Origin of the sequence: Chitinophaga sp. YR627, from assembly GCF_900114995.1 — a bacterium.
GTDB lineage: Bacteria > Bacteroidota > Bacteroidia > Chitinophagales > Chitinophagaceae > Chitinophaga.
In genome coordinates this window covers 1-230,686 of the sequence record NZ_FOUX01000002.1, presented here as the reverse complement: position 1 = coordinate 230,686, position 230,686 = coordinate 1, and the positions used below count along the sequence as shown (strand labels likewise).

At 44.9% G+C, this 230,686-nt stretch carries 190 protein-coding genes, 3 tRNA genes and 2 pseudogenes (1 of these 195 cut by a window edge); 106 read left to right on the top strand and 89 right to left on the bottom strand.

All coding sequences use genetic code 11. The annotated features are described in order from the left end of the window. The 4 genes and pseudogenes from BMZ72_RS09645 to BMZ72_RS36950 all read left to right on the top strand — a co-directional run. On the top strand, positions 1–161 hold the final stretch of the coding sequence (locus BMZ72_RS09645; protein ID WP_089807680.1) for a HEPN domain-containing protein. 745 nt of this gene lie to the left of the window's left edge; 161 of the gene's 906 nt are visible here — the last part of the coding sequence; its start codon lies beyond the left edge, outside the window; it ends in the stop codon at positions 159–161. Continuing rightward, positions 158–415 carry a helix-turn-helix domain-containing protein gene (locus tag BMZ72_RS37170; protein ID WP_089807678.1) on the top strand — a complete coding sequence of 86 codons (258 nt, stop codon included), beginning with the start codon at positions 158–160 and terminating at the stop codon, positions 413–415. Before BMZ72_RS09645 ends, BMZ72_RS37170 begins: the two co-directional genes overlap by 4 nt. Positions 416–672: 257 nt before the next feature. Then, positions 673–939 (top strand): hypothetical protein, encoded by a 267-nt coding sequence (locus tag BMZ72_RS09635; protein WP_089807676.1) that lies wholly within the window; start codon positions 673–675, stop codon positions 937–939. After that, positions 875–1,786 (top strand): annotated as a pseudogene (locus BMZ72_RS36950) (recombinase family protein); the annotation flags it as partial. The gene BMZ72_RS09635 and the pseudogene BMZ72_RS36950, both read left to right, overlap by 65 nt. Positions 1,787–2,408: 622 nt before the next feature. Here BMZ72_RS36950 and BMZ72_RS09625 read toward each other — a convergent pair. Further along, positions 2,409–2,492 (bottom strand) — tRNA-Leu (locus BMZ72_RS09625). Between the two features lie 402 nt (positions 2,493–2,894). Between BMZ72_RS09625 and BMZ72_RS09620 the strand changes: the two genes are divergently transcribed. Then, entirely contained in the window at positions 2,895–3,908 is a 1,014-nt protein-coding gene (locus BMZ72_RS09620) for an alpha/beta fold hydrolase (protein ID WP_089807674.1), read from the top strand. Between the two features lie 162 nt (positions 3,909–4,070). Beyond that, a complete protein-coding gene (locus tag BMZ72_RS09615; protein WP_218155225.1) occupies positions 4,071–4,715 on the top strand; it encodes a DUF2306 domain-containing protein in 645 nt (214 codons plus the stop codon). A gap of 273 nt (positions 4,716–4,988) precedes the next feature. Here the strand turns inward: BMZ72_RS09615 and BMZ72_RS09610 are convergent, their stop codons facing one another. Then, positions 4,989–5,753, bottom strand: coding sequence for an NAD(P)H-binding protein (locus BMZ72_RS09610; protein WP_255373158.1), 765 nt, complete (start codon positions 5,751–5,753; stop codon positions 4,989–4,991). 85 nt (positions 5,754–5,838) lie between these two features. Here BMZ72_RS09610 and BMZ72_RS09605 point away from each other — a divergent pair, with 85 nt between their 5' ends. Further along, a complete protein-coding gene (locus tag BMZ72_RS09605; protein ID WP_089807670.1) occupies positions 5,839–6,192 on the top strand; it encodes a winged helix-turn-helix transcriptional regulator in 354 nt (117 codons plus the stop codon). 20 nt (positions 6,193–6,212) lie between these two features. After that, complete coding sequence (locus tag BMZ72_RS09600) at positions 6,213–6,611, top strand: NUDIX hydrolase (protein ID WP_089807668.1); 399 nt, start codon at positions 6,213–6,215, stop codon at positions 6,609–6,611. Between the two features lie 137 nt (positions 6,612–6,748). Here BMZ72_RS09600 and BMZ72_RS09595 read toward each other — a convergent pair whose 3' ends face one another. Next, positions 6,749–7,594: a class I SAM-dependent methyltransferase gene (locus tag BMZ72_RS09595; RefSeq protein WP_089807666.1), complete on the bottom strand. Its 846-nt coding sequence runs from the start codon at positions 7,592–7,594 to the stop codon at positions 6,749–6,751. Between the two features lie 202 nt (positions 7,595–7,796). Between BMZ72_RS09595 and BMZ72_RS09590 the strand changes: the two genes are divergently transcribed. Then, positions 7,797–8,366, top strand: coding sequence for a C40 family peptidase (locus BMZ72_RS09590; RefSeq protein ID WP_089807664.1), 570 nt, complete (start codon positions 7,797–7,799; stop codon positions 8,364–8,366). Positions 8,367–8,379: 13 nt separating this feature from the next. Here BMZ72_RS09590 and BMZ72_RS09585 read toward each other — a convergent pair whose 3' ends face one another. Next, a complete protein-coding gene (locus tag BMZ72_RS09585) occupies positions 8,380–8,871 on the bottom strand; it encodes a hypothetical protein (RefSeq protein ID WP_089807662.1) in 492 nt (163 codons plus the stop codon). A gap of 406 nt (positions 8,872–9,277) precedes the next feature. On the opposite strand from BMZ72_RS09585, the gene BMZ72_RS09580 reads away from it, so the two are divergent. The 4 genes from BMZ72_RS09580 to BMZ72_RS09565 all read left to right on the top strand — a co-directional run bounded on the left by BMZ72_RS09580 (position 9,278) and on the right by BMZ72_RS09565 (position 13,339). Continuing rightward, entirely contained in the window at positions 9,278–10,495 is a 1,218-nt protein-coding gene (locus BMZ72_RS09580) for a PQQ-dependent sugar dehydrogenase (protein ID WP_089807660.1), read from the top strand. A gap of 242 nt (positions 10,496–10,737) precedes the next feature. After that, a complete protein-coding gene (locus BMZ72_RS09575) occupies positions 10,738–11,049 on the top strand; it encodes an antibiotic biosynthesis monooxygenase family protein (protein ID WP_089807658.1) in 312 nt (103 codons plus the stop codon). A gap of 385 nt (positions 11,050–11,434) precedes the next feature. Continuing rightward, entirely contained in the window at positions 11,435–12,352 is a 918-nt protein-coding gene (locus BMZ72_RS09570) for an alpha/beta hydrolase (protein ID WP_089807655.1), read from the top strand. 75 nt (positions 12,353–12,427) lie between these two features. Continuing rightward, complete coding sequence (locus BMZ72_RS09565; RefSeq protein ID WP_177222739.1) at positions 12,428–13,339, top strand: helix-turn-helix domain-containing protein; 912 nt, start codon at positions 12,428–12,430, stop codon at positions 13,337–13,339. Positions 13,340–13,428: 89 nt separating this feature from the next. On the opposite strand, the gene BMZ72_RS09560 is transcribed toward BMZ72_RS09565, so the two are convergent. Then, the gene (locus BMZ72_RS09560) at positions 13,429–14,040 is read right to left on the bottom strand and encodes a TetR/AcrR family transcriptional regulator (protein ID WP_177222738.1); all 612 of its coding nucleotides are present in this window, start codon (positions 14,038–14,040) and stop codon (positions 13,429–13,431) included. Then, positions 14,012–14,617, bottom strand: a complete 606-nt coding sequence (locus tag BMZ72_RS09555; protein ID WP_177222737.1) for a TetR/AcrR family transcriptional regulator — start codon at positions 14,615–14,617, stop codon at positions 14,012–14,014. The genes BMZ72_RS09560 and BMZ72_RS09555 overlap by 29 nt, the downstream gene beginning before the upstream one ends. Positions 14,618–14,860: 243 nt before the next feature. Between BMZ72_RS09555 and BMZ72_RS09550 the strand changes: the two genes are divergently transcribed. From BMZ72_RS09550 to BMZ72_RS09515, 8 genes and pseudogenes are all read left to right on the top strand, one after another. Continuing rightward, positions 14,861–15,376: a TetR/AcrR family transcriptional regulator gene (locus BMZ72_RS09550; protein WP_089807648.1), complete on the top strand. Its 516-nt coding sequence runs from the start codon at positions 14,861–14,863 to the stop codon at positions 15,374–15,376. After that, positions 15,373–16,485, top strand: a complete 1,113-nt coding sequence (locus BMZ72_RS09545; RefSeq protein ID WP_089807646.1) for an efflux RND transporter periplasmic adaptor subunit — start codon at positions 15,373–15,375, stop codon at positions 16,483–16,485. Before BMZ72_RS09550 ends, BMZ72_RS09545 begins: the two co-directional genes overlap by 4 nt. 24 nt (positions 16,486–16,509) lie before the next feature. Continuing rightward, on the top strand, positions 16,510–19,698 hold the full coding sequence (locus BMZ72_RS09540) for an efflux RND transporter permease subunit (protein WP_089807644.1): 3,189 nt from the start codon (positions 16,510–16,512) through the stop codon (positions 19,696–19,698). A 2-nt stretch (positions 19,699–19,700) separates the two neighbouring features. Beyond that, positions 19,701–21,110: a TolC family protein gene (locus BMZ72_RS09535; RefSeq protein WP_089807642.1), complete on the top strand. Its 1,410-nt coding sequence runs from the start codon at positions 19,701–19,703 to the stop codon at positions 21,108–21,110. Positions 21,111–21,910: 800 nt separating this feature from the next. Continuing rightward, positions 21,911–22,909 (top strand): nucleotide-binding protein, encoded by a 999-nt coding sequence (locus BMZ72_RS09530; RefSeq protein WP_089807640.1) that lies wholly within the window; start codon positions 21,911–21,913, stop codon positions 22,907–22,909. 7 nt (positions 22,910–22,916) lie between these two features. Further along, positions 22,917–23,693, top strand: a complete 777-nt coding sequence (locus BMZ72_RS09525; RefSeq protein WP_089807638.1) for a DNA-formamidopyrimidine glycosylase family protein — start codon at positions 22,917–22,919, stop codon at positions 23,691–23,693. 90 nt (positions 23,694–23,783) lie between these two features. Next, a pseudogene (locus tag BMZ72_RS09520) lies at positions 23,784–24,191 on the top strand (IS3 family transposase); the annotation flags it as partial. Positions 24,192–24,539: 348 nt separating this feature from the next. Further along, on the top strand, positions 24,540–26,687 hold the full coding sequence (locus tag BMZ72_RS09515; RefSeq protein WP_089807635.1) for a UvrD-helicase domain-containing protein: 2,148 nt from the start codon (positions 24,540–24,542) through the stop codon (positions 26,685–26,687). A 110-nt stretch (positions 26,688–26,797) separates the two neighbouring features. Here BMZ72_RS09515 and BMZ72_RS09510 read toward each other — a convergent pair. The 3 genes from BMZ72_RS09510 to treZ all read right to left on the bottom strand — a co-directional run bounded on the left by BMZ72_RS09510 (position 26,798) and on the right by treZ (position 31,386). Next, positions 26,798–26,881, bottom strand: a tRNA-Leu gene (locus tag BMZ72_RS09510). A gap of 61 nt (positions 26,882–26,942) precedes the next feature. After that, positions 26,943–29,567, bottom strand: a complete 2,625-nt coding sequence (treY, locus tag BMZ72_RS09505) for a malto-oligosyltrehalose synthase (protein WP_177222736.1) — start codon at positions 29,565–29,567, stop codon at positions 26,943–26,945. After that, a complete protein-coding gene (gene treZ / locus BMZ72_RS09500; protein ID WP_089807631.1) occupies positions 29,554–31,386 on the bottom strand; it encodes a malto-oligosyltrehalose trehalohydrolase in 1,833 nt (610 codons plus the stop codon). The genes treY and treZ overlap by 14 nt, the downstream gene beginning before the upstream one ends. Before the next feature lie 207 nt (positions 31,387–31,593). On the opposite strand from treZ, the gene BMZ72_RS09495 reads away from it, so the two are divergent. Both BMZ72_RS09495 and glgX read left to right on the top strand, forming a co-directional pair. Continuing rightward, the gene (locus tag BMZ72_RS09495; protein WP_089807629.1) at positions 31,594–33,408 is read left to right on the top strand and encodes a glycoside hydrolase family 13 protein; all 1,815 of its coding nucleotides are present in this window, start codon (positions 31,594–31,596) and stop codon (positions 33,406–33,408) included. A gap of 77 nt (positions 33,409–33,485) precedes the next feature. Next, positions 33,486–35,618, top strand: a complete 2,133-nt coding sequence (glgX, locus tag BMZ72_RS09490; RefSeq protein ID WP_089807627.1) for a glycogen debranching protein GlgX — start codon at positions 33,486–33,488, stop codon at positions 35,616–35,618. Positions 35,619–35,622: 4 nt separating this feature from the next. Here the strand turns inward: glgX and BMZ72_RS09485 are convergent, their stop codons facing one another. After that, positions 35,623–36,126 carry a GNAT family N-acetyltransferase gene (locus BMZ72_RS09485; protein WP_089807625.1) on the bottom strand — a complete coding sequence of 168 codons (504 nt, stop codon included), beginning with the start codon at positions 36,124–36,126 and terminating at the stop codon, positions 35,623–35,625. A 63-nt stretch (positions 36,127–36,189) separates the two neighbouring features. Here BMZ72_RS09485 and BMZ72_RS09480 point away from each other — a divergent pair, with 63 nt between their 5' ends. The 4 genes from BMZ72_RS09480 to BMZ72_RS09465 all read left to right on the top strand — a co-directional run bounded on the left by BMZ72_RS09480 (position 36,190) and on the right by BMZ72_RS09465 (position 42,847). Next, complete coding sequence (locus BMZ72_RS09480) at positions 36,190–36,696, top strand: YdeI/OmpD-associated family protein (RefSeq protein ID WP_089807623.1); 507 nt, start codon at positions 36,190–36,192, stop codon at positions 36,694–36,696. A gap of 28 nt (positions 36,697–36,724) precedes the next feature. After that, positions 36,725–37,558, top strand: a complete 834-nt coding sequence (locus BMZ72_RS09475; RefSeq protein ID WP_089807621.1) for a CvfB family protein — start codon at positions 36,725–36,727, stop codon at positions 37,556–37,558. Positions 37,559–37,918: 360 nt separating this feature from the next. After that, the gene (locus BMZ72_RS09470; protein WP_089807619.1) at positions 37,919–41,230 is read left to right on the top strand and encodes a glycosyl hydrolase family 18 protein; all 3,312 of its coding nucleotides are present in this window, start codon (positions 37,919–37,921) and stop codon (positions 41,228–41,230) included. 162 nt (positions 41,231–41,392) lie between these two features. Beyond that, on the top strand, positions 41,393–42,847 hold the full coding sequence (locus BMZ72_RS09465; protein ID WP_089807618.1) for a T9SS type A sorting domain-containing protein: 1,455 nt from the start codon (positions 41,393–41,395) through the stop codon (positions 42,845–42,847). A gap of 75 nt (positions 42,848–42,922) precedes the next feature. On the opposite strand, the gene BMZ72_RS09460 is transcribed toward BMZ72_RS09465, so the two are convergent. The 8 genes from BMZ72_RS09460 to BMZ72_RS09425 all read right to left on the bottom strand — a co-directional run bounded on the left by BMZ72_RS09460 (position 42,923) and on the right by BMZ72_RS09425 (position 56,144). After that, positions 42,923–44,038, bottom strand: coding sequence for an efflux RND transporter periplasmic adaptor subunit (locus BMZ72_RS09460; RefSeq protein WP_255373157.1), 1,116 nt, complete (start codon positions 44,036–44,038; stop codon positions 42,923–42,925). Position 44,039: 1 nt separating this feature from the next. Next, positions 44,040–47,258, bottom strand: a complete 3,219-nt coding sequence (locus BMZ72_RS09455) for an efflux RND transporter permease subunit (RefSeq protein ID WP_089807614.1) — start codon at positions 47,256–47,258, stop codon at positions 44,040–44,042. Positions 47,259–47,262: 4 nt separating this feature from the next. Continuing rightward, positions 47,263–48,663 carry a TolC family protein gene (locus BMZ72_RS09450; RefSeq protein ID WP_089807612.1) on the bottom strand — a complete coding sequence of 467 codons (1,401 nt, stop codon included), beginning with the start codon at positions 48,661–48,663 and terminating at the stop codon, positions 47,263–47,265. Positions 48,664–48,693: 30 nt separating this feature from the next. Beyond that, positions 48,694–50,028, bottom strand: a complete 1,335-nt coding sequence (locus tag BMZ72_RS09445; protein ID WP_089807609.1) for a sensor histidine kinase — start codon at positions 50,026–50,028, stop codon at positions 48,694–48,696. Next, complete coding sequence (locus BMZ72_RS09440; protein WP_089807607.1) at positions 50,025–50,708, bottom strand: response regulator transcription factor; 684 nt, start codon at positions 50,706–50,708, stop codon at positions 50,025–50,027. The genes BMZ72_RS09445 and BMZ72_RS09440 overlap by 4 nt, the downstream gene beginning before the upstream one ends. Before the next feature lie 438 nt (positions 50,709–51,146). Further along, entirely contained in the window at positions 51,147–53,105 is a 1,959-nt protein-coding gene (locus tag BMZ72_RS09435) for an Ig-like domain-containing protein (protein ID WP_089807605.1), read from the bottom strand. 32 nt (positions 53,106–53,137) lie between these two features. Next, positions 53,138–55,585, bottom strand: coding sequence for a gliding motility-associated C-terminal domain-containing protein (locus BMZ72_RS09430; protein ID WP_089807603.1), 2,448 nt, complete (start codon positions 55,583–55,585; stop codon positions 53,138–53,140). A 259-nt stretch (positions 55,586–55,844) separates the two neighbouring features. Then, positions 55,845–56,144, bottom strand: coding sequence for a protease inhibitor I42 family protein (locus BMZ72_RS09425; protein WP_177222735.1), 300 nt, complete (start codon positions 56,142–56,144; stop codon positions 55,845–55,847). Positions 56,145–56,281: 137 nt separating this feature from the next. Here BMZ72_RS09425 and BMZ72_RS09420 point away from each other — a divergent pair, with 137 nt between their 5' ends. From BMZ72_RS09420 to BMZ72_RS09410, 3 genes are all read left to right on the top strand, one after another. Beyond that, a complete protein-coding gene (locus BMZ72_RS09420) occupies positions 56,282–56,815 on the top strand; it encodes a hypothetical protein (RefSeq protein WP_089807599.1) in 534 nt (177 codons plus the stop codon). A 126-nt stretch (positions 56,816–56,941) separates the two neighbouring features. After that, positions 56,942–57,919 (top strand): DUF2157 domain-containing protein, encoded by a 978-nt coding sequence (locus BMZ72_RS09415; RefSeq protein WP_089809754.1) that lies wholly within the window; start codon positions 56,942–56,944, stop codon positions 57,917–57,919. Next, on the top strand, positions 57,916–59,088 hold the full coding sequence (locus BMZ72_RS09410) for a hypothetical protein (protein ID WP_089807597.1): 1,173 nt from the start codon (positions 57,916–57,918) through the stop codon (positions 59,086–59,088). Before BMZ72_RS09415 ends, BMZ72_RS09410 begins: the two co-directional genes overlap by 4 nt. A 63-nt stretch (positions 59,089–59,151) precedes the next feature. Here the strand turns inward: BMZ72_RS09410 and BMZ72_RS09405 are convergent, their stop codons facing one another. The 3 genes from BMZ72_RS09405 to BMZ72_RS09395 all read right to left on the bottom strand — a co-directional run bounded on the left by BMZ72_RS09405 (position 59,152) and on the right by BMZ72_RS09395 (position 63,349). Beyond that, positions 59,152–60,825 carry a C25 family cysteine peptidase gene (locus BMZ72_RS09405; RefSeq protein WP_089807595.1) on the bottom strand — a complete coding sequence of 558 codons (1,674 nt, stop codon included), beginning with the start codon at positions 60,823–60,825 and terminating at the stop codon, positions 59,152–59,154. A gap of 539 nt (positions 60,826–61,364) precedes the next feature. After that, the gene (locus tag BMZ72_RS09400) at positions 61,365–62,372 is read right to left on the bottom strand and encodes a fatty acid desaturase family protein (protein ID WP_089807593.1); all 1,008 of its coding nucleotides are present in this window, start codon (positions 62,370–62,372) and stop codon (positions 61,365–61,367) included. 71 nt (positions 62,373–62,443) lie between these two features. Then, a complete protein-coding gene (locus tag BMZ72_RS09395) occupies positions 62,444–63,349 on the bottom strand; it encodes a lysophospholipid acyltransferase family protein (RefSeq protein ID WP_089807591.1) in 906 nt (301 codons plus the stop codon). A 372-nt stretch (positions 63,350–63,721) separates the two neighbouring features. Between BMZ72_RS09395 and BMZ72_RS09390 the strand changes: the two genes are divergently transcribed. The 4 genes from BMZ72_RS09390 (at position 63,722) to BMZ72_RS09375 (ending at position 67,659) form a co-directional block, all read left to right on the top strand. Next, positions 63,722–65,065 (top strand): alpha-L-fucosidase, encoded by a 1,344-nt coding sequence (locus BMZ72_RS09390; RefSeq protein ID WP_089807589.1) that lies wholly within the window; start codon positions 63,722–63,724, stop codon positions 65,063–65,065. A gap of 48 nt (positions 65,066–65,113) precedes the next feature. After that, a complete protein-coding gene (locus BMZ72_RS09385) occupies positions 65,114–65,902 on the top strand; it encodes an AraC family transcriptional regulator (protein ID WP_089807587.1) in 789 nt (262 codons plus the stop codon). 120 nt (positions 65,903–66,022) lie between these two features. Next, on the top strand, positions 66,023–66,721 hold the full coding sequence (locus tag BMZ72_RS09380; protein ID WP_089807586.1) for a hypothetical protein: 699 nt from the start codon (positions 66,023–66,025) through the stop codon (positions 66,719–66,721). 17 nt (positions 66,722–66,738) lie between these two features. Next, complete coding sequence (locus BMZ72_RS09375) at positions 66,739–67,659, top strand: c-type cytochrome (RefSeq protein ID WP_089807584.1); 921 nt, start codon at positions 66,739–66,741, stop codon at positions 67,657–67,659. Between the two features lie 29 nt (positions 67,660–67,688). On the opposite strand, the gene BMZ72_RS09370 is transcribed toward BMZ72_RS09375, so the two are convergent. Then, positions 67,689–68,507 (bottom strand): hypothetical protein, encoded by an 819-nt coding sequence (locus BMZ72_RS09370; RefSeq protein ID WP_089807582.1) that lies wholly within the window; start codon positions 68,505–68,507, stop codon positions 67,689–67,691. Between the two features lie 202 nt (positions 68,508–68,709). Between BMZ72_RS09370 and BMZ72_RS09365 the strand changes: the two genes are divergently transcribed. Further along, entirely contained in the window at positions 68,710–69,609 is a 900-nt protein-coding gene (locus BMZ72_RS09365) for a glycerophosphodiester phosphodiesterase family protein (protein ID WP_089807580.1), read from the top strand. A 30-nt stretch (positions 69,610–69,639) separates the two neighbouring features. Here BMZ72_RS09365 and BMZ72_RS09360 read toward each other — a convergent pair whose 3' ends face one another. Beyond that, entirely contained in the window at positions 69,640–70,998 is a 1,359-nt protein-coding gene (locus BMZ72_RS09360) for a sulfatase family protein (RefSeq protein WP_089807578.1), read from the bottom strand. Positions 70,999–71,205: 207 nt separating this feature from the next. Here BMZ72_RS09360 and BMZ72_RS09355 point away from each other — a divergent pair, with 207 nt between their 5' ends. Both BMZ72_RS09355 and BMZ72_RS09350 read left to right on the top strand, forming a co-directional pair. After that, entirely contained in the window at positions 71,206–71,631 is a 426-nt protein-coding gene (locus BMZ72_RS09355; RefSeq protein WP_089807576.1) for a hypothetical protein, read from the top strand. 63 nt (positions 71,632–71,694) lie between these two features. Next, a complete protein-coding gene (locus BMZ72_RS09350) occupies positions 71,695–73,035 on the top strand; it encodes a DEAD/DEAH box helicase (protein WP_089807574.1) in 1,341 nt (446 codons plus the stop codon). A 113-nt stretch (positions 73,036–73,148) separates the two neighbouring features. Here the strand turns inward: BMZ72_RS09350 and BMZ72_RS09345 are convergent, their stop codons facing one another. The 5 genes from BMZ72_RS09345 to BMZ72_RS09325 all read right to left on the bottom strand — a co-directional run bounded on the left by BMZ72_RS09345 (position 73,149) and on the right by BMZ72_RS09325 (position 78,583). Next, on the bottom strand, positions 73,149–75,422 hold the full coding sequence (locus BMZ72_RS09345) for a sugar-binding domain-containing protein (protein ID WP_089807572.1): 2,274 nt from the start codon (positions 75,420–75,422) through the stop codon (positions 73,149–73,151). A 131-nt stretch (positions 75,423–75,553) separates the two neighbouring features. Beyond that, positions 75,554–76,888, bottom strand: a complete 1,335-nt coding sequence (locus BMZ72_RS09340) for an MBL fold metallo-hydrolase (RefSeq protein ID WP_089807570.1) — start codon at positions 76,886–76,888, stop codon at positions 75,554–75,556. Positions 76,889–76,905: 17 nt separating this feature from the next. Then, on the bottom strand, positions 76,906–77,322 hold the full coding sequence (locus tag BMZ72_RS09335) for a DUF6691 family protein (protein WP_089807568.1): 417 nt from the start codon (positions 77,320–77,322) through the stop codon (positions 76,906–76,908). Between the two features lies 1 nt (position 77,323). Next, the gene (locus BMZ72_RS09330; protein WP_089807565.1) at positions 77,324–77,887 is read right to left on the bottom strand and encodes a YeeE/YedE family protein; all 564 of its coding nucleotides are present in this window, start codon (positions 77,885–77,887) and stop codon (positions 77,324–77,326) included. Positions 77,888–77,944: 57 nt separating this feature from the next. Further along, the gene (locus tag BMZ72_RS09325; RefSeq protein WP_089809753.1) at positions 77,945–78,583 is read right to left on the bottom strand and encodes a Crp/Fnr family transcriptional regulator; all 639 of its coding nucleotides are present in this window, start codon (positions 78,581–78,583) and stop codon (positions 77,945–77,947) included. A 93-nt stretch (positions 78,584–78,676) separates the two neighbouring features. Between BMZ72_RS09325 and BMZ72_RS09320 the strand changes: the two genes are divergently transcribed. The 4 genes from BMZ72_RS09320 (at position 78,677) to BMZ72_RS09305 (ending at position 82,207) form a co-directional block, all read left to right on the top strand. Then, positions 78,677–79,525, top strand: a complete 849-nt coding sequence (locus BMZ72_RS09320; RefSeq protein ID WP_089807563.1) for a hypothetical protein — start codon at positions 78,677–78,679, stop codon at positions 79,523–79,525. A gap of 32 nt (positions 79,526–79,557) precedes the next feature. Next, positions 79,558–79,743: a hypothetical protein gene (locus BMZ72_RS09315; RefSeq protein ID WP_143087654.1), complete on the top strand. Its 186-nt coding sequence runs from the start codon at positions 79,558–79,560 to the stop codon at positions 79,741–79,743. 112 nt (positions 79,744–79,855) lie between these two features. Next, complete coding sequence (locus tag BMZ72_RS09310; RefSeq protein ID WP_089807561.1) at positions 79,856–81,175, top strand: cytochrome ubiquinol oxidase subunit I; 1,320 nt, start codon at positions 79,856–79,858, stop codon at positions 81,173–81,175. A gap of 12 nt (positions 81,176–81,187) precedes the next feature. After that, a complete protein-coding gene (locus BMZ72_RS09305; protein WP_089807558.1) occupies positions 81,188–82,207 on the top strand; it encodes a cytochrome d ubiquinol oxidase subunit II in 1,020 nt (339 codons plus the stop codon). A gap of 90 nt (positions 82,208–82,297) precedes the next feature. On the opposite strand, the gene BMZ72_RS09300 is transcribed toward BMZ72_RS09305, so the two are convergent. Continuing rightward, a complete protein-coding gene (locus tag BMZ72_RS09300; protein WP_177222734.1) occupies positions 82,298–82,720 on the bottom strand; it encodes an immunity 22 family protein in 423 nt (140 codons plus the stop codon). 795 nt (positions 82,721–83,515) lie between these two features. Between BMZ72_RS09300 and BMZ72_RS09295 the strand changes: the two genes are divergently transcribed. Next, positions 83,516–84,928 carry a right-handed parallel beta-helix repeat-containing protein gene (locus tag BMZ72_RS09295; protein WP_089807554.1) on the top strand — a complete coding sequence of 471 codons (1,413 nt, stop codon included), beginning with the start codon at positions 83,516–83,518 and terminating at the stop codon, positions 84,926–84,928. Between the two features lie 84 nt (positions 84,929–85,012). Here the strand turns inward: BMZ72_RS09295 and BMZ72_RS09290 are convergent, their stop codons facing one another. Continuing rightward, positions 85,013–86,353: a DNA/RNA non-specific endonuclease gene (locus BMZ72_RS09290; RefSeq protein WP_089807552.1), complete on the bottom strand. Its 1,341-nt coding sequence runs from the start codon at positions 86,351–86,353 to the stop codon at positions 85,013–85,015. Positions 86,354–86,579: 226 nt separating this feature from the next. Here BMZ72_RS09290 and BMZ72_RS09285 point away from each other — a divergent pair, with 226 nt between their 5' ends. Next, a complete protein-coding gene (locus tag BMZ72_RS09285) occupies positions 86,580–87,638 on the top strand; it encodes a serine hydrolase domain-containing protein (protein WP_089807550.1) in 1,059 nt (352 codons plus the stop codon). Between the two features lie 57 nt (positions 87,639–87,695). On the opposite strand, the gene BMZ72_RS09280 is transcribed toward BMZ72_RS09285, so the two are convergent. The 4 genes from BMZ72_RS09280 to BMZ72_RS09265 all read right to left on the bottom strand — a co-directional run bounded on the left by BMZ72_RS09280 (position 87,696) and on the right by BMZ72_RS09265 (position 96,906). Next, a complete protein-coding gene (locus tag BMZ72_RS09280; RefSeq protein WP_089807548.1) occupies positions 87,696–92,255 on the bottom strand; it encodes a TonB-dependent receptor plug domain-containing protein in 4,560 nt (1,519 codons plus the stop codon). 5 nt (positions 92,256–92,260) lie between these two features. Further along, a complete protein-coding gene (locus tag BMZ72_RS09275; protein ID WP_089807546.1) occupies positions 92,261–94,801 on the bottom strand; it encodes a SusC/RagA family TonB-linked outer membrane protein in 2,541 nt (846 codons plus the stop codon). Positions 94,802–95,000: 199 nt separating this feature from the next. Continuing rightward, a complete protein-coding gene (locus BMZ72_RS09270) occupies positions 95,001–95,930 on the bottom strand; it encodes a hypothetical protein (RefSeq protein ID WP_143087653.1) in 930 nt (309 codons plus the stop codon). Between the two features lie 82 nt (positions 95,931–96,012). After that, a complete protein-coding gene (locus BMZ72_RS09265) occupies positions 96,013–96,906 on the bottom strand; it encodes a DUF4349 domain-containing protein (RefSeq protein WP_089807541.1) in 894 nt (297 codons plus the stop codon). A gap of 110 nt (positions 96,907–97,016) precedes the next feature. On the opposite strand from BMZ72_RS09265, the gene BMZ72_RS09260 reads away from it, so the two are divergent. Continuing rightward, positions 97,017–97,298 (top strand): hypothetical protein, encoded by a 282-nt coding sequence (locus BMZ72_RS09260; protein ID WP_089807539.1) that lies wholly within the window; start codon positions 97,017–97,019, stop codon positions 97,296–97,298. Here BMZ72_RS09260 and BMZ72_RS09255 read toward each other — a convergent pair whose 3' ends face one another. After that, a complete protein-coding gene (locus BMZ72_RS09255) occupies positions 97,299–97,526 on the bottom strand; it encodes a hypothetical protein (protein WP_089807537.1) in 228 nt (75 codons plus the stop codon). Positions 97,527–97,593: 67 nt separating this feature from the next. On the opposite strand from BMZ72_RS09255, the gene BMZ72_RS09250 reads away from it, so the two are divergent. Further along, complete coding sequence (locus tag BMZ72_RS09250) at positions 97,594–98,676, top strand: metallophosphoesterase (protein ID WP_089807535.1); 1,083 nt, start codon at positions 97,594–97,596, stop codon at positions 98,674–98,676. Between the two features lie 90 nt (positions 98,677–98,766). On the opposite strand, the gene BMZ72_RS09245 is transcribed toward BMZ72_RS09250, so the two are convergent. From BMZ72_RS09245 to BMZ72_RS09235, 3 genes are all read right to left on the bottom strand, one after another. Beyond that, positions 98,767–99,750 carry an aldo/keto reductase gene (locus BMZ72_RS09245; protein WP_089807533.1) on the bottom strand — a complete coding sequence of 328 codons (984 nt, stop codon included), beginning with the start codon at positions 99,748–99,750 and terminating at the stop codon, positions 98,767–98,769. 61 nt (positions 99,751–99,811) lie between these two features. Then, positions 99,812–101,959, bottom strand: coding sequence for an outer membrane beta-barrel protein (locus tag BMZ72_RS09240; RefSeq protein ID WP_177222733.1), 2,148 nt, complete (start codon positions 101,957–101,959; stop codon positions 99,812–99,814). Between the two features lie 129 nt (positions 101,960–102,088). Beyond that, entirely contained in the window at positions 102,089–102,436 is a 348-nt protein-coding gene (locus BMZ72_RS09235) for a hypothetical protein (RefSeq protein WP_089807530.1), read from the bottom strand. Between the two features lie 144 nt (positions 102,437–102,580). On the opposite strand from BMZ72_RS09235, the gene BMZ72_RS09230 reads away from it, so the two are divergent. Both BMZ72_RS09230 and BMZ72_RS09225 read left to right on the top strand, forming a co-directional pair. After that, positions 102,581–103,093: an RNA polymerase sigma factor gene (locus BMZ72_RS09230; RefSeq protein ID WP_255373156.1), complete on the top strand. Its 513-nt coding sequence runs from the start codon at positions 102,581–102,583 to the stop codon at positions 103,091–103,093. Further along, positions 103,090–103,509, top strand: coding sequence for a hypothetical protein (locus tag BMZ72_RS09225; RefSeq protein WP_089807527.1), 420 nt, complete (start codon positions 103,090–103,092; stop codon positions 103,507–103,509). The genes BMZ72_RS09230 and BMZ72_RS09225 overlap by 4 nt, the downstream gene beginning before the upstream one ends. Here BMZ72_RS09225 and BMZ72_RS09220 read toward each other — a convergent pair. Together BMZ72_RS09220 and BMZ72_RS09215 are read right to left on the bottom strand one after the other, a co-directional pair. Next, positions 103,500–104,276 carry a hypothetical protein gene (locus BMZ72_RS09220; protein ID WP_255373155.1) on the bottom strand — a complete coding sequence of 259 codons (777 nt, stop codon included), beginning with the start codon at positions 104,274–104,276 and terminating at the stop codon, positions 103,500–103,502. The two genes, BMZ72_RS09225 and BMZ72_RS09220, sit on opposite strands and share 10 nt — an antisense overlap. Before the next feature lie 189 nt (positions 104,277–104,465). Then, positions 104,466–105,191, bottom strand: a complete 726-nt coding sequence (locus BMZ72_RS09215; RefSeq protein ID WP_089807523.1) for a DUF4197 domain-containing protein — start codon at positions 105,189–105,191, stop codon at positions 104,466–104,468. A 294-nt stretch (positions 105,192–105,485) separates the two neighbouring features. Between BMZ72_RS09215 and BMZ72_RS09210 the strand changes: the two genes are divergently transcribed. After that, positions 105,486–106,328, top strand: a complete 843-nt coding sequence (locus BMZ72_RS09210; protein ID WP_089807521.1) for a DUF1266 domain-containing protein — start codon at positions 105,486–105,488, stop codon at positions 106,326–106,328. Positions 106,329–106,464: 136 nt separating this feature from the next. Here BMZ72_RS09210 and BMZ72_RS09205 read toward each other — a convergent pair whose 3' ends face one another. Further along, a complete protein-coding gene (locus BMZ72_RS09205) occupies positions 106,465–107,301 on the bottom strand; it encodes a carboxymuconolactone decarboxylase family protein (RefSeq protein WP_089807519.1) in 837 nt (278 codons plus the stop codon). A gap of 28 nt (positions 107,302–107,329) precedes the next feature. Continuing rightward, positions 107,330–108,226 (bottom strand): helix-turn-helix domain-containing protein, encoded by an 897-nt coding sequence (locus BMZ72_RS09200; RefSeq protein WP_089807517.1) that lies wholly within the window; start codon positions 108,224–108,226, stop codon positions 107,330–107,332. Between the two features lie 234 nt (positions 108,227–108,460). Here BMZ72_RS09200 and BMZ72_RS09195 point away from each other — a divergent pair, with 234 nt between their 5' ends. Beyond that, positions 108,461–109,147, top strand: a complete 687-nt coding sequence (locus BMZ72_RS09195; RefSeq protein ID WP_089807515.1) for a carboxymuconolactone decarboxylase family protein — start codon at positions 108,461–108,463, stop codon at positions 109,145–109,147. Between the two features lie 19 nt (positions 109,148–109,166). Here BMZ72_RS09195 and BMZ72_RS09190 read toward each other — a convergent pair whose 3' ends face one another. After that, positions 109,167–109,532, bottom strand: a complete 366-nt coding sequence (locus BMZ72_RS09190; protein WP_089807513.1) for a winged helix-turn-helix transcriptional regulator — start codon at positions 109,530–109,532, stop codon at positions 109,167–109,169. 125 nt (positions 109,533–109,657) lie between these two features. Between BMZ72_RS09190 and BMZ72_RS09185 the strand changes: the two genes are divergently transcribed. Next, on the top strand, positions 109,658–110,452 hold the full coding sequence (locus BMZ72_RS09185) for an SDR family oxidoreductase (protein ID WP_089807511.1): 795 nt from the start codon (positions 109,658–109,660) through the stop codon (positions 110,450–110,452). Positions 110,453–110,492: 40 nt separating this feature from the next. Here BMZ72_RS09185 and BMZ72_RS09180 read toward each other — a convergent pair whose 3' ends face one another. Next, the gene (locus BMZ72_RS09180; RefSeq protein WP_089807509.1) at positions 110,493–111,503 is read right to left on the bottom strand and encodes a zinc-dependent alcohol dehydrogenase family protein; all 1,011 of its coding nucleotides are present in this window, start codon (positions 111,501–111,503) and stop codon (positions 110,493–110,495) included. 128 nt (positions 111,504–111,631) lie between these two features. Between BMZ72_RS09180 and BMZ72_RS09175 the strand changes: the two genes are divergently transcribed. Further along, positions 111,632–112,492, top strand: a complete 861-nt coding sequence (locus BMZ72_RS09175) for a helix-turn-helix domain-containing protein (protein WP_089807507.1) — start codon at positions 111,632–111,634, stop codon at positions 112,490–112,492. A 191-nt stretch (positions 112,493–112,683) separates the two neighbouring features. After that, positions 112,684–113,877, top strand: coding sequence for an MFS transporter (locus BMZ72_RS09170; protein ID WP_089807505.1), 1,194 nt, complete (start codon positions 112,684–112,686; stop codon positions 113,875–113,877). Between the two features lie 62 nt (positions 113,878–113,939). Here the strand turns inward: BMZ72_RS09170 and BMZ72_RS09165 are convergent, their stop codons facing one another. After that, on the bottom strand, positions 113,940–115,424 hold the full coding sequence (locus tag BMZ72_RS09165; protein ID WP_089807502.1) for an aminotransferase-like domain-containing protein: 1,485 nt from the start codon (positions 115,422–115,424) through the stop codon (positions 113,940–113,942). A 63-nt stretch (positions 115,425–115,487) separates the two neighbouring features. Between BMZ72_RS09165 and BMZ72_RS09160 the strand changes: the two genes are divergently transcribed. From BMZ72_RS09160 to BMZ72_RS09150, 3 genes are read left to right on the top strand one after another with little or no spacing between them, the layout of a single operon-like run. After that, positions 115,488–115,952, top strand: coding sequence for a GNAT family N-acetyltransferase (locus BMZ72_RS09160; protein ID WP_218155223.1), 465 nt, complete (start codon positions 115,488–115,490; stop codon positions 115,950–115,952). Positions 115,953–115,973: 21 nt separating this feature from the next. After that, entirely contained in the window at positions 115,974–116,504 is a 531-nt protein-coding gene (locus tag BMZ72_RS09155; RefSeq protein ID WP_089807498.1) for a GNAT family N-acetyltransferase, read from the top strand. A 1-nt stretch (position 116,505) separates the two neighbouring features. Next, entirely contained in the window at positions 116,506–117,033 is a 528-nt protein-coding gene (locus BMZ72_RS09150; protein WP_089807496.1) for a GNAT family N-acetyltransferase, read from the top strand. 208 nt (positions 117,034–117,241) lie between these two features. Here the strand turns inward: BMZ72_RS09150 and BMZ72_RS09145 are convergent, their stop codons facing one another. The 4 genes from BMZ72_RS09145 to BMZ72_RS09130 all read right to left on the bottom strand — a co-directional run bounded on the left by BMZ72_RS09145 (position 117,242) and on the right by BMZ72_RS09130 (position 122,036). Further along, positions 117,242–119,239, bottom strand: coding sequence for a hypothetical protein (locus tag BMZ72_RS09145; RefSeq protein ID WP_089807495.1), 1,998 nt, complete (start codon positions 119,237–119,239; stop codon positions 117,242–117,244). Between the two features lie 13 nt (positions 119,240–119,252). Then, positions 119,253–120,353: a S8 family peptidase gene (locus BMZ72_RS09140; RefSeq protein ID WP_089807493.1), complete on the bottom strand. Its 1,101-nt coding sequence runs from the start codon at positions 120,351–120,353 to the stop codon at positions 119,253–119,255. Next, positions 120,353–121,513 (bottom strand): hypothetical protein, encoded by a 1,161-nt coding sequence (locus tag BMZ72_RS09135; protein ID WP_089807491.1) that lies wholly within the window; start codon positions 121,511–121,513, stop codon positions 120,353–120,355. The genes BMZ72_RS09140 and BMZ72_RS09135 overlap by 1 nt, the downstream gene beginning before the upstream one ends. A gap of 292 nt (positions 121,514–121,805) precedes the next feature. Then, positions 121,806–122,036 carry a WGR domain-containing protein gene (locus BMZ72_RS09130; RefSeq protein ID WP_089807489.1) on the bottom strand — a complete coding sequence of 77 codons (231 nt, stop codon included), beginning with the start codon at positions 122,034–122,036 and terminating at the stop codon, positions 121,806–121,808. A gap of 291 nt (positions 122,037–122,327) precedes the next feature. Here BMZ72_RS09130 and BMZ72_RS09125 point away from each other — a divergent pair, with 291 nt between their 5' ends. From BMZ72_RS09125 to BMZ72_RS09115, 3 genes are all read left to right on the top strand, one after another. Further along, positions 122,328–124,091, top strand: a complete 1,764-nt coding sequence (locus BMZ72_RS09125; protein WP_143087652.1) for a helix-turn-helix transcriptional regulator — start codon at positions 122,328–122,330, stop codon at positions 124,089–124,091. Positions 124,092–124,384: 293 nt separating this feature from the next. Further along, positions 124,385–125,623 carry an ATP-binding protein gene (locus BMZ72_RS09120; RefSeq protein WP_089807484.1) on the top strand — a complete coding sequence of 413 codons (1,239 nt, stop codon included), beginning with the start codon at positions 124,385–124,387 and terminating at the stop codon, positions 125,621–125,623. A gap of 2 nt (positions 125,624–125,625) precedes the next feature. Continuing rightward, entirely contained in the window at positions 125,626–126,114 is a 489-nt protein-coding gene (locus BMZ72_RS09115) for a hypothetical protein (RefSeq protein ID WP_089807482.1), read from the top strand. A 143-nt stretch (positions 126,115–126,257) separates the two neighbouring features. Here the strand turns inward: BMZ72_RS09115 and BMZ72_RS09110 are convergent, their stop codons facing one another. Further along, on the bottom strand, positions 126,258–126,554 hold the full coding sequence (locus BMZ72_RS09110; RefSeq protein WP_089807480.1) for a hypothetical protein: 297 nt from the start codon (positions 126,552–126,554) through the stop codon (positions 126,258–126,260). A 428-nt stretch (positions 126,555–126,982) separates the two neighbouring features. Further along, the gene (locus BMZ72_RS09105) at positions 126,983–128,437 is read right to left on the bottom strand and encodes an MFS transporter (RefSeq protein WP_089807478.1); all 1,455 of its coding nucleotides are present in this window, start codon (positions 128,435–128,437) and stop codon (positions 126,983–126,985) included. A gap of 165 nt (positions 128,438–128,602) precedes the next feature. Between BMZ72_RS09105 and BMZ72_RS09100 the strand changes: the two genes are divergently transcribed. Continuing rightward, positions 128,603–128,971 carry a winged helix-turn-helix transcriptional regulator gene (locus BMZ72_RS09100; protein WP_089807476.1) on the top strand — a complete coding sequence of 123 codons (369 nt, stop codon included), beginning with the start codon at positions 128,603–128,605 and terminating at the stop codon, positions 128,969–128,971. Between the two features lie 55 nt (positions 128,972–129,026). Here BMZ72_RS09100 and BMZ72_RS09095 read toward each other — a convergent pair whose 3' ends face one another. Genes BMZ72_RS09095 through BMZ72_RS09085 form a run of 3 tightly spaced genes read right to left on the bottom strand, consistent with a single transcriptional unit; the run spans position 129,027 to position 130,477 of the window. Continuing rightward, a complete protein-coding gene (locus tag BMZ72_RS09095; protein ID WP_089807474.1) occupies positions 129,027–129,434 on the bottom strand; it encodes a nucleoside deaminase in 408 nt (135 codons plus the stop codon). A 58-nt stretch (positions 129,435–129,492) separates the two neighbouring features. After that, the gene (locus BMZ72_RS09090) at positions 129,493–129,924 is read right to left on the bottom strand and encodes a MarR family winged helix-turn-helix transcriptional regulator (protein ID WP_089807472.1); all 432 of its coding nucleotides are present in this window, start codon (positions 129,922–129,924) and stop codon (positions 129,493–129,495) included. A gap of 52 nt (positions 129,925–129,976) precedes the next feature. Continuing rightward, positions 129,977–130,477 (bottom strand): GNAT family N-acetyltransferase, encoded by a 501-nt coding sequence (locus tag BMZ72_RS09085; RefSeq protein ID WP_089807470.1) that lies wholly within the window; start codon positions 130,475–130,477, stop codon positions 129,977–129,979. Between the two features lie 221 nt (positions 130,478–130,698). Between BMZ72_RS09085 and BMZ72_RS09080 the strand changes: the two genes are divergently transcribed. Both BMZ72_RS09080 and BMZ72_RS09075 read left to right on the top strand, forming a co-directional pair. Next, positions 130,699–131,496 carry an SDR family oxidoreductase gene (locus BMZ72_RS09080; protein ID WP_089807468.1) on the top strand — a complete coding sequence of 266 codons (798 nt, stop codon included), beginning with the start codon at positions 130,699–130,701 and terminating at the stop codon, positions 131,494–131,496. A gap of 59 nt (positions 131,497–131,555) precedes the next feature. Further along, positions 131,556–132,470, top strand: coding sequence for a helix-turn-helix domain-containing protein (locus BMZ72_RS09075; RefSeq protein WP_089807466.1), 915 nt, complete (start codon positions 131,556–131,558; stop codon positions 132,468–132,470). Here the strand turns inward: BMZ72_RS09075 and BMZ72_RS09070 are convergent. The 3 genes from BMZ72_RS09070 to BMZ72_RS09060 are packed head-to-tail and all read right to left on the bottom strand — an operon-like array spanning position 132,467 to position 136,001. Next, entirely contained in the window at positions 132,467–133,219 is a 753-nt protein-coding gene (locus BMZ72_RS09070; RefSeq protein ID WP_089807464.1) for a LytR/AlgR family response regulator transcription factor, read from the bottom strand. The genes BMZ72_RS09075 and BMZ72_RS09070 overlap by 4 nt on opposite strands. Next, entirely contained in the window at positions 133,216–134,670 is a 1,455-nt protein-coding gene (locus tag BMZ72_RS09065) for a sensor histidine kinase (RefSeq protein WP_089807462.1), read from the bottom strand. Before BMZ72_RS09065 ends, BMZ72_RS09070 begins: the two co-directional genes overlap by 4 nt. A 56-nt stretch (positions 134,671–134,726) precedes the next feature. After that, on the bottom strand, positions 134,727–136,001 hold the full coding sequence (locus BMZ72_RS09060; protein WP_089807460.1) for a TlpA family protein disulfide reductase: 1,275 nt from the start codon (positions 135,999–136,001) through the stop codon (positions 134,727–134,729). A gap of 165 nt (positions 136,002–136,166) precedes the next feature. On the opposite strand from BMZ72_RS09060, the gene BMZ72_RS09055 reads away from it, so the two are divergent. The 6 genes from BMZ72_RS09055 (at position 136,167) to BMZ72_RS09030 (ending at position 144,747) form a co-directional block, all read left to right on the top strand. Further along, positions 136,167–137,195 carry a sensor histidine kinase gene (locus BMZ72_RS09055; RefSeq protein WP_089807458.1) on the top strand — a complete coding sequence of 343 codons (1,029 nt, stop codon included), beginning with the start codon at positions 136,167–136,169 and terminating at the stop codon, positions 137,193–137,195. Beyond that, a complete protein-coding gene (locus tag BMZ72_RS09050) occupies positions 137,176–137,934 on the top strand; it encodes a LytR/AlgR family response regulator transcription factor (protein ID WP_089807456.1) in 759 nt (252 codons plus the stop codon). Before BMZ72_RS09055 ends, BMZ72_RS09050 begins: the two co-directional genes overlap by 20 nt. Positions 137,935–138,105: 171 nt before the next feature. Further along, a complete protein-coding gene (locus BMZ72_RS09045; protein WP_089807455.1) occupies positions 138,106–139,443 on the top strand; it encodes a TolC family protein in 1,338 nt (445 codons plus the stop codon). An 8-nt stretch (positions 139,444–139,451) separates the two neighbouring features. After that, positions 139,452–140,510, top strand: coding sequence for an efflux RND transporter periplasmic adaptor subunit (locus BMZ72_RS09040; RefSeq protein ID WP_089807453.1), 1,059 nt, complete (start codon positions 139,452–139,454; stop codon positions 140,508–140,510). A gap of 14 nt (positions 140,511–140,524) precedes the next feature. After that, positions 140,525–143,644, top strand: coding sequence for an efflux RND transporter permease subunit (locus BMZ72_RS09035; protein WP_089807451.1), 3,120 nt, complete (start codon positions 140,525–140,527; stop codon positions 143,642–143,644). Between the two features lie 98 nt (positions 143,645–143,742). Continuing rightward, complete coding sequence (locus tag BMZ72_RS09030; RefSeq protein WP_089807449.1) at positions 143,743–144,747, top strand: DUF6268 family outer membrane beta-barrel protein; 1,005 nt, start codon at positions 143,743–143,745, stop codon at positions 144,745–144,747. A 227-nt stretch (positions 144,748–144,974) separates the two neighbouring features. Here the strand turns inward: BMZ72_RS09030 and BMZ72_RS09025 are convergent, their stop codons facing one another. The 8 genes from BMZ72_RS09025 to BMZ72_RS08990 all read right to left on the bottom strand — a co-directional run bounded on the left by BMZ72_RS09025 (position 144,975) and on the right by BMZ72_RS08990 (position 157,850). Beyond that, the gene (locus BMZ72_RS09025; protein ID WP_089807448.1) at positions 144,975–146,246 is read right to left on the bottom strand and encodes a MutS-related protein; all 1,272 of its coding nucleotides are present in this window, start codon (positions 146,244–146,246) and stop codon (positions 144,975–144,977) included. Between the two features lie 2 nt (positions 146,247–146,248). After that, a complete protein-coding gene (locus tag BMZ72_RS09020; RefSeq protein WP_089807446.1) occupies positions 146,249–147,577 on the bottom strand; it encodes a MutS-related protein in 1,329 nt (442 codons plus the stop codon). 5 nt (positions 147,578–147,582) lie between these two features. Continuing rightward, positions 147,583–149,889, bottom strand: a complete 2,307-nt coding sequence (locus BMZ72_RS09015; protein WP_089807444.1) for a Gldg family protein — start codon at positions 149,887–149,889, stop codon at positions 147,583–147,585. A 6-nt stretch (positions 149,890–149,895) separates the two neighbouring features. Continuing rightward, complete coding sequence (locus BMZ72_RS09010; RefSeq protein WP_089807442.1) at positions 149,896–150,822, bottom strand: ABC transporter ATP-binding protein; 927 nt, start codon at positions 150,820–150,822, stop codon at positions 149,896–149,898. A gap of 21 nt (positions 150,823–150,843) precedes the next feature. After that, positions 150,844–152,298: a RagB/SusD family nutrient uptake outer membrane protein gene (locus BMZ72_RS09005; protein ID WP_089807440.1), complete on the bottom strand. Its 1,455-nt coding sequence runs from the start codon at positions 152,296–152,298 to the stop codon at positions 150,844–150,846. A gap of 21 nt (positions 152,299–152,319) precedes the next feature. Then, positions 152,320–155,928, bottom strand: a complete 3,609-nt coding sequence (locus BMZ72_RS09000; RefSeq protein WP_089807438.1) for a SusC/RagA family TonB-linked outer membrane protein — start codon at positions 155,926–155,928, stop codon at positions 152,320–152,322. 120 nt (positions 155,929–156,048) lie between these two features. After that, positions 156,049–157,194 carry a FecR family protein gene (locus tag BMZ72_RS08995; RefSeq protein WP_089807436.1) on the bottom strand — a complete coding sequence of 382 codons (1,146 nt, stop codon included), beginning with the start codon at positions 157,192–157,194 and terminating at the stop codon, positions 156,049–156,051. A gap of 74 nt (positions 157,195–157,268) precedes the next feature. Further along, positions 157,269–157,850, bottom strand: a complete 582-nt coding sequence (locus BMZ72_RS08990) for an RNA polymerase sigma factor (protein ID WP_089807434.1) — start codon at positions 157,848–157,850, stop codon at positions 157,269–157,271. Between the two features lie 243 nt (positions 157,851–158,093). On the opposite strand from BMZ72_RS08990, the gene BMZ72_RS08985 reads away from it, so the two are divergent. Continuing rightward, on the top strand, positions 158,094–159,053 hold the full coding sequence (locus BMZ72_RS08985) for an MBL fold metallo-hydrolase (RefSeq protein ID WP_089807432.1): 960 nt from the start codon (positions 158,094–158,096) through the stop codon (positions 159,051–159,053). A gap of 46 nt (positions 159,054–159,099) precedes the next feature. On the opposite strand, the gene BMZ72_RS08980 is transcribed toward BMZ72_RS08985, so the two are convergent. Then, positions 159,100–160,287: a metallophosphoesterase gene (locus BMZ72_RS08980; protein WP_089807430.1), complete on the bottom strand. Its 1,188-nt coding sequence runs from the start codon at positions 160,285–160,287 to the stop codon at positions 159,100–159,102. A gap of 247 nt (positions 160,288–160,534) precedes the next feature. Between BMZ72_RS08980 and BMZ72_RS08975 the strand changes: the two genes are divergently transcribed. From BMZ72_RS08975 to BMZ72_RS08960, 4 genes are all read left to right on the top strand, one after another. Further along, positions 160,535–161,113 (top strand): Crp/Fnr family transcriptional regulator, encoded by a 579-nt coding sequence (locus BMZ72_RS08975; RefSeq protein ID WP_089807428.1) that lies wholly within the window; start codon positions 160,535–160,537, stop codon positions 161,111–161,113. A gap of 112 nt (positions 161,114–161,225) precedes the next feature. Further along, positions 161,226–161,876, top strand: a complete 651-nt coding sequence (locus BMZ72_RS08970; RefSeq protein WP_089807426.1) for a nitroreductase family protein — start codon at positions 161,226–161,228, stop codon at positions 161,874–161,876. A 62-nt stretch (positions 161,877–161,938) separates the two neighbouring features. After that, positions 161,939–162,328 carry a putative quinol monooxygenase gene (locus BMZ72_RS08965; protein WP_089807424.1) on the top strand — a complete coding sequence of 130 codons (390 nt, stop codon included), beginning with the start codon at positions 161,939–161,941 and terminating at the stop codon, positions 162,326–162,328. Between the two features lie 69 nt (positions 162,329–162,397). Further along, positions 162,398–163,960 (top strand): rhomboid family intramembrane serine protease, encoded by a 1,563-nt coding sequence (locus BMZ72_RS08960; RefSeq protein ID WP_089807422.1) that lies wholly within the window; start codon positions 162,398–162,400, stop codon positions 163,958–163,960. A gap of 19 nt (positions 163,961–163,979) precedes the next feature. On the opposite strand, the gene BMZ72_RS08955 is transcribed toward BMZ72_RS08960, so the two are convergent. Beyond that, the gene (locus tag BMZ72_RS08955; protein WP_089807420.1) at positions 163,980–164,234 is read right to left on the bottom strand and encodes a hypothetical protein; all 255 of its coding nucleotides are present in this window, start codon (positions 164,232–164,234) and stop codon (positions 163,980–163,982) included. 268 nt (positions 164,235–164,502) lie between these two features. Here BMZ72_RS08955 and BMZ72_RS08950 point away from each other — a divergent pair, with 268 nt between their 5' ends. The 3 genes from BMZ72_RS08950 to BMZ72_RS08940 all read left to right on the top strand — a co-directional run bounded on the left by BMZ72_RS08950 (position 164,503) and on the right by BMZ72_RS08940 (position 167,413). After that, positions 164,503–165,081, top strand: coding sequence for a Crp/Fnr family transcriptional regulator (locus BMZ72_RS08950; protein WP_218155222.1), 579 nt, complete (start codon positions 164,503–164,505; stop codon positions 165,079–165,081). A gap of 668 nt (positions 165,082–165,749) precedes the next feature. Further along, positions 165,750–166,565: a HipA family kinase gene (locus BMZ72_RS08945; RefSeq protein WP_089807416.1), complete on the top strand. Its 816-nt coding sequence runs from the start codon at positions 165,750–165,752 to the stop codon at positions 166,563–166,565. Continuing rightward, positions 166,562–167,413, top strand: coding sequence for a DUF3037 domain-containing protein (locus BMZ72_RS08940; protein ID WP_089807414.1), 852 nt, complete (start codon positions 166,562–166,564; stop codon positions 167,411–167,413). The genes BMZ72_RS08945 and BMZ72_RS08940 overlap by 4 nt, the downstream gene beginning before the upstream one ends. Before the next feature lie 152 nt (positions 167,414–167,565). Here BMZ72_RS08940 and BMZ72_RS08935 read toward each other — a convergent pair whose 3' ends face one another. Further along, on the bottom strand, positions 167,566–168,030 hold the full coding sequence (locus BMZ72_RS08935; protein ID WP_089807412.1) for a pyridoxamine 5'-phosphate oxidase family protein: 465 nt from the start codon (positions 168,028–168,030) through the stop codon (positions 167,566–167,568). A gap of 133 nt (positions 168,031–168,163) precedes the next feature. Between BMZ72_RS08935 and BMZ72_RS08930 the strand changes: the two genes are divergently transcribed. Further along, positions 168,164–168,766, top strand: a complete 603-nt coding sequence (locus BMZ72_RS08930) for a TetR/AcrR family transcriptional regulator (protein ID WP_089807410.1) — start codon at positions 168,164–168,166, stop codon at positions 168,764–168,766. A gap of 155 nt (positions 168,767–168,921) precedes the next feature. Here BMZ72_RS08930 and BMZ72_RS08925 read toward each other — a convergent pair whose 3' ends face one another. Further along, positions 168,922–169,446 (bottom strand): YceI family protein, encoded by a 525-nt coding sequence (locus BMZ72_RS08925; protein ID WP_089809751.1) that lies wholly within the window; start codon positions 169,444–169,446, stop codon positions 168,922–168,924. A gap of 96 nt (positions 169,447–169,542) precedes the next feature. Further along, complete coding sequence (locus BMZ72_RS08920; RefSeq protein ID WP_089807408.1) at positions 169,543–170,130, bottom strand: Crp/Fnr family transcriptional regulator; 588 nt, start codon at positions 170,128–170,130, stop codon at positions 169,543–169,545. A 187-nt stretch (positions 170,131–170,317) separates the two neighbouring features. On the opposite strand from BMZ72_RS08920, the gene BMZ72_RS08915 reads away from it, so the two are divergent. From BMZ72_RS08915 to BMZ72_RS08865, 11 genes are all read left to right on the top strand, one after another. After that, positions 170,318–170,965 carry an SMI1/KNR4 family protein gene (locus BMZ72_RS08915; RefSeq protein ID WP_089807406.1) on the top strand — a complete coding sequence of 216 codons (648 nt, stop codon included), beginning with the start codon at positions 170,318–170,320 and terminating at the stop codon, positions 170,963–170,965. A 285-nt stretch (positions 170,966–171,250) separates the two neighbouring features. Continuing rightward, a complete protein-coding gene (locus tag BMZ72_RS37165) occupies positions 171,251–171,559 on the top strand; it encodes a DUF6660 family protein (protein ID WP_143087651.1) in 309 nt (102 codons plus the stop codon). A 241-nt stretch (positions 171,560–171,800) separates the two neighbouring features. Then, entirely contained in the window at positions 171,801–176,177 is a 4,377-nt protein-coding gene (locus tag BMZ72_RS08905) for a CusA/CzcA family heavy metal efflux RND transporter (RefSeq protein ID WP_089807403.1), read from the top strand. Between the two features lie 12 nt (positions 176,178–176,189). After that, positions 176,190–177,440 carry an efflux RND transporter periplasmic adaptor subunit gene (locus tag BMZ72_RS08900; protein WP_089809749.1) on the top strand — a complete coding sequence of 417 codons (1,251 nt, stop codon included), beginning with the start codon at positions 176,190–176,192 and terminating at the stop codon, positions 177,438–177,440. Positions 177,441–177,515: 75 nt separating this feature from the next. Continuing rightward, positions 177,516–179,555, top strand: a complete 2,040-nt coding sequence (locus BMZ72_RS08895) for a heavy metal translocating P-type ATPase (RefSeq protein ID WP_089807401.1) — start codon at positions 177,516–177,518, stop codon at positions 179,553–179,555. An 87-nt stretch (positions 179,556–179,642) separates the two neighbouring features. Next, positions 179,643–181,943, top strand: a complete 2,301-nt coding sequence (locus BMZ72_RS08890) for a S9 family peptidase (protein ID WP_255373154.1) — start codon at positions 179,643–179,645, stop codon at positions 181,941–181,943. 414 nt (positions 181,944–182,357) lie between these two features. Then, positions 182,358–183,236, top strand: a complete 879-nt coding sequence (locus BMZ72_RS08885; RefSeq protein ID WP_089807397.1) for an NmrA family NAD(P)-binding protein — start codon at positions 182,358–182,360, stop codon at positions 183,234–183,236. Between the two features lie 121 nt (positions 183,237–183,357). After that, positions 183,358–184,200: an SDR family NAD(P)-dependent oxidoreductase gene (locus BMZ72_RS08880; RefSeq protein WP_089807395.1), complete on the top strand. Its 843-nt coding sequence runs from the start codon at positions 183,358–183,360 to the stop codon at positions 184,198–184,200. A gap of 82 nt (positions 184,201–184,282) precedes the next feature. After that, positions 184,283–185,317: a GlxA family transcriptional regulator gene (locus BMZ72_RS08875; RefSeq protein ID WP_089807393.1), complete on the top strand. Its 1,035-nt coding sequence runs from the start codon at positions 184,283–184,285 to the stop codon at positions 185,315–185,317. A gap of 63 nt (positions 185,318–185,380) precedes the next feature. Further along, entirely contained in the window at positions 185,381–185,707 is a 327-nt protein-coding gene (locus BMZ72_RS08870; RefSeq protein WP_089807391.1) for a DUF3817 domain-containing protein, read from the top strand. Positions 185,708–185,739: 32 nt separating this feature from the next. After that, positions 185,740–186,648, top strand: coding sequence for an AraC family transcriptional regulator (locus tag BMZ72_RS08865; RefSeq protein ID WP_089807389.1), 909 nt, complete (start codon positions 185,740–185,742; stop codon positions 186,646–186,648). A 42-nt stretch (positions 186,649–186,690) separates the two neighbouring features. Here BMZ72_RS08865 and BMZ72_RS08860 read toward each other — a convergent pair whose 3' ends face one another. Continuing rightward, positions 186,691–187,299 (bottom strand): TetR/AcrR family transcriptional regulator, encoded by a 609-nt coding sequence (locus BMZ72_RS08860; protein ID WP_089807388.1) that lies wholly within the window; start codon positions 187,297–187,299, stop codon positions 186,691–186,693. Positions 187,300–187,510: 211 nt separating this feature from the next. On the opposite strand from BMZ72_RS08860, the gene BMZ72_RS08855 reads away from it, so the two are divergent. The 5 genes from BMZ72_RS08855 to BMZ72_RS08835 all read left to right on the top strand — a co-directional run bounded on the left by BMZ72_RS08855 (position 187,511) and on the right by BMZ72_RS08835 (position 190,831). Then, a complete protein-coding gene (locus BMZ72_RS08855; RefSeq protein WP_089807386.1) occupies positions 187,511–188,104 on the top strand; it encodes a carbonic anhydrase in 594 nt (197 codons plus the stop codon). Between the two features lie 97 nt (positions 188,105–188,201). Then, positions 188,202–188,831 carry an HD domain-containing protein gene (locus BMZ72_RS08850; RefSeq protein ID WP_089807384.1) on the top strand — a complete coding sequence of 210 codons (630 nt, stop codon included), beginning with the start codon at positions 188,202–188,204 and terminating at the stop codon, positions 188,829–188,831. 34 nt (positions 188,832–188,865) lie between these two features. Further along, positions 188,866–189,495 (top strand): HD domain-containing protein, encoded by a 630-nt coding sequence (locus BMZ72_RS08845; RefSeq protein ID WP_089807382.1) that lies wholly within the window; start codon positions 188,866–188,868, stop codon positions 189,493–189,495. A 217-nt stretch (positions 189,496–189,712) separates the two neighbouring features. Further along, positions 189,713–190,138: a hypothetical protein gene (locus BMZ72_RS08840; RefSeq protein ID WP_089807381.1), complete on the top strand. Its 426-nt coding sequence runs from the start codon at positions 189,713–189,715 to the stop codon at positions 190,136–190,138. A 36-nt stretch (positions 190,139–190,174) separates the two neighbouring features. After that, positions 190,175–190,831, top strand: coding sequence for a hypothetical protein (locus tag BMZ72_RS08835; protein ID WP_089807379.1), 657 nt, complete (start codon positions 190,175–190,177; stop codon positions 190,829–190,831). 82 nt (positions 190,832–190,913) lie between these two features. Here BMZ72_RS08835 and BMZ72_RS08830 read toward each other — a convergent pair whose 3' ends face one another. Both BMZ72_RS08830 and BMZ72_RS08825 read right to left on the bottom strand, forming a co-directional pair. Then, positions 190,914–191,150 (bottom strand): hypothetical protein, encoded by a 237-nt coding sequence (locus BMZ72_RS08830; RefSeq protein WP_089807377.1) that lies wholly within the window; start codon positions 191,148–191,150, stop codon positions 190,914–190,916. 112 nt (positions 191,151–191,262) lie between these two features. Further along, positions 191,263–191,793, bottom strand: coding sequence for an NAD(P)H-dependent oxidoreductase (locus BMZ72_RS08825; protein WP_089807375.1), 531 nt, complete (start codon positions 191,791–191,793; stop codon positions 191,263–191,265). Between the two features lie 94 nt (positions 191,794–191,887). Between BMZ72_RS08825 and BMZ72_RS08820 the strand changes: the two genes are divergently transcribed. After that, entirely contained in the window at positions 191,888–192,244 is a 357-nt protein-coding gene (locus BMZ72_RS08820) for a winged helix-turn-helix transcriptional regulator (protein WP_089807373.1), read from the top strand. Here BMZ72_RS08820 and BMZ72_RS08815 read toward each other — a convergent pair whose 3' ends face one another. Then, the gene (locus tag BMZ72_RS08815; RefSeq protein WP_089807371.1) at positions 192,245–194,437 is read right to left on the bottom strand and encodes an outer membrane protein assembly factor BamB family protein; all 2,193 of its coding nucleotides are present in this window, start codon (positions 194,435–194,437) and stop codon (positions 192,245–192,247) included. Positions 194,438–194,862: 425 nt separating this feature from the next. Here BMZ72_RS08815 and BMZ72_RS08810 point away from each other — a divergent pair, with 425 nt between their 5' ends. Beyond that, entirely contained in the window at positions 194,863–197,349 is a 2,487-nt protein-coding gene (locus BMZ72_RS08810) for a tetratricopeptide repeat-containing sensor histidine kinase (protein ID WP_218155220.1), read from the top strand. Positions 197,350–197,374: 25 nt separating this feature from the next. On the opposite strand, the gene BMZ72_RS08805 is transcribed toward BMZ72_RS08810, so the two are convergent. Then, the gene (locus BMZ72_RS08805) at positions 197,375–197,770 is read right to left on the bottom strand and encodes a winged helix-turn-helix transcriptional regulator (RefSeq protein WP_089807367.1); all 396 of its coding nucleotides are present in this window, start codon (positions 197,768–197,770) and stop codon (positions 197,375–197,377) included. A 164-nt stretch (positions 197,771–197,934) separates the two neighbouring features. Here BMZ72_RS08805 and BMZ72_RS08800 point away from each other — a divergent pair, with 164 nt between their 5' ends. Together BMZ72_RS08800 and BMZ72_RS08795 are read left to right on the top strand one after the other, a co-directional pair. Beyond that, positions 197,935–198,537, top strand: a complete 603-nt coding sequence (locus tag BMZ72_RS08800) for an FMN-dependent NADH-azoreductase (protein WP_089807366.1) — start codon at positions 197,935–197,937, stop codon at positions 198,535–198,537. A 301-nt stretch (positions 198,538–198,838) separates the two neighbouring features. Continuing rightward, the gene (locus tag BMZ72_RS08795) at positions 198,839–199,429 is read left to right on the top strand and encodes a hypothetical protein (protein ID WP_089807364.1); all 591 of its coding nucleotides are present in this window, start codon (positions 198,839–198,841) and stop codon (positions 199,427–199,429) included. 77 nt (positions 199,430–199,506) lie between these two features. Here BMZ72_RS08795 and BMZ72_RS08790 read toward each other — a convergent pair whose 3' ends face one another. From BMZ72_RS08790 to BMZ72_RS08760, 7 genes are all read right to left on the bottom strand, one after another. Next, positions 199,507–200,109 carry a hypothetical protein gene (locus tag BMZ72_RS08790; RefSeq protein WP_089807362.1) on the bottom strand — a complete coding sequence of 201 codons (603 nt, stop codon included), beginning with the start codon at positions 200,107–200,109 and terminating at the stop codon, positions 199,507–199,509. A gap of 114 nt (positions 200,110–200,223) precedes the next feature. After that, entirely contained in the window at positions 200,224–201,105 is an 882-nt protein-coding gene (locus BMZ72_RS08785) for a helix-turn-helix domain-containing protein (protein ID WP_089807360.1), read from the bottom strand. Positions 201,106–201,257: 152 nt separating this feature from the next. Continuing rightward, positions 201,258–201,623 (bottom strand): DsrE family protein, encoded by a 366-nt coding sequence (locus BMZ72_RS08780; RefSeq protein ID WP_089807358.1) that lies wholly within the window; start codon positions 201,621–201,623, stop codon positions 201,258–201,260. Between the two features lie 284 nt (positions 201,624–201,907). After that, positions 201,908–202,996 (bottom strand): NADH:flavin oxidoreductase, encoded by a 1,089-nt coding sequence (locus BMZ72_RS08775; protein WP_089807356.1) that lies wholly within the window; start codon positions 202,994–202,996, stop codon positions 201,908–201,910. Between the two features lie 43 nt (positions 202,997–203,039). Next, positions 203,040–203,711 (bottom strand): DsbA family protein, encoded by a 672-nt coding sequence (locus BMZ72_RS08770; protein ID WP_089807353.1) that lies wholly within the window; start codon positions 203,709–203,711, stop codon positions 203,040–203,042. A 369-nt stretch (positions 203,712–204,080) separates the two neighbouring features. Then, positions 204,081–205,595, bottom strand: a complete 1,515-nt coding sequence (locus BMZ72_RS08765; protein ID WP_089807351.1) for an FG-GAP repeat domain-containing protein — start codon at positions 205,593–205,595, stop codon at positions 204,081–204,083. Positions 205,596–205,866: 271 nt separating this feature from the next. Further along, a complete protein-coding gene (locus BMZ72_RS08760) occupies positions 205,867–206,586 on the bottom strand; it encodes a class I SAM-dependent methyltransferase (protein ID WP_089807349.1) in 720 nt (239 codons plus the stop codon). A gap of 241 nt (positions 206,587–206,827) precedes the next feature. Between BMZ72_RS08760 and BMZ72_RS08755 the strand changes: the two genes are divergently transcribed. Together BMZ72_RS08755 and BMZ72_RS08750 are read left to right on the top strand one after the other, a co-directional pair. Next, complete coding sequence (locus BMZ72_RS08755) at positions 206,828–207,559, top strand: alpha/beta fold hydrolase (protein WP_089807347.1); 732 nt, start codon at positions 206,828–206,830, stop codon at positions 207,557–207,559. Between the two features lie 15 nt (positions 207,560–207,574). Next, entirely contained in the window at positions 207,575–208,501 is a 927-nt protein-coding gene (locus tag BMZ72_RS08750) for a helix-turn-helix domain-containing protein (RefSeq protein WP_089807345.1), read from the top strand. A gap of 105 nt (positions 208,502–208,606) precedes the next feature. Here the strand turns inward: BMZ72_RS08750 and BMZ72_RS08745 are convergent, their stop codons facing one another. Then, positions 208,607–209,803, bottom strand: a complete 1,197-nt coding sequence (locus BMZ72_RS08745; RefSeq protein WP_089807343.1) for a THUMP domain-containing class I SAM-dependent RNA methyltransferase — start codon at positions 209,801–209,803, stop codon at positions 208,607–208,609. A 131-nt stretch (positions 209,804–209,934) separates the two neighbouring features. Further along, positions 209,935–210,008 (bottom strand) — tRNA-Arg (locus BMZ72_RS08740). 93 nt (positions 210,009–210,101) lie between these two features. Between BMZ72_RS08740 and ung the strand changes: the two genes are divergently transcribed. Beyond that, positions 210,102–210,773, top strand: coding sequence for a uracil-DNA glycosylase (gene ung / locus BMZ72_RS08735; RefSeq protein ID WP_089807341.1), 672 nt, complete (start codon positions 210,102–210,104; stop codon positions 210,771–210,773). 85 nt (positions 210,774–210,858) lie between these two features. Here ung and BMZ72_RS08730 read toward each other — a convergent pair whose 3' ends face one another. The 3 genes from BMZ72_RS08730 to BMZ72_RS08720 form a co-directional block, all read right to left on the bottom strand. After that, positions 210,859–212,001: an efflux RND transporter periplasmic adaptor subunit gene (locus BMZ72_RS08730; protein ID WP_089807339.1), complete on the bottom strand. Its 1,143-nt coding sequence runs from the start codon at positions 211,999–212,001 to the stop codon at positions 210,859–210,861. An 11-nt stretch (positions 212,002–212,012) separates the two neighbouring features. After that, positions 212,013–216,365, bottom strand: a complete 4,353-nt coding sequence (locus BMZ72_RS08725; protein ID WP_089807337.1) for a CusA/CzcA family heavy metal efflux RND transporter — start codon at positions 216,363–216,365, stop codon at positions 212,013–212,015. Positions 216,366–216,467: 102 nt separating this feature from the next. After that, positions 216,468–216,845 carry a hypothetical protein gene (locus tag BMZ72_RS08720; RefSeq protein WP_143087650.1) on the bottom strand — a complete coding sequence of 126 codons (378 nt, stop codon included), beginning with the start codon at positions 216,843–216,845 and terminating at the stop codon, positions 216,468–216,470. Positions 216,846–216,973: 128 nt separating this feature from the next. Here BMZ72_RS08720 and BMZ72_RS08715 point away from each other — a divergent pair, with 128 nt between their 5' ends. Together BMZ72_RS08715 and BMZ72_RS08710 are read left to right on the top strand one after the other, a co-directional pair. Continuing rightward, positions 216,974–217,558 (top strand): DUF1543 domain-containing protein, encoded by a 585-nt coding sequence (locus tag BMZ72_RS08715; protein ID WP_089807333.1) that lies wholly within the window; start codon positions 216,974–216,976, stop codon positions 217,556–217,558. Between the two features lie 11 nt (positions 217,559–217,569). After that, positions 217,570–218,289 carry a DUF3891 family protein gene (locus tag BMZ72_RS08710; protein ID WP_089807331.1) on the top strand — a complete coding sequence of 240 codons (720 nt, stop codon included), beginning with the start codon at positions 217,570–217,572 and terminating at the stop codon, positions 218,287–218,289. A 2-nt stretch (positions 218,290–218,291) separates the two neighbouring features. Here the strand turns inward: BMZ72_RS08710 and BMZ72_RS08705 are convergent, their stop codons facing one another. Further along, entirely contained in the window at positions 218,292–218,792 is a 501-nt protein-coding gene (locus tag BMZ72_RS08705; RefSeq protein WP_089807329.1) for a hypothetical protein, read from the bottom strand. A 19-nt stretch (positions 218,793–218,811) separates the two neighbouring features. Next, entirely contained in the window at positions 218,812–219,489 is a 678-nt protein-coding gene (locus BMZ72_RS08700) for a methyltransferase domain-containing protein (RefSeq protein ID WP_089807327.1), read from the bottom strand. A 198-nt stretch (positions 219,490–219,687) separates the two neighbouring features. Between BMZ72_RS08700 and BMZ72_RS08695 the strand changes: the two genes are divergently transcribed. The 5 genes from BMZ72_RS08695 to BMZ72_RS08675 all read left to right on the top strand — a co-directional run bounded on the left by BMZ72_RS08695 (position 219,688) and on the right by BMZ72_RS08675 (position 230,288). Continuing rightward, complete coding sequence (locus BMZ72_RS08695) at positions 219,688–222,450, top strand: glycoside hydrolase family 2 protein (RefSeq protein ID WP_089807325.1); 2,763 nt, start codon at positions 219,688–219,690, stop codon at positions 222,448–222,450. Between the two features lie 61 nt (positions 222,451–222,511). Next, complete coding sequence (locus BMZ72_RS08690; protein ID WP_255373153.1) at positions 222,512–223,903, top strand: alpha/beta hydrolase family protein; 1,392 nt, start codon at positions 222,512–222,514, stop codon at positions 223,901–223,903. Next, positions 223,900–225,783 (top strand): NosD domain-containing protein, encoded by a 1,884-nt coding sequence (locus BMZ72_RS08685; protein WP_089807323.1) that lies wholly within the window; start codon positions 223,900–223,902, stop codon positions 225,781–225,783. Before BMZ72_RS08690 ends, BMZ72_RS08685 begins: the two co-directional genes overlap by 4 nt. Before the next feature lie 12 nt (positions 225,784–225,795). Then, positions 225,796–228,000: an alpha-L-rhamnosidase-related protein gene (locus BMZ72_RS08680; protein WP_089807321.1), complete on the top strand. Its 2,205-nt coding sequence runs from the start codon at positions 225,796–225,798 to the stop codon at positions 227,998–228,000. A gap of 140 nt (positions 228,001–228,140) precedes the next feature. Continuing rightward, on the top strand, positions 228,141–230,288 hold the full coding sequence (locus BMZ72_RS08675) for an aceric acid hydrolase (RefSeq protein WP_089807320.1): 2,148 nt from the start codon (positions 228,141–228,143) through the stop codon (positions 230,286–230,288). Positions 230,289–230,686 lie beyond the last annotated feature (398 nt).

The following is a 230,686-nucleotide window of genomic DNA, read 5'->3' as shown; positions in this document are numbered from 1 at the left end:
GGTATAATGATAAATACGTTGTGTCTGTAGAAGTAGCAAGTATATTGAGGGTAAGGGTGGCTGATTTTTTAAGTATTGCTTCGGAGATTTATGATAAGAAGCGACTTAGCCTGGAAAGTAATCAGCCAATTAGTTTTCCATTAAAATATGATAAAAAATGAGCCGACGTAATTTCAAAAATACTGAACTCAACGAAAGGGCGCAGAAGTACCTAATTTGTATAGGAAAAAAATTATGTGATTTACGCAAGAGCAATGGAAAAAGTATAAGGGCTGTTGCAAAGGCAACAAAGATGTCTCGTAGTATTATCAGTAAATTAGAAAAAGGTCAATATGAGAACTTTGGCCTGAATAGGTTCAGTGATCTTTGTAAATACTATAACGTGCAAATGGTGGATATCGTAGAATGTGACTAGCCTTCAATATTATATTAACCATTTTTCCTGTGGCTTCAAATTGAAGTAGAAATTTTTGAATTGTTTTTAATAAGAAATCAATTCGTAATCAATAGAACATGCGTTTAGTATGTTCTATTTTTTGTTACTGAGTGTAGTGACATAAATTGACATAATTCGACAAAATTCAACATAATTCAGCATAATTCTTCATAAAACAACCTAAATGGGAAAGTGGCATTTTACGTTGGTCTACTTTTGTTTTATATATCATCAGCATGAAACAGGAAGCCCAACACCATTTACCCATTAAGCCAACATTAGATGACGCAAGACAATTGCTACAGGCAGATATATATGCTTATACAGATGAGGAAGTTACTCTGATTGTTGATTTCATATATCGATTAGCTGCCATTGACCTTACCATTTATGAAGAATCTTTAAGAAACGATACACCAGTTATTCACATTAAACCATATGATGATGATCACTCAACGAAAAGCATTCCTATATCCGAGGGTAAGCACAGACGAACAGGCTGATGGCTACAGTCTTTCTCATCAGGAAGATGTACTAATGCGTTACTGTGAAAAAGAAAACATTCAGGTTATCGGCGTTTACAGGGAAGATCATTCCGCTAAAACATTTGACAGACCAGAATTCAAGAAGATGTTAAATGTAGTCAGCAAGAACAAAGGGATTGTGGATTTGATCTTATTCTCTAAATGGGATAGGTTTTCCAGGAATGTAGCTGCTGCTTATGAAATGATCGGCAGGTTAAGGAAATATGCTGTAGAACCACAGTCTATAGAGCAGCCTTTGGATATGGAAATTCCGGAGAGTAAAATTATGCTGGCTATTTACCTGACTACACCAGAGGTGGAAAACGACAGAAGGGCGTTGAATACTTTACATGGTATGCGAAAGGCTAAGAAGGAGGGCCGGTATTTAGGCATTGCTCCATTGGGCTATAAGAATGGTCGTGATTCGCATAATAAGCCTCTCCTTATTCCCAATGAAAAGGCAGATATTGTTAAATGGGCATTTGAGGAGTTATCTAGGGGAATCTGGGATATTGACACGCTTAGACGTATGGTGAACCAGAAGGGAATAAAGATTGGGCGTAGCCAATTTTGGAGCCTGGTACGTAACCCTGTGTATTGTGGCAAGGTATTTATAGCCGCATACAAGAACGAAGCAGCGCACTGTGTAAAAGGAATCCATCAACCTATTGTATCGGAACGACTATTCGATGACGTTCAGGATGTATTAATGGGCAAAAAACGTCGGGTGAGGGTTAATGCCTTTACGGAAATCGATATTCACCTACCTCTTAGGGGATTTCTGACCTGCCAGCGTTGTGGAAAACCATTAAGTGGAAGTGGTTCCCGTGGTAATGGAGGTGTATACTATTATTACCACTGCCAGTCAGTCAAACTGTGCAAGGAGCGGTTTCGGGCTGAAACAGCCAACGAGATCTTTGTAATGCAACTCAGCAAGATTGCCGTGAATGCTCCCATCATTGACTACTACTGTCAAATCATTCGGAACTCCTTACAGACTGACAATAAGAAACAAGAGCAAGAATTAAAAAGCATACAGACCGATATCGATAAGTACTATCAAAGAATACAAAATGCGCGGTCTATGAGATTAGATGATGAGTTTACGGCTGATGAATTTAAGGACATAAAGACAGATCAACTAAAGAAGATAGAAGAGCTTGAAAGGAGGAAAACGAAGTTGCTATCAACTAAGGATAACTATCTGGAATATTTATCTTATGGAGGAGAAATCATAAAAAACATAGCCACCCGCTATATGACAGCTTCCCCAATTGGTAAAAAACAAATCATTGGTTCGATATTCCCTGAAAAACTGATTTTCTCAGAAAATCAACTTCGAACCGCCGAACCTCATGTATTGCTAGAGCTAATAACGCGGTCCAGAGCGGACCTTGACGCCTTAAAACAAGAAAAGGTCGGAGATATCTCCGACCTTTCCGCCTTTGTGCCCAGAACTGGATTCGAACCAGCACACCCTTGCGAGCGCTGCGACCTGAACACAGTGCGTCTACCAATTTCGCCATCTGGGCAACTGATTTCCGTGTCAGGGAGTGCAAATGTATAACTTTTATCAATATTATGAAATATTTTTTTATCCATCCGCCTTATTCCGTCCGCTAATGCCCGGAAACCCTTTCTCACAAAGGAAATAGCCCGGATAAATATTTTTTGGGAAGCACTCAATACATCACTTTTATCAACAATTAATACATCATCCTTGTAATACAAACAATGTTCGGCTCAGGCTCCAGAGACGAACATTGTCCCCCGCTTTTTCGCATCCCCCCATGTCTATTTCACGATTCAATGTGTCCGGTTTACGGTATAAGTGATTGGTAGTGAGTGTTGTGCCGGCGTACCTTCGAACTGTTGAAAGCACAAAACAAAAAAACACAGAACGAAAATTTACTTACCAAACTAATTTCAATAATATGAGCAACAGTATAAACTTTCTCCGCCGTTATTTTCTGGGATTGGCGTTGATCTTTGCCGCATTGAACATCGTGGGTCTGAATAATGCCAACGCACAAACGCAGACTTCCTCATTCGATCATATCAAACAGATCAAAGCTGGTGTACTGGACGTTGGTTATGCAGAAGCTGGTCCTGCTGATGGAGAGCCCGTAATATTACTGCATGGCTGGCCGTATGATATCTACAGCTATAAGGAAGTCTCTGATATACTGGCGGCTAAGGGATTCAGGGTATTGATACCTTATCTGCGTGGTTATGGTACGACGCGTTTTCTGTCAGGAGCTACTCCACGTAACGGACAGCAATCAGTGGTGGCAGTGGATATCATTGAATTTATGGATGCGCTGAAAATAAAGAAGGCCGTAGTAGGTGGTTTCGACTGGGGTGCCCGTACTGCTGATATTATGGCGGCGCTCTGGCCTGAACGTGTAAAAGGATTGGTGTCAGTAAGTGGTTATCTGATCGGTAGCCAGGCGGCGAATAAGGCCCCTTTGCCTCCTAAAGCGGAATTATCCTGGTGGTATCAGTTTTACTTTGCGACAGAACGTGGTCGTGCAGGGTATGAGGCAAATACACGTGATTTTAATAAACTGATCTGGCAGACTGCTTCTCCAAAATGGAATTTCAGTGATGCGGTGTACAATCAATCAGCAACTGCATTTGATAATCCGGACCATGTGAAGATCGTGATCGATAATTATCGCTGGAGACTGGGACTGGCTAAAGGAGAGGCTAAATATGACGATCTGGAAAAGAAACTGGCTACATCACCTGATATTACAGTACCTACGGTGACATTGGAAGGAGATGCAAATGGCGCTCCTCATCCTGATCCTTCAAAATATGCAGCTAAGTTTAAAGGTAAATATGCACACCACACACTTACCGGTGGTGTCGGACATAACCTCCCGCAGGAAGCACCGCAGGCATTTGCAGATGCAATTATTGAAGTGAACAGTTTTACAAAATAAGGTTTCATATATACGTTGGATATAGCATACAAAAAAGGAATCCGCTGATAAGGCGGATTCCTTTTTTGTATGAATATGCTATACAGCGAATCCATCAATTAGGCGTGTACAAATAACCGGATAATTTCTGCTCATGAAGCGATAATTTTTGTATTTTCAGGTGTGCCAATCCTCTTCCGCATACTACAATCTTTCCTTGCCTATCTGGTGCTTTGTGTAGCCACTTTTCTCATGCTGCGCATGGTTATTGACTATTCCAGTTTTCGTACAGATATTCATTTTCTCCGGTTCAAACAGGAATATATCAACCTGCCTTGGTGGAAAGCTGCATTTTATGTACATGTGTTTTCAAGCATATTTGCATTGGCTGCCGGACTAACACAATTCTCTGATTATCTCCTTAAGTCTTATCGCCGCATACACAGGATGGTGGGTAAGATATACGTCTTTGATATCCTGCTGGTGAACTTTCCCGCCGGATTGATCATGGCTGTTTATGCGAATGGATTGCTGCCAACTAAAATTGCCTTTATCATACTGGACTGCCTCTGGTTTTATTTTACCTATAGAGCAGTGACAGCGATCAAAAAAGGTGATGTTGCAGCACATAAACGCCTTATGATCCGTAGTTATGCACTGACTTTTTCTGCTATTACTTTACGTTCCTGGAAAATTGTGCTGATGTATCTGTTTCATCCCGATCCGCTTACCCTGTATATGATCGACGCCTGGATGGGATTTGTTCCTAATCTGCTATTTGCCGAATGGCTGATCTGCAGACGAAAGACAACTAGCGCTGTAAACTGAAGTTATAGATAAAAAGTACTACAAGAGTCCCTACAATAAACAGAAAACTAAATATAAAAGTGAGCGCCTGATAAGTACGTGGATATTTTAACCCTGCTTTCGTCGTTTTGTTAAATACAAAAAGAGAAAGAAAAAAGGCGGCTATAGTAGGTAAGGATAAACCTGCAAGGAGAATAAGTATACTGTACATATAGGTGGAGTTATACAGTATAATATTATCATAAATATGGCATACCCGGATGTTTTGAGTAGTTAATTATATCTTAAAACCGGTTACACATCGGCAGCTGATTCGGATAAAATAGGCGATTGATGGATATACGCATGCGTATTTAGATTATCAACAAAAAAAGATGCCAGTTGTTTCCGGCTCATTCTGAATGGATTCGGTCTTTTATTGTAGCTGATAACCAGCCTGCCCGGAACCGTATCATTATTAAGCGCTACTGGTCTGGCAATCGTCCATTCAACATCGGACTCTTTTAATAATTGCTCCTGCGCATGATGGTCCGCAAATACAATACTGAAGTTGGTGATCTTTATAATTAGTCGCATATACCAGGGGGCATATTTGTAAGAATCTCCAACACCAATGGATGACAAAGACAGTATCCGTTTTATACCGTATTCCCGCATACAATGGAGCGCATTTTTAATGCTCTTTTCCAACACACGTGGTGCCTCCATTTTTTTAAAGGAAAAACTCTCTTCCTGCGAAAGAGCGCTCAATAAATTGATCACATACTTACAATCTTTCATTGCTATCCGTACATCGGCAAGATTAGTAGGAGAACCTTTGATTATACGTAGTTGAGGTGATTGGATTGGTATTTTTTCCGGATTACGGACAAGCACCGTTACACTATATCCCTGTGATAATGCATATGCTGTTGCGATTAATCCCGTCCTGCCTGTCGCGCCAAATATTAATATCCTGTTTTCCATTTTTTTCTTTTGATAGATGATCATATTTCTGATGAAGTATTGCGGGTTCCAGCCACGTATGATCTGACCTGCTTTTCCCGGATAACGACGCAAAACTATTTATATTTGCCTGTCACCTGTAAACGCTAAACTTTTGGTAAGCGCTAACAAAAAGATAAGTAACGATAACTGCTGTTAAATGGAAGAGAATTGTCACCAGGATAAGGTTTGTACCAGCAAGGATTTGCTTGCTGTGCGCGATGCATTGGATGCACTAAGTGGGAAATGGAAGTTGCAGATATTGATTAGTCTGCTGAATGGCGCCAGACGATTTAAAGAAATCGCGCGTGATATAGAAGGTATCAGCGATCGAATGTTATCCAAAGAGTTGAAAGAACTGGAAGCCAATCAGCTGGTCGAAAGAAAAATGTATGATGCCTTTCCACCTGTAGTGGAATATAACACGACTGCACATACCAGATCGCTGCATACTGTTATCTATGCGTTAAAGGAATGGGGTTATCTGCATAGAAAAACAATTCTGGAGAACTGATCATTTTCAATATCTATACAATGAAGCTAATAGACAAACTCGCCTGGATTGAAATAAAGGACGGCTGTATCCTCTCTACTAAAAGTTATGGAAAGGATAAATACTACATTCCCGGAGGGAAAAGAGAAGCAGGAGAAACAGATACACAGGCACTATGTAGAGAAATAAAAGAGGAACTGAGTATTGACCTGAATGCTGACACATTGCAACTGGTAGGTATCTTTCAGGCACAGGCCCATGGACATGCGGAGGGCATTGAAGTGAAAATGACATGTTACACCGCCGACTGCGTAGGAGAGATCAATGCAGCCGCAGAAATAGAGGAGGTCAGGTGGTTACAGCATATTGATAAAGACAAGATTTCCGAAGTAGATAAACTGATATTCGATTTTTTAAAAGAAAAGCAGCTGATTGACTGATCAATGTAATTTCAGTCCCCATCATCTTCTTAATAGTTATACTACATAATAAGTATGCCGGTATTGTACCGATAATATTCCATCGTTTGAGAAACAGATATCTGCGCAATACCGGCATCATAAAGGCTTCAGCTATATCAGCGCTTGACTGTCACCAGTAAAAATGTTGCCGGAATAGACGTCTTTTCCGGATCTTTACTCCTGTTTTCCCGAACAAATAATTCTTCCAGTTCCTTTTGCAGTTCAGCTGCCCTGCCATTTTTTTCCGCCGCATCAAATGCATTCATAGTCGGACCATAAAACTGTCTGAACTGCTCTACAAATGAGGATGCAGGGAACGGCGCCTGGAATGTATAAGTATCCCTGATGCAGGAAATGTTTTCTGCTGGAATACCCGCCTGACCAAACCGTTCTTTTACATTATCTTCTATTCCCCATAAAACGGGACTGATAAATCCTTCCGGTGGAGGAGGGGTGTAAGCAGCACTGATCTTTAATATCTGCGCAACCAGTGTCGGATCACCAGGTATCCAGTTGCCCATTACGATCCTTCCGCCGGGTCGTGTGACCCTTACCATCTCTTTTGCCACATCAAAAGGTTTTGGGGCAAACATAGCACCGAAAATGCTTACAACGAGGTCGAAACCTGCGTCATCAATTCCATCCAGATGAGTAGCATCTCCTTCCTGGATAAGGATATTGGACAGGCCTTCTTCCTGAATACGTTTATTGCCTGCCGCTACCAGGTTTCGGGCAATGTCCACGCCCAATACCCTGGCCCCAAGACGGGCTGCCGGAAGCGCGGTAGTACCATCGCCACAGCCAAGATCAAGTACGTCCATACCGGGAGTAATGGCGAGTTTTGAGATCAGTTCGGTGCCGCTTTCGCGCATGGTTGCTGCAAGGCGTGTAAAGTCTCCTTTTTCCCATAATGCTTTGTTGGGATTTGTGGTGTTTGTCTGCAAAGAGGTTGTGTCGCTCATGAGAGTTTCTGTTTTGGGGGTTGAAAATTTGTGGGGTCTCAGAGAGGTAGTAAACAAACCTTTGTAAATGAGGGAAATGTTCGTGAAGGTACAAAGTTTGTTACAAACAGAAATATCCTATGTAGGGACGGTGATCCGACAGCAATGGATATGATATATTTAAAAAATTATTATTATATAAATTGAAATATTATATTTGAGTATGTATAAATCAACTATCCTGAAACTACTATTTCCCCTATTGCTGTCCTGTACAGAAGTCCCGGAGAAAAATACTGAATTGGAACAGTTGCCCGTTTACACGGATGATTCCCTGATGAGCCTTCCGGATACTACGATTACAGTTAATAACTCCGGTATTAAAACAGGAGTGACGACCCCGGATGAAGTATTAGCCTTTTCCAAAACCCTGAAAGGGATCCCGTATAAATATAGTTCCACCGATCCCCGAAGAGGATTCGACTGTTCCGGATTTATTACCTATGTATTTAATCACTTCAAAATAGAGGTGCCAAGAACATCAGCAGGTTTCACCAATGAAGGTGAAACAGTCTCGCTTGCTGAAGTAAAACCTGGTGATCTCATTCTTTTTACAGGAACCGATAGCACGATCAGGACTGTCGGACATATGGGCATCATCACACAGTCAGGTGATAGTGTTGTATTCATTCACTCTACGTCCGGCAAGGCGAATGGTGTCACTGAAACAACATTGAATCCATATTATATGGGCAGATTTGTAAAGGTGATCAGGGTTTTTCCGGGTCAATAAATAATACCTGTCATTAAAGGAGGTCGTCTTTAGCGCGCATAGCGTGTGCGAATGCTGTCTTACATTGATCCAGGAAGTTTTCCGGATCTTCAATATCTTCTTTCTTGAAAAAGTTGATCAATCCCGCGTGATCCTCTTTCAGCAGGTAATAGAATTCGATCATCGTAGTTGCCAATGCTAATATGGGTACTGTAGAAACCTCTTCTGACTCATCTGTTGTATCTTCCTCCAATTGTTCCCAGTTGGGAAATGTTTTGGACAAGTTTTCCAGGAATAATTCATACCCCTTCACATAATAATCCACCAATGAAGTGTCATATTCCTGGAGCAGCTGATAGAGATCTCCTTCCTGCAGTGCAGCATGCCTGATCCTTTCCCAGCCAACAGATAACAATGGAACATCGATCGTATCATCCACAGGATGATTGATCTTTCCCGCTATCCGGGATAAAATGTCCTGATAACGTTTATCTGTCAGCAGTTTTTTTACCTGATCTAATTCCATAAATAAAGCTGTTATTCGCAATGATATATCTGCCCGTAAAAGCGCATATTTAAAGATAACAGAAATAGGCATATACTATATCCGGTCATGCAGGATAATCTCCTGTCTACCGGTGTATATTTGCTTTAATAGTGCTTTGATAAGGGTTTGATATTTGTTATCCTACGTTAATCTTACGTTCATGAACGTAGGATTAACGTAGGATAACAAATATCAAAGCGGCATCTGGCGGATGCGAGACTATCAGAAACGACCTCGAAAAATATATCGTAACCCATGGTAAAAATGAAGCAGTTAACCAGGATAATGGCGTCGAACAGCGAAAGTAAGGCATAAAAATTGTAAAGTATTCTAGTACAACCGCGAACTATAATAACCCGTTTTCTACTTAAACACAATCAAAGTGATGAAAAACCTGTTACTAATTCTTACTGCCAGTGCTACACTTGCCTTGCACGCATGTTCTGATGACAATGAAGGATCAAATGATCCGAAGTATCCGCCTGTTGAAACGCAGGATCCTAATACTGATTATCAACCGGCTTTTCAGGGGCAAACAAGGGCCGCCGGTGTGCGTACAGATACCAGACTGGATACTACGGTCATTACGTCCTCATTGCAGGGTCCCTGGAGTGTAAAAAGTCTTCCGGATGGCAGATTCCTCGTTACTGAAAAAAGAGGCGTTTTGCGTATTGTTACACAGACAGGTACCCTTGGCGATCCAATTACCGGTCTGCCTGCTGTCAATTCAAACGGTCAGGGGGGCCTGCTGGGGCTGACGCTTGATCCGGCATTCAGTACAAACCGCATGGTATACTGGACATTTTCCGAAAATGTAGCCGGTGGTACTGTTACAGCAGTGGCGAAAGGTCGTCTGGCGAATAATGATAAAGCAATAGAAAATGCAGTCGTAATTTACCGGGCGGTCCCTGCATATAATGGAACACTGCATTACGGCAGCCGCATCGTGTTTGACGCACAGGGTAATCTCTTCGTAAGTACCGGAGAGCGTTCTGATCTGGCTACAAGACCACTGGCGCAGTCAACCACTGCTGCCCTTGGTAAGATCGTACATATCACTAAAGATGGTCAGCCGGCGCCTGGTAATCCTACTTTCGGAGAAGGTGGTTTACCTGAGTTATATACCATCGGACATCGTAATCCACAGGGACTGGCCATCCATCCTGTTACCGGCGATCTGTGGCAGGCAGAGCATGGACCAAGGGGTGGTGATGAAATAAATCATATACAGGCAGGAAAGAACTACGGTTGGCCTACTATCACCTATGGTATAGAGTATAGTGGTCAGAAAGTAGGAGATGGGATTCAGCAAAAAGAAGGGCTTGAGCAACCTGTTTACTACTGGGATCCTGTAGTATCGCCCAGCGGTATGACTTTCTATGGTGGTGACAGGGTACCTGAATGGAAGAATAACCTGTTTATTGGTGCATTAAGTGGTCAGCATATCGTACGACTTGTGATTGAAAATAATAAAGTTGTCGGAGAAGAAAGATTACTGGGTGGAGAAGGTCAGCGTTTTCGTGACGTGACACAGGGTGTGGATGGAGCGCTATATGCGGTGACGGACCAGGGTAGATTATACAGGCTGGATAAAGCCGAATAAGCCCATAATTACTTATTGGCGGCTGTAAGTCGCATATAACTATAAATACGGCGTGTACGTTGCTGCCAGATAGCGATGTGCACGCTGTGTGTTTTATACAAGAATCAAATACTGGTTGCCAGGTATCATGATGAAACATTTGAACTTCTAAACAAACTATTTTGAACTGCTGAACAAAGCTAAGTCTGGTTGATTGCCTTAAATTTGTGGATGTTTATAATGTTGTCATAAATATTACAGATATGAATCAGACAATCGTGTTGATCAATGTTTTTACTGTAGCGCCAGAGAATCAGTTGCGACTCATAGCGCTGTTGACGAAAGCTACAGACGAAAGTGTGAAATTTATCGAAGGTTTTATTTCATCTACTTTACACAAGAGTGTCGATGGTACAAAGGTGACGATGTATGCGCAATGGCGTAGCCGGGAAGACTATGAGAACATGCGTAAGAATACAGGTGCTTCACCTTATTTAGAAGAAGCATTACAGTTCGCTAAGTTCGATATGGGGATGTATGAAATTGTTCGAAAATTTGAAGCTGAACAACGCTGAGCCGGATCATACTGAAGATCCGGATAAAGCATTTTTCGCATAACTACCTCACTTTTTCTCAAAAATTTCCCAAAAGCCTTTTTTGATTCCACATTTGTATTATAGTCAGCAGATGATTGTTATGTATACACCTGAATAGATAATCCCAATAAGATATGCAGTAATACCCGGGGGACTGTCCGGGGTATTCATCTTACTATTGCACAATAGTGTAACAGTTGTAGGTTTAAGCGTATGGTCTGGTATTCCTGCCGGACCATTTTTTTATTGAACACCCTTTGTAAGGTTCGCGATCAGTGGAATGGCTACGACAAAACACGATTTGACAACGTGCAGCAATCACCAGTGCCTGAAATTTGCATTTGTAAAGTAATATCAATAAGCAATGCAGGAATCAGTAAAATTTTTAAACAGAGACTGGGAAGTTGCGGCAAATCTTCATCTGCCGGACAACCTTGATAAAACAAAAAAGTATGCAGCGATTGTCTGTGTTCATCCGGGAAGTAGTGTAAAGGAGCAGACCGCAGGACTTTACGCGGCTGAATTGTCAGCAGCCGGATTTATAGCAATAGCATTTGATGCATCCTTTCAGGGAGAAAGCGGTGGCATACCCCGTTACCTGGAAGATCCTGCAACACGGGTGGAAGACATCCGTTGTGCAGTAGACTATCTGACTACGCTCGACTTTGTAGATAAGGAACGTATTGGTGTGCTGGGCGTCTGCGCAGGCGGTGGCTATGCGGCAAATGCAGCTCTTACAGAAAGGCGTATTAAAGCGGTTGTAGCAGTATCACCTGCAAATATTGGCCGTGCCTATCGGGAGAACAGTACGATAGAAACGCTGGAGGCTGTCAGCCGGCAACGTACAGCAGAAGCAAACGGAGCTGTTCCTTTGAGCATAAACTGGACACCAGCATCTGCAGAAGCTGCAAAGCAGGCAGGAATGACTGATCCGGATCTATTGGAAGCAATAGATTATTACAGAACGCCGAGAGGAGAGCATCCCAATGCAAATAATCAACTTCGTTTTACCAGCATAACTGCTATCATGTCATTCGATGCTTTTCACCTGGCAGAATATCTGCTAACGCAACCTTTACTGGTGATCGTAGGAGATAGGGTAGGTTCTTTCGGCGGTTACAGAGATGGTTTTGAGTTGTATAATAAAGCTGCTTCAAAAGAGAAGCGCATCCACACGGTAAAAGGAGCAGGTCATTATGATTTGTATGATCAACCAGCGGCTACAACGGAAGCAGTTGGGCAACTTGTTCCCTTTTTACAGAAAGCACTATCCGCAGAATAATCGTTCGTCAGTAACAAAAGGAATTACCCTGATGAAGGGTAACTCCTTTTGTTTAAATTTACAGATCACCCGTTTATGAATAACATTCATACGATATCAGCATTTCACCGCTTACTCTCACTGCCGGACCCTACACATCCGCTGGTAAGTGTAGCGCGTCTGCAGGATGTAAAGTCTGCTAATGAAGATATCTGGAAACCTTTTTCTGTTGATTTTTATACCATATCCCTGAAAAGAGAGGTCAGGGCCAGAATGAAGTATGGTCAGCAGTACTATGATTTTGATAAAGGGATCATGAGTTTTACTTCTCCGAAGCAGGCACAATTACTGGAAATGATTGATGAAACTGTCTCCGGGCCTCAGTTTGGAAAAGGGTTTGTCCTGATGATACACCCGGACTTTCTAAGACGTCATCCGCTGGCGGCTAATATCAAAAATTACGGTTTCTTCTCTTACGCGGTTAATGAATCACTTCATCTTTCTCCACAGGAAGAGAAAAATATTGTGGATGTTTTTAGGAAGATAGAACAGGAGGGGAGGCACATAGACAAGCATACACAATCCGTTATGCTTTCACAGATAGATTTGTTATTAAACTATTGCAATCGCTTTTATGAGCGTCAATTCATCACCCGGAAAGCGGCTAACAGTGATCTGCTCACGAAGTTTGAACAGCTCCTGGAAGCCTGGTTTGAAACGAATGACGACTTGAAGAGATCACTTCCTACCGTTGAATATCTTGCGGGTAGATTGAATTTATCTCCACATTATCTGACGGATATGTTGCGCTCGCTGACAGGACAAAGTACGCAGGCGCATATTCATGAAAAGCTGATTGAAAAGGCGAAAGAGCGGTTGTCGACTACCACGCTTTCTGTCAGTGAGATCGCTTATGAGTTAGGATTTGAGCATCCGCAATCTTTTAGTAAGTTGTTTAAGGCGAAGACGGAGTTGTCACCAAGGGCGTTCAGGGAATCGTTTAGTTAAGCTATGGATAGCTATGGCCGTAGTTACAGCTGATCTTATGAAGAAGAGCGTAACTACGACAGCGATGGGAAATATGCTTATTGTAAATATTAATTAAGAATAGACCGCAATAACACTTCCACAGAGGAATTAATACTTCCCATTCTTGCGGGATCATTGGTTACCCTTGCGGCCATTAATCCTCCTTCCAGAGAGGATAGGATAGACGACGCAATTTCTTTTGGATGGATCCTTCTCCGGAATTCTCCTGTTTGTATCCCTGTTTGCAGTAGTTCTGCCATTATCTGTTCCTTTTTCAGAATAGCTTTTAGTGCTTTACTTTTCAATAGAACATTCGTGCCTTCTGCCTCTGCGATTGTGTGTAGAATAGGTATATTCCCAATTGTGGAGAATTCGTTCGCGGCAGCTTTATATATCTGAGGAAAGACCATTATCTTATCATAGTAGGTGCGGGCTTCTCTGATCATGGGATCTGCAACTGAACATATCTTTGCAATATTGTGATCAAATACAGCCACCGCTATTTCCTCCTTGTTGGAAAAGTTACCATAAATAGCTCCTCTGGAGAGTCCTGTGATATCCTCAACATCAGTAATGGACGTTTTTGAATATCCTTTCTTATTAAAAACATCGGACATGCTTTCAATAATAAACTGTCTGGTACGTTCAGCCTTAGTTGGTTTTGGTTTTGTTTGTAGCATATGTTGCCAGTTCATTTTTTAAGCCTGCTATTACTATTTTCATTGGTTTTTGTGAATTCTTCGACCTGCAGAAGACGTATGCCCCTTCTATTGCTGCAAACATTTTGGTAGCAAATTCTTCACTATCCAGGTCACCGCTAAACTCTCCGTTTGCTTTCCCTTCTTCAAAAATATTGGTAAACAAGGTGATGTTATGGTCTATCTCCTTTCTGACGAGGCGGTTGACATATGGATTTGTATCGTCTGCTTCCACTGCCAGATTCATAATAGGACAACCACCCTCGACCGGGGTTCTTAACGGCTGTTTATGAAAGTCAAAATACCCCATTATTTTTTCCAGAGCCGTTTGCCCCTTTTCCATATGATTGTTACGGATATCCCTGAAAGAGGTGAGCATAAAATCGGCACATGCCTGATTCAGGTCTTCCTTTGTTGGGAAATGTCCGAGCAGACAGCCCCGGGTTATTTTCGCAGCCTCCAGTACATCTTCTACAGAAGTAGCAGCCATCCCTTTGGTATTGATAATATCAGATGCTTTTTCAATAATCAGCTGTTTCGTTCTTTCACCTTTTTTCATAAACATTTGACTGTTTTGCACTACGAAAATATAACGATCAGTCTTTTTTTTAGCCATCGAATTGTCATGTTTCAACCACTGTTAGATACATTTCCACTGTTAGGAAACATTTGAAATATTGATAATCAAATAAATAGAGATTGTTGTAAAAAGTTGTCATTGCCTTAAAGTTTGGAATGACTCTCGTCGCCCCTCTAACTTTGTTGTGAAAATAAGTCAATTCTGACTTTTTTATTTTTCATCATGGACACGATAGGGAAAGAACAGCGAATAAAGGAAGATATTCTGCAGAGTGCATTAAAAACGGGTAAAACAGCAGGTTGGGAAGCATTAAATATGCGCAAACTGGCCGATATGATAGGATACACTCCTCCAACGATCTACGAGCATTTTCCCGAAGGGAAAGAAAGCATTCTTCAGGAACTGGCACGAAGGGGCTATGTACAGTTGAGACGGCAGCTTCGCGATGCTGTAAAGGATCCGGAGCAGATGTGGCTGACCTACTGGAATTTCGCTTACAGCGAAAAGGCGTTATATCAGCTGATGTTCGGTGTAAATATGGCCTGCCGGGGTGCGACCGAAAGCGAACTTGTTTACGGACTTTTCAGCAATCTGTATACGGAAGAAGCATATTATGCCTGCTGGTCGGCAGTACATGGTCTTATCTCCATTAATATGATCAGTCATGGTTTACCAGAAATGATGAACCAACACATTCTCAAAACTATTCATCAATCCATAAAACAAACAACGCCATGAAATATCCTGGTTCTCTTTTTTTAATTGCATTCATATTATACGGATGCGGTACAAAGCCCGTCGCTACTATTGCTCCGCCGCCTTCGCTACCCGTACTGACACTGCGTGCAGACACCATCACTACTTATCAGACATATCCTGCAGCTATTCAGGGAGAAGACGACATTGAGATTCGTCCACAGGTAAGCGGAACGCTGGAGGAAGTATTTGTGGATGAGGGCGCCTTTGTAAAAGCAGGAGATCCACTTTTCAGAATCAACGAACAGCCTTTCCGTGCTGCATTGAACAATGCTACTGCGAGTCTGCATGCTGCAGAAGGTACTTATGCTAACGCTGATCTTGAAGTACAAAAGCTTACTCCGCTTGTACAGAACAAAGTGTTGTCCGATTATCAGCTGAAAACAGCCAAAGTAGCTGCCGATGTAGCTAAAGCAAATATTGAACAGGCAAAGGCCAACATCACCGCGGCCCAGATCAATCTTGGATATTGTCTCATCAAGGCGCCGGTAAGCGGCTACGTGGGACGTTTACTGCGTAAGAAAGGAAGTCTGGTAGGACCTGGTGATCCTATCGCCTTAACTGATCTTTCCGACGTGCATAATGTACATGTATACTTCTCACTTTCTGAGAATGATTTTAATGTCTTCAAAGAAACCTATCCCGGATCATCACTCAATGAAAAGCTGAAACAGCTGCCACCGGTAACACTGTTACTGAGTGATAATACGACGTATCCTGTTAAAGGAAAGGTGGATATCGTAGATGGTCAGTTTGATAAAACTACAGCGGCCATTACGTTAAGAGCGGTGTTTCCGAATACAGACGGCATTTTAAGGGCAGGTAATACCGGAAAGATTCAGCTGGGATTACAACATCAGGATATGATATCTGTTCCACAGGCGGCAACTATTGAATTGCAGGATAAGATTTTCGTTTATGCACTTGGGGACAGCAATATAGTAAAGAAAGTACAGATTAAGGTGGTTGGTCATAGTGACCAGAATTACCTGCTTGGCGGCGGACTGAAAGCCGGAGACCGCATTGTAACAGACGGTATTCTCACATTGCAGGATGGGGCTGTTATTGCTCCCGCATCAGCGAAAAATTAATCAAAACAAACATGCTAAACGAACATGCTAAAGAAATTTATTAATAAACCTGTACTGGCAACGGTTATATCAATCCTGCTGGTCATTCTCGGATTGCTTGGGTTGTTTAAACTGCCATTACAGCAATTCCCGGATATCGCTCCACCAACGGTGGTAGTAACCGCCCATTATCCGGGCGCAAATGCTGAAACCATACTCCGTTCAGTAGCCCCTCCGCTGGAAGAAGCAATTAACGGTGTGGAAGGCATTACTTATATCAGTTCTACCGCCAGTAATGATGGTACGTTGAATGTTTCTGTATTCTTCAAACTGGGCACCAACCCGGATCAGGCGGCAGTAAACGTACAAAACCGCGTAAGCCAGGCTACCAGTCAGCTGCCAGCGGAGGTTGTACAACAGGGGATTGTTACTGCAAAGCAGCAGAACAGTCTGATTATGGTGACCGGTGTTTATACCGAGGATACCTCTAAATACGATGAAACGTTTCTGAACAACTATGTGTCGATTAATATTCTGCCGGATATTAAACGTATTCCAGGTGTGGGTGCAGCACAGATCTTTGGTGGTGGAAAGGATTATTCTATGAGGATCTGGCTGAAGCCGGCACAGTTGGCAGTTTATAACATTACCCCGGCTGAAGTAGCAGCAGCGATACAGGATAAAAGCCTTGAAGCAGCACCGGGAAGATTTGGTGATCGCAGTAAAGAGGCTTTTGAATATATCATTAAATACAAGGGTAAACTGAATAAACCCGAAGAATACGAGAATATCCCGATAAGAGGAAATGCGGATGGTTCGATCCTTCGTCTGAAGGATGTGGCGAGAGTAGAATTTGGTTCATACGACTACTCCAATAAACAACGGATGAATGGTCATGTGGGTGTGGGTATTCTGGTTGTGCAATTAGCCGGATCTAACTCCAACGAGATCCAGATCGCGGTGAATCAGCTGATGGAAAAGGCTTCTCACAACTTTCCGAAAGGCATTAAATACAATACATTCTATAGTACCAAGCGCTTATTGGATACATCTATTGAGCAGGTGGTACATACACTGATCGAGGCGTTTATTCTCGTATTCTTTGTAGTGTATATTTTCCTGCAGGATTTCCGGTCTACGCTGATACCAGCTATCGCTGTGCCTGTAGCAATTATCGGTACCTTCTTCTTTATGTATGTTTTTGGGTTTACGATTAACCTGTTATCACTTTTTGCATTAGTATTAGCCATCGGGATTGTCGTGGATGATGCGATCGTCGTAGTGGAGGCAGTACATGCGAAGATGGAACATGACCATTTGCCGGCAGCCGAGGCAACCTTACAGGCTATGCATGAAATTACCGGTGCTATTATCTCGATCACCCTGGTAATGGCCGCAGTATTCCTGCCGGTAGGTTTTATGGAAGGGTCTACAGGTCTATTTTACAGACAGTTTGCATTTACGATGGCGATTGCTATTGTGATTTCTTCTGTGAATGCATTGACATTGAGTCCGGCGCTGGCGGCATTGTTCCTAAAGAATCCGCATATGGCTGGTCCGAATGGCAGAAAGGCTACGTTTAAAGAGAAATTCTTTGCAGGGTTTAATGCGAAATTCAATCAGCTGAATGCCATATACATCCGCACCTTGAGTCTGTTCATGAAGCGGAAATGGATGGTGATGGGAGGCTTGTTGGTTGTGATACTTTGCTGTGTATATTTAGTCCGCACAACGCCATCCGGCTTTATTCCGACGGAAGATCAGGGTTTTATTGCGATTGCAGCATCCACTCCGGCAGGTACTTCTCTGCAACGTACGGAGGAGGTAATGAAAGAGGCAGAAACTAAGTTAAAGGCCCTGGATGCCGCAGGATTTGTGGTAGTAATACCAGGTTATAATCTGTTGACTTCTTCTACCAGTCCTTCTTCTACCGTTGCATTCTTTACAATGAAACCAATGGAGGAGCGTGGTAAAGTAAAAGACCTGAACGAATTGATCGCACTGGTGAATCAGACATTATCCACCGTAAAAGGAGGCGTATTCTTTGCCTTTAGTTTCCCAACCGTTCCGGGCTTTAGCAATGTGGAAGCGCTGGATGTAGTATTACAGGATCGTTCCGGTGGATCGTTAGGTAAGTTTTCAGAAACAGCTGGTGAATTTATCGGTGAATTGAATAAACTGCCATCAGTAGGAATAGCCTTTACGACTTTCCGCGCTGATTATCCTCAGTATGAACTGGAGATTGACGATGACAGAGCTACGCAATTAGGCGTGAGTGTGCGGGATGTATTGCAGACGATGTCGGCATTCTTTGGTAATACACAAGCTTCGGATTTTAATCGCTTTGGTAAATACTATAAAGTAGTGTTGCAGGCGGATGCGGAATATAAATCCAATTTAGATGCATTGAATGCAGCCTTTGTAAAGAATAACAAAGGTGAGATGGTACCGCTGAATTCTCTGGTGCATTTCAAACGTGTATTTGGCTCTGAAACGGCTTCCCGCTATAATCTGTTTAACTCGATATCGTTAAATGTGATTCCAAAACCCGGGCATAGTTCGGGAGAAGTAATTCAGGCCATCAGAGACCTGGCGGCAAAAAAACTGCCGGCAAACTATACACATGAGTTCTCCGGACAGACCCGTGAGGAGATCAGTTCAGGTGGACAATCTGTGATAGTATTCTGTCTCTGTCTGATATTTGTATACTTCCTGCTCTCTGCGCAATATGAAAGTTATATTCTGCCGATGGCGGTGATTTTATCCATCCCTACCGGCGTATTGGGCGTATTTGCGATGATCAACCTGAAGGGGATAGAAAACAATATATACATACAGGTAGCGCTGGTGATGCTGATTGGTTTGCTGGCGAAAAACGCGATTCTGATAGTGGAATTTGCCGTACAGCGCAGGCATGCGGGTAAGCCATTGATAGAAGCAGCATTGGAGGCCTCCAGGCTCAGATTACGTCCTATTATCATGACTTCGCTGGCATTCATTTTAGGCCTTTTCCCGATGAGTATTGCTGAGGGTCCTTCAGCCCAAGGAAACCACTCTATCAGTTATGGTGCTGTGGGAGGGATGATGGCAGGAGTGTTATTGGGCTTACTGGTTATTCCTGTGTTATTTGTCATCTTCCAGGGTCTGCATGAGCGCATCACTAAAAAATCATTTGATCACGTGGCCGGTCATCGTCATATGAAAGGTGTGGCCGAAGATATTCAGTTGAATTAACTATGAACATTAAACATATTATACAATCAGGACTGATCGTTGCGTCAGTCCTGGTATCTTGTAAGGTCTCCCGGGATGTAAGTGTGAAGGATACCGTTTTGCCGGTCAGTTACCAGGATGCATCCACGGATACCACCAATATTGCGCAATTACCCTGGGATAGCTTTTTTAAAGATCCTGAGCTGAATGCTTTGATAAAGGCGGCTATTGACCATAATAATGATCTGCAGATCGCGATTAAAGATATTGATGCAGCATCACAGGCCCTGCAACAGGCTAAATGGGGAAATGTGCCGGTTGTTGGTTTACAGGCGACAGGGAGCACCAGCCGTCCTTCGGATAATAGTCTGAATGGATTTACCCTTCAGCAGTTTCTCCAGCAGTCGCATATCGAAGACTATTCTGTGGCGGCGTTACTATCCTGGGAGGTAGACATTTGGGGCAAGATCCGCAGTCAGAAGGCAGCTGCACTGGCAGCATTCCTGAAGACCCATGAAGCGAAAAAAGCAGTACAGACACGATTAGTAAGCGATGTCGCAAAGGGGTATTATAACCTTTTGATGCTGGACGATCAGTTAGAAATAGCAAAGAAGAATGTAGCATTAAGCGATAGCGCGGTAGGGATGATTAAACTACAATATGAATCCGGGCAGGCTAGTCTGCTGGCAGTACAGCAGGCCACTGCACAGCGCCTGGTAGCAGCCGGCCTGATCCCACTTTTTGAACAACAGCGCTCAACGCAGGAGAATGCCCTGAATATACTGACAGGGAATTATCCGGGTATTATTAAACGGGAACAGCAACTCTGGTCTGTCTCTTTAGCCGATGATCTGCTTGCAGGTATACCTGCACAATTGCTCAGCAACCGTCCGGATGTGAGACTCGCGGAGCTGGACGTAGAGCAGCGAAATGCTGATGTAGGATATGCAAAGGCGAGTATGTATCCTTCACTGGTCGTTACAGCACAAGGTGGAATTGACGCCTTTAAGGCCAGTAACTGGTTTAATATCCCATCGTCCTTGTTTGGCGCTGTAGCCGGAGGAGTAGCTGTACCGCTTTTGAATCAGCGTAAATTAAGAACTACTTATGAGGTAGCGAAAATACGTCGCGATGAGTCGGTGATTCATTTCCGTCAGTCATTGTTGGTCGCTGTAGGAGAGGTATCGGATGATTTAGTGAAGATTGTCAAGTTTCAGGAAAGACAGCGGCTGGTATCTGAACGTGTGACGGTATTGCGCGAGGCTACACAGCATTCTCATATGCTTTTTGGAAATGGACTGGCGAGTTATCTGGAGGTGATTACAGCGCAGAGTAATGTGTTGCAGAGTGAGTTGGAGCTTGCGGGGGTGAAGAATGCAGAGTTGGGGGCGAGGGTGGATTTGTATAGGGCTGTGGGAGGAGGATGGAAGTGAGGGGATGGGTGTGAGGCGAGTACTCGAGTCCAAATAAAAAGTAAGATGTATTAAAAGTAAAAGAAAGGTTCTGGGAATCAATTGAAAAATATTTCTCCATTAGGTATCCGAAATCAAAGGGGCTGTATCGTACATTGATACGGTCCCTTTTGTATTAGTAAGATTATCGTGATCATTATACGAGATTAATAACTATGCTAACAGGTAAATCATTTTTACTTTTAAGTAGTCTTTTCTTTTTTAAGTGAAGGAATATAATTTACATCTTGAATATGATTATTATATACATCCATTATTGCATTCAAAAATTGTTTTAACGTAATTATTTATACAATTCAAGAATTATAAGTGTTATTTATTTATCGAAACTGCAACTTAAATATTATTGATATGTAGTGAATGCATTGGTGTAATAAGTGTCTACTATATAAGTTGCTTATTGAATATTTTATCTATCTATAGTCTGCTTAGTCGAAAATTTTAAAATAAATAGCTTTTATATTTTACGGCATTATAATGTGAATTATGTTTAATGAATTGCATATAAGGGGTTGAATTTGAAATAATAGAGATACGTTTATCAAATATGCATCTACACAGAAAGAATTTCTGACGTTTCAGGTAAAACTTTTGAGGAAGTATGGTTGAATCAAAGGCAATAATATCATTATTATTATTTATTGTGAGTACTTGAATATATAATTATTTCTGTCATACAGCTAACAACTACTACGTTGTCAGATATCTTAAACTTAAATGAATAAGTATATAATTAATATATACGATATTTTTTTATAGATATGAAACCAAAAATCTTTATAGGCTCATCATCCGAAGCATTAGACCTCGCAGAAGCGATACAATCAAACCTGGAACATTCAGCATATTGCACTATCTGGAATCAGGGCATTTTTAGCTTATCAAGTAATGCTTTGGATGACTTATTAAAGACTTTGGATGTATATGATTACGGAATTTTTATATTTCGGCCAGATGATAAGAGTACAATACGTAAAGAGGAATATTCTACTATACGTGATAATGTAATATTTGAGTTGGGGCTTTACTTTGGCAAATTGGGAAAAACCAATGCATTCTATCTTATTCCACGGAACTATCCGAAACTACATTTACCATCTGATCTTGGTGGAATTACCGCAGGAACCTATGACCATGAAAGATTAATAACTGATAGAAACTTTAAAGCAACTGTAGGGCCGTTTTGCACCCAAATTAAGGAAATGCTAAATAAAGGCGAATTAACTAAAACCAACATAGGCGTTAGTAAGGCAGCTTTCTTCAATAATTTTACAACTGATTTTGAATCACTAATAAGAGCGGCTGATAATATCACCCTTTTTTTTATCCATAGTCGACAGTGGCGGGAAAACAACCAGAATGCGATAGATGGCTTTCTGAAACGCAAGAACACAAAATTGAATGTTTATCTCCCCAATTTTACTAATACCAGCTTGCTGGAAAGGATAAAAAGCAACTTTTCAGACGCCGTGGTTATAGAGAGTCTGATCAAAGATGCCTTTAGATTTTTCCTCGAACTAAAAAGCGAGTTCAAAGGTAAAGTCGAAATCAGGTATTTCAACTTTTATCCTACCTACTCGTTTTATCATTTTGATAATGAAGCAGTCGTTGCAATGTATCCAACTACGCCAAAGAAAAAGAATGTACCGTCCTTCCTGGTGTCGAAAAATTCGGCTTTTTGGAATTTTATTGAAGATGACTTGAGAGAGTTGAGAAAGCATGCTAAAAAGATTGATAAATTTATAATCGATAAACTATAGTATAGTTATGCCGGAATTACCAGATCTTCAAGTTATTAGCAAAAATCTGAATAAAATATTTGCTAATAAAAAAGTAGATAAGATATCTATTTTCAAAGATAAACGCCTCAACGCATCTGTCGAAGAATTTACCTCTACAATTGAGCATCAGAAGCTACTCAACATTGGCCGAAACGGCAAAGAGTTATTATTAGATTTTGAAAATGGCAGTCGGTTAGGAATACATTTAATGCTAAAGGGTGAGCTACATTTGTCCTCCGAGGCTAACATCAAGCATAAAGTCTTCGAATTGATATTTGAAGACCACACAGGATTCGCTGTTACTGACTTTATGGGACAGGCGAAACCTATATTGAATCCTGTAGAAAGTGATGTGCCGGATGCCGTAAGTGATGATTTTAATTTTAAGTATTTCAAGCCCATTCTTGCTAAAGCGATAAAAGCAAACATCAAAAAGATTCTAAAAGATCAAGATATTGTAAGAGGAATTGGTAATGCTTACATAGATGAGATATTGTGGGATGCAAGAATTTCTCCACTTTCAATCGGCTCTAAAATTCCGGATGATTGGATAGAAAAAATTATTCACTCTACAAAGAGTGTTTTAGCAGAAGCTGTAAAGCAGATAGAAAATATTTCTCCGAATATTATTTCTGGAGAGGAGAGGAGTTTTCTGAAAGTTCATACTTCTAAACCTGAAACACCTACGGGATATAAAATAACTGTTATTGAACTCGAGGCAAAGAAAACTTATTTTACAGAGGAACAGATATTATTTCAATGAGGATTTGTCGGTTGTCAGAATAGCTAATTAGACAAAATTAATTAGTTCGTCTGGAATGAAATGTACATTTAGAGGCTAATTGTAAGTATTTTCTATAATTGGAAGAGTCGTTATGGAGGTGTGGAAGTTTCAGATGTAAAGTGTTTAAGGGATCTGGAGGAAGAATATGCTGGTCTGAAGCGGATGTATGCTGATGTGTTACTGGATAATCAGCTTCTTAAAGATCTCTTCACGAAAAAGGCTGGGTCCTGCCACTAAAAGACAAATAGCAGATGAGCTGGCTAGTGAAGAAGGTATTTCTGTGAATAGTGCCTGCAGAATTATATCCTTTCCAGGATCTCAATTTTATTACAGTAGCCGTAAGAATGATAATGCAGTTATTACGGCATTGCAGGAACTGGCATTTAAGCATCATAATTGCGGCTTCAGGATGTTTTATTTGTGTAGGGCAGGTCATAATGGAATCATAAACGGATTTGCCGTGTTTATAAGCTATTATAACTAGGCTCAGAGCAGACCTTGACAATATTAAAAAGCAAAGGAACCGCCTCAATTACTTTTGAGACGGCTTCTTTCCGCTTTAGTGCCCAATAGTGGTATATTTTACGAATCAATTTATTTTGATTATGAGTAAGTTGTACTAATTATGAAGCATGATTCCTCTTGTTTGTTTTAACTTTTGACATCTACTCTGCAAGAATATTTTCAAGCAAATTAATGACGCGTACGCTTATTTTTCAGTATATATGTATATGAATGATAATGTGTTGAAATGCTTTGATGTTTTATTTTGTTGTATTTTAGAGCTCTATAGTATTTAACTCTAAGTAACCCCCGGATCCACTTATGTTATTTAATTTGAGTGAAAAACAGCGAGAGGCCTTATTGGCAAAAGATAAAAGATTATTGATATTAGCCGGGGCCGGTTCTGGAAAGACAAATACGCTTATCCAAAAGATCTTGTATACACTCCAAAAACCTAAAATAAGATCATCTAATATTCTTACAATTACATTTACAAAGAACGCGGCAAACGAAGTGGTTGATCGCCTCATACTTGCCTATGATGCCAAAGGGATATACAAGAATTTTCTCAGCGATAAGAAGATATCCAAAGAAGAAAAGGATGACGAGCGGGGTCGGCAGGTCAAGAGTAATCCTCATCTAGAGAGTATTACGGTTAAAACATTTCATGCATTTTGTTATCAAATATTAAAAGAGGCTAGTGGAAGTTCTTTTGATAATAAATTTCGCGTTTTAACAGATAATGATGGCGATGGCCTGAAAGTAAATATTAAAGATGCAATACAAGAGAAACCTAATGACATATTCGCGAAGGTATTGAAGGATAAGTGTAAATCGACTCAATACTTGTTGGATCTAAAGAGGTATATCCTGGACTTTTGCGTAGATGTAAATCACTTCAGAAGACCTGCAAAATCGTCTACAAATACTTATCCATATTATTATACTGCACTCCGTGGACATAGAGTGAGATCCAAATCAGAAAGAGATATTGCAGATTGGCTATACAGACGAAATATTAAGTATGAGTATGAAAAGGAAATCAATTTAGTAGGATTTAGTTTTAAACCAGATTTCTATATACCACAAGCTGATCTATATATTGAACATGTGAGTGGTATTAGCTATAATACTACGAATAAAGATAGGGAGTTTGAGATTGCAGGTAGAAATCATGTTAAAACTTATGAGTCAATAATGGAAGACTCTTCTTTGTTCAATTTAAGAATGGAAGAGATTCTAAAAGATAGATTATCAATTTCTAGCTCACAAGTTGCATCTTTGAAATTTGACGAGGAATTTAGAACATACCATGATAAAGTATTTGATTTTATTAAGATGACGCATAGAGCTATGTCTATGATAAAATCAGGTCCAGATTCCTTCGAAGAGATATCGGAAAAGGCATCAAAGCATCAGCATGAAAGGGTACGTATGTTTTATAAGTTGGCAATTCCTATCATGAAGGGGTATAAGGAATATTGTGTAGATAAATCGTATCTGGACTTTGATGATCTCCTTATAGAAGCAATCAATTTGCTGGAGAATAATGTAGGTGTTCGGAAAGCTTATCATGATCGTTTGAAATATATTTTAGTAGATGAATTCCAAGATGTAAATGCGTTGCAAGTAAAGTTGATAAATCTTCTTCTTAATACAGAAACTCAATTATTTTGCGTTGGGGATGACTGGCAAAGTATTTACGGTTTTCGTGGATCTGATGTGGAGTATATTGTTAATTTTAATCAATATTTTAACGCTGCGAAGATCATAAAATTAGATGTAAACTATAGAAATAATGAGGCTATTGTAGGAGCGAGCAATGAAGTGATCAAGAACAACAAGTTTAAAATTGATAAGAATATAGTTGCTCACAAAGAAACGCGAAACAAAATTCAAATATTTAGGGCATTGGAGGCTGGTGTTGACGATGTAGCGTACTTATTGGAAAAGGTGAAGCAATTGATAGATAGAGGATATAATGGTGAAGATATTCTGATTTTATATCCACGATCCAAAATGTTGAAGCCCTATGCAGAAGCCTTAAAGATGGAAGGGATGAGAGTAACTACAAAAACCATACATGCATCTAAAGGTCTTGAAGCGAAGGCCGTATTCGTTATAGGTCTCAAAGATGGAGTCGGTGGATTTCCGGAAATCTGGTTAGATGATTCGGTATTTACAGTGATTAAAGATGTGGAATATGACATGTTGATGGAAGAACAACGTCGTCTGTTTTATGTGGCACTGACAAGGGCAAAAGAGGAACTATATCTTATTACTGTCAATAAATGCGAGTCTGCTTTTATTGACGAAATTCCATCTAGATTTTATATAAATGATGGTGACATAGCTGACAATACCACGAATACAATATTGGTATGTATTCAATGTAACTCAGAACTTAAAAAGGCTTTTAAGTTCTGTCCAGAATGTGGGCATGATGTGAGTAACGGAAGCCTAAAATAGACCTCAAATTAGTGTAGACATCTTTTAATTTTCTCAGGTTTTCAAAGAGTGGAGTCAGACCACACTAAAAAGCAAAAGGTCGGAGAATACTCCGACCTTTTGCTTTTTAGTGCCCAGAACTGGATTCGAACCAGCACACCCTTGCGAGCGCTGCGACCTGAACACAGTGCGTCTACCAATTTCGCCATCTGGGCAACTGATTTCCGTGTCAGGGAGTGCAAATGTAGAAACTTTTTTAAAACCAACAAATTTTTTTTAGAAATCAGCCTTTAACAACCCTAATCTAAACCTCCCAAACACCTCCGCAACCCTTACCTGTCCGCTACCATCTACCATTTCCCCTGTAAAAATATTTTTCCATTTTCGGGGAGCTCCCGCCGGCAATAACACGGTAGCATCTTCCGCCGAAGAGAACAGCGGCACAATCACCACCACCCAATCCTGTCTATACACCCTTGCATAAGCTACAACCTGATCGCTATTCGTCTGCAAAGGGAGATAATCCCCATCCTGAAAAAGCGTCGCATGCGCACGCCGGAAGTTTAAAGCCTTCCAGGTTACAAACAACTTCTCCAACCCACTACGCTTATTCTCAGAAAGATATTCAAAGAAATCAGGCTGTTGCTCACGGGCAATGATATCATCCAGATACTGCTTCCGCATATTGTAATTCACCGGGCGACGGTTATCCGGATCCACATAACTATGATCCCAAAGTTCACAACCCTGATAGATATCCGGAATGCCGGGGGCAGTAATTTTAATCAACACCTGTGCAAGCGTGGCTGCGAATGCCTGTTCATCGACAGTGTCAACTAAACGGCGTATGCTATCAGGAAAACTTTCATCCGTCAACAGCCGCTGTACAAAGCTAACAGCATTGTCCTCATATACTTTTTCAGGAGCAGACCATGCCGTATTCACCTTCGCCTCCCGCAGTGCTTTAATCAGATACTGTTGCAACCGCTCAGTGTATTCAGAAGTAACAACCCCATCTACCGGAAACCCGGAAATAACCGACTGATAAATAAAATACTCATCATTCAGTGTCAGGCCGCTATTGGGAAATTGCTCCCGCCACAGCATAAACTGCTCTTTCCATACAGAAGGATGCAGCGATAGCATATTCAGCCGCATACGACCGTCTTCTCCCCGTTTTGTATCATGGGTGGAGGTTGTATTCAGTGAACCGGGGGTATGCTGCTGACGGGCAGCTAATCGCTGATGGAAGGTGTCAATGGAAAAGTTAGCTGTCGCCGGACTATCACCCACCTCATTATGTGAAAGCAACGCATTGTATACGTAGAAAGTAGTGTCTTCAACTCCTTTCGCCGTCACCGGACCGGTAAACTGCATCAGCCGCTGAAGGAACAACAACCGGTTACGGGCTCTCTCCGCATCTGGAATATCCTCCCATAAAGCTTCCAGTATCCCTATCTCAGTTTCCGCCCGGCGATTCATCGCCCGTATACGGGCAAAAGTATTTTGGATGATCTCCCGGGAATAGTCATCAATTGGGAATTGTCCCGGATAGAGCCGATATACCGGCAGACAAACAATAAACAACGCAATCGCTTCCTTCAGCTGTTCCCTGTTAGTGCGCGCATCAGCCAGTTTAAGCGCATAACAGTAGCGTATGAGGTTCTCCCATTCTCCGCTCATATATCGCTCTAAAATGAGTCTTTTCTTCTCATAAACGATATCCTGGTAAGCCGGTTGCGCTGGTAATAATTCCTGGTACCAGGCAGCCAGCTCTTTTTCTCCTGCTTTATTTGTCAACAGATGATTGGTAAAAGACAGAAATTCATAACCACTCGTTCCCTGCAATGCCCAGTCGGGAGGTAAAACCTCTTCGTGTTCCAGAATCTTCTCCGCTATAGTGTAGCAATTACTCCCAAATAATACCCGCAGCCGCTGAATATAGGTTGCCGGGTCACGCAGACCATCTATATGATCGATGCGTAACCCCTGTATCAGCTCCTCCCGGTATAGACTATGTAAAAAAGTATGATATTCATCAAACACCGCCTGTGACTCCATGCTCAGTGTGATCAGTTCATTGACCGTAAAGAATCGCCGGTAATTGATCTGTTGATCTGCTTTCTGCCAGCTGCAAAGATGATAGTATTGTTGTCTCATTACTTGCAGCAAAACAGCCTTATCATTACTGATCCGCATCGCAATACCCTCCAGTACCGGTCTGTTTGCAGTCGCATATAATTCCCGCTTTACCTCCGTCCAGTCTTTCAGTGCAATCCCTTTTGTGGCCTGCTGATATAAATTGTCAAATAACCCGGTTACCGGCAGGGCATCACTATCCTTTAATACAGCCTGTAGTACCTCATACGCGGAAATCGACAAAGGGAAAGTCTGTTCAAAATAATTTATCTCCAATCCCTTATCGGTATACACCAGCTTTATTTCCCCCTCCGCAATACAATCCTCCAGGTCTTTTCCCAGGAAAGGTGTCATCAGCTTACCAGCCAGATCAGGAGAGGGATGCTGCCAGTCGATGTCAAAATATTCGTAATAAGGTGACAAAGGCCCCCGTTCCATTACATCATACAACCGATGATTACTCATGTGAAAAGCCATATGATTGGGCACAATATCCTGCAGCCAGTTCATCTCCTTTTCCTGCAGTATCTTTTTAATTTCCCGCAATTGTTCAATGCTGCCAATAGCAGGATTGATCGCATGTGGATCAGTCACATCATACCCATGCAGACTGCCCGGTGAAGCTGTGAAAATAGGAGATGCGTAGACAGTGGAAATACCCAGTTTGTCCAGATAGTCCAGATTATCTTTCAGATCAGTAAATGTAAAATCGCCATGCAATTGCAGACGGTAAGTAGAAGAAGGTGCATTATATGATTTCATAAACGATAGCTGAGAATGGTTGTATTGAGATAGCTTCAGAAGTAGTCGCCTGGTCAGGAGTCGTACTGCCCGGTCCATGCCAGATAGCAGCGGCAGAGTCAAACTTTTTCCATAATTCCCCTGACCCTGTATATTGATAGGTTACTGCATGATCACTAAAATTGAAGAGTAACAACAGCCGGTCATCATTCTCCGATCGTTCTACCAGCAGCAGCTGTTCCTCCGCCTGTGGAATCTGGACTTTTACCCCATCTCGTGCGGTATTCAGCATAGCTTGTCTCGTCCTGCGAAATGCGATCAGAAAGCGGTAGAGTTCCATCAAAGCAGCCGCATTATCTGTTTTGGTATGCCAGCTGAGCGTGGAGTTATTAAAAGTCTCCACGGACTGCGGCTCGGGCACTTCTCCTTCCCAGGCAAAGGAGGCAAATTCCTCCCTGCGGCCATTCGTAACCGCCTCAATAAGGTCCTTGTCACTATGACTGGTAAAGAACTGAAAAGGATTGGTCTCACCATACTCTTCTCCCATAAACAATAAAGGAATGTGCGGTGATAACAACACCACAGCGGCGGCCAGTTTCTGCGCCTCAAAAGACAGTTGCGTCGTCAGCCTGTCCCCCAGCATCCTGTTGCCTATCTGATCATGGTTTTGCGCAAACACAACAAACTGATGGTAATCATTCTCCGAAGGGGCCACACCAAAATGCCTTTTTCGCACGCCGGAATATTCTCCGGTAAAGACATATGAATCCTGGTAAGACTTCGCCATTGGTGCCAATCCGCCGAAATCTGCATAATAGCCGTTTACCTCGCCGGTCAACAGACTATGCAGCGCATGATGAAACTCATCTATCCATTGACCATGCATCCCATAACCGCCTTTCTCCCTTGGCGTGATGTACCGCGGACTATTCAGATCAATCTCCGCAATCAGAAATTTCTTTTTACCGGAAGACGCCTGTAAGGCATCTACCAAAGCAGACAACTCCGACGTAAAATGATGTGCTCCACAATCCCATATCGCATGCACTGCATCCATTCTTAAGCCATCTATATGAAACTCATCCAGCCACATCAGCGCATTCTGAATATAATAAGCCCTGACTGCATCACACCAGGCGTCATCAAAATTAAGTGCTGGGCCCCAGGGCGTTTTATACTTATCCGTAAACCACGGCCCATATTGTGCAAAATAGTTTCCCTCTGGTCCCAGGTGATTGTACACCACATCCAGTATCACAGCGATCCCATGCTGATGGGCAGCATTGACCAGTGCCTTTAATCCGTTAACGCCTCCATAGGAGTGCTGCACGGCAAACGGATAAACGCCATCATATCCCCAGTTACGATCTCCCGGAAACTGGGCCACGGGCATAAGCTCTATAGCAGTGATCCCCAACGACCGGAGATACCCCAATTTGTCAATAATGCCCTGGAAATCGTGGGTCTGGGAAAATGTGCCGGTATGTAACTCATAAATGATCAGTTCACGCAACTCGAGGCCCACCCAGCTATTATCCGTCCATTCAAAATCCGTGTTAACTACTTCGGATGGCCCATGTACACCTTCCGGCTGATAACGGGATGCCGGATCGGGTAAGGTGCTTACTTCATCGAGTATATATTTGTATCGTGTACCTGCGGATAGGCCTTCTATCGTAGTATGCCAGTAGCCTTTATCATCCCGTTGCATAGGATAGACCTGCGGCTCCGGTTGTATCACTGATAATGCAACCTGCTGACGAAATGGAGCCCAGACACTGAATTTACATGTATTGTCGGACTGCAAAGCAGCCCCTGCAAAAGGATAAATATTTGCCAAAGTTTTTTGAGAGAGAAACTGAAAATAATATGCCAGCGATATGCTTCGCACAATTATCATCTATCAGCCTGATCATGTGGAAATTATGCGGCACAATTTCTACAGTATGGGCCTAAAAAAAACCTTTGTCCCGGCTTTCACACAGCAGATTGAACTGTGCAGGGTTTTTGCTAAGTATATGTCATTAACCCGAAAGTAGATCTATCTATGTCAAGTAAAGTAAAGGACACAAACTGGTGGAAAGAATCGATCATATATCAGATCTATCCATGGAGTTTTAAAGACAGTAATGGTGACGGCATCGGAGATCTGCAGGGTATCATATCCAAACTCGACTATATCCAGAGTCTGGGTGTTGATATGGTGTGGCTGAATCCCATTTACAAGTCTCCAAACGATGACAATGGTTATGATATCAGCGACTATTATGATATCATGAAGGAAGTGGGAACCATGGACGATTTTGACGCTTTATTGCACGGGCTGCATGATAGAAAGATCCGTCTTATGATGGACATCGTTGTCAACCATACCAGCGACGAACATCCCTGGTTTCAGGAAGCAAAACAGTCCCGGCAAAGCCCTTATTATAACTATTACCATTGGTGGCCTGCTGAAAAAGGGAAACCACCCCGCCGCTATAGTCACTTCGACGCTACCGGTAGCGCATGGACATACAATAAAGCAACTGACTCCTACTATCTTCATTACTTCTCCGAGAAAATGCCCGACCTCAATTGGGAAAATTCGGAGACGCGTAAGGCCATATACGCCATTATGAACTTTTGGTTTGATAAAGGTGTAGACGGGTTTAGAATGGATGCTATCTGTTATATCTCAAAAGATACCCAATGGCCGGATGTGGAAAAGTTAGTAGCTGAAAAGTACCAGCATGACTGGGCTGGTTATTACGCACACGGTCCGCATTTACATGAATACTTACAGGAAATGCACCGTGAAACGCTGAACCGACCGGACGTCACTACACTGGCAGAAGCCTCCGGTATCACAAAAGAGGAAGCCCTGGATTTTGTAAAAGAAGACAGGAAAGAACTGCACATGTTGTATCACTTCGAGGGCGTCCAGTTAGGATTTGCCAAAGAAGGATACAAACGTCTCGATCCTAAAGGGCTTGACCTCCGCCAGCTAAAACAGTTATACACTGAATGGGACAGGATCTTTGAACTGGATGGCTGGGGAACCATCTATCTGGGAAATCACGATCAGCCACGTATGGTAACCCGCTGGGGAAATGATGATGAGCAATTCCGTGAGATCTCTTCCAAAATGCTGATCACTTTTCTGCTCACCATGAGAGCAACACCAATTTTCTACTATGGTGATGAACTCGGTATGACAAATATCCGCTTTGAGAAGATAGAAGACTACCGTGATATCGAGACCATCAACATGTATAAATACATCCAGAGTCAGGGTGGTGATGTGGCACATTTTCTGAAAGATGCAGCACTCACCGGAAGAGATAATGGTCGCACGCCTTTTCAATGGGATGAATCTCCCAATGCTGGTTTTACAACCGGTAAACCCTGGCTGAAGATCAATGAAAATTACAAATTGATCAACGCCGCTCAGCAGGATAGGGATGAACGCTCCATTCTGCAATACTTCCGTCAACTGGTACTGTTGCGTAAGCATAAACCAGTGTTGATTCATGGTAAATATGAATTACTGGATGCTGATCATCCACAGGTATATACCTACACCCGTACACTGGATCAGGAGAAAATGCTGATCGTTCTCAACTTTTCAAAAGAAGAGGTGTTGTACACATTGCCGTTTGTGCTCGACATCGGTACTGAACCACTTGTGAATAATATGCTCTCCTTTAAGCTCGAGAATGATACTGTAACACTTGCTCCTTATCAGGCATTGGTCTTCGGACCACTGCCGACAGACTTGCCGCCTTTGCAGGACGAGGAACAGGCTTTTGCTGAAGACCTGCCGCTTGAGAAAATAAAAGAAGAAAACTCAAGCCTGGAATCAAATGAACTTGCTATCTGACAAATGATTAACTAAACATACTCCATGCTATCCCTTCCTTAACGCGGGAAGGGATAGTGGGAGGCCAACCATGTGCTATGAACCAGACTGTAGTATATCCGGGCAGTCCCTATCCGTTAGGGGCCACCTGGGACGGAAAAGGAGTAAATTTCGCCCTCTATGCAGATAACGCAACCGGTGTTGAACTCTGCCTGTTTAACACAACCGCAGACGAGGCTGAAGCCGTTAAAATAAAGATCAAAGAACGTTCTCACCAGGTATGGCACTGTTACATACCCGATATAAAACCCGGCCAGTTGTATGGTTACCGCGTACATGGTCCATACGAACCACAAAATGGTCATCGCTTCAACGCAAAGAAATTATTGATAGATCCATACGCCAAAGCAATCGCTGGTACCATCGATTGGAGTGACGCGCTATTCGGATATAAAATGGGTGACGCCGAAGAAGACCTCAGCTTTAGTGATGTAGATAGTGTACCCTTTATTCCCAAGAGTGTGGTGATCGACCAGTCCTTTGACTGGGAAGGCGACCGCGCTCCCAGGATCGCATACAATGAATCCATCATCTACGAAGCACATGTAAAGGGCTTTACAAAGCTGCACCCTGATATCCCGGAAGATATCCGGGGCACTTATGCCGGTATGGCTCATCCCGTGACTATCAATTACCTGAAGGAATTAGGAATTACGGCTATTGAACTAATGCCGGTGCATCACTTTGTAGCAGACAGACACCTGGTGGACCGCGGACTGACTAATTACTGGGGTTATAATACCATCGGTTTTTTTGCGCCGGATGCCCGCTACGCAGCTGGTGGCGTACTGGGGGAACAGGTCACCGAATTCAAACAACTGGTCAAAACACTCCATCAGGCAGGTATCGAAGTGATCCTGGATGTGGTGTACAATCACACGGGGGAAGGGAATCAGATGGGGCCGACCTTGTCTTTCCGGGGAATAGACAATGCGTCTTACTATCGCCTGACGGAAGACAAACGCTATTACATGGACTATACCGGCACGGGGAATACCCTGAACGCCTACCTGCCTAACGTACTACGCCTGGTGATGGACAGCCTGCGTTACTGGATTCAGGAAATGCATGTAGATGGCTTCCGCTTTGACCTGGCCTCTACACTGGCCCGTGAACTACATGAAGTGAATAACCTGAGCGCCTTCTTTGACATCGTCTACCAGGACCCGGTGATCTCTCAGGTAAAACTGATCGCAGAACCCTGGGATATCGGTGAAGGTGGCTACCAGGTAGGAAAATTCCCTCCCGGCTGGGCAGAATGGAATGGCAAATACCGTGATTGTATCCGCGACTACTGGAGAGGGGCCGATAGTATGCTGGGCGAATTTGCCGAACGTTTTACCGGTAGCTCCGATCTGTATAAGAATGACTACCGGAGTCCGACAGCCAGTATCAACTTCGTAACAGCACACGATGGTTTTACCCTGCGGGATCTGGTATCCTACAATGATAAACATAACGAGGCAAATCTCGACGATAACAGAGATGGGGAAGATCATAACCGTTCCTGGAACTGTGGGGCTGAAGGTCTTACGGATGATGAGGGAATAATGGCGCTGAGGAGCCGTCAGCAACGTAATTTCTTTGCAACACTCCTCCTGTCACAGGGCGTGCCGATGATAGTCGCAGGGGATGAACTGGGTCGCACACAAAAAGGAAATAATAACGGCTATTGCCAGGATAATGAAATATCATGGGTGAACTGGCAGCAGATCGATAATGAGCTGTTACAGTTTACCCGGCAGCTGATAGCCCTGAGAAGGGCACACCCTGCCTTCTGTCGCAGACGCTGGTTCCAGGGACAACCGATTAAAGGAATAGGACTGGAGGATATCGCCTGGTTCCTGCCAGATGGCTCGGAAATGTCAGATGAGCATTGGAGCCATGATTTCGCAAAGTCCATGGCAGTCTTCTTTAACGGGAAAGGATTACACAATAGCGGACCAAAAGGTGAGCAGATCGTGGATGATAGCTTTTATATCATTTTCAATGCACACTATGAGCCGCTTGACTTCACCCTGCCCCTGGAAAAGTATGGTCATACCTGGACAAAAGTCCTGGATACCCGTGATCTTCAGGTCACAGAGCGGGAAGAAGTATTAAAAGCACAGGAAACGATTAATGTAGACGCGCGCTCAGTGATGGTGCTTCGCCATAAACTGATGCATTAAGTCATCAATTGATAAAATACATGAATTCTATGCTGCTCCCCGGCAATTGTACCATCTTCTCATGGTGCAGGCCGATCTTGTTCAGCAGGGCAATGGCATGGTTATTCTTTTCCGTTGTAATAGCAGCAACCCGGGACAGTTTCAAGGTGGTAAGGGCATAGTCTTTTATCGCATTGGCTGCTTCATAGGCATACCCTTTACCAGTGTAATTGGGCAGAAATGCAAACCCTATATCTACCTCTTCCAAACCATCTCTTTTTATCAGACCCGTCATCCCGATAGGCGTTTTATCCGTTTTTAGTGCCACCAGGTATAATCCGAAACCATACTGGTCATAACTGGCCAATGGTCCATTGATCAGGTAATTACGGGCGTCATGCAGGCCTCTGACATTCCTGTCGCCGATATAAATCAGCCAGGTAGGAGAATTAAGCAAATGGAATATAAAGGGCGCGTCATCAATGGTAAATCGACGGACTTGCAGGCGTGCTGTTTCGCAGATAAGCATAGTACTGTTTCTAGAAGTTCTTAAAATGACAGCTATTAAGTAAGTTAGCAAAAAAAATGCTAGATGGTTAAGTATACCGCAACCATATTGAAATTTGAGCAGCAGGGAGAGAAAACAGGATGGACATATGTTATTGTACCGGAAGATATCGCACAGGAGATAAAACCAGGCAACAGAAAGATATTTCGGGTAAAAGGAAAGCTGGACAAGTACGCGATAGAAGCGACCGCAGTGATGCCCATGGGAGATGGTTCCTTTATACTGCCCCTGAACGCAGCAATGCGCAAAGGAATTGCCAAAAAGGTAGGAGCTAAAGTTGAAATACAGCTGAAAGAGGACGATAATCCCGATCCGGTTACTTCTCCCGAATTCATGGAATGCCTGCAGGATGAGCCGGAAGCCCTGGCGTTCTTTAAGACACTGACCAAAGGGCATCAGAACTATTTCCTGAAATGGATAGAGACGGCCAAAACCGAACCGACCAAAGCCAAACGTATTGCAGAGTCTATTACCGGACTGGCCCGTAAGCAGGATTATCCGGCAATGATCCGATTCAACAAAGGAAAATAGTACCTTCGCGGCAAAATAAAGCGATTACATGTATAAAGTAGGTGAATACAACCTGTTAAGGGTAAAGAAAGAAAGCGAATACGGTCTGTTCCTGGATGGGGGCGATCAGGAGATCCTGATGCCTAAACGTTTCGTACCTGCCGGCGCCCAAAAAGGAGATGAACTCAAAGTATTCATTTATCACGATTCGGAAAACCGCTTGACAGCCACCAACCAGGAGCCATATGGGATAGTAGGCGATATAGTGAACCTGAAAGCAACCGGCGTAACAGAACAGGGCGCGTTCCTCGACTGGGGATTGATGAAAGACCTGTTTGTGCCAGCATCCAAACAGATCAGCAAAATGCATCCCGGACAGGATTACCTGGTAAAGATCTACCTGGATGAACTAACCAACCGCGTAGCCGCTACTGAAAAAATAGATCCTTACTTAAGCAATGAGAATCTTACTGTGAAAGAACTGGACATGGTAGACATGATCGTTTACCGCCGTTCTGAAATAGGGTTCATTGTTATTATCAATAATCAACATACCGGTGTACTGCACTACAGCGAAGTATTCGGTACTCTGGATATAGGTGATAAACTCAAAGGATTCATTAAATCCATTAAAAGAGAAAAGATCGATGTGGTAGTGGGTAAACCAGGCTATGACAGAGTAGAGACTGAAGCTGATAAGATCCTGCGACTGCTGAAAGAAAATGATGGCTATCTGCCTTACCATGATAAATCCGATCCTGAAGAGATCTATGAATTCTTCAGCATGAGTAAAAAGACCTTCAAAATGACTACGGGCGCCCTGTATAAACAACGTAAGATCATCTTCACACAGACGGGTATTAAACTGATCGATGAAGAATAAAATAGTAGAAAAGAGGATGCAAACGCATCCTCTTTTTGTTTGTATAACCCTCCAATCAGGTCGCTGCATATTCACCATATGAATATCTGATAACTCCCATAGCAAAGGTTCTCCACCATACATTTCCCTGTTATAACACATGCTGTTTATCTATTGCATATCAGCCTACTGTGTTTCAGCTGATCACACTGCGAAAAAAAAGTAATCGTTTGCGTGGTACCCTTGGGGTACTTACACGACAAATATGTTGGCCTGACTCGGCGGAGTCCGGTGAACCGTACCTTTTAGTCTATGATAAACCTTAAATAACACCCTCAAATGAAAATCCATTACACAAACCGGTTGTGCATTCCACAAAGCATGCGTCAACTAAGACTATTCTGTACACTTTTGCTGCTGCTCCTCTGTCTGGGCGCAGAGCACGCATTTTCCCAGCTGTCCCGTCTGCGGGCAGATGGAAAACGTATCGTCAACGCCAGTAACCAGGAAGTGATCTTTAAAGGGATCAACGTAGGTGGCTGGTTGTTGCAGGAAGGATATATGATCAAACCTTCTTTCTCTGGTGGCGGTACACAGTGGTCCATCAAAAAACGCCTCTATGACCAGGGGCAGAGCGACGCCGCAGTAGAAGCATTTTACCAGAGCTGGCGCGACAATTTTATTACCAAAGCGGATATTGATTACCTGGCTTCCCAGGGCTTTAACAGTGTTCGCCTGCCATTGCACTATGACCTCTTTCTGACAGCCGCACAGCGGGCAGTAAGAAATGGCGTAGCGCGCAATGCATCAACTTACAACAGCTATGTAAGTTCGCTGACCTCCTGGTACAACAGTAACCAGTTGTTCAACGATCAGAACCTGGAAGGTTTCCGCCTGACAGACAGTCTGTTGAAATGGTGTGCTGCCAACAACATGTATGTGGTGCTGGACCTGCACGCAGCTCCGGGTGCTGCTGGTACTGACGCCAACATCTCTGATGCACTGATGGGGAATGATCTCTGGAACAAACCTATCTATCAGGACATCACCGTACGCTTATGGCAGCGTATCTCTGCACGTTACATTAATGACGACCGTGTAGGCTTTTATGATCTGATCAACGAACCCAATAACGTTCCGGCTAATCAGAGCATCCACGCGCTCTTTGAAAGACTGATCAACGCTATTCGCGCACAGGGTGACACACACCTGTTAATGGTGGAAGGAAATGGCTGGGGTAACCAATACAACTACCTCGAACCATTTACCTTTACCAACAGAAGTAATCTGGTGTACAATGCACACCGCTACGGTACTTCCACATCAACAACTACTACCAATGGCGATGCCAACCAGATCAACGAACTGGGTAACATCAGCAACTTCCGTAACACACACAATGTGCCGGTAGTAGTAGGAGAGACCGGAGAAAACAACAGCAACTGGCTGCGTGCCAATATCGCGGCTATGAATGCTGCCGGAGTGGGTTGGTTCCACTGGACCTACAAACGTTTTGACGGTGGCGAGAATGCCGCATTGCTGCGTATTCCTCCGCCGTACCTGATGGATGGCGCTGGCAATATGAGCGCTGTATTGAACAACATCAGATTTGTCAACAACGTAAAGAACACAAACACGATCGCTGCTGTAGCGCCAGGCAGAAGTTCTGCTAATGCACCTATCGGTAAAACGATCTGGCTGCAGGGCTTTAACGGTAAATACGTTAACTCAAGGAACGGCCAGGGCGCCATGTGGTGCGATTCCGATACGCCACAGGCATGGGAACTCTTTGCTGTGGTAGATGCGGGCAATGGTAAGATCGCGCTCAGAGGTAACAACGGTATGTATGTTTCTTCTGAGAACGGTGAGCAGGCAATTACCTGTAACAGACCGACTATCCAGGGCTGGGAAGCATTTGACTGGCTCGAAACGGCTGACGGCAAGGTAAGTCTCAGAGGCAGCAACGGGCTGTTTGTCTCCTCTGAGAACGGTGCTGCTGCGATGACCTGCACCCGTCCTACTGCGAGTGGCTGGGAAGCATTCGGTTATAGCGTAGTAGGGAACGCGCAGGATGTTCCTGATCAGGATGGACCAACTGCGGCCCCAGGTCAGTTTAAAGTTGTAGGTTACTGGCCTGGATGGGCGGGTAGTCCGAGCACCAGCAAAGTACCTTATAACAAACTGACAAACATAAACTATGCATTCCTCCTGCCAAACAACGACGGTACTTTACAGGGACTGGACAATCCAACCGCATTACGCGCGCTGGTAACCCAGTCACACGCTGCCGGTGTTAAAGTATCGATCTCTATCGGCGGATGGAACAATGGTAACGATCAGGGCTTCGAAAACCTGGCACGTAACGCATCTACCCGTACCACTTTCGTAAACGCGGTGATCGCATTCGTAAACCAGTATGGCCTGGATGGCGCTGATATTGACTGGGAATATCCTGACAATGGCGCTTCTGCTAATAACTATGTATTGCTGATGACAGAACTTTCCACTCAGCTGCATAGCCGTGGCAAACTGCTCACAGCTGCTGTAGTAGGTGAAAACGGTGGAAGTATCCTGGCCAGCGTATTCCCGCTGGTAGATTACCTGACTCTGATGGCATATGATGAAAACGAATATCAGCACTCTACCTATAGTTATGCACAGCGTTCGCTGAACTACTGGAGGGGTCGTGGGTTGCCAAAAGAAAAAGCCATCCTGGGTGTACCATTCTATGGTCGTCCGAGCTGGGAATCTTACGCACAGCTGCTGGCAAGAGGCGCAAGTCCAAATGCAGACACTTACCAGGGTGTAGGATACAACGGTATCCCTACTATTAAGGCGAAAACTAACCTGGCATTCGATCAGGGTGGTGGTATCATGATCTGGGAACTGTCACAGGATGTTACTGGCGCTAACTCCCTCCTGAACGCGATCAACCAGGTTGTGTTAGAGAGAGGTGATACCACAGTAACGAACCCGAATCCGGATCCGACCACGGCGCCTATCGGTAAAACGATCTGGTTGCAGGGCTTTAACGGCAAATACGTTAACTCAAGAAACGGACAGGGTGCAATGTGGTGCGAGTCAGATATTCAGCAGGCATGGGAACTCTTTACGGTGATAGATGCGGGCAATGGTAAGATCGCGCTGAGAGGTAACAACGGTATGTATGTTTCTTCTGAGAATGGCGAACAGGCCATCACCTGTAACAGACCGGCTATCGACGGATGGGAAGTGTTTGACTGGATCAGCAACAGTGATGGTTCCGTCTCCCTCCGTGGCAACAATGGCATGTATGTTTCTTCTGAAAATGGAGAACAGGCGATGACCTGCAACAGACCGGCTATTGATGGATGGGAAAGATTCAACTGGGCAGCAGCATCTGCATTGACAGCCTCTTCGATCGCTGCCGTACAACAGGAGAAATCAGCGATGAGTATTGCTGCGAATGGCAGTCTGCTGGTATATCCTAATCCGGTAATGAAGGGAAGTACCCTGACCGTTAACGTGAAAAAATACAATGCAGCCGCTCCGGTACATGTATCAGTAGTGGATGTGAATAAGCGGGTAGTAGCTTATAAGAAAGCCAACGCCGCAGTCGTGACAGTATCTACTGGCAATATGGCCAGTGGTTTCTATATACTGACTGTTACCAATGGTAATAACATATTTACCAGCAAGGTACTGATTCAGTAACCATATAACACGGGAAGGGCTGCCTTCAGGCAGTCCTTCCTTCAAACAGATGTGTACGAGGCAGGAAACGGTAAATGATCATCATGTAATCAAGTGTTTTTTATATAAACCGTCACTGGTTGAAAGTCCGGTGATCTTTTCCCTCAAATTAACCGTTTAATTATGCGTAAACACTTCTACTGTTTACTGGCAATGTTTGCCAGCTGCCTCGTATCTCCTCTGTCACAGGTACAGGCCCAGACAACTCCTGCAACCTGGCAGGAACATTGGTTTGAACACGTGCAGCTATTGCAGCGTGTCTACCTGGATAATGACCTGGCGCTCTATTATGACAATGATGTGAGCCGCTCTGTCACCTGGCCCAATCAGTTCCTCTCAGACGTATGGCGGTATACCAAAAAGACATACGGTTCCTTTGGTACCGAACCACAGCTGTATGCCGTCATGCATGCCAACAAATACAGCGGTGGTCACCCTTCTACTTACTTTGATGCCAGCCACGATTTCAGAAATGTGATCGACGCAGGTCCGGGTAACTGGACAGGGGCTACAGAAGGTGACCATAACCTGCTGACGCATGAAGTCGGACATATTGTGGAAATCGGCTCTAAAAACACGCATGGCTCTCCTGCTTTTGGTATCTGGGGAGACAGTAAATGGGCAGAGATCTACATTTATGACGTCTACAAAGGTCTGGGATTGACTACCTACCAAAACTCAGTCTACACGCAATTCACAGCAGGCAGGGATAATTTCCCAAGAGCCAATACCGCCTGGTTCAGGGACTGGTTTTATCCAATCTACAATCAGTATGGCGGTACACAGGTGTTAAACCGTTATTTCGTACAGGTAGCGCTCTATTTCTCCCGTACTGGCTCCGAATACAACGGCGGCATGAACATGGGCGAATTTGTACATTTCTGGAGCGGAGCTGCAGGTGTAAACCTGAAGTCACTGGCAACGACAGCATTCGGCTGGACCAGCGAATATGAAACACAATTCGTACAGGCACAGCAGAAATATCCCTTTACTTATAGCACACCTAAGCCAATTGCTGCCAGTCTGTTCCAGGATATCAATTACGGTGGTTACGGCGTATACCTGCCGGAAGGCAATTACAACCTGACCACCCTCAGAGCCTACGGTGCAAGGAATGACGATGTCACCTCGCTGAAAGTAGCTGCCGGCTACAGAGTCACTTTCTACATGGATGACAACTTCACCGGTTCTTCCAAAGTATTTACTGCGGATGCGGCTTCCATGGAAGCCGGCTGGAATGACCAGGTGTCTTCTATCAGAGTGGAAAAACTGGCTGCTGCCACAGTAAGCGTAGCACCTGAAGAAAAAGACGGTTTATCCCTATCGTCGGACAAAGGACTGGTAGTATTCCCGAACCCTGTCAGCAGAGGTACTTCCCTGACGGTAAGGGTAACGGAATATGACGCCAAAGCGCCACTGAAAGTATCGCTGGTAGATGTGAATAAAACGCCGGTGGTACACCAGACCGCCAATGCAGCAACTGTATCAGTAAATACAGGGAATGTAGCGGGTGGTGTATATGTGTTGGTAGTTACAAACGGTACTAAGTATTACACAAAGAAGGTAGTGATTCAGTAGTATTCGGCTCCCTATATATATGCAAAAAGGCGTCCCGCGTAAGCGGACGCCTTTTGCTTTTGATTTCATCCTTTCTTACTTGCCTGTTTTAACGTGCTTCAGTTCAGCGCCTTCTCTTATTTCTTCGTTAGCGGCGGCCAGAATGGTGTCGCCTTCGTTGAGATTGCCATAGATTTCAATTTTACCATCAGCTTCGCGGCCGGTTTGCACCTGTACTCTTTCCGCTTTGCCGTTTGTTACCCTTACCACGAATACATTCACTGTAGAATTCACCACCGCTGCTTTTGGTACCAGGAAGGTGCTATCAGCCGCATCCATCGGAATATTCACTTCCGCGATCATTCCCGGTAACAGCTTTTTATCATTGTTGATCACATCCATTTCAATACGCTGTGAACGCAGACGGGCATCCAGTGCGCCGGAAAGACGGTTCACCTTCGCTGTGAACTGCTGACCGGTAAATGCCTTCACATTGAACTTCACCTCACTGCTGCTGTTCAGATACGCAGTATAAGATTCCGGAACAGAGATCACCAGACGGAGTTTCTTTTGCTCCTGAAGGGTAAATAAAGGCAATTCAGAGCCTTTCCCTGTCGGACCAACATAAGCGCCCGCACTTACATTTCTCGCGCTGATAACGCCTGAAAATGGTGCTCTGATCTCCAGGTAGTTCCTGTTGTCAGAGATTTCCCTGTAAGCTGCCTTACCGGCATCCCATTGTGCCAGGTCTGACTTCATACGAGCCTGCGCTATATCCAGGTCGTTTTTGGAAACGGTACCGGGTGTCAGACTGGTATTATACAAACGGTCGTAATTGGCTTTACTGGCCAGGTATACCGCCTCCTGTGATTTGATCCGGGATTCAGCTCCGGCCAGCTGAGAACTGATCTCAGGTGCTTCCATAGTAGCCAGCAGCTGCCCCTGACTTACCTCCGTACCCACATCTACATGCAGTTTCTTTACGAAGCTGCTCACCTTTGCATAGATATCTACCTGCTGGTAAGCGATCAGCTCACCGGGAAGTTGCAGAGAAGAAGTGAGTTTACCTTTCTGCAGGGATATTGCTGCAACAGCAGCTTCCTCCTGTGCGGTTTCTTTATTTTCTGATTTACCTTCTGTGTGGCTACAGCTGCTGAAAAACAGTGTGGCAGGTAAACTTATTGTGATAGCAAGTGCTTTAAGACTGTTCATATTATTCGTGTAAGGATGGTACATAGTTTTTACTTTCTTTATCTTCCGGATCGAGTGATACCGATTGGGTGGTTGCTTTACCCTGCGCCCATGCAAATACCAGTGGTAAGATAAACAGGGTGCTGAAGGTAGAGGCGATCAGGCCGCCGATCACCGCACGTCCCAGGGGAGAGGTCTGGTCGCCGGATTCACCCAGGCCGCTGGCCATTGGGATCATACCTGCCACCATCGCAAGACTCGTCATCAGGATAGGACGGAGACGCAAACCTACTGCTTCTTTCGCGGAAAGTAGTGCATTACCATTCTCCAGACGCAACTGCTCCGCATTCGTGATCAGTAACACCGCATTCGATATCGATACGCCCACTGACATGATGATACCCATGTAAGACTGCAGGTTCAGCGTAGAGCCGGTCAGCAGCAGCAATGTCAGGGATCCGATCAGTACCGCCGGTACAGATGCCAGTACCACTGCAGATACTTTGAATGACTGGAAGTTAGCCGCCAGCATCAGGAAGATCACCACGATCGCTACAAGCAAACCTGATTGTAAGCTGTCCAGTGTTTCAGTCAGTGTAGAACTCAGACCGATCAGTTCCACGTTCAGACCACGTGGCAGTTCGCCCAGCGAGTTGATCGCTTTCTGTACATCCGCAGACGCTGTACCCAGGTCAATGTTGTTCGTATTGGCAGTAACAGACAAACTTGGAATCGCGCCAAGGTTATCGGCCTCTCCATAAGTTGTATCTGGTACGATAGTCGCCACATCGCCCAGTACCGGTCTGCTGGAGTTTCTCAGCAGCGGTATCTCATTGATGGACTGTATATCCGTCATCTTGTTTTCCGGTACCTGTACCTGTACACTATAACTCAGGTTGGATTTCTCATCGATCCAGATGTTCTTCTCTGTGTAACGGGAGGAAGAAGTGGAAGCTGTCAGTGAACGGGATATATCGCTCACATCCACACCCAGCTGTGCCGCACGGATACGGTCAATATTCACTCGCAGGGAAGGATATTTGGTAGACTGTCCCAACTGCACATCTCTCAGGTATGAGATCTGGTTCAGTTTAGTGATCAGCTTCGCGGCAAACTGCTCGTTCAGCTGTTTATTCCTACCTGTGAACCTTACTTCGATCGGAGTAGGAGAACCCTGGCTCAGGATCTTGTCTGTCAGTTCGATTGGTTCGAAAGATGGTTTCACACCAGGCAGTTCTTTTTTCATTTCTGCCCTGATCTTATCTTTCAGCTCATCCATATTCACCTTGTAATCCTCTTCCAATGCTACCTGGATGACTGCTTCCTGCGGACCAGGCATAAACAGATAGATCGGACTGATGGAGAACTGACCCGGGTGCTGACCCACATAAGCAGAAGAAATAGACACATGCTCCGGACCTACAATACGTTTGATCGCATCGATCGTCTTAATAGTGATCTCTTCTGTTTTCTCTGCCCTGGTACCTTCCGGTGCACGCAGACGCAGCTGGAACTGACTACCATTACCGCGTGGTAATACGTCACGTCCGATACTATTGATCAACAAGGCTACCAGCGCAATACCTGCCACCAGATAAACAGTTACGATCAGCTTACGTGCCGGCATCACCCTGTTCATAAAGCGCATAAAGCGGTTACGTACACGCTCAAAGCCGCTTACCTTACCATTATTATCAAAATCAGCTCTTTCTATCAGTTCTTTTTTATCATGATGAGGAACTGGTTCTCCTGCTTTATGATGTACGTGGTCCTTCATCAGCCAGTTGGCCATGATCGGTACGAAAGTCTGTGCCAGGAAGTAAGAAATGATCATCGCAAAACCGATCGCCAGTGCCAGCGGCAGGAACAGTGAACCTGGGATACCACCCATGGTGAACGCTGGTGCAAATACCGCCAGGATACAGAACAGGATCAGCAGTTTCGGGAAAGCGATCTCCTTACACGCATCCCATATGGCCAGCCCCTTCGGCTTACCCATGTCAAGGTGCTGGTGTATATTTTCTATCGTCACCGTACTCTCATCCACCAATATCCCAATCGCCAGTGCCAGACCACTCAATGTCATGATGTTGATAGTCTGCCCCGCGAGTTTCAGACACAATACCGCCGCAATGATGGACGTCGGGATGGTCAGGATCACGATTAATGCACCTCTTGGGTCACCCAGGAACAACAGTACCATCAAACCTGTCAGTACCGCACCGATCGTACCTTCACTGATCAGACTTTTTACGGAGTTGATCACATATACGGACTGGTCAAATTCATAGCTCAGCTTTACGTCTTCCGGCAAAAGTGCCTGGAATTTAGGTAATGCGGCCTTCAGTTTCTGCACCACTTCCCAGGTGGATGCATCACCTGATTTAGCTACACTGAGGTATACGGAACGGCGTCCGTTTACAAGGGCATAACCGGCAGTTACGTCAGCGCCATCTTCTACACTCGCCACATCGCGCAGATAGAGGTTCTGTACGCCGCCTTTAAAGAGTGGGATATTTTCGAAATCTTTTACCGTTCTGATAGCGGTGTTGGCAGGTGTGATATAGTTCACATCGCCGATACGCACGTTACCGGAAGGAGAAGTCTGGTTGTTGATACGCAGTGCTTCTACCAGCTGGTCAGGCGTCAGATTGTGAGAACGCAGCAACTCCGGGTCTGCTTTGATCACCACAGTACGCAAGTTACCACCGAATGGAGGTGCCGATACCAGACCAGGGATCTGTGTAAAGGATGCACGCACATAAGTATTAGCGAGGTCCAGCAGTTCGTTATTACCACGTTTTTCACTGCTTAATACCAGTTCGCCCACAGGCAGGGTAGAAGCGTCAAAACGGATAATGAACGGTGGCTGTGAACCGGGAGGGAAGATAGCCTGGATACGGTTACAGAATGCACTGAGCTCTGCCTGTGCCTGCGCCATGTTCGTGCCCGGATAAAAACTCACCTTAATGAGGGTCAGACCCTGTATGTTTTTGGTCTCAATCGCCTTGATACCATTTACATAAAGTAATATGTTGATGTACTGTTTACCGAAGTAGGCTTCCATCTGGGTAGGAGTGTATCCGCCAAAAGGGTGCGCGATGTACATCACCGGCAGGTCCAGTTTGGGGAAGATGTCCACCTTGATCGTTCTTACGGCGCCTATACCGAAGAAGAACAGGGCAGCCACTATTACCAGTATGGATATTGGTTTGCGTAATGCTGATCTTATCAGGTTCATTTAATTAGAATTCATTGATGAATAGAGAAAAATTGCCACTCGCAGCTGCTTTCAGCAACAGTGCCTGCCATACATTGGTATAGGCAATATCACGGTCTGTCTCTGCACGGTTCAGGGTATAGAATACCTGTGTTACATCCACAATAGTATTCAGTCCGTTCCGGTATAATACTGTTCTCTGGTTGTAAGCTTCTGTTGCTGCATTCACCTGTATCGGCGCTTCTGCATAGTTGTCGAGCGCATTTTTGATCCGGGTGTCTGACAGTATTAACTGCGCAGCCAGTTGCTGGCGAACCAGCTCATATTCATCCTGGAGGCCTTTTGATACAAATTTCTGAGCGGCTGTCTGGTGTTTCACTCTCAGCGGAGAGGTCAGGTTCCAGGTCACTCCTATACCCAGCAGATAGTTGCTGCGGTTAGGTTTAACGCCATCCCAGTAACCCTTGTTATAAGCTGTCTGGTCAGTGATGTAGTTCGCGTCAAATCCCGAACCTCTCGTCTGTATTGCACTGAATACGGAGAAAGCCGGATAGTTCAGCGTATGGATATAACGGGCCTGTTCATCACTTACCTTGATACGGTCTTCGTAGTACTTCAGTAACGGATGTCCCTGGATATTTGCGCTGACACTGTCTGATAACGCACCTGGTATACGTGCAATAAACAGGGTGTCCAATACAAAATTGATAGGTGTTACCCCCATCAGTTGCGCCAGTTGATTGGAATAGGTCTGCTCTGCATCTTTCGCCTTGGTATAGGCGATCTTTGCATTGGATACCTCTGCATTCGCCAGGGTAGAATCTACGCCCGGGATCAGCCCATTCAGTGCTCTTGTTACCACCACAGAACGGAAGGTGTCCGCACGCTCCAGGTTGTTCCACCAGGAACGGGTCAGACGTTGTGCTGCCAGCAGGTTCAGATAAGCGCCTGCAACCCTTACGGAATGCTGGAACTGCTCCTGTTCCCAGTCTGACTGGTCTCTGTTCACCGCTGCCTGTGCAGCCTTGATCTTCTCCCTGGCGCGGCCGAAGGCAAAGAAATCCCAGTTTAAGTTGGCGAGATAAAGTCCGCCGAATGCCGCGTTCCAGTTCTGTGAAGGCAGGGTAGGACCCGAAGAGGCCACCCCTAAACCATTCAGACCATAAGATGGGCCAAACTGGCCGTTAACGGTACCATAATCCTGCTGGGCGGATACGTTCAGGTTGGGTAAATAATCCCGCTTTGCCTGTGTGGCTGTAGCTTTGGACGCGCTCAGGTAATTGGCTTTAGCCTTGACGGTCCCATAGTTGGCCAGCGCGGTCTGTACTGCTTCTTTCAACGTCAGTACCTGCTGTGCGTGTAGCGCCTCCATCGATCCGTGCCATAACAGCAGGAAAAGGACTACGACGATTCTTTTTGTTTGCATGATAATACTTAAACATTAAGACCATGAACCCTAAAACTGTTTCTCAGGAAAACGTGTGCTGGATGCTTCCTTTAGCGGCTTTATGTTCTCTGTTGATTCCTCGAAAATAATTTGCATGATATGCCAGCCTCCGGCGTAATCATATTGAATGTTGAAATGGTTGACGTCACAGATCTGTTTCACGATCGCCAGACCTATACCGATTGAATCACTGTTCCTGCTTCCTTTTTTGAAGCGTCTGAACAACTGACTGGTAGGTACTTCCGGTGGATTACCGGTATTGGCGATGACCAGTTTTGACCTGTTTAATGTTACACTGATCTGACCTCCCTGTACGTTGTGTCTGATGGCATTGCTCAGCAGATTGCCAAGTAAAATGTCGGTCAGCGCGGGGTGTAGCTGCACCTTAACGCCGGTGTTGATCATGGTCTCCAGTGTAATGGATTTCATATCCATCAGTTCTGAAAAACTCTGCAATGCATCTGTGATCAGTTGTGACATAGAGATGCTTTGCCGGGTGTCAAACTCGTTGTTTTCGAGTCTGGCAAGTAGTGTCAGTGAACTGTTGATCCTGGATAATTTGTCGATCGCATTCTGCATATCCCCGATCAGTGGTACGATAGCATCTGGCTCCTTACCCTGCAGATAAGACTCTGTCAGTAGTTCCAGCTTGTTACGTAGCACAGCCAGTGGGGTTTGTAATTCATGAGACGCATTCTCTGTAAACTCTTTCAGAGAACGATAGTCGTCCAGCGCCTTGTCTGCCATCCCGTTCAGGAAACAGTTCAGCGTTTTCAGCTCAGCCGCATTGGCGGCAGGTAATTGCAGCGGCTTTCTGTCTTTGAGGTTGAATGAACGCACTTTCTTCATCGTCTGATGAAAAGGCGCCAGTATCAGTCTCGATACGAATCGGGCTGACAATACAGTCAACGTCAGCAGAATGGCAAAGATCCAGATGAAAGAACTAAAGAGGCCTTTTAAAATCTCTTTCGCCTTGGTAATGTAGTTGTAAGACGAAATGCTATAATAATGGCCGTTGATATTATAAAAAGAAGTAACCGTCAGCCTGCACTCGCGGTGCTGTAACATCGTATTAAAGAAAGTATGCTCATACACATCATACTTATTCACAGGTATTTCAAATTCCAGCATTTTGATCTCTACCGGTCTGCCCTTCATGTAGGTATCCGGTGATACGCCGTGCCGCATCTGCATCGCCATCTGGTCATTACATACCTTCAGACGGTCGATCTCTGCCTGGTCTATACCTGATTTTACCTTGTGATAGGCGATCACAAATCCTACCAGCATCGCGGTCAGCGTGATGCACAGATACCATAAGGTGAACTTGTTGATCAGCTTCATGATACAGCAGTATTAAATTTGTAACCTAATCCGTATACCGTATTAATATAATCTGCTCCCTCCGCAGCATGGATCTTCTTCCGGAGATTCTTCACATGCTGGTATACAAAGTCAAAATTGGCCAGGTTGTCGGTATAGTCGCCCCACAGATGTGCTGCGATCGACTGACGGGATAATACCCTGTTCTTGTTCACAAGGAAATATAAAAGCAGGTCAAATTCCTTCGGTGTCACATCCAGTATAATCTCATTCACACTCGCTTCCAGCGTATCCGTATTCAGCGTGATCTCATTAAAGCTCACGATATTGCTCCCCTGTAGTTTCTTTCTTCTGAAGATGGCTCTCAGCCTGGCATGTAATTCGGGAAGATGAAAAGGTTTGGTCAGATAATCATCCGCACCGCCTTCCAGTCCGCTTATCTTATCGTCCAGTGAGTTTTTCGCGGAAATGATCAGTACACAACTATCAATCTTCTCAAGGTGCATGAACTGTAATAATTCCAGTCCGTTTCCATCCGGTAAGGTGATATCCAGTAATACACAGTCATACTGGAACCCTGACAACTTATCATAAGCTTCACTGCTGGTATGGCTTACCTCGCACAGATAACCTTCCTTTTCGAGAAAGTTACTAATGCTGCCGGCCAGCTCCATGTTATCTTCAACGAGCAGAACTTTCATATAAGCTGCATAATTCGTTTTTAAATTTGAAGCAATCTTGAAGCAATGTCACTCTTACGTTTATAAAAAAAGAACCACCGGTCATACGTGGTTCTTTTTAACTGTCTTGATGTCCGTTGAGTACCTTAAAAATTGTACTGTAAAATTGGTAAGAATCCTGTTCTTAAGATTGTTCCATTCAAATGAATAGTTGTAAAATTCAAAGTTTTTTAATGGCCGGGGTTGCTGGGGAAATAACTATATTATCAAGTATTCTCTTAACTGATTGGTAGTTATATATTTACGAATATGCTGCCTGCCGGCATAAACAGGGTGATTTTCACTATTTAATTCAATAGTTGTCTTTTTCAAAGGTTCCGGGGTATTTTTCCGGGTAATAAAAAGGGGTTGTCCAGCCATAGGTGGACAACCCCTGAATAAAACGGGTCTGTTGCAGGTTTAGCGTAACAAATTGATGGCTCCTTTTTTAACTACACTGGTTTTATCCGTCATATTGATCCTGACAGTATAGCTATATACGCCTGATGGCTGTAGTTTACCATTATAAGTACCATTCCATCCGGTCAGCTGGTTCGTCTGATAGATCAGCTCACCCCACTGATTGAACACTTTCATCTCGATCGAAGAGATAGAAGTACCCTCCGGTTTAAAGTAATCATTCTTACCATCACCGTTTGGTGTAAAGGCATTTGGAATAAAGATTTCCCCTGGTTTAGGTTTGGCGCTGGCCAGACCTGGCAGACTATTCTGACAAGCCAGTGGTCCCAGGGCGATTACTTTAATATTGATGGACTGCTGATTGGTAATACCGCTCACCAGATGTGTTGTACCTGTATTGCCGCTGCTCGGAGCGATGTAAGCACCTCCATCCACAGATACGAGGTAGCCGGTAGCTCCAGGGACCGGATCCCAGGTAAAGGTCACGCCAGTGGCGGTGATCGTACCTGCTTTCACGACCGGGGTTGCTGCCCTGTCAAACGGAGTGACCGTCACCGCTGTCCTGTCACTTGCACACGGACCATTCACTGCCTCCACATATAAAGTCGTTTCTGCCGTGATGGCTGGCGTCTCATAGGTTGCGCCGGTACCTTCTACGCTACCTCCGGAAGGGAAGGTGTACCAGTTGTAGGTAAATGGTGTGCTGGCGTTGGTGATATTCAGAGTCGCCGTACTGTCCGGACAAAGCGTCACCGGTGTTACCAGCGGTGCGTCCGGTTTTTTTGTAACGGTGATCCTGATGCTGTCCATCACGATACATCCATTTTCATCAACACCGGTCAGTTTGAAAGTCGTCGTGGTATCTGGTGAAATTGTGAAACTTGAGTCAGTTCTGGTGCCGGGTTCCCAGGTATAGGACTGCATCCGTCCGCCTGTCGGAATCGCCCAGACCTTCGTGTCAGTGCCGGTACAGATATCGCCTGGTTTGGCCAGTGCCTTCAGCAGGATCATGGATTCTTCACTCACGTCTGCGGTGAAATCCGCCGGACAACCATTCGCATCGGTCACTGTCAATGTATAGGTGCCTGCTGCTACACCAGTAGCGGTTTCTGTTGTCTGTACGGGTGTTGTATTCCAGGAATAGCTCAGGGGGAAAGAACCGCCGCTTGCTGTTGCCTGTACACTGCCATCACTATTGCCACAGGTGGCTTTAGTCACTTCTGTGGTCACTGCGATAGGTACATATGCCTGACCGGATACAGCCAGGAAAACGGCTCTTGAACTGTTGCCGGGATCGCCGCTCTGTACATAGCTGATGGTAACAGATTCAATATCCTTTGCCTGGTTTTCACAGGCAGGAGCTATATCGATACAATAGATACGTGGGTCATTCGAACTGAGACCTTCCACACTGTAAGGGCCTGCTGCCTGTCTTTTGATACGGCCATAGCTGTCAAAAACAGGATTGGTACCACCAAACCAGTCAAGGATGGTAGAGGTATCAGGAACGGAATGCGTGCCGTCTGTATAATTAAAGGTAATAGACACTGTACTGCTTTGCTCTGTAGAATAACAGAGAAAACTGATCTTACTGTAAGCGCCGGGTGTAACAAATGTCAGGGTGTCTAAACCTGTTGTCAGGTTAACACCTCCGTTTTTAGACATGTACAATACGTTGTTGCCGGTATAATCGGCCATCTGGTAAGTACGTAAGCCTGTGGAGAAAAGACCGTCATTGGGTATACCCGCATCCAGGTTGTTAAGCGCAGCAAAATCAAAAGTATACAGGATCTTTTCCTGGATATCCAGGCCTGTACTAGTCACGGCGGTAGCGTTTATGCCTGCTTCTGCAACACCATCATTGTTGTAACCCGTTACAGCTATAGGCGTATAGGTTTGTGCATATAGCCGGCAGGCACATATTACCAGCATGGAGGCAACAATTAGAACACGTTTCATTCAATTGGTATTTTTGGTTGATACTAAATTTATTACCGTAGCAGCGCCACCCATCCAGTGTAGGGCTTTTCGTCTGCCGATGTTTTGATGACATAATAATAAGTACCCACTGGTAGTGGCTGACCGCGTCTGGTGCCATCCCATGGGGTATAACCGATGCCCGTAAATACAATCTGGCCCCAGCGGTTATAGATTTCTGTTGTAGCCATTGGTCTTGCTTTCAGACCATCCACGCTCCAGTTGTCATTGATCCCGTCTCCATTCGGACTAAATACATTCGGAATTTCCAGTACCAGATCAGGCGTTACGATGTACCATGCATGGCTGATGCTGTCAGTACAGCCGATCTCATTTGCTGCGTAAAGGGTTACTCTGTAGCTGCCGGGTAGTTCATATTTGTGCTGTGCGTCTTCTGTGTCCGCGGAATTACCATCTCCGAAATCCCAGCTGTAGCTGACTGCGTTCTCCGAAGTGTTATTGAACGTAAACGAGCCATTCTTGAATTCTACCGGTACATTCTCTCCAGGGGCCGCGCTGAAAGCTGCTACAGGCGGTGTCAGTATGTTGATCAGGGCTGTCTTTGTAATGGTTCTTGTACATAATCCCTGGGAGCTGGCGGTCAGTGAAACGGTATAGACGCCAGGCACGGTATAGTTACATACGGGGTCTTCTTCAGTGGTTTGTGTACCATTGCCCAGTGACCAGGTATAACTATCGGCCAGCTGTGACAGGTTGGTAAAGCTGATCTCCTGCGGTGCACAGGCTGTCGTCAGATCTGTTGAGAAATCAGGTACGGGTATCGGTATGGCGGTAATGGCCACAGGCGCCGCCGTATCTGCGCACACACCATCCTGTATAGAAAAAGTAATGGTGCCGTTTCGCTCATAAGTGATCATATAGGGTCCATAACCAGTGCCGCTTCTGACAGCACCGCCTCCCCAGTTCCAGGTAGGCACTGCATCCGGACCGTTACTGCCGGTATAGGTTATAGTAATGGACTCACCTGCACAAACGGGCGTTTTGCTGACAGTGAAAGCAGCTATTGGTGGTTGTGATACTACTATAGTATGCGTGGTCATCGCCGATACGCAGCCATCTTCCGTGATCTGTAACTGTACCGGGTATTGCCCGGCTGCATTGAAACGGATATCGTAGGGTCCCACTCCTGTACCGCTTTGCACCGTGGCGCCGGCAAAGTTGTGCCAGTTATAAGTGGCAGCAGGACCTGCAGTTCCTGTAAAGGTCAACGTGTTACCTGTTCCCAGACAAACCGTATCTGGTAACACACTAAAGTCAGCAACAGGTGTAGGTTTAACTGCTACTTCCACCGTATCTCTCACCGTACAGCCAAATTGGTCCTGTGCAGAAACGATATAAGCAGTGGTATCGGCAGGTGTTACTGTAATACTGTTCCCGGTACCGGCTCCTGGTGTCCAGGAATAATTAATGACCGTCCCGCCGCTGGCAGTCACACTGAGTGTTGACGTCTCGCCGGCACAGATCTGTGTGGGTGTTGCTGTAGCGGTCAATGTGGCCGTAGACAACATCTCAACGGTTGCTGTCACATTGGTGACACAGTTATTCGCGTCCCTGATCGCCAGGGTATATGTACCGCCTGCCAGTCCGGTCGCCGTAGGCGTAGTCTGTACCGGCGTGGTATTCCAGCTGTAGGAGAGTGGTTGTGAGCCACCGGTCGCCGTAACCGCTATACTACCACTGGCGCCGCCGCAGACAGCGTCTGTTTTAGTACTGGTGTAGGTAAGCGGGGTAAATGATTCGCCCGACAGACCAACAATCAGTGCCCGCGAACTGATATTCGGTCCCTGCACATACAGGAATGAAACAGAGCTGACCAGCTTAGACTGGTCCGCACAGGGGATGTTGAAATCAAAGGAATACATACGGGGATTGCTGGGCAATCCGTCTACCGTCGGAAAGGTGGTCGTTCGCGTAAGGCGCCCCATCCCGCTGAAGATAAAAGGTGTTCCGAAAAACCAGTCCTTGATCTGCAAAGTGCCCGCATTGGAAGATGTGCCATCTGTAAAATTGAGGGTGACAATGACTGTACTGTTGTTCTCTGTACCAAAGGCCAGAATACTCAGTTTACTGTACATCGCCGGTGTCGCAAGCGTTAATGTGCCTGCCGCCAGGGAGTTGGCCACATTGCCATTGGCGGACAAGTATAAGGCATTGGGAGCCGTATAAGGGCTCATCTGGTAGGTACGGGTACCGCTGACAAAAGTACCATTGTCAACGATGCCACCGCCGATACCATTTGTAGCTGCGAATGCCTGGGTATGCAATATGTGGTTGCTGCCATCGATCACGGTAGACGTTACCGCTACCGCATCGGTACCTGCTTCTGCTACAATGTCTGCATTATAACCTGTTACGGTGATCGGTGTAAAGGTCTGTGCATACAATAACTGCGTGCTGGTATAGATGGACAATAATAGGGTAATAGTAAAGATGCGCTTCATGAACGGTCATTAGATTTCGGTCAATAAATTGGCAGGGTATAGGCTTATAGCCATGCACAATTACGGAGGCCCCTGAAGGAAGCATCCGCCAGCAACAGTTAACTTTCACAGGTAAATACTCGGAAATGAAAAAAAAGGGTGGGTGAGGGAATATATATTTTTTATTTCAATAATTAAAACAGGTAAGGGATAGACTGTTTTTACAGCTATCGGGGTCTGAAGATGGTAGGTTTTAAAAAAGAAGAATCCAAAAAACAGGTCAGATCACCGTTATTTCGAATCTTCTTGAGTTGATAGCAGGCCCCTCCGTTTCCCAGGTGCGGCGTTGCTCAAAAGTGACTGTGGCCTGTCCAGGCTCCTTCCCGTTGATCACAAAGGATTCTTCATTATTGATACGTGCTTCCTGCCGGATGGCTTCTGCTTCCTCGTCATGCGGGCTGACTTCTACACAGTCCGTATTACTCACCCTGTAATACCAGTGGAAGCCGGCAGTACCAAGATCGGGCAGGATAACAGGTAAAGAGGTCCCTTGTTTTATCTTTTTGGATTCGGTTTCCATAATAGCAGGTTTTAATGGAAATTGAGGATAACAGTACGGTTTAACTGCGGCAATCATCAGGCCAGAAAGATAATCAGGCTGTTATATTTGGTTATGGAACGATAATTGCTGCCTTTCGCCCGTTTAAAAAAGCCAACATGAAAGCAAAACAAATCATGTACATGTTCGTCCTGGGTTTATTCCTGGCTTTTACCGCATGTACTAACCCCACCCCCGAAAATTATTTTGACAGGGCAGTACTCAATACCAATATGTTCAATGATTTCGCCAGTGAGAATTTCACCAGAATGCTCATCGCCACTACTGTGAAGTACGAGGGCGTAAAGGGGGATACCGCTAAGAATCAGGCATTCACCATGGTAGACAGCAAAGCAAAGTACATCGAGAAAGCACTGAAAGATATCAAGGCCCTGAAGCAGACCGATGAAACAAAAGAGATGCTGCAAACCTCAATCGCTTTACATGAATATGTATTGCCGGTTTACCAGAATGAATATACCGCCCTGGCAAAACTTTGTGACAGTGGTGGATCCAAAGAAGATATCGCTGCCCTGGCACTGGAGATCGATAACAAATACGCAGCGCACTTTGAAGAACTGTTCATCAAACTGACCAACGAAGGAAAAGCGTACGCCAAAGCACATAACATCAATGTGACCTGGGGTAATTAACGATATAACATCCTCTCAGCTAACAGGCTGTCACCGGTATCCACTCCGGAGACAGCCTGTTTCTTTTCCACGGGAATCTTGTCAATATGAATTATTTGTTATATTTTCCCGGGTCATTTGAATGCTATGGACCAAGAATTGTTTGAACGACTTCAAAAAGAAGGTATTATCTCCGCAACATCTGCAGAAAAGATCCGGACTGTCACTGCTCACAGGCTATTTTCTGTACACTGGGAACTAAAGACCATCCTCTACCTCGGCGTACTGTTATTGAGCGGTGGATTGGGTATTCTCGTGTATGAGAATATCGATACGATCGGTCACCAGGTGATCCTACTTGCGATTGCGCTTGCATGTGCAGGCTGTTTTTATTACTGCCTTAAACACAAATTGCCATTCTCGAAAGAGAAGGTGCCTGCCCCGAATGTGCTCTTTGACTACATCCTCCTGTTAGGCTGTTTGTTGCTGATCACTTTCATCACGTATTTACAGGTACAGTATAATGTATTTGGTACGCGCTACGGCATGGCGACCTTTATTCCAATGGCCATCCTGTTTGGAGCCGCATATTACTTCGATCATCTCGGCGTATTGAGTATGGGCATCACCAACCTCGCCGCCTGGATGGGAGTAACCGTGACGCCTTTGCAATTGCTGACAAATAATGATTTCAGCAGTGCGCCTTTGATCTATAGCGGACTACTGCTCGGTATCATCCTGGTGGCCGCTGCTGCTGTGAGTAAGTATAAAAATATCAAAGCACACTTCACTTTTACTTACAGCAACTTTGGTGTACACGTATTTCTCATTGCGACACTGGCGGGTCTGTTTACCGCTTTTGATGGCGCTATCGCCCTCTGGGCTTTCCTCCTCACAGGCGCCGTAGCACTGTTCATGTGGCAGGCCATTAAACATAAATCTTTCTATTTCGCATTGATCATTACCCTTTATGCTTATATCGGGTTGAGTTATATACTGGTACAGTTGCTAATAGAGATAGATGATATCGGTGCTATTTACGCCGGATTATTATACTTCATCATATCGGCTATTGCCTTCGTGATCTTACTTGTGAAACTGAACAAAAAACTGAAAAAAGCATGATCGCATATAACAGTAAATCTTTAGATAACCGCGATATACAGGAACAGGCGGAAGACGCCAGAGAAAGAGCCTTTATTACGCCTGAAGAACTGGAAGCGGTCAGGACTGCCTATCCGGTTGATCTCTACACACCTAATCCCTACATGCGGATCGGTATTTTTATATTGACCACCATCATCATGCAGTTTTCCTTCGGACTTTTCTGTCTGATCATGGTAAGCGCCATGAGTGAAAAAGCATTTTCGGTGCTTTGTTTCTTTTTTGGCGCCGGCTCATATGCAATAGCAGAGTTCATGGTGAAGGATAAGAAACATTATAAGTCCGGTGCAGATGCCGCCCTGATATGGATAGCCGGTGGCTTTATCCTGGGTGGTGTGATTCTCGCTGCGAATGCCGAAGGTAATCCATGGGGCTATTGCCTGGTTACCCTGATACTATCCACTTTATTTGTACTGCGTTTTGCAGATGTGGGAATGAGTATCGTAGCACACTTATCACTCCTGGCACTGTTGTTTTCCATACTGGAATCCCTGGGTACATCCGGGAAGATCGTTGTTCCGTTTACAGTGATGCTGGTATCCCTGGGAGTATATCTTGCAAGTTTAAAATTATCTAAGGTGCATACCTACCGGCATTATAAATCCTGCTTACTGGTACTGCAGGGAGTATCCCTCCTGACACTGTACATGGGTGGCAACTATTTTGTGGTAAGAGAACTGAGCATCGAAATGTTCAACCTCGATCTGCAGGAAGGACAGGATATTGCAGGCGGCTGGATCTTCTGGATCCTGACAATTGTATTGCCACTGTTGTACATCTGTCTCGGCATTCGTAGAAAAGACCGGATCCTGATCGGTGTGGGATTACTGCTGATCGCTGCCATGGTGTATACCATTCGCTTTTATCATAGCGTGGCGCCACTGGAAGTGGCAATGACTATCGGCGGACTGCTGATGATCGGCGTTGCCTACGGATTGATGCGCTACCTGAAAGTACCCCGTAATGGCTTTACTGCCGATTCTGCAAATGAACGGAATATGATGGAAGCAGTGCAGATAGAATCCCTGATAATCGCACAAACAATGAGTCATACACCTTCACCTCAACCGGACCAGTACAATTATGGTGGCGGTACCGGCGGTGGTGGCGGTGCCTCCGGAGAATATTAAAAGAAAGGTGACCGTCTCCCTTTCGGAGCGGTCACCCTCTATTTGTGGGCTTGTGGGTTATTATCAGATGGTGAAACGGAAATAGGACCATTCAGACCAGGAACAATAGCGGTCGCCTACTTTTGCTCTTACACGCCAGCGGCCAGGTTGTGCGCCAACAAAACTGTGGTTGAAAGAAGTGCCTGTAATGTTGTGGTATACGCCAAAACTACGGAACGATTGTGCCGCCCATTGTCCGGCATTGATAGCGCCAAAAGCGTCTACTTCCAGGGAATAGGTAGCACCCGGAATATTCACCGGCAACCAGCGGAATGTCAGTGTCCGTGGATAATGATTGAATACAGCGCCTTCTGCAGGCTCCTGTAATCTTGGAACAGCTCCCTTCCACCAGGTCAGCGTGGGATCACCCAGAATACTCATACCATAGAACCATTGTCTTTCTCCCAGATCATGATCAGCGCCACGTGCCTGCCACCACTGTACCATTGCCTGTCCGATGCAACTGCCCTTGCCGATAGGCTCATAGAAATCAGCAAAGAATAACATGGACCCTGTTTTGGTACTACCTACGACTGTCAGACCCATATTGGTCTCACCACCGCTTTTATCAAAAATGTACCATCCGCCGAGATAATCATTCTCTGTGAAACGTGCCGTACTGCAACAGAACAGGTTGAAGAAATTAGCATTCGGGCAGCGTTCATCTCTGAAATAAGACCGGTCGATCCATTCCGTCGTACCCTCAGAAGGGATCCGGAAAGAGTGTACATGAGGAGACGAGTGAGAACAGAGCTGTACAAAGGAACGTGTACGGTTGATCTCCGTTTTATACAGATCCGCGTCTGTAATGTCAGGGTTAGTGTATTTGGTAATATAGGCAGAAGGAGTCATCAGATCCATTTCACAATCATCAAAGCCTGTCCAGTCATCTTCCACATAAGCAAGCGCAGAACGGGAATGTCCCAGTCCGCCGGTACGGAACAGGTGATTGCGGTCAAAATAATTATTGATCAATGTGACATCATTGCCACTGGCAGTAGGCGTCCAGATACGGCCTACCCATATCTCCGGACTTACATCTCCGCTAACGGCATTGTATTTACCATCAGCATCCGCATCTGTCCAGGTACCATTGGTATCCATGTAGAAAAGGTCGCAGGGAAACTCAGCATGTGCCCCATTGAAGTCATCATCCATTTCAAACCAGGCAACGGGTATAGCGCCCACCATCACGACGCCCGCCGGGGATTTACTACGGATGTAATTCCTGATATAGGCAGGTTTTCCGCCTTTTACAACGTGGATCGTCGCCCAGAAACCATCACGGCCGAGATCAAGTACATATCTGTTGACACGATCCTGTACCTGTGTGAAGATATCGGCATGTACCATCACCAGTACCTTGCCGCGGGGAAAACGCAGCAGGCTATAGGTATTCAGATAGCTTTCGCCGGAAGGATAGGAGGGGCGTGGCTTTTCTTCGATCAGTGGTGTCAGGTCCAGGAATTTTTTATACAGTTGCAGGTATTCAGCATATGTTTTCAGTTGAATATTATTCTTATCTGTCAGCTTCAGGTTGCGGACGCTTTTATATGCCTGGCCCAGTTTGTAATTGCGGCCCACGGCATCGAGGTTGAAGAGGGTTCTGTCCTGTACCACCTGTGTACGGATGTGTTGTACGTCAACAAGGGACTGTTTTTCTGCAGCCGATGTGCGGCCATTCTTTTCTTTGGACATTTTGGGGTTGTTTTGGAGGTTAAATGATGATAGCAAAGATAGATGCAGGTAAATGGATAACCGGGGTAGAAAGTACCTGAAAACGGTAGGTATTTATACCTGAATATGGTCAGAACAGGGTTTTATAATGGTCATCCTTCATTCATCCTTCGTTCACTTAACGAAGGATGAACGAAGGATGACCATTATAAGAGCGGCATATCACCCTGATCAAAGAACAAAGCATCTCCCTTTTTACATTTACTTATGGTCGTTCCGGTATAGCTCTCCCGTAGATGCGTCGTATATACGCCGTATATGCGTCGTATCAACCCCGATTTTAGGGGCAATAGGGGGCATTCAGGACAAGTTACCTGGTCTTTATTTAGGTTAGCTTCGTAATATGTTGTAAATGAAATATTTATCTGCGAGTGGTCTCAGGTATGCAGGCGGCCTTAAACAGACATTGGCATCGGCAATCATTCTTAAAAGCAAAAAAGACAGACCGCTAAGATCTGTCTTTTAATGCCGGTAAATACCGGGATATTTTACTGCCTGGATCAGGCTCTTAATTCATAACTCACAGGAGTGGCAGTTACTTCCCCCAATGCGATCATTTTATTGATATCAGGGTTCCATACTTTCAGTCTCAGACAGGCCAGAATTGCCTTCGGAGAGAGTGAAGTAGTCTTTGCCCGCTGTAACTCGGGAATCGCTGCCATTGCTTCCGGAAGACGATAGAACGGTATACGTGAATTCAGGTGATGAATGTGATGGTAGCCAATATTACCGGTCACCCATTTCCAGAATCCGTTCATCTGCATATAGCTGGAAGAGGCCATTGCCGCATTGTCATGACACCAGCCTTCCTTGTCCCTGAAGGTCACACCCGGGAAATTATGCTGTGCATAGAACAGGTAAGCACCGATCGCACAGGCGATAAAGAATGGAACGATCAACAGCAACAGGAGGCTTAACCAGCCCATATAGATGTACAGCAGGGTACCCATGGCAAAATGAAGCACCAGCGCCAGCAGGGAATCCATGTGACGGGATGGGCTGCTCGTAAAAGATTTTACACTCATACCTATCATGAACATGCTGAAATAGCCAAACAGGATGGTCAGTGGATGACGGGCTGCCAGATAGGCCCTTTTTTCCGCAGGAGTGGATTCCTGGAACTTCTGCTGTGTCATGATCGGGAAAGAACCGATGCTGGCGGTAAACAGTTTGGAGTTGTGTGCATGGTGATAGTCATGCGAACGCTTCCAGATGCTTGCCGGCGCAAGAATGAACACACCAAAAGCGCTGAACAGGATATTCGCTGCTTTTGACTGATAAAGAATCGTATGGTGCTGAAAATCATGATATATGACAAACATGCGCACAATCACCAGACCGGTGAGTATACTGCATGGTATACGCAGAAACAGTGACGGTAAGAAAGCGGTACAGGCAAAAAGCGCGATCAGAATGGCAAGGGTAGAAAGCGTGTAATACCAGCTTTTTCCCTTCATTTCCTTCGCATATGGCTTCGTTGCCAGGATTAATTGTTTTCCAGTTAGCATTGGCAGTAATAAATGTGGTGTAGATTTCTTCTTATAGGATGTTGCAGCTTTTTCTTGTTACTTATTCGTACTTATATGGCTGGCTCCGCGGCGACTGACTCTTTTGCCGGTACAGGACGTTTGTGTTTCCATCTTCTGTGACTCCACAGCCAGTACTCAGGATGTGCGCAGATATCCTGCTCCAGTGCCTGGGTATGTGCGGTGGTGATCTCACCGTCTTTCGTGGCAGATGGCTGATCAAAAAGCGTACGTGCGGAAATCTCGTAATAGCCGCGTTTTACCCGCTGTACATGTACATACACCACAGGATAGTTCATTTTGCGGGCAATCTTTTCCGTACCCTGGAATACAGGTGTATCCTGATGCAGGAAATTGGTCCAGTAAGCGCTGGTAGGAGCTGGCGTCTGATCAGCAATAAATGCCGTCGCATCCAGTTCGTTTCTGTGCGCCACCATATCACGGAAAGTGTCCTTCATAGCAATCAGACCAGTACCGAAGCGGGTACGCATGCGATACATCAGTCCGTTGAAATATTTATTGCTGAGTGGATGATATACGACGTAGAGGTGATGTTTTCCCTGCAGACTGAACGTATTACCTGCCCATTCCCAGTTGCCGTAATGGCCCATCACGATCATAATGCTCCTGTTCTCTGCCGCATAGCTGTCAAACAGTGCCTGTGCTTCCGGCGTCAGTTTACAACGTCTGATAGCTGCTGCCCTGGAAATAGTCAGCGTTTTGAACGTTTCCAGTAACAGATCACAGAAATAACGGTAGAAACGACGGCGGATCTTTTCAATTTCTTTAGCAGACTTTTCCGGAAAAGCATTCTGCAGATTCTGTAATACGACCTTTTTACGGTAGCCGATCACATAATACAGCAACACGAACATCACATCACAGAGCCCGTAAAATAACGGAAACGGTAATAGGGAAATCATGTAGATAAACGGAAGTAGGATGTAATAAGTCAGCATTAGTTCAAAAATACAATTAAATGTAAATATAAAGCAATGTAATTAAGTGTGATAGATATAAAATGTTAATTTCTATCTGCTAATCCGGTGAAATTATCTGTATTGTCCTGAAGACCAGTCCCAAGCAGCCCGACAGTGACCAATGTAGTACATCTTACTGCGAATGGTTTTCGCTCTGATTTACAGCACTTTTGTGCAATACGGAGTTCTTTTCCTCAATTGACCGATTTTACCGGATGTTGATAGTTATTTAACGGTAAATATCCTCAATACCCCTATAACATTGAAAATCATTGTAGCGGCCCGGATTGAGCACTTGCACTTACTGACATTTCTGTGTATTATTATCATTCAGCCAAAAGTGAACAAAATATGTTGAGACGAATCTTTCTGGCAGCTTCCTGCCTTGTCGTGTGTATGTATGCGGGTGCACAAAAAACAGCGAATGACCCCGCAAAAGAAAAATGGTTTATGGATCTCGGTTTGGGCATGTTCATTCACTGGAGCGTAGATGTCCAGGTAGGGGCAGTGATCAGCCATTCCATGGCAGGCGCTTCTGATGAATACCTGGAACGTTTTACCACCGAACTGCCTAAAACTTTCAATCCGCATAAATTCAATCCGGATGACTGGGCCGTACTTGCAAAACTGGCCGGTATGAAGTACGTAGTCTTCACCGCCAAACACCATGCGGGTTTCTGTATGTGGGATACCAAAACGACGCCCTTCAATATCATGAACACGCCGTTTAAAAAAGATGCCACCCGCGCTATCTTCGACGCATTCCGCAAACAGGGCATCGCCATCGGTGTGTATTTCTCCCCGGAAGATTTCTATTACCTCTACAAACATAAAGTGCCGATCGGCAGAATGCAGTTGCCACAACATTTTCCGGAGAAGAATCCCGGTTTGATGGCATATGATAAATCCCAGCTGAAAGAACTGCTGAGCAACTATGGAAAGATCGATTTTATCTTTTTTGATGGTCCGGCAGAAGGACTGAAAGAGTATGCCTGGGAACTGCAACCGGATATTGTAGTCACCCGCGGACAAATGAACACGCCTGAACAGGAATTGCCGGAGGCCATCATGCCCGGTCCATGGGAAGCCTGCTTTACCATGGGGACCGACTGGCAATACAAACCCACCAACGACCCACAGAAATCAGGCACCGAAATGATCAACATGCTGATCGAAACCCGCGCAAAAGGAGGGAACCTGCTGCTGAATGTCGGGCCTAAACCTGACGGAGAGATCCAGATAGAACAGGAAGCACTGCTCCGCGAACTGGCGCTCTGGAACCTGGCAAACGGAGAATCTGTACATGGCGTAAGACCCTGGAACATTGCCCGGGAAGGAAATATCTGGTTTACCCGTGGAAAAGATATGAGTACTGTATACGCTTTTGTACCCGGTGGTAAGGACTGGAAATATGGTGAGCGCAAGGAACTGGTGCTCCGGACGCTGGAAGGAAACCCACAGACGAAAGTCTCTATCCTCGGATATGCCAGTGAACTGGTGGAGTATAAAGAAGGTTTTGATGCGGGCATTTATTCACAGTCTACACCAGTCGGACTGCTTATCAGCGCCGTAAACGGACAACGTTTCTATACCGACAGGAAATGGCCAAATCCGGTAGTGATAAAGATAGAAAACGTGAAATACCGCCCCCTTATCAACAGCTACAAACAAAGCACCCTTGATGGTGCGAAATAACCGGAATATCAGGGGAATTGGCGACCTTTAAGCAGAGAATGCCTGCTAATGTCAGTTCCCGATCCGAAAAGCGGTATGTTCTGTAAAGAATATCTGCAGCCTGATGATCAGCTGCAGGACCATATACGTGCCTATATTGTCCTGCAGGCTGATTTTCCGGATACTACCAGCCGTGACTACACATTATTACCCCAGGTACATCCTTTCCTGCTTTTTAATCTGGGTGAAACGCCTGCTGTCCGGAACCGGCAGACAGGCGAATATCTGCAGCAACACCTGCTTATTCCTGCACATCATCAATCACTCTCTTTCAGTATAGCCCCGGCTATGAAAATACTGGCGATACAAGGCGTCGCGGGCAGCGGAAGTCATTTGTTCCGGGATATTCCACAACTGAATCACATACAGCAGCAGCTACTGGAATGTCAGGATACGCAGCGTATGGGTGCCTTACTCAATACTTCATTAGGCGAACATTTTCAACAGGAAAAACAACACTTCAGGAATATACGGGATGCGGTGCGTGTTATCCTGGATACTGGTGGCAATGTGATCATCCGCCAACTGGAACAGACTACCTTTCAGACAAAACGTACGCTGGAACGAGGCTTTCTTACACAGACCGGTCTGCACCTGAAAATGTTTTGCCGCATCATTCGTTTCAGGAAAGCGATCGTGCACATCGCAAAAGAAAAGCAATTATGCTGGGCAAAATTGGCGCAGGACTGTGGTTATTGCGACCAGACCCATTTTATCAACGAGTTTCATTTTTTTGCCGGTTGTCTGCCGGGAGCCTATGCCGGTACACCTTCTCTTTTCGAACAGGCGATCGGTTAAAATTGTCACTTTTATCCGATGCTGCCGTACTTTACCTTCCTAATTTTGTTACAAGAGCCGATCCCCCATTGGGCTAGTTTGTCGTTATGCCACAACTGAACTGATATAAAAATTGTACACATGGAAAATGCTGACCTGCTTTCAAACCGCCGTGACTTCCTGGGTAAAATGATGCTGGGTGCAACCGCATTAGGATTACCCGTGCTTTCCTCATTACCTTTGCAAGCTGCAACAGCTGCTGCCACTAAGTCTGACAACAGCGAGGACCCCGATGCCTGGATGAACAGGATTAAGGGAAAACACCGTTTGGTCATTGATGTACCCCGTCCACATGAGATCTTTCCTTTTGCCTGGGCACGCGTCTTTTTACTCACGAATGAAGCCACTGGCGCCCCCGAAAAAGATTGTGGTGTAGTGGTCGTCCTGCGTCATGATGCAATTCCTTACGCCATGAAAGATGACTTATGGGCCAAATACAAATTTGGTGAAGTATTTAAGGCAGATGATCCGCTGACAAAAGCGCCTGCCACCAGAAATCCTTTCTGGCAGCCTAAACCGGGCGATTTTAAAGTGCCGGGTGTTGGTAATGTAGCCATTGGCATCAATGAACTACAGGAAAGTGGTGTGATGTTCTGCGTTTGCAATGTTGCGTTGGCAGTATATAGTGCTGTTGTCGCACAGCAAATGGGGATCGAAGCGGAAGAAGTAAAGAAAGACTGGATGGCGGGTATATTACCGGGTGTACAAGTAGTACCATCCGGTGTATGGGCTATTGGTCGTGCACAGGAAAAGAATTGTTCGTATTGTTTCGCTGGTTGATCTGCCAATCATACGCTATGCACCTTCATATACCATTACTGTCTGGCTACATAGTGGCAGGTATTATGGCGTTGTCTGTCTCCTGTAAACGGGTGGAGCATGTCTGGACAGCGCCTGACACGGCCAGTATTCCGCATAATGCATCCGGAGAGCTGATCCGGTATGGGAGGGAACTGATCGTGCATACAGCGGTCTATCTGGGCCCTGGTGGTAGGGTTGCTACGATCAGTAATGGCATGAATTGTCAGAATTGTCACCTGGAAGCCGGGACAAAATTCATGGGCAATAATTACGCGGCAACAGCGGCGAACTATCCCCGTTACCGGGAGAGAAGCGGTACGATAGAATCACTGGACAAACGTATAAACGACTGTCTTATCAGAAGTCTGAACGGATCGCCGCTCGATAGAAAGAGTCATGAGATGCAGGCAATGATCGCCTATATCGAATGGGTTGGAATGACAGTGAATAATGGCGCTAAGCCGCCCGGCAGTGGTATCAGAGAGCTGCCTTATTTGCTGCGGGCGGCTGATACGTCAAAAGGCAGACTGGTGTTTGAAAGCCAATGCAAGGAATGTCACGGCGCAGATGGCGCCGGAAAGTATGATCCGCTGACAAAAGAATATGTTTATCCGCCACTGTGGGGACCGCATAGTTATAATAACGGCGCCGGTATTTTCCGGCTGTCAAAATTTGCCGGGTATGTCAAAGATAATATGCCGCTGAATAAAGCACATCTGAGAGATGAAGAGGCCTGGGATGTGGCGGCGTTTGTAAATTCCCAACCGAGAACGGAGAAATTGTTTGAGAAGGATTGGCCTGATGTTAACACAAAGCCCCCTGATGTTGCAACAGTACCATTTGCGGATACGTTTTCTGCTGTGCAGCATAAGTATGGTCCATTCGGGGTGATTGTGAAAAGCAGGAAGAAGCACTAGCTGCTATTGCGGCTAGTGCTTCCTGGTATTTAGTTGTTGTTTTGGCTTTTACGTTTCTTTTCCATTAGCTGTTCATACAAGATTTCCGGAATTGATTTAGGCTGATGCCTGTCGGGGACAAATCCCCAGGGATATAATCTTCCTATCAGACTACCAGAAGGGATGGTCTTGCTGACATCAACACCAGGCAATTTGAAAATCAGATTTTCAAGTGTATGTTCATCGATTTCTTTGTGTTTTGTTTTTCTTCTCCACATATGATGATTGGTTTTTGATAAAATTACTAAACTAATATTCGAATTGGTTAATAATTCATTCTTTTTTTCAAGATATATATTTTTCCAAATACAGTACAGGTAAGGGATGCAGGATATTATTGCAAAATAAAATGCGAGATTGTAGAATGTAGTTTTGCGTAGTAATTTGATCCTTCTTTTATCAATGTTTTTTTCAAGTTCTGATATATAACTTGCCTTTAATTGAATATCTATTTCTTCTTGAGATAAGCCTGCAAGTTCATAGATGTTTTTAATTAGCTTGTAATAAATTTTGGGATCGGGTAGCATTCGCAACCTCTCTGGCAACATTTGCAAAACCGCAAAGACTAACGACACACCAAAAAATACCGCAAACCCATAAAACGCCCAGTAAAACCCAACATCCCTTACCACCCTCTCAATAAACAGTTTCTGACACACCGGTACCAGAAAAATACAAAACGCAGAATACAACACTAACAACGTAGTGAACTTCTCCGTATTCTTTTGCAACGCATTCGCATACTGCTCCAGCCGCTGCTCATTTAACTCAATAATATAGTCAAGATCATAGAATGACTTACTCCCCATGACGAAAGCGTTAGATTAACAAACAAAAAACAAAATGATTGCTGGAGTATTCAATTCGTGAAGAGATAACTGCATCCGCAGCCAGACACTAAAATACATACGAAAATTAAACTCTCAAAAAATTATTGTAGATTCTCTTAACATTAAGATAATTTTAATTTTCCTGTTGAAAGTATCAACTTGCCTTTATAATAGCATGTCGATGAAACGTACCTTTCTTTTACCATTAGCAGCTGTATTATTCACAGCAAATGTTTGCGCACAACAGAAAACTGATGTGCAGGCCCACCGCGGAGGCAGAGGATTAATGCCTGAAAATACCATTCCCGCTATGTTACACGCCATTGACCTGGGCGTAAGGACCCTCGAACTGGACTGTGTGATTTCTTCAGATAGAAAAGTAGTCGTGTCGCATGATGTATTCATGTCGTCCGAGTTTATTCGTAAACCGGATGGTTCTGATATTCAGAAAGGAGAGGAAAAGCAGTATGCATTATATACTATGACTTACGACAGTATCCGTAGGTTTGATGTAGGTTCCAAACCTTATGCGAAATTCCCTGAACAGGTAAAGATGAAAGCGTATAAGCCTTTACTGTCAGATCTGATCGATAGCGTAGAGGCGTATATAAAAAGGAATCACCTGAAGCCGGTTAATTATAACATCGAAACAAAATGTTCTCCGGATGGTGATGATAAGTTTCATCCGAAACCGGATGTGTTTGCAGCTTTGGTGATGGATGTGATAAAGAAAAAGAAGGTAGCAGAAAGAGTAACAATACAGTCTTTTGATCCGCGTACGCTCCAGGTGATTCATAAGACAGATCCTAAACAGGTACTGGCATTCCTGGTAATGAACAAAGATAACCTGACAGATAACCTGCAGAAGCTCGGATTCACGCCGGCGATCTACAGTCCGTATTACCTGATGGTGACGTCCGGACTCGTAAAGGAAGCGCATGAGAAGAAGATAAAGGTATTACCGTGGACAGTGAATGAACCGGCTGAAATGGAGAAGATGATGTCTCTGGAAGTGGATGGTATCATTACGGATTATCCCGACAGACTGATCAGGATAGCTGGCAGCTATCAAAAGAAATAAAAAAGAAGGGGGCTCAAAAGGCCCCCTTTATTATTGTTGTGCAACTTCGTTGATCCATTTGAGATATTGTTCTCTTAAAGAAGAGACGATCTCCGGATGCTGTGTTGCCAGGTTCTTCGCTTCTGAAGTATCCTGTTGCAGATTCACCAGGAAGAGCTCATCCGGTCCTGTTTCTGATTTCTTCGCGCTGGAAGGATTGTGCAATAGTTTCCAGTCGCCTTGTCTGACAGCCCACTGTGGATTTTCCTTAGTGCCCTGCGATTGCCAGAAGAAGATATCATGCGGAGAACTGGTCTTCCCTGAAGTGATCACCTGCTGAATATCTTTTCCGTCGATCTTCCGCTGTGGCAAAGCTACTTTGCAAAGTCCGGCCAGTGTAGGATACCAGTCAATATTTGCACACAGCTGATCACGCACCTCATTCTTTGGCAGATGTCCCGTCCAGCGGATAATAGCCGGTACGCGGATACCACCTTCAAATAAACTGAATTTCGCCCCTCTGTACGGACCTGTGAAACCACCGCCTCCAAAACTTCTGTCCTCAGTAGAATGTCCCTGATCGGACTGGAATACGACGATTGTGTTTTCCGCCAGTCCGAGACGGTCCAGCTGCTGTAATACCTGTCCGATCTTCTCATCCATGGTGGATACCGCCGCTGCATACATCCTGCGAGGCGCCGGCAGGTCCTTATAATATTGTCTCCATTTCTCCTGTCCCTGTAAAGGATAATGGGGCATATTGATCGCCCAGTACAGGAAAAATGGCTTATCAGCCCGCTTGTTTTTTTCCAGGAATCCGTTTACCTCCTGTACGGTCAGATCTGCAAAGAACTTCCCATCCTCCCATATCTCCTGTCCGTTTCTCCACAGGTCATGTCTGTTAGGACCTGCCCAGTAGAAGTAATGTGAATAATTATCTATACAACCACCCATGAAACCAAAGGAATAGTCAAAGCCCTGTTGGTTCGGCATGGTCTCCGGTGAATAACCGATATGCCATTTGCCGATGTGTGCCGTCGTATAGCCACCATCTTTAAACATCTCCGCCATGGTATACTGCGATCCCGGCATCCCGGCATGACCTTCCTCACTGGGTGCATTATTGTCCAGCTGCGCACGCTGTGGATATCTGCCTGTCAGCAGGGACGCACGGGAAGGAGAACATACAGGCGCCGCCGCATAGAACTGGCTGAAACGAACCCCTTCTTTGGCCAGACGATCAATATTAGGAGTATACAGATCTTTGGCGCCATAGCAATTCACATCCAGGGTGCCCTGGTCGTCAGTGTAAATTATAAGTACATTCGGCCTTTTCTGTTGCTGCGCAAACAGTGGAGCTGCCATAAAACAGGACAACGCAACCATGGCACTTAAGCGTCTGATTCTCATCGGTAACATGATTTTTAAACTAAGAACGGAACAGACAAGATATAAAAATCGGGATAAGTTCTGTATAACTTCGGGATGACTGGTATAAGAATATATATACTTATATTAATATATTTGCTTTAAACTAATATTTCCCTGATGGCATTCCGAGGGTTTCTTCCTTATATCGGCATTGTTGTGTGTTTTGGCATAATTTACTGGTTGACAATGTTGATCCCGAACAACGTACTTTATCTGGGTTTCAAGAGTAGTCTGCTGGAAGCGGACCGCAAAACCATCTATCAGGGATGGATCTTTACCTATGGTTTGTCGTTTACCCTCTTGCTGCTGAACCTTGCGGAATTATTATCCTCTAAGGAAGACCGTTACTGGTGGCGCATTGGTAAATCCCTGCTGACTATCATCTTTACTTATGCCGCGGGGGCCGTTGTGTTCCTGCTGATGAATACAGAAGAATATAATATGTACCTCTATGCCAGAGATATTCCTGCCGGCGTTTATTGTTGTGTAGCTCTCGCTATCACCACTGGTTTACTGCTTGTATTGCAACTGGTGAGTACCCGTCTCAGGGCCAGAGCAGGCACTGCTTTTCTGGAAGAATACCTCCCGTCCTGGCTCCGGTTTGACAGATAATGCCCGTCAGGCAACGAATGTGCAGGATTAGCAGTACCTTTGCCGTTCATTTTTATCAGTATTATGACTTTTGATGACTTAAACCTGAGCAGACCTTTACTCAATGCACTGGAAGACCTGGGCTACAAAACGCCTACGGCCATACAGCAAAAGGTGTTCTCAGTAGTGATGTCCGGGCAGGATGTATGTGGCATTGCCCAGACTGGTACGGGAAAGACCTTCGCTTATCTGTTGCCCTGTCTGCGACAGTTTAAATTCTCCAAAGAACGCTTTCCGCAATTACTTATTCTGGTACCTACCCGTGAACTGGTGGTACAGGTGGTAGACGCTGTTAAACAGCTGACGCCTTATATGAGTGTAGAAGTAGCCGGTTTCTATGGAGGTGTGAATATGAATCCGCAAATGGAGACTGCCTCTGGTAAACTGGACGTAGTCGTAGCGACTCCCGGCCGCCTGGTGGATATTGTGTTGAGTGGTACACTGAAACTCAAGGCTATTAAGCGGATCATTATCGATGAGATGGATGAAATGCTGAACCTGGGTTTCCGTCCGCAGGTAGAGCGTATCCTCGATCTGTTGCCTGTCAGAAGACAAAACCTGCTGTTTTCCGCCACCATTACAGAAGAGGTGGAAAAGCTGATACAGACACACTTCAACGCTCCTGTCACCGTAGAAGCAGCACCGGCAGGTACGCCGCTGAAGAATATCAGCCAGTCCGCCTATGACGTGCCGAACTTCTATACAAAAGTAAATCTCCTTGAATTGCTCCTCGCGAAAGACAGCTCCATGAACAAGGTGCTGGTATTTGTCGCTACAAAGGAAATGGCGAATGACCTGTACGAGCAACTGGAAGCCAAATTCCCCGAACAGGCAGGCGTGATCCATTCCAATAAGGCGCAAAACCACCGTTTCAATACAGTTAATAGATTCAAAGACGGTACCTACCGCTTCATCATCGCCACAGATATCATCGCCAGAGGTCTTGATATCGCAGAAGTGTCGCATGTGATCAGCTTTGATACACCGGAAGTACCCGAAAGTTATATGCACCGTATCGGAAGAACCGGTCGTGCTGATAAGGAAGGTAATTCCATCCTGTTCACCAAACCATGGGAAAAGGAGAATAAGGATAATATCGAGGCACTGATGAATTATCAGATCCCTGTATTGCCTTTACCCGAAGAACTGGTGATCTCTGATGTGCTGACGGAAGATGAAAAGCCGCAGGTGAAAATGAAGAACTTCCTTATCAAACTGCCCAGCAGAGATGAGGCAGGACCTGCCTTCCATGAGAAGTCAGCAAAGAATAAAAAGGTGAATGTGAAGATCCGTCATGCGGATAAGATGAAGCTGAAGTATGGTAAGCCGAAAACAAGAGGTGCAAAACCGAAGAGAAAACGATAGTTACGAATGACTATAAAAAATTAGAGGCGTCCGCTATAAACGGACGCCTCTTTTCGTATGCCATCAAAATAGTTCAGAAAATAGTTACTATAAAAAATATTAAGCGCTGATTCCTAATTGACACTGGCTGCAGGCCAAGTATTTTCCCCTTTCTCCATTTTATCCATCACCACCTTATAATCCGGTTGCTCATTCTCCGGCGCCAGTACCACTGCCTTATCCATCCATTTCAGCGCTTCCGCTTTGTTACCCAATCGGTATAACAGATTCGCGTAAGTGCTCATAGTAAATGAATTCCTTTCCATATCCACCGCCTTCTCCATCCACTTTAAAGCCTGATGCAATAAACCAGTATCACTGGTGCCTTCAAACACTTTCCTTGAAATACTGGCAATTTTAGCAGGAGAGAAGCTGCTGCCGCCATGTTGGAGATAATCAGTTAAAGTATCTGTTAATGCTTTGTAGTTACGTGTTTTCTTTACGTCTGCATCCAGTTCCAGTAAGGCGAGGAATTGCCGCCGATGTGGATCAGGAATGGAGCTGGTATCTGCATTCTTTAATGCCAGCATAGGTAACAGGGGTTTGCTACGCTCCTGTGGAACAAAAGGAGCATGGATCTGTCTTAACACTTCCATGGGTACTTTCACAACTGCACGATCATAAGTGATCAATCCGTTTTCTTCTATTTCCACATCAAAAGGTTCCGTATAAATAGAGCCGGATTGTCCATCTGTTTCGTATTGCTTCAGCTTCTTCACCATAGAGGAATATTTCTCCGTCATCTCAGATGGTGTGATCTTTACATAACCCCATCCCGCAGCTGCATTCCATTGATGCCCTTTTACTGGTACGCCTACACCACCCCATTCTCCGAGTACGCGTGCTTTTCCAGGTACAGCAGGTGCAATACCCGGACCTGGATAATCGTGTATATCTGCCAGATCACTACCCGGCCATTTATTGACAACAGTGGTAGCGCCTTCTTTGTCATAATTCTCTCCGGTATGTCCGTTAATCAGCCGCGTAGGATCTTTCTGATGAAACCATTGCGTCAGGCGGGGCTGGTCATAACTATACCAGCCTTCATTGAACAACACCCAGCAGATAATAGAGGGGTGATTGTATAACTGTTGCACATTCGCTTCATTGTCTGCTTCAAAAGCGGCCTTCGCAGCTGTATCCAGATTAGCGCAGGTGACCATATCCTGCCATACCAGCATACCCAGTTTGTCAGCATGATAATACCAGCGGGAAGGCTCTATTTTGATATGCTTACGGATAGTATTGAACCCCATACTTTTGATAGCAGCTATATCAAAACGCAAGGCTTCATCTGTTGGCGCCGTATAAATACCATCTGGCCAGAAACCCTGGTCCAGTACGCCGAGGTTATAAGTGTATTTATTATTCAGAAAGATACGTTCCTGCCCTTTATTGTCTTTCTTTATCTCAATCTTCCGCATACCGAAATAAGAAGTCACCTTGTCCTGTACTGTCCCATTCTTTACAAGCCGGATCGTGAGGTCATACAGGAACGGGTCTTCCGGACTCCAGAGATGCGCGTTGCGTAATGGCAGCTTCAATAACTGATTGGTGCTTCCTTTTACCGAACCGCTCATTTTGCCGTCTGTACTGGCTTCGGCTTCCACCGTAAATCTGGTGTCGCCGGATGTATGTACCTTAACAGACACATAGCCGCCGTCAACATCAGGTGTAATAACAAGATCTGTGATATAGACAGCTGGAAGGGTTTCCAGCCATACCGTCTGCCAGATACCTGTTGTGGCAGTATACCGGATACCTTTAGGCGCCAATACTTGTTTTCCATGTGGATTAGGCCCCTGATCCGTCGGATCATAGACGTCTACCAGCAGTTCATTTTCTCCATCTTTCAGCAAAGCGGTAATATCAAAAGAGAATGCCTGATATCCTCCGGTATGTTGTCCCGCTTCCTTTCCATTGACATAGACTTTGCTTTGCCAGTCCACCGCCCCGAAATGCAGTAATACCTTTTCTCCATCCTTCAGATCCGGTTTGGAGAAGCTGCGTTTATACCATAAGCGTTGCGTCGGTAATACCGGCTTTTTTACACCCGATAAGGCAGATTCAACCGGAAAGGGAACCAGTATCTGCCCGTCAAAAGAAGAGGGTGTGGCGGCGTCCTTTGCTGTAATAGCATATTGCCACAATCCATTCAGATTGGTCCATTGGGGACGGGCCAGCTGGGGACGTGGATATTCAGGTAATACATGATCAGGATTGACGTCTTTTGCCCAGCGGGTCTGGATGGCCACAGGCTGCATCTGCCAGGAAGACTGGCTATAGCTGTCAGCCGCAAAAGCAACACAAAGGGCGGACAACAGAAGGGTTTTTGCAGAACGTTTCATTATAAAGTGCAGGTGGTTTAAGTCTGGCAATATAACTGTCTATCCGGCAATGCTGCCGCAGTTGACAGGTTATATTGCCCTGACAGGAAATAATCCGTGGTTGCACTATTGGCAGAAAAGTAACACGTTCGTTAAAATTCCCTGATATGTTCTCCGATGTCGGTAATGTCCAGATTATCGGGTAATGCGGCTTCCAGTATGCTACTGGCGGCTGCGCTACGGTAACCACCTGCACAATGAACAGCTATCGGTTTATCCAGGGGAATCTCCTTCAATCGTAAACGGAGCTCCGGTAACGGGATGTGAATAGCATGCGGGAAGATCTGCCGTTTCTTTACTTCCGGCTCATTGCGTACGTCGATAATGGTAAAATCCTGGTTATGCGCACGGAAATATACAGGGTCAAAGGGTGTCTGTTGCTCACTGCCGGCATCAAGTAACAAACCAGCTTTAATAAATGGTTCATAGCCGATGCGGGCCGCCCTTTCCATAGCTTCTTTCAGCTGATCCTGCGTGGCAGCCAGCAGATAAAACGGGTCCTCAGGAGGAACGATAGCGCCCAGCCATGTTTCAAACTTGCCTTCCAGCATGATATTGAAAGAGCCGGAAAGATGCCCGGCTTTAAAACTATCAGCAGCCCGGGTATCGATAACGATTTCATCGGGAATGAAGGCGGCTGCTGGTTGTAATACCCTGATGGCGGACAAAGATGGCTGTAAGGCAGGTGCTCCTTTCCGGTTCAGGTCCACGTCATAACCAAAATACTGGGGAATAAAAGGTTGGTCTTTCAGCAGGGCGGCTATAAACGCCGTTTCCTCCATTGGCTGTAATGACCAGTTGGATTGTCGCTCTTCACCGATCGTGGACTGCGATGCGTCCCGCAGGTCCTTACCACAAAGGGTGCCCGCTCCATGCGCAGGATATACGATAACATCATTCGTCAACAAGAGTAGTTTATCACGGAGTGAGTGATACATTTGTCCGGCTAAGGCTTCCCTTTTGGCTTTCTGATTACCTGCATTTTCCCGCAGGTCTGGTCTGCCACAATCCCCGATAAACAGCGTATCGCCGGTAAATACCGCATAATCCTGTCCTGCATTGTTCAACACGATCGATATGCTGTCAGGCGAATGTCCCGGTGTATTGATGGCTCGGAGTGTCATGGCGCCGATGCTGATGGTTTGTCCCTCATCAAAGGTCTTATGGGAGTAAGCCGCATCCGTATGTGCAGAACAGTAGATATCAGCGCCTGTCAGCTCTTTTAATTCTGCATGACCACTGATAAAATCCGCATGGGGATGTGTTTCTATAACCGCAACGATCTTTGCCTGTTGTGCAGCGGCATAGTCCAGGTATGGCTGTGGATCCCTGGCCGGATCGATCAGTACGATCGAAGCACTGCCTGGTTCCAGTATCGCATAAGAATAATGAGCAAGTGATCTATCTTCAAACTGTTTAACTTTCATCTGATCGTTTTTAAATGTCAATGAGGAAGGCGGTCTTTGAGTTCGCCGTATATATAAGTGCCTGACAGCGCACCTGCTATGACCAGCAGCATGACAGGAAAACCCTGTCCCAATAGTACAAATATTGGTCCGGGACACGCGCCGGTCAGTGCCCAGCCCAGTCCGAATATGCTGCCCCCCAGCAGATAGCGTTTCCAGCCTCTGGTTTTATCCGTAAACGTAATGGGTATACCATGACGGTCTTTTATACTATAACGTTTCAATAGCCAGACCGTTGCAATTCCCAATAAAACAGCTGACCCGATGAGCCCATACATATGAAAGGAGCGGAAGTGAAACATCTCCTGTATACGGTACCACGATACAGCTTCCGATTTGCTCATAATAATCCCGAAGGCAATGCCCGTAATAATGAATCTGATCCCTTTCAGCATCTTAGAAGATTAATGGGAAAAATAGATATGTCATGATAAGTCCACCGATAAAGAAGCCGGTAACGGCAATGAGTGAAGGCCATTGCAGCATGGATAATCCGGTGATGGCATGTCCGGAAGTACAGCCGCCTGCATAACGGGAACCAAAACCCACCAGAAAACCACCGCCAGCCAGCATGATCCAGCCCCTGACAGACAGTAAAGCCTGCGTACCAAATAGTTGTTCCGGTAGTAGCTGTCCGTCAAAGGGTATCCCCAGTGCCTGAAGGTCCCGGATAGCTCCGGCAGAAAGCTGTAATTGACCGGGAGGCGTAAGCCATTGCTGGCTGATAAAGCCGCCGATAATAGCGCCCAGGAGAAAAAGCAGGTTCCAGTACTGTTTTTTGTAATCGAATTGAAAAAAGGGCACTTTTTTGCCCGCACCGGCGATACTGCATATTGTACGGAGATTGGATGAAAATCCGAAAGTTTTCCCCGAATAGAGCAGCGCCAGCATAACAGCCGTAATAGCAGGACCTGCAATATACCAGGGCCATGGCTGACTAAGATATCTGAGCATTGTCATAGGTGATGTTTATGACACAAAGCTCGTATGATGGAGGGAGTAGTTTGGTGACTCAGGTCACACAGGCAGCATTTCAATATAATTTCTGTGCAGTTTCAATCGGTTTTGCTGCTCCATTTTCTTCAACAGCCGGGAAATCACCTCCCGGGATGAATGAAGGTCGTTTGCAATCTCCTGGTGGGTGATATAAAGCTGCTGCGTTTGTAATACTTTTTGCTGGTTATCAAGATATACGACCAGTCGCTCGTCCATTCCTTTGAACATTACCTGGTCAACGATACTCAATAGTTCTTCAAAGCGGCAACGGTACGTTTCCACCACAAAGCTGTACCAGCTCTTAAATTCCTGCATCAGCTGTTCCATCATGGCCAGCGGGACCATCAGCACAATACTGTCTTCCACAGCTTTTGCCATGATTTCGCTGGTCTGCTGTGTCTGGGTAGCACATACCATAGATAGTGCACAGGCGTTGCCGGGCAACAGGTAATACATAAAGAACTCATTGCCTTCTTCTCCTTCCCGGTATAGTTTCAGTCTGCCCTCCACGACCAGCATGGTGGAACGGAAATACTGGCCGGTCTGGATCAGACGTTCCCCCGCTTTTACCGGCTTTATAACAGCGTTAATAGCGATCTGCTCCTTTAAGCCTGCTTCAAACTGGGGAAAATAGGTGTCGAGATAAGTCCTGGCGTCCATAGCTGATAGTTTACTGAAAGCAAGGTAAAGATTCATTTTTTAAGATGGCGCTTAGGAAGATTTTATATTATTTTGTGATATAAACCATTATAAGTGCGTACCCTCTTTTTAGCTTTTTGTATAGCATTCACCGGCTGTCAGGCCGCTACCCCTGCAAACTCCAACAAGGATACAGTTGTCACGCCGGATGAATCCGGGAAAAGTGAGGTACAACGGATATATGAGGAAAATACCGGTTACAGGGATTCCGTTACCAGACAGGTACTTCGTGATGCGCTTAGTTACGCAGCCGCTCACTCAAAAGAGGAGCAATACATCCACCAGTTATTGACACCGGTACAGAATGGAGACACGCTCCGCACTTCTCTTTCTTATGGACACCTGTTTGATCAGGCAAGGACACACCTGTATGTAAAAAGTACAACAGGTAATTCCCGGTTTGAGATCCTGGAACAGGTGTACCTGTTTGATAGGAATGATTTCAGGTTAATGGCAAGTGACACGATCTGGATGGACAATTTCGTAGGAGATAGTATTGGTGATGTAAATGGGGATAAGCTGAAAGATTATATGCTGATCACCTATGCGTCTTCCGGTTGTTGTTTGCGGAATGACTATACTGTTTATAGATATGATCCCCGCACAGGTGGTTTTGGCGATACCTATCATTTCATCAATCCTGACTTTTTCCCGGATGAAAAGATCATTCGTGGTGTGGAATACGGTCACCCGGGTGAAGTACCATTGTATAAACTAAGATGGGACGATACAATTGTATTACCTGTAGAATATATTTACCGTGATCCAGAGAATAAAAAGCAGTTTATCCGTACTAAAGTGGAGCGTTATCCGCCTGACAGGAAGAGTGGTGAGATACTAAAAAAAGTACCCGCAGAATATCTTCATATCCAAGGGTATGACTGGTTTATGCTGGAGTCCTAAGTAATATCATGAAAGAAAATAACCATTATTCGATGAATACCATTATCACAGCCATCTTTTTTATCACCGTTATCGCGCGATTTATTAGTCTGGCGATCTCTGGTTCAAATGAGCGTAAACTTAAAAAAATGGGCGCCGTGGAGTACGGTAAAAAGAACGCTGCGTTTTTAGTACTGGCGCATACGCATGAAATCGACATTTACAGATTACTAAAATGAGAAGGCTTTAAGGATCACTTAAGGTCTTTTTTATATTCATCTTTACTGAAATGATAATTGTCATAGTCGCCTGTCGGGTATTTAGTAGCTTTGAGGCGTAAATTGGATTTACATGAATGATTTCATAGCTGCCAGGTCGCAGATGGCACTGTCTTTAGGCTTTCATATCGTATTCTCCTGTATCGGTATGGTAATGCCTTTTTTTATGGCTGTAGCGCACTTTTACTGGCTGAGAACAAATGATGTTGTATACAGGAATATTACCAAAGCATGGAGTAAGGGTGTGGCGATCTTCTTTGCCACCGGCGCCGTGTCAGGAACCGTATTGTCTTTTGAATTGGGATTGCTGTGGCCTGAGTTTATGAAACACGCAGGACCGATCTTCGGGATGCCTTTCTCACTGGAAGGAACAGCCTTTTTCATAGAGGCGATTGCGTTGGGTTTCTTTCTGTATGGATGGGGGAGATTTAACCGTTGGTTTCACTGGTTTACCGGAGTGGTGGTAGGTGTCAGCGGACTGGTATCTGGTATACTCGTTGTCGCTGCGAATGCCTGGATGAATAGTCCTGCAGGGTTTGATTATATAAATGGACAATACCTGAATATAGATCCGATCAAAGCGATGTTTAATGATGCCTGGTTTTCTCAGGCGTTGCATATGTGTATAGCTGCGTTTGCAGCAACAGGGTTTGCGGTAGCGGGTATACACGCGCTGATGATCCTGAAGAAAAAGAATATCCGTTTTCATACACAGTCCTTCCGGATCGCAGCTGTATTTGCCTGTATAGCAGCATTGCTCCAACCTTTAAGCGGAGATATCTCTGCAAAGGATGTGGCGAAAAGACAACCAGCTAAGCTGGCGGCTATGGAAGCGCATTTTCATACAGAAGCAGCTGCGCCACTGATCCTGGGTGGTATACCTGATGAAGAAGCAAAAGAAGTAAAATATGCGATCAAACTTCCAGGAATGCTTAGTTTCATGGTACATAGCAATTTTGAAACACCTGTAAACGGACTGGATAAAATCCCTGAAACCGATCATCCGCCGGTTGCCATTACACACTATGCTTTTCAGGTGATGGTGGGATTGGGGATGTTGCTATTGATGATCGCTGTGTGTTATTTTATTGCTATCTGGAAAAAGAGAAGCTGGATGCAGCAGCCCTGGTTCCTGCGGGCATTCGTATTGGCTACGCCTATGGGTTTTATTGCCGTGGAAGCAGGATGGACCGTTACTGAAGTAGGCCGCCAACCCTGGATCATCAATGGCATCATGCGTACCGCAGATGCAGTGACACCGATGCCGGGTATTGCCTATTCCTTTTACATCTTTACAGCCGTCTATATTTCCCTTTCCCTGATCGTTACTTTCCTGTTATACAGGCAGATCAGGATGGTGGGTAAGTTATATGATGTTTCACCGTCAGCTTAAAAATTCAGTATCATGATCTATGTAGTGATTGCATATCTATGGGCAGCTATTCTGCTGTATATCTTATTAGGCGGAGCTGATTTTGGTGCGGGCATCATCGAGATGTTCACTTCTGCAAAGAATAAACAATATACACGTACTACCATGTACCAGGCAATCGGCCCGGTATGGGAGGCTAATCACATGTGGCTGATCATCGCCATCGTGGTGCTGTTTGTTGGTTTTCCGCAAATCTATACGACGGTTTCCACACATCTCCATATACCACTTGTGATCATGCTGTTTGGTATCATCGCCAGAGGAACCGCTTTTACTTTCAGGAACTATGACGCAGTGGTAGACAATATGCAGAAGGTCTATAATAAGATCTTTGTGTATTCAAGTTTTGTGACGCCTTTCTTCCTTGGAGTGATCGCAGCAAGCGCCGTATCTGGGAGAATAGATACCAATGCAGGCGATTTCCTTTCTGCTTATGTATTCAGCTGGTTGAACTGGTTTTCCGTAACAGTAGGCTTCTTTACGGTGGCTATTTGCGGTTATCTGGCAGCTATTTTTATTATCGGAGAGACAAGAGATGATGCGAGTAAGGTACGTTTCATCCGGAAGGCGAAACAGATGAATGTGGCGGCAGTTGTTTTTGGTGGATTAGTTTTCACTGCCGCAAAGGCCGAAGGCATTCCGCTGGACAAATGGCTGTTTGATAACGTTGTGGGTATAATGTCGCTGACAGCCGCTGTCTTGTCATTGATCCTGTTGTGGTACCTGTTACTGAAAAAAGGAAAAGTGTATATTATCCGCGTACTGGCCGGTTTTCAGGTGACTATGATCCTGTTGGCTATTACCTTAAGGCACTATCCCAATATTGTTATCCTGAAAGGAGGGAAGTATCTCTCGCTGATGGAACACGCAGGGCAGGAGAGGACTATTTATTCACTCGCAATGGCATTGCTGTTAGGCAGTATATTCATTCTGCCGGCGCTGTTTTACCTGATCTATAGTTTTCAGAAGAACAAAGGCCAGTGGGATCATTAAGAGAAAGAACAATGGAAATCAAATAAAAAAAGGGCTTACATATCGTAAGCCCTTTTTCGTTATTACCCTCTTTTACTGTTACCAGTATATTCACTGGTTTTCGATCTCAAATTTAACCGTACCAATAAAACTGAATGGCAACTGCCGTTGGGGCATGTTGGCCAGGGTGAATATATGCTCGTTAATAGCGCCATATCGGTCCTGTTTTCCATACAGGAAGATAATGGTGTTGTGGTGATATAATATGTCATGGTTAATCAGAGGAGTAAGATCATCTTTGAAGTATTCACTAAAGGATACTCCATTAATAATCTCTTCAGGTTTCATCGCGTTGGTGAAAGAAGCATGTTCCAAAAAGTCGCTGTCGAAGTGCTTCAGGCCTACAGCATCGCCAAATTCTGACAGGCTGTTGCCATCTTCATCGTACTTCACTTCAAGGTAATTCCGCAGTTCTTTCTCATGGTTAAAATTTGCCAGCCAAACCGCAACAACATACTGTGCTTTCGTCATCATATAAAGTTGTTTTGCTGAATAAAAAGGCATGTAAAACTTTGCTGTTTTATATGCCCGATATATACTGTAGTGCTTGCAAAAACGGTTCCAGATGTATTAGTGGTTGATTATGATGGTTTTATGGCAAGTTGTGCGGCACGAGAGATCCTACAGATGTATAGTTGCCCCAGACAACTTTTTAACAATTCATTGATGATGTATAGTTAGGTGATAAGTAGCAAGTGTGAGATTATCTGACGATGTCAATAAGTATAAATACCTGTCAGCCCTGTAATAGATGGAGATTAATTATGTATTATATATTTTGTTATATATTCTTTACCGTTAGAGAACCTAACTATTTTCAGTACCCACGTACCCGTTATAAAAATACTTTTTTGCATATGTTCTGCTTAGTTATAGACCGACCTGTCTGTTCTGTTCGCTTGGAAAGTTTATTTTATAAATAATTAACACATTAAGGAAAATTACGTATATTTATTTTGTATATTAGATATTGATATTCTGATATTTGGGGCGAAAAAAAACTTTTATTAAACACATAATATTTTAACTTCGCTCCCGTTTTGGAGAAAATACTTTTTCAGTTTTTTGAAAACATTTAAAAAAAAAGGGGGTATTGTTATTCGTTAAAAAGCATTGCAGAGAAAAAATGCTAATATTTAGAGAAAAACTTTTGGCCAAAAAACATTAAGGGAAAATTTAATATTTAAAACCATATCAATTTAGCCGCTTGCAGGGAAAAAATATGCAAGGATTGCGGCTTGCCTGAACCATAACATTTATAGAAGAACCATGAAAATTAGACATGACTACCGCCGGCATGCGCTTATTGCCGCTGCAACACTCCTTTCGTTTATTGTGGGATGTAAGAAAGAGACAGACGAAAGCATTGACAAGACTATCGAAAATTCTGAAACAAGTGTCACCGCTGCAACAGGCAGGACATTCACACTGGGACCGGACGCAAACGGAAGACTGGTTATAGACAACAAGAGTGGTACTTACAAAGCCGGAGACATTATTAATCTGAAAGGAAACTTCAAAGCAGTTTTCATTTCTAACATGAGCGGTACAGCAGCTGCTCCTATCAAGATCCAAAACGCTTCTGGTACTGTTGCTACCATCGGTGATCCTTCCTGGAGTGGAACTAGTGGATATCCTGGCGCATTCTCATTTGACAATTGCCACTATATCAAATTAGGTAGCCCTAATGGTAAAAACTATATGGTTATCAACGGTGCTACTACTTCAGTAAGAGAAGCCTACTTCAACATTCACCTGGGCAAACATACCGACAACTTCGAGATCTACAACCTGAGTATGAACAACGGTGGTACTGGTATCGTCGCTAAAACTGAACCTGTAAAGGGAGATGCTTCAACTGCATATCCAAACTCTACAATGTACAACCTGTCTATTCACGGTATTTCTATCAATAATACCAGGAACGAGGCAATGTACATCGGTCACACAGCTACTTACTGGGACCTGACTGCCAATGTACCTTACTATGGTGCTGCTTCAGGTATGACTGCCGGTCACCAGTATGTTGAGCCAATCAAATGGTACAACGTACTGATCTACGGCAACACCGTATCTAACAGCGGTCTGGATGGTATTCAGACAGCAGCTATTGACAAACTGGAAGTACATTCCAACGTTGTTACCAACTGGGCTACACAGCACAATACAGCACACAATGGTGGTATCCTGATCGGAGGCCGTACTACTAATACCAATACACACGATAACATCGTTCGTAGTGGTTGGGGTGAACTGTATCAGTTCTACGGTTCAGGTACTGTACACGTTGTTAAAAACAACTTGTTTGCTGATAACGAAAGTGACGGTGTGAGCATGAGAGGTGCAGGTGGTGCAGCCGTACAATTCGTAAATAACACAGTAGCAAACGTAAAAGGTAACACCCTCCGTATCAACGGTTACAGCGGTCAGACCGGCAAGAACATCGTTAACAACAACGTATTTATTGCTCCGTTGAAAGGTGTGGGTACCATCTATCCGAAATATTACATTTACCTGGAAAATGGTGCAGTTGCAACTGAAGGTACCGGTTCGCTGGCTAACTTCAAATTCGCTACAATTGCAGCTTCCGGTGTATCTGCTACAAACTACTATCAGGTTACCAATACATCAAAAACCGGCGGATTGCTGGTTGGTTATGTAAACTTACCTGGAAAACTGTAAGTCGACTAAGAATTAAAAATGAAAAGAGGAAGCCTTGTCCGGCAATGTCTGGACAAGGCTTCCTCTTTTATTTTAATGCTTCTTTTATAAATTATCTACCTGTGCTTCTATCACCTGTTGCACATTGGCCGGTAAACCTGACAACAGATCATATCCTGTCGCAGACTCAATGGCATCTACTGTAGTCCGGTAGCTCTTCCAGTCACTGCTGATACTATTGATATTAGGAGTATTAACCGCGATCACACGGGTGGAAGTACTGATACGACTAAGATCATTGTTACCATCAGGAATCACCACGATCACTTTCCACACATTAGACGGCACTGTCACATGGCCATTATCGATTGAGGTGCTTGTGCCGCCATTACTTCCTGTGCCGCCTGTACCATAATTCCCCATTATTATATATACCTCATTCCCTGCGCTTAACAGCGAACGGATGTATATTTCCAGATTGTTCCAGGTCTGCTGATTATTCTGTGGCGCCTGTGGGATCATGTTTGTCATCAGGAATGTGGAGGAATTCGCTGGCACAGATGAGGTTCTGTCTCCCGAAGGACAGTTATGGCCTCTGTCAAAACCGCTACCTGAATAACTGCCGGAACCTACCTGGTACCAGCCGGTCGGCAAAGCTGTATTAGGGCGGAAGTCATCCTGACGGGAAGTACTACCAACATCATTGCTGTTCAGGTGCCAGCTTACCCAGTTAGGTGTACTCCTTGCATTGTTGTAGGAGATGCTGTAGTAAGTCTGATCTACCAGATAGTTGGTCGGAAAGGCGATACTTGCCATAGCTCCGCTTGGATTACCCAGCAACAGATGACTGTTGTCGCCGGCGCCGGTACCACCACCAGTTGTGTTGATGGTAATATTGTCGATGTTGATACGGTTGCTGCCACCGGATACTTTTCGTATGGACAACCGAACATTGCCGGTTACATTTACGTTGAAAGTTACCGTCTGCAGACTTGTGGACGAACTGGTAATAGTACTACCTGTCTGGGTGTAGGTACTGCCATTGTTCGTCGAGATCCAGAGTTGCCAGGTACTGCTGCCATCAGAACCAAATACAGCATGTGCAATGCTGATAGTATTGGCGCCGGTGGCATTGAAATTCATCGTAATGGATCCCGTGTTACGGATACGTGCAGAAGCAACACCCGTTTTGGCATCTGTAGACAGATTACCAATAAGTGCTTCATCGAAATACCAGCTGCCGCTGCCAGGCGTTACATTAGCAGCAGCATAGGCAGCTTTGGTACCGGATTCAAAATTTTCTGAAAGTGTGATTGCTTCGACAGTTGCTTCCCGGGTGTCAGTTGAAGACGGCGTTGGACGTGTTTGATTGTCATCCTTCGTACAGGAGGCAATGAATACGGAGAGGACTGCTATCCAGAGCAGCCGGTGAGTGAGGGTTCTCATATTAATGTGGGTTTAATCTTTCTAAAGGTATGTATTCATCTGACAAAGAAAAGACACTCGAACATTAGTTTTCATTAAAATAATATTAGTTAAAGAAATGCTAAAACCGTTTATCTGCCTGAGTCCGCAGATTTTCTGCTTCACCCCTAAAAAAAATCCAGTTGACCTTAAAAGATCTGGTGCAACTTATATAAACGCTGTATATATGTAATGAAAATCTTAAAATATGAAATGGCTACTTTTTTCCACCAGTCTCATCTTCACACTTTGTACCAGAGAACCTGAACCAGCACCTGCTCCTGATCAATATGATTTCACCAAAGTAGGTACTTACGTTGACGCACATCTGAAAGAATATAGTAATGAAGTTGCGGTACTCGTATCAAAAGACAATGCTGTTATCTATAAGAAAGAAGCGAATCTGTCTATTACACAGCCTCGTATCATTGCTTCCGCTTCCAAATGGCTGTCAGCTGCTGTGATCATGTCCCTGGTAGATGAAAAGAAACTCTCACTCAATGATACAGTAGGTAAATTCCTGCCGCTATTCACTGCACATGGTAAAGGGAATATTACGATCAGACAGTTGTTCTCACATACCTCCGGTTTTCCCGGAGACTCTCCGCAACGCTATGAATATAACAAAGACCTGACACTGGCAGCGGCTGTAGACTCATTTGCGCGCTATACGGATATGATCCATAAACCAGGAGAGGCTTTTAACTATGGTAGTGTAAGTATGCACATCGCAGGCAGAATAGCGGAAGTTGTGAGCGGAAAACGCTGGCAGACATTATTCAACGAACGTATCGCCAATCCCTGTGAAATGGACGCTAATTATATCCTCATCAGACCTGCTAATCCGCTTATTGCAGGCGGTGTACGCACCAGTGCCAGGGACTACCTGAACTTCCTGGAAATGTTGCTTAATAAAGGTATGTTCCATCAGCGCCGTATACTGAGTGAAGCCGCTGTCAATGAAATGTTGCAGGACCAGACTGCCGGTGCTGTTATTGAGAATACACCGTATCCGCTTAACCCTTATACCCCTTATAAAACAGGAGAAGTACGTTATGGTATGGGCAACTGGAGAGATGTCGTCAATGCAAATGGTGTAGCAGAAGAAAATAGCAGTCCGGGCGCATTTGGCGCACATCCCTGGATAGATCTAAAGCATCATGTGGCAGGGATTATATTCACACGCACAACGCCTAAGATCAGTAATACATCCAGTTTAAAGATCAGAGAAATGATCCGGAATATACTGGATGGAAAACCGGTATAAAAAAAGGGGCCGTCCGCCAAAGGTGGACAGCCCGTTTGCTATTACATTACAACAGTATTAAGGTTCGATGGTAATTTCTGTACCTGCGTTCCAGTGCTTGAATTCCGGTGTATAATACAGATAAGTGGTGCTTGCCTTTCCTTTGTATTTACCCGCTATTTCAGCTTTCAGGTCGAAGTTTACCTTTTTGGTTTCTTCTGGAGCAAATCCCATCCAGTACAATACAAGATAGTTGTCAAAGATCTCATAGTAAGCGATCCTTCCCTGTTCCATCATTTCTTTTAATTGCCATGGCTGTACCGTCAGACCGGCTGGGATACCCACTTTCACGATGCTCATAGGCTGGAGAATGCTTTTTGTATTTGTCACCGCCACCTGCATCCTGACAGTTTCTCCTACTTTCGTCTGACTGGCAGACAATTCAGTCGCCAGGTTAAGTTCTGCCTGTGCATCATTAGGCGGCAATGAGGTGAAGTAAGCCAGTTCCAGCTGGTATGGTGCATTGGCTTTCTCATCCTTGTATTTGATCGAGAAAGTATTTTCACCTTCGACAATGTTGTTAATGGAGGATGTTGCACTGGTACCTGCGTAAATAGTTTTGTTATTCACTTTTATTTCCATCTGCGAACCAGCTATCTGATCACCTATCAGTTGCTGATAGCTGCATATCGCCTGTAAGGCCAGTACGGTGCCCTGTGTAGAGCCGTAACCATAGTAGCTCTTCTGTTTCATGATATCAGCGATCAGATCGGCGATGGCAGCCATGTCAGGGGTCTTTTCTCTCATGAGCGCTAAAGCATACAGCGCCATGGTCTCTACACGTAAAGAGCTGCTTCTGGAGTTGACCACCGTTGTTTCTGCATTCAGCTTCGCTGCCCTTGCCGCTGCCAGCAGCTTGTTGAAATCATCTTCACGTCCCATATTACTGGCCGCCAGCGCCATCATTGATAACTGATAGGCATCGTTGTTTTCCAGCGCTTTTTTAACAGCTGTTTCATATTCCAGTGTGATCTGATTTTTGATGCCGGAAGCTGTTAAGGCATATACGATGTAGAAATTTGCAATCTTATCCGGTACAGATGCAAATGCGTCCAGTCCCTGTTTATGAATATTGAAAGCGCCCTTGCCATCTCTGCGTCCCAGCAGGAATTGCTGTGTGCGTTCCAGCATACCTTTATCTACTTTAATGAACTCGTTCATGGCTGTAAACTCCAGGAGTCCATATGCAGTTAAAGCTTCATGAGGTGGGGTCCGGCCAAACCATTCAAAGCCATGTTCTGCCGTCTCAAAACCAATTAGCCGTTTATAACCGGTGATAAGATAGTCCATTGCTTTCTGTTCTGCCGCTGAATGTTTTTTAGCAGAAGAGCGAAGCAATTTGAGAATGTATATATTGGGATAAGTCGTAGAGGACGTCTGCTCAAAACAGCCATATGGTTCTCTTAACATGGATTCTATATCATTGATCAGGCGGTCTTCCATTTTTGTAAACACCTTCAGTTCAGTTGTCAGTGTTCCCTCCAGCATATGATTGATAGTAAAGTTGGTTTCTTTTGATCTGTTACCCGATATGGTAGTGATTACAGGGAAGCCTTTACTGGTGACATTTACTGGTAGATACAGATTTTCCTTATGATCGCCTGCTATTACTTTACAAGAGATGGACCCATTTGTCGCTGTGCGGGCCCTGATGGTTACCGGCACTTGAATGGCACTGTCTGATGGTATACTGATAGCATCTTTATAAGGTTGCAGTTCTATATCGCCAGAAATACTAACATCAATTTTAGCCGTAATGACTTTATCCGTATTGTTTTTTATCACTAATGGAATTTGCATAACATCTCCCGCAGTCATATATGGAGGCAGTTTAGCGTCTACTGTCAGCGGAGATTGTGCTGCATATGTCTTTTCTGCTCTTCCCGGTTTACCATTGAAGCCGATACCTTCTGCAATAGCACGGAAAGTGGTATTGGCGTCAGAGTTGTAAAACTCTATACTGGCATCCCCATCTTTATTTGTCTGCACAACCGGATTCCAGTAAATAGTTTCCCTGAAATCATCCCTTGTCCTTGTATTGGGAGACAGATATTTGGGTGCATAAAAGCGTTTGGCTACTGTATATCCATCTTTTTGAAGTTGTACCGTTTGTGATGCATAATAGAAGGTTGGTGCCAGATTGAGTATGATAGATGGGCGTTTGTTGTTTTTTGAAGTGATCAGGATTACACCATTGGCGCCTCTGCTCCCATAAATGGCCGTAGCAGCTGCATCCTTTAGTACTTCAATAGAGGCAATATCTGCCGGAATAATAGCATCGGATATCTTTTCTACAGGGATGCCATCCAGCAGGATCAGGGGTTGGTCGTTTCCTGCCAGTGTTGCCTGACCTCTGAGGTTTATAGTTGCTCCACCGGCGCCGGTAGGTTTTGTGATAGAAAGGCCGGCCACTCTTCCCTGTAGCGCAAGAATGGGATCCGTGTTTATCGCATCAGCTTCTCTGACCATCACAACCGAACCAGCTAAAACATCCCTTTTTAGCTTTGTCCCATAACCCAGTACAATCACTTCGTTCAGGTTGCGGTCATCCATTTTACCCAAAGCCAGATTGTCTGTTTTCTTTTGCTGCTGGTCTTTCTCTTTAAATGCGTCTTCCATTAGTTCCACCTTATCTTTATTTTTCTTTTCGGCCAGTAAAGGAGGTGGCAGACGGTCGTCTTCAAATGGATCTTTTACTTTCCTGGCAGGACTGGGAATATAATCTACTCCTTCTCTTAAGAGTTTGATACTGATAGTCTCTTTTCTGTGTGCAGAGCGTGCCAGCAGGTGATAGCTGAATGCTGAAGTAATATCTGTAAAGAAGAAACCGCCGTCATCTTCTGTTACCTGTTGAATAACCTTGCCCCTGTCATAATTGCTGGCATTTGTACTGCTTAGCAGATAGACCGTCGATTTTACGGGCTTACCATTTTTATCTACAATGACGCCGCTGATGATATTATTGAGGTCCGGACTGAATTTAGGTCGGCCCGTTTTTTCCAGGTAGTCAATGTAATCAAAGTAGCGATAGCCATTTGTTAACATAACAAGATCCAGTGCCGGAATAGCCCGTTTTTCGTCTTCTTTGAAGTAGAATTGCGGCTCTTCTATCTTACCATGCAGCTCAGAGCTCATCAACAGCCAGGAAAGAATATGATCCTGTTTGTCATCAGCCAGCGACCACAGTTTATCATCCATTACAGTCAATGAGAAGTTAGAGGGTACAGGCTGACCTTTTTCATCCAGTGTTTTCAGGTGAAGGGTTACTTTTTCTCTTGGTTGATAACGTTCTTTATCGGAAGTGATGCTCACCTGCAATCTTCTTTCAGGATGCAGGAATACGAGTCTTTCTGCCAAAGGAAGCCGCGTACCTGTTGTGATAGTAAATCTGGCGATGCCCGCAGGGAATTTGTCTGCGTCCACTTCAATTGTCTGTGCCCCTTTTTTAAGCGATAACTCCTGTAAATAATGTACGTCGTTCTTACTTTGTCCGGTCAACCGCACATTTATATCACGCGTAGCAGCAATATTGAACTGCAACAGTTTTCCCTTTCTGCCTACATTCATAATAAGACCATGTTTAGCAGCTGTGGGGAGGTCAAAGTGTTGACGGACACCTGCCGGCTTGAGTAGCTCAGCCCTGTATTTTTTCCCTGGCTGCGGAGTGAAAGCCAATTGCCCCATACCATCATGAAAGCTTTCAAATGTAGCAGCCGTATTATTGTTCTCGTCTTTTATTACTCCTTTTACATCAGCGGGTTTACCAAATTCATTGATCGCTTTGAAAGCAATATTGGTAGATAGTCCCTCCACGAGCGTACCGCCTTCCGGCATAAACTGCAGGTCAATTTTATTCAGTACAATAGGAATACTTCTGGATATGGCTTCTGTATAGCCGTCAAAATTAATCGTAATATTCAGCAGGCCATCATTCGTTGTCAGATCTGCCGGTAGGGTGAATCTGATATCCGCTTTGCCCTTTACGTCGGTTTTAAATGTCCCCGTCTTGACTGCCTGGCCTGCCAGTGATACAGTGAATTTTGTCTCATATCCGGGTATAGGACGATCTGCAAGACTGCGGATCGAATAGGCTGCACTTACTTCATCACCTGGTCCATAGCCTTTTTCCGGAAAGTCAAGTTTCATCAGCACACGCGGAGCAATCACTTTTTGAACAGTAATCTCTTTTGTAAACCAGGTACTTTCTTTCTCATTTTTCATCCAGGTAGTGTATGCCCTGAGCTTGTATAACCCACCATTAGCGCCAGCTTCAAATTTATAGTGTCCTTCAGCGTAACCGTCTTCAATACGATAGTTGTGCGTCTGTATGATATTACCAGCCGGACCTACGATCTCGACATACACAACATTACTTAATACAGATATGAATTGATTTTTCGCATTCACCAGATATATCTTGAAGAAAAGATCTTCTCCTGGTTTGAAAAATACATGACTGGTCTGTATATAGATTTTTTCTTTATTGTTATTGTAGTCTGCAAGCTGTGCCATGCTTCTGCCACCAAATGAGAGCAGAAACACTATCAGCAGCTGCAACGCTCTTATACCGTACTTCATGGGTCTTAGAATTGATAGGTAACATTAAATCCGTATGTCTTTACGGCAGGCAGGTTGAAAAAGTCAAGTCCGGATGTGTTGGGTTGATCATATAGCAACTGATCAGGATCTGCTCCTTTATAGGGAGACCACAGCAGAATATTATTCACATAGGTATTCAGATTAAGTTGCTGGGTGTTTTTCTTTAAGCTGATGCGGTAACTAAGTGAAACTGTATTCAGTCTCAGGTAATCGGCCTTTTGTACATACTGTTCCGCAACTCCTGTGAGACCATATCTGGTCCATCGGTTCATCTCTACTGGCTGTGCCGGATCATAGAATCTAACCGCAGCATCATTTACATGACCGTCAGCTTTTACCCCCTTAAATACATAATCTGTGATGTTTCGTTCTGATGCACTATTTGCAGATCGTCCATAATAGTCCAGTACTGCCTGTGTGCCATTCCACATCTGACCGCCTTTTTTCCATTCCATATCCGCCGTCATCCCCCATCTTTTCCAGACTATGCTGTTACTTAGTTTGGCGATAAAATCAGGAATAGGGTTGCCAATTACTTTGGGTGTAGCGTCTGTTAATGGAAATCCGTCTGCACCAATGATCATATTTCCTGCCGCGTCCCTCAGATATGCAGTGCCAACGATCACACCTAATGGCCGTCCCTGAACAAGTGTTTTATGCACATCACGGATGCCCGCAATAGGCGTAAAGTTGTATCCCTCCTGTACTTTGGTAACGTCGGTACGATATGCAAACAGAGAGGCGGAAGTACTCATGTAAACATCTCTGCGCAAGCGTGTATTTGACAGAGATACATTCACCTCCATACCTTTACTTCTCAGGTTCGCCAGATTCTTTAATAACAGGTCCCCATTTTCAAAGACAGGAAATACATCATCATGTGTGTCTCTGATATAAAAACTGCTATTTAATGAAAGGTTGTTTTTGTAGTAGACATTAAAGTGACCATCCCATTCCCGGTTATTTACCGAACTGAGTTTCTGAAACGTATTGACTTCTTTTACAGGACGGTATCCGGATATGTTACCTGCTGAATATTGTAAGAGATTAATATAGGCCATGGATTTATTCAGAGATAGCTCACTGTTTGTCATGTGATAACAAACGGAACCATTCAGTACCAGACCGCGTACAAGATTATCCAATGTCATGCCCAGGTCTACAGACGGTAACATGAAATTATTCTTCATCGCCGTATTGGAAATATATGCCTTGTTACCCGCTTTGAGGATTACTGTCAGATGATTTGCGGAGTAAGTATTGATCGTATTTAGGAATAAGTCATGAGAAGAGCGCTGATAATCGTAAAGACTGTTATCAGACAGATATTGTATACGGGAGTTGTCATTGTTAAATGTATGAAAAAGCGATATCGTTGATTTGAAATTATTATCGTTATAGTCTATCTCCCTGCCTATTTCTGTCTGCAATCTGTACCTGAGGTCTCTCTTGTTCCTGTCCGTATACATACCATCTGCCCATGCAGCAGTACCCGGTTGGTAACGCTCTGTATGCCGTTCCTGTACGCGTTGCAATGTCTGCTGCACCTTTGCCTGCCAGTGATTGGTCTCTAATTTTAGCAGCAAACTACCATTATGCTCTGTCCAGTTATAATCGTTTTTATTATCTCTCAGCAGATACCAGGGATTATCTGCCATATGGCTGTAGCTGCGTTGTCCGTTTCCCAATGTTGTGCCCTGCTCATTGCTGAAACTAACGGGTGTTAACAATGCATTCTGGTAAGCGATATTCAGCAGGCCATTACGGTTTGCACTTGTACGTTCCCGTTCACTATACAGGTAAGTGCTTTTAATGGTCAGCCACTTGATACGCGTGCTCAGTTCAGTTGCCAGACTATTGAATGAGCCTTTATTGTCTCTGATAACCAACTGTTCATTGCCATGTCCCAGTTTCAACCCAAAATTCCAGCTACGCTTTCCATAGCGATATAGCTCTGATAGAATGTTCAGCTGATGGGAATGCACTATAGCTGTCCGGAAAATATCCTCCTGATAAGCAGTAGCGGGTTTACCGTTTCCTGCACCAGCAGACACCAGTTTCCCGGACTGGTCATAAGGATAATTACTACCATCAAATTCAAGATTAGACAGCGCTGGCCCGTAACTGAATAGTTCTCCTGTCTCCGGTCCCCTCCATATTAATGATCCGTTGGATGCTCTGCCCTGGGCATAGGTATTTTGCAGTTCCGGTAACCGGTTATGTGTTTTTAATTCAATGGTGCCACTGTAACTCCCGGACAGTTTTAAGGTACGTGTAAACCCGGGAGATATCTCTGCGAGGCCGTCTGTAATTTTCAGGCGGCTCACCTTCGTACCAGGTGAAAACTGACCTTTTAGCTTCAGCATTGTATTCCGCTTAAATGCTATTGAATCAACCGGATCAATGCTGCTTCTCAGTTTTCTTACCTGCTCAGTATAATCCTGTGATATGATCGGATCAACACTGGTGTTAACCTGAGCAGCCAGTACAGTTGGTAAAAAGAGAAGGAGTATAGTTAATTTCAAGGTATCAGTTTTTAGGTGACATAAATATAGATTTAATTCTATTGTTGGTTGATCTTCCGGCTGTATGATGCAGGTTTGTTAAAGATTCCACAAAATAGCTTATAAATAATTTAAATGGTTGATTATGAGTTGATTAATAAAATAAGCCCGGCTCAGTATAACTGGCCGGGCTATGTGCATATATATAGGGACGGATGAATTAATGACTGAGTATGCCTAGTGTCGCTATCCTGCGCATAACATCCTCCTCATTTGAAGGTGTTAATTCGATTTGTAGCGTATTCTTTTTTGAAATTCTGAAAGGGGTTATCCCATAGTATAGTTTCCGCATTTGCTTATCTTCTGCAAATGCGATCACCATAGCAGTAGCGCCTAATGGAAGAGGTATTGTTCCATCCGCGGAGCAGAATGTATAAGAGAAGGCCTTTTCACCTGGTATTCCCTTTAATATGATCTTGTGAGACGGAACCACCAGTAAAGTGGAAATGTTCTGCGTATCTGCAGCATTCACTGTTGTAGTAAGCTCGGTTGGTGAAACTCCGGATATTTCTTTGACAGGAACATCTATGCTATACCATCCGGGTGCGCTGATCTCGAAGTTATAATAAAGTTTACGCGCCTGATCGGTTTTTACCCCTATGTTATCAGCGTTATTTTGTACAGCTAATGCCCTGGGCTCAGTCCAGTCAATACCTTTGCCGGTATCTACTCCCTTGTACAACTGCATACCGGTTATAATGTCTGCTGTGGGGACCTTGATTTGTATCGGGTGTACGATAGTGACTTTGGGACTATCGGCTACATCCAGCGAGATGACGCCTCCGCTACTCAATGGTTCGGTATTACTTTGGGTACGAAGTCCGGCTGACAACATATTCTCTAATGTCAGGGCTTCTGCTACAACAAAATAGGCAGTCTGGCTTCCTTCAGCTTTCAGTGCATGTGCAGGTACTGTTATGATTGTTCCACCATCAAGGGTCACTGTAGTGTCTCTTTCTGTGTTGACTTGCACCATCACGTAGGGAAGATTGGATGTGTTAAGAAAGGAAGGCACATCTGTGGAATTGCCACAGCTTATTGAAAGGCATAGCAATGCCAGGCCGCAACAGGCACGGAATAAATTGTTCATAAAAGAAATTTAGGATGATGTAATGTATGTGGAATCAGTACAGCATATAACAGTGATTACACGCTATGAAGAAGTGGATTAACTATTGCACACTTAATTTTTTACGTAATACTTTACGATAGATCAATATCCCCAATACCAGCAGGATGATATAAGGCCAGCAGCTGATCAGGAAAATAAATAAAGCTCCAAAGCTTTCAAAACCGGAACGTACAGCAAGCAGGAATTCTGTGCCGAACTGCGCACGGGTCAATCTCTCGGGGTTTACGATAATCTGTACATCGGCCTGCTGTGGTTGAAATAATTGTACCGTGAACGTAGCATAATGTACATCATCCAGGATAGCCAGATTCTCAATCCTTCTGTCCGTCTGCGTATCATACTTTTGATCCTTATATTGCGCGATAGCAAGCGTGCTGCTTTTTGCAACAGGCTTGATGGCAGCAGGAGCAGGGCCGTTGTTTTTCATAGCATTGGAAAGGTAGCTCAGGGTTTTATCTTCGTCTTTCAACGTACGATAATCAATGAACGTGGCCATGCCGGTGAGCGTATGTACCACTGAGTCCAGACTGGCTGTGGGTACACGTAGCGTGAGATTGGCAACAGGCGTATACAGTTCAATACGCTTCAGTGAATCAGCTGAATAAGAAATATCTCTGGTCACGACTGATTCATTCTGCATCACACTTTCTGATACCATTCCATCAACGCTTCTGACCACATGTTCAAGTGTAGATACGGCATTGAATACACTTCCTACGCGACAGCGTACATCAGCTGTCCTGACGCGTTTTCGGGAAGGAGAATTGACAGAAGTAATATCATTGGTAAAGCCGGTAGAATCAGCGGCCTGCGCCACTTCGTTCATTGATACAGCGGTATCGTCAGCTGCGTTGTAGCTGTGATGATTCGAACCGGAAGAGCATGCAGCGGTCAGCAGCACCACTGGCGCCATGTAATATAGGGGGACACGCATAAGAAAGTTGTTTACATTTTATACCAGTAAACCGCAAAAGGTAACCCTTTAAAGAAATGTTAAAGAATTGGACCCTTTTTTGTGAATCAGAAAAGGGGTAAATTAATTTTATGATAAGAGTCTATTTTAATCCTGACTATACATTAGGTTTTCCGCTGACAGGCGAAGAGGTGAAAATTGAGAACCTGCAGCATATCGCAGACGTAGATACCTCCGATCTGCGGGAGGCATTTGAAATATGCCAGAATGAAGACCTCCCATGGGTGAGCAGGGAAGAAGTAACGCCTGATCCGCTTGTGGCAGATGGTACCCGCTCTGTAGCACCGGGGGATGTACTGGAACTTGATGGAGAATGGTTTCTCGTCGGACCGGCCGATTTTCAGCGTATATAACTACATCGTGGCCAGCTCAATCAGTTCACCGATCTCTTTGGCACGGGGAGTGGCCTGTTCTCCTTCGTACCAGTTTTCATTCCCCTCCGCATCTGTTTTTATAGCGATATCCAGGTGTCCGTCTTCTCCTGGCAGATAGACCAGGAATGAGCGGTTGCCTTTACTTTCATCAATATCTACCTGTATGTCTTCTTCATGATAGTTGATATAAATTGTTTTCCGTTTCATACATTTACATTTTAATTATCTTCCTGAAATATTATGCCAGAACATCAGCAACCTTAGCTTTTCAGTTATGAAGAAATTATTGCGTAACCTCATTATACGTCTGTCCCGGCGCTTCTCTTCCAATCCCGATAAGAAGCTCATATTCGAATCGCTATCCCAACTCTATAAACAGATAGAGGAGGGGAAAAAAGACAAAGGACTTGTCCTGACCTACGATTATCAGCAGGCTTCTATCATCGTATTTTCCGATCAGCACAAAGGTGGAAGGGACGGCTCTGACGACTTCATGCTCGCTGAAACCTCTTATCTTACCGCATTGCGTTATTACTATGAGAAAGGCTTTACACTGATCAATCTGGGCGATTGTGAAGAGCTCTGGGAAAATAAACCTTCTAAGGTCCTTGAAAAGAATAGGACCGCTTTACTGGAAGAAGCCTTATTTCTGCAACAACAACGCTATTACCGCATATTTGGCAATCACGACCTGGAATGGAATTACCAGATCCCCAGAGACCAGTTCCTAAAACCGATCTTTGGAAAGGAACTGAAGGTTTACGAAGGACTGGCGCTGAAGATGAAATATAAAAGTGCCGATGAAACCATCTTCCTCGCACATGGTCATCAGGGAGATAAAAGAGCCGATGGTAATGCTTTCAGTAAATGGTTTGTGGCAGCGATATGGACACCAATACAACGCTGGTTGAACATCCGCCTTGACACTGTATCAGATAGTTTCGATCTCGTAGACCAACACAACATCACCATGTATGAATGGAGCCAGCAGTATAAGAAGACAATACTGATCTCCGGGCATACACATAAACCGGTATTTGCCTCTATGGATCATATTGACCGGCTGACAAAGGCATTGGAGAAAGCGATGCAGGCTGGTGACCAGGAAAAAGCTAAGGCCTTACAGGAGTCCCTGGAAAAACGCAGGGCAGAATATGCAGGTAAGGAGTTTGTAAAGACAATGGTCAGCCCCAGTTACTTTAATACCGGCTGCTGTTGTTTCAGTGATGGAGATATAACGGGTATCGAGATCACTGAAGGTGTGATCCGTCTCGTGAAATGGGACCAGGAAGGAAAGAACGTCAACCGTATTGTACTGGAAGAAGCGCAGCTGGATTATCTCTTTGATCAATTATAAAAGAAAAAGAGACTGGTACGCACCAGTCTCTTTTTACTATATCTTAAGAACTAAAGTATACACCAGTTGTGAATACTTAATGCCTCGTTTTTAACTCCTGTCTACCAGCTGTTGCTGTGCCGCCCCATACCGTTCCCCGGTATCCGGATACTTCGCCAGTAAAGCATCGATCTCCTTTTTATCCGCATCAGACAAAGTAATATCCACCGCTGCTGCGTTTTCCTCGAGGTACTTCCTGCGTTTGGTACCTGGTATAGGTATCAGGTGCTCGTCCTGATTTAATACCCACGCCAATGCCAGTTGAGCGGCCGTACAGTTTTTAGCTGCAGCCAGTTCCGCGAAAGCCGCCGCCAGTTGCTGATTATTGTCAGCATGTGCTGCCTGATAACGGGGAAGCGACTTCCTGAAATCATTATCCTTCAGCGCACCCAGATCCAGCGTATTGGTCACAAGCCCACGCGCCAGCGGACTAAAAGGCACAAAGGTGATCTTCAGTTCATTGCACAACGGAATAATCTCCTTTTCCACATCTCTTGTCAGCAAAGAGTATTCGCTTTGCAAAGCTGAAATAGGATGTACCGCATGTGCCTTCCGGATGGAATTAACACCCGCCTCAGACAATCCCAGATAACGTACCTTTCCTTCTTTTACCAGCTCAGCCATCGCGCCCACCGTTTCCTCAATCGGTATCTTCGGATCAACGCGATGTACGTAATAAAGATCGATCACGTCTGTCTGTAGTCTTTTCAGACTATCCGTCACCGCCTTCCGCATATATGCGGGCGAACCATCAAATCCTCCGGGCTGGCCTTCAGTAAATGTAAATCCAAACTTCGTAGCAAGGAATATTTTAGAACGGTTGGGCTTCAGCACCTTTGCCACCAGCTCCTCGTTTCTACCATTGGCGTAAATATCGGCCGTATCCCAGAATGTAACGCCTAGCGCTATGGCATGTTCCAGGGTAGCGATGGATTCAGCATCGTTGGCTTCTCCATAAGCATGGTTCATACCCATGCATCCCAGTCCGATAGCGGAGAGAGAGACATCTGTGTTTCCTAGTTTCCTGTATTTCATGAGATCATCGTTTGTATATGGGTCATTCAATATTGTATACTAAATATACAAAGAACCCCGCTTAGTTACCGTCGTCATTCCTGATACCGCGCCTATTCTTTTGGATAGCTTGCTTCAGTCTGCCAAAGTTATAGTTGATACTCATGTTAACCGTCCGGAAATATTCCTGTGTGTTATTAGATTGCGTAAATAGTTTATCTGACAATACTGTACGGTTCTGTCTGTATGCGGGAAAAGGATTGCTGATAGTAGCAGAACAGCTCAGTTTATCCTTTATCAGATCTTTACTGCCTCCAAGTGAAACAGCTGTCACAGCATTGCTCGTAGTCTGCAACGATACCTGGTTGCGTCCGGTAATGTTGATTGCTGCAGTGAGCTTCCAGCCCTTATTCATGCGGACAGACGCATTGCCGTTAACCGAATAATTCCATCTGTTCAGCGAAATAGGGGCGGCATTGCTGGCGCCATCCAGTGAAAGATAAACTGCATTGCCATTAATGCTCAGGTGCAGCCATTTTGTAACAGGATAGTTAATAGTATAGTCAAATCCCAGGCCACTACCTTTGACATTGTTTTCTATGATCGTAGTGGTAATATTGCGGGCCGTATCATAGGAGGTGATCTCCATAAACATATTGTTGAGGAAGGCATAACTGACAGCCGCATTCAAGGATAGTTTCCCTGACCAGCTATATCCCAGCTGAACATTCGTTGTCAGTGTCGGACGCAATGCCGGATTTCCGGATGATTCCTGCGAAGGATTAGAACGGTCTTTAAATGGATTCAGCTTATAGATATTAGGTCTTTTTAAGCGCCTGGAAACGCCCAGGTTAAGCGAACTGTTTCCGCCCAGTTTTCTGTTGATCACTACCGATGGAATCAGGTTCAGAAATTGTTTATGCAGTCTCGCAGAATCGTCCTGCCAGCTGGCTTCCATGAAAGTCTGTTCCACACGTACACCTCCCTTCAGTTCCCAGTACTTTGAAGAGAAGGTATAGGCATTGTACATACTGAATACGCGCTGTTGTCCGTCAAACCCGTTCGTAATCGGATCAGTCGATACATAGGCGTTAAGATAATCACTGTAATTACTACGCCATATGCCTTTCATCCCGGCTTCCATACTGAAATGCCGAAAGGTGCGTACATAATCTGCCTGTAACGTATGTTCTTTGAACCGCTCATTGTTATCCTGCCGGTAACCGGGAATATCATAGTTGATCGTATCTGTGAATAGTTGCTGATATCCCTGCTTTCTGCCATTAGTCGCATAACGGTAAGAGAAAGTGAGCAGGTTGTTTTTATATTTAGGAGAAGTGATCTGATAATTGATCCCGGCATCCATACCATTACCATGATTGTTATTACTGCTGTGCATAACATATTGCTGATCCACATTGCCACCACGCAGCATGCGGGAAAACAGTTGTTCTTCTCCGGCGCCGCCATACGCATTAAAGTTGAATTGTGCGGTTAGCAGATGCAGACTATCCATCGCATAACTTAATTCTGTACCCAAATAACCATTACTACGATGGTGATGGCGGTCGCCTTCCTGCAACAACATAACAGGTATCTTCGCATAAGCAGTTCGCTGCATATCATTACGAGCATGTGGACGATATTCATATCCTGCTCCGCCATACACAGAGATGCCCAGATCGCCCTCTTTCATAGCGAATGAACCACCTATGCCAGGCCCATTGGCTGGAAAGCGTTCACTGATGTTCATCGTACCGTTGTAACCATCTGCTTTACGCCTGATAGTAACGATATTGATGATCCCCATCAATCCTTCTCCATCATATTTCGATGGTGGGGTGGTAATGACCTCTATATGCTGAATAGTAGAAGCTGGGATCGTGCGCAGTACCATAGCAGGGTCCCTTTCAAACATGCCCGATTCTTTCCCGTTGATCAGCACTTTATAACTGCTGTTCCCCTTGAGCAGCAGATTACCGGAAGCATCCACGGACAGAAAAGGCACCTTTCGCATGATCTCCAGCACACTACTGCCTTTGCTGTCAGGATCAGCCTGAAGATCATATATGAGACGGTCTACCTCCTGACGGATCAGTGGTTTTTGTCCGGTGACGGTCACCGTTTTAAGTCCCCGGCTCCGCAGGGTGTCTGCCGTCTGGGCCTGACTTGTCAGACTGACACACAGTAAGGAAATACTGCAGGCAGTGTATAATAACAGTTTATGCATGAGTGGTCTTTTTTTAGGCATGGCAATGCCCGTTCAAAGCTGCAGGCGCTTTTAGAACCAAGGGATTGCGTATGAGAAATTGGGTTGTCCGGTGGGAGCAGGCGATAGGTTGGTCTGAAACGAAAGGGCTTACTTATTATTCCGGCTGATCAGGAAATAGTATACCAGGAAGCCGGTGGCAATAAACACGGTTTCAACACCATAGGGAAGTGGAGAAGTTTCTACATTGAATGGTATGAACTCCAGTACGATCAGTCCCAATCCTGCGAAAAACAGAATAATACCCCATTTGAGCATATCACTGCTGGTCTTTGGAATGCCGGGCAATAGCTTAAGGGCATTGTCATCTATCGGTCCCGCATCCAGCAGGCGCCTTTTAAGTCTGTAATTGAGAAAGGCAACGATCAGGGAAGCGGTAATAGCGAAAACGCTGATGATCATGATAAAGCTGCCAAGTGTTTCGATGATGTTGAACATATGCGATTGTTTTTTCAGTAGACAGGCGTATTTCCAGAAATGTTGCAAAATGAGCAGATTTTTTGCAACATTTATTAATAAACCTTTGTCTACTCTGACATGATTGATGAAAAGGAGCTAATTCCCCGCATCTTACATGGAGATATGAAAGCTTTTGAGGTATTGGTAACACAATACCAGGGGCTGGTATTCCATGTGGTGAACAGGATCATCAATACACAGGAGGATAAAGAAGATATCTGTCAGGAGGTGTTTATAAAGGTGCACCAGCACCTGCGGCGCTTTGAGTATAAGTCCCGTTTATCCACCTGGATCGCCCGTATCGCCTATCTGACAGCTATTAACTACAGTAAAAAGTACAGCAGTGGTAATACGGTGTCTCATCCGGAGGATATTGAAAACTATAGCTTTACAGATGAACATCCCGGCCACCTCCTGGACAAAAAGGACGTGACGGCATATATAAACCGCCTGATTGCCCAGATGCCTGAACAATACAGGACGGTATTGACGTTATATCATCTGAATGAGTTCTCTTACCAGGAAATTGAAGAAATAACCGGTTTCCCGGAAGGAACTGTAAAAAGTTATCTTTTCCGTGGACGTAAACTACTAAAGGATAAATTAGGTGTTTATCTTAAAAATGAGGTGTCATGAAAGAGATAGATGAGCAAAAATTACAGGAAATGCTGGAAAAGGGCCTGCACCTTCCGGATGTGCCACTAGCTGCCGGAGAGGAGCAGGAGCTGGAACGCTATACCGTCTTATGGGAAGCGCTGGAACAGCCTGTTGTACCAGATTTGTCTCCGGGTTTTGCTGTGAATGTAAGCGCCAGGATCCGGCTGGAAAAAGACAGAAAAGCAGAGTTGCGTTTTAATCTGCTGATAGCAGCCGTTTGTCTGTTACTGGGGGGAGGAGCAGTAGCGGCGCTGATCTTTTTTAGTACCAATAGTCCTGTTCTGCAGCTGTTATCTCATTACGGACCTATCCTGCCAGGCGGACTGGCATTAATACTATTGATCCAGTACCTGGACCAGAAGCTCGTGAAAGAAAAGGTCCGCTCTTATAACTGAATATGAATATGGTCATCATGCCGCACTGCATAGCAGCCATGAAACCGGATCTTATCACTTTCCAGCTGCAGGCGTGTCTGGAGATGTGGTTCAATAAATACCTTATGAATAGCAGGATGGTAGATGATGACTGTCATTAATGCCCGCATCCGCAGACTATCAAATACATATTTGTGCTTATTCCCCTGTGGTGCTATCTGTTGCAGTACACTATACCAGTGGTAACCCTGTTCCCGGCAACTTTCAGCCGTATTGATCTCTCCCGGGCGTGGTGTTTCACACACGCCGTAACCAATGACAGAAGGTGCATTATCTGAAGGCATGCCACTGGTTTTATCTATATAGAGAAAGGCCAGGTCCAGTTTTTTCCCGTCATTATGACTCAGATGTGGTAGCATTGGAAAGCTGTTAAAGAAAGGAAATCCGCCATCCAGGTAATTGACCGCCGTTCCGGGATGGAAGCGGTTCATTTTCAAAGCAATATCCAACGCAGCGGTTTTCAGGGCCGGTCGCACATAATGCCTGTTCAGTAAGCAGGTGGTCAGCCGTAAGGGCTGTAAACCATCTTTACGAAAGACAGGCAGTGGCACCCTGCCAAAAGGTTTAGCCAGCAGGGGGATAATAAGTACAGTACTAAACAGGTAGATCAGCATGAACGCGCCTATTTTAGCCAGTGGCTGTAATATTGGCCTGGTCACTTTCTGGATGATCAGGGGATGGGTACGCCTGGAAATCAGATAGATAATGCCTCCCAGCTGTGTAAGCATCGTCAGAACAATGAATATAAGGACATGCGTCACTATCCGGGCAATGCCAAGGGATTTTTGGATCATAAGCGTATAAGAAGCCGGTAGCGGCAGGGACTAGGGATAAAGGGTGTAAAATAATAAAAAAAGAAGAACCCGTACGCCCTGGGAGGTGTACGGGTTCTTCTTTTTTATGCTAAAGCAGGAAACTTATTTCTGTTGTGCCTGTGCACTACCGAACACCGTTTTCAGCAGATCAGTCACTCGGGCAGCCGGATCCTGTCTGATTTTCTGCTCTTCTACCGCTACTTCTGAGAAAATACCGGCAACTGCTTTTTCGGTAACATAAGCAGTCAGGTCGGTATTGACAGGGGTAGAAGAGAATTTGTTATATACAGAGAAAACGTCTGACCAGTATTTGGTCGCATCCACTTTTTTCAGCGCTTCGCTGATGGCAGGACGGAAAGCCGCTGTCAGGGAGGCAGTCGTTTTATCTTTGAAATAGTTGGTTGCAGCGTTGTTGCCACCTTTCAGGATGCCCAGTGCATCGGTGATGGTCATTTGTTTGATCGCATTTACGAAAATAGGCGCAGCTGATTTTGCAGCTTCTTCCGCACCCTTGTTCATAGACTGGATCGCTTTATCCACAATGCTACCCATACCCATACTGCGTAAGGTACTTTCTACTTTCTGTGCTTCCGGTGGCATCAGGATCTTAAGGGCGGCATTGGCAAAAAAGCCGTTTGGAGAAGAGAGTTTGTTAGCGCTGTTCTGTGTTCCGATGGTCAATGCTTCTTTCAGACCAGCAGCTATCTGGGTAGTGCTGAGTTGTCCGTAGGATGGCAGGTTATTGAGTATCTGCTGGGAGGTTTCACAACCAGTGCTGGTTAAGAGAAGCGTGGCAGCAATAATACATGCAAAAAAGCCTTTTTTCATAATAGATTGTATTACATTCTTAAATGTTGGTGCGCAAAGATAATCCTCTTCTTATTCATTGCGTTCATGTTTTCTGTTAACTATTGTTATCATTCCCCTGTTCCGGACAACGAAGTGACAAATATTCCCTTTAAAAATGCGATATTGCATAGAGTATGAAAAACGTCCCTTGTTAAGAGGGAAACAGCACTATTCAGACACATAGTCATTATTACAGGTCAGGAGAGAAAACAGCTTTAGTAACAATGGGGAAGTCCCGCACCGATACCGGGGACGCCATATAACAGATTCCACATGAAAACGTTTATTATCATCGGAGTGGTAGCCGCAGTCTACATCGTATTCGTTATCATAAAATTAATGAAGCTCAATAGCCGGGCAAAGGAAATTGCTGCCAAAGCCATGAAGGAACGTGACCAACAGCGGGATAAAGCTGTTGAAGACGAACCTCTGGTAAACGAAGACGGCGTCCTGTCCCTGCATGACCGGCAGTATATCGCCTGTGGCGCCAATCTGATCTACCTCCGGGGAGAAAGACTGGATACACTGGAAACCGATACAGAACAGGATGAGATCAGACACATGCTCAGAAGAGACTGGCATATCAATACCCGGGATAAATTACTGAGCACGATCGATGGACTCGCTACCCGGGGGCACCGGGTCTATTTTAAGCCCATCTGGCAGATACTGACCACCCTGCCGGTACGTGAACGTCCTGAAGCACTGGATAAATTACAGCAGGACTTTGCGGCAAAAGGAGACGATGCACCGATAGAAGAATACGCCGCCAATATCTCCGAATGCTACAAACACCTCCGCGAAATATCCGATTGCTTCGAAGGCAAGAAGTGTAAACTGGATGCCCTTACCTGGGATCTGGGTCGCGCTATAAACCTCTGCCGCTGGGGCTACGATGCAGGTTTCCTGTCAAGAGAAGAATCCATGCGCTACATCCGTAAATTCGGGAAAGAGCTGTTGCATAACTACACCAGCTGGGCCAACCTCGGAGAAAACTATCTCATAGGTTTCGCCATGTGGACCGGCGATATCGAACAACTGGATGAACTCCATGGCGGACATTGTGATCTGCTCTCAGAAGATAGCAGCCCATGGGTATTACTGGAAAGCAAATAGTTTTCATCGCATTTGATATAAGAAAAGCGGACTTTCATCAAAGTCCGCTTTTCTTTTCTATAGTTGCAGGATAACGAGCCAACTGTATGGTGATCAGTCCTTCCCCCGGTTTTCTTTTTTCCATAGTGCCGCTTTTTTATTCAATTTTTGCGGCTTTGATCACATTGATGGCATTGGATACCCGGGGGAATCCTACATAAGGATACATGTGTACCATCGCTGATACAAGGGTCTCTTTACTGTTGCCGGTTTTCAGATTACCCACCGCATGAGAGGCCATTTGTCTTTCCGCGCCGCCAAGTGTAGCCAATGCACAGAAGATGAGCAATTCCCGGGTTTTAATATCAAGTCCTTCCCTGGTATAAAAATCCCCGAAACACGACTCCGTCAGTATTCTTGGGATAGCAGCAGACAGTTCGCCGGGTAAGTCCTGCATGGCCGTTTTCATACCGTCTCCATACAAGGGATACTGGATCGCCTTCCCTTTTTCAAAACGCTCCGACTCCTGCACCGTACCTGTATTTTCCAATGGTAATTGTATCCCTCTGCTGATAAATACACTGTTGATCGTATCCAGCGCATTCAGGACCTTCGGAAAGCCAATGAAAGGCGCCGCCTGATAAATCGATTCCCGGATCTCCACGGGCGTCACTCCAATATTCAGTGCCGCATTAGTATGTGACTTTAACTGTGGTAAGGTCTGATTGGTGGTCAGCACAGTAATAGTGATCAGCTCCCGCGTTTTATCGTCCAGCTGACCCGTATAGAATATTTCTCCGAAGATGAGTCGCTGCAATATGTTCATCAATTCCGGATCATTACTCCGTAACACCGTTCGCGCACCAAATAGTTCCTCATATTTCTTTTTCGCCCTTTCCGTTCTGCCGGTATCAGACAATGTCGTTGTCACCTGCGCACATACGCCTGTGGCAGAGAACACAACAGTGGCTAAGCCAATAAATATCTTTCTCATGATCGCTGTTGATTGCTTTAGCTGGGAACTAATTGAGCGAACGGTATTCATTGGGCGACTGCCCAACGCGCTGCTTGAAAAGACGTGTAAAGTGTGCCGGGTATTTAAAGCCTATTTCGTAGGCGATCTCACTGATAGATTTACTAAGGTCCAGTACCTTCTCCCTGGCAATATCGATCACTTTTTCCTGGATGTATTCCTGCGCCGTACGCCCTGTTTCCTTTTTTGTCAGATCCCCGAAATAGTTAGGTGAGAGATGGAGCTGTCCCGCACAATATTTTACAGTAGGAAGTCCTGCCGACTGAGCCTTGCCTGATAGGAAGTAATCCTCCAGTAACTTTTCAAACCGGGTCAGTACATCTTTATGCATATTATCACGGGTAATGAATTGTCGGTCGTAGAAACGCACACAGTAATTCAGTAATAACTCAATGGTGCTAACGATTAAGGTCTTGCTGTGTTTGTCAATAGCATGTTCCAGTTCGTATTGCATTCTCGTGAAACTCTCTGTGATGAGGTCTCTTTCCCTGTCCGACAGATGTAGTGCTTCATTGGCGTCATAGGAAAAGAAATGATAGTCTTTGATATGTCTGCCGAGATGAGTCCCTCTGATCAGGTCCGGATGAAAAGCAAGCGCCCAGCCGGTGGGTTGTATCATATTGCCGGTATCTTCAAATCCGAATACCTGTCCCGGTGCAATGAACAGGAGGGTGCCGTCTTCATAATCGTAATGATTACGGCCATACTTCATTTCACCGCATTTCAGTTCCTTCAGGAAGACAATGTAAAGATCAGATACATAACGGCCTTCCCGCACCAGTGTGGATTTGGACTGGTCCAGTACGCTTACGAGCGGATGTAGTGTCCGCTGCCCTCTGTCCGTGTTAAATTGTGTAACACTTTCAATTTTTATGATCTTTTCCATCGGTCTTGCTTTAACAATATCAAAAGTACAGTAAGAAATTATCCGCAAATGCGCGTCAAGGCCTGATCAGTAATATTGGTAAGAGATCATGTAATCTGTATAATCCATCCCCCGGAAATTCCCGGGACCTTTGCATCACAAACAACATTCACAGCAACGATTAAGTTGTGCAGCTACACAAAGTCTGTTACTAACTGCCGGCAGACTGCCACAACAGTATCAGCTGCTTATTTTATGCTAACATTTACCAATCATATGGATGATCAGATATCAATACAGGAAGGCTTATCGGTGAAACAACAGCAGATCGTCACTATTGCCGCATTCACTGCAAACGGAAACCTGGTAGCGCTTGACACTGCCCTGAATCAGGGGTTGAATGCTGGTCTTACTATCAGTGAGATCAAAGAAGTATTAGTGCAATTATATGCCTATTGTGGTTTTCCAGGAAGTCTGCAGGGAATAAACACCTTCATGAAGGTACTTGAAAAAAGAAAGGACAGCTGGATAAAAGACCATGAGGGAAAGGATGCTACGCCTGTCACAACTACTACTGATAAATATGAACGGGGGAGGAAAATACTGGAACAACTGACCGGGAGACCTGAAACAGGCCCTAAAATGGGCGCTGCCGCTTTTGCACCTGTCATTGATACTTTTCTGAAAGAACACCTCTTCGCTGATATATTCGAAAGGGATGTACTGAATTACAAAGACCGCGAACTGGCAACGATCTCCGCCCTGATCAGCCTGAAAGGTGTTGAACCTATGTTACAGGCGCACCTGAATATGGGTATGAACGTCGGGTTATCCCCACAGCAAATCGACCACTTAATAGCTATCATCCATGAACGTGTCGGTCAGACGGAAGCAGCTATCGCAAAGACCATTTATCAAAAGGTCCACGACAGCCGAAGCTAGCAGGAGATGATAGCATCAGTTATTCCTGCGGAACATGCCGTTTTAAAATCACCGATCGCAAACGTTCTTCATGTGCATCTCCCCATTGCCCTAAAGCAGTGATCACGGGTATCAGCGTTTGACCAAATTCCGTCAGACTATACTCCACTTTCGGCGGCGCCTGTGGATATACTATTTTCGTTACCAGTTCTGCTGCTTCCAGTTCGTTTAACTGTACATTCAATACACGCCTGGAAGCATCCGGTATCTTGCGCTGTAACTCACTCGGGCGTTGAAATCCCTCATTTATAAACCATAACAAACGGATCTTCCATTTGCCATACAACACTTCTCCAATGAGATCAAGCCCGCAGTTCAGATTGATGGGAATTTTCTTTTCGTACATAAGGTAAATTTAGCCCCATTGGGTGAATATCGCAATACGGATAAATTTGTCCCTATGCGAATCCCTGATCCGTACTTGTCTGCCATTACCAGATGACTCAATTTTGTGATAGAAAAATGAATCAAATGGAACAGCAATTCAATTTTAATAACGAATTATCAGGTAAGATCGCGCTGGTAACAGGTGGTACAAAAGGCGCAGGTAAAGCCATTGCAGACAGACTCGTACGGGCAGGTGCAAGTGTGATTATTACCGCAAGAAATCAACCGGAGACAGCCGCTAACGACAGACGTTTTATTGCAGCAGATCTGAGTACCGCAGCAGGTGCTGCAAAAGTGACCAGTGATATTCTGGGTAAAGAAGGAAGAATAGATATCCTTGTGAATAACCTGGGTGGTTCTGAGACAAGTGGAGGTGGATTCGCGGTATTGACAGACGAAGACTGGGAAACTACTTTGCGGACCAATTTACTCGCGCCTGTACGTCTGGACAGAGGCTTTCTGCCGGGTATGATTGAAAGAGGAGCGGGGGTGATTATCCATATCGCATCTATCCAGGCCAGACTGCCTTTATACGATTCCACTTTGCCCTATGCGGCTGCAAAAGCAGGTTTACTCAATTATAGCAAGAGTTTATCCAGAGAGGTCTCTTCCAAAGGCGTACGTGTCCTTACCGTATCTCCCGGCTGGATCATGACCGAAGCCTCAGAAAGGATGGCAGAGAGAATAGCCGAAAGTGCCGCTATTACAGTGGAGCAGGCGAAGCAAAGTGTAATGGACGCATTGGGTGGTATTCCTTTTGGCAGAGCGGCGATGCCGGAAGAAGTGGCAGAACTCGTGGGTTTCCTGGTATCTCCCAGAGCAGGATACCTGACCGGTACAGAATATATAATTGATGGCGGAACGATCCCGACTATCTGATAAAAAAGGCGGCACTTTAGAAAGTGCCGCCTTCTGCTATTTAGATATTGATGACCAGCTTTCCTCTTGCACTGCCGCTTTCAATGGCCTCATACGCTACGCCTGTATCTTCCAGTGACAGACTCCTGGCGTCCAGCAATGGTTTTAATTGTCCGTTTTCTGCCAGTCTGGTGGCTTCCTTTAGGATATCGCCATGGTGCTGCATGCCTTTTCCCGTCAACATAGGTAACAGGGTAAATACGCCGGAATAGGTGGCTCCTCTGAAAGACAATGGCGCCAGACTATGACTACCCCAACCCAGTGCGCTGACTACATGGCCAGTATAGGTACGTACCGCTTCAAACGACTGACTCAGTGTTTCTCCGCCCACAGTATCAAAAACGATATCAAATCCTTCTCCATCGGTGTATTTATCCACATATTCCTTTACGCTCATATTTTTATAATCGATCGCTGTAGCGCCCAGTTGTTCGATCACGGATAAGGAATGACTGCTGCCGGTAGCAAATACCGTCGCACCAAAAGCACGGGCCAGCTGAATGGCTACATGTCCGATACCGCCTGCACCGCCATGAACCAGTACACGCTGTCCTTCTTTTACCTGGGCACGGTCAACCAGCCCTTCCCAGGCAGTAATAAAGACCAGTGGCAGGGCAGCTGCCTCCCGCATACTGAGATTGGTCGCTTTAGGAGCAAGCAGCGCCGCATCTACTGCCGCATATTCAGCCAGGGTGCCCTGACGACCACCAATACCGCCAGCCATACCATATACCTCATCGCCTGGTTTGAAGTCCGTAATGCCTTCTCCGGTGGCCACAACAATACCTGCCAGGTCAAGTCCCAGTACGGCTGGTACCGCCTGTTGGGCATGTTTGCCCTCGCCTCTTTTGATCTTCGTATCCAGTGGATTTACCCCACTGGCGATGATTTTTACCAATACCTGTCCTTTTGCGGCAACAGGAACCGGCAGTGTTTTTACCTTAAATGTGTCCCCATAGTTTTCCAGTACGAGGGCCTTCATGCTATCGTTAAGTTGTGTATTAGTCGTCATTGTTTGAATTTTATCTGTTGATAATGCGGGTCATCCGGGATGACCTTGTGTGAATTGCATAGCAAATATGTACCTCTTTTTGGGTTTGTATGGGGTATATGTTTGCTATAAAAGTGTATTTTTGTACTATGGTTAAGTCGCATTTATACGAACCCTTCGAAATTGCTGTTTCTGAACCCATGGACGAATGTCCACGGCCTATCCATTCCCACAGCTTTTTCGAACTGATATATGTGGTTTCCGGCACAGGTAAACACTTTGTCAATGAATCGGGGCTGGAATATGCACCGGGCAACCTGTTCCTGATCGCTCCCGATGACACGCACCATTTCGATATACAGGAACAAACGACCCTGCTCTTTGTTCGGTTTAACGAATCCTATGTAGGCTCTTCCAAAGTACAGGAACGCTCCCGCCAGCGCATTACCTATATCCTTAAGAATGCCAATCACCAAGCGGGCTGCCTGTTGCGATATGCAGGTGACCAGGTAGTGGCCAGGTCCATCATGGAAGCAGTGATGAGAGAACACGAGGAGCGGGGTTTCTACCATCAGGAACTACTATTACAGTTTATTGATACCGTATTGATGCTGATCGTGCGGAATATCACGACTCTGCTACCGGAAAAGGTAAACGAGAACACAGAAGAAAAAGCCCTAGAGATCTTACAGTACGTACAGACCAATATCGCATCTCCTGACAAGATAAGAGCTAAAGCGATCAGCCGGCAATTCGGTATCTCCGAACATTACCTGGGCCGGTATTTTAAGAAACATACCAATGAAACTCTCCAGGAGTATATCATCCATTATAAACTGCGCATGGTGGAAAGCAGACTACTCCACAGTAATATGCGCATGAATGAGATTGCCGACGGACTTGGCTTTACAGATAAAAGCCATCTGAACAGACTGTTTAAAAAGTATAATGGCGTCAGTCCTGCGCAATACCGGAAACAACAACAGCAAATGCTGCTGCCAAAGTCTTAACTTTGCGCCATCTCCTTTATAAATTCCCTCCAACTATAGGTTAGTTTACCCTGCTGGTCTGGTTACGTTATGTCACCAATAGGACAGTAACTCATTCGTTAAATAGCTGAACGAGGTACCCTATTATACTTAATTTTACAGTTTACTGCTGGGATAATTGTCGTCAGCACAATTAAAAACAACAAACCGGAATGAAGAAAAGCTTATTCCCCCTGATGTTGGGCGGACTGGGAATTGGAACTACAGAATTTGTCATGATGGGACTGCTGCCTGATATCGCAGCAGGTATGAAGATCACCATACCGGAAGCAGGTCACATGATCTCTTCCTATGCCCTGGGCGTAGTGATCGGCGCGCCTTTACTCGTACTGATGAGTGGCAGTTATCCGCCAAAAAAGATCCTGATCGGCCTCATGATCGTTTTCACTGCTTTTAATGGCTTATCTGCTTTTGCACCTTCACCTTTTACTTTACTGCTTGCACGTTTCTTTTCAGGACTGCCGCATGGTGCATTCTTTGGCGTGGGTTCAGTAGTGGCCAGCCGTCTGGCAGATAAAGGCAAACAGGCACAGGCGATCTCTATGATGTTTGCCGGTCTTACGATCGCCAACCTCTTACTCGTACCGGTAGGTACATGGGTCGGTCACCACTTTTTATGGCGTTATACCTTCGGAATAGTGGCCCTGATCGGTGTGATCACGCTGGTATTCCTGAAAGCCTGGTTACCGGCATTACCTGCCCAACACGAAGGAGATACCCGTTCTCAGTTCCAGATATTCAAGAATCCGGAAACATGGCTCATCATTCTCATTACTGCGATCGGTACTGGCGGATTATTCGCCTGGATCAGCTATATCGCGCCGCTGATGACCAATATCTCCCGCTTCCCGGCTGATAGCGTATCCGGGATCATGATACTGGCAGGATTCGGTATGGTGGTGGGGAACTTTATTGGTGGCCGTATGGCAGATAAATTTGATCCTGCAAAGACCTGTGCTGGCTTATTGGTGGCGATGGCTATCACCCTGACCTGTATCTATTTCTTCTCTGCCATTCAGCCTGTATCACTGGTATTGACCTTTATCGCAGGTGCATTGTCGATCGCACTGGCAGCGCCTATCCAGATCCTGATGATAGGAACTGCTAAAGGGGCTGAAATGCTCGGGGCTGGTGTCACACAGGCCGCTTTTAATATCGGTAACTCGCTGGGTGCATTCCTGGGCGGTCTGCCAATCATCGCTGGTTATGGCTATAACTCTCCGGTGCTGGTGGGTACTTTAATGGCCCTGGGTGGTGTGCTCTTTGCTGTCGTCCTGATCAAAAGACAGGCTGCTATGCCTGTGCCACAGGCAGCGCGCGTAAAATCAAGCGTAACCTTCCACTAAGAGGAATAGCGTATATTGTAACAGCCGCTGTAATCGCTCAGACGAACAGCGGCTGTTTGCTTTTATTGAAACATGATCTCTTTCAATATCTCAACACTCTTCGTCAGTTCTTCCATAGAAGCAGAAGCAAATCCCAGTCGCAGCGCATTGGAATTAAACTGTGGATAGACATGCACCTTGCCGTTGGAAATGGTCAGTTCTTTGTTGAAAGCCCTATCTGACAGCAGGGTAAGGTCGATAGCAGGATCAAAGACCGTCCAGACTGACATCCCTCCTTCAGGTACACCAAACTTTACCACACCCTTTAACTCCTTTGCTAATAATCCACAGAAATGATCCCGCCGTTCTTCATACACAGGCAATGTCCTTCTCAGATAACGTTGTATCGTCCCATCATTCAGTAGATCCGCCATTGCATTGTCGAGGATATGATCTCCCTGCCGATCCAGCAGAATACGTGCCCTGGACAATAATTCAATCACGTTCTCCGCTGCCACCAGATAGCCCATCCGGAAAGCAGGAGAGAAGCTCTTGCTAAAAGAGCCGCAGTATATCACCATCCCGTTTTCATCCGCGCTGGCCAATGGCGAAAGTGGCCGGTGCTTAAAGTGAAAATCAAAATCGTAGTCGTCTTCAAAGATGATAAAGCCGTACTGATTAGCAAGACGCAGCAATTCCAGTCTTCTGTCAATACGTAAAGCGACAGTTGTCGGATAATGGTGATGTGGTGTTACATATACCATCCTGACGGGTTGTTGTGCACAGATCTTCCGTAATTCATCTACCACCAGGCCATGTTCATCTACAGGTATACCGATATGTGTAGCGCCGCTATGAACAAAATTATGCTGTGCCCTTTTCCATCCCGGTACGCCGGATACGATCACATCTCCGGGATTGATCAGCGCATTACACACCAGGTTAATCCCCATTAGGGTACCCCTGACAGACAATATGTTTCTATAACTGGTTTTCAGTCCACGGGTTTCATTAAGATAGTCCGATAAGGCCTGCCGGTAGTGTTTCGGACCGGCAGCATTCCCATAACTCCCGAATTGATAATACAGTCTGCCTCTGCTCAACTGACTCCGGTATGCCCGGTAAAACTCTTTCAGGGGCGCCAGTCTTGGATCCGGAAAACCATCATCCAGGTGATATGCCGTCACAGGTACATCCTGCATATTATCAGGATAGTCTTTTGGAGCAATAGAGAACCCCGCTTTAACAGCTGCTCCGGTTATCGTTTTACGGCCGAGCTTTTCAGGGGTATGATCGCCCAGATGACCGGATACGAAAGTCCCGCGACCTACCGCACTCTCCAGCCAACCCTGTAACTGTAGTTCCTCATAAGCCCTGGATACCGTGATTCTGTTAAGCTGTAATAGCGCCGCCAGGTCCCTGCTGCCCGGTAATTTCTGTCCGGAGCGCAGCTTTCCCTGCCTGATCAATGCCAGTATTGCATCCGCCAGTTGCAGATAAACCGCTCTTTCCGCCGAAAAATCAGGCTTTATATCCGCAAAGACCTGTAATACAATTGGACTATCCATTATCTTCAAATTGGACTATGAAGGTAATCCAATGTTTGAATAAGTTTGCAGCGATAACCACTCATGCAACAAGGAAATATGGAATATAACATCAGACCATGCCACGAAAATGACCTGGATAAACTACTGGACCTTTGTCAGTTACACGCTGACTACGAAAAGGCTGCCTACAATCCGGAAGGCAAAAAGCAAAGACTAAAGACCGCTCTTTTTTCAGCTGCTCCGCAGTTGAACTGCCTGGTGGCAGATGTGGCCGGAGATATCATCGGTTATGCCACCTATACCTTCGATTTTTCCACCTGGGATGCAGCCAGGTTTATCTACCTGGATTGCCTCTACCTGGAAGAAGCCTACAGAAGTTATGGCATCGGTCAGGTACTGATGGAAAAAGTTGCCACCATCGGTAAAGCCGAAAACTGTATCAATATGCAATGGCAGACACCTGATTTTAATGAAAGAGCGATTCAATTCTACAAACGCATCGGTGGTATTGGCAAAGATAAAGTAAGATTTACGCTACCTCTCTAAACAAATCAACAGATAGTATATATGCAGTTCAATATTCAACCGACACTGGAAAATGAACAGGTCATTCTCTACCCACTAAAGGAGGAAGATTTTGAAGTATTGTACCAGGTAGCTTCCGATCCGCTGGTATGGGAACAACACCCTAATAAAGACCGCTGGAAAAGGGATGTATTTCAAACCTTCTTTGATGGCGCACTGCAAAGTAAAGGCGCATTTAAGATCGTACACAAAGAGACAGGTGAGGTCATGGGTAGCACACGTATCTATGACTACAATCCGGAAGATAACAGTATCCTGATCGGTTATACTTTCTACGGGAGAAAATACTGGGGGAAAGGACTGAATCAGTCAGTGAAAAAGATGATGCTGGACTATCTCTTCCAATATGTATCCGCTGTTCACTTCCATATCGGCGCACAAAACATCCGCTCTCAGATAGCGATATCACGCCTTGGCGCACAGAAAGCCAGCGAACAGGAAGTCGCTTATTTCGGAGAAAAGCCTAAATTGAATTTTGTTTACGTCATCGAAAAAGAACAATATAGCGTATAATATGGAAGCTATCAGGATCAGTAAAGCCGCTCCGGAGGATGTAGGTCTGTTACAACAGATAGGAACGCAGACGTTTTTTGAAGCCTTTGCACAAGTCAATACGGAATCAGATATGAAACAATATCTGGAAGCTACCTTTAATGAAGAGAAAATACTGGCAGAGCTCCATAACCCTGAATCAGCCTTCTTCATCGTATGGGATGGAGCAAGCCCTATCGGCTATCTGAAACTGAACACCGGAAAAGCACAGACTGATCTGAAAGAAACAGATTCGCTGGAAATAGAACGTATCTATGTACTGGGTGCTTATCACGGAAAAAAGGTTGGACAGCTGCTGTATGAAAAGGCTTTGGAAGTTGCGCAGCTACAACATAAATCATCTATCTGGTTAGGTGTATGGGAAAACAATCATAAAGCCATACGCTTCTATGAAAAGAACGGTTTTGTCACCTTTAGTACGCATATGTTTCGCCTGGGTGAAGATGATCAACTGGATCTCCTGATGCGAAAGATACTTAGCCCGCACTGACGGACAGCGACCATGATGGTATGCCGGACGAATATGAATCTACCCACGGACTGAATCCCGCTGATGCGGCTGATAGAAACGGATATGCCGCCAATGGCTATACCAATCCGGAGAACTACCTTAACAGTCTGACCCAATAACGCATCAATAAAGAAGGGACGCCCATCAATAACAGACGCCCCTTCTTTATATTCCCAAACTAAGCGATCTATTGACGCTTAGGTTTGTTCCATATAGTAAAGAACGGAAGATCCACAGTCAACCAGGCATTCCATCTCCAGGACGGATTGGTAACTATTGTACTGTTTTCTGCCGTTATCTTTGAGAGTCCAGGGCCATACTGCCCGCCTATACCTAATGCAAGCGGCAGATTTCCACCAAATCCATACACCAGGTGGAACCCGGGTGAAAATATCTGGCCGAGTTTAATTTCATATTCTTTCTTGATTGCAGCAGTGTTGCCACCGGCATTATTAGGAATAGAGTCCTGTTTTAATTTGTAATCGACAATTGCACCCAGATCTATTAATGAAGCAAATAAGCTGATAGCACCATATTTCTCCCAACTCAGGAAACCCGGCGTATAGGAAATGCCGATAGGAGCGGTCACCCCAAATTTATCATGCCATGCTCCCTGGTTAAGATCTGCTTTTTCATGTGAGAAAGAATAATAAGCGCCCAGGTAAGTCTGGATGGAAAAATTGGACAGGGAGTGTTTTTTGATGGAAGAACTGCCTACCGGTAGTATCACATTATCCAGCGCGGCTTTAATGCCTTCTTCATCATTTGACTCTACGATATTAGCCATAAACAAACCGTATGGTTTCACCTTCTCGATAAAAGTAAATAGTTCGTCGAGCGACTTTTTTTTGTTATCAGCTGGGCTGCCCGCGTTGCTGTTTTTCTTAGTGAGATCGTGTAGTTCTTTTAACACATCAACTGCATCGTTGACGGCCTGTGTATATTGAGCGCTGTAAATGTCCTTGTAGAGATCATTTGTTCTGTGGATAATGTTTGAATAGCCGTCTGTTTCCAGTTTGTCGTCTATTAACTTTGCAATACTGAACGCATAGTCTGAGATATCAACGGCTGTACTGATATAGGTATGTATATCATCATTGGTGAGTTTGATACTATAGTCTTTTTTCTTTTTGATGTCCAGATAACTTGCCACCACTTTATCCGCCAGTGCAGTGAATTCGGATAGCTTACTTTCAAACAGGAATATATTGTCGGACCGGTCAGCAATAATTTTAGCCACAGATGTACTGGATCCATCATTCCGATATAATTTGATGTCCTTTTCAACGACTTTCTGATAGATGAGACCCAGATACAATTTTAGAAAAGAAACATCAGACGCATATACTTCCACTTGTTTAGCAGAAACCCAGATTGAATCAGTGTTCTGGTTACGGAAGCTTTCAGAAAAGACCGCGGCTAATTTAATAGCGCTGCCCGTATTCTTAAAGGTATTACTTCCGCCTTCATCCCATTCAGCCAGGGAGGCGAATTTTGTAATCAGTTCTGCCGGCTGATAGGCGCCTGTCTCAAGTCCTCTGACAAGCTTTACTGATCTGATGGCAATACGTACTTCAGGGAAATCTTTAAGTAGTGCACTATACTTTGGCAGCTCCATCACATCATCCAGGTGATAGGTGATCTGATTGAGGTCTTCAAAAAATCCCTTGCGCAGTGCAGGTAACATCTGCGGATATGCATAGGCCAGGAGGTTGCTCAGGTTGTCTGTCGTTTTAGGAAAGAGTACCTGGAACTCGGGATGCTCCTTTGCAAATTTCTTGAACCGGTTAAAGAATGCAACCGTCAGTTCCTGCTTCGCCCGGTCTATCATGAGACTGGCAATAGCATTGGCAAATCCTGTAACATCTAAGCCACCGATAGTGGATGCAATGGTTCTATCTTTTCCAATATCACCCGGATTCTCACTTAACGTGAAATTTTCATCGAAAAAGCTTGCAATGAAAGGGTTTTTCTCAGCATTTTTAAAACCTGCCACAACGGTGATATCCTTATTTAAGTATTTGCTTAAAATAGTGGCAATTTTGTCTTTTGATGGGGCGTCATTCACGAAGTGACTACTATCGTCAATCAACCCTCGTAATGTAACGGCATCATAAAATGCAATCTGCCCGTACGCAACCGTATATGAAATGATACAACAGATAAGCAGTAAAAGTTTTCTCATGTATGTTATGTGTTTAAGATTTCACGATAAAATGCAGCTCAGTTTCCGGAGCATTGAATGCCTGCTCCACTGTAGAACCAAATTCGCTTAACGCGGCCAGCATCGCATTTTTATCCCTGGGCATATTTTTTCTTGCACTTAATAGCAATGCCGCAATGCCGGACATGATCGCGGTTGCAAAGCTGCTACCGTTTTCTTCCCTGTAGTAGTGCCTGAAAATAATACTACAACACCAGGCTTGTCTGTCAGGGATAATTATCAATGGCGTGGGTAGTTCATGCTGATGCTGATCAAAGAAAGCCTTGCTGATCGCGCAAACGGGAATCACTTCACGAGCGCTTGCGGGAAATACCAGTTGGGGAGATGTAGTCCAGTCACCGGCTGCGGCAAACATAACGGCGCTCGTGATCTGTGCAATTTTCTCTGCTACTGCTGCCACGGCATCGGCGCGTCCGATAGACATATTGATCACGTCGGCTTTCTGTTGTAGCGCATAATCAAGACCTTTGCCCACACTCAGAAAATTACCAGGATCATTCCGGTCAAACATGACTTTAGCTGCATAGATGCTGGCGGATGGTGCTACGCCGGTAATACCCTGATCGCCGGAGAAAGACTTCGCCGCAATTAATGAGGCCATCGCAGTACCATGTCCCTGTACGTCTCTGTCTGCATTTGCACTATTGGTAAAGTCAGTAGAGTCGCTCACGCTATTGATCATATCGAGATGTCCCATTTCCATGCCGCTATCCAATACAGCGACCCGGATGCCGGCACCGGCTGTTTGGCGGATAGCAGCAGGAATACGAGTCAATCGCTGACTCCAGTCGATAAGCATGGGAGGGAAGACAGCATTCTTTCTGAAAATCTCGATGTCTGCTGCTGTAACACCTGCCACATGCTGTGTAGTCGTGCTGGTATGCAGACCGCCACTCCAGTAATAGTTACCCGCAAGGTCCTTGTACCAGGTATCAATGCCGTCAAAACTATCGCCCTTATAGATCAATCCATCTACTTCCAGTTCACTGCCGGGTGCGAGAAACTGGTAACAGGGTGCGTTCAGACTAGCCTCACCTGCTCGCACATTCAGAAATTTATTGACCGTTAGTTTCATTATCCTACACGTTTTATACCTTGCGCAGGCGGGTTCAGGGAGTTCTGTTTGCTCTTGTCTGCTTCCGGAGGCGGAACAGAGGCTCTCAGCTTCATTAATTTGTTCAGCAGGTCAAACCAGAATGGAGCGCCAAGGGAAAGCGCCAGTGCTGTGATGAACCAGCCCAGAATGGATAATAGTAAGGTTCCAAACGGACATTCTTTCCCCAAACTATAATTATTAATACCCCCACCGAGCAGCTGTTGCGTTTTCTTTATATCAGCATTGATCAGACTATCCGCGCGGTGAATCAGCGTATCGCGCTCTTTTTTCAGATTCTCATACTTTTTGTTTAAATCTTTTGCATCCCCTGATGTTATGGTTGAGTCGGGAGATTGGTTGATGAGATCCTGTTTTTCCTGCTGCAGTTCCTTATCCAGATTGGGATGTGCTTTTACGAAAGCATCCGCCTGTTGTACCAGCTGTGCTCTTAAGGTGGGGTCTTTCTGCAGTTTCCCGGCCAGCTGGATGGTGTCTATATTGAAGATAATGGCAATGACCATACCCACTACGATGGAAATCAACTGTGCATGTTTTTTATACCATCCCGTCGTCCTGTCCATAGTTTCATCAAACCAGCGCTCCAGTGCTATCCTGAATCTGTCTACATCCCCCTGGGCATCTACCCAGATAGAATTGAGGTAAGTCGCCGTTTCTTCGCCGATCTTAATTTCAAGATTGCCGATTTGAATTGTTTTACGGTCGATGGTGGCCTGTATCTTATCTCTGATACCTTCTCCGGGTTTTACATTTTGTCCGCGTAACAGATCGATGATCACTTTTGAGAAAGTCTCATTTTTAAGATAAGCCGGCTTCTTTTTGTCGGCATCCTCTCCGAGGAACTTGATCAGCGGATGATTGTAAAAAGCGCCTGTGAATGTGTTGCCCTGAATTAGATGCTCAAAAGGGTTAATAATAAGCCCTGCCAACCGGGTGGCTTGTTTCTCCTGCTGCGGAGTAGGACCATCCTGCAACATCCGCATAATCCCTTTTTCAAGGAATTTGGCACGATAGCGGATCAGATTGGAGAGAATTTCCTGTACTGTAGTAAGTAGCATACTATAGAGCAGGTATATAAATACGAGACCAATAACTACATCAATGGAGCCGGAATTAAACATGGTAATTGCTTTAATGAAGGGATGTTAACGCTATATATTTACTGGATTGCAGTAAATGTCTCTTTCTGGTATATACACGGTAATACAGCATCGCTATCTGTAGTGCTGCTGTTATAACAAAATTTCGTCATTTCCGTTTAAGAAGCAATACCAACTAGTTGGTATTTTTGGGGCAGGCGCTCGTAAAGCCGGTTATCAGCACTATTGGATTTGCTGATACCGGCATGTATTCTTTTTTTTCCTGGCATTATCGTAGTTATGCGCCCTTCAGGTGTTTGTAAAACCGATTTCCTTACAACCGGTAAGTATCCCCTAATCTGAAATAAAAACTGTCATCTGCTTTCTTCTCCTGTAATAATCTTTCGTATTCCTTTTCTGCCATATTTACATCCCCGAATACTTTTTCAGTCGTCACACCTTTTGACCCCTTTCGTCCGTAACGTGTTCTGACTACTTTGTGCTCTAACGTGATTTCGAAAAAACAGAACACATTCTCTTCCTGGTATTCAAAATATTCCATCATTTACCCGCTGATTTTATCTTCTTAGTTATATTTACGTCCGCTTATGTGTCCTCCAAAATAGTTAGAGCGGGCAGCGAAAATGAAAATCTGGTATCTACAAATGCTCTACAAGCGTGTGAGAATGCCATCTACAAGAACCTTACAAGAGCTTATATGTTGCACATAATCAAGAAGATAGCCATATCCGTTATAACTACGTTTTTTTCAGCGGCTGTTTGTATGGCCAATATACCGGCGGACTCTTTAAGCCGCGTCTTATTAAAAAAAAATATCACAACTGAACAGCGGGTGATGACCTTAAGCCTGCTCGCAAGGGCAACATCTATTACTGCAACTGAGCATGCGATCAACCTCGGATTACAGGCTGTTCAACTCAGCCGCTCACTTTCCGACGCACAGCATACCGCGATAGCGTATGCCATATTGGCGCCTGTTTATCTGCAGAAAAATGATCTCACCCGTTCTGCACAGATGGTGGATAGTGCCCTTTTTTATGCGGCAAAAACGAAAAGCCCACTTGCAAAAGGAGTCGCCTGGTATAGAAAAGCCTGGATGGAAAACCTGCAGGGCAAGTCACAGGAAGCATTACTGAGTGCACAACAGTCATTAAAATACCTGGAGGAAAGCAAAGATCAGAACTATCAGTCTTCCGTCTATTATATTATCGCCAGTATATATGCGAACCTGTATGATAGTCCCCTGCATAAAAAATACGCCCAGCTGTGTTTGCAGGCGGCTATTAAAGACATGGACTATGACAATATCCTCATGGCCTATCAGACTTTAGGCACCTACTGGCAATATTATCACATGGAACATCGGGATGACCGTTCAGCACTGGATGCCGCCTTCTTCTATAACAGAGCGGCGATGCAACTCTTCCTGGCAGCGAAAGACCGGATGATCTTTCATAGTACGATGGCCATTATTGCGCTGAATACCGCCGATCTCTATGCACAGAACCTCCCGGCTTCCTATCGCGACAGCGTATTCTATTACCTGGATTTTGCACAGAAGATAGGGGAGGAGACCCATCACCTCGAAGTGGTCGCTAACTGTTATGGGATGAAAAGCGACTATGAATCCGCTGCAGGTAATTATGCAAAAGCAGAAGGTCTGTTACTGAAAGGACTGGACTTCGTGAATGCAGACAGTGCCAGCAACCTGGCTTCCAAAGTGCAGTTTATGTCCTCACTGGCAACTGTTGCAGAAAAACAGGGCCACTACAAGGAAGCCTACGAATATCAGCAGAAATATGGGGTGTTGTATACGGATCTCTATAATGAAGAGAAGATGAATATGACGAAAGAACTGGAAGCAAAGTATCAGGCGGAGAAAAATGCAACGGCACTCAAAACATTGCAACAGACCGCCATGCTGCATAAAAGGCTGGGCTATCTGTATATTGGTCTGGGCCTGGCCTCTGTGGCCGCTGCTGTATTTCTTTTCAGATCCCTGCGTTTCCGTTTGCGCCTGGTACAGAAAGAAAAAGAAGATGTGGCTTTACTCGCACAGCTGAAACAGAATGAGAACAGGCAACTGGCCATGGAAAAACAGGAAGCAGAACTACAGGCCCGTCTCAGCGAAGAAGAAGCCATGCGCCTCATTGCAGAACATGAGCTCTTACAGGAAAGACAGGAACGATTAGAAAAAGATCTTCTGGCCGGCACCCTGCAGGTAGAGCAAAAAACAGTCTTGCTGCAAACCCTGCAACAGACCATTGCCAGGAACAGAAATGATAAATCTGTACTGGCGCAACTCAATCATATCATTGAGCATGATAAAAAACTGGATGAATCCTTTGCAGATAATAAAGCCGATTTTGATAACATCAGCCCCGAATTCTTTGAAAAGCTGAAAGAACGCTCTGCGAATATGCTCTCCCGTCTGGACCTGAAGCACTGCTCCTATATTTATCTCGGCCTCACTAACAAGGAAGTCGCCCAGCGACTGGGAATTGCGCCTAAGAGTATTATTATGGCGCGATATCGTATTAAACTGAAATTGAGTCTGGCGAAAGAAGAGGAGCTGGATGAGTATATCCGTTCGCTGTGATGCGGTCAGGCCTGTTCCCGCCAAAGACCAATCAGGCTTTTCGGGGGTACGTCGTGCTTTGCTCTAATCCTTGCCCTGAAGAAACAGGGAGGTCGTTAATCGAAAGTGATAGCGTTTTTTATGTGTATAAGATATTGATAATGTTTATATTAGTTTTAGTTTTTGTGTTTTTAGTCACCTGTTAAAAATGTTATATTTGTTCCCGTGAAAAAGTAAATAGCACAATATTGCGATAAGCTTTAATTTTATATTTAGGCTGTTAGTGGCTTATTATCATAGAATACCAATAATCAATGAGTAGGATAAGAATTAAAAACTTTGGCCCTATAAAAGAAGGAAACACGGAAAATGATGGCTGGATAGACATCAAAAAAGTGACCATGTTTATAGGTAATCAGGGTTCGGGAAAAAGTACTGTTGCTAAACTGATATCCACCTTTGTTTGGATGGAGAAGGCATTAGTACGTGGTGTAGGCGATTATAATAAAAAGTGGTTCGAAGAGAAAAACAGGCTACACGATTTCTTTCTGGGATATCATAATATTGAGAGTTACTTAAATGTTCACTCTGTAATTGAATACGATGGAGAAGCATATTCCATCCTGTATAACAATAGCTTTCTTCATGTTCATCAGAAAGAAGGTACAACCTATCATCTTCCTCAGATAATGTATGTGCCTGCAGAGCGGAATTTTATCGCCTATGTAAAAACGCCTAAAGAGCTCAGATTATCATCGGCTTCGCTACAGGAATTCTTAACCGAGTTCGAAAACGCGAAAGCAGAGATGAAAGGGCCAATACAGTTGCCTATCAACAATGCATCAGTTGAATATGATCGCCTGAATGATATATTAAATCTCAGGGACAACGATTACATAATAAAACTAAATGAGGCTTCCAGTGGGTTTCAATCGCTGGTTCCGCTGTATTTGGTAGCAGATTATCTTTCCCGTTCTGTTAAAGGGGATAGTGAATCACACGAACCCATGAACGACGAAGAGCGGCAGCAATTTAAAATTGATTTTGAGGAAATATGGAATAACAGAGCCCTTACAAATGAACAAAAACGTATCGCAGTTTCGGCACTTTCAACAAGGTTTAATAAAACAGCATTTATCAATATAGTAGAGGAGCCGGAGCAAAATCTGTTTCCCTCGTCTCAATGGGAAATGCTGCAAAGTCTGCTTAAATGTAACAATATGAATGCAGACAATAAATTGATTGTTACCTCTCACAGTCCTTATGTAATTAATTATCTGAACATCGCCATACAGGGAGACGAATTATTACAGAAAATAAGAGAAGCAAAAAAAGAAGATATTTTACTGCCTGAGTTATTTAAAGTAATACCTCAGACGGCCTTAGTATCCGCCAATGACGTAGTAGTGTATGAACTGGATGAGACAAGAGGAGGCGTTAAAAAGCTGCCTGCGCCAGAAGGTATACCTTCCGATAAAAATTACCTGAACAATATGCTTCGTGCAGGAAATAATATATTCGATACCTTATTATCCATTGAAGAAGAATTATAGAAATGAACTTTTTTGATGCTGCCTGTCAGGAACCACCACTGAGTCATGTTGAATTTGGACTTTGCGATGATCAGAACACTACAATTGCATATACTGATGTAACCGATAAATCAAAATGGGTTGCCACTGTAAAAAACGAAAATGCACTTGCTGTCACCTTTACTGCTATTGATAAATGTGTAATAAAAGACAATGAACATGTTGGCAGAGGTAGATGTGATGCTATGCTCACTACAACATCGTCACTATTTTTGGTTGAATTAAAAGATGCATTTCCTCCATGGCAGGCAGGGGCCCTGGCTCAGTTGGTATCTACTATTGAATTTCTGAAAGCACATCATAACATTGATGCTTATACACATAAGAAGATATTCGCCTGTAATAAGAAACGTGCCGGCTTTGTGGCAATAGATAATGAGGAGAACAAGGCTTTTTTTCGGGAGCACCGTTTTCGGATGGATATTCAGGCTGAAATAATTGTTGTTAAATAAGTTCATTTAGCGCCCTTCTTTATTTGCACCACACCTGATCATCCTGGCGTCGAAAATCGCATAAACTAACCTACAAACTAACCGGGGCTGATGAAGTGGTATACACACCTCATCAGCCCCGGTTTCATAACACCTTAACGAACTTACAGCGTACCAGCCTGCACCAGTCGCTGACCCAGTTCTCTGCCATACGCCGTCAGAGAATAGATCTTCATTGGTGTACCATCCGGATTGGTATACTCATGACTTGAATAGGTCAGGAAACCATCCCGCTGGGCCAATGTGAGATAATGATCAAAGAGATTTGCAGCATCCATGTTGACTGCTGCCTCTTCAGGCGTAAAGAAAAAACCTCTTACTTCCTGATAGGGGGCTTGCTCATACTGCTTTCTTATCCAGAATTCGAGGATAATGTCGTTGGGACTAACAAAGAACTTCATTAGAAAAATGTATTTTATTACGGGTATATAACGCCTTCCAGTTACCGGATATTGTCTGAAAAGCGGTCCTTATTTAGTCCATTTTTCGCTATTTATTCTTTGTTTATCAATGGTTTATATTGAGCTTAAATCCATATTGTCAAAGAGCTGATGTAAAGGTACCAGGACTCCCTGCATTGTCACTATCAGGTAGTATAAGATATTGTAAATCATTGACTAAAGGTGATCAAGTCCACCTATGCTCCGTGTATGAAGCATGTATGCGTCATGTATACGTCGAATGAACAACCAGTCAGCGTCCAGCCTGAAATATCTTCTTCAGCTTCGTATTATCCCCATATTATCCCATAACTACGCCGTTAATGCTTCGCTTAGGAGCGAAGAACTAACGGCGTAGTTATGGGATAATATGGGTGTAATCGGAATAATCAGTCCTTTTTAACGGACAAAGTCCCCACAACTACCAGTAAAAAGAACATATTAGTACCCGTTGCCCAGCGATAGGCCATCAGCCATTCCGATAGGGAAGGATCCGCTCCCAGGAACTGGAAGAACAGTCCACCGGTAATACACACGCCCAACGCAATAGATACCTGTTGGAAGGTCACATACGTAGCTGCCGCAGTCGCTGCGAGATGTGTAGGGATTTTCTTTAATGTAATAGTCAGGAGAGAAGGTAAGACCGATCCACAGCCCATGCCATATAGAAATAACACCCCCAGGAATGCCTGCCGGTAGACAGTGGCCGATAACAGTGCACCGGCAGGGGCTATTTCCATGATCAGGACATGTAAGAATAACATGGTCAGCATCAGCAATACACCCGCCTGTATGATCACTTTGCCATAACGGGCTGTCAGCCGGCTGGAAAAAATAGCCGCCACCACGTAACCTACACCCTGTATCACAAAGTAACTACCGGTAGCTGCAGATGATAAGCCAATACCGGTCTGCAATAACACCGTATTGATCAGGAAATAGGAATCCTGGGCAATGAAGTAAGCCGTAGCTGTTATCAGGCCCGTATTAAAACTACGGTTACGGAATAGTTGCAGGTCGATCAGGAAGCGTTTTCCCGTCTTTTGCCTGTGATACTGGTCCCTGATAAACCAGGCCAGCAATACAAGGGAAAGTGGCAATAAAAGCACACTCCACAAAGGCCAGCCCATTTCCCGTCCCCTGATCAGCGGATAGATCAGGGCGATCAGGCCGGCGCTCAGGAGTAACACGCCGGAATAGTCCGGACTGCCGCTGGTCTTTTTAGCGGGCGTTTTCAGCCAGTACGCCGCAGCGGCAGCAGCCAGCAGACCAGCAGGCAGATTGACCAGAAAAAGCCATCTCCAGCCACTGATGGCGCTCTGTATCTCCGGTAGCAGGCCGCCCAGATACTGACCAATCACCGACGCAATACCGGCAATAGTGCCATAAATACCTAATGCCTTCGCCCGTTCCTGATGAGCAGGAAACAGGAACTGAATATAGGCAATGCTCTGTGGTACCATAAACGCTGCAAACGCACCTTGCAGCAACCGTGCAATATTCAGCTGCGTGGCATTTTGTGCCGCAGCACAACACACAGAAGCTGCGGTAAACAGCAACATCGACCAGATGAAGACCTTTTTATGGCCATAGTAATCCCCGAATCTTCCCCCGGTGATCAGAAATATCGCATGCCCCAGCAAATACAGTGCAATGACCATCTGGCTATCGCCGTTCGTACCATGAATACCTTCCCGGATGGATGGCAACGCCACATTTACAATAAAAAGATCCACGACGGAAAGGAACGCCGCTGTTGAGACGATCAGTAATGCAATCCAGCGGTAGATGTTGGTATAGGAAGCTGTTTGATAGGTAGTTGTCTGACGCAATAAAGTACGCATATAATGTGTATAAGTATCCCGAAGGATGGTTTTATGTATTTTTGTTGCAGCAAAATTGAGCAGGCAATACTTATCAGACAAGTAGTGTCACAGAACATACCTGGTATGAAAAAAGATACTATTGATGAATAACAGCGGCTTAGTGTTTAAAAAAAATGTAGCGTGATGGAAAAAAAGATGGACGACAAACAACCGCAGACAATATCCGAAGAAGAATCGCCTAATCCGATGATGGAAGCAATGCAGGCGATCGGGGGTAAATGGAAACTGTTACTGCTGGATACGATCCGCCGGGAATGCCCGAAGCGTTTCGGTGAGCTCCGCAGAGAAATGGAACACATTACACATACAACACTCACTGCGCAGTTGCGCGAACTGGAAAGGGACGGCATTCTGACAAGAGCAGTTTTTCCTGAGGTACCGCCAAGAGTAGAATATAAACTCACCCCATTGGGAAAACAGCTGATTCCGATCATGGATGCCCTTTGTACGTGGGGAGAATTGTATGGTAAAGAGAAACCAAGGGTGAAATAAAAAAGAAGCGGGATTGTATCATACTATCCCGCTTCTTTTTATATAGCGGTCGTTTTTAATCTTCTTTATACAGGGTGATCACCGGTGGCTTTGCCCACGATGTAAAGTCAGGGGAGGTCAGCAGATCAAATGGCTGATGTGTACCACCCAGTTCTCCTGAATGTTTAGCAAACACCACTTCTGCAATCTTATAATGCCGGATAACATAGGAACAAAGCAAACAGGGCTCCACATTGGTATACAGGATGGACCCGGCGAGACTGTCTGTATTACGCAAAGCGTCCAGGATAGCCACTACTTCAGCATGACGGGTAATGTCTTTCTGTTGTTTGCTTTTCTCTGAGCCTTCTCCGATAATGACGCCATCTTTGACGATAACACTTCCTACCGGACTTTCACCTTCCTTTGCGGCTATATCAGCAAGCTGATAGCAACGCGTCATAAATTTGTCGTTTGTCTGCATTGTGTAGCAATATAAATGGTTAGCTATAACTTGTATGTCCTGTCAAACTATCTTTTACTCACTCTTCACTCAGGATTTCCCTGATGGCTTGCATATGTCCTGCCAGCTGCTGCTGTTGTTCCTTTGTCAGCTTTTTTATCAATCCGGCTATCTGCCGATTGGAAGTATCATTCAGTTCATTGAAAAGCTGGTCTCCTTTGTCTGTGAGAGAAACCAGCGTTATCCTTGCATCCTCACTGGATACCTCCTTTAAAATAAGCCCCGTTTTCTCAAACTGCTTCAGTACTCTGCTTAGGTAGCCCTTATCAATTTGAATTTCAGTCATGATCTGTGAAGCGCTCACTGGCTGATTTGTATGTATCTCATATAGTATACGTGCCTCCACAAGAGAATAGTCGCTATTCAGCAAATGGTCGTCCAGCAGGCCAATCAGCCCTGTGTAATACCTGTTAAATGCTCTTATGCTATCGATGATTTTTTTATCTTTCATAAAAATGAGGTTGTTAGCCCTGGACACAGGGGCTGATCATGACGGGGCAAAATTAGGACAATGTCAGATCATAACGACGTTCAGTAAGTGGTTTGCCAAAGATTTCAGAACATTTTTCTTCGGTCAGTGTAAATCCGAATTTAGTGTACAGGGCAATGGCGGCATGTTGTTCCTCTGTCGTTAGTAAATACGCCTCCCGGATGCCTTTCTCACGCATGAACCCTATAAATTCCTGCATAAGCTTTCTGCCAAGACCGATCCCCCGGTATTCCGGCTGGAAAATAAAATAGCGCAGCTGCACCTGAGTGTCCCTGTGCTGTGCAACGAGGCAACCCATGATCTTTCCCGCATGCTCACAGATCCATACTTTGTCCTGCGCAGGGTCGTATTCCCGCGCAAAGTCTTTCAGCCCATCCAGTACATACGCCTCAAAGCTGATTCCGTAACCGCATTCCTTTGCATAAAGGTCGCCGTGTATATAGGCTACATAACCCAGGTCACCCGGTTGTAGCGTATTTCTTATCTGAATAGCCGACAATTTGATAGTGCTCATATTGTTCCTGTTAGTGTTTATTAAAATAAAAGCAAAAGGTTGACTTTTTCAACCAATTGATAATGCGAAGTAAGATAAATAAGTTGAAAAAGTCAACCTATATGAAAATAAAATATCTGATAACAGGATAGAAATGCCATACTAACCCGGATACAACATTTACCAACCCGGCTATGCTAACCAGTGGCCATTTCTTCAATTTTGGGGTATAAACACAACACATGAAAACGATCTTTATTACAGGCGCTTCCTCCGGATTAGGTAAAGCTACCGCCAGATTATTCGCGACCGAAGGCTGGCGCGTCATAGCGTCTATGCGCAACCCGGAAAAAGAAACGGATCTCCGCCAGCTGGAGAATGTGATATTAGTATCACTGGATGTAACCGATCCGGCACAGATTGAAAAGACAGCAGGGGAGATCATACAGCAATACGACCTGGACGTAGTATTTAACAACGCGGGTTATGGCCTGATTGCGCCACTGGAAGCGGTGAGCGATCAGCAGATTGCCCGGCAGTTTGAGACAAACGTTTTGGGTGTGATCAGACTGACAAAAGCGTTGATTCCTTATTTCAGGGAAAAGGGCAGGGGACTCTTTATTACCACCACTTCTATGGGCGGCGTGTTTGGGCTGCCTATGAGTTCCGTTTACTGTGCCAGCAAATTTGCCATTGAAGGCTGGACAGAGGCGCTATCTTATGAACTGGGACAGCTGGGCATAGGCATCAAAACAGTGGCGCCAGGAGGTATTAAAACCGAATTTACAGGCCGTTCTCTCGACACCGCCGCACATCCCGCCTATGAAAAGATGATAGGACAATTATACGCAGGCTTTGATCCGGAGCAGTTTGCAACAGCGGAGAAGATCGCAGAGACCGTTTACGAGGCCGCTACCGATGGCAAACAACAGCTCCGCTATCTGGCCGGCGAGGATGCAAAAACACTGTACGCCCGTAGCCTCAGCATTGGCACAGCAGCTTTTCATCAGGAAAGAACAACGCTTTTCTTCGGAGAATAACCATTTTAATATCATCGTGAAGGGATAGTATTCTCTTCACTTTTAAATACATTTGCATCATGGGACAGCAAAAAGCGCCGCCTTTATTTAACTCTGTATCTGAGTTGCTCAGAGCATTGGGATTACCTGCTCCGCAGCACCCTTTACTCACCGTTACCAACTACGCAGAGATTACTGCTGATGTGACTGAACTCTCCAAAGGGATGGTCCTGAATATGTATAAGATCTCTCTTAAATTTAACTTCAGGGGAAAGATTAAGTACGGGCAACAGTACTATGATTTCGATGAAGGCGGACTGAGTTTTGCCGCTCCGATGCAGGTGATCGCCGCAACTGAAGAAGAAGCTGATTACAGCGGACTAACCTTACTTATCCACCCTGATTTTCTGCGCAATTATCCCCTGGCTAAGACCATTAAAGACTATGGCTTCTTTGATTACTCCGTCCATGAAGCGCTTTGTCTGTCCGAACAGGAAAAACAGGTCATCATAGGCATCTTTGAAAGCATCAAACGGGAACTAAATGCTGCCATAGATCACTTTAGTCAGGATATTATCATCTCACAAATAGAACAGTTGCTCAACTACAGCAATCGTTTCTATAATCGTCAGTTCATTACCCGGAAGGCAGTACACAGCGATCAGTTATCCGCTTTGGATGAGATGCTGCGTAACTATTTCGATCGTGATAACGCCTTGTTTGCAGGTATTCCTGCTGTGGAAGAAATAGCAGCAAAACTCAACGTATCCCAACGCTACCTCAGTGATATGTTACGCTCACTGGTAGGCGTGAATACACAGCAATATATCCAGCTGAAAATGATAGATAAGGCAAAAGAGTTATTAAGCACGACTGATCTCACTATCGCTGAGATAGCCTATCAACTGGGTTTTGAATATCCACAGTCATTCAATAAATTTTTTAAGAAACAAACAACTGTCTCTCCGCTGGACTTCAGGAAATCATTTAACTAAATACGAAGTAAGGATTTTACCAGATTCTTTCTTTGCTTCGCAATAGGGATCTTCTTTGCTGTATGCTGCATGATCAGATAACCTGCGTCTTCATTCAGTAGGCTTGTTACATGCATACGGTTCACCAGGTGTGACTGATGACAGCGGATAAACCCATATGGGCTTAATAACTCTTCATATTCATACAGGGGTTTTGATATCAGATGTTCACTGCCATTGGAAAGAAAAAAGGTCGTATAGTTGTTGGATGACTCACACCGGATGATCTCCTTTACGGGTACAAAGAACGTCTCTTTTTGCGTCGGCAGGGCAATTTTCTGGTATGCATCCGGCTGTTGCTGCTCCAGTAAATGCAGCAGATTGTCCAGTCGCAGTGGTTGGTTTTTGTTACTGACAGATTGCTCTATTTTACTAACGGTGATCTTTAGTTCTTCAATATTGATAGGCTTCAACAGGTAGTCCAGCGCAGAGAACTTTACCGCCATAATACCATAGGTGTCGTAAGCCGTCACAAACACAACCTCAAAGTTAATGTCTTTAATAGACCGTAACAGATCAAAACCATTTTCCTCCGGCATCTCGATATCCAGAAAGACGACGTCCGGCTTTAGCTGCATGATCGCTTTTCTTGCCGCTGCCGCATTCATAGCCGATCCGGTCACGGTAATGTTTTGACAATGTTTGTTAAGTAAAGCCTGCAGATTGTTAATATTGATGATTTCGTCATCTACGATGATGGCAGTGATCATTGATTTATCCAGTTGTAAAAGGTTAAAACAGCCGCTGTACCTGATTGCTTATTAAAAGTAAGACTTATTGACTGTGTACGATGGAATAGTTTATTGGCAGTGTGTATCCGGGCCTCTGTTAACCGCAGACCATAACCCGTTTCAGACCTTGTTTCTTTCCAGGTACCATTATCGCTGATGATAATGACGAGGCTATCCTTTTTATCTCCTGCTTTACAGATAATACGGAGTTGCCCCTTATCACCAGTGCCAGCTACACCATGCTTGATGGCATTCTCTATCAATGGCTGGAGCAGGAGTGTGGGTATCTCAATATCTGCAGGATGTAAGGAGTCAGCTACTTCTATCTGCCAGTTGAAGTTAAATCTTAAAGCTTCTAACCCGATATACAGGCGCATCATATCCAGTTCCTGGTCCAGTGTATTGAGCACCTGCTGACTTTTGGATAAAGCCTTTCTCAGTAAGGAACTAAACTCCTGTAAATATAGATTTGCTTCATCGATACGGCCTGTATTCATCAGACCCTGAATGGTGCTCAGCGCATTAAAGGTGAAGTGTGGATTTAATAACGATTGTAGTTTGATAGCCGCGTCTTCCAGTTTGTCCTGCGCTGCTTTTGAAGAGCGGAGTTGCTTTTTATAAATTGTTAGTATAGCAATAAAAATAACGGCTGCCATCAGTATGCTAAACAACATATACAGATACGGAGACTGATACCAGTATGGCTGTACGGTGATATAACAGATAGCGGTGGTTTCCCGCTGAAGCGTATACCTGAATGATAGTTGATAGGATCTGTTGTTTTCAAGATGAGCAGGTCCAAACCCGTTACTGCTGACGATGTTTAATGACTTTTTTCTTTTAAGGTCTGTCAGCACATACTCTATTTCTGTACTATCAAATGCAGGGATTCCTGCTGGTCCGATAGTGGTCATTGTTCCCGGTCTGACCTTGATTTCAGCCGGTTTATCAGGCTTTGCAGCAATGCGTGTAGAAAGTACATGTTCCTTCTGCCTGCTGTAGAGCATGAGCTCCGGTATCACTTGTATTCTTTTTATACGACAGCGGGTGATCATGGAATCTGTTTGCTGATCGTAGAGGGTAATAACGTATTCCTGGCCAATATTCAGATATACCTGTATGCTTTTGCCTCCTGAAATCTTTACACTTGAATCGGCTTTATTTTTCGTATTGTATAAACGGAAGTAATACCGGGATGATGATGGGCTGAACGTGCTGTCTGGCAGAATGTTAATAAACCCTCCGGCAGTGTACAACTGTACCTGTCGCTGATCTGGCGATTTTTCTGTCCGGCCGGAGAGTAACCCGGCACTAACGATACGGAAGTGTGTTAAATGCTGCGTCTTTGAAGGCTGAGCCGCTGCCGATTGCAGACAGAGCAGATATATCAGGATAAGAAAGATGCTTGCTTTGTGTATGGGCTTGATCATAATAGAATGATGCTATTCAGGTTACTCAATATAATATTATTTATTGGGGAGTTGTTTTATTGCTCTTTGGCGATATCGATCATGGCTTCCATTTCGTTGATCAGCGCTGCGTCCGAAGTATATCCTTCAGAGATGAACCGCAGCATGCCGTTTTTGTCAATGACAGCTCTGAATGGGATGGCTTTCACGTGATAGGCAGCAGCTGTTTCAAACATACCGGAATCGTCCGGGACAGGAATATCTATCAGTGTGTTGGCTGGTTGCGCATGTTTTTTAATGTATTGGTTTATCCTGCTGCTCGCAGCTGCTCCTTTTTCCATGGTTGCTATATAGTACCAGTTCACTTCGGGGTGCTTTTTTTTCAATTGCTCCATTGCCGGCATCGCAGCTTGACAGGGCGCGCACCAGGTGGCCCAGAAATCGAGTACGACGATATTGCCCTTCATGTTAGCAAGATAGATACGATTACCTTTAGTATCGGTGAGGCTGAACGCTGGTGCCGTTATATCAGTAAGCATTTTGGCCATCAGCTCCTGTTTATAGGCACGTACTATATTTTGCTGAAGGGAGTCCATGAAATGAGATGCCTGATCTGCATTGCCCGTTCTTATAACCAACAGTCTCATGAGTTGTTCTTGCATATTCAGACTCGCATTTCCCGTTGATACGCTTCTGAGCAATATATCATACGACTTGTCGGCGTGTCCATTTGCTGCTGACAGAATCGCATATAACTCGGCAGAAGACTGATCTGCCATGTCCGGGGGTAAATAACTAAATGCTTTTTCTATATAACTGAAGGCCATAGTATCCTTCCCGGTCATATGAAGTATCTGTGCATAAGAGAGATAATAAGGATATTGGGCCATAGACATAAACCGGCTCCAGGATTGTAAGGGAAAATCTGTTGGCCTCGCAGAAGGATCGTCTTTAAAAGAATGGTATAAATCAATTGTCCTACGGGCAATTAGTTCCGCATAAGCCAGACTCGTTTTATGGCTGATGAGTTCATTAGCAGCCATATTCAGATAAGAGGTCTGGTTGAATTGATTCTTTATCTGGTTGATATAGTTTTCAAATTGAGTAAAGTTCCTGGCATGAAGGAAGGTCAATGCAGTTATCCCTTTCATAATATCGATATCTTCCGCATCTTTAACAGTATCAAGCCTGAAATCTTTTATAAGGACAGACATGGCTTTTACATTTTTTTCAGGCTTAGTTTCCTTTGTCATATTACTGATACGGGCGTTAAGGAAATTCCTCTGCTGTGCATGGACGTGCCATCCCGCCAGGAGTTGTATGCTGATGAATAATGTGCTGATAAATTTCATGGTGTTATTGAATTGGATGTAAAACTAAAAGACAACCAGGGAAGGGCACAGGCCTGATGTGCAAATGGACAGTATGAATGTGAATTCTTGCCATTTCAGGCCTTAAATTGTCCATTTCGGGTCATTTAAGGGCCCTCAGGCCCTCCTAATGCGTACATTTGCAGCATGTTCAGGTCATACCACTTTAAATGGTGCTTTATCCTTATCGGTATACTCGCCGGTAGTACATTTGTTATAAGGCTGGGGGAAGTCAGGCTATGGAGCATTGGACAAGTGATCGGACATGTCCTGTCAATCACTTTTCTGATTTCTTCCTGTTGGTTTGTGCATGCCTTTTTCAGGAACCTGAAATTACCTATACACAACAGAATAAGGATCATTTTCAGTATTACAACAGCAATGGTGATTGCTCTGGGGATCATATACTATTACGATCAGTATCTGCCGCCGGGACTCGTGCCGCCACGTGAGGCCATGACAGGAGATACCTTTGCAGATTTCCTCAGAAGACTGATGGCAGGCTTTTACCTGAGCATGATCTGTTTTATCGTTTTCGACATCGTCTACACCAACAACATTCTGCAAAAGACACAGCTGGAGAATGAGCACCTCAAGCAGGCACATCTTCATGCACAGCTGATATCCTTACAACAACAGATCAGCCCTCACTTTCTGTTTAACTCACTCAGTACTTTAAAGAATATCGCAGCCGACACAGATACCAAGAAATTCGTGGTACAGCTGGCACATGTATACCGTTACCTGCTCAATTATAACGAGCACCATGTGACCTCCCTGTCGGAAGAGCTTTCTTTTATCCATTCCTATCTCTATATCCTGCACCAGCGCTTTGAAACAGCCCTGGACGTGAATATAGAGGTGCCCGACCGCTATCTGGACTGCCTCATACCGCCTCTATCACTGCAATTGCTGCTGGAAAATGCCATCAAGCATAACGTATTATCGCCGGAAGCACCTTTGCATATTCACCTGTCTGTTAACAGTAAAGGAGAATTAGAGGTCGCTAATAACTGTCGTCCCAAAAAAGTAACAACAGAAAGCACCGGTCTGGGATTGCAGAATATCAAAGACAGGTACCAGCTACTCTTTAACAAAGATATCAGGGTGAACAACACCCCGGAAACCTTTACAGTCAGTTTACCTTTAATCAGCAATGAACGTAATCATAATTGAAGACGAACGTAGAACAGCGATTGAGTTGAAGTCTATGCTGGAAAACATCGATCAGGAGATCAATGTAATGGCTATCTTACCCTCTGTGGCGACTGCTATCGCATGGTTTCGGGAGAACCCGACGCCCGATCTTATATTCTCGGATATCCAGCTGGGAGACGGACTGAGCTTTGATATCTTTAAAGAAGTACAGATCAATGTCCCCGTGATCTTCTCCACCGCATTCGACCAGTACGCAATCAATGCCTTCGAATCAAACAGTATTGATTACCTGCTCAAGCCCATCGAGGAGAGTATGCTGGAGCGTAGCTTACAAAAGTATAACCGTATCCGGGAGCACTTCTCCGCCGGCGCATATGCTACCAATTTAAGTAAGGCGGTCAATCAGCTGGATAACAACTACAAACAGTCCATTCTGATCTACTACCGGGAAAAGATCGTTCCTGTTAAGGTCGGGAGTATATGCTTCGTATACACATCCAATGGTATCGTCAGGATCTACACCACCGAAGGGCCGGAATATACCGTTCCCTACACTATAGAACAACTGGAAGAGATGCTGAACCCACAGGTCTTTTTCAAGGCTAACAGACAGTTCATCATCAACAGGAATATTGTCCAGGATATCGAGCATTACTTCAACCGCAGACTCATCGTAAAAACCACCTGCCAGACGCCGGATAAGATCATCATCAGCCGTCTCAAAGCCCAGGATTTCCTCCGCTGGGTAGAACAGTAATTCCCGCCTGGCATTTCGTTTGTGATTTTGGTCATTTCATAACCCCATCTGTGTCGCTCATAAGAATATAAAAAAAGCGCACCGGGGTATCATCTAGCTTTGCTGTCAATTACTGACCGGCGCCTGTAAAGAGGCCGCCGGAACGGACTTTATGGATCTCTTAGTTGATATATGAATAAAAGACTATTATTAGCAACACTTGCATTACTGCCCTCCGGACTCTTCGCACAGTCGGTCTGGACATTACGTAGCTGCATTGAGTACGGTATGAAGAATAACCGTAACAACGTCATCTACGACAATGAAAAGAAAGCTGCCGATGCACAGGCCAAAGAAGCGCTCGCCGCCTATCTGCCTTCCGTTAGTCTGAATGGCTCCCTGGATGACAACCTGAAAGTACAGGAAACGGTTATCCCGGCTGGTATCTTCGGACCCGACGACATCCGTGTGGCCTTCACTAAAAAGTTCAATTCTAACGGATCAGCCCAGCTGGACCAGACGATCTTTGACCAGTCACTGATCGTCGGACTGAAAGCCAATAAGTATAACGTACAACAGGCAACGCTCAATCAAAAGAAGAGCGAGGAAACTATTATTTACAACATCACAAACGCCTACTACCAGATCTTCATCTACCGGGAACAACTGGGCATGCTGAAGAGCAACCAGGAGAAATACCGGCAGCAGATGAATGTGACTGCACAGCGTGTTAATAAAGGCACTGTGCTGCAAAAGGAGCTGGATAAAGTCACGGTGGACTATAACAATGCCGTGTCTCAGATTGTGGTAGCAGAAAGCAACATCACTTTGTCGGAGAACCAGCTGAAGTATGAAATGGGCTATCCGATCAAAGACCCGATCCAGGTAGATAGCAGTGCGGCAGAAGGGAACCTGCGCGTCGTAGCGCCGGTACTGGCAGAAGACAAAAACTTCTCTGCCTACAACCGTACAGACTATCAGCTGTCACAGGTAAATGCTTCATTACTGGATATCGATCAGCGGCGTATTAAAGCCGGTATTTATCCCCGTCTGACGGCCTATGCCCGTTATGGCGCCGTTGGTTTTGGGGATAAGCTGAATCAGTCATTTTCTACGATGAGCACTTATTCCGCTATCGGATTAAAACTCAGTTTCCCTTTGCTGGATTTCTTTAAACGCAATGCACAGTATAACCAGGCGAAATATAAACACCTGAACGCGGTGGAGAAACTGAAACTGGATGAAGGGAAGTATGAACTGGAATATGAGAACGCGCGGACAAAGATGATGAAGGAACAGAGCAATGTGGAGAACAACCGCCGGAACATAGACCTCGCCCAGTCAGTATTTGACGTGACCAACCTGCAATATGAAAAGGGTACCACCGATATGACCGATTGGATCAATGCACAGAACTCGGTAAAGGAAGCGCAGAATAATTATCTCAGCTCCCTTTACAACCTCATTCTTGCCAGACTCGAACTGGAGAAGACTGCGGGCACCCTGAAGACTTTTTATACGGCTTTATAAATCAGCACATGAAAACCAGATATATTACCATTATTGCCATCATAGCGATCGTTGCACTGATCGTGTTTAAACTGGCCGCTAACAAGCGTAAACTGAATGAAAAGAATAATCCGGCCCCGGTTGCCGCTGTACGTATTCCTGTAAAGGTCACAGCAGTAGCAGAGCAGGTATTGGAGATCAATATTCTCAAAACGGGTAACCTTGCCCCGTTTAAAGAAGCAAAAGCCCTGGCCATGTCAGGTGGTACCCTGTTAAAGGTAAACTTTGATCTGGGTGATAACGTGAAACAGGGACAGGTACTGGCGGTGACAGATACCCGTCTCGCACAACTGGAATTGCAGAAGGCAGAGACAAACGCTGCAAAACTGAAAAATGACCTGAATGTATATACCGAACTCCTGGCAGGTAAGGCAGCTACGCAGGAGAAGGTAAACGGTATCAGACAGGACTATGAAAATGCCGTGAACCAGGTGCAACAGGCAAAGAAGAATATCTCGGATGCCGCTATTCTGGCGCCGACTGGTGGCGTGATCGCTGCCAAGAAGGTAGAACAGGGCATGTTTGTAAATGCAGGCACGGAGATCGCTTCTATCGTCAATCTTTCCCGTGCAAAAGTACAGGTCAACCTCACAGAAGCTGAAGTATATAAAGTGAAGGAAGGACAACCAGTGAAGATCAGTACTGACGTCTATCCCGGCAAAACATTCAGTGGTACGATCAGCTTTATCAGTCCGCAGGCCGATGAAACACACAACTATCTCGTAGAGATCCTCATCGGCAACGACAACGAAACCCTGCTCAGATCAGGCACATTTGTCTATGTCGATTTCTCCAGAAAAACAGAACAGCAGGTACTGGTGATCCCAAGAGAAGCACTGACAGAAAGTGTGAAAGATGCTGCCGTATATGTATTACAGGATAGCGTTGTACATCAGCGTAAAATACAGACAGGTGCAGATGTGAATGGTATGGTACAGGTGCTTGGCGGATTAAAACCGGGAGAACAGGTGGTGACCTCTGGTCAGATTAACTTAAAGGATGGCAGTGTTGTCAGTGTCTCCAAATAAAAATATTATCGCTCATGTCAATAGCAGAAGTTGCCGTAAAACGGCCTTTACTGATCATCGTGATATTTACGGTGCTTATCCTCTTCGGATTGATAAGCTACAATAAACTGAATTATAACCTGCTTCCAAAAATAGAAGTGCCAACGGTGACGGTCAGTACGATCTATCCAGGCGCTTCGGCCTCAGAGGTGGAAACATCTGTTACTAAAAAGCTGGAAGATGTATTTGCGGCGATAGAAGGTCTGGACAAGATCAATTCCACTTCTCAGGAGGGTATCTCACAGATCGTCATACAGTTTAAAAGCGGTACCAATATCGACGAAGCAGAAGCAAACGTACAGCGGAAGGCGGATCAGGCCATCAATGATTTACCGGATGATGCCGACCGGCCGCTGGTGAATAAGGTCAACCTGGAAGAAGCGCCTGTCGTACGGGCCGGGGTTACTTCCAATCTGACGCCTGCTGCAATGTATGAATTCGTAGATAAACAGCTGCGCCCGATCCTGCAGAACGTAGCTGGTGTGGGACAGGTTAATATTATCGGTGGAGATGAAAGACAGATTCAGATCAATGTCGATCAGAGCAAACTGTGGGCATATGGCCTGAGCATCTCTGATGTGACGAATGCGGTCAATAATGCCAACCAGTCATTTCCTGCCGGTAGTATCGAAACAACAGAACAACAGTTCACAATTCAATACGACGCAAACGTAGCATCTGTTGCGCAACTGCGTGACCTGATCGTACGTCAGCAACCAGGCAAGGGAAGTATCTATCTGCGGGATGTGGCAGAGGTGGTGGATGCTACTGCGAAAGCGACTGCGATCAACCACATCAACGGAGTACCCTCTATCGGTATCCAGATCATCAAACAATCAGATGCCAATGCGGTGAATGTAAGCCGGCAGGTAAAGGCCGCTTTCGAACGTATCGAAGGACAGTATAAAAACAACCAGCTGAAATTTATTATTTCTACGGATCAGTCGACCTATACACTCCGTTCTGCCGATGCGGTAATGGAAGACCTGGTGCTGGCGGTTGTCATCGTAGGGATTGTTATGCTGGCCTTCCTGCATAGCTTCCGGAGCTCCATGTTTGTGATGGTGGCATTGCCTTCCTCCATGATCCCGACCTTCATCGCCATGTACCTGCTGGGTTTCTCCCTCAACCTGATGACCTTAATGGCACTCTCACTGGTAGTAGGTATTCTGGTGGATGACTCTATTGTGGTGCTGGAGAATATCTACAGACACCTGGAAATGGGATCAGACAGAAGAACGGCTGCCCTGGAAGGACGTAATGAGATTGGTTTTACGGCCATGGCGATCACATTGGTGGACGTAGTAGTATTCCTGCCACTGGCAATGTCTGGAGGTATTATCGGGGCTATTCTGCGCGAATTCTCCCTGGTAGTAGTGGTATCTACACTAATGAGCCTCTTTGTATCCTTTACCGTCACACCAATGCTGGCCAGCCGGTTTGGTCGTCTGGAACACCTTAATCCCAAGAGCTGGTGGGGTAAAGCTAACCTGGGCTTTGAAAGCCTGATCGATAGAACAAAAGAGAGTTATGCCCGCATACTGGTATTGATGTTAAGAAAGAAACGCTGGTTATTGTCCGGCGTGATCGTCCTGATCATCGGTTCTATCATGTTATTGGCAAAAGGTTTTATTGGTGCTTCATTTATCCCTTCGGGAGATCAGGGAGAACTCATGATCAATCTGGAGCTGAATCCATCCTCCAGTATCTACCAGACCAACATGCTGACCCAGGAAGTGGAAAAGATCATTATGAAGCGTCCGGAAGTGGATAAGGTGTTTTCAAGTATCGGTTTTATCAGTGGTGGTGTAGCAGGAAGTGGTAATAATGCCAACCGTGCAGAACTGACCGTCACCCTCAAAGGGGCTGATGAAAGAGACATGACGGCGGAGCAGTTTGGTATCATGATACAAAGACAGTTGACCGCTGCCGTTCCTGGTGCAAAAGTAACTGCTTCTCCGACCTCCATCACCGGCTCCGGTAGTCAGGCGCCTATTCAGATCGCTATTAAGGGACTGGACCTGAAGGCAGTTCGCTCCATTGCAGAGCAATACATGAAAGAGGTGACCAGCGTAGCGGGTACACAGTTTGTACAGTTGTCAGTAAAAGCGCCTAAACAACAGATTGAGGTAAAACTGGATCGTGAGAAGATGACATTGTTAGGTATCAATGCCACCCAGGTAGGTGGTGCATTACAGAATGCATTCAGTGGTAATGACAATAGTAAGTTCAAACAGAACGGCAACGAATACGACATCCTGGTGAGCCTCGACCGCTATGACAGATCAAATATCAGCGATGTGAGAAACCTCACGTTCGCCAATACGAACGGACAACGTTTTGTGTTGAGTCAGTTCGCCGAGGTAAAAGAAACTATGGGCGAAAGTGTCCTGGAAAGAAGCGACCGCCTGAACTCCATTACCATAAACTCCAATGTAGCAGGACGTCCGACGGGAACCGTGGCAGAGGAGATCAAAAAGAAGGTAGCCGGTATCAAATTGCCGCCAGGTATATCTGTTGAATATTTAGGTGATGTGAAAAACCAGGGAGATGCATTCTCCAGTCTGGGACTGGCACTGATCACCGCCATCCTGCTGGTATACCTGATCATGGTGGCCCTGTATGAAAGTGTCATCTATCCGTTTGTGGTATTGTTCTCTATACCGGTAGCGCTGATCGGTGCTTTACTGGCACTGGCGCTGGCTATGGAGACCCTGAATATCTTCTCCATTATCGGTGTCATCATGTTGTTAGGGTTGGTGTCTAAGAATGCGATCCTGATCGTAGACTTTACGAATCAGCTGAAAGAAGAAGGACGTAGTGTGAATGAAGCCCTGATTGAAGCCGGAAAAGAACGTCTCCGGCCTATCCTGATGACAACCCTCGCAATGATCCTGGGTATGTTGCCTATCGCATTGGCAACAGGCGCAGGCTCCGAGATCAAAAACGGGATGGCCTGGGTGATCATCGGTGGACTGACCAGTTCAATGATCCTGACCCTGTTTGTGGTGCCTGCCATGTACCTGATCATTGAACGGCTGAAGAACCGCTTCCAGAAGAAATCTACACCCGATACCAGGTTAAGTACGACCTGATCCTATTCTTTATAACCAGATAACGGCAGCTGCAACAAATGACTTGTTCCGGCTGCCGCCTGGGATTCTTTTACCACAACAATTTAAATACGTAGCTGATGAAGTCCTCCCTTTACTTCGGTCTTTTATCTGTTTTTGTTACAAATGAACTGATGGGGCAGGGGCAGATGCCACCCGCGCAGAAGAGAATGGTAGATTCAATAAAGAAGGTGTATATGAGGGAGGCGGCCATCAGGAGTGTGTCTTTGCGGCAGGTCATGGTCTCTACCGATTTCATATCTAATGCAGATATCAACGGCAAGCTCTATGGCAATAACCTGTTTGACGGGAAGATATCCCAGATACGCACATCTGCGCTGGTGAACGTGCCGGTAGTTGCCTGGGGAAAGAATAAAGTCACAGCCTCTTTCAGCCTGTTCCATCAGTACCTGAACCTGGTAAGCAATAAAGCGTACATGCCGGATGATTTTAACGTGCAGGATACGGCAATGAATAAGGTGACGGTAGGGGTAAGTGCCTCTTTCCAACGGGTAGATTCATTGTTTGGCCGCAGGGTGATCTATACCGGTAGCCTTACGGTCCTCTCGGATGATTACCGGCTGGCACAGAAGATCAGTTTCTTAGGTGGAATGATCTTCCAGCTGAAACAGACAAGGACAACCAATGTCAGTCTGGGACTCTTATTGAACATCGATCCGGCGGTTAATATTCCGGTCTTGCCGCTGTTTGTCTACTGGCATATGTTTCCCAATAAGCTGGAACTGGATATCAGTCTGCCGCAACGTATCGGAGTCAGAACCGCCTTATCCAAAAAAAGCTGGTTCACCTTCGGTAGTGCGATCGCCGGGTCTGTATCTTTCTTCCGTCTGTCACATGCGGTCCTGCCCGCAGATGCGAGTTTCTCTTCCGTGGATCTGAAAACAGGCCCCGGACTGGAATTCCGTATAGGCAAGCTGTTAATGCTAGGGGTGAACGGCGGCGTACTGACTCCGCTGACCTCAAGACAGTATGAACGAAATGAGAGATCTGATAAGTATTTCCTTTCCAATAAGATCAGCACTATACCGTATGCGAATGTAACGGTATCGTTGCTGCCATTTTAATAATAACAAGGCGATGTGCCCATTAAGATATATCGCATGAGATCACATGCAATAACAGTTTAGTATACGATGCACTTTAAGTGTAACAGTTGTAGGTTTTAAGCAGTACACCGGCCCAGTCATGGGCTGGTGTTTGTAATGTTATTATAGTAAAAAAACAAAAGTGTGGCCTGGTATGACCACACTTTTGTTTTTATGAAACATGCAGGCTTTTCAGCTGATATAAATTAATCTTTCAGCAACGCAAGTATCTGCTCATTCTCAATAATAGTCATGCCATGCCGGTCACTGGTAATACCTTCACGGAGCAGGTAGGTATACCTTGGAATGGCTCCTTCCAGTATAGTAGGCAGATAACGGAACTGAATACCAGGATCTTGTCTTAAGGCATCACCTACCTCAATGATGTGCGTCGAAATGACAAAAAAACAATTATGATAACGGGCAAATGCGGCGGTCACAGCTAAGGTGGCATCATATGCATCTTTTACATTGGTACCTTTGAAAAGTTCATCAAAGATCACTAACAGATTTTTACCGGCACTGACTTCTGCCGCTACCTGCTTTACCCGGAGTACTTCTGCGTAAAAATGACTGTATCCCATGTTCAGGTTATCAGGCACATTAATAGAAGAATAGAGACCGTCCCGGACAGAAAATTCCATATCTGCTGCGGCTACCGGGAAGCCCATATGAGCCAGGTAAAGTGCGACACCGATTGACTTCATCAGGGTAGATTTACCTGCCATATTAGCGCCTGTCAGAAAAATTACGTTAGCATTTTCGTCAAGAGACACCGGATTGCTGATCCCGGCAGGCAGCGCAGGATGGCGTAAAGCGGTGGTGCGGAATACTGCCGGAAAGGCCGGTAAGGCAGTGGCATAATGGAAACCCCGCTGGCGGGCCACATCACTGACGGTAATATATACATCCAGCTGGTAAATACCCTCCAGTACCTGTTCCATTGCCGCCTGATGATGATGCCGCAGCTGACGGTCATACTGTGCCACTGTCATTATAGAAAAGTCATTGGCATTATCCAGCCAGCTGATATCAGATAATGTTTTGCGCAAAGCCACTGCTTCCTCATAATCAGGTAGTAGCTGTAAAAAGTCGCGAAAGGTGCGTAATACATCTATGGTCGCCACCAGCCCTGCACAGAGTTTTTCATACCCATCGTCGTTTAGAAATGCATGCAGTTTCTTCCGGAGAATAAATGAGAGGCCGCTCCCACCACCCATGGTGAGATAGTTTTCTGCCAGTTTAATTTGTTCCCCGCTAATAGGAAAAGACAACTGCCGTTCCTGAAAATAGCGGAAAGTAGCGCTACGTTTGTTAATGGCATCCGGGTCAATAAGGGGCTGCTGGAACATTTGTTCCAGCAGTCGTTCCCCTCCGGTGGTTTTGATTTTGCTAAAAAGGTAGTAGATAGAGTTTGGTTTGAACCTCCCCAGCAGGTTCAGGTCCTCCAACGTTTGTTTATCAGCTGTAAAACTCATGCTCATTTCATTTTGGTCAGTCCGCCTGCCAGCATTTCGAGAATGCCTTCATTGTTAATGATGATCATACCATGCCGGTCATTTGTAATACCGTTTTCCAGCATATATGTATATACCGGTCTGAGTCCTTCCATACGCGTAGGCAGGTAGACAAAATGTACGTTCCCGCATTGCGCTTTTAATACTTCACCGGCTTCGATAATGTGGGTGGAAATGACAAATATGCTGTTGCGCTTACCTGCGAATCCATTAGTGATGGCAATGGTGGCTTCATATGCATCTTTTACATTCGTACCTCTGAACAATTCATCGAATACAATAAAAAGATGTTTACCCATACTTAGCTCCTGGGCTATTTTCTTAACCCGTAGTACTTCCGCATAGAAATGACTGGCGCCCATACCAAGGTTATCAGGCAGATTGATCGTCGTATAAATACCATCCAGTACAGAAAACTCCATTTTAGCAGCAGCTACGGGGAATCCCATATGGCCAAGGAATAATGCAATACTGAGCGACTTCATGAATGTCGACTTACCCGCCATATTTGCGCCGGTAAGAAAGAGTACATTATTCTCTGCTGTGATACAGATGGTATTAGGTACAGCTTTCTTTAACAGCGGATGATATACCCCTTCCACATTGGCTTTGCATGTATCACGAGCTAGTGCGGCAGGAAATATGAATCCACGTTCTGCCGCTACCTTCGCGACAGACAGGTATACGTCCAGATAATACAGATAATGCAGTAACTGCTGGATGGCTTCCCGGTACCGGAAGCGGAAGAGGATGTCATAGGCTGCGATCGTAGCATGTGAGAGCTTTCCCCGGTGTGCCAGCACCGGTGAGAAAGCCGGTGCTGAGAGTAGGGTAGAGATAGCATTCCTATCCGCTTCATAAGCTGCACCTCCCTCACCACCGCTGATAAAAGACTGTATACCCTGCAATATTTCGACCAGTGATTGTACGCCTTTATAAACCATCTGCATATTACCATCTGCTGCGATCATATCTGCCAGCTTTTTGCTGATGGACTGATCATCAGCAGATAGTTTTGTACGTTCATCTGTATTACTAAGATAAGGCTCCACCGCATCAAAGAGCATAGCAGAAAAAGGATATACCGTACCCGCCTGCGCGAAATCCCGGATGATCTCACTTCGCCGGTTAATAGCGAGATGGTCTGATAATGGATGCCGGAACATATCTTCCATTAACGAAGCGCCTCCACGGGAAATGGTCCTGTTAAAGATGTTATACACCGATTCTCCCCCGTACTTCCCGAAGATGTTCAGGTCTTCCAGCGTCTGTTTGTCTGTAGTAAATAACATATGTTTTATTTCCTTTTACGCCTGATAAGCAGAATGGTGGCAAAGGCGATAAGTAAGCCCGGTAATATCCACAGATAGAGAATTTTCAGTAAGCCTACCGTATCGCTGCTGACAGACACACGGGTGTCTTTTGCCTCCGGACGGAAGGTGTCAATAGGAAATTCTCCATAACTTAACCAGCTGAAAATCGCTGTGTTAAACGAGAAATTCGCCGTTTTGACTTCGTATCGGGATAGTTCTCCATTGCTCAGAAAATCGGCATCACCTGCCACCACGATACGCTGTTCCCTGTTGTTTATTTTACGGGTAAGCGCTACTGCCGTAGTAACTGCTATTTTTTCATCTCCATTGGCCGGGTTATATAACACATCTGCAGAATCTGCGACCAGTTTATCTTTCTTTAACCAGCTTTTACCCGCATCTGTTACCAGCAGTGGCTGGGCATGGAAGATGCTGTCTTTGTAAACAAGTCCGGTTGCACCTGGCATTGAAATAACCACACTATCTTTAAAGCTCTTTATCAGCGCTTTTGAAAGATCAGCAGCTGTTGCAGTCATTAACGGCAGTGCTACGTCAGGTGTTAAATCTTTATTAGGCTGTGCGATGGTACCTTCCATGAACTGTACACCCAGTTGTTGCAATACAGGGTTTAATATGGCCTGTTTACCCGGCTCTCCGGCAACAAGCAGATTACCGCCATTGTCTATATATTGCCTGATCCTTTGTAACGCAATAGTACTAAGCTCAGTTTTAGGATCTGCAATTACAAGGGTGGAGATGTTAGCGGGAACATCCTGTTGCTCAAGTGATAAAGTGTCTACATCAAAACCCTGATTGACAAGCGCATAACGGAAACTGTTTCGTTTTGTCAGGGCATTATATTCCCGTTCTCCCGATTTCTCAATACTTCTTTCCAGATTGCCTGTCAGGAATGCGATCCTGGGGATCTTCGCCTGCAGAAGACGTTTTAAGGCAGCTGTTACCTCAGTTTCTCCCGGCCACTGTGCCTGGTCATCAAATACGCGTAACAAGGTAACACGGTCCTTATATTTCAACTGCATCACATAACGGTTACTTTCAGGTCGGAGGTCCATGATTTTCCGCATTTCTGCCGGCGTTTTAAACGCAGAGATCTTCAGATTCATGCCTTTAGCCCGCTGAGTGGCTACTTCCTGAAGGTCCTTGCCAGGATAGAAACGCATCATGCCGGGGTTATCCAGTACACTATCATAATACTGGACATATTGCAGATCAATATTGTCTTTAAAACGCATATAAGGTTCCCAGCGGGCCACGTCCATGTTGCGGTATTCCTCAGCACCGAAATAGTAGAACTGTCCCAGCATGTTGTTATAAGCGGTCACTTCCAGCGGACTATCTCCCAGTTCCTGAATGATCTTTTGCGCATTCGGTGTAAGCGTCCTTGATTTATTGGCGGTGGCATCATAATAGCCAACTAATGCCGGACGGGATGTAATATACCCGACCGTCAATGCTGATATGATGATGAATGCATACCGGCCGGCTACCACCGCAAATGGTTTCGATTCCCTTCCTGCCTTTAATTTATAAATGCTCAGGCCAAGGAAAATATAGATGATCGTGACAAAATAGATCAGGTCTTTACTCGTGATCAATCCTCCCAGCATTTTTTCGGTACGTCCGCTGAGAGAGAGGAAATAGGTAAGATCTCTCACGAACGCAATTCCCTGCCATAGGGTACCAACATAACTCAGTATGCCCACCATGATAAAGGTACAGACAGCTGCCACGATCTGGTAGGACGTGAGACTGGACATGAACAGGCCGATAGCTGAATAAGCGCATAACAGCAGATAAAAGCCCAGAGAGGCAGATAACAGCATGCCGGCATCAGCATGATTGACATGCAGGAGCGCATCAATGATGAAAATACTCAGTATCAGTATCATCAGCAGGTTGTATACCATCATCGCCAGGAACTTTCCAAACACGATCTCACTAACCTTTACAGGAGAGGAATAAAGTAATTTGATGGTACCGTTGTTGATCTCACGGCTGATCAGCCCCATGGTAAGCAATGGTATGTAGAGATATAATGTCTGCATTACAACACTGTATACACCGCCTTTACTCGCAAAGATGCGGTCAGTCAGGCGGGTCATATATTCCAGTCCCATGCCGCCCATTTCCTGTGTCCTGGCACTGCCGTCCAGGCCGGAAATGTAAGCCATACCACATTGCACCAGGAATGCTATCAGTAAGAACCAGGCTATTGGTGAATAAAAAAGAGTACGTAGTTCTGTTTTCGCAATTCTGAGAACCGTCTTCATGCTGCTTTATTGTGATGATTGATTGGATAATTGTTTAAATACTTCGTCCAGTGCGGTCTTGTCAAGACTGATCTCTCTCAGTCGCCAGCCCTGTTGTACACTCATGTTGATAAGACGTTCAGAAATGCTCTGATCTCCGTTGAAATGAACACGTACCTGCCTTTCGGTCAGGAACGTTACCTGAGTGACGCCCTCTGTTGCCATCAATGTTTCTGCAGCAGGAGGATTTTCCATATACATCAGTACACTATGAGGTTCCACGTAGTTGTTGAAGGCATCCATCGTATCTGCAAATACAATTCTGCCGCTTTCTATCATTTTAATCTCTTTGCACAACAATTGTATTTCAGACAGGATATGCGAAGAAAAGATCACGGCGCGGTCTGTTGCGATCTCTTTGATCAGCGACCTTACCTCAATGATCTGATTAGGGTCCAGTCCATTTGTAGGTTCATCCAGCACCACAAGTGATGGCCGGTGTATAATAGCCTGCGCAATGCCAACACGTTGACGATATCCTCCTGAAAGATTGCGGATGAGGCGTTGACTGTAATGTGCAATACCACAACGCTCTTTGGCTTCTTTCAGGGCGGGTTGGATCTTTTCTTTGGGCATAAGACGCAGTCCGGCACAGTAAATTAGATATTCATCTACGGTCAGGTCCATGTACAAAGGAGGGTGTTGCGGGAGAAAACCGATCGCCTGTTTAGCCAGTTCCGGGTTGTCCCGCATATTGATGCCATTGATAAATACATTCCCTTCTGTCTGGTTCAGCACGCCGCAGAGAATGTTCATGGTGGTAGATTTACCTGCGCCGTTAGAACCCAGCAAACCTACTATTCCTGTCTGGCTGATCTCCATATTGATGTCACGGATTGCCCATGAGCTGGTGTAGCGATGTGATAAACGCTCCAGCTTAACAATACTGTTCATTGATTATTTTTTTGTGTTGGATTAAGGATTGTTTGACATACCCGGATTAGCATTGACTAATGTGGGTGGCAACTGTAATACAAGCCGCTTAGGTTGCTGCAATGTATAGGTGGCTATAGTACCATCTGCTTTATATAGTGTGTGCGTGAAAACCTGGCCTGCAAAAATGGGATCTACGGACTGTCTGCGCATATCAAACCAGCGATGGCCTTCAGCTGCAAATTCCCGGATACGCTCATCAAAAATGAAGCGGATCAGGGCTGTCTGATTACCTGCGATAGCAGCAGGAACAGCCGCATCAGCAGCTGGCATACGGTTCTTACGCAGGGTTTCTACATCACCAACTGCTCCCTGCAGATCATTCAGGCGGGCCTTACATTCTGCGCTTAACAGATAGAGGTCTGGCAATTGCAATCCCATTCTTGAATATTGTACACCATATTTTCGGAGACGACCGCCGGTATTCGGAGAGAGATCGGGATTGGTGTTTGTATACAATTGGAGGCGAAGATCTGATGCGCCATATAGTGCAGCTGCCCATGGCGCAAGTACGATGCCATTGTTTCCAAGCTGATTTCCACTATAAGATCCATTATAAAATACTTTCGATACGAGGGCTTCAGTAAGGTCATTCTGATTGTTGCCGGGGCCCTGAGAGGGGCCGATCATCATATCCAAAGGCAGAAAGGCGCCGCCCGGGGCAAGTGTCTGGTTGTAATCGTACAAACGGGTATCGCTTCCGGTCAGATCGGTAAATGCTGCATTGAACATCGCCAGGGCATCATTGTTTTTGCCCATGTACAGATACACCTTTCCCAGCAGACCTTCAGCAGCAGATTTAGACATCCGTGTACGTACCAGTGGTCTTACCGGCAGGTCTGCAATGGCAGCATTAAGATCTTTGATGATGAAATCATACACTGCCTGCACAGAGGCGCGTGTGAAGTTTGTCATACTCACATCTGCCTGCTCTATAATAGGGAACCCCGGATCACTTCCTGCGGTACCCTGAACATATGGTTTGCCGTAAAAATTGATAAACTGAAAGTACGTCCATGCACGTGTTGCCAGGGCCTCTGCGCGGATGGACCTTTTCTGGTCGTTAGTGCCTCCGCTGGCAACCATCACTTCATTGATGATCTTGTTCAGTGAATATAACTGCTCCAGCCAGAGTGATACTGCCCAGGGAGCCTGATCCTGTTGCTGGTAAATAACATCCTGCCATTGAAAGAGTCGCAGCATCTGCTGACTACCCTGTATCAGATACACCTCTTCTGCGGCAACGTCATCTTCCATCAGGGTCTGTTCCTGCCATCCGCCGGCAAAAGATTGAAAATAATACGCCGGATCATTCATGAGTTTATCATAGTCATCTGTTGTCACTGCTGTCTGTGATCCCAGTGGCACTACCTCAAGGAAGCTATCTTTACAGGCAACCAAAGACACCATGATGATGATATATAGTAGTTTTCTCATCCTTCTCTGTTTAAAGTTGAATTAAAGTGTAACATTCACGCCTACATTGTATTGATGCTTATACAGTGCGCCGGGAAAACCTGTTTCCGGATCGATCCGCTCGTCATTGGCTGTCCAGATCAGGAAATTGGTCGTCTGTGCATAAATGTTCAGCCTTTGTATTTTCAGAAAACGAAGCGCTGCTGCCTGCAGGTCATAGCCCAGGGTAATATCCCGAACTTTGATGTAGGACGCACTGATGACATTATTGTCTCCGTATGTGTAGTAGTTAACGTCCCTGCGTGAGTAGCTGATACCCGGGTTCGATACATAGGCAGGAATGTCCGTCCGCTGCTCATCTCCCGGTTGTTTCCAGCGGTCCTGGAAGGATGTCATCAGGTTATTTCCTCCGATAGAGGTGGACGTCGGCATTCTGCCGCTATAGAATATATTGACGTTCCGGCGCATAACAGCGCCTGTGTTATAGATCATATTCACAGTAAGCGAGAGGGCTTTATACTGGAAACGGTTGGTGAATCCTCCATTAACCGGCGACTGTGTGGTACCCAGGTATACGACGTCTTCCGGCTTCGTAACATTAGGCGTTTTAGTCACTGTTTTATCAGCCAGTCTGATCTGCGGATCACCGGCATTATCCAGTCCTGCAAACTGATAGCCAAATAAAGGCCTGGAATTGTATCCGACCCAGTAAGGCGCAAATAATTTGTAGCTGGCAGTGTTCAGCGAAGGATTTAGCGTGGCGTAAGAAACAAGCTTGTTATAGTTATAACTGAAAACCAGACTGCTCGACCAGCTCCAGTCCTGTTTCCGGATGTTCACTGTGCGCAGCGAAAATTCTATTCCTTTATTCACCAGTTTACCCACATTTCCTGTCTGACTGGAAGAACCGGTAAATGGATTTAAAGGCACACTTCCCAACAGGTCTGTAGTCGTTTTACTATAGACATCGATCGCACCTGAAATGCGGTTTTTGAAAACGGAGAAATCAACGCCCGCATTGACGGTCTGGGTTCTTTCCCAGGATAGCTTTCTGTTAGCCGGCTGGTTCAGTGTCAGCGCATCGCCTGCTATGCCACCAGTTTGGGATGCCGGCTGCGCACTTAAAATGTCATACAACGAGGCCGCGCCCACATAAGGAGAATTACCTGTAATACCGTAGGTGGCTCTTAATGCCAGTGCGTCGATCCATTTCACCCCCTGCATAAAGCCTTCATTGCCCAACTGCCATTTACCACCTGCACTCCATACAGGTTTATTCTGCACAGAGATATCGCTGCCGAACTGATTACTGTGGTCCTGCCGCCAGCTGACATCCAGGCTATATTTATGATCAAATGTATAACTGCCCAGTGCAAACCAGGAGGTGAAACGGGTCAGCTCTTTGAATATCTGATAGGGCGGTGTGCTGAAGAAGCCATAACCAGTCACGGTGCCAAAGACACCCTGCCTTAACCTGGCATAGTCCAGTAAAGCATAGGTACCCAATGCTTCATCATATCCGACCATGTTGGTGGTTGTCCGGGAGGCACTCGCTTCCTGTGCTTCCTGACCGGCCTGTAATGTCAGTGCGTCCTTTCCGGATCTGGGAGCAGCAGTATATATCAGCTGATTACGCACGGTCCAGTTACGCTGGTCGTTATTATTGGAAATATATAAGCTGTTATTCACCGGCAGATAGTAGACCGGCGTAGATGCCATAGTAGGTGCTACCGTAAATGATAATAGCTGTCTGCGTTGTGAGAGCGCACGGCTGTCTGTGAAGGTGCTCAGCGTACCTGGTGCTTTCAGATAACCGTAGGTACCCTGAAAGCTGAAGCCTTTCCATAACTTAACGCCAATGTTGGCCGTCATATTAATACTGATCGTATTCGTATTGGAATGCGCATAATTCATCTCCTGCAAAGGGTAGTAATCGAGATTTACCCTGCTCCTTGCTGCATAATTATTACGCGTGGAATCTGACCAGCCATTTAAAAAAGCAAGATTCTGTTGCTGACCCTGTTCATCAATAAACAACTGATACGGCACAAAAGAATTATCTACCGTTGGCATATTCTTCCTGCTTGATACACTATTGATCAATGACGTGTTCAGCGCAAAACTGATCCTTTTGCTGATATTAAAACTTTGTGTGAGATTGACTTTATAGGTATTGTTCTTCTCTCCGGGAACGTTACTCTGTACACCTGTCCAGCCCAGTGAAGCATATAACGCATAAAGATTGTTACCTGCCGAAACAGATATCGTATGGTTGGTGGTGACAGGATTACGATAGAACAGGTCTTTTATCTGTGACTGATTGTTAATCTGACTCAGGCTGTCCAGACTTTTATTTGCCTGATCAGCACTGATAAGACCGCGATACTGATTATAGAGTACCACGTCATGTGGTAACACTACCTGTGTGGCCAGCGAGCTCCAGGGATAGGTAACAGGATCGAAAGTTTCCCTGGCTGCCTGTATGTATTGCTGACTGTTCATGCGCTGATTATAGTCAAAATCCGGCTTACCCTGGAAACTCACAGACCCTGTGTAGCTGACGGTTAGTTTTTGATTTTTATTACCTTCTTTGGTTTTTATGACGATAATACCGTTGGCTGCCCTTGCACCCCAGATAGCGGCAGCAGCTGCATCTTTTAATACAGTGATGTCCTCTATATCATCCGGATTCACAGAACTGAAATCTGTTGTGATCACACCATTCACAACGTATAATGGATTGGTTGGTTGTCCGCCATACACAGTAGAATAGCCCCTGATCACACTTGATCTGGTAGAAAAGCCATTACCGGTTCTGCCTGATGTAGTGGTACCGGTACCAACTGTAAGACCAGGTATCTGTCCTTCCAGACGACCGACTACATCAAACGTGCTGACACGCTCTCTGAATACTTCCATATCCGGTTTGCCGAAGGAACCGGTGGCCCTTTCCTTACTCACCTGCTGATATCCTGTGTTATAAATGACCACTGTTGATAAAGCGCTGATACGTGGACGCATAATAACGGTCATATTATCTGACAGATGGGAATAAGGCAGGACTACACTTTCATGATTAATACTGCTGAACTGAAGCGTATCATCGGGTACCAGTCCATACAGCGTAAACTCTCCTCTCTCGTTGGTAATAACGTATCTGTACCTGTTACGCAGGGCGACCGTAATATTGGAAAGCAGATGGCCCTGGTCATCTTTCACAAGCCCTGTGACATAATAACGGTTCGCTGCTTCAGTAGCAGCAGGTTCCGCTACCGCTGGTGTCTTACGGCTGATGAAGATGGTCTTACCCTGGATATTAAAAGTTAAGGGCTGATTGCCCAAAACACTCTGTAATGCCCTGACCAATGGTACATCCTTAAACTGAACAGTTACAGGATTGGTGTTTTTAAGATCTTCATTACGGTAAAAGAACTTATAGCCGGTCTGCTGACGTATACTGGCAAATGCCTTCAATAGTGGCATTGATTTGCCGGATAATGTTACTGTCTGGGCAGAGGCACTTCCACCCGTGTGTAGTAAGACCATAAGAAAAATCACGAAAGCGGATCTCATCACATACACTTTTTTGGTTGATCTGATCCCCATACGCATAGGGGGGATGACGGGATTGAAATAACCCTTAATTTGCATACATTTGCAATGTTTAAAGTTTAGTAATAAGCCAGACTTAAACGAATACCGGGGGTAGGACGCCAATCTTTGCACCCGGTATTTTCATTTAGTTCACGCTGATTTTGGTTGTCTTAATCTCTAATGCTGAATAATTAACTTGTTTCCCTCGATTTTATAGTTGATTCTTGTTGCTGATAATCCCTGCAATACCTGTGATAGGGTAAGCGTCTTATCAATTTCGCCTGTAAAAGTGGCGCTTGGTATCTTACCCTCGTAACTCACTTCGATATCATACCAGCGGGCCAGTTGGCGCAGTACTGCCGGAAGATCCGCATTGTCAAATGCAAATATGCCTTCCTTCCATGCTACTGCACTGTTCAGGTCAACATCTTCCACCAGACTTAGTTGTTGCCCGATCTGTGCCGCCTGACCCGGCTGAAGTAGTTGTGATGCCTGTTGGTAATTGACCTTTACAGCACCCTGTAATAACGTTGTTCTGATACCCGTTTCGTCTTTGTAAGCGTTGATATTGAATTTAGTGCCCAGGACATCAATGCTGGTGACATCATTTATAATCACTTTAAATGGCTGGCGCGCGTTGGCCGCGACCTCAAAATAAGCCTCACCGCGTACGCTTACTTTTCTTTCTTTTTCTGTAAATGCGATTGGATATGTCAGACTACTGGCCGCATTCAGCCATACTTTGGTGCCATCAGGTAATACCAGCTGATACTGACGGCCATTAGGTGTGGTGATGGTGTTATAGGCGACCTTTTCGCCAGACTGACCATTATTATTATAATACACTTCGCCATTCTTCAACTTAACGGTTGTGTTTCCCTGTATGGCGATCACGCCATTTTTAGAACTATCCAGCACCACTTCACTGCCATCCGCCAAAGTAAGTATGGCTCCTGTCTTTCCGGGAGGGATATCAGTCAGTTGCGCTATCTGTGGTACTTTGGGCGTATGCAGCCGCTGAGATAAATAATATCCGCTGCCCATTAGTAATAATATGACGGCAGCCGCTGTCACCCACTTACGCATAGGGAACATAGTTCTTACAACCGGTTCCTGCCGGATGCTTTGTAGTAATCGTTCCTGCATATCTCCCGCTATCTGATCTTTCCGGAGCTCGAAATCCTTTAGGACATCTTTGTTCCGGTAATCCAGTAATTCCATGTAACGCTCAACAAATGCAGCTTCTTCCGGTGTAACTTTCCCTTCGTTATACCTGGCAAGCAGTCTGAAAAAATATTGTTGATCCTTACCGGAATTGTACATAGCTGGTGGCTTTAACTATATAGTCAGGAAAAAAGAAGTTTCTTCCCGTCCTTTTACCACTTTTTTTTAAAAAATTATAAAGTTTCATCCAACAGGACCAAAAGTATGAGCAGATGGCCGAAATGTGCCTTTAAATCCTGTATAGAGATACTGAGTTGGTTTTGTACCGTTTTCTGTGATATGTTCAGATTGTCGGCAATTTCCTGGGTACTGAGGTGGTGGAGATAATAATGGATGAATATCTGGCGCCGTCTTTCCGGTAGTATTTCCGCCCATGAAATGATCAGTGCTGTCAGGTCTTTTTCCAGCAGTGCCTGATCCGCTTTATAAAGCGATTCTTCTGTGTTTTCCAGTAATTCGAAGAAGAACTTATCCTTTTTGGAGATAAGCTTATTAATAATGCGGTATTGAAGGGCCTTCCCCAGGTAAGCCGGCAGGTTTATAATAGCCAGTTCTTCCCGGCGTCGCCAAAGGTCGAGGAAAAGATCATGCACGAGTTCCTGTGCCAGCTCCTGGTCACCCAGTTTCTTGCTGGCGGATACGAACAGCTTTTCCCAATGTCGTTGAAATAATTGCTGAAATGCTATTTCAGACCCTGTTTTGATAAGACTGAGCAGTTCCTGGTCGGTGTCGTTATGTGTGTACTCGTTCAACACTAAGAATGTAAATTTCCCCCTGGCTTAAATTTAATAAAAAAAGTAGGGATTTATATAGGAACCACTATAGCTGTTTTCGGCATATCAAATCGTTGCCATTGGTTATTTAACGAAATATCGTTTCTGATATCACGAGGTGTGTGTTGTAAGTCGTTGTTAGTTAATAAGTTATTCTGTTGGCATCCGAATTGGTCAACACACAGGGACAAAGCATTTCCCTTTGCCAGGACAAAAAAGACACACATGAAATCACAACAACATTCCATGGACCGGAGGCACTTTATATCCTCCGTAGGCGTGCTGGCCGGCGCCTTTATGTTCTCCCCGAAATCAGTATTTGCACAGGCGGAAAGTCCTGTTACCATGATCATAGGCGAAGCCAGAAAGTCGCCGATAGTAGCCAAACCATTACGCGGTAATCTCACCTTACTGGATGGCTCCGGTGGTAATATCATCCTGGCAGCAGGAAAGAATGGCAACCTGCTGGTGGATGCCGGTATTGATGTGTCGAAAGATAAAATGAAAGCACAGATCAGCGCGATCAGCCAGGCCCCTCTTCAATACCTGATCAATACACACTGGCATTTTGATCACGCCAGCGGCAATGAATGGGTACACCAGGCAGGCGCAAAGATCATCGCACATGCAAACACACGGAAGCGGCTCTCGCAGACGGTCCGCGTAGAGGACTGGAACTATACCTTTCCACCTGCACCGGCAGGCGCTTTACCCGCGATCGTATTTGAAAAGGAATATACTCTGCCATTCGAAGGAGAGACCCTTCAGCTCTGGCATTACGCACCTGCACATACAGACTCGGACATCTCAGTATATTTCCCTGATAGTGATGTGCTGCATGTAGCAGATACCTGGTGGAATGGCTTTTATCCTTTTATTGACTACAACACCGGAGGATGTATCGGTGGTATGATCAAAGCGGCAGATCACAATGTGCGTATCGCTACGGATAAAACATTGATCGTTCCCGGACATGGTCCGGTAGGTGATAAGCAACAGCTGACAGCCTACAGGGACATGCTGGTGGCAATTAACGAGAAGGTAAGTAAACTAAAGAAAAGCGGTATGTCACTGAAGGAGGTGATTGCGGCAAAGCCTACGCGTGATTACGATGCACAGTGGGGTAATTTTGTGATAGGACCAGACTTCTTTACTAAACTGGTATACAAAGGTATCAGGGGGTAACAGAAAACCGTGCTGGCGTGTTGAACACCAGCACGGTTTACATCGCTTAAGCGGCATTCCCCCGTTTAAGGGTCAGCACGGTGATCTCCGGCCATATACCTACCCGGCCTTTTAAGCCATGGTAGCCAAAGCCTCTGTTCACATACAGGTATTTACCATCCTGGCTGTACATACCCGCCCATTGCTTATAGAAATACTTGATCGGACTCCATTTGAAGCCAAACAGTTCAATACCGAACTGCATGCCATGGGTGTGTCCTGCAAGTGTAAGATGCACATGCTGGTCATGGTCTACCGTCACCTCGTCCCAGTGAGACGGGTCATGAGACATGAGTATTTTAAAGGCATTATCAGGCACATGGGCAGTGGCTCTTTTCAGATCGCCATATTTATGGAAACCGCCTTTTCCCCAGTTCTCCACACCGATCAGCGCAATACTCTGCCCCTGTTTCGTGATCTTAACTGCCTCATCCAGCAGCAGATTAAAGCCTATTTCTCCATGAACGGCCTTGACACGCGCAAGGTTATCCTCCTTTGCCGCAGGCGATTCCCAGCGGATATAATCACCATAGTCATGGTTACCCAGTACCGAGTATTTGCCATAAGGCGCTTTCAGTTTGGTGAACATCGGTATCCAGGGATCCATTTCAGACGCCATATTGTTGACCAGGTCGCCCGTAAATAAGAGCAGGTCACTGTTCTGGGCATTGACCAGGTCAAGTCCCTTCTGTACGCCTGCCGCATCGCTAAAGCTACCGGAGTGCACGTCAGATATCTGGGTGATGGTAAATCCGTCAAATGCTTCCGGCAGGTCCGGGAAATGAAGCGTCTCCTTTTTTACCTTGTAAAAATGCTTGCCACGTGTCAGACCGAACAGAATAGCAAGGAAAAGCATCGTTGCAAAAGCCAGGGTAGCCTCGCTTACATAAATGCTTCTCGGCGGGAAACCACGGAATACCCGTATGATATCTTCCGCCAGCAGAAACAATGAGGAGAATAACTTTGGAATAAAGATCAGCAGCATGGTAGACATCAGCACTGCCATAAAACGCTGTACGTGTTTGCCTGATCTCAGCAGCACGATAGCAGCTATAATCCCCGCAATCAATAGTATATCAATCAGCCAATAGCTGAGGTCGAGTGTCGGATTGTGTGAAAGCGTAGTAACAGCCTGGTAAAAATAGAGATCACCTGCCAGGAAGAGTAATAGTATTAATAAAAACCTTCTAACCATATGAATAAAAATCCTGTTTTAATCTATGACGAACAGCCGGAAAGAATATTTTAATAAATAAGAAGAAATTTTAAAATAAAGCCGGTCAGCAGCCACCGTATTGATTTTGAAGATAAATCTGCTTTCTTTGGTTCAAATCGCTGTAATACTTGCCGATTCTACAGCAAAACGTGCACCCCGGGCCTTTGTATCATCAATTATTGCGCCCATTTAATATCTTTACAGCCTATTAATACAACGTAATATTATGTTTGCTGCTTTTCAGAAATACCTGACGGATAAGATTGAATTGTCGGAGGAAGAGATCGCTGCTATTGCCGAAGTAGCAACTGTGAAGAAACTCCGTAAAAAGCAGTATCTGCTGCAGGAAGGGGATGTCTGGAAATACAACGCCTTTGTATGCCGTGGCTTCCTGAAAACATTCTCTGTCAATGATAATGGAATGGAACACATCCTCAACTTTTCGCCGGAAAGCTACTGGTGTGGCGACCGGGAAAGTCTGATGCATGGAACGCCCTCCCGCCTGAATATCGATGCTATTGAAGATTCAGAGGTCGTGCTCATTAAAAAAGACGATTTTGACCTGCTTTGTCAGCAGATCCCCCAGTTGAACAATCTGGTGAACAATATCCTGCAAAAGAGCTTTCTGGTGTCCCAGAACCGTATCCTTGCGAATATCAGTCTTTCGGCAGAAGAAAAGTATCAGGAGTTCCTTGAGAAACATCCTGCTATCGCCAACCGTGTTCCTCAGCATATGATTGCTTCTTATATCGGCATTACGCCTGAAACCCTGACGCGTATCCGTAAGAACGCCGCTAAAAAATAACCGGCCCGGTATCCATTGACATTTGTTTGCTTTTTTTTCAGGTAATTGTCAATGGATGACGGCCACCCGTCAACCGATCTTTGCATCATCGAAACAATTAAAACAACAAACGATGAGCAAGATATTCAACGAATCACTGATAGATGCCTTACAGTGGAGATACGCCACTAAGCGGATGACGGGAGCGGTTGTACCGGAAGAACAACTCAGCACGATCTTAAAAGCAGCTCACCTGGCGCCTTCCGGTATCGGACTGCAACCCTACGAGATCATTGTCATCAGTAACCCGCAACTCAAACAACAGATCCTCCCCATCGCCATGAACCAGCCACAGGTAGTGGAGTCTTCGCACTTACTCGTATTTGCGGCCTGGGATGAGTATTGCCCGGAAAGGATCGACAGGGTGTTTGATCACCTCACAAAAGAACGGGGACTGGAACCGGGTGCCGCCGAGAAACAACGCCGTTTTGCCAAACAGTATTTCGGCCAACTCAGTCTGGATGAGAACTTTCATCATGCTGCCAAGCAGGCCCATATCGCCCTCGGACTGGCAGTAGCAGCTGCTGCACTGAACGGGATCGATGCGACTCCCATGGAAGGATTTAATGCTGCTGCACTGGATGATCTTCTTCAATTGCCGGCAAAAGGACTGAAAAGTTCAATGCTGCTGGCATTAGGGTATCGTGATGAGGTCAATGACTGGAATCTACCATTAAAAAAGGTACGTAAGCCTTACGATGAACTGATAAAAATTATCGCATAATAAAATACTCCGCTATTCCAGGTTGCCTTCGGCAGCCAGCTAACCATCTAAAACTATCGAAAATGGCAAATAATCATCAAAATGGTGCACATGGCACCTCTAACAGTCATGACAAAACATTACCTACAAAGGTCACTGTGAGTGCTTATTACAGGGTACATCCTGAAGACCGGCAGACTTTTATCGACGCGGTAATACCGGAGATGACAGCTGCCGCGAAAATGGAAGGGTGTGTTTATTACGCCTTTGCCCAGGACCTGACAGATCCTGATACATTCCATCTGCTGGAAGGCTGGGCCGATAAAGCAGCCTACGAACGTCATGAACAGGCAGATACTTTTCTGACTGCCCTGAGTACAGTTGTGAAGCAGGTACGGATCATTGACCGTCAGGGCATCCGTTACGACATCGCGAAACAGCACATCGACGATCCAAGAGGGAAAGTAGCATGATATGCTACTTTCTTTTAACTTTGATAATACCAGCGAAAGGCAGCAATGACCCGATTGGTACCCTAAACGATGAAAGATAAACTGAATATCATTTTCAAGCCGTATTTGGTAATACTCCTCGGACTGACAATCGGTTATACCTTTTTACATTGGTTGCTCGTCATCAGGCTCGGACTACTCCAGTTAAAAGAAGGCGTTACGCATTTTGGGATTCCCGCAGGGTTGACCGCAGTGGCGGCATGGATTTACCTCCGGGGTAAATTCAGTATTTTAAGTCTGTCGTCATCAGGCCGGAGTAACCTGAAGGATCTGTATTGTATGCTTACCTGGCTATTTCTGGCGATGCCGGTAATTATTGCACAGTACTATATCTCGACGGCCACGGGTAAATTGACGCAGCTGAATACTATCGGGGAGATCAACAAAGTACCGCTTACGAAGTACTATGCTTTAAAAACATCTTATATCGGAAAGAAGGTCGTAGGCATTCATCCCGCCTTCAGTGTGAGCGGAAGACAGGATGTAAACTATAGTATGCAGCTCTTCGTGGTGGTGCCTATATTGGAAAGTGAAAAAGATACATCATCAAAAGAGCCTGCAGCCTGGCTGGGGATCAGGTATAACAAGACGATCAGTAATAGATTGGACAATAATGAAAAGGAGACAAAATACCAGGAGTTTGTAAGTGAGAGTGAGGTGGATTTTGAGAAAAAAGACCTTTCTGCTTTTGTATATCTGGAAAGGATGGGCACAGACAATTTTGAAGAAGGATATATCAATGCGATTAAAAGCAATCCCGTTTATAAACCCAATGGTGTAGTTTTAAGGGGTGTCAACAAACCTTTTGCAGAGAGAAACGGGCAGACACTGTTATGGCTAATCATCGCTGCATTAATCGGGGCAGTATCGATGTTTGGACTCCTGGCAATATCGGTACTTGATGAACGACAACGGGACCGGGTAATAGCAGGAAGACCAGATAGAGCGGCACAAAGAGAAATGAAAGAACTGCTTTATTTCGTGAAACCCAGAGACGGTTATTTTGTTACGCCGATACTTATCTATGTTAATGTAGGCGTTTCCCTGCTCATGATGTTATCAGGATTGGGCTTCGCGAATTTTACTGCAGAGGATCTGCTGAAATGGGGCGCTAATTATGGTCCATTGACAAAAAATGGAGAGTGGTGGCGATTGCTGATCAGTACTTTCCTGCATGCCGGTATCATGCACCTGTTTGCTAATATGATCGGTCTTTTGTTTATAGGTGTCTTTTTAGAGCCTAAACTGGGTCGCATAAGATACCTGATCGTGTACCTGCTAACAGCTGTTATCTCAGCTATCACGAGTCTGTGGTGGCATGATGAGGTGGTCAGCGTAGGTGCTTCCGGTGCCGTATTCGGATTGTATGGCGTATTTGTGGCATTACTGATTACGAAAGTTTATCCACCGGAGATCGCAAAGACCGCACTGGTGAGCACCCTTGTTTTTATTGGGTATAACCTGATCATGGGTATGACAGGTGATATTGATAATGCGGCGCATATTGGTGGACTGGTCTCCGGATTTGTGATAGGATTGATCTTATACCTGAAACTAAAGCAGGAGGTAAGCAAGCGTACAGATGCCATATAAATGATCTAAAAGCAGTTGTTTATTCCTTTCGTTTCCTGATAGCATTACGGATACTATTCTTTACATCCGCCTTATCCTGTGCAGTAGGAGCAGCTGCATCCTGTTCTATTAATAACAATAAATACCTCGCCAGATATAAAGTATAGCTATGGCGGGTATTCTTATTTAACCAGTTTGCCCAGAAATCATCCGTTTCCTCATCAGGGTGGAAGACCCATTGACGAAACAGCGGGTCTTGCATAAAGTTATCTACCGTATAGTCCTTGTATTCCATAATACACGTTTAGCACATCACAGGATGGTCAGCACCACCGGCAGTATTTCTCCACCGGTAGCACTTTTATAATAGTTTTACGCGATGAAAGTAGCCATACCGCATCATTTCAAGGTTGATGTAAATCAACATGAGAGGCCTTTTACGCAGACGGTAATTTTTAAGTGTGGGCGATACAGTAAAAGGATATAACGTGCACAGGTGTCATGCTAAAATACCTATCTTCGTTCGATAACTAAAAGCTTAGTAGATAATGCATGTGGCACTGTTGCAATACATTAGAAACCTGTCTGTCACCCCACTGGAACACGAAGATGTAGCGTTAATAAAAGAAGCATTTGTGTATAAATGCATCCGGAAAAAAGAGTTTCTTTTAAAGGAAGGAGATGTATGTAGATATATCGGCTTTATTATCAAAGGTGCTATAAGACAATACACTGTTGATAAAAAAGGGAATGAGCATATGCAGAATCTGTGCATAGAAAACTGGTGGACGGCCGACAGGGAGAGCTTCCATAATCAAACGCCTTCAATATATAATATAGATGCCTGGGAAGATACCGAGCTACTGTTGTTACCCAAAGCAAACAGATATTATGAACGGGTCAATAATATTCCGGCATTCAGGGAAATGAGGATCAGACTGGATGATAATAACCATATAGCAACGCAGTACCGTTTACATTCGTCCATCAATCATACAGCAGAGCACCGCTATGAAGATCTGATGAACAGGTATCCGGAATTCGCACAGCGCTTTCCGCAACACATTATTGCATCTTACATTGGTATAACAAAAGAAACCCTGAGCCGGATCCGTAACCAGTCGGTGAGGGGAAAGTTGTAGGCGCTTGCTTGTTCTTGACTGGTTGGTTCCGGGTTTGCGCCAATATGATAATATATGTTTTTGCTCATCTTTACAGTGATTGCTATTTTTAATACTCATGTTACGACCTGTCTTCTACTTTTGACAAGTTCTCCTGGATACTGTTGGTTCAAAATCATTTTATTTAACCACGATAATAAAACTCTTTGTCGTGCATCGGCCTATATAAATACATTGTATATGCCTATTCATTAAAGCTATTTCAATTGTTCAGAATTTTGAATTGGGCAGATTAATTTTTGTGTCCACAAATGCATATACGATTCTATCGATTTCAAAATATTACATAGGAGATTAATTTTTTTTATAGTTAAGAAAATATTCGATTTTGGCTATTTTATTTGCAGATTATTGCTAGTTGAATAAGTGAAATAGTACCATATTATACTATACCATATCTAAAAAATTTATAAGAGTATGTAAAGGGTAGATATCCTCAAAGTTCTGCGAAGGTGTAAACACTTCCATAATTTGGACGCAAGTATGTTTTTATGTTATAAATGATGGGCGTAACGCAACCATATTTAACATCGTTTAGATAGCTTAAGACAGAATTGTGAATTCCGAAAATCATGATTTTGATTTCGATGACATGATTACCAGTGTAATTTATTTGTAAAATAATGTAAATGAGTAAGATAACTGATACGGATTTTCATCTTCCCATTATTATACCTGTTGTATTTCACGAACAGCTTATTAATAGCGCCAATAAACCGATAATAGTTACTGGTATAGATCAATCAAATGGGGAGAAGAATGAATTTGTCGTGAAACTCAGGGCGGCCGAAAGAATGAGTGAGGTTGCCTTTATGCGCGAATTATTAGCATCTTTTATTGCAATACAAATGGGAATTCCAGTGGTTAAGCCTGCCATTGTTGATATTAGTACGGATTTTGTTGACATTTTGAAGGGCAACCCTTGTTGGCAGGTTGCAGATAAAAGTATTGGATATAATTACGGTTCATTGTATATTGTTGACTTCTATACATTAGTGCTTAACCAGAAACTAAATGCGAACCAGTTGGCAGTCGCTCAAACTATCTTTGCTTTAGACTTGTTTATTCATAATATGGATAGAACAGTTACTAAACCAAATATGTTAACTAATGGGAATGAAATTTTCATTCTGGATCATGAAATTGCATTTGGATTCGTTTTTGATCTAATAGCCAACGATAGGCCTGGTGTTTTCCGGGAATGTGATAACTATTGGATAAGTAATCATTGTCTCTTACCACTTATAAAAAGTAAGAGTTTCGACTATAATAGCTTTGGTAATAAATTGGATTGTTTAGATACTTGTTTTTGGAATAAATCATGGGATTTGATACCTAAAGCCTGGCAAGATAAAGCCCAATTCGATAAAATTAAAGACTATCTGGTTCGTATAATCAATAATAAAGACGAATTTCTTACAGAAATAAAAAAGATTATGTCATGACAACCTATCAATATCAAATTTTGCGCTTTTTGCCGGATAGGGTTAGCGGTGAGTTTATGAACGTTGGGATTATTATTTTTGACCCTAAAAACCAGATACTTAAAGGTAGATTTCTGTCAAAATTAACACGTATAAATGCTTTGTTCCCATCTGTGCATGCCAAGCATCTTACCAGGACACTTAGGTTTATTCAGTCTGAAATAAATAGAATTTCGCAAGGTATGACTTCCGAAATCCAATTTGAAAATATTGAGAATGTTGATAAGATAACTGGAGCAATCATAGCAAAGGATGATAGCGCTCTTTTCTTCACTGAACCTCAAAAATTACTAGACGTTAATATTGATGCAGTTGTTTCATATTTGTATGATAGAATGATCCTACACCATGAGAGTGAAGAAATACATGATACTTTAAAGGATAAAGAAGTATGGAGTAAAATATATAAGGAGTATTTTGATAGTTTTGGAATATCTTCTCACTTACATAATCATACGATTGTTACAAATAGCGACAAATTAGAGTTTGACAAGGCTTGGAAAAATGGGAAATGGAATTGTTTTGAACCCGTGTCTTTCGATTTATCTAAGACTGATTCGATAAAAAATAAAGTATATAAGTGGGCAGGTAAAATTGATGAGTTGAAAACTTCAAGAGAGCCGATGCATTTGTACCTTTTGAGTGTGTTCCCTAAAGAAGAGAATGATCTGAAGCAATTTATTTGGGATAAACTAGGGAAGTTTAAGGATGGACAAATAGAAGTTGATTTAATTACGAAAGATAATATTGTCAATTTTGCAAAGAAAATTAAAGAGGAAATTGAACAGCATGAAAAACCAATCAATTGATCTTTTTCTCTAATAATATTAAGCCAATATTTCCATAAGTTGGGAGAATCGGAGTTGTTAAGACTCCGATTTTTATTTATCTAAGGTTTTCATTACAATCTGATAAGCTCGTTATAAAAATAGCTGCGCTATCGTTTTTATCCTGTACATAACTAACCTTTTTCAAATGCAGCCTCATTCCATTGCTGACCACGATCAACGATCGGACGCACTTTTTTAATGCGGCAGTTAACGGTAGCTTTTATCCCATCTGCTTTTTCATTCCCGAAACGTTGCCTTATACCCTCTCTGATTTTGTCCAGCTTTTCGCCCGATGTAATGATCTCTGCTACTTCTGCATAAATCCTTGCCCCGCTATAATCCCGGGCCCTTTGACCAGAAAGATAAAGCATGAAAACAACTTCTTTGTTTTCCCGCATATTTTGCAGCGTTATGGATGGTTCGTCGCTTAGCTCCAGTTCGATAATACCATTTGCTGTCATCCTTGGAGTACCCATCAATGCGATATTAGGTGCACCATTCTTGTCCGCTGTACAGAGCAGTTTATCATGATGCGTGTTGAAAAACTCCGCCAGTGTTGCTACGGAAAAGCCATTTATTTCGTTTACGCCGTTCATTAGTGTGAATTTTGATGTTTCAGTAATAAGTTTAATAAGATACAAATTGTATCCTAATGCAAATATAAGGTTCTTTTTTAAAAAGAGACAAATTGTATCTTATTTTGTATTTTTGTAGCCAGAAAAAGAAAGTATGGAGGAACAAAAAAATGTAAGAAGGCGGGGGGATGATCTCTTGGAAAGCCTGTATGAGGTAACGATGAAGCTGATGGAGGAGATAAAACCAACCAACATTACCTTCCAACAGATTGCAGAAGCGGCCAAAACAAGCCGGTCCGTTTTATACCGCCGTTGGCCTACCACATTTGACCTCTTACAGGATATTTACACCTACAAAGCCCAGCGGCTATTTGACGGGGATTTTCTGGATGAGATGAAAGATACGGGGAGCTTAAGGGGCGATTTTATTCAGTTCCTCAACTTTTACCAGCAGATGTATAAGGAGATCGGCGCCGAAGTGTTGAATAACTACTTTTATCTGCGGATGCAGGATAAGGAAAACAATAAGGAGCCGGTTGTACACACCGCTGCGTTGGATAAATATATCCGGGCAATGGAAACTATATTGGAAAAGGCGCAATCGAGAGGAGAGGAGGTAAAGAAAGTCAGCAAGGCGACATTAATGCTTCCTTTTGATATGATCAGAATGGAAAATCTGGTCCGCCCTGATAATATCAGTAATAAGCGGCTTGAGTCTATGGTAGATGAAGTACTGTTACCTGTTTTTAAAGTATGATGCTGCGGCTGTTTGTCACTGATCTGAGCTATATTTGATCTGTATCGTCCCGGTAATAGTATGACTATAGTCATCCTCCGCTGATGCTGCGTTTTCAACGATGGATCAACGAAAGATGACTATAGCCTGATTAGGAACTGAGACGATCTATTGTGCTAAGACCTGATCAACTCAATATTCATATCCAGTTTCACTTCTTCACCAACGATCAGACTACCTGCTTCCGTCAGCATGCTCCACGTCAGCCCAAAATCTTTCCTGTTGATCTTTCCGTTTAATTCAAACCCTGCCCGCATCTCTCCAAATCGTCCCTGCCCTGATCCCATCAGGTTAGCGTCCAATACAACTGCCCTTGTAACATCGCGGATTGTCAGATCACCACTGAGTTGATCGCCCCGTAATATGCCCTTAAAACGGATGACAGGATATTGTACTGTGTCAAAGAACAGCTCCGACCGAAGGTGCGTATCCCGTTCACTATGATTGGTCGTAAGACTATCCACCCTGATCTCAAAATCAACAGCCGCTCCTTCAAAACTCTCAGGCGCTGCACAGGATACCTGACCCTCAAAGTCCAGGAATGCGCCGCTTACATTAGCGATAGCCATATGTCTTATTCTGAATCCTACGGATGAGTGTCCGTTATCAATTTTCCAGCTGGTTTTACTTTGATCGTTCATATACTGCTTCATTTGATGATGAAGCAAAGGTATCCCGGTACTGCTCCCGCATGAATAAAGCAGGTTAGCAAAAAAGAGGAAAGAAATTAATCTGGGTTAAGACGTTTTTCGGGAAAGCTGCTTTCTGATCTTACTTAAAAACTCCGGCGTAATGCCCAGATAAGACGCAATATACTTCTGAGGCAGGTATTGCTCCACCCCCGGAAAGGTTTCCTTCAGTTTTAAATAACGTTGCTCCGCAGGGACCGAGTGACTTTCAACAAAACGCATCTGTTGTCGCATAAGGGCTGTCTGAAACAGGTTCCGGAAATACCGCTCAAACTTCAGGTACCTGTCCAGCATCTGGTTCTGGACCAGCCTTGGTAATAACAACAGCTCACCATCACTTAAGCCTTTGGTCGTTAAGGGCGTAAGCGGCTCTGTGCTTAAACTATACAGATCCCCCGACCACCAGCCTGCTGCCGCAAAACGGATCACATGGTCGATCCCTTCTCCATCCGTATAATAGGTAAGCGTATACCCCTGATTGACAAAGGCCAGGTAACGGGCAGGATCACCACTTTGAACGATGGTTTCTCCCTGTTTAAATGGTCTGGCAATCAAACCGGACTCCAGGAAGGCAATTTCCTCCTGGTTAGGTTCGACAAATTGTCGCATATGCGTAAGGAGTAACTGGATATCCATGAGTGTGCGTTAGTAGAATGCTAAAATAAACAATGCATGCTGGAAACAAAACAGCTTTATCGTTACCGGTAGTGAACATATTTCAACAATAGCTGTTATTCTACGCAATAGCCAGGAATACTGGTAAGGTTTGGACATGCATGATACATGGTAAGGCGAACACAGTCCGGATTTTAAATAAATAATAGTGACCAATCCATTTGAATATTTTCTCAGCTACAAAGTTTTAAAATGGCAGACGCCTGAAATAAGTATCGATACGAAAGATATTTGTCAACAATGGCAGATGGATCTGGTGTATTTTGATTTTATTGCTTTTACAGGGAACGGCGGCTTTTTCTTTGATGGAGCGCTGCAGCTATATGATCTGGGAGATACTAAAAATTGTAATAATATACTACTGGTAAATACAAAACTGGTGGAGGCATTTGGTGAAATATTCAGTGGTCTTTTCTCTTTTGGCCAGGATATATTCGGGAATCAATTTGTATTTGATCAGCTAAATAATCAAATATCGGTTTTCAATATTGAAGATGGTTCCAGGACGCCTGTGGCAAAGTCATTTGCTGAATGGTTAGTAGAATTCACGGCTGACCTGGATTATTTTTCAGGATGGAGTTATCAAAAACAGTATACCGAAAAGTATGAACTGCCCATCGAAAACCGGATTGTTCCGATAAAGCCGTTTGTGATCCAGGGAGCGTTCACTATTGATAATTTCTTTGATACTGCGTTCCCTGAATACATCATCTATAATGCGGATATCGCGAAACAGATCTTTCATCTTGAAGAGGGGAAGCCGGTAAAACTTATTTTGGGAAGCAGAAAGCAATAAAGCAAAGAAGACGCTCTTTTTATGGGCGCCTTCTTTTTAGTTGTCAGTCCCGGCCACTCTTCAATACATTACTTTGCGCCATAATCATCTCCTGGTAATTGACCAGGCTATTCTCAAACAGCATAATCATATTTGCCGTCGCATGTAAGGTCTTAGCCCGTTCTGGCGTTATCTCTTTTTGCTTCAGTTGTGCGGAATTGACATTTACAACCTTAAAGCCAGCTTTGCAACGCAGTTGTTGTTTTAGTTGTTGGTGATATTCCGATAACATTCTAACTTTACATCATGCGAATTGCTACATTCATATTAAGTATGGTTATGTTCGTGCTCGGCTTCGTGCCCTGCGCTGACGCTAACCGCTTGCCTGAAGGCAATACGCAGATAATTACGCAGAACCATGAACACAACAGTCAGCATAATGACGAATGTACCCCCTTATGCTCCTGCGCATGTTGTTCCGTTCCTTACTACCAGGTTCATTTAGATCCTGTTACGATCGCAATCAGTAACTTACCTGAACCGGTGTATGCCGCCTATTTGTCATCCCCGGTAATAAAGATCTCCGCCTCTATCTGGCAGCCTCCCCGGTTTTAATCCATCTATCAGTTACTCATCACTTCAACCTGCACGGGACCATCCCGTATAGGTAATTCATTATTCATCTGAAACAAGCATGTCAGCCAGTTCAAAAGAATGGGACTGTTACACCTGCCTGTTATCTGCCAGATGAATAGCCTTATGCTGTAACGTCTGTTATGGACGCCGCCGTAGCATAATGTGATCTGTTGCGGTATTATGACCCGAAAGGTTATAACCGCGAATAAAATAGTTGGAAATGCTCAATAGAATCATTCAATTTTCCATAAAGAATAAGTTGATCATCGCCCTCATGACTTTGGGCCTGATCATTTGGGGGATCTACTCTCTGAAGAAACTACCCATTGATGCCGTACCCGATATCACCAATAACCAGGTACAGGTGATCACCCTGTCTCCATCTCTTGCTGCGCAGGAGGTAGAACGCCTGATATCTTTCCCTGTAGAACAGGTCATGTCCACCATCCCTGAACTGGAACAGGTCCGTTCTATCTCAAGATTCGGTCTGTCTGTAGTGACCATCGTCTTCAACGATGATGTGGATATTTACTGGGCACGCCAGCAGGTCAATGAAAAACTGGCCGAGGCAAAGAATAATATACCCGCCGGCCTGGGCAATCCGGAGATTTCACCTATATCAACCGGATTGGGAGAGATATACCAGTATGTGATTCATGCAAAACCCGGTTTTGAAGAGAAATATAATGCCCGCGAACTACGCAGCATTCAGGATTGGATAGTACGCCGGCAGTTACTGGGAACACCCGGTGTCGCAGAAGTGAATAGTTTCGGTGGATTACTGAAACAGTATGAAATAGCACTCGATCCGGATAAACTGCGTAGCTATAATCTCAGTATTACAGAGATTTTCAACGCGTTGCAACTCAACAACCGGAATGCTGGCGGCGCTTATATTGATAAAAAGCCGAATGCCTATTTCATCCGTACGGAAGGCCTGGTGGAAAACCTGGACGATATTAATAAGATTGTTGTTCAGAACAGGGAGGCCGGTGTTCCCGTCCTGATCAGGGACGTTGCCACAGTGCAGATCGGTAACTCTATCCGTTATGGAGCGCTGACCCGCACCTCCGCAAATAGCAGCGGAGAGGCAGTAGGCGGGATCGTGATGATGCTGAAAGGTGCAAACGCCAAGAAGGTGGTGGGGGAGGTAAAGTCCCGTATTGAACGTATCAGTAAAACCCTGCCGGAAGGTGTTGTTATAGAACCTTTCCTCGATCGTAGCGCCCTGGTGGACCGGGCAATCGGTACTGTAGCGAAAAACCTGATTGAAGGCGCCCTGATCGTCATCTTTGTACTGGTAATATTCCTGGGTAACCTGCGCGCCGGATTGGTCGTAGCCTCTGTAATCCCACTGGCCATGCTATTCGCCATCGGTATGATGAATGTCTTCGGCGTATCTGGTAACCTCATGAGCCTCGGTGCAATAGACTTCGGCCTGATCGTCGATGGCGCTGTGATCATCGTGGAGGCAACCATGCATCATCTCGGCCTGAAAAACCGGGGTAGACTGACCCAGGACGAAATGGATGAAGAGGTATTGGAATCTGCCGTAAAGATCCGTTCTGCCGCTGCGTTCGGAGAGATCATCATCCTGATCGTTTACCTGCCTATTCTGGCCCTGGTCGGTATCGAAGGTAAGATGTTCCGCCCCATGGCTGAAACGGTCTCTTTTGCCATCTTAGGTGCCTTTATACTGTCTATGACCTATGTGCCGATGATCTCAGCACTGATATTGAGTAAGAATACAACCCATAAGCGGACTTTCTCCGACCGTATGATGGATTTCCTGCACAGACGTTATATCCCGATCATAAAAGGTGCGCTCAGAAAACGCCTGCTCGTTACCATTACAGCCGCCACCTTACTCGTGATAAGTATATTCGTCTTCTCCCGCATGGGGGGTGAATTTATACCCAGTCTGGAAGAAGGGGATTTCGCCGTGGAAACGCGTCTGTTAACGGGTAGCTCCCTGTCCCAGACAATCGACAAGGTAAATCAGGCCTCTGCCATCCTGGTCAAACAATTCCCGGAAGTAAAGGAAGTGGTCGGAAAGATCGGCGCTGCCGAAATACCTACTGATCCTATGCCTATGGAAGCCTGTGACCTGACCATCATCCTGAAAGATAAAAAGGAATGGACATCCGCCGGCAACAGGGACGAACTGACAGAAAAGATGAGTGAAGCGCTGAAACAGGTGCCGGGTGTAAACTTTGGTTTCTCCCAGCCCATACAGTTGCGTTCCAATGAACTGATATCCGGTGTAAGACAGGATATCGGTATAAAGATCTTCGGTGACGACCTGGACGTCCTTACACAACTGTCAAAGAAGATTGGTACAATCGTTTCCAGAGTGGATGGTGCAAAAGATCTTTATCTGGAACAGGCAGAAGGCTTGCCACAGATCGTAGTGAACATCAACCGGGATCGTATCGCACAATATGGTCTGAGTGTGGAAAGCGTCAATGAAGCAGTCAATGCCGCTTTCGCCGGACAATCCGCTGGCCTTGTCTATGAAGGTGAACAACGGTATGACATGGTAGTCAGACTATCACAACAAAACCGCCAGGGTATTGATGACGTGAAAAATATATACATCACTTCTTCTACCGGTATTCAGATACCACTGGAACAACTCGCAGAGGTATCATTTAAACTGGGCCCTAACCAGATCCAGCGGGAGGATACAAAGCGAAGGATCATCGTCGGACTCAACGTACGTGGCAGAGACATACAAAGCGTAGTAAATGAGATCGAAGGAAAGATCAATCAGCAGATCAAACTGCCAACTGGTTATTACATTACCTACGGTGGGCAATTCGAAAACCTGAAAGCTGCCAGCGCCAGACTCTCTCTCGCAGTACCGGTTGCGCTGGGCCTGATTCTGCTGCTGCTCTACTTTACTTTCGGCTCTGTAAAACAATCGCTCCTCATATTCACAGCAATTCCGATGGCGGCTATCGGAGGGATCTTCGCCTTACTGCTGAGGGGGATGCCCTTCAGTATATCCGCAGGTGTTGGCTTCATTGCTCTCTTTGGCGTGGCAGTATTAAATGGTATCGTGCTCATTACAGAGTTTAACCGCCTGCGAAAAGAAGATGAACGCTATGAGCTCGACGAAATAGTGCTTAAAGGAACAGAGGTACGTCTGCGACCGGTATTAATGACAGCAACAGTGGCCTCCCTTGGCTTTTTGCCGATGGCTATTTCAACGGCGGCTGGCGCAGAAGTACAGAAGCCATTGGCCACAGTGGTGATCGGTGGACTAATCACTTCTACTATCCTCACGCTCGTCGTATTACCGGTGTTATATACCTACTTCGAAGGCTGGAAACCTAAAATGACAAAGCTGCCGGCAGTGGCCACAATACTCTTACTGGGATCGTTACTTACATTCCCGTCGGCAACCAAAGCCCAGGATCAGCATAATGGTCTGACAATGGAAGCCGCTATCCAAACCGCTATCAAAAATAATCCTGCTATCCGCTCTGCTAATCTGGAAATCGATCGGCAGCAGGCATTGAAAGGAACAGCAGGAGATATCGGGAAAACAAACCTGGATTTCCAGTATGGACAGTTCAATAGCAACAACCGGGATAATAACATCACGATATCCCAGTCTATTCCTTATCCGGGCGTATTAAAGAGCCGTAGTAAACTGGCGGACGCGCGTATCGAAGGGGCGAAGACCGGACTGGCAGTAAATCAGAATGGACTGACCTACGAAGTAAGAAGTGCCTATGGACAATTATCTTACTACTACGCACTGGAAGCACTATATAAACAACAGGATTCTATATACGGAAGATTCCAGAAAGCAGCCAACCTCCGTTATCAGACGGGTGAAACAAGACTCCTGGAGTCCGCTACGGCCGAAACCCAGCGCAATGAGATCCACAATCAGATGGAAAAGAACGAGGCGGATATTCGTGCCTACAAAGCAGAATTACAACGCCTCCTGAATACGCCGGATGATATCCTGCTCGCTGAACAGGAGTATAAACCTGACGGCTATTTATTGACGCCGCCCGACAGTAATACACAACAAAGCCCCTTACTGGCGCAGCAAAAGCAACAGATTGAAATCGCCGGTAGGGCCGTACAGCTTGAACGTGCTTTGTCAGCGCCTGATTTTACACTGGGTTATTTTAATCAGTCTATTATAGGTATGCAGAATGTCAGCGGACAGGATGTGTATTTCGGTGGCGGAAAGCGTTTCCAGGGACTACAGGCCGGTATTGCCATCCCGATATTCTTCAAACCCTTCGCTGCCCGTGTAAAAGCTGCGAAGATCGAAAAACAGGTAGCAGAAAGCCAGCTGACCTTATTGCAGAATAATCTGCAGGGCGAATACAAACAGGCATACCAGGAAATGCTAAAGAATGCGCGCAGTATTGAATATTACGAGAAAAGTGCATTGCCTAACGCAGCACTCATCCTGAAACAGGCGCAGTTGTCTTTTCAGAATGGAGAAGTGGGATATGTCGAATATCTGCAGGCACTCAGAACGGCATCAGACCTGCGTTTTAATTATCTGCAAACAGTCAATCAATACAATCAATCAATTTACCGGATCAAATACCTGGCTGGTCTATAAATGAGCATAAGTATGAACAATAAAATAAAACCCATCCTCGTAATAGCAATAGCAAGTGTGATGATAGCTACTCTTAGCGCCTGCGGAGGAAAGAAGGCAGCAGAGACAAATGCAACAGCGGAAGAAGGGCATACGGAAAATGAGAATATAGTAGAGGTGACGCCGGCACAATACCAGGCAGTCGGTGTGAAACTGGGCGCTGCAGAAATGAAAGCGATCAGCGGCCTGCTGAAAGTGAACGGCTATATTGATGTGCCTCCGCAAAACCTGGCCAGCGTCACTACGCAAATGGGTGGGATCATCAAATCAACACCGTTGTTACAGGGAAGTACGGTAAAAAAAGGAGAGGTTATTGCCGTACTGGAAAATCAGGATTATGTACAGTTACAGCAGGACTATCTGGAAAGTAAAAGCCAGCTGGAACTGACCGATGCAGAATATGAACGCCAGCAGACACTCGCTAATGAGAATGTAAACTCTAAGAAGGTGTTACAGCAGGCAAAGGCACAATACCAGGTGGCCCAGGCAAAAGAAAGTGCACTCCGTCAGCGCCTGCAGCTGATTAATATAGATGCATCTTCGCTAACGCCTGCTAACATACGCAGTCGTGTGAATGTCTATTCTCCCGCAAGCGGATATGTGACAAAAGTGAACGTTAATGGCGGGAAATTTGTTAATCCCAATGATGTGATGTTTGAGATAGTAGATGGAGCAGATCTGCACGTGGAACTGAACGTATTTGAGAAGGATGCAGTCATGGTGAAACCTGGTCAGCGTGTACGCTTTACACTGGCAGGTGAAACGGCAGAACAGATAGCTACTGTGCAGCTGGTAGGAAGGGAAATCAGACCTGATAAAACAGTAACTGTCCATGCGATAGCTGATGGGGGTAGTAAAGCATTCCTGCCGGGAACTTATCTGAAAGCCCTGATAGAAACCGGAGAGACACAGGCGCTTGCTTTACCAGAGAGTGCAATTGTAGATTTTAGTGGAAAGAAATACATATTTTTTGAAACAGTGGCGCCCGCCGGTGAACACGCATCAAAAGAAAAAGCATCTGCCAGTGGAGATATGGGCACACCTTTAGCAGGTACAGAAAAAATGCACTATTTTGAAATGATCGAAATCGCTGTTGGTAATGCAGATGGAGGTTTTGTACAGGTAGAACTACCGCAAAACAGAAATGTTAATGGTAAGATCGTTATTAATGGCGCATATGACCTGTTGTCCAAATTAAAGAACAGTGAGGAAGAAGGACATTAATGTCCTTCTTCTTTCCCATAAATAGATATGACTCACAAAATCGTCTGTTATACCTGTTATTAACCTTACAATATCATGAGTAATAGTCAGCATTCGAATCATAAAGGATCACACGAAGAACATGCGCATGAGCACAAGCATGGCCATGAACATAAACATGGAGGTCTCTTCGGAGAAAGCACAGAACTGATCTTCTCATTACTATGTGGTGTGTTCCTCCTCGCAGGGTTTCTTGATGAAAAGCTGTTTCACCTCCAGCCGTCCTGGATAGGGATTGCCCTCTTTGTGATATCCTACTTTTTTGGTGCATTTTTTACAATAAAGGAGGCCGTGGAAAGCATCAGCAAAGGGCAGTTTGAGATTGATTTCCTGATGCTGGTGGCGGCCGCAGGTGCCGCTCTTCTGGGCGAATGGGCAGAAGGCGCATTACTGTTATTCCTGTTTAGTCTGGGGCATTCGCTTGAACACATGGCCATGGAGAAAGCGCGGAAGTCCATTGAAGCCCTGGCCGGCCTGGCCCCGAAAACGGCTGTGATACGTCGTAATGGAGACCAGATAGAGATTCCTGTAGAAGAATTAAAGAAAGGGGACATTGTACTGGTAAAACCTAACAGTAAAATACCGGCAGACGGTATCGTAGTATCCGGTAACAGTGCCGTCAACCAGGCGCCTATCACCGGAGAAAGTATTCCTGTTGAAAAGATGCCGGTCCCTGATCCTAACACGGATTATCCGGATGAAAAGAAGATCCCTGCACAGCATAAAGTATTTGCAGGAACAATCAATGGCGCCGCCGCTATTGAGATTAAGACCTTAAAAGAAGCAAAGGATTCCACGCTGGCCCGTGTCGTGCAGATGGTAAAAGAAGCGGAGCAGCAACAATCCCCTACACAACAATTCACCAAAAGGATAGAACGGTTTTATGTACCGGCCGTATTGGTATTAGTTACCTTACTGTTGTTCGCTTTTGTCGTTATCGATGAGCCATTCAGCAAAAGCTTTTATCGCGCCATGGCTGTACTCGTGGCAGCCAGTCCCTGTGCGTTGGCTATTTCAACACCCAGCGCTGTATTAAGTGGTGTGGCAAGAGCTGCCAGACAGGGAGTATTGATCAAAGGTGGACGTCCCCTGGAAGACCTGGGGGTGCTGACGGCACTGGCATTTGATAAAACAGGCACGCTGACAGAAGGAAAACCAAAGCTGAATACCGTCGTTGCCCTGAACGGAACCAGCGAAGAAGAACTCCTGAGCGTAGCGATCGCCGTAGAAAAGCAAAGCGATCATCCCCTGGCATCGGCCATCGTAAACGGAGGTCTGGAGAGGTTGGGCAACACCACCATCGAAGATGCAGATAATGTGAAAGCTGTCATGGGGAAAGGCGTAGAGGCTAACGTGAAAGGAGAGATGATCTGGATAGGCAACGATGAACTGTTTAAAGCCATCGGAGGACCGGATGTACCGGCCGATGTTATGCAGAAAATAGCCAATTTACAGCAGGAGGGGAACACCGCGATGCTGGTCCGCAAAGGAGACACCTATCTGGGTATCTTAGGCGTAATGGATTTGCCAAGACCGGAAGCCGCATCCGTACTAAAAGAATTGAAAGCACTAGGCATCAAAAAGATGGTTATGCTAACGGGCGATAATCAACTCGTAGCCGACGCAGTGGCTAAAAAGATAGGCATCACGGAAGCAAGGGGCAGTCTGTTGCCGGAAGAAAAGGTCGCCGCCATCGATGAATTACGTAAACAGGAGAATAAACTGGCGATGGTAGGTGACGGCGTGAATGATGCCCCTGCAATGGCTAAAAGCACTGTCGGAATTGCCATGGGCGCTGCTGGTAGTGACGTGGCCCTGGAAACGGCCGATATTGCGCTGATGGCCGATAAGATCGATAACCTGCCTTTTGCGATAGGCCTGAGCAGGAAGAGCAAAGCCGTGATCCGGCAGAACCTGGTAGTCAGTCTGGGAGTAGTAGCCATCCTCATACCCCTCACCATCTCCGGCGTAGCCAATATTGGTCCGGCTATCATCGCACATGAAGGATCAACCCTGCTGGTGGTCTTTAATGCCTTACGTTTACTCGTATATAAGAGAAATATGACAAACAGGTAAGCGGGTGGCGGACTTATATCTGGTAATTTACCTTCACAATCTTACCTTTAAGCCCGAACTAACAAGCCCATGCATCTGGAATTGAATATGAACAAACTACTTTTAACCGTTTCCTGTGTTCTTGCCGCCAGTCAGCTGTATGCACAGCAACCGCTGACTGTTGATAACTACCGCTTCGCTGAAAGCCGGCTTATTTATAATACCTCCCAGCTGATAGACAACCTTCCGGTCGCGCCGGAATGGCTGGAAGATGGCAGGTGCTGGTATCGCACACTGACGGCCCGTGGCGCCGAGTTTATCCTGGTAAATCCGGCTAAAGGAACCCGCACCGCTGCGTTTGATCAGGAAAAACTGGCAGCAGCTGTATCCCGGGCAACGGGCAGAACATATCAGGCCTACGCTTTGCCCTTCCGTACGTTCCGTTTTACAAACGGTAACAAAAGCATTGCGTTCAATATAGCAGGTGAAACCTGGACTTGTGACTTACCGTCTTACCAATGCCAGAAAGCCGCGCAGACACCTGAAACAGGTGCTGCCTATGGCCCCAATGAAGTTGCTTCTCCCGACGGCCGTCTGGCCGCCTTTATAAAAGACAATAACTTATGGGTGCGCGAAGTCTCCGGTGGAGCTGAACGTGCACTGACCACAGATGGCATAAAGGATTTTGGTTACGCCACTGACAATGCCGGTTGGCACAGCAGCGATAAACCCGTATTACGCTGGTCACACGACTCCCGCAAAATTGCCACCTTCAAACAGGACCAACGCGAGGTAAGCGATATGTACCTTGTTACGACCAATATTGGTAAACCGGTGCTGAAGGCCTGGAAATACCCATTGGCAGGCGATCCGGTGATCGCTATGATCCACCGGGTGATCATTGATGTTGATCAGGCGAAAGTAATTCCGATACAGGTACCGGCTGATCCACACCGTGGTACCCTCAGCGATGATATTTCTTCCAGCGGCACTTTTGACGATGTTGACTGGAGTGATGATAACACCGAACTGGCATTCGTATCCACCTCCCGCAATCACAAACAGGAAAAACTGCGTATTGCTAACGCAACTACCGGTGCTGTGCGTGAAGTAATGGAGGAAAACGTAGCTACCCAGTTTGAATCCGGACAGGATGCCATCAACTGGCATTATCTGAAGAAAACAAATGAAATCATCTGGTATAGCGAACGTGATGACTGGGGACACCTGTACCTCTACGACGCAACGACCGGACGTGTAAAGAACCAGATCACCAAAGGACAATGGTTGGTTACCAGCGTACAGCGGGTTGATGAAAAGAACAGGATGATCTACTTCAACGCCTGCGGACTGGATGCGCGTAATCCTTATTTCAGCCATTTCTGTAAAGTGAATTTCGACGGTAGTGGCTTCACAGATCTGACACCTGAAACAGGTAACCACAAACTGAGCTTCTCTTTGGATGAACAGTATTTCGTTGATAGCTATTCTCAGCCAGATGTTCCGCCAACCACCGTTTTACGCAACCTGAAAGGTAAATTACTGGTAAGCCTGGAAAAGACCGATATCACACGCCTGACAGCTACCGGCTGGAAAGCGCCTGAAGCTTTCTCCGTAAAGGCCCACGATGGTAAGACGGATATATATGGTGTGCTGTTCAGACCTACTAATTTCGATAGCAAAAAGAAATATCCTGTTATTGATTATATCTATCCTGGTCCGCAGGGAGGTGGTGTACGTGACTGGTCATTCCTGCCCGCCCGTCTCGATCACCAGGCGCTTGCAGAATTGGGCTTCATTGTAATGGTGCTGGAAGGAACCAGTAATCCACTGCGTAGCAAAAGCTACCATGACATGAACTATGGTAACATGTCAGAGAATACCCTGCCTGATCAGATTACCGGTATTCGTCAACTGGCATCCCGTTACGCCTATATCGACACCAGCCGTGTGGGGATCTGGGGTCATTCGGGAGGTGGTTTCGCTACTGCTGCCGCATTGTTCCGTTATCCTGATTTCTTCAAAGTAGGGATTTCAGAATCCGGCAACCACGAAAATCGTAGCTATGAAGATGATTGGGGTGAGCGTTATAACGGATTAACAGCTGAATCAGATTATGCTAAACAGGCCAATGCACTCTATGCGGGTAACCTGAAAGGGAAATTACTGCTAGCACATGGTATGATGGACGATAATGTGCCTCCCTATAATACTTTGTTAGTGATAGATGCACTGACAAAAGCTAATAAGGACTATGACCTGATCGTATTTCCGCATGCCAGACATGGTTTCGCAGGAGACGGGCCTTATATGATGCGTCGCAGATGGGATTATTTTGTCCGCAATCTGCTGCAGCAGGAACCACCAAAGGAATACCAGCTGGTAAGCAAACAGGATCCAAGAAATTAGCAAATACTGCACTTCATACGGGTGCTATATTGTACTGCTTTAATTAATAAACAAATAAACTATTTATAAACTGGTGCCAAACTACGCGCGCGAGGTTTAACGAATTAGAAAAATAGGTATTTGAAAAGCTCCTGTAATTACAGGAGCTTTTTTAGTTTCAATATAGGCGCATTTTAAGTGCCAAAATTTGGACTGTTGTAAGCTGTCTATGCAAATCAGCACATCCATACTGAGATACTCCGTGTATAAAGCATACAACCAGATAGGCATCGTCCATCTGGTTTTTTTTCTGTAATGCGATCTCCTGATACTATTTGAGGCATAGTTGAAATTCATAAATATTGAGTTGACAACGCTAAAGTAAGGCTTCACGGGAAGTATGACCTTTGACAGGAAGCATAAAACATTTCAGATATGAATAAGCAATTTAAAGTTTTGGTGACCGGAGCGACAGGCAAAAGCGGTGGAAGTGCTGTTGAAGAGTTGCTGAAGTTGGGCTTTCCGGTAAGGGCATTGGTACATAGTCAGGATGAACGTTCGGAGAGACTTGCAGCCCGGGGAGTGGAAATCGTAGTCGGTGATTTATTGAATTTCGACGATATCTCAACCGCAATGAAAGGCATTGATACCGCTTATTTCTGTTTCCCGATATTAACGCCGGGCGTGTTGCCGGCAACGGCTTACTTCGCACAGGCTGCCCGTGAAGCTGGTCTTAAAGGAATCGTTAACATGTCTCAGGTATCGGCCAGACGTGACGCTAAAAGTAATGCCGCGCAGGACCATTGGGTTGGCGAGCGGATATTGGACATGTCGGGTGTACCGGTTACGCACCTGAGACCGACTTTCTTTGATGATTGGTTCCTGTATATCCGAAACGATATCCGCGAGAAGAACACAATCAGGCTACCATTCGGTAAAGGTCGCTGGGCGCCGGTAGACTCAGATGACCTTGGACGCGTTGTGGCAAAGATCCTGGTAGCGCCACAGGCGTATGCAGGTAAAACTATTCATCTCTATGGCCCTGAAGAATATGACGTATTTCAGATGAGTGACATTCTTTCTGAGGTGCTGGGCAGGAAAATTACCTATGACCCGGTGAGTATACAGGAGTTTATTAAAGCAGATGAAGAGAAAGGTGCGCACGCACATTTTACACAGCATGTTACCCATGTCGCTCAGGATTGTCTGGATGGCATCTTTGCCGGCACAAACGATAATGTAGCAGCAATAACCGGCCGGAAGCCAACAACGCTGGCAGAATTTTTTTCCAGGACAAAACCTGCATTTCAATAGTAAATATTGTTAAAACGACTCCGCTTCTGCAGGAGTCGTTTTACAATCACGATAAATGAAGAAAAATGTTGTATTGACTTAACAACATGATCAGACAAATAATATCCGAAAACATATAATTATGAAACAGAAAATTTGGTTTGTAACAGGAGCAAGTAAAGGATTTGGCTTTGAGATCGTAAAAGCGGTATTGGCATCCGGAGATAAAGTGGTGGCTACTGTTCGCGGTAATGCAGCACAATTGGAAGCAGCATTGGGAAATGTCCCTGAGTTGCTGGTTGTGAATATGGATGTGGTAAATGAACAAGAAGTGCGACAGGCTGTTAATAAAGCAATAACCCGGTTTGGAAGATTAGATGTGGTGGTAAATAATGCGGGCTTTGGTATCGTAGCTGCCATTGAAGAAGCTACCGACGAAGAAACGAGAAAACAATATGATACAAATGTATTCGGATTGCTGAATGTGGTACGGGCTGTATTGCCACATCTGCGCAAACAGGGTTCCGGACATATTATTAACTTCTCATCTTTATTCGGATATGGCGCCATACAGGGATTTGCGCTATATGGGTCTACTAAATTTGCAGTAGAAGGTATCTCCGAAGGCCTGGCACTGGAGTTGGCGCCTTTTAATATAAAGGTGACTTCGCTGGCGCCTGGATTGTTCCGTACACAGTTCTTAAGTGCCGGTTCCCATGTCTATGCAACAAATTCCATTGCCGATTATGAGTCAACCGTAGTAGGACAGATGAAAAGTTTGCCGGCTTCCCTGCATGGTAACCAGTCAGGAGATCCGGCTAAGTTGGCAAAGGTAGTTGTTGAACTTGCCGGAGTGGACAATCCACCGGTTCACCTGCCCGTAGGCAAAGACTCCCTGGAGACATATAGGTCCAGCAGAGCAAAAACAAATGAGGAGGTCGAGGCATGGGTAGGAAAGTTCAGTTCTACTGAAGTAGATGGATAAAATACCAGAGAAAAGGCCAGATGTCCTAAATTGTATAAAATATGTCCTTTGGGGCAAATTTTCTGGCCTTTAAATTTGGACAATGGTTAATGAATACAGTAGCGCTAATCATACCAGAACAAAGAAGAAAGTCGTAATCGTAGCCCTTACCGGACAAATGCTCATCGATTTTGCTGGTCCCTCAGACGTATTTACGAATGCGGATAAATACCTGCTTGAGCTGGGAAACAAAGAGGGATATGATATTTCAGTTGTTGCGCCGACGCGCGACCGGAAAATTCGCACGACTACAGGCATGGAAATTCACTTCCAGACCTGTGCGATGGATATTGATACGCTGATAGACACATTGATCGTAGCAGGGGAAGATCATCTGGAACCTATAGCCAGCGATCTGGAGCCATTTTATCAATGGCTGGCAGGAAAGAATGAGCATAATACGCGTCGGATCGCTTCTGTATGTATCGGGGCATTCGCACTGGCAAAAGTTGGATTGCTGGATGGTCGGAAAGCCACTACACATTGGTCAATGCGTGACCAGTTAAAGAAAGAATACCCGCAGATACAAGTCGATCCGGACGCATTTTTTACCCGGGACAGAAATGTTTATTGTTCAGCCGGTGTTTCATCAGGAATCGATCTGGCGCTGTCACTTGTTGAAGAAGATTTCGGACGGGATGTTGCCAACAGGGTTGCCCGACAGCTCGTATTTTACCTGAACAGGCCTGGTTCTCAGGTGCAATTTGGAAATCTGTTGCCTGCTTATGAGGTATCCAACATAGGAAAAAAATTGCAGGACTGGCTCGAGGAACATCTGCATGAACCAATAGATGTAAGCAGAATCGCGGATCATTTTAATATGAGTGTCCGTAACCTGACGCGGGTCGTGCAAAAACAAACGGGTATGCCCCCGGCTAAGTTTATCGAAAAGATGCGGGTAGAAAAAGCCCGTAAATACCTGGAAGATACTGACATTTCCCTGGAGAGAATTGCAGAACATTGTGGACTCGGCAGCCTGGTGTCTATGCGCAGGATGTTCTTAAGACATCTGATGACAACACCGTCTGATTACCGGCGTGTTTTCCGCACTTCATTAAATCGTTATAACCCATACTGATCAGCACCTGATAGGAAAAACGACAACAATATAGACACAACAATATAAAAAGGAATAAGGGCTATGAGATTATTTCGAACACCATTAGAAAGGTTAACGTTGATCGGTTATCTGGAAGGGATTTCCCTGCTCATCTTAACAGGTATTGCGGTCCCTCTGAAATATTGGGGTGGGAATGATGAGTTTGTGAGAGCGATAGGCCCATTTCATGGAGCATTATTTGTATGGTTCATTTTTAGCACATTGAGCCTGGGGATAGAGCGGAGGTGGAAATTCAGAGAAACAACATGGAAAATTGTAATTGCCTGTATCATTCCGTTTGGAACATTTTATGTGAATAAGTACATCTTGCAAAAGATGATAGAGGCAGATCAACACATAGAGAAATAAGCAATAATGCTCATTTTATAAAGCAGACACACATGGCTATTATTTCTCAGTTGCAGGACTTTCCTATGCGGACTCCCGTTACACGGGACTATTTTCAGAATTGGAATATTCGTGTCGTGAACAGTGAGTCGATCGCCTGTGAGAATTATATATCTCCAAACAGGCGGGATTTCTACAAGATTTTATTCATTAAAGAAGGAAGTGGACTGTTTTCCCTTGGCGTGAATAATTATCGTATCAATGGATTAACAATCCTCTTTCTGCATCCGAATGAGATCATCTCCTGGCGCAGCCTCTCTTCTTCACTGGTAGGTCATTACTGCCTCTTTAAGAAACGATATGTAGAGGCACATCCAATGTTGAAATACGCTATGGAAAAGCATAAACTGTTTGCTGACACAAGCAGAAGTGTGATCAGTCTTCAGGAGTCTCCGGCGGAAACGATTAATGATCTGTTTCTGCGGATGCATGAATACGTTAATGTCGGAGGGTCACTGGCAGAAGAAGCATTACAGGCATATCTGCAACTACTGATCGTAGAAAGCGTGAAAACAGCAGAATTTCCCAAACCGGATGGCGTCTCTGAGGATTACAGACATATCCACCATTTCTTTCAGTTACTGGAAATAGAAGCCTCAAATATAAATCAGCAGACCCCGATCAGCATTAAGACGGCAAAGGAATTTGCAGATCGCCTTGCGCTATCCCCTAACTATCTGAATGCTATGTTGAAGAAACATACGGGACAGAATATCAGTACGCATATTAAAAACCGCCTGTTAGAGGAAAGTAAAGCATTGCTATTGCAGACAGATTGGACATTGAATGATATAGGGACATCTATCGGCTTCGCCGAACAGCCTAATTTTACGCAGTTTTTCAAGAAGAATATCGGCATCACACCAAGTGAGTTCAGGAAAAGTTACGCATTCATGGCCTGAGAAGACAGTTAACAACACGTATTGTATTATAAGAAAAGCTGGCTACTCTTCTAATAAGGTCCTGGCAATTTTCTTATTGAGCTGTGCAACTTTCCTGTCTCCTGTCATGTGTGCAACAACCATCGTCCCCAAAATCAAACTCAAAAGTTGTGGCAGCATTGTTTTTGCTTTGGCAGGTTTTACCAGCTCAGTCAGACGGGCACCTATAAAATCGGTGCTCTTTTTAAAATGAGCATCTACTTTCTCACGGAGTTGTTTGGTGTCTTCATCACTGAAGTCATTTAAACCGCGGGTGAACATGCAACCATTGAAGTCTGTTTGAGAGATCCAGTCTTCAAGCGCATCAAAGATGGCAAGGATCTCCGCTTTGGCACCGCCTTTTGCAGCAGCAAGATGTCTTTCCAGATTGTCAAACCGAAAGCCATCCCAGAAATCCAGATATTCGGCAATAAGATCAGACTTAGAAGGGAAATAATTATAGAAGGATCGCTTTGATACGCCACTTTCGGCAATAATACGGTCAATCCCGATCGTGTGTACACCATGCTCGTTAAAAAGAGTAATCGCCGTTTTTAAAATCCGGTCCCGTGGTTTAAGAGACTCAATCTTTTCAACGCGCAGATCCCTGAAATCCGAAGTTGTATTCGTCATAATGATCCTCAGTTAATCAATGTGGCATCTTGCCAATTGAAACCGGCAATTTAAGATTTTATTTTTTAACACTGACGATAGGCACTGTTTCATAAGAATGTAAAAGTAGACAGGTCTGTGTACTTTTTTTTGGTGATGTAGACAGACCTGTGTACTTTTGATATAGTGATTGAATGTTAAAAGAATCATTAAAACAAAGGAGGAAAATAAAATGGGAAAATTTGAAGAATTTCAGTTCAGAACACAACCCTGGTTCGATCAATCGAATTTTCAGGGATTTAATCAGGCTATCCCGATGAAGACCATCGTGATATATTGCTTTGATCCGCGTGCAGCCGAAATACCACAGGCTGTCGCAGCATATTTTGGAGACGAGGTATATCCGGGAGAAAATATCTTCAACGAAGAAGGCGCCCGAGTAGGTCATACCCGTACGCTGTTTACAGTCTCTAATGCAGGCGGACGTGCATTGTCTGCTTTACAGTCGGTCGCTACGATGGAGTACCTCTTTCATGTGCAGAATGTCGTAGTAGTACATCACTCTTTTTGCGGCGCTACAGCTTTTACCCCTGACCAGCTGATGAATGAATTTCATGAGCATCACCATGCTGACCTGACCAGCATCATAGATCATGATAGTATGGCCATCATGGATTATGAGAAGTCGCTGCAACATGATCTTGACATACTGCGTAATAGTCCGGCTGTACCTAAGAACATAAAGCTTTATGGCTTCTTTTATGAGATGAATTCAGGTACACTGACCGAAGTACTGAGAGATATCCCGGTGCAGGAGAAGGCCTGATAAGGTTGTGCAATCTGCCTGCCGCTGATTGCACAACTTTGATAGTTGATATTGTCCTGATCAGGTGTTGAGGGAACACTATAAAAAGTAAAAACTTATGATGCTTAATTTTGAATTGCCGGATACACAGGTCGTCCGGCAGGCGCACGATCTTGTCCGCTCAGCGTCAAATGATATGTTATATAACCACCTGATGCGGTGTTATTATTTCGCTGAGCTCTTCGCCCGTCAGGAGAACTCAAAGGCTGACCGCGAACTTATCTTCCTGTCAACAACTATGCACGACCTGGGCTTTACGGACCTTGGCCGCGGACCGAATCGTTTCGAAATTGAAGGGGCGCACGCTGCACGTCGTTACCTGAAAGGATGGGGTGTACCAGACGACCGTACCTGGAAAGTGTGGACCAATATTGCCGCACACACCTGGGATATTAACTTGTTTAAAGAGGATGAATCCCGGATTTCCCAACTGGGCATACTCTACGATGTTATCGCATTGCCACCGGAACTTAAACTTGATCCACAGGATGTAGCAGAAATAGTGAAGCGCTATCCGCGTCTGGACTTTAAGCGGGGATTTTATGACATGCATAGAGAGGAACTGAATTCCAAAACGCCATACCCGCATCGCTTCCACATGTGTACCTGCATTGCACATGAGCAGGGACATACGCTCGAAATTCCTGATCCGAAAGCATGGCTGAACGGCGCACCGTTTGACGAATAGACAGACATATTCATCATACCCAAAATTTAAATGTATGATCCTGGATATTAAAATACCTGATACGGCTATTGTTCGTCAGGCAGAGGAATTTGCTCGCACTGTTTCCAGCGAAATGCTTTTTAATCATCTTATGCGTTGCTACTATTTTGCAGAACTGCTTGCCCGAAAAGAGAACTCAAAGGCAGATCGGGAGTTGATATTTCTCTCTGCAATATTGCATGATCTGGGTTTTACTGATGCCGGCAGGGGAACAAACCGTTTTGAAATAGAAGGAGCCCACGCAGCCAGAAATTTTCTTCTCGAACGCGGTATATCAGACGAACGTTCATGGAAGGTATGGCACAATATTGCATTGCATGTCGGTGATATCAATCTGTTTAAGGATGAGACAACAAGACTGATGCAGCTCGGCATTCTTTATGATCTGACTGCCCTGCCGCCTGAAATAAGCCTCGATCCGAAAGATCTGGCAGTCGTACTTCAACACTACCCAAGATTAGGATTTAAGCGCGGTTTTCTGGAATTTTTTCAGCATGAGCTGGACAGCAAGCAGCCATATCCACATCGTTTTCACATGTGTACGTGTATAGAACATCATCGTTCGGGAACGCTTAGTATTCCTGTTCCGGAAGATTTCCTGGATGGTGCGCCATTTGATGAGTAAATGCAAAGATAATTCTGATATTAAACCAGGTTGCATGTAAGCATTGATTTGCCTGCAACCTGATTTATGCCGCGTGTCACGAACTGAGTCTGTATAGCCCCTCTTCTTGTTCCGCCCTCATAAATTACAATACCAAAAATTGAATATATATTCTAATTTTCATTAATTTGTCCAGGCGCACAAATGTGTTTATGAATCGAATGTTAGCAAAGTAAATATGGATATTCAGAAAGAAATAAATGCAGTTATTATAGAAAACGGAATAACAACCGGTACCTATGACTTTACCGGGACTAAAAAGTTCTACGATGAGATATATGCAAAGTACCATAATGGAAAAGACGAATATCCTCTCTGGGATAATTTGAATAATTTTAGCGCTGTTTACAATAAAGATGGGTGGCGGCTTATCAGAGATTTTATAGCAGAAAAAAAATGCATCTTATTCCTTGAGAAAGCAGATGCTGAATTTGTTATCGAACTCCCTGACGGTCTGGCTTTAAATACCCTGCTTGAAAATACAGCAGGTTTTGTTTTTTATGTCTCCAACCGGGATCTGAATTTTCTCATTTGTTTTAATGATCACGATGATCTGCTAGGCGCGGGAACAGCAGGTAAGTGGATAGATAACATGAGTATATGACAAACAGCCGAGGCTCTTAACCCCGAAAAAAATGATATGACTATAGAACTCATACCCGTACTTGAAATTGGATATTCAAATCAGGAGGGAGTAAATGTACCCGATAAATACCCATATTGGGAAAATGCTCCACTGTGGAGTGCTTACCGCAAAGAATGTCTGAAAAAGGCAGGCTTTACCGATCAGTTAACGCCTTATTTAGAAGGCGCACCGTTTTATCTGCTGGCTGATATACCAGACGTAGATCTGACCAGGTTGGTCGTAGATCATACACAGGGTTTTGGGAAAGGAGAATATGAAAGGGAACAGTCGTCTCCCTTTTTCGGAGGGTATATATTGCGGGTAAATGGACAGGATAAATATTTTCCGCAATGTTGCGGTGATCTTAGTGACATTCAGTATTGGAAGCGCTTATCGCTTGGGAATAATTCTTCCTGCGAAGGACATCCATCTCCTGGGGTACACATTGAAAATGATAAGATATCCCTGGATTTTACAGTAGATGAGTTTGATGAACGTTTTGAACCAATACCACCAGAGACGATATTGACCATTGAGCGAGTTCCGCTTGGAAAGGCGGTGGAAAATGCAGAAAAACAACTTGTTATCCTGGAGCAACGTCTCCGTTATATTAATACAAAGGAAAACCTGCATATCGATAGGATAGAAGATTTACTGATATGGTATCGCTGAGGAATGTAGACGATGAGAACAACCGGAATACAAAAAGGCGTCCCGCCAATGGCGGACGCCCTAAGACCTAACAACACAAAGCTTAAATATCTAATGTGCTGCTTAATGTTTTCACCTCATTAGAAAGAACACTGTCATAATCCCTGTCACGGGTAGCAAGGTCTTCATAAGACCATATCTCATAATGTTCTTTGCTGAAATAAAACCGTATCTGATAATCTCCGGTTTCGCCGTTACCAGCATTGATATGCGTTACCAGATCAAGGTTAACAATTCTTCCGGATGTCTGTTCAGTGGATGATTTGATAAAGGTTGCCATAGTAATGAATTTAAATGATCAGGCTTTCGCAAGCTATTACTGTAGAGCGTTAGCCGCGCCGCCAATATCATTTATCTTTCAAAGATGATACCAGACAACCTATGCCAGTAATTTACAACGCATCCAGAAATGCCAGATACAACGGTACACTTCGCTCGATCCATTCTTCCGAAGTGTTGAGCTCCAATCCGTAGTAGGCAAATAGTGGCCGGTAATCTGCTTTTACATACTCAAAACTAAGCTCAAACGGACGCGTTAATTCCGCCAGTGTATACTTATACCGTTCCGACTGATTGTACTCATGTTCGTCAACACCCACTGATATTGCCAGTGCGATTTTCTTCCCCGATACTTTATAACCGCTTTTACTCCCATATGCCCAGCCGTAAGTCAACACCTCATCCAGCCATTTCTTAAATAACGGTGGACAATTAAACCAGTAATAAGGGAACTGGAATACGATCTTGTCATGTTGCTCAATCAACCATTGTTCAGCCTGCACTTCCAGTTTTTCATCAGGATACACTGCATATAACTGGTGAACAGTATATTTATCAGGATGCTCATTGAGCGCTTTTACCCATCTTTTGTTAATAACCGAACTTTTGATATTTGGATGTATGACAACTACCAATGTTTTCATCTGATGCTCATTTTTCTGTAGCAATATTAAAGTGCTTAGCCTGAAATTTGTACCTTAACTACCCAATGTGGGGTACTATAAAAAATGTAAGTAAATGTCGAAGATAAAAGAGACGTCCACCAACTTTGCCAATAAACAGGCCCTGGCTGATGAGTGCTCAGAGGTCTATGCCGCAAATATTATCGGCGGACAATGGGCTTTGGTAATTTGTTCCTGGTTAATAAATGGGAAGCTCAGATTCGGCCAACTGAGAAAATTATTGCCAAACATTACTGAACGAATGCTGACACTACAACTTCGGAAACTGGAAGAGAGTAAGATCGTCGCACGCACCGTTTACGCAGGCGTACCTCCCCGCGTAGAATATGAACTGACGCCTATTGGCTACGAGCTGAAACCCATCATCCAGCAACTTGAAAAATGGGGAGACAAGCACAAGAACCTGAAGTGATCACGGAAGTGCAAAAGCCACATACGCATCTCCTGACGTTGTTTTTAGCTTGCCGCCTCCACAGGCTATTACAACATATTGTTTGCCATTGACAGCATAAACAGCCGGTGTCGCAAAACCGGACGCCGGTAACACTGCTTCCCATAACAATTGTCCGTTGCTTTTATTGAAGGCTCTTATCTTGTTATCCCTGGTCGCGGCAATAAATAGCAGTCCTCCAGCTGTAACTACTGGTCCGCCATAATTTTCCGTACCGGTATGTATGCCCTTCGCTTTAAATTCGGGATAATCGCCTAAGGTGTTTTTCCAGACAAATTCTCCGGTATTCAGGTTAATCGCCGTCAACGTGCCCCATGGTGGTTTAACCGCCGGATAGCCTTCTCTGGTGAGAAACTTGTTATAACCGGTGTTGGTATAGGGAAGATGCAGATAGCCATCTGCTGCTTTTTCTTCAGAGATAAACTTTTGCCCCTGTTTGCTTTTTATATTGAGAATAAAAGAGGCAATAGCACCTTTTTCCTGATCTGTCAACTTATTAAAGGCAGGCATCATTCCCCTGCCAGCAGAAATAAGTTGATGGAATGTTTCCTCGCTGTACTTTTTATGCGCTGCCACCAGGGATGGGTAGTTGCCACCGCCCTGTCTTTCTGTACCATGGCATGCCATACAATTAGATTTGTACAGTCTCTTGCCTGCCGCTATATAGTTTTCTTCTTTTCCTGATGCCTCCTTTACTCCGATCATTGTCAGAATCCAGGGCATTTCATTCGCATTGACGTATAGTATTCCCGTCCCCGGATCATACGCAGGACCGCCCCATTCTGCTCCTCCGTCAAAGCCAGGGAAGATGACAGTCCCCTGTTTGGACGGCGGATTAAAAATGTGTCCTGTCTTATAACCTGCAAGCCGTTGTTTCAGCTCCTGATAGGAGGAATCCGGAACCAGATCGTTCAGATCTTCAACTGTCAGCGACTGTCTTACAAAAGGTTTTGGAAAGGTAGGGAAGGGCTGCGTAGGAAACGGCTTTTCTCCTGCCAGTTCGGACGTAGCGGGTACCGGCCGCTCTTCTACAGGATACAGCGGCTTGCCGGAAGCCCTGTCCAGTAAGTAGATGAATCCTGTTTTGGTCGTCTGTGCCAGTACCTTGATTTGTTGCCCGTCCTTCGTAATATTAACCAACACAGGCGCCGCCGGAGGATCCCTGTCCCACAGATCATGATGCACCGTCTGGAAATGCCAGATGCGTTTACCGGTGGCAGCATCAAGCGCCAGGATACAATCCCCGTAGAGATTCGGGCCCGGCCGCTTTCCACCATAAAAGTCGGCCGCAATCGAGCCGGTAGGCACAAATACAGTCCCTGTCTCTTCTTCCAGACTCATACCCGCCCAGCAGTTTGCCCCTCCCAGGTGCTTCCAGGCGTCTTTATCTTCCCAGGTATCATAGCCGGCTTCTCCTGGTTGGGGGATGGTGTGAAATACCCATTTGATCGCTCCTGTATGAACATCGTATGCCCTGATATGACCGGGTGCTGCTGTGGCATCTTCTGCCACGCGGGAGCCAACGATCAACAGATCTTTATAAATAATGCCAGGTGTATTGGATGTGATAAATCGGTCCTTCACATCAAATCCCAATCCGTCATGCAGATCAACCCTGCCCTTGTTGCCAAAGGCAGGAACAGGCTTCCCATCAGCCGCATTCAGACAAATAAGATAAGGCCCCGCAGTATAAAAGACTCTTTTATCATCCTTGCCGTCGCTCCAGTAAGTAAGACCACGGCCGGTATTTGAGAACAATGCCGCCAGGTCTGTACCCGTACTGGTGTCTGCCTGGATACCGGTAACAGGATCGAAGGTCCAGGCTTGTTGCCCGGTCGCGGCATGCAGTGCGAATAATTTCATTTTAGGCGTAGTACCATACAGCATGCCGTCTATAACAACCGGATTGCATTGTATCTGCGTATGGAGGGAGGTATCTGCATCACCGGTACGGTAGGTCCAGGCAACCTGTAACTGCTTTACATTCCCCGTGTCAATCGCCGTAAGTGATGAATAGTGCCGCGCATCTTTTGTGCCGCCATAGACTGTCCAACCTGCATAGGCATCTTTATGACCCTGCCGGCAGGCGTGTAAAATCAATAGCAAAATCAGTAACGTGAATACCTGGTGACCTGAACTTTTCAAATATCTCATACAATATTTTTATATCTGTGGGCGAGCATGCGTTTTTCTTATACGTGACGGACGATTACCATTTGCCACTATGCTATAAAGGGCCTTTTCGGGATAACCGATCATACGTGGATCCGTTTTCATAACTTATGGGCATCTGAATAACAACAGTTTTTTTGCATATCCAGACCGCTTAATACCAGCAACAGCGGTCAACAACACTTTCAGATATACAATATATTAAATGTTTCCTTTACACTCATATTGAGATTCGAAAATTCTTTTATTATCTTACCCTCAAATTGGCATATATACCAACCGGCCTTCTACGCTGAAATTTTACTTTACAATTCAACAGAAAAATGGGAATACGCAGATTTTTATTTTATCTGACACTAATACTTTTATCCCCGTTTGTAATATACGCCCAGAATACCCCTCCTGAATTGGCTGTAAAGCGGGAGACTGAGACTGATGGTGCAGCAGTATTCAGGACCATGAATGCCAGCAGGCGGGATACCAATTACATTAAACTGGCAATAAAAGCAGCTCATATTTACTGGCATCAGCGATCTAAGGAAGGGCGCCTGGATAGCTGTTTTATGATCTCGAATACCGCTTACCAGTTAAGCGCCCAACTGAGATATACTGAAGGGATGAATGAAGCCGGTTATATGCTTTGTAAAATTTATACGGAGAAGCATGATATCCCACGGGCTAAGAAAATGTTTGAAACAGCCTACGGCGAACAACGCGTTCGGTTGATGCTGGCAGTAGGCGAGTATTATGTATTCGAATTCGAAAGAAATAGCCCGGAATTTCTTGAAGCACCCCCATTATTACTCCAGGCAATAAAGATTTGTGAAGAGTATCATTCTGACCGTTGGTGGGACGAATGTTTCATCCTTCAGGGAAAATACTTCTTCAAAAAAGGAGAATTTCTGGCTGGTAAGGAATCATTCATGAAGATTGTCAATAAACACCATCTGGCAAAAAACTATGAGCAGGAAGCAAAAGGATGGTCCAGGCTAGGTAACAACATGCCGGAGAATGACAGCACATTCGAAGACATTATACACAGCTTCGAAATGGCTGTGCATAGTTATTATCTGGCAGATAATCTGAAAGAAGCCGCCTATAGCTTGCGGGATCTTGGTATTGCAAACGGCAACCATAACCGGGTAGATTCCTCCGAAAAACAATTGCTCAGAGTTGTTTCAATACTGAAATCCATAGGAGAGAAGATTACACCAACTACATACTATACTATTGGTGATTTTTATCGGTTTACGGGACAGTATGATAAAGCGTTGTATTACATACTCGAATCTTTGAAAGTTACTAAAGAAGATGATATCGTAACCCGGACAAATATCAACTTCGTATTGGGAATGCTATATTTTAGAATTCAGGACTATCCTAATAGCCTGAAACATTATAAGATGTGTTTTGAAAGTCCGGAATTTAGGAATAATACCATGAAATTACATGTGGCAAATGAAATTGCCTACGTAATGGCTGCAAGTGGTGATCATCGAAAGGGATTGGCCTTCCTGGATGATTATATAAAAACACATCCATCGACATCAGTAAGTGACAGGCAGGAAAACGCAGGTACCTACGGACAGATATATGCAATGATGGGCAACTATGCAAAAGCCGAGAAGTTTTATCTCGAAATGCTAAGTTTGGATAAAGCGGCAGCAGAGGAAAACGGAAGGGAGATCAATGTAAGCCATTACAGAATAACAGGCAGTGGTGCAAATTTCCTGATGGGTAAATTTTACGCAGAACGCGGAAAATATAGTGAAGCTAACCAATATCTGAATAAATCATTGCAGAATCCACAGTTCCTCGATGCAAGCCAGGAACTGGAAACTTATCAATTGCTGTTTAAAACAGATTCAGCACTGGGCAATTATCTGTCAGCCATCAAAAACTTTGAGCGCCATAGAAATATGTACGATTCGATCAATAGCGTACATAAATCGAGAGAGATAAATGACCTCAACCTCAAATATCAGACAGAACAACGCTTAAAAGACATAGAGATACTCCGTAACAAAGAAACAAAGAGCATAGCAGCGTTACAGCGGGCAGATACGATCAGGAATCTTATCATTGCCGGCGCACTCGTACTGTTATTACTTGCTGTCATGGCCTACTACGGTTATCGTAATAAGCAACGCAGTAACCTCATACTACAATCACAGGGAGAAGAGATCGACAGGCAGAATAAAACACTCCAGACACTCCTGTCCCAGAAAGACCAGTTCCTGAAAGAGAAAGAATGGTTGCTCAAAGAGATCCATCACCGTGTAAAAAACAACCTGCAGATCATCATGAGTCTCCTGAACTCTCAGTCAGCACACCTGAGAAACTCAGACGCCATTGAAGCGATCATGGTAAGTGGCAACCGGGTAAGGTCAATCGCATTGATCCATCAAAAGCTCTATAGCGGGGATAATCTCTCCAGTATCAACATGCCTGAATATGTGGCGGATCTGCTAAGATATATGATGGATGGATTCGATACTGCTGAAAGAAAGGTCAGATTTATACAAAGGATAGAAGGAATTAATATTGACGTGGCCCAGGCTGTTCCTGTCGGATTAATATTAAACGAAGCCATCACAAATGCCATTAAATACGCATTTGATGAAAGCGGGGGAGAGATAACCGTTGCTTTCCGTAGTCATACAGCCGCGGATACTGTTGTTATGTCGATTAGCGATAATGGTAAAGGCTTACCAGCTGATTTTGATTTCCGCCAATCAGGCTCGTTGGGAATGGAGATGATGCAGGGACTGGCCAGACAACTCAGAGGTCAATTCAATATTGACAGTAACGGAGGGACAACCATCAGCGTCGAATTCAGACTCTTTTCGGCAGTGGAAAATGCATTGTCTACGATGAAAGAGCGGAATTTATAATCATCAGCTGAACAGGTAACCATCATCAGGCACGTTCCTCAGATTCCCGTCTCATACTCATCTTTATTTTCTGCCGGTGCTCCTTGCCCCAGGCACTTAATTCACGCAATACATTTTTCAATGTCAGACTATGCGTCGTCGCCTCATAAATAATCGTCGCGGGTGTGCCGGCATATACCTTGCGCGTAATAAATTCATTCAGCTCCAGGTCTTTCAGTTCTTTCGCCAGGATCTTGGGAGATATACCGTTCAGTTCATGCTGAATTTCATTGAATCGCTTAGAGGATTGCACCAGGCTCAGGATCAGCGGTAATTTCCACTTACCCCCAAGTACATACAATGCATCCACCACATAGTTAAGCGAACTATCGCATTCCTGCTTATTAGGAATCGTCTCTCTGTTATCGACCATGATTGCCATACCTAAAGTTACGCACTTTCCTGAAAGTGAGCGCTTTCCTTTAGGTAAGTACGATCCTTTCAACCCCTGCCGCAAGTACCTTTGCTGACAGTAATAGCAGGAGCGGGTAAAGCCGGCGCCGGGTCTCCCGCTATGTAATGCTAATTAATAATAATCAAGGTTTTATGAAACGTATTCTTCATCTGATTTCGAGTATTCAGGGTAATGAATCTTATAGCTATAAACTTAGCAAGGCGATCGTAAATAAGGTCATCGAAAAGTACCCCGGCAGTACTGTCGAAGATGTCAACCTGAACGATCTGGAGATGCCCCACCTGACACCATTGATCCTTCAGTCAATGTTTACACCAGTTGATCAGTTAACCGCTGAAGCAAAGGCGTCAATCCGCTATTCGGATGAGGCGGTGAAACAATTAATGGCAGCTGACATTCTTGTCATCGGAGCCCCGCTGTATAATTTAACGATTCCTTCCACCTTAAAAGTCTGGGGAGATCATATCACAAGGGCAGGTGTTACCTTCGGATATAGCGAAAATGGGCCTGTAGGACTGGTCAAAGGCAAAAAGGTATATATAGCGATGTCATCAGGTGGTGTCTATTCCGAGGGGCCTGCTAAAGCAAATGATTTTGTCGCACCTTATCTGAAAAGCTTCCTGGGACTTTTAGGTATGACTGACGTCACCGTCTTCCGGGTAGAAGGGGTTAAAGTGGCGGGTGTTAAAGAACACGCCCTGGAAAAAGGTCTTGCGAGCATACAGATCGACTAATAAGCAATGTATAAACGTGTAAAAGAATACCTTCCAGATAGCCTGGAAGGTATTCTTTTTATAATGAACTTAAGGATGCTTAAATTTCGTGATAATCATATCCGGAATACACCCTTACCATCTTTGACCACAGGCCGTTTTCCAGCCGCCGGTTATTGCCATTCAATCAAACGCGTATAGCCCATATTGTTGTCTTTCAGGATGATAAGTACTCCTTCCCAGACATTATTAAAATTGTTTTTCCTGGAACAATATTGATTATTATTATATATTTGAGCCATTAAATTTAATCCTATATACCATGAAGAAATTGTTCGGCTATTTCCTGCTTGCAGGTGCATTGTTCGTTAGCAGCCAGGTAAAATCCCAGGACCTCGTAAAAGGTAACTTATCCTTCCTTAAAGGAGCAACAGGCGTAAACGTTGTATTTAACTATGATAACGTAACAGTCGGTAAAGAAGGTAAAGAAGAAAATTACCTCAAAAGAAAAAGGGACGAAAAAAACAACAAAGAAGCAGGGTCTGGCGATACCTGGGTTGAAAACTGGAATGCAGATAAAGAAAAGAGCTACAAACCAAGATTCATCAAACTGTTATCTAAGTACACAGAATGGCAGCTGTCTGAAGAGACCAAAGAGAGATATACTATGGTCGTTCATACAACTTTTATCGAGCCAGGTTACAACGTAGGTGTTTCCTCCGGTGCTGCAAAGATCAACCTGGAGATCAGCATTTATGATGCTTCCAATATGAACAAAGTACTGTGCAAAATCACTATGGAAGATGTAAAAGGTGGTAAAGGCCAGTTTGATACTGCCAGCAGAGTAGGTGAAGCTTACGCAAAAGCAGGTAAAGAATTGGGCAAATTCATTGAGAAAAATGCCAAAAAATAGTCTGGTGTGATTATTTTACCAGATGTATAACGGAAAAGAGGCTGTTTACCAGATGGTGAACAGCCTCTTTTCTTTTATTAGAAGTTAAACAGACAACCTACTGCGAAGATATCCGGATTGTAGTCACCGATTCCTTTCATATAGGAGGTCTTAATTTCCAGGTTGTGTGTTTTTCTGCGTCCCAGTCCTATACGCATACCTGCGTTAGCTACCGGCCCGGTGGTAGTTCTTGTCTCTGAATCTGTATAAGAACCATAATCATCAAAGGCAATATAGTCAGTAGTCCCTGTATGGAGCGCGTAACCGCCACCTGCAAAGAAACCAAACTTTTGCTTGTTTCCTTTGAAAGAACCAGCCCCAAAGTTGAAATTAACGATCAACGGTACATTGATCATATATCCCAGTGAATTATCTTCATAATAACCATCATAGGAATTATAGGTCGCGCTGTAAGAGCCGGAAAAACCAACGCTTAAGGGAATACCAACAGACAATGATGCATTTTCCATTTCCACGAAATTATAACGGGGAGAATAGGTAAACGCAAAAGAACCACGCGCATCGGTGGTTTTGGAATCCGCTACAAATATGCCTACGCCAATGCCATGGGAAAAATGCTGGGCAAAGATCGGCTTAAGCCCAGCCAGGAAAATGGATGCTAACAGTAAACTTTTTTTCATTCAGTAAAGGGTGTTAATGCTGATTGTGTGATATTTATTGGGGCGCAATATACATTATAATATTTAACATGTATTGTCCGGACACACAAATAGCAATATAACTCGCAGATCTTCCTACATGGTTCCCCTGTTAAATCCAACCGTGTCCCTGTACAGCTGTGGCGATATATCCGTCTTTCCTTTAAACACCCTGCTAAAGTAGAACTCGTCTTCATAACCAAGCTCATATGCGATCTCTTTGATGGTTTTGTCGGTCAGATATAACTCCCGCTTCGCTTCAATGATGATCCGCTCGGTGATGAGGTCAGAAAGCGTTTTGTTGAAGTGGTTCTTTGCGATTCGTGCAAGTGAAGTGGGCGTCACATGTAGCAGACTGGCATAATCGCTTGCAGCGTGTTTGATCCTGAAATTATCTTCGATGGCATTTTTCAGATTCTGTACCACTAACAGCTGCTTGCCGTTCATTTTCTCCGTATCCTGAATGGATTGCTGATCAAGTTTTATCCGTGTGGCCATCACTAACAGTAGCTTCAGATAGGAGATAAGGGCCTCATCTTTCCTGAACGAATCTGCTTTTAATTCATCCGCGATGCCCTGAATAAGGTGGAACATGGTTGCTCTGCAGCTTTCATTGACACATACAAATGGTTGCTCATACACATTGTTAAAGAGAAGACCATTGTTCGCGATCTCCTGATGATGCCGGTAAATGCAAAAGAAGTCATGATGAAACTGAATAGCGATTCCCCTCAGACATCCCTTTGACATCAGCATAAATGGCTGATAAGGATAGAAAGCAAATAATGTATCTTCTTTAAATGAGTAATCACAAAAATCAACTTTAGCTACGCCTTCTCCACCGGTAATGAATATAAGTGTGAAATAATTGTTTCGCTGAATGTGATCAAAATAGCTATTGTTATCAAACTCAAATAACTTGAACGCCAGATTTCCGTTCTGTTGATTGATAAGCGTATATACGGATTGGGAGAGCATGATATTGATGATTTATTAGCTGTTCTTAAATGCTGCTGTTTGTCGTCGTTTTGCGTGGATAATATATTGAACTCTGAGCCTGGTCTGCCTGTTAAAGATACGAAGTGAAAAACTGTCCCCTGGTTTAACCAGAGGACAGTAGGCAAGCCTGATTAGAAAACTAAAATATTGTAACCTTCGTTTCTCAGATTCAGGAAACTTGGTAAACCTGGAGTGCCTGGCACTTCGTTATCGTTCAACAGGTCATAACCTGATACTTCTGTGCCGAACACGGTAACGCAACCTTTAGAAAGACCATGCACATAATCTCTTACCTGCAGGTAAAGTCCGTTTACCGGATGGTCTGCTTTCTCCAGTTGTTCAGGCCATCTGATACCAGCACCCTGAAAAATGATCTTTACATCTTCGCCTGCATGTTTGAATTCATATGCGGATGCCAGTGCATTGAATACACGTCCAAGAGCTTCTTCTGAACCAGCTTTGGGATCAGAGAGGATGATTACTGCTGTTTTGTTCATATCTGTTGATTTATACCACAAAGATCGCTGCGTATACGTTCGTGATGAATGGATGTTTTCGACTATTTAATGGACAACTTTGTATACGCATATCCACCAATTCCTGTACTATTGCCAGCCGCCGCCAGGCGAGCTGTAAAGTGCTGCGATAGGGGTAATAATAAAAAAGGCCTGCAATCAGCATTGCAAGCCTTTATCACGCAACAGCGCGTATAATATTAGTATGTCCTGTTTACTCGAAGCCAGTTAAAAATAAAGCCAGTCCTACGCGCTGTTGACAGTGATCAGAGGGAACCTGGCGTCACGAAAGTCTGCCATCCCCTTAATGAATCGATAAATCGTTCGCTCAGTCCACCCTTGCGCAGATACCCGGCTGGTACTGGTAGCTTCGGGCTATCATACATTGGATTAGCCATCACCTGAAGCGGAAAGTCTCGCTGAAGAATACCCGCCCGCGCAATCAGCACAAAATCGCAACCTTCATCCAGCAGTTCTCCCGCACGTTTTGCGCTGTAGATTTTTCCCGCTGCCCCCAGACGCACACCCTTTCTGGGCAATTCGGTAAAGACGCTCAGCATGGTCTTTCCTTTATATTTTCCCTCCCGGACAACCTGTGCAGAGTCCCACAAAGCCAGATCCAGATAGTCGATCAGCTCATGATCGAAGATCTCCGCGGTAATTTCCCGCAACTCCTCCATCCGCAATCCATAGCGCTCGATGGACAGTCGCCAGCCGATCTGAAAGTCAGGCCCGCAGGTCCGGCGAATGCCTTCGATGACTTCTATCGTGAACCGTGCGCGGTTTTCCAGACTACCCCCATATTTGTCCTTCCGGTTATTCAAATCCGGAGACATAAATTCCGACAGTATCCAGCCGAATGCACCATGTACAGAAATGCCATCAAATCCTGCAATTTGCGCTCTCTTTGCCGCAGTAATGAAACTGTCCCGGATGCGCTGCACTTCTTCAGTTGTGATGGCGTTAATGCCCGGTAATGTATCACCTGATGCCGGTGAGGGAATTCCTCCCAATTTCGGGTCTGCACGATGTCCGGCGTGATGTAACTGTACAGCAGATAATCCGCCTCCTGCACGGATGGCGGTAGCCATCCTGGTAAGACCTGGCAGGTGCGCATCGCTGTGAATACCCAACTGGCGTTCAAATGCGATGCCTCCTGCTTCTACTGTAGCGGCACAGGTTTGGATCAATGCGTAGCCGCTTTGTGCAAGCTGTTCGATCCATAGTTGATCAAATTCCGATGCGCTGCCATCATGTTCACTTTGCTGGTTGGTAAGCGGCGCCATCATGAAACGATTTCTCATAGCCGGACCATGCAATAGCGGGAGCGGTTTAAAAAGATCTGAAACCGACATGCTTAATTAAAGTTTATTGATAAATAATTTTCATTCCTGGTGCTTAGCATCCGCAGAAATCACCTGAACACGATTGACCAGCACCTGACTGCACCATGCTTAATACGCTTAGCTGCTGATCAACTAATGGTTTTAGCGCATCATAATGCTGGTATCCACGGGAGATCACCTTAACGGCTCCGTTGTCTATTGTAAGGAGTGTGGGAAAGCCCTGGACACCCATCTGGCGGCTAAACTCGAAACCCTGCAATGTCTTTCTCTTCATTTCATCTGAATGAAAACGCGCCAGGAAAGTTTGCTTATCTATGCCAATTGCTTCAGCCAGCTTAGCCAATACTTCATCATTTGTGATGTCCTTACCCTCCACATAAAATGATTGTTGTAAAAGGCTCAGATATTCAAAGTCTTTTTCCGGTGATAAGCTTTGTACCACTGTCAACGCCCGGCTGGACGGTTCTGTATCATACCGGAAGCTCTCAGACACAAACTTCATCGCATGATCAAACGGTTGTCCGCTTCGCAGGTTTACATTCCGCCAATGATACTCCAGGAACTTTCTATACTCATCTGTTACCACCTGATCACTAAACGGTGCAAATCCACCAGATATAATTTGCAGGTCAATAGCAGGATGGTCTTCTTTCAATTTCTTCATGGTGGTGCTGAAGCCATAGCACCAGGAACACATCGGATCTGTGAAATAAAGCATCTTCATAATTCCATATTTTGAATATTGTAAAATCTCATCTGTATCACTCAGGTCGCGCTTTGTATGCTTCAGCCTGTAAATGATTATTTCAATGCAAAGATGCTTTGGTATTCAGTCCTGGAACATGGAGGATTTTTATATTATAATGGATGTTTTTTAATCTTTAATGTGAAAGGAGCCCAGATAGACTTGCGTGGGAAGGGGAGACCCGAGTACAAAAAAGAAAGCGCGATGTAAGTCGCGCTTTCTTGTAAACTTCATTATATAAGGTCTTAAACCATTTTTGTCAATAATGTTATCCCGTTTTTTAGGAACTGAAATAACCATTATTATGCCATAAATGAATCGGATTCCCGTATAGCAAAATTGAATGATTTAATAACAACCGTAGCCGTCAGGGTAAAAGTATGTAGCGTTGGGGATGTTAATACCAAAACTGATGACATATCTGAATGAATTGACTCCGGAAGGGTTATCATAAAGCATATGTATGAAGTCTTTTTTACCATCTTTATTGATATCACCGATCGCAACACCACCATCCTGTGCTTGTTGACTGAGAATCTTAGTATACTGGCCAGGGGCTATGCCATTTAAATCCCCTACAGCGGTGATTTGTGTTATCTTAGTCCAGAAGCTATTGTTGATACCAGAACCCGGATGATCGATGTATGTACCAACAAGCTCCATATTGCCGTTGCTTCTCAGCACGCCGAGGTCAATTGAACCGCCCTGAGCAAGGCTACCATTGCCACCAATGGTCTGATAACCGGATCGCCATGTAGCAATACCCGTATTACTCAGGTTGAATCCAACTCTCACACGGCCGTAATAGCTTGGGCTGTTAACAGCACCTTCTACCGCCATTAACACCATATCAAGCGTTCCGTTGTTGTCAATATCACCTAATGCGATACCTGCACCGCTGGCATTATCATTTACACCTTGAACAGTGATGACATTAGACCATGATGCAACGTCTCCGTTAGCATTCAGGTTCCAGCCAATAAGATAACGGAAGTTGTTAAGACCACTTGGTGCATCATAAGCCATTAATACCAGGTCAGGCACACCGTTTTTATCAATATCCCCGATGGCAGCACCTGAACCCTCTGCGTCATTCATACCATTAGGTTTTGATTTAACAGACGTTTCATATGCTGGCTGTCCATTTGCGTTCAGATCCATAAGGAATTTGTAGTAGAATGTATTGGGACCAGCAGGGTCATCGTTTGCCATCAGCAGTACATCTGGCAATCCGTTTCCGTTAATGTCGGTAATTTTTATATCTGCTCCATCAGCTTCGTTGCCGAATCCCGCAGAAGTAAATGTTTTAATAGGAACTGCGTTGCTGGTAGAAACATAGGACGTCAGTTCAGTAGTTCCTGTCGTAGGATCGTAGGAATAAGTTTCTGCCTCAACATTGTATACATGACCACAGGACATCGGCTGAGTAAATGTTAAGGATGCAGAACCATTACTTACACCGGTTGTTCCAAGGTATACTTTTCTTCCATTATCTTCCCAGAAATACCAGTTAACAGTTGTATTTGGATACTGAGCTGTCGCAAGAAAACTGTAGTTAGTGTTGTTGATTGAAGTAACCTGCAATGTTGCACCCGAAAATATTGGATCTTTAGCAGTGGTGCCATCATTTGGTGCAATTCTGCCTGATTGCTGGTTTACAGTATCACCGGCACGCAGTGTGTTGACAATGCGCGTGTATTGGTCGGCAGGAATAGACACAACTGAATCACTGGAAATAACGACCTCCGGAATGTAGTTAATTGGGTGAACGTCTGATTTAGAGGATTGCTTTTCTTGTTTTTGACAGGAAAACATACACAAGCCCAATACCATTATAGGCAGATAGGGACGGATTTTTTTCATGATTTGGATGTTTAAAAAATGATTAACAAATTGAATATTAATGATTAGTATGTTATTGGAGGAGCCGTTGGATATGAGTTAACTAACTATCACCATGAGCAATAGTATCCATACTGCTTTGGGTACAATTGGTATAGCTATTTTCAGTTGTGATGTGGTGTTATTAAAATATACAGTGGTATTGGGTCATTTCATACAACGGTCAGGAATGTATTTCAATGTTTTTGATCAATATAATTAGAATAGGATATAAGCACTTTTTAAATGAGTGTTACTTATTTTCAACCAGATAACTACGTATCATAGCAGGATGTAATTTTCCTTTGATAGGCTCATCTTCACGAATATCAAGTACTACTTTCGAGTTTTTGATATTGAATGGTGGCTGGTCAATAAAGACACCGGAAAATGACCTGGATCTGATATGTGGACCGGGGATTTTGTCATAATTAGGTACGACATCATCGCCTATCAACACGTGTTCGGTTATTAAAACATATTTAAAGGCTTTTAATTTACCAAGTATTTTCGTTATCTGGTCATTACTCAAATGCTGAAGTACCTGCCTTATCGTTACCAGATCTGCTTTTGGTAGTTCGTCGTCTACCGCATTGAGCTCCATAAACTGAATCCTGGCATTAGCGAATTTCTCCTGATTACGTTTAATCAGGTCAGGCACCACATCAGCGCCGGTGTAGTTGATATCCACCTTCTCCACCACCTGAGACATGACACGAAAATCACCACATCCGATATCTAACACAGACTGGATGTTTTTCTCCTTAATCAGGGATTCTACAAGATTTACATATAATGGAATATTGGGGCTATAGGTACCGTCTCCAGAATAGAACTCTCCTGGTTCACCGCCCCAGTCATTATTTTTGTAGATGTCAGAAAAAATTTCTTTGACGGATTGTTTCTTGAGTTTCCAGAAGTAACGTTCTCTATACCAGAAATATATTCTACGAAGAAGTGAATGTTGTTTCATAATTTATACGGCAGGCGAATATATGCACTTTCCATGACATGTATTGACAGTATTTCTAAAAACTTGTTGTGATTACTCTTCAAAAGTAGCTGCTTACTACGCATTGAATTAGCGTATTCAGCCGTTATACTCAAAATATGCAGTATTCCATGACACCCCACATTTTGTTACAACAAAAGCCGATTCGGTTAGGCCCCCCACTACAAGACATGCCAACTTTGTACCCACAAAACATGAATACATGAAAAAACTGATCTCCATCTTAAGCATCGCTATCTCATCCATCTGCCATGGACAACAGCACAATACGTACCTTTTCGTTCCTGGCGCCTGGGATGGGGGCTGGGACTACGCAAAAGTGGACGCTATTTTAAGCGCACACGGAAACGTCGTTTATCGTCCTACACTTACCGGACTCGGAGAAAGGGTCCATCTGGCAAACCCAGGCATCAACCTGACCACCTATATCAATGACATCAAAAACCTTATGCAATTTGAAGACCTGCATAATGTCATTCTCGTAGGACACAGTTACGGTGGAATGGTGATTTCCGGTGTAGCAGAGCAGGTGCCCGACCGCATTAAACAACTCATTTATCTGGATGCTATGGTACCCAATGACGGAGAAAGCGCTAAAGATGTATGTGGTGATCTGTGGGCGCCCATGACCCAGGGAAATATCAGGGATGGCATGGTACTTTATCCCTTTGGAACTACTCCAAAAGATGTTCCTCAGCCACTTAATACTTTTACGGAGCCGGTAAAACTAAGCAATCCTCTTGCCCGGAAGATCCCTGCGGCATTTGTCCAGATGACCAAAGACGGGAAAGGAAGTCCCGCTCATGATAAAATGGGTCTGTTAAGAGCAAAGGAAAGAAATTGGAAAATTTATTCTCTCGAAGGCGGACACTACGCCATGCGCGAACAACCGGAAAACCTTGTTAAAAAGCTGGAAGCAATCACGGAGCATTAATTAGTAACTTAGGGTATGGAAAAAAAGGTGGTCCATAGTATAAAAACAATCAGTGAATACCACAAGGTGATGGGACTTCCCAAACCTGAACATCCACTGATCAGCGTGGTAGACTATGAGTCTGTCACGCTGCCCTGTAAAGCCAGTATGAGCTTTATTTTTGATTTTTACACGATACTGCTGGATAAGGAATTTAAAGGCAATATGAAGTATGGGCAGCAGTCCGGAGACTTTGAAGAAGGCGTCATGTTTTTCATGGCCCCCGGACAGGTATTCGAAGTAGAGCTGCTGAGTGCGGACCCGATCGACCGCTCCGGTTGGATATTACTTATTCATCCGGACTTTCTCTGGAAAACGCCGTTGTCAAAATCAATCCGCCAATACGAATATTTCGGTTATTCAGTCAATGAAGCATTATTCCTCTCTGATAAGGAACAAAGATCCATTCAGGGCATTATGGAAATTATGGCGCAGGAATATAAAAACAACATTGACAAATTCAGTGAGGCGGTCATCCTCGCGCAACTTGAATTACTGCTGACCTACGCCGACAGGTTTTATCAACGTCAGTTCATTACCCGCAAAAAGTCAGGTCATTTTATGCTTGAGCGCCTGGAAAATCTGTTGGATGAGTATTTCCATCAGGAACATCTTTCAACCAGGGGTATTCCAACTGTGCAGTACATCGCTTCATCCCTCAATGTCTCACCGGGTTATCTGAGTAGCTTACTGAAACTACTGACAGGAAAGAGTACACAGCACTACATCCAGGATAGGGTCATTGAGCATGTGAAAGAACAGTTGTCAACAACTGAACGCTCTGTAAGTGAAATCGCATACGTGCTGGGGTTTGAGCATCCACAATCTCTTAGCCGCCTGTTCAGGGCAAAAACTAATTTATCACCACTGGAATATAAAAAACAATTAGGCGCCTCGAACTGAGGCGCTTTCTTACAACTTTCAGGAAGAAATGTCTGACGAGGCATTAACCTGTAAATGCTGCAGATCACTTAACAGGATGTTTAAAATATGTACACAAATACCGGTTTACGCTGTAGTAAGCGGAGCTTCTGTTACTTTTGGTTCCGTACGGGTACCACTGTACAATTCATATTCCAGCAGGCGGCAGTCAATAGTACTGCTATAAAACTCTATACGTCGTTTAGCTTTCAGGCCGATCTTTTTGGCTAATTCAAGATTACCGGTAAATACATAGCCAAAATAACCACCGCATTTTTGTTTCATAAAGTCACCAATACGACTATATGTTTCTTCCAATACCATTATTTCATTTGATCGCTCGTCGTATTCAGGATTGACATAAAAGACACCGGGCACACCAGGAGGTACCTTTGTGGCAGTAAAATCACAGACAGCAAATTCTATCAGCTTGCCCACACCGGCTGCCACAGCATTCTTACGGGCACTCTCAATGGCTTTTGTACTGTGATCAGTAGCAATAATTCGAAGACCCGGTACTTCTTTGATCTGCTCTTCAAGCCGGGCATCCTCTTGCTGGTATACCTGTATATTATAACCCCGCAGGTGCATGAAACCATAGTTGGTCCTGAACAGACCAGGTCTGCGGTTAGTCGCGATCATTGCAGCTTCAATAGCAACAGTACCGGAACCACACATAACATTCACAAATGGGCTCACCCTGTCCCAGCGGGAAGCATAAATGGTTGCAGCAGCCAGTGATTCCAGCATCTGCGCAGGGCCGGATATTGTACGGTACCCATGACGGGCCAGTGAATCCCCCGACGTATCAATAAATATTTCGGCATGCTCATCTTTCCAGAACAAATGGATCACAGCGCCCGTTAAGGCTGCGCCGGTAGAGGGACGTTTTCCTGTTTTTTCACGCATCCTGTCAATGATGGCATCCTTCACGCGTAGATTGGCATACATGCTGTTATTGATGCTTTCGTTGCTGACATTGCTGGTAATAGAAAAGTAACCGTCATCAGGTAAGATCTCTTCCCAGGGATACTGGTGAATATTATTGTACACATCATCCGCATTACCTGCGTCAAAAGATTGAAGACTATATAACACCTGACTGGCGCAACGGAGATTCAGGTTGAGCCTGATACATTCATTTACTGTTGCTTTTAACCTTACACCAGTAACAAAAGTTTCTGTCTGGTCAAAGCCAAGATCCTTTATCTCCTGTTCCAGATAAAGTGCGTTTCGCTTATGACAGGTGATGGTAACAGCCCCAGGGGTGGTATAAATATTCATATTGTACGAAAGTAAAATTTCAGGTTGCTTGTAAAAAACAGAAAGGAAATACAAGCCGACGAAAGATGACGAGATCGATAAAGTTGAGATAAAAAAAGAGGCTACCAATTTGATAGCCTCTTTTATTTTTGTGAACCGGAATGGATTCGAACCATTGACCTACTGCTTAGAAGGCAGTTGCTCTATCCAACTGAGCTACCGGTCCGTTTTCCAAATTTTTGCCATACATTAGCGTTTCATTTGGGAGTGCAAATCTATGTAAAAATCCATTAATTCAAAATAAATTTTAAAAAAAAATATGGAGGTCAAAATTGAACCCAGTTGGAAGGAGGTCCTCAAAGACGAATTTCACAAAGCCTATTTCGAACAAATTGTCATGGCACTCAAGCATGAAAAAGCCGTAGGAAGTACTGTTTATCCTCCTGGAAACCTGATTTTCAATGCATTCGAGCATACCCCCTTTGACAAGGTAAAGGTCGTTCTCCTGGGCCAGGACCCCTATCATGGTCCCAATCAGGCCCACGGATTATGTTTTTCTGTACAGGATGGTATCAAGCCCCCGCCATCCCTCGTAAATATCTATAAAGAGATGAAAGAAGATCTGGGTCTGCCCATCCCGCAGGGAGGCAACCTGACCAAATGGGCCGATAATGGGGTGCTGCTACTCAACGCTATGCTCACTGTAAGGGCAAACGAGCCCGCTTCTCATAGTAAAATAGGTTGGGAGAGCTTTACGGACTCCGTGATCCGGAAAGTGTCTGATTTGAAGGAAAACGTGGTATTTATCCTTTGGGGACGTTTTGCACAGGATAAACAGGTTTTGATCGACGCTACCAAACACCATATCCTGAAAGCAGCCCACCCGTCGCCTTTTAGTGCAGATAAAGGCTTTTTTGGATGTAAACACTTCTCAAAGGCTAATGAACTGCTGTCTAAAGCTGGTATCGAACCGGTGGACTGGCGTTTATAGTCTGCGGGTATAAGATAAAAACAACAAAGGCCTCGCCGGATGGCGGGCCTTTGTGTTTTGTTTACGTGTACTGGTGTAGGTTCAACTATTCTTCTTCTGCACTGTTTTTCATCTTCATCAACAGTGCATATGCATTTTTAGTAACAAGTCTTGTCGATTCTGTAATACCTGGTGCTGAAAACTGCTCCTTTCCCTCATATACATTCCCCGGGGTCACAGCGACCATTTTAAACAGGTTGTTGCCTTTATCCTCAAAAACATAGAACTTATTCTCCCAGCGTACGATCGCCGCTTCACTCACCGTCAGGGCCGTCACATTGTTGACCACTACTTCCGCATTCATGAACATACCGGGCAATAAAGAAGCGTCAAACTGCTTAAAATGACAGTGAATGGTCGCCATACGTTCTGCATCCAGGTTTTTGCTGATAAGCAGGATTTCCGCCTCATATTTCTTGTCAGGGTGCTCGTTGGTATATGCAATCACCTGCTGGCCAATAGAGAGCTTATTGACGTCCTTTTCGAATACTGTGAGGGATAGATGGATATCGCTGGGATCCACCAGCTCAAACAACACATCCGTAGGAGAGGTGTATTTCCCGATATTCACATTCACTTTTGCCACAAACCCATTGATAGGAGAGTAGATATTGACGCTTTTAGAGATATTCCCTGCATGTAAATGGGTCGGATCTATCCCGATCAGCTCCAGTTTACGGCCCAGCGCCTGCATGGTAATACGCTGACTTTCCATCTCTGCCTTCGCCAGCTGGAATACCTTATCACTGCTGGCTTTACTGGCATTCAGCTCCTGCTGACGCTTATATTCTGTCTCCGCAAAGCTGAATTTTTCCTTCGCCAGCAGATAATCCTGCTGTAACTGGATGAACTGCATATCTTCCAGTACACCCAGTACCTGCCCCTTGCGGACATGTGTACCTGGCAACAGGTCCGTTCTTTTCAGGTAACCTCCCAATGGAAAGCTGACGCTGACAGTACTCTGTGGGGGTACATCGATCGTACCCTGTAAACGCAGTGTACCGTTGACAGCTGCTGTGGAAGGCGTACCGATCTCGATGCCGGCGTTTTTGATCTGGTCCGGCGTCAGACTAACAGCGCTGCTGTCATCTGTTGCTGGCGCAGCCCCGGTAGCTGCTGGTGCTTTGGAGGCTTCATGACTGCTACACGCAGCCAGGAAAAGGACATATAAAAAGAGATATTTGTGCATGTCTTGTTGAATTAGCTATTTTGTAGTTTCAGTACCTGTATGACAGACTGGTTATAGTTGTTCAGCATATCGAGATATTCATTCCGGATGCCAATGGCCTGGTCCACCAGGATCACCCATTGCAGATAATCGATCTCTCCGCCTACAAATTGTTTATCGGCTGTTGTAATGATGGCCGCCGCATTCTCCAGCCCTTTCGTCTGGTAGTATTGCAGACTCGCCGCATACTTCCGCAGCTGTATCTGTGCATTCTGCCATTCCGTTTGCGTCTGTAAAAGGGCATAGTCTGTCCGCTGACGCGCCAGTTGCCAGTCTACCTGTGCAGCCGCTGCCCTGGACCGCTGTGTGCCAAAGAACAACGGAATATTGATGCCCGCATTCACATAACTGAAACGCTTGCTGTTATCATAAAATACCTCCTGCCCATTCACGTTTTGCAGCCCGTTAATACTCTGGTTGTTATAACCCACAAAGAAGTCCGGTAATAATTTTGACTTCTCCGTCCGCCAGCGCCATTGCGCAGCGGCTGAAGCATGTTCCAGGGATTTGATCTGTGGCAGCTGACTGAAAGCGGTATCCGCCACCGTATTATACACCAGCCGGATACTGTCCGGAGATGGCTGATACGTAATACTATCACCCAACAGCAAATTGAATTGTTTTGTCGTCATCTGTATATCTGAAGACAACATCTCCAGTTGGTTCGCAATCTGCTGCCGGTGAGATACGGCTGTCGTCTGTTCCAGTATGTTCGTTTCGCCCGTTTTAAAACGCAGGGTGGCTTTTTCTTCGAATAAACGATAGATACTGTCCGCGTACTGCAACAACTGTTGCTTTTCATACAACCATACCCAGTCATAAAACACCTTCCGGACATTCGCACGGATATCCTGCTCAGCTAATTGCGTCTGTGCCTGTGCTGCCAGATAGTTTTCTTTTAAGGCTTTTTTCTGATGACCATAGACTGTTGGAAAACTCAACGCCTGTGTAATACCAAAGCGGTTATCATTGTTGATACTGTTGATCTTTCCGTAGTCGGCATTTAACTGTGTTTTAGGAAGATCTACACCGGTCCTTTGCCGCATGCTTTCTGCTTTCTCATTCAAACGGGCATTCGCAGCCTGCATGTTATGTTGCATCGCAATGTTGATGGCTTCCTGTAATCCTACCGGACGCTCCTGTGCCTTTGCAGCAGGAATGCTCAGGAATAAGATACCCGCGATGATCACGGTCTTATTCACAGTCACTTTTTTCTTTCCTTCAAATAAGAGATACAACGCCGGTAATACAAATAAGGTCAGCAGGGTCGCCGTCAGTAATCCACCGATGACCACAGTTGCCAGTGGTCGCTGTACTTCTGCTCCTGCACCATCGCTCAGTGCCATTGGCAGGAAACCTAAAGAGGCTACCGCAGCGGTCATCAGTACCGGCCGCAGACGGTTACGGGTACCCTGCATCACCAGTTCCAATGTATCAGTGATACGTCCTTCGCTTTTGATACGATTAAATTCAGAAATCAATACAATACCATTTAGTACGGCTACGCCGAATAATGCAATAAATCCGACACCGGCAGAGATGCTGAAAGGCATGCCGCGTATCGCCAGTGCAAATACACCCCCGATAGCAGATAAGGGGATCGCTGTGTAGATCAGTGCTCCTTCTTTCACAGAAGAAAAGGCAAAGTATAACATCGCAAAAATGAGCAGCAGCGATACAGGCACCGCAATACTCAGGCGTTTTTTCGCCTGTTGCAGATTCTCAAAAGCACCGCCATAGGTAAGGGTATAACCTGGTTCGAGTTTTATTTTACTGTTGATCTTATGCTGTAATTCTTCTACGATGGACTGTACATCCCTTCCTCTCACGTTAAAGCCGATTGTAATTCTGCGTTTGGCATTCTCACGCTGGATCTGATTCGGTCCTTCTATTTCATCAATAGCCGCTACCTGGTACAATGGGATCTGGTTGCCGGTGGAGGTAGCGACCATCAGGTTACGTACATCCTCAATGTTACGGCGGCCTTCATTGCCCACTCTCACTACCAGGTCGAATCTTTTTTCACCTTCATAAACCTGTCCGGCAGCAGCGCCTGCAAAGGCTGCATTCACCGTACGGTTCACTTCATCGATATTCAGCCCGTATTTCGCGATCTCATTTCTGTTATAACGGATCACCACCTGTGGCATACCGGTTACTTTCTCCACATACCAGTCCGCAGTACCTTTTACGGTCTTACTGATATTGCCGATCTGTTCCGCATATTTCGCCAGCTGATCCAGGTCTTCTCCGAATACCTTACACACCACATCCTGCTTGGCGCCCGTCATCAGTTCGTTGAAACGCATCTGTACGGGGAACTGGAAGCCCATCGTCACACCAGGGATCGCATTCTGCACCACCGCGGACATTTTATCTGCCATCTCCTGGAAGCTTTTCGCACTGGTCCATTCAGATTTATCTTTCAATACAATGATCATATCTCCACCTTCGATCGGCATAGGATCTGTCGGTATTTCCGCACTACCGATGCGGGATACGATCTTCTCTACTTCCGGGAATTTAGATTTCAGCAAACCAGAGATCTGCTGGAAAGTGGTAATCGTCGTACTCAGGTTCGTACCGATCAGTAACCTTGTTTCTACGGCGAAATCGCCTTCTTCCAGTTGCGGAATGAATTCACCTCCCATTCTGCTGAATATGACTATCGCCAGTGCAAATAAGCCGAAAGCAAAAGCCACGAGCGTCTTACGTATGCGTAAGGCCCTGGCCAGTGCTTTCTGATAGATCCGCTCCAGCTTATCCATTACACGGTCTGAAAGGTTTGGTTGATGTGTGAGTTTCTTACTGATAAATAAAGAACTCACCATTGGCACATAGGTTAAGGACAGGATAAAGGCCCCCATAATGGCAAACGCGACGGTTTGTGCCATTGGTTTGAACATTTTACCCTCGATGCCCTGCAGGGAGAGAATAGGCAGATAAACGATCAGGATGATGATCTGTCCGAATACCGCCGCATTCATCATACGGGAAGAAGAACCGGCTACTTCCGCATTCATTTCCTCCTGCGATAACTTGTCTATATGCTGATACTTTTTAGAGAAGTGCAGGTGATGGAGGATCGCTTCCACAATGATCACTGCACCGTCTACGATCAGCCCGAAGTCCAGTGCTCCAAGGCTCATGAGGTTACCGCTCACGCCAAAGGTGTTCATCATAATGATGGCGAACAGCATGGATAAAGGGATAACAGATGCTACGATCAGTCCTGCCCGCAGGTTACCCAGGAAGATCACCAGTACAAAGATCACGATCAGCGCACCTTCCAGCAGATTATGCTCTACGGTGCCGATCGCATTGTTCACCATTTTGGTACGGTCCAGGAAAGGCTCTATACGCAGTCCTTCCGGTAACGTTTGCTGGATCTCAGCAATGCGTTGTTTCACATTCCGGATCACTTCAGAGGAGTTTTCCCCTTTCAGCATCATCACGATGGCCCCGGTCACTTCACCGGTATTATTATAATTAAGCGCCCCGTAACGGGTAGCAGCGCCCATTCTGACACTGGCTACGTGCCGGATCAATACAGGTACGCCGGCAGAAGTATTTTTTACGACGATATTCTCGATATCTGAAATGCTGCCCGCCAGCCCCTCACTACGGATATACATCACGGTCGGCCCTTTCTCTATATAGGCACCGCCGGTGTTCTGGTTATTGGTCTGTAATGCAGTAAAGACGTCATTGATGGTCAGTCCCAGTGATTTTAACTGATAGGGATTGATAGCGACCTCATATTGTTTTAACTCCCCGCCAAAGGTGGATACATCTGCCACGCCTTTTGTACCCAGCAGCTGTCTTCTCACCAGCCAGTCCTGTATGGTACGCAGGTCTGCAAGATTGTATTTGCCTTCATAACCGGGCTCCGGCCGTAACACATACTGGTAGATTTCCCCCAGACCAGTAGAAACTGGGGCCAGTTCAGGTTTTCGGGCATTCTCTGTGATCTCGACCTGTTGCAGTCTTTCTGTTACCTGCTGGCGGGCCCAGTAAATGTCCGCGTCGTCTTCAAATACTACACTGATCAGTGACAATCCGAATCGGGACAAACTGCGGCTTTCCTTGAGATGCGGAATGTTGCTGATAGCCTGTTCAATGGGAAAGGTGATCTGTCTTTCCACATCCTGTGCACCTAAAGCGGGTGCGGTTGTAATAATCTGTACCTGGTTGTTGGTGATATCAGGTACGGCGTCAATTGGCAGACGGGTCACTTCAAAGATGCCATAGATGATCCATAGCAGCATGAATAACCCAATTACCAGTTTGTTTTTAACTGAGAACTGAATGATCTTATCGAGCATGATTTGCTGTTGAATAAATTGCTGGAAAGTTAATGCAGGACACTAACGGAGATAATCCCGCTGTATCAGGTCAACGCATTGAATAAATAAAATGTGGGCAAATCAGGCGCAGGGCGGTCTGAAAGGAGAAGTGAGGTTAGGATCCGGGTGATATTGGTCCTTATAAGCTGTAAATGTCCGTGGGAGGATCTGTTCTGCCGCAATGATCTGTGGTACAGCAGTAAAACGTACGATCAGTACCTGGTGGATATTGATATTGACTTTTTTGAATGGGAGCTGATTATCCCTGGCGTTGTCATTGTCGTCCAGGTCCTGTCCCCAGTAGTGCATAGCGAGAAATTCCAGCAGACTCACCTTCGGATCACGCTCCTGATGCTCCTTAAAGTGCTCAAACAGCACCGGCAGCTTCAGAAACTGATCCAGGGAAGTAGTTTCCACTGTCATAAATATTACCAGTATGTAAAGGCATACTTTTCTCACAGCGGCAAAATTAAACCATATGCCGGTTTATCCAAGGGCATAGATAAAAAATATGCCTGTATAAGGAGTTAATGTGATGAATGGTCTGACAATTGTACTGATCCTCTTATAATTATATTTTTTTTGACATGCAACAGGCATCAGACAATTCACTAAAGCTATTTATGGTGTTATTAGGGTCCAGAGCGAGGGGACGTAATGTGGAACAGCACGATTATTTCTTTGGAATTGCCGCCAGTCTGCGGGACCTGGTTCCCCGAATGAAGGCTTTCTGGCCGGAAGCAGGTAATAGCCTGCATATTGATGGGTGGCGCGAAGTAACCAGTGTAGACGGATATGATGTGACGATCATTCCCAGAACAGAGACCCTGATGCCCTCCACCAGGAAATTATTTTTTATTAACCTGGGTGGATATCAGTCCGGTAAACTGGAAGAACAACATTATACGCTGCTGACAGTACAGGATGACCGCACAAGCGCAATGAAGGCTGCTAAACGGACAGATTTCTTTAAAACGAATGCAATTGCTTCCATAAAAGGGGCGAATACGCACATTGATGAGAAATATGGGATAGATGTAGATGAGGTACACCGTATTGACGATCTGCTGGCCCCGGAAGAAACGGCCCATTATCAGATCCGGCTGACGCCTGCCGACAATAGCGCCATCGATGAAATCCATTTGGGATATTTTCAATTGAATAAGATATAAGTAGTCTGCAGATGATAGTGAACTATACAAGTGAAGGCTGGGAGATTATTACACAACGTGCCCATGGTATGTTGTCAGCAGCAATTGCATATAACTGGAATGATAATATAAAAACGTATCGCTGGCTGGAAACATTGATGGCGATAGCTGAACATGATGACGGACAGACAGAGCTCAACGGAGCGGATCTGCTTACTGCCTCAGGTGGTCCGGTGGATTTTAAGATGCGTGAGATAACAATAGATCATTGTATAAATACTATTAATCTTGCGCTTAGCAAGAGCAGCTACATAGCCTTACTTTGCTCGATGCACCTGGAATTTGTATGCGGGAAGAACTGTGATAAACGCGTAACAGCTTTTCTGAAAGAACAACAAAAGGAACGTGTGAAGTGGAGGCATCAGCTGAAAATGACATCCGCTGAGGCCGATAGGGACTATGCGCTGCTGGAATGGTGTGATGCCCTTTCATTGTTGTTGTGTCAACGTGAGAATCAGCCGGAGCACCGTGCGGTGGATATCAGCCGGGGACCTGATAAGAAGAAGTATCAGCTTATCCAGAAAGATGCGCATACATTAACAGTGCGCCCCTGGCCTTTCAAACCAGATCAGTTTCAGGTGCAATATGAAAAGCGATTATTGCCTGCGTTAGCGTATAAAAGTGCCGCACAGTTCAAAGAGGCATTACTGCTTGCGCCACTTGAGTTCAGGACCTGGATATTTGAAAAGTAAGTTTATGCTTTCCTGGATGACATATACTTCGCCAGCCATACAAATGAAGCAAATTCCCCGAGATAAATCAGCCGTAATAACACAGGTCGGTAAAATATACTGTTCCCTGTTGTGCTGCTCAGATAAATAAAACGTTCATTCATTTTTCTGACCAGCAGGGTCGGATTGACAAGCATCTCCAGTTCTGAAGATTCGTGCAGTCCGCCAGCGGCATGTATGTCCCAGCTTATTACCCAGCAGATATAACAACAAAGTCCGGCCAAAATAAAGAGGACCTGCTGGTTCGCATTCCTGGTATAACTCCGTATCCATTTAAACAGGAACACCAGCGCCAGTATAATAATGACGAATACTGTCAACGGTGTCCTGAATCTGGTATGTGCAGACGCCATTGCATAATAATGCCCTAATACGAAGGAAGACAATATACCAACGATAACCGCTACTGCTATTCTCCATTTTACTGATGCACCATTTGTTTTATATAATGTATCTGTTGGCATGGGTATTGATTTATAATAATCATTTATAATAAGAGGTAACAGCTTCCTGACCAGTATAGTTAGGTCCAGCCTGGTCATCAGCTCCTATGTATTCCCGTTCAAAACTGACCGCTCTTGGCCCTCTACAATGCAGCACTTTCGTTCTGGCATTGTATTGTATATCGTTTTGCCGGAAGATCTTTTTCAGATAATCTTTGCCGGCACCGGTGATGATCACACTATTCACATCGAAGTTACCATAGAACACACCGTTTTCGCTGATAGCTGCGAATATCTTTGATAATACAAGCAGTTTATCTCCCATATAGTGCAGGCCGTGTACACAGGTAATGAGATCGTATGGTGTTGATGGTTCCCAGCTGACAGCCGATTGTATAGCAAAAGATAAACAGTTAACACCGTCAGGTACAGGCCAGAACCCATCAATAAGATCCATACCACTTAACGCCGCCTTATCCTGTAACTGGTTCTTTGCCAGCTGACTGGCCGCCTGTATCAACGCTTTCCCCTGACCACAGCAGATGTCCAGCCATTTGACATAGCCATATTGCTGAATGTAAGCTGCCAGCAAGGCTTCCGGTTTGAACTTAAACTCCTGTTCATAACTATTGACGCCACTGGCATTACGCTCCCGGTTCATACGGTTATTGGCGACTATGGCAGAGGTGATTAACGCTGATTCAGATAACAGTTTCATGGACCTATCGTACTGATGCGGGGCAAATTTCAACCTATTTTCAGATATTTAAAACGCTGTGCATAACTAATTACAGATTCTTTATTACTGATTTCTTCATATTGGTGTCTTTTTTACATTTAAAGCACATGCTTTCTATTTCTGCAAAGGATTTTTTACTATCTTGTTCTCCGCCTGCTATCTTTAAATCAAGCACGGATGATGAAACGAATTCCACTGATATGTCTGACTTTTCTCGTCATGGCACTACAAGCCATGGCGCAATCCACTGAAATACAATACCTCTCCGGTACGGGGAGTGATCATACAGTGAACTGGCAGTTTTTCTGTACCGCTGGCAGCAATGCGGGTAAATGGACGACTATTCCCGTGCCTTCCTGCTGGGAGTTACAGGGCTTTGGTAAATATGACTACGGTTTTGCAAAAGACAGTCTCCGTGGAAAGGAGAGTGGCTTATATAAATATACCTTTCAGGTACCAGCTGCATGGAAAGGTAAAAAGGTGAATATCGTTTTTGAAGGCGTAATGACAGATGCCACGGTAAAAGTCAATGGTGTAGCTGCTGGTCCGGTACACCAGGGCGCATTCTATGCTTTTAAATATGATATCTCCTCCTTACTGCAATACGGCAAGGCTAAAAACCTGCTGGAAGTGAGCGTAGCAAAGCATTCTGCGAATGAGTCTGTCAATGCAGCTGAGCGCAGGGCGGATTTCTGGATCTTCGGCGGCATCTTCCGGCCCGTATTCCTGGAAGCCCTGCCGGCACAACATATTGAACTGGTGAAAGTGAATGCCACCGCAGCCGGTGTGTTACATGCGGATATGCAATTGCATGCTTCAACAGCTACACAGGTAACGATGCAGTTGTATGATAAAGAACACCGGAAAGTCGGTCCCTTACAGACAAAATCCATCAACGGTACTTCCCTGCAACTCGACGCAACCTATGATCATATACAGTTGTGGTCTGCAGAATCGCCAACACTATACACCGCTGAATTTTCTCTGCTGGATAATAATAAAATCATCCATACCATTCGCCAGCGGATCGGTTTTCGGACAGTTACCCTCAGACAACGCGATGGTATTTATGTCAATGGTGTCAAAATGAAATTTAAAGGCGTGAACCGCCATTCCTTTCGTCCTGAAAGCGGCCGTACAACCAGCAAGGCGATCAGTATAGCAGATGTGCTACTCATCAAAGAGATGAACATGAACGCCGTACGTATGTCCCACTATCCGCCGGATGCTCATTTCCTCGATGTATGCGATTCCCTGGGATTATATGTGATGGACGAACTGGCAGGCTGGCACGGGAACTATGATACCGAAACAGGTACGAGTCTGGTGAAAGAGATGCTCACACACGATGTGAACCATCCATCTATCGTTATCTGGGCGAATGGCAATGAAGGCGGACACAATAAAGCACTGGATCACCTGTTTCCGGAGCAGGACCCGCAACAACGTCCCGTCGTGCATCCATGGCAATTATTTAACGGTATTGAAACACAACACTACCGCGAATACAACTATGGCATCGCTAACTATGAAAATGGCAAAGAGATCGTCATGCCAACTGAATTTCTCCACGGACAGTTTGATGGTGGTCATGGTGCAGGTCTGGAAGACTATTGGGAAAAGATGTGGCATAACCCACTGAGTGCGGGCGGTTTCCTCTGGGACTTTGCAGATCAGGGCGTAGTGAGAAAAGACCTGCATGACTCCCTGGATACCGATCATCACAGAGGTGCAGATGGTATCGTCGGTCCGCATCATGAAAAGGAAGGCAGCTTTTTTACTATTAAGGAAGTCTGGTGCCCGGTTTATGTGGAAAGAAGAGTGATCACGCCTGCATTTGATGGCGTGCTACACGTTGAAAACCGCTACGCATTCACGAATCTGAATCAGTGCACCTTCTCAGCTACATTCGCCGGCCCTGCAACAAAACGTAGGGATTCAATTGCCATCACAGCGCCTGATGTGGCGCCACTGCAAAAAGGCCAGCTGCAAATACAGCTGCCTGCCAACTGGTCTTCTTATGATGTGCTTTACGTTACCGCCAGGGATAAAGATAAGCATGAGCTGTTTACCTGGAGTTTCCCTATTGTGACGCCTGCCCAGGTCGTTCAAAGATATATCGATACGGTCGGTAGCGGCGAAGTCTTATTCGAAGAAGCAGATACCCTCTGGACAGTAAGTTCTCAAAGCATCGTATTGACATTTAATAAACACAATGGTCTCTTAAAGAAGGTCCGTAATAATGGCCGGACACTTCCTTTCAATAACGGTCCCATTATTCAGGACGGGGAGAACAACTTTGCCGGTTTCACCCATCGCTATGAAGGAAAGAACCTGGTCATCAGTTCCACTTTTGACCGCAAACAAAGCTATAACACCCTCCAATGGACCATCTATCCATCCGGTATAGTGAAAATGATCGTGCGTTATTTTCCCGGCGCTTATTTTACCTCATTAGTGGGCATTAATTTCTCTTTTCCTGAGTCCGATATCCTCAGTGTTGATTATATGGGAGATGGGCCTTACAGAGTCTGGAAAAACCGTTTAAAAGGCACCCGTTTCGATACCTGGCACAAGGACTACAACAATACCGAAACAGGAGAGAGCTGGAACTACCCGGAATTCAAAGGATATTATGCCAATATGTATTGGTGCGATTTTCAGACATATCAGCAGTATATCAGGGTTTATACAGAGAATGAAGGCCTGTTCCTGCGCTTATTCACACCTGCCTGGAAAACAGACCAGTGGCATAACTATGAACCCATCTTCCCCGGTGGCGATATCTCATTTATGCAGGGCATCAGTAGTATAGGCACTAAAACCCAGCGAAATGAAACCACCGGTCCTATGGGACAGAAAAACATATTCTATGATTATGAGAAAGAACCGGAACGCGCATTACAGATCGTACTATACTTCGACTTCTCCGATAAGTAGACAGCATAGGATGATTGCGCTGTGATTTTACTTTAGATTCCATTTCGCATAATGCCATGTTATGAAAAAAACGATGCAATTTTTGCTGCTCTTCATGGGCTGCGTCCTCTTTGTTTATACCCGTCTGCATGCACAGCAGACTTCCGACAGCGCTTACAGACGACCACTGAAAACCGTACTGGCGGATGTTGAAAAGAAGTTTGGCGTACAGATCCGCTACAATGAAAAACTGGTCGCCGATAAATATGTCGCTTATGCCGACTGGCGATACCGGCCCACATTAGAAGCCACATTGGAAAATATCTTATCTCCGCTTGACCTGAAAGTGAAAAAAGACAAGGGCCTCTATAAGCTGAGTGAATACGAATACTACCGCTGGGCGGTATCCGATGGTTGGGCCGAACTGGATAGAATAGCTGCACAGTATAACAACCAACAGGAATGGGAACAACGCAAAGCACAGCTCAAACCCTGTCTGCTGGAAGCCCTGCAATTGGCACACCTGCCTGCTGCTCCTGCATCGGCTCCGATCATCACAGCAGAAAGAAAGTATGATGGCTATACCGTACGTAATATCGCTATCGAGATCTTACCCGGTGTATATATCAACGGCTCCTTATACAAACCGGCAAAATATAAAGGCAAAATACCCGTGATCCTAAATCCGGATGGTCACTGGCAACAACAACGTTATCGTCCCGACTGTCAGTACCGTTGTGCCGCACTCGCCCGTATGGGCGCCATGGCTTTTAGCTATGATCTCTTTGCCTGGGGAGAATCCCAGCTGCAATTTGAAGAAGCGGATCACCGTAAAAGTCTCTCCATGACCATACAGGCATTGAGTTCCGTACGTATACTGGACTACCTGCTTTCACTGAAAGATGCTGATACTTCCCGTGTCGGTATCACCGGTGGATCAGGTGCTGGTAGCCATACCGTACTGATGTCCGCAGTGGATGATCGTATTAAAGTGAGTGCTCCTGTGGTGGCCATCAGTTCTTATTTCTATGGAGGTTGTCCCTGTGAGAGTGGTATGCCGATCCATGGTTGTGGCAATCGTACCGACAATGTAGAAATCGCGGCCATGGCAGCGCCGCATCCGCAATTACTGGTGAGTGATGGTGGTGACTGGACCGATAAAACACCTGAACACGATTTCCCTTATCTGCAAAAGATCTATGGCTACTATGGTAAGACAGATAATGTCAGCAACGTACACCTGCCCACTGAAGGACATGACTTCGGTATCAATAAAAGAACCGCCGTCTACGACTTCATGGCAAAGTACCTTGGTCTGAACCGCGCGGCTGCTGATGAATCAAAGATCACTATTGAGCAGCCTGTTGCCATGTATGTATTCGGAGAAAAAGGAGAACGCCTGCCGGCAGGTGCAATCCATGGTTTCGCACAACTGGAAAAGGTCTGGAATCAGGCAATAACTACGGCACAATGAGGAAATGGTGGATCATCACTTGCTGTTGTCTGTGTGCCTTATCCGCAGATGCTGCGAATATCTATGTTGCCATTACCGGGAATGATCAGTACCCCGGTACCAGCGCACAACCAAAAGCAACTTTAAGCGCAGCTTTACAACAGGCAAGAGAATTAAGAAGACTACAGGACGCCTCCATACAAGGTGGTATACATATCATCATAAAAGGAGGAACCTACACATTATATGAACCGGTGTTTATCCGTCCGGAAGATGCCGGTACGCCGGAATGCCCCACTATCATTGAAGCTGCTGACGGCGAACATCCTGTATTCAGTGGTGGTATCCGTATCGGCGACTGGCGGCCGCTTAACAGCAACCGTAAAATATGGGTGGCGGATGTTCGTGCAGTTGGTAATGAAACCCTCGGTTTCCGCCAGCTCTGGGTCAATAATATAAAAGCTGTTCGCGCAAAAGATACCAATGGTGATAGTATGCGCCGCATCCTTTCCTGGGATCACCAGGCGGGTAGCTGCTGGATACCTTCTTCCCATCTCCGCGGACTCAACAAGGCTTCCGGACTCGAAATGTTTATTCATCAATGGTGGGCTATTGCGAATCTTCGTATTAAAAGTATGACTGTACAGAGTGATAGTACACTGCTGACTTTCCATCAACCGGAAAGTAAAATACAGTCCGCACATCCATGGCCTGCTCCCTGGATCTCCAAAGAATCAGGGAACTCTGCATTCTGGCTGACAAACGCCTTTACCTTCCTTGATGAACCGGGTGAATGGTATCTCGATACAAAAGTGCAACAGGTCTATTATATGCCCCGTCCGCAGGAAGATATGTCCCGTGCTGTTGTTACCGCGCCTGTATTAGAATCACTGCTCATCATACAGGGCACCATCGATCATCCTGTATCACATATCACCTTAAAAGGCATTGCATTTCAACATACTTCCTGGCTGCGTCCTTCACAAAAGGGACATGTACCCTTACAGGCAGGACTCTATCTGCTGGATGCCTATAAACTGGAAATACCCGGTACGCCGGATAAAAAAGGACTGGAAAATCAGGCATGGATAGGTCGTCCTCCGGCAGCGGTGGATGTGTCTTATGGTGATCATCTCACCTTCAGCGATTGCCGTTTCGAACACCTGGCTTCAACAGGCCTGGATTACCGTATCGGTTGCCATTATGATACCATCAGCGCAAATCTGTTTAAAGATATCGGTGGAACAGGTATTCAGCTGGGTATGTACTCAGATGAAGCCATGGAAACACACCTCCCTTATAATCCGCAGGACAGAAGGGCAGTATGTCGTCATATACAGGTGATGAACAACCTGGTCACAAACGTCACCAATGAAGACTGGGGTACACTGGGAATCAGCGCCGGTTATGTCAGCGATGTGACGATCGCACATAATGAGATCAATGAAGTTTCTTATACCGGTATCAGCGTTGGCTGGGGATGGACAAAGACCGATAACGTCATGCACAATAACAGGATTGTCAGCAATAAAATTCATCACTATGCCCGGCATATGTACGATGTGGCGGGTATTTACACTTTATCCGCTCAACCCGGATCTGTGATCAGTTACAATTATATCGACAGTATCTACAAAGCGCCATACGCACACATTCCAACACACTGGTTTTATCTGTATACAGATGAAGGCACTGCTTATTATACGGTAACACATAATTGGTGTCCGGCAGAGAAGTTCCTGCAGAACGCTAACGGACCTGATAATGTATGGGAAGATAATGGTCCGCAGGTAAACGATAGTACCAAACAAACTGCCGGACTGGAACCTGCTTACCGATATCTGCTGTCTGAAAAGGCAGCACCACATCCAACACAAGCGATCAATCAACATCATCAATAACGGACACGGATTATGAAAAACAACATGCTGAAAGCCTGCCCGCTGCTTATTACCTTATTTGTATTTTGTCAGGATATGCTGGCACAATCCCGCTCCACCTGGATCTGGTATCCCGGTGACTTCGAGATCTGGCTGAGTAATAACATGCAGAACCGTCGTACAGAGAGAAATACCTTCTATCCTGTATTCTGGAAATATGACAGTCATTATCCGCTGATAGATTTTCATAAGGATTTCGACCTGACTGCCCCTGAAGAAGTGAAGATCTATACAGAAGGTGCTTATAACGTTAAGATTGATGGCCGCGGATTAGAAGGCAATCCGCAACAGATCACCGTACCATCCGGTCATCACCGCATCAATATCAAAGTATTTAATCAGGCAAACGTACCGGCTATCTATGTAGCAGGTAAAACGATCGTGTCTGACAGCAGCTGGCTGGTCACCTTTGAAGATAAAGAATGGATTGACGAAACAGGTAAAGCCTCTGATGTGTCTGCGACCAAATGGCTGAACGCAGGTAGCTGGAACTTTGACCATTCGCAGGAACTACCCTCTGCCTGCAAACTACCGGTGACGCCACAATATGCTGTCAGCACAAATAGAAATAACGGTGGTACACTTGTAGATTTCGGAAAAGAAACCTTTGGCTTTATTCGCCTGCATGGTGTGCAGGGCACCGGTAACGTAACCTTATACTATGGGGAGAGTAAAGAGGAAGCGTTGAATGCAAAAGCTGCGGAGACCTACGATCTTTGCTCTTTCAGACAGCAGGCTAAAACAGATTCCCTGATGCCATCTTCCAAGGCATTCCGTTATGTCAATATCGTTACGAGTGGGGATGTAAAAGTAGATAGTATTTCCATGATGTACGAACATGCAGGGCTAAAGGAGAGAGGACAATTCCGTTGCTCTGATGAAGAAGTTAATCGTATCTACGATATCTCAAAATATACCTTCGAACTGAATACCCGCGAATTCTTTATCGATGGTATCAAACGTGACAGGTGGGTCTGGAGTGGTGATGCCTATCAGAGTTACCTGATGAACTACTACCTGTATTTTGATAATGCTACGGTATCAAGAACTATTCTCGCCTTACGGGGGAAAGATCCTGTGACCAGCCATATCAATACCATTATGGATTATACCTTTTACTGGTTCCTCAGTATATATGATTACTATCTCTATACCGGTGACCAGTCTTTTATTAAACAGTTCTACCCACGCATGCAGAGCATGATGGAATATTGTTTGGGCAGAAGAAATAAAGAAGGTCTGATGCAGGGTTTGTCCGGTGACTGGGTATTCATTGACTGGGCAGACGGACTTAGTAAAAAAGGGGCCATCAGCTTTGAGCAACTGTTGCTATGCCGTAGTCTGGAAACCATGGGACTTTGTGCTGATCTTGTTGGTGATAGATCTGATGCAGTAAAGTATCATCAATATGCCGCAACCCTGAAAAAACAACTCTTTGACCTGTATTGGAATCAGGATAAACAAGCCCTGGTGCATAGCATGGTAGATGGTCAGCAGACTGCCAACGTTACCCGTTATGCAAATATGTTCGCCATCTTCTATGACTACTTCAGCGCTGAACAAAAGAATGCCGTAAAACACTCCGTCTTACTAAACGACAGCATACAGAAGATCACCACGCCTTATATGCGCTTCTACGAACTGGAAGCACTTTGCGCCATGGGCGAACAGGATTATGTGCTGAAGGAAATGAAAGATTACTGGGGTGGTATGCTGAAACTGGGCGCTACCAGTTTCTGGGAAGTTTACAATCCCGCAGAAACTGGCGTGCAGCATTATGCGATGTATGGCCGTGCATTTGGCAGAAGTCTTTGTCATGCATGGGGGGCGAGTCCGCTGTATCTGTTAGGTAAATACTATCTCGGTGTAAAACCTACTTCTGCAGGATACAATACCTACACCATACAACCGGCATTGGGTGGATTACAATGGATGGAAGGAAAGGTGCCTACACCTAAAGGTGATATCGCACTTTATTGCAGCACAAAGGAAATGAAGATCACGACTGCTGCCGGTACCGGCTTATTGCGTTTTCGCAGTAAAACAAAACCAGTATGTAAAACGGGCACGGTAGTGAATAAGGGAGATGGCTGGTATGAAATGACGATGCAACCCGCCACCAGTTACGTAGTCAATTATCAGGTAGCTAAACCGGAACAAGGTACAAAAGCTAAATGAGGGCCTTCCGCTGCTGACTATTCAGCTACGAAGTAAACTATCAGTTGCCCGCATCGAAATTACATGCAGAAACTGAATAGCGTCTTGTTTCTCACCATTCAGTTATTTAGTAAACTATCAGGTGCCAAAACCGGAACAATATGCAAAAACCAAATAAAGTTCTCCTGTTGCTGACGATCCTTATGATAACGTGCGATATGTCATTCGCACAGAAAGGACTGATCAACACGAGCGGCAGCCCATATGCACGTCTGCATAGTATTGACATGGGCAGTGTACAATGGACAAAAGGCTTCTGGGCGGAGCGCTACGAAGTATGTAAAAACACTATGGTGCCTGCACTTTGGAAAACATACCATGATGCAGAGAAATGTCATTCCTTCAGGAACTTTGAAATTGCCGCCGGACTGGATACCGGTACCTTTGTCGGTCCTTCTTTCCATGACGGTGATTTCTACAAAACACTGGAGGCTGTAGCGGGCTTATACGCCGTTACCAAAGATCCTGCGCTGGACCGTATGATGGATGAAGCGATTGACGTCATTGCCAAAGCCCAACGAAAAGATGGCTACGTATATACCAAATCCATTATCGAACAACGACAAACCGGTAAGCAACACCTCTTTGACGATAAACTCAGTTTTGAAGCCTATAACTTTGGTCATTTAATGACTGCTGCCTGTGTTCATTACCGGGCAACCGGCAAAACCAGTCTGCTGGAGGTCGCCAAGAAAGCCACTGATTTCCTGATAGGGTTTTACGATACGATCAGTCCTGAGCAGGCCCGTAATGCCATCTGTCCATCTCACTACATGGGTATCATAGAACTCTACAGAACGACCAATGACAAGAAATACCTGGCACTTGCCCGTAAACTGATTGATATCCGCGGACTAACAGCAGGCACGGACGACAACTCCGATCGTGTTCCTTTCCGTGACATGAAAAGAATAGCCGGACATGCTGTAAGGGCTAATTATCTGCTGGCAGGCGTTGCAGACGTATACGCCGAAACCGGCGATACTTCTTTACTAGGTACTCTCAACCTTCTCTGGGACGACGTTATCAACAAAAAGATGTATGTCACTGGTGGTTGCGGTGCTCTTTATGACGGCGTATCCGTAGATGGTATTTCCTACAATCCTGACACGGTACAGAAGGTACATCAGTCTTACGGCAGAAATTACCAGTTGCCCAATCTATCTGCCCATAACGAAACCTGCGCCAATATCGGTAACCTGTTATGGAACCGCCGTATGCTGGAGCTGACCGGAGACGCGAAGTATGCTGATATAGTAGAACTCACGCTTTACAACAGTATCCTGAGTGGTGTGAGCATGAACGGAGAAGACTTTTTCTACACCAATCCCCTGGCAGCTTCCCGTGACTTCCCTTACCAGCTACGCTGGATGGGTGGCCGGCAACCTTACATCGCTTTATCCAATTGTTGTCCCCCGAATACTGTCCGCACTATCGCTGAAGTCAGCAATTACTTCTATAGTCTGGATGATAACGGTATCTATATCGATTTATATGGAGGTAATCAGCTCAAAACAACCCTCAAAGACGGCAGTACCCTCAGTCTGGAACAACAAACGGACTACCCCTGGGACGGCACAATTGATATTATCATCAAAGAAGCACCTGCCACCCCTTTTGACATTGCCCTGCGCATACCCGGCTGGTGTCAGCAGGCAGGCATTAAGATCAACGGCCAACCTGTCAGCCAGGCAATCGCACAGACAAACGCTCATTCATCCAATAAAGCAGGCACACAATCAGCCGACAGATCTCAAGTCCCATCATCAGCCCATTCGTCAACTCAATCAACATCTCAGCCGCTCACCCAATCTATCACCCCCGCTTCCTACTACAAGCTAAAACGCCAATGGACGCCTGGTGACAAAATCACCCTCACCCTCGACATGCCGGCCACCCTGATCACTGCCAATCCCCTCGTAGAGGAGACCCGCAACCAGGTCGCCATCAAAAGAGGTCCGGTCGTATACTGTCTTGAATCCCCTGATTTAAAAGACCAGTCCCTGGCCAACATCCTGATCCCTTCCAGCATCCACTTCCGGCCTCGCCCCATGCAAATCGCAAACGGGCGTATTATAGCCCTCGAAGGAGTTGCTCGCCTTATCCCTTCCAATAACTGGAATAAGGCGCTCTATCAGCCCCTGAATAACGATTCCCGCCCTCACACCATCACCCTGATACCTTACTACGCCTGGGCAAACAGAGGGCAGAGTGACATGAGCGTATGGCTGCCAGTGGGAAGGAATTAGGAATGAGGAATTAATAATTAGGAATTATTCCTAACAGGACGGATATAAGGACAAAAGTATGCCTGAGACAAAGACCGTAATCCGGTTAAGAAGGCAAAAGTGTTAAAAAAGTATAAGTGAAGAAGTCCGCCGGTTCCAGAGTCGTGAAAGCACTTCATCGACATACCTGCTTGTAACGTGTTCAGGTTGTCTTGTCCTGATATAGGTTTACGGTTTTGGTGAGATAATCCGTTTGAATTTTACAATATTAAAATATAATCCTGGAGAAGTTTTTTTTGCTGATTTTAGTCCTGGATCTGGTTGACAGTATCAACTGTTAATCCTGATTCAGGACTCTTTTTCTTTGTGTTTCGCCATCTTCTCACTAATTCTCCTTGTTTTGCATGTGCCTGATTTGG

Excerpts from the sequence above, each read along its gene's own strand:
- BMZ72_RS08975 (WP_089807428.1), top strand. The coding sequence starts at position 160,535 with ATGTTTGCTGCTTTTCAGAAATACCTGACGGATAAGATTGAATTGTCG.
- BMZ72_RS09340 (WP_089807570.1), bottom strand. The coding sequence starts at position 76,888 with ATGAAAGTTAAACAGTTTGAAGATAGATCACTTGCTCATTATTCTTAT.
- BMZ72_RS09535 (WP_089807642.1), top strand. The coding sequence starts at position 19,701 with ATGAACATTAAACATATTATACAATCAGGACTGATCGTTGCGTCAGTC.
- BMZ72_RS09270 (WP_143087653.1), bottom strand. The coding sequence starts at position 95,930 with ATGAACAATTTATTCCGTGCCTGTTGCGGCCTGGCATTGCTATGCCTT.
- BMZ72_RS09195 (WP_089807515.1), top strand. The coding sequence starts at position 108,461 with ATGCTAACATTTACCAATCATATGGATGATCAGATATCAATACAGGAA.
- BMZ72_RS09235 (WP_089807530.1), bottom strand. The coding sequence starts at position 102,436 with ATGTTCAACATCATCGAAACACTTGGCAGCTTTATCATGATCATCAGC.
- BMZ72_RS09100 (WP_089807476.1), top strand. The coding sequence starts at position 128,603 with ATGGAAAAAAAGATGGACGACAAACAACCGCAGACAATATCCGAAGAA.
- BMZ72_RS08780 (WP_089807358.1), bottom strand. The coding sequence starts at position 201,623 with ATGAACAAAACAGCAGTAATCATCCTCTCTGATCCCAAAGCTGGTTCA.
- BMZ72_RS09255 (WP_089807537.1), bottom strand. The coding sequence starts at position 97,526 with ATGAAACGGAAAACAATTTATATCAACTATCATGAAGAAGACATACAG.
- BMZ72_RS08885 (WP_089807397.1), top strand. The coding sequence starts at position 182,358 with ATGAATAAGCAATTTAAAGTTTTGGTGACCGGAGCGACAGGCAAAAGC.
- BMZ72_RS08955 (WP_089807420.1), bottom strand. The coding sequence starts at position 164,234 with ATGGAATACAAGGACTATACGGTAGATAACTTTATGCAAGACCCGCTG.
- BMZ72_RS09540 (WP_089807644.1), top strand. The coding sequence starts at position 16,510 with ATGCTAAAGAAATTTATTAATAAACCTGTACTGGCAACGGTTATATCA.
- BMZ72_RS08865 (WP_089807389.1), top strand. The coding sequence starts at position 185,740 with ATGGCTATTATTTCTCAGTTGCAGGACTTTCCTATGCGGACTCCCGTT.
- BMZ72_RS09085 (WP_089807470.1), bottom strand. The coding sequence starts at position 130,477 with ATGAGCACTATCAAATTGTCGGCTATTCAGATAAGAAATACGCTACAA.
- BMZ72_RS08835 (WP_089807379.1), top strand. The coding sequence starts at position 190,175 with ATGACTATAGAACTCATACCCGTACTTGAAATTGGATATTCAAATCAG.
- BMZ72_RS09580 (WP_089807660.1), top strand. The coding sequence starts at position 9,278 with ATGAAAAACCTGTTACTAATTCTTACTGCCAGTGCTACACTTGCCTTG.
- BMZ72_RS09135 (WP_089807491.1), bottom strand. The coding sequence starts at position 121,513 with ATGTTTAATTCCGGCTCCATTGATGTAGTTATTGGTCTCGTATTTATA.
- BMZ72_RS09090 (WP_089807472.1), bottom strand. The coding sequence starts at position 129,924 with ATGAAAGATAAAAAAATCATCGATAGCATAAGAGCATTTAACAGGTAT.
- BMZ72_RS09180 (WP_089807509.1), bottom strand. The coding sequence starts at position 111,503 with ATGACGACTAATACACAACTTAACGATAGCATGAAGGCCCTCGTACTG.
- BMZ72_RS08790 (WP_089807362.1), bottom strand. The coding sequence starts at position 200,109 with ATGAAAAAAAGTTTACTGTTAGCATCCATTTTCCTGGCTGGGCTTAAG.
- BMZ72_RS08840 (WP_089807381.1), top strand. The coding sequence starts at position 189,713 with ATGGATATTCAGAAAGAAATAAATGCAGTTATTATAGAAAACGGAATA.
- BMZ72_RS08705 (WP_089807329.1), bottom strand. The coding sequence starts at position 218,792 with ATGCCAACAGATACATTATATAAAACAAATGGTGCATCAGTAAAATGG.
- BMZ72_RS09190 (WP_089807513.1), bottom strand. The coding sequence starts at position 109,532 with ATGTACGAAAAGAAAATTCCCATCAATCTGAACTGCGGGCTTGATCTC.
- BMZ72_RS08875 (WP_089807393.1), top strand. The coding sequence starts at position 184,283 with ATGGTTAATGAATACAGTAGCGCTAATCATACCAGAACAAAGAAGAAA.
- BMZ72_RS09035 (WP_089807451.1), top strand. The coding sequence starts at position 140,525 with ATGTCAATAGCAGAAGTTGCCGTAAAACGGCCTTTACTGATCATCGTG.
- BMZ72_RS09330 (WP_089807565.1), bottom strand. The coding sequence starts at position 77,887 with ATGACAATGCTCAGATATCTTAGTCAGCCATGGCCCTGGTATATTGCA.
- BMZ72_RS09430 (WP_089807603.1), bottom strand. The coding sequence starts at position 55,585 with ATGAAGCGCATCTTTACTATTACCCTATTATTGTCCATCTATACCAGC.
- BMZ72_RS08685 (WP_089807323.1), top strand. The coding sequence starts at position 223,900 with ATGAGGAAATGGTGGATCATCACTTGCTGTTGTCTGTGTGCCTTATCC.
- BMZ72_RS09160 (WP_218155223.1), top strand. The coding sequence starts at position 115,488 with ATGCAACAAGGAAATATGGAATATAACATCAGACCATGCCACGAAAAT.
- BMZ72_RS09555 (WP_177222737.1), bottom strand. The coding sequence starts at position 14,617 with ATGAAAAAAGGTGAAAGAACGAAACAGCTGATTATTGAAAAAGCATCT.
- BMZ72_RS08920 (WP_089807408.1), bottom strand. The coding sequence starts at position 170,130 with ATGGATATCCAGTTACTCCTTACGCATATGCGACAATTTGTCGAACCT.
- BMZ72_RS09185 (WP_089807511.1), top strand. The coding sequence starts at position 109,658 with ATGGAACAGCAATTCAATTTTAATAACGAATTATCAGGTAAGATCGCG.
- BMZ72_RS09080 (WP_089807468.1), top strand. The coding sequence starts at position 130,699 with ATGAAAACGATCTTTATTACAGGCGCTTCCTCCGGATTAGGTAAAGCT.
- BMZ72_RS09395 (WP_089807591.1), bottom strand. The coding sequence starts at position 63,349 with ATGCTGACTTATTACATCCTACTTCCGTTTATCTACATGATTTCCCTA.
- BMZ72_RS08930 (WP_089807410.1), top strand. The coding sequence starts at position 168,164 with ATGGAGGAACAAAAAAATGTAAGAAGGCGGGGGGATGATCTCTTGGAA.
- BMZ72_RS09165 (WP_089807502.1), bottom strand. The coding sequence starts at position 115,424 with ATGGATAGTCCAATTGTATTACAGGTCTTTGCGGATATAAAGCCTGAT.
- BMZ72_RS09440 (WP_089807607.1), bottom strand. The coding sequence starts at position 50,708 with ATGAAAGTTCTGCTCGTTGAAGATAACATGGAGCTGGCCGGCAGCATT.
- BMZ72_RS08945 (WP_089807416.1), top strand. The coding sequence starts at position 165,750 with ATGAGTAAGATAACTGATACGGATTTTCATCTTCCCATTATTATACCT.
- BMZ72_RS09170 (WP_089807505.1), top strand. The coding sequence starts at position 112,684 with ATGAAGAAAAGCTTATTCCCCCTGATGTTGGGCGGACTGGGAATTGGA.
- BMZ72_RS09635 (WP_089807676.1), top strand. The coding sequence starts at position 673 with ATGAAACAGGAAGCCCAACACCATTTACCCATTAAGCCAACATTAGAT.
- BMZ72_RS09325 (WP_089809753.1), bottom strand. The coding sequence starts at position 78,583 with ATGGACGCCAGGACTTATCTCGACACCTATTTTCCCCAGTTTGAAGCA.
- BMZ72_RS08960 (WP_089807422.1), top strand. The coding sequence starts at position 162,398 with ATGAAAGATAAACTGAATATCATTTTCAAGCCGTATTTGGTAATACTC.
- BMZ72_RS09445 (WP_089807609.1), bottom strand. The coding sequence starts at position 50,028 with ATGAAGCTGATCAACAAGTTCACCTTATGGTATCTGTGCATCACGCTG.
- BMZ72_RS09175 (WP_089807507.1), top strand. The coding sequence starts at position 111,632 with ATGGTTAAGTCGCATTTATACGAACCCTTCGAAATTGCTGTTTCTGAA.
- BMZ72_RS09140 (WP_089807493.1), bottom strand. The coding sequence starts at position 120,353 with ATGAAACTAACGGTCAATAAATTTCTGAATGTGCGAGCAGGTGAGGCT.
- BMZ72_RS09590 (WP_089807664.1), top strand. The coding sequence starts at position 7,797 with ATGTATAAATCAACTATCCTGAAACTACTATTTCCCCTATTGCTGTCC.
- BMZ72_RS09145 (WP_089807495.1), bottom strand. The coding sequence starts at position 119,239 with ATGAGAAAACTTTTACTGCTTATCTGTTGTATCATTTCATATACGGTT.
- BMZ72_RS09465 (WP_089807618.1), top strand. The coding sequence starts at position 41,393 with ATGCGTAAACACTTCTACTGTTTACTGGCAATGTTTGCCAGCTGCCTC.
- BMZ72_RS09310 (WP_089807561.1), top strand. The coding sequence starts at position 79,856 with ATGAATGATTTCATAGCTGCCAGGTCGCAGATGGCACTGTCTTTAGGC.
- BMZ72_RS08985 (WP_089807432.1), top strand. The coding sequence starts at position 158,094 with ATGAAATCACAACAACATTCCATGGACCGGAGGCACTTTATATCCTCC.
- BMZ72_RS08820 (WP_089807373.1), top strand. The coding sequence starts at position 191,888 with ATGTCGAAGATAAAAGAGACGTCCACCAACTTTGCCAATAAACAGGCC.
- BMZ72_RS09045 (WP_089807455.1), top strand. The coding sequence starts at position 138,106 with ATGAATAAAAGACTATTATTAGCAACACTTGCATTACTGCCCTCCGGA.
- BMZ72_RS09220 (WP_255373155.1), bottom strand. The coding sequence starts at position 104,276 with ATGCTTACACAGCTGGGAGGCATTATCTATCTGATTTCCAGGCGTACC.
- BMZ72_RS09280 (WP_089807548.1), bottom strand. The coding sequence starts at position 92,255 with ATGAAGTACGGTATAAGAGCGTTGCAGCTGCTGATAGTGTTTCTGCTC.
- BMZ72_RS08940 (WP_089807414.1), top strand. The coding sequence starts at position 166,562 with ATGACAACCTATCAATATCAAATTTTGCGCTTTTTGCCGGATAGGGTT.
- BMZ72_RS08890 (WP_255373154.1), top strand. The coding sequence starts at position 179,643 with ATGAACAAACTACTTTTAACCGTTTCCTGTGTTCTTGCCGCCAGTCAG.
- BMZ72_RS09265 (WP_089807541.1), bottom strand. The coding sequence starts at position 96,906 with ATGCGTGTCCCCCTATATTACATGGCGCCAGTGGTGCTGCTGACCGCT.
- BMZ72_RS08870 (WP_089807391.1), top strand. The coding sequence starts at position 185,381 with ATGAGATTATTTCGAACACCATTAGAAAGGTTAACGTTGATCGGTTAT.
- BMZ72_RS08715 (WP_089807333.1), top strand. The coding sequence starts at position 216,974 with ATGCAACAGGCATCAGACAATTCACTAAAGCTATTTATGGTGTTATTA.
- BMZ72_RS09480 (WP_089807623.1), top strand. The coding sequence starts at position 36,190 with ATGGTTAAGTATACCGCAACCATATTGAAATTTGAGCAGCAGGGAGAG.
- BMZ72_RS08880 (WP_089807395.1), top strand. The coding sequence starts at position 183,358 with ATGAAACAGAAAATTTGGTTTGTAACAGGAGCAAGTAAAGGATTTGGC.
- BMZ72_RS09110 (WP_089807480.1), bottom strand. The coding sequence starts at position 126,554 with ATGAAGTTCTTTGTTAGTCCCAACGACATTATCCTCGAATTCTGGATA.
- BMZ72_RS09230 (WP_255373156.1), top strand. The coding sequence starts at position 102,581 with ATGAAAGCTTTTGAGGTATTGGTAACACAATACCAGGGGCTGGTATTC.
- BMZ72_RS09620 (WP_089807674.1), top strand. The coding sequence starts at position 2,895 with ATGAGCAACAGTATAAACTTTCTCCGCCGTTATTTTCTGGGATTGGCG.
- BMZ72_RS09205 (WP_089807519.1), bottom strand. The coding sequence starts at position 107,301 with ATGAGAAAGATATTTATTGGCTTAGCCACTGTTGTGTTCTCTGCCACA.
- BMZ72_RS09515 (WP_089807635.1), top strand. The coding sequence starts at position 24,540 with ATGTTATTTAATTTGAGTGAAAAACAGCGAGAGGCCTTATTGGCAAAA.
- BMZ72_RS37165 (WP_143087651.1), top strand. The coding sequence starts at position 171,251 with ATGCGAATTGCTACATTCATATTAAGTATGGTTATGTTCGTGCTCGGC.
- BMZ72_RS09605 (WP_089807670.1), top strand. The coding sequence starts at position 5,839 with ATGGAAGAGAATTGTCACCAGGATAAGGTTTGTACCAGCAAGGATTTG.
- BMZ72_RS09225 (WP_089807527.1), top strand. The coding sequence starts at position 103,090 with ATGAAAGAGATAGATGAGCAAAAATTACAGGAAATGCTGGAAAAGGGC.
- BMZ72_RS08755 (WP_089807347.1), top strand. The coding sequence starts at position 206,828 with ATGAAAAAACTGATCTCCATCTTAAGCATCGCTATCTCATCCATCTGC.
- BMZ72_RS09360 (WP_089807578.1), bottom strand. The coding sequence starts at position 70,998 with ATGAGAATCAGACGCTTAAGTGCCATGGTTGCGTTGTCCTGTTTTATG.
- BMZ72_RS09525 (WP_089807638.1), top strand. The coding sequence starts at position 22,917 with ATGCCGGAATTACCAGATCTTCAAGTTATTAGCAAAAATCTGAATAAA.
- BMZ72_RS08785 (WP_089807360.1), bottom strand. The coding sequence starts at position 201,105 with ATGCTCTCCCAATCCGTATATACGCTTATCAATCAACAGAACGGAAAT.
- BMZ72_RS08690 (WP_255373153.1), top strand. The coding sequence starts at position 222,512 with ATGAAAAAAACGATGCAATTTTTGCTGCTCTTCATGGGCTGCGTCCTC.
- BMZ72_RS08845 (WP_089807382.1), top strand. The coding sequence starts at position 188,866 with ATGATCCTGGATATTAAAATACCTGATACGGCTATTGTTCGTCAGGCA.
- BMZ72_RS08805 (WP_089807367.1), bottom strand. The coding sequence starts at position 197,770 with ATGGCAATCATGGTCGATAACAGAGAGACGATTCCTAATAAGCAGGAA.
- BMZ72_RS09455 (WP_089807614.1), bottom strand. The coding sequence starts at position 47,258 with ATGAACCTGATAAGATCAGCATTACGCAAACCAATATCCATACTGGTA.
- BMZ72_RS09315 (WP_143087654.1), top strand. The coding sequence starts at position 79,558 with ATGAATACCATTATCACAGCCATCTTTTTTATCACCGTTATCGCGCGA.
- BMZ72_RS09105 (WP_089807478.1), bottom strand. The coding sequence starts at position 128,437 with ATGCGTACTTTATTGCGTCAGACAACTACCTATCAAACAGCTTCCTAT.
- BMZ72_RS09380 (WP_089807586.1), top strand. The coding sequence starts at position 66,023 with ATGGAAAATGCTGACCTGCTTTCAAACCGCCGTGACTTCCTGGGTAAA.
- BMZ72_RS08965 (WP_089807424.1), top strand. The coding sequence starts at position 161,939 with ATGGCAAATAATCATCAAAATGGTGCACATGGCACCTCTAACAGTCAT.
- BMZ72_RS08850 (WP_089807384.1), top strand. The coding sequence starts at position 188,202 with ATGATGCTTAATTTTGAATTGCCGGATACACAGGTCGTCCGGCAGGCG.
- BMZ72_RS09095 (WP_089807474.1), bottom strand. The coding sequence starts at position 129,434 with ATGCAGACAAACGACAAATTTATGACGCGTTGCTATCAGCTTGCTGAT.
- BMZ72_RS09240 (WP_177222733.1), bottom strand. The coding sequence starts at position 101,959 with ATGCATAAACTGTTATTATACACTGCCTGCAGTATTTCCTTACTGTGT.
- BMZ72_RS09015 (WP_089807444.1), bottom strand. The coding sequence starts at position 149,889 with ATGAAGACGGTTCTCAGAATTGCGAAAACAGAACTACGTACTCTTTTT.
- BMZ72_RS09370 (WP_089807582.1), bottom strand. The coding sequence starts at position 68,507 with ATGGGGAGTAAGTCATTCTATGATCTTGACTATATTATTGAGTTAAAT.
- BMZ72_RS08825 (WP_089807375.1), bottom strand. The coding sequence starts at position 191,793 with ATGAAAACATTGGTAGTTGTCATACATCCAAATATCAAAAGTTCGGTT.
- BMZ72_RS37170 (WP_089807678.1), top strand. The coding sequence starts at position 158 with ATGAGCCGACGTAATTTCAAAAATACTGAACTCAACGAAAGGGCGCAG.
- BMZ72_RS08760 (WP_089807349.1), bottom strand. The coding sequence starts at position 206,586 with ATGAAACAACATTCACTTCTTCGTAGAATATATTTCTGGTATAGAGAA.
- BMZ72_RS09600 (WP_089807668.1), top strand. The coding sequence starts at position 6,213 with ATGAAGCTAATAGACAAACTCGCCTGGATTGAAATAAAGGACGGCTGT.
- BMZ72_RS09585 (WP_089807662.1), bottom strand. The coding sequence starts at position 8,871 with ATGGAATTAGATCAGGTAAAAAAACTGCTGACAGATAAACGTTATCAG.
- BMZ72_RS09495 (WP_089807629.1), top strand. The coding sequence starts at position 31,594 with ATGTCAAGTAAAGTAAAGGACACAAACTGGTGGAAAGAATCGATCATA.
- BMZ72_RS09200 (WP_089807517.1), bottom strand. The coding sequence starts at position 108,226 with ATGGAAAAGATCATAAAAATTGAAAGTGTTACACAATTTAACACGGAC.
- BMZ72_RS09565 (WP_177222739.1), top strand. The coding sequence starts at position 12,428 with ATGAATAACATTCATACGATATCAGCATTTCACCGCTTACTCTCACTG.
- BMZ72_RS09120 (WP_089807484.1), top strand. The coding sequence starts at position 124,385 with ATGAGTAGGATAAGAATTAAAAACTTTGGCCCTATAAAAGAAGGAAAC.
- BMZ72_RS08730 (WP_089807339.1), bottom strand. The coding sequence starts at position 212,001 with ATGCACAAATATCTCTTTTTATATGTCCTTTTCCTGGCTGCGTGTAGC.
- BMZ72_RS09405 (WP_089807595.1), bottom strand. The coding sequence starts at position 60,825 with ATGTCCAAAGAAAAGAATGGCCGCACATCGGCTGCAGAAAAACAGTCC.
- BMZ72_RS09355 (WP_089807576.1), top strand. The coding sequence starts at position 71,206 with ATGTTGATCCCGAACAACGTACTTTATCTGGGTTTCAAGAGTAGTCTG.
- BMZ72_RS08800 (WP_089807366.1), top strand. The coding sequence starts at position 197,935 with ATGAAACGTATTCTTCATCTGATTTCGAGTATTCAGGGTAATGAATCT.
- BMZ72_RS09575 (WP_089807658.1), top strand. The coding sequence starts at position 10,738 with ATGAATCAGACAATCGTGTTGATCAATGTTTTTACTGTAGCGCCAGAG.
- BMZ72_RS09295 (WP_089807554.1), top strand. The coding sequence starts at position 83,516 with ATGAAAATTAGACATGACTACCGCCGGCATGCGCTTATTGCCGCTGCA.
- BMZ72_RS08675 (WP_089807320.1), top strand. The coding sequence starts at position 228,141 with ATGCAAAAACCAAATAAAGTTCTCCTGTTGCTGACGATCCTTATGATA.
- BMZ72_RS09260 (WP_089807539.1), top strand. The coding sequence starts at position 97,017 with ATGATAAGAGTCTATTTTAATCCTGACTATACATTAGGTTTTCCGCTG.
- BMZ72_RS09020 (WP_089807446.1), bottom strand. The coding sequence starts at position 147,577 with ATGTTATTTACTACAGACAAACAGACGCTGGAAGACCTGAACATCTTC.
- BMZ72_RS09005 (WP_089807440.1), bottom strand. The coding sequence starts at position 152,298 with ATGAGAAAACTACTATATATCATCATCATGGTGTCTTTGGTTGCCTGT.
- BMZ72_RS09460 (WP_255373157.1), bottom strand. The coding sequence starts at position 44,038 with ATGAACAGTCTTAAAGCACTTGCTATCACAATAAGTTTACCTGCCACA.
- treY (WP_177222736.1), bottom strand. The coding sequence starts at position 29,567 with ATGAAATCATATAATGCACCTTCTTCTACTTACCGTCTGCAATTGCAT.
- BMZ72_RS08900 (WP_089809749.1), top strand. The coding sequence starts at position 176,190 with ATGAACAATAAAATAAAACCCATCCTCGTAATAGCAATAGCAAGTGTG.
- BMZ72_RS09285 (WP_089807550.1), top strand. The coding sequence starts at position 86,580 with ATGAAATGGCTACTTTTTTCCACCAGTCTCATCTTCACACTTTGTACC.
- BMZ72_RS09435 (WP_089807605.1), bottom strand. The coding sequence starts at position 53,105 with ATGAAACGTGTTCTAATTGTTGCCTCCATGCTGGTAATATGTGCCTGC.
- BMZ72_RS09125 (WP_143087652.1), top strand. The coding sequence starts at position 122,328 with ATGACCTTAAGCCTGCTCGCAAGGGCAACATCTATTACTGCAACTGAG.
- BMZ72_RS09065 (WP_089807462.1), bottom strand. The coding sequence starts at position 134,670 with ATGATCAAGCCCATACACAAAGCAAGCATCTTTCTTATCCTGATATAT.
- BMZ72_RS09115 (WP_089807482.1), top strand. The coding sequence starts at position 125,626 with ATGAACTTTTTTGATGCTGCCTGTCAGGAACCACCACTGAGTCATGTT.
- BMZ72_RS09060 (WP_089807460.1), bottom strand. The coding sequence starts at position 136,001 with ATGAAATTTATCAGCACATTATTCATCAGCATACAACTCCTGGCGGGA.
- BMZ72_RS08770 (WP_089807353.1), bottom strand. The coding sequence starts at position 203,711 with ATGAAGATGCTTTATTTCACAGATCCGATGTGTTCCTGGTGCTATGGC.
- BMZ72_RS08695 (WP_089807325.1), top strand. The coding sequence starts at position 219,688 with ATGATGAAACGAATTCCACTGATATGTCTGACTTTTCTCGTCATGGCA.
- BMZ72_RS09560 (WP_177222738.1), bottom strand. The coding sequence starts at position 14,040 with ATGCTACAAACAAAACCAAAACCAACTAAGGCTGAACGTACCAGACAG.
- BMZ72_RS09415 (WP_089809754.1), top strand. The coding sequence starts at position 56,942 with ATGGACCAAGAATTGTTTGAACGACTTCAAAAAGAAGGTATTATCTCC.
- BMZ72_RS09400 (WP_089807593.1), bottom strand. The coding sequence starts at position 62,372 with ATGCTAACTGGAAAACAATTAATCCTGGCAACGAAGCCATATGCGAAG.
- BMZ72_RS09055 (WP_089807458.1), top strand. The coding sequence starts at position 136,167 with ATGTTCAGGTCATACCACTTTAAATGGTGCTTTATCCTTATCGGTATA.
- BMZ72_RS09595 (WP_089807666.1), bottom strand. The coding sequence starts at position 7,594 with ATGAGCGACACAACCTCTTTGCAGACAAACACCACAAATCCCAACAAA.
- BMZ72_RS09420 (WP_089807599.1), top strand. The coding sequence starts at position 56,282 with ATGAAAGCAAAACAAATCATGTACATGTTCGTCCTGGGTTTATTCCTG.
- BMZ72_RS09545 (WP_089807646.1), top strand. The coding sequence starts at position 15,373 with ATGAAATATCCTGGTTCTCTTTTTTTAATTGCATTCATATTATACGGA.
- BMZ72_RS09300 (WP_177222734.1), bottom strand. The coding sequence starts at position 82,720 with ATGATGACGAAAGCACAGTATGTTGTTGCGGTTTGGCTGGCAAATTTT.
- BMZ72_RS09070 (WP_089807464.1), bottom strand. The coding sequence starts at position 133,219 with ATGATCACTGCCATCATCGTAGATGACGAAATCATCAATATTAACAAT.
- BMZ72_RS08700 (WP_089807327.1), bottom strand. The coding sequence starts at position 219,489 with ATGAAACTGTTATCTGAATCAGCGTTAATCACCTCTGCCATAGTCGCC.
- BMZ72_RS09345 (WP_089807572.1), bottom strand. The coding sequence starts at position 75,422 with ATGAAACGTTCTGCAAAAACCCTTCTGTTGTCCGCCCTTTGTGTTGCT.
- BMZ72_RS08935 (WP_089807412.1), bottom strand. The coding sequence starts at position 168,030 with ATGAACGGCGTAAACGAAATAAATGGCTTTTCCGTAGCAACACTGGCG.
- BMZ72_RS08765 (WP_089807351.1), bottom strand. The coding sequence starts at position 205,595 with ATGAAAAAAATCCGTCCCTATCTGCCTATAATGGTATTGGGCTTGTGT.
- BMZ72_RS09215 (WP_089807523.1), bottom strand. The coding sequence starts at position 105,191 with ATGAAAAAAGGCTTTTTTGCATGTATTATTGCTGCCACGCTTCTCTTA.
- BMZ72_RS09450 (WP_089807612.1), bottom strand. The coding sequence starts at position 48,663 with ATGCAAACAAAAAGAATCGTCGTAGTCCTTTTCCTGCTGTTATGGCAC.
- BMZ72_RS09000 (WP_089807438.1), bottom strand. The coding sequence starts at position 155,928 with ATGCAAATTAAGGGTTATTTCAATCCCGTCATCCCCCCTATGCGTATG.
- BMZ72_RS09485 (WP_089807625.1), bottom strand. The coding sequence starts at position 36,126 with ATGCTTATCTGCGAAACAGCACGCCTGCAAGTCCGTCGATTTACCATT.
- BMZ72_RS09050 (WP_089807456.1), top strand. The coding sequence starts at position 137,176 with ATGAACGTAATCATAATTGAAGACGAACGTAGAACAGCGATTGAGTTG.
- BMZ72_RS09250 (WP_089807535.1), top strand. The coding sequence starts at position 97,594 with ATGAAGAAATTATTGCGTAACCTCATTATACGTCTGTCCCGGCGCTTC.
- BMZ72_RS09305 (WP_089807558.1), top strand. The coding sequence starts at position 81,188 with ATGATCTATGTAGTGATTGCATATCTATGGGCAGCTATTCTGCTGTAT.
- BMZ72_RS09040 (WP_089807453.1), top strand. The coding sequence starts at position 139,452 with ATGAAAACCAGATATATTACCATTATTGCCATCATAGCGATCGTTGCA.
- BMZ72_RS08745 (WP_089807343.1), bottom strand. The coding sequence starts at position 209,803 with ATGAATATTTATACCACCCCTGGGGCTGTTACCATCACCTGTCATAAG.
- BMZ72_RS09570 (WP_089807655.1), top strand. The coding sequence starts at position 11,435 with ATGCAGGAATCAGTAAAATTTTTAAACAGAGACTGGGAAGTTGCGGCA.
- BMZ72_RS08795 (WP_089807364.1), top strand. The coding sequence starts at position 198,839 with ATGAAGAAATTGTTCGGCTATTTCCTGCTTGCAGGTGCATTGTTCGTT.
- BMZ72_RS09155 (WP_089807498.1), top strand. The coding sequence starts at position 115,974 with ATGCAGTTCAATATTCAACCGACACTGGAAAATGAACAGGTCATTCTC.
- BMZ72_RS08815 (WP_089807371.1), bottom strand. The coding sequence starts at position 194,437 with ATGAGATATTTGAAAAGTTCAGGTCACCAGGTATTCACGTTACTGATT.
- BMZ72_RS09210 (WP_089807521.1), top strand. The coding sequence starts at position 105,486 with ATGAAAACGTTTATTATCATCGGAGTGGTAGCCGCAGTCTACATCGTA.
- BMZ72_RS09245 (WP_089807533.1), bottom strand. The coding sequence starts at position 99,750 with ATGAAATACAGGAAACTAGGAAACACAGATGTCTCTCTCTCCGCTATC.
- ung (WP_089807341.1), top strand. The coding sequence starts at position 210,102 with ATGGAGGTCAAAATTGAACCCAGTTGGAAGGAGGTCCTCAAAGACGAA.
- BMZ72_RS08980 (WP_089807430.1), bottom strand. The coding sequence starts at position 160,287 with ATGGTTAGAAGGTTTTTATTAATACTATTACTCTTCCTGGCAGGTGAT.
- BMZ72_RS09365 (WP_089807580.1), top strand. The coding sequence starts at position 68,710 with ATGAAACGTACCTTTCTTTTACCATTAGCAGCTGTATTATTCACAGCA.
- BMZ72_RS09335 (WP_089807568.1), bottom strand. The coding sequence starts at position 77,322 with ATGCTGAAAGGGATCAGATTCATTATTACGGGCATTGCCTTCGGGATT.
- BMZ72_RS08905 (WP_089807403.1), top strand. The coding sequence starts at position 171,801 with ATGCTCAATAGAATCATTCAATTTTCCATAAAGAATAAGTTGATCATC.
- BMZ72_RS09150 (WP_089807496.1), top strand. The coding sequence starts at position 116,506 with ATGGAAGCTATCAGGATCAGTAAAGCCGCTCCGGAGGATGTAGGTCTG.
- BMZ72_RS09030 (WP_089807449.1), top strand. The coding sequence starts at position 143,743 with ATGAAGTCCTCCCTTTACTTCGGTCTTTTATCTGTTTTTGTTACAAAT.
- BMZ72_RS08970 (WP_089807426.1), top strand. The coding sequence starts at position 161,226 with ATGAGCAAGATATTCAACGAATCACTGATAGATGCCTTACAGTGGAGA.
- BMZ72_RS08775 (WP_089807356.1), bottom strand. The coding sequence starts at position 202,996 with ATGTCGGTTTCAGATCTTTTTAAACCGCTCCCGCTATTGCATGGTCCG.
- BMZ72_RS09350 (WP_089807574.1), top strand. The coding sequence starts at position 71,695 with ATGACTTTTGATGACTTAAACCTGAGCAGACCTTTACTCAATGCACTG.
- BMZ72_RS08995 (WP_089807436.1), bottom strand. The coding sequence starts at position 157,194 with ATGTACAATTCCGGTAAGGATCAACAATATTTTTTCAGACTGCTTGCC.
- BMZ72_RS09550 (WP_089807648.1), top strand. The coding sequence starts at position 14,861 with ATGGACACGATAGGGAAAGAACAGCGAATAAAGGAAGATATTCTGCAG.
- BMZ72_RS08725 (WP_089807337.1), bottom strand. The coding sequence starts at position 216,365 with ATGCTCGATAAGATCATTCAGTTCTCAGTTAAAAACAAACTGGTAATT.
- BMZ72_RS09470 (WP_089807619.1), top strand. The coding sequence starts at position 37,919 with ATGCGTCAACTAAGACTATTCTGTACACTTTTGCTGCTGCTCCTCTGT.
- BMZ72_RS09130 (WP_089807489.1), bottom strand. The coding sequence starts at position 122,036 with ATGATGGAATATTTTGAATACCAGGAAGAGAATGTGTTCTGTTTTTTC.
- BMZ72_RS08855 (WP_089807386.1), top strand. The coding sequence starts at position 187,511 with ATGGGAAAATTTGAAGAATTTCAGTTCAGAACACAACCCTGGTTCGAT.
- BMZ72_RS09475 (WP_089807621.1), top strand. The coding sequence starts at position 36,725 with ATGTATAAAGTAGGTGAATACAACCTGTTAAGGGTAAAGAAAGAAAGC.
- BMZ72_RS08895 (WP_089807401.1), top strand. The coding sequence starts at position 177,516 with ATGAGTAATAGTCAGCATTCGAATCATAAAGGATCACACGAAGAACAT.
- BMZ72_RS08680 (WP_089807321.1), top strand. The coding sequence starts at position 225,796 with ATGAAAAACAACATGCTGAAAGCCTGCCCGCTGCTTATTACCTTATTT.
- BMZ72_RS08925 (WP_089809751.1), bottom strand. The coding sequence starts at position 169,446 with ATGAACGATCAAAGTAAAACCAGCTGGAAAATTGATAACGGACACTCA.
- BMZ72_RS09010 (WP_089807442.1), bottom strand. The coding sequence starts at position 150,822 with ATGAACAGTATTGTTAAGCTGGAGCGTTTATCACATCGCTACACCAGC.
- BMZ72_RS09385 (WP_089807587.1), top strand. The coding sequence starts at position 65,114 with ATGTCAGTTCCCGATCCGAAAAGCGGTATGTTCTGTAAAGAATATCTG.
- BMZ72_RS09075 (WP_089807466.1), top strand. The coding sequence starts at position 131,556 with ATGGGACAGCAAAAAGCGCCGCCTTTATTTAACTCTGTATCTGAGTTG.
- BMZ72_RS08860 (WP_089807388.1), bottom strand. The coding sequence starts at position 187,299 with ATGACGAATACAACTTCGGATTTCAGGGATCTGCGCGTTGAAAAGATT.
- BMZ72_RS09025 (WP_089807448.1), bottom strand. The coding sequence starts at position 146,246 with ATGAGTTTTACAGCTGATAAACAAACGTTGGAGGACCTGAACCTGCTG.
- BMZ72_RS08750 (WP_089807345.1), top strand. The coding sequence starts at position 207,575 with ATGGAAAAAAAGGTGGTCCATAGTATAAAAACAATCAGTGAATACCAC.
- BMZ72_RS09410 (WP_089807597.1), top strand. The coding sequence starts at position 57,916 with ATGATCGCATATAACAGTAAATCTTTAGATAACCGCGATATACAGGAA.
- BMZ72_RS09390 (WP_089807589.1), top strand. The coding sequence starts at position 63,722 with ATGTTGAGACGAATCTTTCTGGCAGCTTCCTGCCTTGTCGTGTGTATG.
- BMZ72_RS08710 (WP_089807331.1), top strand. The coding sequence starts at position 217,570 with ATGATAGTGAACTATACAAGTGAAGGCTGGGAGATTATTACACAACGT.
- BMZ72_RS09375 (WP_089807584.1), top strand. The coding sequence starts at position 66,739 with ATGCACCTTCATATACCATTACTGTCTGGCTACATAGTGGCAGGTATT.
- glgX (WP_089807627.1), top strand. The coding sequence starts at position 33,486 with ATGAACCAGACTGTAGTATATCCGGGCAGTCCCTATCCGTTAGGGGCC.
- BMZ72_RS09290 (WP_089807552.1), bottom strand. The coding sequence starts at position 86,353 with ATGAGAACCCTCACTCACCGGCTGCTCTGGATAGCAGTCCTCTCCGTA.
- BMZ72_RS09530 (WP_089807640.1), top strand. The coding sequence starts at position 21,911 with ATGAAACCAAAAATCTTTATAGGCTCATCATCCGAAGCATTAGACCTC.
- BMZ72_RS08830 (WP_089807377.1), bottom strand. The coding sequence starts at position 191,150 with ATGGCAACCTTTATCAAATCATCCACTGAACAGACATCCGGAAGAATT.
- BMZ72_RS09425 (WP_177222735.1), bottom strand. The coding sequence starts at position 56,144 with ATGGAAACCGAATCCAAAAAGATAAAACAAGGGACCTCTTTACCTGTT.